This is a genomic window from Aquirufa sp. Wall-65K1 (assembly GCF_054558475.1).
On sequence record NZ_JBPXKD010000002.1, the window covers coordinates 59,394 to 290,079 of the forward strand.

183 protein-coding genes, 2 tRNA genes and 1 riboswitch (2 of these 186 only partly in view) are annotated in these 230,686 nt (G+C 38.4%); of the genes, 94 read left to right on the plus strand and 91 right to left on the minus strand.

Annotated elements, in window-relative coordinates:
- The 3 genes in view from ACST15_RS03595 to ACST15_RS03605 are tightly spaced (at most 40 nt apart) and all read right to left on the minus strand, a layout consistent with a single transcriptional unit that may run on beyond the window.
- Positions 1–261 carry the start of a hypothetical protein gene (locus ACST15_RS03595; RefSeq protein ID WP_459453279.1) on the minus strand. Its footprint begins 753 nt before the window's first position, so the window shows 261 of its 1,014 coding nt (coding positions 1–261); its start codon is at positions 259–261; its stop codon lies off the left edge, out of view.
- A 27-nt stretch (positions 262–288) separates the two neighbouring features.
- Entirely contained in the window at positions 289–1,827 is a 1,539-nt protein-coding gene (locus ACST15_RS03600; protein WP_459453280.1) for a YifB family Mg chelatase-like AAA ATPase, read from the minus strand.
- Between the two features lie 40 nt (positions 1,828–1,867).
- A complete protein-coding gene (locus ACST15_RS03605) occupies positions 1,868–2,764 on the minus strand; it encodes a S66 peptidase family protein (protein ID WP_459453281.1) in 897 nt (298 codons plus the stop codon).
- Between the two features lie 119 nt (positions 2,765–2,883).
- Here ACST15_RS03605 and ACST15_RS03610 point away from each other — a divergent pair, with 119 nt between their 5' ends.
- Genes ACST15_RS03610 through ACST15_RS03620 form a run of 3 tightly spaced genes read left to right on the plus strand, consistent with a single transcriptional unit; the run spans position 2,884 to position 5,544 of the window.
- Positions 2,884–3,594 (plus strand): glycosyltransferase family 2 protein, encoded by a 711-nt coding sequence (locus ACST15_RS03610; protein WP_459453282.1) that lies wholly within the window; start codon positions 2,884–2,886, stop codon positions 3,592–3,594.
- The gene (locus tag ACST15_RS03615; protein WP_459453283.1) at positions 3,591–4,385 is read left to right on the plus strand and encodes a polysaccharide deacetylase family protein; all 795 of its coding nucleotides are present in this window, start codon (positions 3,591–3,593) and stop codon (positions 4,383–4,385) included. Before ACST15_RS03610 ends, ACST15_RS03615 begins: the two co-directional genes overlap by 4 nt.
- Positions 4,375–5,544, plus strand: a complete 1,170-nt coding sequence (locus tag ACST15_RS03620) for a glycosyltransferase family 87 protein (RefSeq protein ID WP_459453284.1) — start codon at positions 4,375–4,377, stop codon at positions 5,542–5,544. The genes ACST15_RS03615 and ACST15_RS03620 overlap by 11 nt, the downstream gene beginning before the upstream one ends.
- On the opposite strand, the gene ACST15_RS03625 is transcribed toward ACST15_RS03620, so the two are convergent.
- Positions 5,522–5,851 carry a DciA family protein gene (locus ACST15_RS03625; RefSeq protein ID WP_459453285.1) on the minus strand — a complete coding sequence of 110 codons (330 nt, stop codon included), beginning with the start codon at positions 5,849–5,851 and terminating at the stop codon, positions 5,522–5,524. The genes ACST15_RS03620 and ACST15_RS03625 overlap by 23 nt on opposite strands.
- Before the next feature lie 354 nt (positions 5,852–6,205).
- Between ACST15_RS03625 and ACST15_RS03630 the strand changes: the two genes are divergently transcribed.
- From ACST15_RS03630 to ACST15_RS03665, 8 genes are all read left to right on the plus strand, one after another.
- A complete protein-coding gene (locus tag ACST15_RS03630; RefSeq protein ID WP_459453286.1) occupies positions 6,206–7,042 on the plus strand; it encodes a MotA/TolQ/ExbB proton channel family protein in 837 nt (278 codons plus the stop codon).
- A 73-nt stretch (positions 7,043–7,115) separates the two neighbouring features.
- Complete coding sequence (locus tag ACST15_RS03635; protein WP_459453287.1) at positions 7,116–7,721, plus strand: ExbD/TolR family protein; 606 nt, start codon at positions 7,116–7,118, stop codon at positions 7,719–7,721.
- A 24-nt stretch (positions 7,722–7,745) separates the two neighbouring features.
- The gene (locus ACST15_RS03640; protein ID WP_109324017.1) at positions 7,746–8,261 is read left to right on the plus strand and encodes an ExbD/TolR family protein; all 516 of its coding nucleotides are present in this window, start codon (positions 7,746–7,748) and stop codon (positions 8,259–8,261) included.
- 200 nt (positions 8,262–8,461) lie between these two features.
- Positions 8,462–9,127, plus strand: a complete 666-nt coding sequence (locus tag ACST15_RS03645) for an energy transducer TonB (RefSeq protein WP_459453288.1) — start codon at positions 8,462–8,464, stop codon at positions 9,125–9,127.
- A gap of 80 nt (positions 9,128–9,207) precedes the next feature.
- Complete coding sequence (locus ACST15_RS03650; RefSeq protein ID WP_459453289.1) at positions 9,208–9,450, plus strand: hypothetical protein; 243 nt, start codon at positions 9,208–9,210, stop codon at positions 9,448–9,450.
- Positions 9,440–10,384 carry a PstS family phosphate ABC transporter substrate-binding protein gene (locus ACST15_RS03655; protein ID WP_459453290.1) on the plus strand — a complete coding sequence of 315 codons (945 nt, stop codon included), beginning with the start codon at positions 9,440–9,442 and terminating at the stop codon, positions 10,382–10,384. Before ACST15_RS03650 ends, ACST15_RS03655 begins: the two co-directional genes overlap by 11 nt.
- A 160-nt stretch (positions 10,385–10,544) precedes the next feature.
- Complete coding sequence (locus ACST15_RS03660) at positions 10,545–12,239, plus strand: tetratricopeptide repeat protein (protein ID WP_459453291.1); 1,695 nt, start codon at positions 10,545–10,547, stop codon at positions 12,237–12,239.
- A gap of 68 nt (positions 12,240–12,307) precedes the next feature.
- Positions 12,308–13,081 carry an SDR family NAD(P)-dependent oxidoreductase gene (locus tag ACST15_RS03665; RefSeq protein ID WP_459453292.1) on the plus strand — a complete coding sequence of 258 codons (774 nt, stop codon included), beginning with the start codon at positions 12,308–12,310 and terminating at the stop codon, positions 13,079–13,081.
- 79 nt (positions 13,082–13,160) lie between these two features.
- Here ACST15_RS03665 and ACST15_RS03670 read toward each other — a convergent pair whose 3' ends face one another.
- The 6 genes from ACST15_RS03670 to ACST15_RS03695 all read right to left on the minus strand — a co-directional run bounded on the left by ACST15_RS03670 (position 13,161) and on the right by ACST15_RS03695 (position 21,716).
- Complete coding sequence (locus ACST15_RS03670; RefSeq protein WP_459453293.1) at positions 13,161–16,400, minus strand: T9SS type A sorting domain-containing protein; 3,240 nt, start codon at positions 16,398–16,400, stop codon at positions 13,161–13,163.
- A gap of 155 nt (positions 16,401–16,555) precedes the next feature.
- A complete protein-coding gene (locus tag ACST15_RS03675; RefSeq protein WP_459453294.1) occupies positions 16,556–17,452 on the minus strand; it encodes a hydroxypyruvate isomerase family protein in 897 nt (298 codons plus the stop codon).
- 27 nt (positions 17,453–17,479) lie between these two features.
- Positions 17,480–17,839, minus strand: a complete 360-nt coding sequence (locus ACST15_RS03680) for an NINE protein (protein ID WP_459453295.1) — start codon at positions 17,837–17,839, stop codon at positions 17,480–17,482.
- Between the two features lie 10 nt (positions 17,840–17,849).
- Positions 17,850–19,508, minus strand: a complete 1,659-nt coding sequence (locus ACST15_RS03685) for a complex I subunit 4 family protein (RefSeq protein ID WP_459453296.1) — start codon at positions 19,506–19,508, stop codon at positions 17,850–17,852.
- 22 nt (positions 19,509–19,530) lie between these two features.
- The gene (locus ACST15_RS03690) at positions 19,531–21,426 is read right to left on the minus strand and encodes an NADH-quinone oxidoreductase subunit 5 family protein (RefSeq protein WP_459453297.1); all 1,896 of its coding nucleotides are present in this window, start codon (positions 21,424–21,426) and stop codon (positions 19,531–19,533) included.
- A 44-nt stretch (positions 21,427–21,470) separates the two neighbouring features.
- Positions 21,471–21,716, minus strand: a complete 246-nt coding sequence (locus ACST15_RS03695) for a MoaD/ThiS family protein (protein WP_459453298.1) — start codon at positions 21,714–21,716, stop codon at positions 21,471–21,473.
- A gap of 80 nt (positions 21,717–21,796) precedes the next feature.
- On the opposite strand from ACST15_RS03695, the gene moaA reads away from it, so the two are divergent.
- Positions 21,797–22,777 (plus strand): GTP 3',8-cyclase MoaA, encoded by a 981-nt coding sequence (moaA, locus tag ACST15_RS03700; protein WP_459453644.1) that lies wholly within the window; start codon positions 21,797–21,799, stop codon positions 22,775–22,777.
- 2 nt (positions 22,778–22,779) lie between these two features.
- Entirely contained in the window at positions 22,780–23,763 is a 984-nt protein-coding gene (locus tag ACST15_RS03705) for a bifunctional heptose 7-phosphate kinase/heptose 1-phosphate adenyltransferase (protein WP_459453299.1), read from the plus strand.
- Positions 23,764–23,854: 91 nt separating this feature from the next.
- Here the strand turns inward: ACST15_RS03705 and ACST15_RS03710 are convergent, their stop codons facing one another.
- From ACST15_RS03710 to ACST15_RS03720, 3 genes are read right to left on the minus strand one after another with little or no spacing between them, the layout of a single operon-like run.
- Positions 23,855–24,244: a RidA family protein gene (locus ACST15_RS03710; RefSeq protein WP_459453300.1), complete on the minus strand. Its 390-nt coding sequence runs from the start codon at positions 24,242–24,244 to the stop codon at positions 23,855–23,857.
- Positions 24,234–25,031 (minus strand): uroporphyrinogen-III C-methyltransferase, encoded by a 798-nt coding sequence (gene cobA / locus ACST15_RS03715; protein WP_459453301.1) that lies wholly within the window; start codon positions 25,029–25,031, stop codon positions 24,234–24,236. Before cobA ends, ACST15_RS03710 begins: the two co-directional genes overlap by 11 nt.
- A 1-nt stretch (position 25,032) precedes the next feature.
- The gene (locus tag ACST15_RS03720; protein WP_459453302.1) at positions 25,033–27,123 is read right to left on the minus strand and encodes a nitrite reductase; all 2,091 of its coding nucleotides are present in this window, start codon (positions 27,121–27,123) and stop codon (positions 25,033–25,035) included.
- A 313-nt stretch (positions 27,124–27,436) separates the two neighbouring features.
- Here ACST15_RS03720 and ACST15_RS03725 point away from each other — a divergent pair.
- The 4 genes from ACST15_RS03725 to ACST15_RS03740 all read left to right on the plus strand — a co-directional run bounded on the left by ACST15_RS03725 (position 27,437) and on the right by ACST15_RS03740 (position 30,476).
- Positions 27,437–27,524, plus strand: a tRNA-Ser gene (locus tag ACST15_RS03725).
- Positions 27,525–27,622: 98 nt separating this feature from the next.
- On the plus strand, positions 27,623–28,246 hold the full coding sequence (locus tag ACST15_RS03730) for an FMN-binding negative transcriptional regulator (protein ID WP_459453303.1): 624 nt from the start codon (positions 27,623–27,625) through the stop codon (positions 28,244–28,246).
- 272 nt (positions 28,247–28,518) lie between these two features.
- Complete coding sequence (locus ACST15_RS03735; RefSeq protein WP_459453304.1) at positions 28,519–29,841, plus strand: Gfo/Idh/MocA family protein; 1,323 nt, start codon at positions 28,519–28,521, stop codon at positions 29,839–29,841.
- An 8-nt stretch (positions 29,842–29,849) separates the two neighbouring features.
- Positions 29,850–30,476, plus strand: a complete 627-nt coding sequence (locus ACST15_RS03740; RefSeq protein ID WP_459453305.1) for a 3-keto-disaccharide hydrolase — start codon at positions 29,850–29,852, stop codon at positions 30,474–30,476.
- On the opposite strand, the gene lpdA is transcribed toward ACST15_RS03740, so the two are convergent.
- Positions 30,471–31,865 carry a dihydrolipoyl dehydrogenase gene (gene lpdA / locus ACST15_RS03745; protein ID WP_459453306.1) on the minus strand — a complete coding sequence of 465 codons (1,395 nt, stop codon included), beginning with the start codon at positions 31,863–31,865 and terminating at the stop codon, positions 30,471–30,473. The genes ACST15_RS03740 and lpdA overlap by 6 nt on opposite strands.
- An 80-nt stretch (positions 31,866–31,945) precedes the next feature.
- Between lpdA and prfB the strand changes: the two genes are divergently transcribed.
- Positions 31,946–33,020, plus strand: a protein-coding gene (gene prfB / locus ACST15_RS03750; RefSeq protein ID WP_459453307.1) for a peptide chain release factor 2 whose coding sequence is annotated in 2 segments (ribosomal slippage) — positions 31,946–31,996 and positions 31,998–33,020 — 1,074 coding nt in all. Because the reading frame shifts where the segments join, the coding sequence is not laid out codon by codon here.
- A 235-nt stretch (positions 33,021–33,255) separates the two neighbouring features.
- Here the strand turns inward: prfB and ACST15_RS03755 are convergent.
- The 7 genes from ACST15_RS03755 to ACST15_RS03785 form a co-directional block, all read right to left on the minus strand.
- On the minus strand, positions 33,256–33,597 hold the full coding sequence (locus tag ACST15_RS03755; protein WP_459453308.1) for a hypothetical protein: 342 nt from the start codon (positions 33,595–33,597) through the stop codon (positions 33,256–33,258).
- Positions 33,594–33,944 carry a phage holin family protein gene (locus ACST15_RS03760; protein WP_459453309.1) on the minus strand — a complete coding sequence of 117 codons (351 nt, stop codon included), beginning with the start codon at positions 33,942–33,944 and terminating at the stop codon, positions 33,594–33,596. Before ACST15_RS03760 ends, ACST15_RS03755 begins: the two co-directional genes overlap by 4 nt.
- Positions 33,945–34,328 (minus strand): TraR/DksA family transcriptional regulator, encoded by a 384-nt coding sequence (locus ACST15_RS03765; protein ID WP_459453310.1) that lies wholly within the window; start codon positions 34,326–34,328, stop codon positions 33,945–33,947.
- Positions 34,329–34,489: 161 nt separating this feature from the next.
- Complete coding sequence (pnuC, locus tag ACST15_RS03770) at positions 34,490–35,056, minus strand: nicotinamide riboside transporter PnuC (protein ID WP_459453311.1); 567 nt, start codon at positions 35,054–35,056, stop codon at positions 34,490–34,492.
- The gene (gene nth, locus ACST15_RS03775; RefSeq protein ID WP_459453312.1) at positions 35,053–35,703 is read right to left on the minus strand and encodes an endonuclease III; all 651 of its coding nucleotides are present in this window, start codon (positions 35,701–35,703) and stop codon (positions 35,053–35,055) included. Before nth ends, pnuC begins: the two co-directional genes overlap by 4 nt.
- 53 nt (positions 35,704–35,756) lie before the next feature.
- Positions 35,757–35,969 carry a hypothetical protein gene (locus tag ACST15_RS03780; RefSeq protein ID WP_459453313.1) on the minus strand — a complete coding sequence of 71 codons (213 nt, stop codon included), beginning with the start codon at positions 35,967–35,969 and terminating at the stop codon, positions 35,757–35,759.
- On the minus strand, positions 35,944–36,543 hold the full coding sequence (locus tag ACST15_RS03785; RefSeq protein ID WP_459453314.1) for an RNA polymerase sigma factor: 600 nt from the start codon (positions 36,541–36,543) through the stop codon (positions 35,944–35,946). The genes ACST15_RS03780 and ACST15_RS03785 overlap by 26 nt, the downstream gene beginning before the upstream one ends.
- Before the next feature lie 227 nt (positions 36,544–36,770).
- Here ACST15_RS03785 and ACST15_RS03790 point away from each other — a divergent pair, with 227 nt between their 5' ends.
- Positions 36,771–37,385, plus strand: a complete 615-nt coding sequence (locus ACST15_RS03790; protein ID WP_459453315.1) for a hypothetical protein — start codon at positions 36,771–36,773, stop codon at positions 37,383–37,385.
- A gap of 364 nt (positions 37,386–37,749) precedes the next feature.
- Here the strand turns inward: ACST15_RS03790 and ACST15_RS03795 are convergent, their stop codons facing one another.
- The 4 genes from ACST15_RS03795 to ACST15_RS03810 are packed head-to-tail and all read right to left on the minus strand — an operon-like array spanning position 37,750 to position 40,661.
- Positions 37,750–38,466 (minus strand): pyridoxine 5'-phosphate synthase, encoded by a 717-nt coding sequence (locus tag ACST15_RS03795; protein WP_459453316.1) that lies wholly within the window; start codon positions 38,464–38,466, stop codon positions 37,750–37,752.
- Between the two features lie 34 nt (positions 38,467–38,500).
- Positions 38,501–39,493 carry an aspartate-semialdehyde dehydrogenase gene (locus ACST15_RS03800; protein WP_459453317.1) on the minus strand — a complete coding sequence of 331 codons (993 nt, stop codon included), beginning with the start codon at positions 39,491–39,493 and terminating at the stop codon, positions 38,501–38,503.
- Positions 39,494–39,503: 10 nt separating this feature from the next.
- Complete coding sequence (locus ACST15_RS03805) at positions 39,504–40,010, minus strand: hypothetical protein (RefSeq protein ID WP_459453318.1); 507 nt, start codon at positions 40,008–40,010, stop codon at positions 39,504–39,506.
- A 33-nt stretch (positions 40,011–40,043) separates the two neighbouring features.
- Positions 40,044–40,661, minus strand: a complete 618-nt coding sequence (locus tag ACST15_RS03810) for a 5-formyltetrahydrofolate cyclo-ligase (protein WP_459453319.1) — start codon at positions 40,659–40,661, stop codon at positions 40,044–40,046.
- Positions 40,662–40,833: 172 nt separating this feature from the next.
- Here ACST15_RS03810 and ileS point away from each other — a divergent pair, with 172 nt between their 5' ends.
- Genes ileS through ACST15_RS03825 form a run of 3 tightly spaced genes read left to right on the plus strand, consistent with a single transcriptional unit; the run spans position 40,834 to position 46,729 of the window.
- Positions 40,834–44,235 (plus strand): isoleucine--tRNA ligase, encoded by a 3,402-nt coding sequence (gene ileS / locus ACST15_RS03815; protein WP_459453320.1) that lies wholly within the window; start codon positions 40,834–40,836, stop codon positions 44,233–44,235.
- 6 nt (positions 44,236–44,241) lie between these two features.
- The gene (locus ACST15_RS03820; protein ID WP_459453321.1) at positions 44,242–45,648 is read left to right on the plus strand and encodes an MBOAT family O-acyltransferase; all 1,407 of its coding nucleotides are present in this window, start codon (positions 44,242–44,244) and stop codon (positions 45,646–45,648) included.
- A 1-nt stretch (position 45,649) separates the two neighbouring features.
- The gene (locus ACST15_RS03825) at positions 45,650–46,729 is read left to right on the plus strand and encodes a hypothetical protein (RefSeq protein WP_459453322.1); all 1,080 of its coding nucleotides are present in this window, start codon (positions 45,650–45,652) and stop codon (positions 46,727–46,729) included.
- Here the strand turns inward: ACST15_RS03825 and ACST15_RS03830 are convergent, their stop codons facing one another.
- The gene (locus tag ACST15_RS03830) at positions 46,730–47,842 is read right to left on the minus strand and encodes an amidohydrolase family protein (RefSeq protein WP_459453323.1); all 1,113 of its coding nucleotides are present in this window, start codon (positions 47,840–47,842) and stop codon (positions 46,730–46,732) included. It lies immediately after the preceding gene.
- A 104-nt stretch (positions 47,843–47,946) separates the two neighbouring features.
- Between ACST15_RS03830 and ACST15_RS03835 the strand changes: the two genes are divergently transcribed.
- The 3 genes from ACST15_RS03835 to ACST15_RS03845 all read left to right on the plus strand — a co-directional run bounded on the left by ACST15_RS03835 (position 47,947) and on the right by ACST15_RS03845 (position 51,972).
- The gene (locus tag ACST15_RS03835) at positions 47,947–49,665 is read left to right on the plus strand and encodes a tetratricopeptide repeat protein (RefSeq protein ID WP_459453324.1); all 1,719 of its coding nucleotides are present in this window, start codon (positions 47,947–47,949) and stop codon (positions 49,663–49,665) included.
- 70 nt (positions 49,666–49,735) lie between these two features.
- Positions 49,736–50,551 (plus strand): DUF4292 domain-containing protein, encoded by an 816-nt coding sequence (locus tag ACST15_RS03840; RefSeq protein ID WP_459453325.1) that lies wholly within the window; start codon positions 49,736–49,738, stop codon positions 50,549–50,551.
- A gap of 11 nt (positions 50,552–50,562) precedes the next feature.
- The gene (locus ACST15_RS03845; protein WP_459453326.1) at positions 50,563–51,972 is read left to right on the plus strand and encodes a murein hydrolase activator EnvC family protein; all 1,410 of its coding nucleotides are present in this window, start codon (positions 50,563–50,565) and stop codon (positions 51,970–51,972) included.
- Here the strand turns inward: ACST15_RS03845 and ACST15_RS03850 are convergent, their stop codons facing one another.
- A complete protein-coding gene (locus ACST15_RS03850; protein ID WP_459453327.1) occupies positions 51,973–54,306 on the minus strand; it encodes a TonB-dependent receptor in 2,334 nt (777 codons plus the stop codon). It abuts the gene before it with no gap.
- A 197-nt stretch (positions 54,307–54,503) separates the two neighbouring features.
- On the opposite strand from ACST15_RS03850, the gene ACST15_RS03855 reads away from it, so the two are divergent.
- The 3 genes from ACST15_RS03855 to ACST15_RS03865 all read left to right on the plus strand — a co-directional run bounded on the left by ACST15_RS03855 (position 54,504) and on the right by ACST15_RS03865 (position 57,452).
- On the plus strand, positions 54,504–55,007 hold the full coding sequence (locus ACST15_RS03855) for an RNA polymerase sigma factor (protein ID WP_459453328.1): 504 nt from the start codon (positions 54,504–54,506) through the stop codon (positions 55,005–55,007).
- Positions 55,008–55,144: 137 nt separating this feature from the next.
- Positions 55,145–56,620 carry a phytoene desaturase family protein gene (locus ACST15_RS03860; protein ID WP_459453329.1) on the plus strand — a complete coding sequence of 492 codons (1,476 nt, stop codon included), beginning with the start codon at positions 55,145–55,147 and terminating at the stop codon, positions 56,618–56,620.
- 1 nt (position 56,621) lies between these two features.
- Positions 56,622–57,452, plus strand: a complete 831-nt coding sequence (locus tag ACST15_RS03865) for a phytoene/squalene synthase family protein (protein ID WP_459453330.1) — start codon at positions 56,622–56,624, stop codon at positions 57,450–57,452.
- Positions 57,453–57,529: 77 nt separating this feature from the next.
- On the opposite strand, the gene ACST15_RS03870 is transcribed toward ACST15_RS03865, so the two are convergent.
- Positions 57,530–59,887 (minus strand): M1 family metallopeptidase, encoded by a 2,358-nt coding sequence (locus ACST15_RS03870; RefSeq protein ID WP_459453331.1) that lies wholly within the window; start codon positions 59,885–59,887, stop codon positions 57,530–57,532.
- Positions 59,888–60,063: 176 nt separating this feature from the next.
- On the opposite strand from ACST15_RS03870, the gene xylA reads away from it, so the two are divergent.
- The 3 genes from xylA to ACST15_RS03885 are packed head-to-tail and all read left to right on the plus strand — an operon-like array spanning position 60,064 to position 64,758.
- Positions 60,064–61,392 carry a xylose isomerase gene (gene xylA / locus ACST15_RS03875; protein WP_459453332.1) on the plus strand — a complete coding sequence of 443 codons (1,329 nt, stop codon included), beginning with the start codon at positions 60,064–60,066 and terminating at the stop codon, positions 61,390–61,392.
- Between the two features lie 4 nt (positions 61,393–61,396).
- Positions 61,397–64,102, plus strand: a complete 2,706-nt coding sequence (locus tag ACST15_RS03880) for a glycosyl hydrolase (protein ID WP_459453333.1) — start codon at positions 61,397–61,399, stop codon at positions 64,100–64,102.
- On the plus strand, positions 64,099–64,758 hold the full coding sequence (locus ACST15_RS03885; RefSeq protein WP_459453334.1) for a DNA alkylation repair protein: 660 nt from the start codon (positions 64,099–64,101) through the stop codon (positions 64,756–64,758). The genes ACST15_RS03880 and ACST15_RS03885 overlap by 4 nt, the downstream gene beginning before the upstream one ends.
- Before the next feature lie 62 nt (positions 64,759–64,820).
- Here the strand turns inward: ACST15_RS03885 and ACST15_RS03890 are convergent, their stop codons facing one another.
- Together ACST15_RS03890 and ACST15_RS03895 are read right to left on the minus strand one after the other, a co-directional pair.
- Positions 64,821–66,653: a glycosyltransferase gene (locus ACST15_RS03890; protein ID WP_459453335.1), complete on the minus strand. Its 1,833-nt coding sequence runs from the start codon at positions 66,651–66,653 to the stop codon at positions 64,821–64,823.
- 11 nt (positions 66,654–66,664) lie between these two features.
- Positions 66,665–67,606, minus strand: a complete 942-nt coding sequence (locus ACST15_RS03895) for a N(4)-(beta-N-acetylglucosaminyl)-L-asparaginase (protein ID WP_459453336.1) — start codon at positions 67,604–67,606, stop codon at positions 66,665–66,667.
- Between the two features lie 132 nt (positions 67,607–67,738).
- On the opposite strand from ACST15_RS03895, the gene ACST15_RS03900 reads away from it, so the two are divergent.
- The 4 genes from ACST15_RS03900 to smpB all read left to right on the plus strand — a co-directional run bounded on the left by ACST15_RS03900 (position 67,739) and on the right by smpB (position 71,726).
- Positions 67,739–70,177, plus strand: a complete 2,439-nt coding sequence (locus ACST15_RS03900) for a penicillin acylase family protein (protein ID WP_459453337.1) — start codon at positions 67,739–67,741, stop codon at positions 70,175–70,177.
- Positions 70,178–70,179: 2 nt separating this feature from the next.
- A complete protein-coding gene (locus tag ACST15_RS03905; protein ID WP_459453338.1) occupies positions 70,180–70,548 on the plus strand; it encodes a hypothetical protein in 369 nt (122 codons plus the stop codon).
- 75 nt (positions 70,549–70,623) lie between these two features.
- Positions 70,624–71,205, plus strand: coding sequence for an OmpH/Skp family outer membrane protein (locus tag ACST15_RS03910; RefSeq protein ID WP_459453339.1), 582 nt, complete (start codon positions 70,624–70,626; stop codon positions 71,203–71,205).
- A 59-nt stretch (positions 71,206–71,264) separates the two neighbouring features.
- On the plus strand, positions 71,265–71,726 hold the full coding sequence (gene smpB / locus ACST15_RS03915; protein WP_269004586.1) for an SsrA-binding protein SmpB: 462 nt from the start codon (positions 71,265–71,267) through the stop codon (positions 71,724–71,726).
- Here the strand turns inward: smpB and ACST15_RS03920 are convergent.
- From ACST15_RS03920 to ACST15_RS03930, 3 genes are read right to left on the minus strand one after another with little or no spacing between them, the layout of a single operon-like run.
- Positions 71,723–72,265: a CopD family protein gene (locus tag ACST15_RS03920; protein ID WP_459453340.1), complete on the minus strand. Its 543-nt coding sequence runs from the start codon at positions 72,263–72,265 to the stop codon at positions 71,723–71,725. The two genes, smpB and ACST15_RS03920, sit on opposite strands and share 4 nt — an antisense overlap.
- Positions 72,262–72,993, minus strand: coding sequence for a polyprenol monophosphomannose synthase (locus ACST15_RS03925; RefSeq protein ID WP_459453341.1), 732 nt, complete (start codon positions 72,991–72,993; stop codon positions 72,262–72,264). Before ACST15_RS03925 ends, ACST15_RS03920 begins: the two co-directional genes overlap by 4 nt.
- A gap of 4 nt (positions 72,994–72,997) precedes the next feature.
- A complete protein-coding gene (locus ACST15_RS03930; protein ID WP_459453342.1) occupies positions 72,998–73,564 on the minus strand; it encodes a DNA-3-methyladenine glycosylase I in 567 nt (188 codons plus the stop codon).
- A 121-nt stretch (positions 73,565–73,685) separates the two neighbouring features.
- Positions 73,686–73,881, plus strand: a riboswitch (cobalamin riboswitch).
- 74 nt (positions 73,882–73,955) lie between these two features.
- Here ACST15_RS03930 and ACST15_RS03935 point away from each other — a divergent pair.
- Positions 73,956–75,914 carry a TonB-dependent receptor plug domain-containing protein gene (locus tag ACST15_RS03935; protein ID WP_459453343.1) on the plus strand — a complete coding sequence of 653 codons (1,959 nt, stop codon included), beginning with the start codon at positions 73,956–73,958 and terminating at the stop codon, positions 75,912–75,914.
- 224 nt (positions 75,915–76,138) lie between these two features.
- Here ACST15_RS03935 and ACST15_RS03940 read toward each other — a convergent pair whose 3' ends face one another.
- Both ACST15_RS03940 and ACST15_RS03945 read right to left on the minus strand, forming a co-directional pair.
- Entirely contained in the window at positions 76,139–76,642 is a 504-nt protein-coding gene (locus ACST15_RS03940) for a DUF4833 domain-containing protein (RefSeq protein WP_459453645.1), read from the minus strand.
- A gap of 71 nt (positions 76,643–76,713) precedes the next feature.
- The gene (locus tag ACST15_RS03945; protein ID WP_129026783.1) at positions 76,714–77,529 is read right to left on the minus strand and encodes an enoyl-ACP reductase FabI; all 816 of its coding nucleotides are present in this window, start codon (positions 77,527–77,529) and stop codon (positions 76,714–76,716) included.
- Positions 77,530–77,736: 207 nt separating this feature from the next.
- Here ACST15_RS03945 and ACST15_RS03950 point away from each other — a divergent pair, with 207 nt between their 5' ends.
- From ACST15_RS03950 to infB, 3 genes are read left to right on the plus strand one after another with little or no spacing between them, the layout of a single operon-like run.
- Entirely contained in the window at positions 77,737–78,213 is a 477-nt protein-coding gene (locus tag ACST15_RS03950; RefSeq protein WP_459453344.1) for a ribosome maturation factor RimP, read from the plus strand.
- 16 nt (positions 78,214–78,229) lie between these two features.
- Positions 78,230–79,477: a transcription termination factor NusA gene (nusA, locus tag ACST15_RS03955; RefSeq protein ID WP_459453345.1), complete on the plus strand. Its 1,248-nt coding sequence runs from the start codon at positions 78,230–78,232 to the stop codon at positions 79,475–79,477.
- A gap of 41 nt (positions 79,478–79,518) precedes the next feature.
- Positions 79,519–82,314 (plus strand): translation initiation factor IF-2, encoded by a 2,796-nt coding sequence (infB, locus tag ACST15_RS03960; protein ID WP_459453346.1) that lies wholly within the window; start codon positions 79,519–79,521, stop codon positions 82,312–82,314.
- 75 nt (positions 82,315–82,389) lie between these two features.
- Here infB and ACST15_RS03965 read toward each other — a convergent pair whose 3' ends face one another.
- From ACST15_RS03965 to ACST15_RS03975, 3 genes are all read right to left on the minus strand, one after another.
- On the minus strand, positions 82,390–83,484 hold the full coding sequence (locus ACST15_RS03965) for a Wzz/FepE/Etk N-terminal domain-containing protein (RefSeq protein ID WP_459453347.1): 1,095 nt from the start codon (positions 83,482–83,484) through the stop codon (positions 82,390–82,392).
- Between the two features lie 7 nt (positions 83,485–83,491).
- Positions 83,492–86,008, minus strand: coding sequence for an SLBB domain-containing protein (locus ACST15_RS03970; RefSeq protein WP_459453348.1), 2,517 nt, complete (start codon positions 86,006–86,008; stop codon positions 83,492–83,494).
- Positions 86,009–86,101: 93 nt separating this feature from the next.
- Positions 86,102–87,181, minus strand: coding sequence for a PorP/SprF family type IX secretion system membrane protein (locus ACST15_RS03975; protein ID WP_459453349.1), 1,080 nt, complete (start codon positions 87,179–87,181; stop codon positions 86,102–86,104).
- 85 nt (positions 87,182–87,266) lie between these two features.
- Here ACST15_RS03975 and ACST15_RS03980 point away from each other — a divergent pair, with 85 nt between their 5' ends.
- On the plus strand, positions 87,267–90,095 hold the full coding sequence (locus tag ACST15_RS03980) for a T9SS type B sorting domain-containing protein (RefSeq protein ID WP_459453350.1): 2,829 nt from the start codon (positions 87,267–87,269) through the stop codon (positions 90,093–90,095).
- Between the two features lie 132 nt (positions 90,096–90,227).
- On the opposite strand, the gene ACST15_RS03985 is transcribed toward ACST15_RS03980, so the two are convergent.
- From ACST15_RS03985 to uvrA, 3 genes are all read right to left on the minus strand, one after another.
- Positions 90,228–92,144, minus strand: coding sequence for an amidophosphoribosyltransferase (locus tag ACST15_RS03985; protein ID WP_459453351.1), 1,917 nt, complete (start codon positions 92,142–92,144; stop codon positions 90,228–90,230).
- A gap of 96 nt (positions 92,145–92,240) precedes the next feature.
- Positions 92,241–93,722, minus strand: coding sequence for an NADH-quinone oxidoreductase subunit N (locus ACST15_RS03990; RefSeq protein ID WP_459453352.1), 1,482 nt, complete (start codon positions 93,720–93,722; stop codon positions 92,241–92,243).
- A gap of 9 nt (positions 93,723–93,731) precedes the next feature.
- Positions 93,732–96,587: an excinuclease ABC subunit UvrA gene (gene uvrA, locus ACST15_RS03995; protein ID WP_459453353.1), complete on the minus strand. Its 2,856-nt coding sequence runs from the start codon at positions 96,585–96,587 to the stop codon at positions 93,732–93,734.
- Between the two features lie 86 nt (positions 96,588–96,673).
- Here uvrA and ACST15_RS04000 point away from each other — a divergent pair, with 86 nt between their 5' ends.
- Both ACST15_RS04000 and ACST15_RS04005 read left to right on the plus strand, forming a co-directional pair.
- Positions 96,674–97,279 carry a hypothetical protein gene (locus tag ACST15_RS04000; protein ID WP_459453354.1) on the plus strand — a complete coding sequence of 202 codons (606 nt, stop codon included), beginning with the start codon at positions 96,674–96,676 and terminating at the stop codon, positions 97,277–97,279.
- A gap of 160 nt (positions 97,280–97,439) precedes the next feature.
- Entirely contained in the window at positions 97,440–98,405 is a 966-nt protein-coding gene (locus tag ACST15_RS04005) for a ribonucleoside-diphosphate reductase small subunit (RefSeq protein ID WP_459453355.1), read from the plus strand.
- Positions 98,406–98,456: 51 nt separating this feature from the next.
- Here the strand turns inward: ACST15_RS04005 and ACST15_RS04010 are convergent, their stop codons facing one another.
- Positions 98,457–99,038 carry a HupE/UreJ family protein gene (locus tag ACST15_RS04010; protein WP_459453356.1) on the minus strand — a complete coding sequence of 194 codons (582 nt, stop codon included), beginning with the start codon at positions 99,036–99,038 and terminating at the stop codon, positions 98,457–98,459.
- A gap of 66 nt (positions 99,039–99,104) precedes the next feature.
- Between ACST15_RS04010 and ACST15_RS04015 the strand changes: the two genes are divergently transcribed.
- A complete protein-coding gene (locus tag ACST15_RS04015; protein WP_459453357.1) occupies positions 99,105–100,715 on the plus strand; it encodes a GMC family oxidoreductase in 1,611 nt (536 codons plus the stop codon).
- 40 nt (positions 100,716–100,755) lie between these two features.
- Positions 100,756–101,190, plus strand: coding sequence for a nuclear transport factor 2 family protein (locus tag ACST15_RS04020; protein WP_459453358.1), 435 nt, complete (start codon positions 100,756–100,758; stop codon positions 101,188–101,190).
- Here the strand turns inward: ACST15_RS04020 and bioA are convergent.
- From bioA to ACST15_RS04035, 3 genes are read right to left on the minus strand one after another with little or no spacing between them, the layout of a single operon-like run.
- A complete protein-coding gene (gene bioA, locus ACST15_RS04025; protein WP_459453359.1) occupies positions 101,180–102,487 on the minus strand; it encodes an adenosylmethionine--8-amino-7-oxononanoate transaminase in 1,308 nt (435 codons plus the stop codon). The genes ACST15_RS04020 and bioA overlap by 11 nt on opposite strands.
- Complete coding sequence (bioD, locus tag ACST15_RS04030; protein ID WP_459453360.1) at positions 102,465–103,076, minus strand: dethiobiotin synthase; 612 nt, start codon at positions 103,074–103,076, stop codon at positions 102,465–102,467. The genes bioA and bioD overlap by 23 nt, the downstream gene beginning before the upstream one ends.
- Positions 103,073–104,215 (minus strand): aminotransferase class I/II-fold pyridoxal phosphate-dependent enzyme, encoded by a 1,143-nt coding sequence (locus ACST15_RS04035; RefSeq protein WP_459453361.1) that lies wholly within the window; start codon positions 104,213–104,215, stop codon positions 103,073–103,075. Before ACST15_RS04035 ends, bioD begins: the two co-directional genes overlap by 4 nt.
- 309 nt (positions 104,216–104,524) lie before the next feature.
- On the opposite strand from ACST15_RS04035, the gene rho reads away from it, so the two are divergent.
- Together rho and ACST15_RS04045 are read left to right on the plus strand one after the other, a co-directional pair.
- On the plus strand, positions 104,525–106,042 hold the full coding sequence (rho, locus tag ACST15_RS04040; protein WP_459453362.1) for a transcription termination factor Rho: 1,518 nt from the start codon (positions 104,525–104,527) through the stop codon (positions 106,040–106,042).
- Positions 106,043–106,870 carry a dioxygenase family protein gene (locus tag ACST15_RS04045; RefSeq protein WP_459453363.1) on the plus strand — a complete coding sequence of 276 codons (828 nt, stop codon included), beginning with the start codon at positions 106,043–106,045 and terminating at the stop codon, positions 106,868–106,870.
- A 5-nt stretch (positions 106,871–106,875) separates the two neighbouring features.
- Here the strand turns inward: ACST15_RS04045 and rocD are convergent, their stop codons facing one another.
- From rocD to gcvP, 4 genes are all read right to left on the minus strand, one after another.
- Positions 106,876–108,096, minus strand: coding sequence for an ornithine--oxo-acid transaminase (rocD, locus tag ACST15_RS04050; RefSeq protein WP_459453364.1), 1,221 nt, complete (start codon positions 108,094–108,096; stop codon positions 106,876–106,878).
- 280 nt (positions 108,097–108,376) lie between these two features.
- A complete protein-coding gene (locus ACST15_RS04055; RefSeq protein ID WP_459453365.1) occupies positions 108,377–109,552 on the minus strand; it encodes an acetyl-CoA C-acyltransferase in 1,176 nt (391 codons plus the stop codon).
- A 21-nt stretch (positions 109,553–109,573) separates the two neighbouring features.
- The gene (locus tag ACST15_RS04060; protein WP_459453366.1) at positions 109,574–111,979 is read right to left on the minus strand and encodes a 3-hydroxyacyl-CoA dehydrogenase/enoyl-CoA hydratase family protein; all 2,406 of its coding nucleotides are present in this window, start codon (positions 111,977–111,979) and stop codon (positions 109,574–109,576) included.
- A 159-nt stretch (positions 111,980–112,138) separates the two neighbouring features.
- A complete protein-coding gene (gene gcvP / locus ACST15_RS04065; RefSeq protein ID WP_459453367.1) occupies positions 112,139–115,021 on the minus strand; it encodes an aminomethyl-transferring glycine dehydrogenase in 2,883 nt (960 codons plus the stop codon).
- Positions 115,022–115,125: 104 nt separating this feature from the next.
- Here gcvP and ACST15_RS04070 point away from each other — a divergent pair, with 104 nt between their 5' ends.
- A complete protein-coding gene (locus tag ACST15_RS04070) occupies positions 115,126–116,727 on the plus strand; it encodes a M28 family peptidase (RefSeq protein ID WP_459453368.1) in 1,602 nt (533 codons plus the stop codon).
- Between the two features lie 81 nt (positions 116,728–116,808).
- Here ACST15_RS04070 and ACST15_RS04075 read toward each other — a convergent pair whose 3' ends face one another.
- The 3 genes from ACST15_RS04075 to ACST15_RS04085 are packed head-to-tail and all read right to left on the minus strand — an operon-like array spanning position 116,809 to position 120,457.
- On the minus strand, positions 116,809–118,965 hold the full coding sequence (locus tag ACST15_RS04075; protein WP_459453369.1) for a DUF4954 family protein: 2,157 nt from the start codon (positions 118,963–118,965) through the stop codon (positions 116,809–116,811).
- Positions 118,962–119,360 carry an SMU1112c/YaeR family gloxylase I-like metalloprotein gene (gene gloA2 / locus ACST15_RS04080; protein WP_459453370.1) on the minus strand — a complete coding sequence of 133 codons (399 nt, stop codon included), beginning with the start codon at positions 119,358–119,360 and terminating at the stop codon, positions 118,962–118,964. Before gloA2 ends, ACST15_RS04075 begins: the two co-directional genes overlap by 4 nt.
- 2 nt (positions 119,361–119,362) lie before the next feature.
- Positions 119,363–120,457 carry a glycoside hydrolase family 130 protein gene (locus tag ACST15_RS04085; protein ID WP_459453371.1) on the minus strand — a complete coding sequence of 365 codons (1,095 nt, stop codon included), beginning with the start codon at positions 120,455–120,457 and terminating at the stop codon, positions 119,363–119,365.
- 193 nt (positions 120,458–120,650) lie between these two features.
- On the opposite strand from ACST15_RS04085, the gene ACST15_RS04090 reads away from it, so the two are divergent.
- A complete protein-coding gene (locus tag ACST15_RS04090; RefSeq protein ID WP_459453373.1) occupies positions 120,651–121,574 on the plus strand; it encodes a sugar phosphate isomerase/epimerase family protein in 924 nt (307 codons plus the stop codon).
- A 104-nt stretch (positions 121,575–121,678) separates the two neighbouring features.
- Here the strand turns inward: ACST15_RS04090 and ACST15_RS04095 are convergent, their stop codons facing one another.
- The 7 genes from ACST15_RS04095 to ACST15_RS04125 are packed head-to-tail and all read right to left on the minus strand — an operon-like array spanning position 121,679 to position 128,591.
- Positions 121,679–122,002, minus strand: coding sequence for an MmcQ/YjbR family DNA-binding protein (locus ACST15_RS04095; RefSeq protein WP_459453374.1), 324 nt, complete (start codon positions 122,000–122,002; stop codon positions 121,679–121,681).
- Entirely contained in the window at positions 121,980–122,624 is a 645-nt protein-coding gene (locus ACST15_RS04100) for a flavin reductase family protein (protein WP_459453376.1), read from the minus strand. The genes ACST15_RS04095 and ACST15_RS04100 overlap by 23 nt, the downstream gene beginning before the upstream one ends.
- A 4-nt stretch (positions 122,625–122,628) precedes the next feature.
- Positions 122,629–123,315: a LolA-like protein gene (locus ACST15_RS04105; RefSeq protein WP_459453377.1), complete on the minus strand. Its 687-nt coding sequence runs from the start codon at positions 123,313–123,315 to the stop codon at positions 122,629–122,631.
- A complete protein-coding gene (locus tag ACST15_RS04110) occupies positions 123,315–124,157 on the minus strand; it encodes an ABC transporter permease (RefSeq protein WP_459453378.1) in 843 nt (280 codons plus the stop codon). Before ACST15_RS04110 ends, ACST15_RS04105 begins: the two co-directional genes overlap by 1 nt.
- The gene (locus ACST15_RS04115) at positions 124,147–125,067 is read right to left on the minus strand and encodes an ABC transporter ATP-binding protein (protein WP_459453379.1); all 921 of its coding nucleotides are present in this window, start codon (positions 125,065–125,067) and stop codon (positions 124,147–124,149) included. The genes ACST15_RS04110 and ACST15_RS04115 overlap by 11 nt, the downstream gene beginning before the upstream one ends.
- A 46-nt stretch (positions 125,068–125,113) precedes the next feature.
- Positions 125,114–126,136: a zinc-binding alcohol dehydrogenase family protein gene (locus ACST15_RS04120; protein WP_459453381.1), complete on the minus strand. Its 1,023-nt coding sequence runs from the start codon at positions 126,134–126,136 to the stop codon at positions 125,114–125,116.
- A gap of 1 nt (position 126,137) precedes the next feature.
- Entirely contained in the window at positions 126,138–128,591 is a 2,454-nt protein-coding gene (locus tag ACST15_RS04125; RefSeq protein ID WP_459453382.1) for a glutaminase family protein, read from the minus strand.
- Between the two features lie 524 nt (positions 128,592–129,115).
- Here ACST15_RS04125 and ACST15_RS04130 point away from each other — a divergent pair.
- From ACST15_RS04130 to ACST15_RS04140, 3 genes are all read left to right on the plus strand, one after another.
- Entirely contained in the window at positions 129,116–130,630 is a 1,515-nt protein-coding gene (locus ACST15_RS04130) for a S10 family peptidase (RefSeq protein WP_459453383.1), read from the plus strand.
- A 150-nt stretch (positions 130,631–130,780) separates the two neighbouring features.
- Positions 130,781–131,416 carry a class I SAM-dependent methyltransferase gene (locus ACST15_RS04135; RefSeq protein WP_459453384.1) on the plus strand — a complete coding sequence of 212 codons (636 nt, stop codon included), beginning with the start codon at positions 130,781–130,783 and terminating at the stop codon, positions 131,414–131,416.
- Positions 131,417–131,834: 418 nt separating this feature from the next.
- Complete coding sequence (locus ACST15_RS04140; RefSeq protein ID WP_459453386.1) at positions 131,835–132,347, plus strand: leucine-rich repeat domain-containing protein; 513 nt, start codon at positions 131,835–131,837, stop codon at positions 132,345–132,347.
- A 276-nt stretch (positions 132,348–132,623) separates the two neighbouring features.
- Here the strand turns inward: ACST15_RS04140 and glmS are convergent, their stop codons facing one another.
- The 6 genes from glmS to ACST15_RS04170 form a co-directional block, all read right to left on the minus strand.
- Positions 132,624–134,459 carry a glutamine--fructose-6-phosphate transaminase (isomerizing) gene (glmS, locus tag ACST15_RS04145; RefSeq protein ID WP_459453387.1) on the minus strand — a complete coding sequence of 612 codons (1,836 nt, stop codon included), beginning with the start codon at positions 134,457–134,459 and terminating at the stop codon, positions 132,624–132,626.
- A 261-nt stretch (positions 134,460–134,720) separates the two neighbouring features.
- Positions 134,721–135,590, minus strand: coding sequence for a 3-keto-disaccharide hydrolase (locus tag ACST15_RS04150; protein ID WP_459453388.1), 870 nt, complete (start codon positions 135,588–135,590; stop codon positions 134,721–134,723).
- On the minus strand, positions 135,580–136,878 hold the full coding sequence (locus ACST15_RS04155) for a vanadium-dependent haloperoxidase (protein WP_459453389.1): 1,299 nt from the start codon (positions 136,876–136,878) through the stop codon (positions 135,580–135,582). The genes ACST15_RS04150 and ACST15_RS04155 overlap by 11 nt, the downstream gene beginning before the upstream one ends.
- On the minus strand, positions 136,875–140,216 hold the full coding sequence (locus ACST15_RS04160) for a VCBS repeat-containing protein (protein WP_459453391.1): 3,342 nt from the start codon (positions 140,214–140,216) through the stop codon (positions 136,875–136,877). Before ACST15_RS04160 ends, ACST15_RS04155 begins: the two co-directional genes overlap by 4 nt.
- Before the next feature lie 78 nt (positions 140,217–140,294).
- Positions 140,295–142,145 (minus strand): RagB/SusD family nutrient uptake outer membrane protein, encoded by a 1,851-nt coding sequence (locus tag ACST15_RS04165; RefSeq protein ID WP_459453392.1) that lies wholly within the window; start codon positions 142,143–142,145, stop codon positions 140,295–140,297.
- Between the two features lie 19 nt (positions 142,146–142,164).
- Entirely contained in the window at positions 142,165–145,299 is a 3,135-nt protein-coding gene (locus ACST15_RS04170; RefSeq protein WP_459453394.1) for a SusC/RagA family TonB-linked outer membrane protein, read from the minus strand.
- 619 nt (positions 145,300–145,918) lie between these two features.
- On the opposite strand from ACST15_RS04170, the gene ACST15_RS04175 reads away from it, so the two are divergent.
- The 5 genes from ACST15_RS04175 to ACST15_RS04195 all read left to right on the plus strand — a co-directional run bounded on the left by ACST15_RS04175 (position 145,919) and on the right by ACST15_RS04195 (position 151,117).
- The gene (locus ACST15_RS04175; RefSeq protein WP_459453395.1) at positions 145,919–146,665 is read left to right on the plus strand and encodes a YHYH protein; all 747 of its coding nucleotides are present in this window, start codon (positions 145,919–145,921) and stop codon (positions 146,663–146,665) included.
- Complete coding sequence (locus ACST15_RS04180; protein WP_459453396.1) at positions 146,622–147,203, plus strand: toxin-antitoxin system YwqK family antitoxin; 582 nt, start codon at positions 146,622–146,624, stop codon at positions 147,201–147,203. Before ACST15_RS04175 ends, ACST15_RS04180 begins: the two co-directional genes overlap by 44 nt.
- Before the next feature lies 1 nt (position 147,204).
- Entirely contained in the window at positions 147,205–147,819 is a 615-nt protein-coding gene (locus ACST15_RS04185) for an SCO family protein (protein WP_459453397.1), read from the plus strand.
- A 78-nt stretch (positions 147,820–147,897) separates the two neighbouring features.
- Positions 147,898–148,731, plus strand: coding sequence for an HpcH/HpaI aldolase family protein (locus ACST15_RS04190; RefSeq protein ID WP_459453398.1), 834 nt, complete (start codon positions 147,898–147,900; stop codon positions 148,729–148,731).
- Between the two features lie 52 nt (positions 148,732–148,783).
- Positions 148,784–151,117: a hypothetical protein gene (locus tag ACST15_RS04195; RefSeq protein ID WP_459453399.1), complete on the plus strand. Its 2,334-nt coding sequence runs from the start codon at positions 148,784–148,786 to the stop codon at positions 151,115–151,117.
- Positions 151,118–151,175: 58 nt separating this feature from the next.
- Here ACST15_RS04195 and ACST15_RS04200 read toward each other — a convergent pair whose 3' ends face one another.
- The 3 genes from ACST15_RS04200 to ACST15_RS04210 all read right to left on the minus strand — a co-directional run bounded on the left by ACST15_RS04200 (position 151,176) and on the right by ACST15_RS04210 (position 153,874).
- Positions 151,176–152,522: a hypothetical protein gene (locus tag ACST15_RS04200; protein ID WP_459453401.1), complete on the minus strand. Its 1,347-nt coding sequence runs from the start codon at positions 152,520–152,522 to the stop codon at positions 151,176–151,178.
- A gap of 76 nt (positions 152,523–152,598) precedes the next feature.
- Positions 152,599–152,931: a hypothetical protein gene (locus tag ACST15_RS04205; protein ID WP_459453402.1), complete on the minus strand. Its 333-nt coding sequence runs from the start codon at positions 152,929–152,931 to the stop codon at positions 152,599–152,601.
- Positions 152,932–153,106: 175 nt separating this feature from the next.
- On the minus strand, positions 153,107–153,874 hold the full coding sequence (locus tag ACST15_RS04210) for a glucose 1-dehydrogenase (protein ID WP_459453404.1): 768 nt from the start codon (positions 153,872–153,874) through the stop codon (positions 153,107–153,109).
- 311 nt (positions 153,875–154,185) lie between these two features.
- Between ACST15_RS04210 and ACST15_RS04215 the strand changes: the two genes are divergently transcribed.
- From ACST15_RS04215 to ACST15_RS04230, 4 genes are all read left to right on the plus strand, one after another.
- Positions 154,186–154,749 (plus strand): hypothetical protein, encoded by a 564-nt coding sequence (locus ACST15_RS04215; protein WP_459453405.1) that lies wholly within the window; start codon positions 154,186–154,188, stop codon positions 154,747–154,749.
- Positions 154,750–154,838: 89 nt separating this feature from the next.
- Entirely contained in the window at positions 154,839–156,395 is a 1,557-nt protein-coding gene (locus ACST15_RS04220; protein WP_459453406.1) for a M20/M25/M40 family metallo-hydrolase, read from the plus strand.
- 22 nt (positions 156,396–156,417) lie between these two features.
- Positions 156,418–156,807, plus strand: a complete 390-nt coding sequence (locus ACST15_RS04225; protein ID WP_459453407.1) for a hypothetical protein — start codon at positions 156,418–156,420, stop codon at positions 156,805–156,807.
- Between the two features lie 26 nt (positions 156,808–156,833).
- Positions 156,834–158,123 (plus strand): acetylxylan esterase, encoded by a 1,290-nt coding sequence (locus ACST15_RS04230; protein WP_459453408.1) that lies wholly within the window; start codon positions 156,834–156,836, stop codon positions 158,121–158,123.
- Positions 158,124–158,126: 3 nt separating this feature from the next.
- Here ACST15_RS04230 and ACST15_RS04235 read toward each other — a convergent pair whose 3' ends face one another.
- Positions 158,127–158,618 (minus strand): PaaI family thioesterase, encoded by a 492-nt coding sequence (locus ACST15_RS04235; RefSeq protein WP_459453409.1) that lies wholly within the window; start codon positions 158,616–158,618, stop codon positions 158,127–158,129.
- Between the two features lie 329 nt (positions 158,619–158,947).
- Between ACST15_RS04235 and ACST15_RS04240 the strand changes: the two genes are divergently transcribed.
- Positions 158,948–159,799 carry a ThuA domain-containing protein gene (locus tag ACST15_RS04240; protein ID WP_459453410.1) on the plus strand — a complete coding sequence of 284 codons (852 nt, stop codon included), beginning with the start codon at positions 158,948–158,950 and terminating at the stop codon, positions 159,797–159,799.
- An 80-nt stretch (positions 159,800–159,879) separates the two neighbouring features.
- Here the strand turns inward: ACST15_RS04240 and ACST15_RS04245 are convergent, their stop codons facing one another.
- Both ACST15_RS04245 and katG read right to left on the minus strand, forming a co-directional pair.
- Positions 159,880–162,498: a TonB-dependent receptor gene (locus ACST15_RS04245; protein WP_459453411.1), complete on the minus strand. Its 2,619-nt coding sequence runs from the start codon at positions 162,496–162,498 to the stop codon at positions 159,880–159,882.
- Positions 162,499–163,351: 853 nt separating this feature from the next.
- Entirely contained in the window at positions 163,352–165,604 is a 2,253-nt protein-coding gene (gene katG, locus ACST15_RS04250) for a catalase/peroxidase HPI (protein WP_459453412.1), read from the minus strand.
- Between the two features lie 115 nt (positions 165,605–165,719).
- On the opposite strand from katG, the gene ACST15_RS04255 reads away from it, so the two are divergent.
- A complete protein-coding gene (locus ACST15_RS04255; RefSeq protein WP_459453413.1) occupies positions 165,720–166,628 on the plus strand; it encodes a LysR family transcriptional regulator in 909 nt (302 codons plus the stop codon).
- Between the two features lie 21 nt (positions 166,629–166,649).
- The gene (locus ACST15_RS04260; protein WP_459453415.1) at positions 166,650–167,336 is read left to right on the plus strand and encodes an alpha/beta family hydrolase; all 687 of its coding nucleotides are present in this window, start codon (positions 166,650–166,652) and stop codon (positions 167,334–167,336) included.
- 118 nt (positions 167,337–167,454) lie between these two features.
- Here the strand turns inward: ACST15_RS04260 and ACST15_RS04265 are convergent, their stop codons facing one another.
- The gene (locus ACST15_RS04265) at positions 167,455–168,663 is read right to left on the minus strand and encodes a helix-turn-helix transcriptional regulator (protein ID WP_459453416.1); all 1,209 of its coding nucleotides are present in this window, start codon (positions 168,661–168,663) and stop codon (positions 167,455–167,457) included.
- Between the two features lie 768 nt (positions 168,664–169,431).
- Between ACST15_RS04265 and ACST15_RS04270 the strand changes: the two genes are divergently transcribed.
- Positions 169,432–170,622 (plus strand): helix-turn-helix domain-containing protein, encoded by a 1,191-nt coding sequence (locus ACST15_RS04270; protein WP_459453417.1) that lies wholly within the window; start codon positions 169,432–169,434, stop codon positions 170,620–170,622.
- A gap of 616 nt (positions 170,623–171,238) precedes the next feature.
- Here ACST15_RS04270 and ACST15_RS04275 read toward each other — a convergent pair.
- The 3 genes from ACST15_RS04275 to ACST15_RS04285 all read right to left on the minus strand — a co-directional run bounded on the left by ACST15_RS04275 (position 171,239) and on the right by ACST15_RS04285 (position 173,244).
- Positions 171,239–171,310 (minus strand) — tRNA-Arg (locus ACST15_RS04275).
- Between the two features lie 12 nt (positions 171,311–171,322).
- Entirely contained in the window at positions 171,323–172,039 is a 717-nt protein-coding gene (locus ACST15_RS04280) for an RluA family pseudouridine synthase (RefSeq protein ID WP_459453418.1), read from the minus strand.
- Positions 172,040–172,047: 8 nt separating this feature from the next.
- A complete protein-coding gene (locus ACST15_RS04285) occupies positions 172,048–173,244 on the minus strand; it encodes an anhydro-N-acetylmuramic acid kinase (RefSeq protein ID WP_459453419.1) in 1,197 nt (398 codons plus the stop codon).
- Positions 173,245–173,501: 257 nt separating this feature from the next.
- On the opposite strand from ACST15_RS04285, the gene lhgO reads away from it, so the two are divergent.
- From lhgO to ACST15_RS04320, 7 genes are all read left to right on the plus strand, one after another.
- Positions 173,502–174,701: an L-2-hydroxyglutarate oxidase gene (lhgO, locus tag ACST15_RS04290; RefSeq protein ID WP_459453420.1), complete on the plus strand. Its 1,200-nt coding sequence runs from the start codon at positions 173,502–173,504 to the stop codon at positions 174,699–174,701.
- Positions 174,702–174,775: 74 nt separating this feature from the next.
- Positions 174,776–176,539: an ABC transporter ATP-binding protein gene (locus ACST15_RS04295; protein ID WP_459453421.1), complete on the plus strand. Its 1,764-nt coding sequence runs from the start codon at positions 174,776–174,778 to the stop codon at positions 176,537–176,539.
- A 119-nt stretch (positions 176,540–176,658) separates the two neighbouring features.
- On the plus strand, positions 176,659–178,335 hold the full coding sequence (ilvD, locus tag ACST15_RS04300; RefSeq protein ID WP_459453422.1) for a dihydroxy-acid dehydratase: 1,677 nt from the start codon (positions 176,659–176,661) through the stop codon (positions 178,333–178,335).
- An 89-nt stretch (positions 178,336–178,424) separates the two neighbouring features.
- A complete protein-coding gene (gene ilvB, locus ACST15_RS04305) occupies positions 178,425–180,167 on the plus strand; it encodes a biosynthetic-type acetolactate synthase large subunit (RefSeq protein ID WP_459453423.1) in 1,743 nt (580 codons plus the stop codon).
- A gap of 10 nt (positions 180,168–180,177) precedes the next feature.
- Positions 180,178–180,708: an acetolactate synthase small subunit gene (ilvN, locus tag ACST15_RS04310; protein WP_459453646.1), complete on the plus strand. Its 531-nt coding sequence runs from the start codon at positions 180,178–180,180 to the stop codon at positions 180,706–180,708.
- A 51-nt stretch (positions 180,709–180,759) separates the two neighbouring features.
- Entirely contained in the window at positions 180,760–181,803 is a 1,044-nt protein-coding gene (ilvC, locus tag ACST15_RS04315) for a ketol-acid reductoisomerase (protein ID WP_459453424.1), read from the plus strand.
- A 467-nt stretch (positions 181,804–182,270) separates the two neighbouring features.
- A complete protein-coding gene (locus ACST15_RS04320) occupies positions 182,271–183,410 on the plus strand; it encodes a 2-isopropylmalate synthase (protein ID WP_459453425.1) in 1,140 nt (379 codons plus the stop codon).
- Here the strand turns inward: ACST15_RS04320 and ACST15_RS04325 are convergent.
- Complete coding sequence (locus ACST15_RS04325; protein WP_459453426.1) at positions 183,407–184,495, minus strand: mechanosensitive ion channel family protein; 1,089 nt, start codon at positions 184,493–184,495, stop codon at positions 183,407–183,409. The two genes, ACST15_RS04320 and ACST15_RS04325, sit on opposite strands and share 4 nt — an antisense overlap.
- A 143-nt stretch (positions 184,496–184,638) precedes the next feature.
- Here ACST15_RS04325 and ACST15_RS04330 point away from each other — a divergent pair, with 143 nt between their 5' ends.
- Together ACST15_RS04330 and lptC are read left to right on the plus strand one after the other, a co-directional pair.
- On the plus strand, positions 184,639–185,922 hold the full coding sequence (locus ACST15_RS04330) for a hypothetical protein (RefSeq protein ID WP_459453427.1): 1,284 nt from the start codon (positions 184,639–184,641) through the stop codon (positions 185,920–185,922).
- 8 nt (positions 185,923–185,930) lie between these two features.
- Positions 185,931–186,476 carry an LPS export ABC transporter periplasmic protein LptC gene (gene lptC / locus ACST15_RS04335; RefSeq protein WP_459453428.1) on the plus strand — a complete coding sequence of 182 codons (546 nt, stop codon included), beginning with the start codon at positions 185,931–185,933 and terminating at the stop codon, positions 186,474–186,476.
- On the opposite strand, the gene ACST15_RS04340 is transcribed toward lptC, so the two are convergent.
- Genes ACST15_RS04340 through recN form a run of 4 tightly spaced genes read right to left on the minus strand, consistent with a single transcriptional unit; the run spans position 186,473 to position 189,588 of the window.
- Positions 186,473–186,904 (minus strand): c-type cytochrome, encoded by a 432-nt coding sequence (locus tag ACST15_RS04340; protein WP_459453429.1) that lies wholly within the window; start codon positions 186,902–186,904, stop codon positions 186,473–186,475. The two genes, lptC and ACST15_RS04340, sit on opposite strands and share 4 nt — an antisense overlap.
- Entirely contained in the window at positions 186,905–187,489 is a 585-nt protein-coding gene (locus ACST15_RS04345; RefSeq protein ID WP_459453430.1) for an SCO family protein, read from the minus strand.
- A 28-nt stretch (positions 187,490–187,517) separates the two neighbouring features.
- On the minus strand, positions 187,518–187,913 hold the full coding sequence (locus ACST15_RS04350; protein WP_459453432.1) for a hypothetical protein: 396 nt from the start codon (positions 187,911–187,913) through the stop codon (positions 187,518–187,520).
- 10 nt (positions 187,914–187,923) lie between these two features.
- A complete protein-coding gene (gene recN, locus ACST15_RS04355; protein WP_459453433.1) occupies positions 187,924–189,588 on the minus strand; it encodes a DNA repair protein RecN in 1,665 nt (554 codons plus the stop codon).
- A 143-nt stretch (positions 189,589–189,731) separates the two neighbouring features.
- Between recN and sucD the strand changes: the two genes are divergently transcribed.
- The 13 genes from sucD (at position 189,732) to priA (ending at position 204,358) form a co-directional block, all read left to right on the plus strand.
- Complete coding sequence (sucD, locus tag ACST15_RS04360) at positions 189,732–190,610, plus strand: succinate--CoA ligase subunit alpha (RefSeq protein ID WP_459453434.1); 879 nt, start codon at positions 189,732–189,734, stop codon at positions 190,608–190,610.
- An 11-nt stretch (positions 190,611–190,621) separates the two neighbouring features.
- Positions 190,622–191,809 (plus strand): hypothetical protein, encoded by a 1,188-nt coding sequence (locus ACST15_RS04365; protein ID WP_459453436.1) that lies wholly within the window; start codon positions 190,622–190,624, stop codon positions 191,807–191,809.
- 91 nt (positions 191,810–191,900) lie between these two features.
- The gene (locus ACST15_RS04370; RefSeq protein ID WP_223143258.1) at positions 191,901–192,689 is read left to right on the plus strand and encodes a uroporphyrinogen-III synthase; all 789 of its coding nucleotides are present in this window, start codon (positions 191,901–191,903) and stop codon (positions 192,687–192,689) included.
- 114 nt (positions 192,690–192,803) lie between these two features.
- A complete protein-coding gene (locus ACST15_RS04375) occupies positions 192,804–193,805 on the plus strand; it encodes a PorP/SprF family type IX secretion system membrane protein (RefSeq protein WP_459453438.1) in 1,002 nt (333 codons plus the stop codon).
- A 160-nt stretch (positions 193,806–193,965) separates the two neighbouring features.
- Positions 193,966–195,078, plus strand: coding sequence for a T9SS ring complex lipoprotein PorK/GldK (porK, locus tag ACST15_RS04380; RefSeq protein ID WP_459453439.1), 1,113 nt, complete (start codon positions 193,966–193,968; stop codon positions 195,076–195,078).
- Between the two features lie 38 nt (positions 195,079–195,116).
- Complete coding sequence (porL, locus tag ACST15_RS04385; RefSeq protein ID WP_459453440.1) at positions 195,117–195,869, plus strand: type IX secretion system motor protein PorL/GldL; 753 nt, start codon at positions 195,117–195,119, stop codon at positions 195,867–195,869.
- Between the two features lie 33 nt (positions 195,870–195,902).
- Entirely contained in the window at positions 195,903–197,498 is a 1,596-nt protein-coding gene (gene porM, locus ACST15_RS04390; RefSeq protein ID WP_459453441.1) for a type IX secretion system motor protein PorM/GldM, read from the plus strand.
- A gap of 13 nt (positions 197,499–197,511) precedes the next feature.
- Complete coding sequence (gene porN, locus ACST15_RS04395) at positions 197,512–198,414, plus strand: type IX secretion system ring subunit PorN/GldN (RefSeq protein WP_459453442.1); 903 nt, start codon at positions 197,512–197,514, stop codon at positions 198,412–198,414.
- 138 nt (positions 198,415–198,552) lie between these two features.
- A complete protein-coding gene (locus tag ACST15_RS04400) occupies positions 198,553–198,813 on the plus strand; it encodes a hypothetical protein (RefSeq protein ID WP_459453443.1) in 261 nt (86 codons plus the stop codon).
- Positions 198,814–198,914: 101 nt separating this feature from the next.
- Entirely contained in the window at positions 198,915–200,387 is a 1,473-nt protein-coding gene (gene pyk, locus ACST15_RS04405) for a pyruvate kinase (protein WP_459453444.1), read from the plus strand.
- A gap of 36 nt (positions 200,388–200,423) precedes the next feature.
- Positions 200,424–201,194, plus strand: a complete 771-nt coding sequence (locus tag ACST15_RS04410; protein WP_459453445.1) for a lysophospholipid acyltransferase family protein — start codon at positions 200,424–200,426, stop codon at positions 201,192–201,194.
- Positions 201,195–201,203: 9 nt separating this feature from the next.
- Complete coding sequence (gldD, locus tag ACST15_RS04415) at positions 201,204–201,797, plus strand: gliding motility lipoprotein GldD (protein WP_459453446.1); 594 nt, start codon at positions 201,204–201,206, stop codon at positions 201,795–201,797.
- Between the two features lie 59 nt (positions 201,798–201,856).
- Positions 201,857–204,358 (plus strand): replication restart helicase PriA, encoded by a 2,502-nt coding sequence (gene priA, locus ACST15_RS04420; RefSeq protein ID WP_459453447.1) that lies wholly within the window; start codon positions 201,857–201,859, stop codon positions 204,356–204,358.
- On the opposite strand, the gene ACST15_RS04425 is transcribed toward priA, so the two are convergent.
- The 4 genes from ACST15_RS04425 to ACST15_RS04440 all read right to left on the minus strand — a co-directional run bounded on the left by ACST15_RS04425 (position 204,359) and on the right by ACST15_RS04440 (position 211,198).
- Positions 204,359–205,090 (minus strand): nitroreductase family protein, encoded by a 732-nt coding sequence (locus ACST15_RS04425; RefSeq protein WP_459453448.1) that lies wholly within the window; start codon positions 205,088–205,090, stop codon positions 204,359–204,361.
- Positions 205,091–205,125: 35 nt separating this feature from the next.
- A complete protein-coding gene (locus tag ACST15_RS04430; RefSeq protein ID WP_459453449.1) occupies positions 205,126–206,052 on the minus strand; it encodes a TolB family protein in 927 nt (308 codons plus the stop codon).
- 82 nt (positions 206,053–206,134) lie between these two features.
- Complete coding sequence (locus ACST15_RS04435) at positions 206,135–207,910, minus strand: RagB/SusD family nutrient uptake outer membrane protein (RefSeq protein ID WP_459453450.1); 1,776 nt, start codon at positions 207,908–207,910, stop codon at positions 206,135–206,137.
- A gap of 33 nt (positions 207,911–207,943) precedes the next feature.
- Positions 207,944–211,198, minus strand: coding sequence for a SusC/RagA family TonB-linked outer membrane protein (locus ACST15_RS04440; RefSeq protein WP_459453451.1), 3,255 nt, complete (start codon positions 211,196–211,198; stop codon positions 207,944–207,946).
- Between the two features lie 264 nt (positions 211,199–211,462).
- On the opposite strand from ACST15_RS04440, the gene ACST15_RS04445 reads away from it, so the two are divergent.
- Positions 211,463–212,032, plus strand: coding sequence for an adenylate kinase (locus tag ACST15_RS04445; protein ID WP_459453452.1), 570 nt, complete (start codon positions 211,463–211,465; stop codon positions 212,030–212,032).
- A gap of 19 nt (positions 212,033–212,051) precedes the next feature.
- Positions 212,052–213,137, plus strand: coding sequence for a GTPase ObgE (gene obgE / locus ACST15_RS04450; protein ID WP_459453453.1), 1,086 nt, complete (start codon positions 212,052–212,054; stop codon positions 213,135–213,137).
- Here obgE and ACST15_RS04455 read toward each other — a convergent pair.
- The 5 genes from ACST15_RS04455 to ACST15_RS04475 all read right to left on the minus strand — a co-directional run bounded on the left by ACST15_RS04455 (position 213,134) and on the right by ACST15_RS04475 (position 217,600).
- Positions 213,134–214,039 (minus strand): SDR family oxidoreductase, encoded by a 906-nt coding sequence (locus ACST15_RS04455; protein WP_459453454.1) that lies wholly within the window; start codon positions 214,037–214,039, stop codon positions 213,134–213,136. The genes obgE and ACST15_RS04455 overlap by 4 nt on opposite strands.
- Before the next feature lie 17 nt (positions 214,040–214,056).
- Positions 214,057–214,983: a hydroxymethylbilane synthase gene (hemC, locus tag ACST15_RS04460; protein WP_459453455.1), complete on the minus strand. Its 927-nt coding sequence runs from the start codon at positions 214,981–214,983 to the stop codon at positions 214,057–214,059.
- Between the two features lie 2 nt (positions 214,984–214,985).
- On the minus strand, positions 214,986–216,119 hold the full coding sequence (locus tag ACST15_RS04465; RefSeq protein WP_459453456.1) for a DNA polymerase III subunit: 1,134 nt from the start codon (positions 216,117–216,119) through the stop codon (positions 214,986–214,988).
- Positions 216,120–216,146: 27 nt separating this feature from the next.
- Positions 216,147–217,283 carry a putative sugar nucleotidyl transferase gene (locus tag ACST15_RS04470; RefSeq protein WP_459453457.1) on the minus strand — a complete coding sequence of 379 codons (1,137 nt, stop codon included), beginning with the start codon at positions 217,281–217,283 and terminating at the stop codon, positions 216,147–216,149.
- Between the two features lie 71 nt (positions 217,284–217,354).
- On the minus strand, positions 217,355–217,600 hold the full coding sequence (locus tag ACST15_RS04475; protein ID WP_109323601.1) for a type B 50S ribosomal protein L31: 246 nt from the start codon (positions 217,598–217,600) through the stop codon (positions 217,355–217,357).
- 517 nt (positions 217,601–218,117) lie between these two features.
- Between ACST15_RS04475 and ACST15_RS04480 the strand changes: the two genes are divergently transcribed.
- The 5 genes from ACST15_RS04480 to ACST15_RS04500 all read left to right on the plus strand — a co-directional run bounded on the left by ACST15_RS04480 (position 218,118) and on the right by ACST15_RS04500 (position 226,818).
- Positions 218,118–220,565 (plus strand): ribonucleoside-diphosphate reductase subunit alpha, encoded by a 2,448-nt coding sequence (locus ACST15_RS04480; RefSeq protein WP_459453458.1) that lies wholly within the window; start codon positions 218,118–218,120, stop codon positions 220,563–220,565.
- Positions 220,566–220,656: 91 nt separating this feature from the next.
- The gene (locus ACST15_RS04485; RefSeq protein WP_459453460.1) at positions 220,657–222,249 is read left to right on the plus strand and encodes a glycosyltransferase family 39 protein; all 1,593 of its coding nucleotides are present in this window, start codon (positions 220,657–220,659) and stop codon (positions 222,247–222,249) included.
- Positions 222,250–222,253: 4 nt separating this feature from the next.
- A complete protein-coding gene (locus tag ACST15_RS04490) occupies positions 222,254–223,207 on the plus strand; it encodes a glycosyltransferase family 2 protein (RefSeq protein WP_459453461.1) in 954 nt (317 codons plus the stop codon).
- Between the two features lie 2 nt (positions 223,208–223,209).
- Positions 223,210–223,878, plus strand: a complete 669-nt coding sequence (locus ACST15_RS04495; RefSeq protein ID WP_459453462.1) for a lysoplasmalogenase — start codon at positions 223,210–223,212, stop codon at positions 223,876–223,878.
- 15 nt (positions 223,879–223,893) lie between these two features.
- Positions 223,894–226,818, plus strand: coding sequence for an FAD-binding and (Fe-S)-binding domain-containing protein (locus ACST15_RS04500; RefSeq protein ID WP_459453463.1), 2,925 nt, complete (start codon positions 223,894–223,896; stop codon positions 226,816–226,818).
- A gap of 9 nt (positions 226,819–226,827) precedes the next feature.
- On the opposite strand, the gene nagB is transcribed toward ACST15_RS04500, so the two are convergent.
- Together nagB and ACST15_RS04510 are read right to left on the minus strand one after the other, a co-directional pair.
- Positions 226,828–228,729: a glucosamine-6-phosphate deaminase gene (gene nagB / locus ACST15_RS04505; RefSeq protein ID WP_459453464.1), complete on the minus strand. Its 1,902-nt coding sequence runs from the start codon at positions 228,727–228,729 to the stop codon at positions 226,828–226,830.
- Between the two features lie 9 nt (positions 228,730–228,738).
- Positions 228,739–228,945, minus strand: coding sequence for a helix-turn-helix transcriptional regulator (locus ACST15_RS04510; RefSeq protein WP_459453465.1), 207 nt, complete (start codon positions 228,943–228,945; stop codon positions 228,739–228,741).
- 198 nt (positions 228,946–229,143) lie between these two features.
- Between ACST15_RS04510 and ACST15_RS04515 the strand changes: the two genes are divergently transcribed.
- Positions 229,144–230,686, plus strand: the 5' portion of a protein-coding gene (locus ACST15_RS04515) for a TonB-dependent receptor (RefSeq protein WP_459453466.1). 833 nt of this gene lie beyond the right edge of the window; the window shows 1,543 of its 2,376 coding nt (coding positions 1–1,543); its start codon is at positions 229,144–229,146; its stop codon lies off the right edge, out of view.

The following is a 230,686-nucleotide window of genomic DNA, read 5'->3' on the forward strand; positions in this document are numbered from 1 at the left end:
ATCCAATTGATAGGCATGAAAATTCAAATCCAAATATGTCTTGATGGCAGGCTGACCTAAGGTTTTATCGTAGGCAATGCAATGCGAGCATGAAGGTAAAAAAGCTTCAAAAAAGATGGGTTTATTTTCCTTTTCTGCCTTTTTGAAAATTTCCTCCATAGGAATAATCGGTCGGAAAGACTTATTCTGATCAATTTTCTGTGCCCAAGTAGGGGCTGAAATGCTCAAACAAGCGAAAAGTATCAAAAAGGACAGGCGCATATTGGAATATTTTTCTTCAAAAATACATTATCCCGCCCAATTTTCTCTATCTAAATTTCGGTAGGTAATTGCCTCGGCGATGTGTTCCGTTTTAATTTGCTCAGACATAGCCAAATCAGCGATTGTTCGAGCTACTTTTCTTATTTTATCAAAGGCCCTAGCTGAAAGTTGTAATTTATCCATTGCTACAGACAGCAATTGCTGCGATGATTCATCCAGTTGGCAATATTCATTGACTTGCGAACTTGTCATCATGGCATTCGAATGTATTTTCGGAAATGGGATAAATCGATTTTGTTGAATTTTTCTAGCTTCTATAACTCTTTTTCGAACATGCTCACTGGGCTCCGCGGCACGTCCTGTACTCATTTCTTCAAATTGCACCGGTACTATTTCAATGTGCATGTCGATCCGATCGAGTAAAGGACCCGAAATTCGATTTAAATAGCGTTGCACTTGACCTGGCCCGCAAACACAATCTTTATTTGGATGATTGTAATAGCCACATGGACAAGGATTCATACTAGCGACCAGCATAAAATTGGCTGGGAATTCCAATGACCATTTGGCTCGAGAGATAAAGACTTTTCGATCTTCTAAGGGCTGGCGCATTACCTCCAAAGCATTTCGATTAAATTCAGGAAGTTCATCCAGAAACAACACGCCATGATGGGCTAATGAAATTTCTCCTGGTTGAGGAAATGAACCCCCACCCACCAAGGCCGCATTGGAAATCGTATGGTGTGGACTTCTGAAAGGTCGATGAGTTAGTAATGAATGCTTTCCCATTAATTTTCCTGCTACTGAATGTATTTTGGTGACTTCTAGGGCCTCAGGTAATGAAAAAGGAGGGAGGATTGTTGGAAGTCTTTTGGCTAACATGGTTTTACCAGCTCCAGGAGGACCAATCATGATGAGGTTATGGCCCCCAGCTGCTGCAATTTCAAAGGCCCTTTTTACCCCCTCTTGACCTTGAACCTGAGAAAAATCAATATCAAATAAATCGGGCGATTGGCTAAATAAAGCTTGCACGTCTACTTGGGTAGGAGCGAGCTTAATTTTATTTCGAAGGAATTGAACTGTTTCCCTCAAGTGGCTTAATCCAAATACTTCAATGCCTTCAACCATAGCGGCTTCAATGGCATTTTCCTCCGGTAAAATAAGTTTAGTGATGCCTCTGCTTTTAGCTTCTAAGGCAATGGGTAGTGCACCTTTGATTGGCCTAATGGTTCCATCTAGTGCTAATTCGCCCATGATGACGTATTCTTCCAATCCTTTTAATTCCACTTGCTCTGATGCCACTAAAATAGAGAGAGCGATAGGCAAATCATAGGCAGAGCCCTCCTTGCGGATATCAGCAGGGGCTAAATTAATGATGACCTTTCTCCTTGGGAAAAAAAATCCTGTGTTTTTCAATGCAGATTCTACCCGCTGAATCGATTCTTTGATGGTTGAATCAGGAAGACCTACCAAATAGCATTTACTTCCTTGTCCTACATGTGTTTCTATGGTAATGAGGTTGGCAGATACCCCAAATACAGCGCACCCATACGTTTTAGCTAACATCGTTTTTTGTTAGGAAAATTAATGGGAAAAGTAATGCAACTTAATCAGTTAGTTGGACTTTGCTTTCATTTACCAAGAGCTTGATTTTTTTGCCAAATACCAAGGGAAAATTTTGGGCTATGTGTCCAGAAGGAAATTCAAATGCAATGGGATATGAAGTCCCAGCGGTATGGTCTAAAATAATTTGATTGAGATTTTTACCTACACTAAGGCCAGCTTCTTTACAATCACTAAATCCTCCTACCAATAAACCAGCTAAATGGTGTAACAATCCAGCTCTTTTTAATTGCAATACCATGCGGTCAATATGGTATAAATTTTCACCGACATCTTCTAGTAATAATATCTTGTTGCTGAATTCGGCTAAGCTGGTGCTACCAATGAGGTGAACGATGAGTGATAAATTCCCACCAATTATGACAGCTTCTGCCTGGCCTATTCTATTATCGGCTTCGGCATCAATCTCGATATGGGTTTTTCCTTCAAAAAGTAAAGTGCGGAGATTTTCCAAAGCCTCATCTCCACCCACTTGGCAGAAATTATGTGGCATGGGTCCATGAATGCTGGCTATTTGTAAATTAGCCACATGATTCAGGATGGCAGTAATGTCTGAAAAGCCAACAATCCATTTTGGATTTTTTACAAATAAATCAAAGTTTAATTGATCTATAATGCGACTAGAACCATATCCTCCCCGTATGGGGAAAATCGCTTTAATGGATGCGTCATCCAAAGCCAATTGAAAATCACTGCGTCTTTCTTCGTCGCTTCCACCAAATCCAAAATAATGAGATAGGGCGTGCGGCGCTAGTCGGACTTTTAAACCCCAAGACTCTAAAACTTCCACTCCTTGCTTCCACTGGTCACTCTTTGGATGAGACGCAGGGGATACCAAAATCACTTCATCGCCAGGATGTAATAGAGGTGGAGTTTTCATAATTATTAGAATGGTAGACAAATATGAATTATTTTTCTTTTCAACCCAAGGTTTAATTTTCGTATTATTGCAAAAAGAATCCTTTTTTGACTACTTTAAACACAAATATAAGCCTAGACATGGTACATCCATGTTACAATCCTCATGCTGGATGGGCAGAGGATTTGATAGGTCATTATGCCCTTTTTATGTCAAAAATTCCTCAAGGGCTAATGGTAGCTGTTTATGTGGTGGATGATGGGAGTAAGCATGGGGTGTATGAGGAAGACATTAAGAAATTACAGGAATCTATCCCTCATTTTACATTTATTAAATTAAGTCAAAATTTAGGAAAGGGTGGAGCCTTAAGGCACGCGATTAAACAATGTCAAGGTGATTTAGTCATTTACACAGATGCAGATTATCCCTACAAAATGGAGAATGCTTGGGAAATGTGTCGAAGATTAGCAGAAGGTAAGGTAGATGTTGTAGTTGGTGTTCGAGATGAGCAATATTACGATCAATTACCCTTTTGGAGAAAAATATTTTCCCTATCCCTAAAATTGATGAACTATTTGTTTTTCCCAGGATTAAAAGTGAAGGACACACAATCAGGGCTAAAAGGATTTAATACCAAGGGTAAAGAATTGTTTTTGAAAACTAAGATTGCCGCATTCCTCTTTGATATGGAATTTTTGGTATTAGTGTCCAAACAAAAAGATATACAAATGGAGTGGATTTATGTCCAGGTGCGAGAAGGAATTCATTTTTCAACCATGAAGCCTAAAACGATACTTACGGAATTAATCAATTTTGCCTCCATTTTAATCCGAGGATTCTTCTCTAAATGAAATCAAGCCCAGCCATACTTTTGACAATTGATGTAGAAGAATGTGATATTCCTCTAGAATATGGCTACGAAATTGGCTTAGAAGAGCAATTGGCTCAATCCAGAAAAGGTTTGGAACAATTCATGCAGGTTATTTCAGATACCCATGTGCCCTGCACCATATTTTGCACGGGAGTTTATGCACAGCATCATCCAGAGTGGATAAAAGATCTTGATGCTTCACATGAATTGGCGTCCCATGGATTTTATCATAGTAAGTTTGACCCAAAAACAGATTTGTTGGCTTCCCGTTTACTTTTGGAAGAATTAAGTGCTAGAAAAGTAATAGGTTTTAGAATGGCCAGAATGCAACATGTGGAGGAGGCAGATATTTTACAAGCGGGCTACCAATATCATTCTTCGTTAAACCCAACTTGGATTCCCGGAAGGTATAATCATTTAAAAGCTTCGAAGCTACCATTTTTTGAAAAGGGACTTTGGAATATACCTGCTTCAGTAAGCCCTAATTTTAGAATACCACTGTTTTGGTTGGCTTTTAAAAACTTCCCATTGTTTGTTTTTAAGCAACTCTGTAAGGATACATTAAAGAAGCATGGTTTTCTCAATTTATATTTTCATCCTTGGGAGTTTGCGGATTTGTCTAAATATCCTTTACCCGCTCATGTGAGTCGAGGTTCTCAAGGGGAATTAGTAGCCAAATTGAAATCGTTGATTTTATATCTCCAAAAGGAAGGATTGGGAGAGTTCATGACGATGCAAAAATTTGTAAAGCAATTGGAAAATGGAAAATAAGCCAGCTTTTTATGCTCGTTACGAGTTTTTATTGGGTCTATGGTTATTGGCAGGTCTTTTTACAGGCATCAAGCAGTATTACCAAGGAGAGCTTCATTCGCATATCAACAATTTTATAATTTTCAAATCGAGCTATGGACACTTTTTGCAAAGAATACCTTTGTACTTGGAATACCCTAAGGAATACTTCGATTTATATCTATATGGCCCCATTTTCGCCATTTTGATGGCACCATTTGCCTTTTTACCTACGGTAGTAAGTGTGAGTGTTTGGAATATGGTCAATGCATTGGTGCTTTTTCTGGCAGTTTGGAATTTGCCCTTGGACGAAAAAAAACGAGTGGCTATTGCTTGGATTATCTTGAATTCCACCATGACGGCACTGCTGAATACGCAATTTCATCCCCTGTGTATAGCCCTGATTCTTTGGAGCTATATCTGCATCAATCGAGGGCAAGATTCTTGGGCTGCCTTGTGGATTGTGTTGGGAATTTGCATCAAGCTGTACGGAATAGTAGGCTTAGCTTTTTTCTTTTTTTCTAAAAATCCGCTTCGTTTGGCAGGATATTTGATTTTTTGGATGTTACTGATTTTGATTATCCCCTTGATTTTGGGAGGTTGGGATTATGGCTTGTCTACTTATTGGGGTTGGAAAGAAGTATTGGCACATAAAAATGACCTAAATGTCGACATCAAGAACTTACGTACAGATGTATGCGTGATGGGAATGATTCGTCGCTGGACGGGAGACGGAAGCCTATCCAATTTATGGTTTTTACTACCCTCTATGCTAGTAAATCTGCTGGTGTTTTTTCAGATAAGCAAATGGAAGGATCTGGCATTTCAGCTGAGGATGGTGGCCTTTGTGAGCATTTATCTTATGTTAGCGAGTACCGGTACAGAATCTCCGACGCTGATTATGGCCTTTCCAGGGGTCGGTATTTGGTTTGTTTTGGGAGAAAAAAGCAAAGCCAGATGGACCTTATTGGTATTTACTTTGTTGATTTCGAGTTTTTCACCAACGGATTTATTTCCTACCTGGTTGAGAAATGAATGGATAAATCCTTTGGGCTTAATGATTTTGCCTTTATTCATGGTTTGGCTCTCAATTGTCTGGGATTTAGTCAGGCAAGAGCCTAAAGAAACACTACATCCTTAATTAAATCAGATTTAGCGTGTTTATTGATGAGGTCAATCATTTTTTCTTTGGCCATCATCAGCTCCTTTTTAAGAGGTGCTGAATTGATTTGAACAAATAATTTTTGTTGGTGAACATAGACTTTTTGGGTACGGGCAGCAATGGGTTTCCCCATGATTTCCTCCCAGTGTGCACTAACGAACGTTTCTTGGTATTTCCCCTGTATTTGATACACCTTGAGCATGGACTCAATTACCTCTTTTAAAGAATGACTAGATTCCTTGCGTGTAGAGGGTTTGAGGCGTTTTGGATAAAAGGGAGAATCCATGTGATAAAAGGTTGTTTTAGTGTTTAAAGTTAGAATTTTTATGGGGGACTTTCATTGAATTTGGGGTTTAAATTAATTTTTTTTCATTTTTTTTTAATTTTTTAATTCTCGAAAAAGTACCTAATAAAGTGACATATTTAGTTTAAAATATCAGGATAGTACAATAGGCACTTGGGTGATATGAAAAAAATGAGAACTTTTTAGATAAACCCGTGTAAAAATTAATTAAGAATTGCATTACTTTTGCCTTTACTGAAAAAAACAGCGGACGCTTAGAAATCTATGAAAACTGCTACGTTGTATTTTCGCGAGTTTTATTTTTAAATAATTCTTTAACCCCAAATTACCAAACTAATGAGTACACAACAACCAAAGCCAGCTGCTAAGCCAGCTGCACCCCAAAAAAAATCTGGCGGAATTCCAGCAGGTTTAATTCTTGTCATCCTATTTGTCATTGCATTATTGATTTTCCAATTCATTATGGGTGATGGCTCTCACTTCGAAGGTGGAACCAATGAAGGACACCCAATTCCAGGCGATTACTTTGGTATCGTGTACAAAGGTGGTGTGATTGTGCCCGTGTTAATGACTTGTTTCTTGACAGCTTTAACATTCTCAATTGAGCGTTTAGTTACAATTGGTAAAGCAAAAGGAACTGGTGATGTTAATGCATTCGTTCGTGGTATCCAAGCATCTTTAGATAAAGATGATGTTGAAGGTGCTTTGAAAGCTTGCGAAAAACAAAAAGGTTCAGTAGGTAACGTAACTCTTTCTGCTGTTAAGAAGTACAAGCAATTGATTTCTGATGGTTCTTTAGATAAAGAGCAAAAATTATCAGCTTTAAGCAAAGAGGTAGAAGAAGCTACTTCATTGGAATTACCAATGTTGGAGAAAAACTTGACTATCATTGCAACTTTAGCGTCTGTATCAACTTTATTGGGTCTATTAGGAACGGTAGTTGGTATGATCAAGGCGTTCTCTGCATTAGGTAACTCAGGAGGATCAACAGATGCATCTGCTTTGGCAAACGGTATCTCTGAGGCTCTTGTAAATACTGCATTGGGTATTGGTACTTCAGCTATCTGTATCATTGCTTACAACGTTTTCACATCTAAAATTGATGAGTTAACTTATAGCATTGATGAGATTGGTTTGAGCGTTAACCAAAACTATGCTACGCATCACAATTAATATTTGAACCAATGCGAAATGAGTTATTCATTTCGATTTATCATTTTTTTCACCGTTCAAAATAAAAATTGTTATGCCAAAAGTTAAAGCCAAACGACATAGTGTTTCACTCGATATGACAGCGATGTGTGACGTGGCTTTTCTTCTGCTTACGTTCTTCATGTTAACCGCGAAGTTCCGTCCAGAAGAGGCAGTTACGATTACACCACCATCATCTATTTCAGAGAAAGCTCTGAATACGAAGGATGGTATGTTAACCATCAGTGTTTCCAATGAGGGAGGGGTTTATTTGGCAACTGATGATCAAATGGCTAGGGAATTTATGTTAGAGCGCATGGCTAATCGCTATGGAGTTGCTTTGACAGGCGAAATGAAGAAGAACTACATGAGTTCTGAAATCGTCGGATACCCTGCTGGTGCGATGCGTCAGGTGTTGAATATGAAACCTTCAGAAGCTAAGGATAAAGGATTTATTAAGGGTATCCCTATTGATTCATCGAATAATGAATTATCCTATTGGGTTGGATACGCGAAATTATCAAATCCAGAGTTGAAGGTTGCTATCAAAGGAGATCAAAATTCTAGCTACAAAGTATTTGCTGATATTATCGGTACATTACAAGCTCAGAACATTAATATCTTCCAGTTGATTACAGCTCCTGAGAATAAACCAAAATAATTTACATTCTAATTCGAAAAAGAAATGGCAGAAATAGATAGCTCCGGTGGGGGTAAGAAAGGCGGGAAGAAGCGAAGTAAAAAAATGTCAACCAAAATTGACATGACACCTATGGTGGACTTAGGCTTCCTTCTTATCACTTTCTTTATGTTGACGACTACGTTGGCAAAGCCCGTTACCATGCAATTAAACATGCCTGATAAAACGGATACAAAGGAAACATCACCTGTAAAATTATCTGAAACACTTACTGTGTGTCCAGATGAGAACAAGGTGTATTACTACCAAGGTATCCCAACTGAAGCAGGCACCAAGTTAGAGGTGACCGATTATTCTGACACGGGAATCCGTAAAGTTATCGCGGATTTGAAGGCTAAAGTTGGTAGCAACTTTACTCTGGTAATTAAGCCAACAAAAAAAGCAAAATACCGTAATATGGTAGATATGTTGGATGAATGTGCAATTACTAATAATAAGCGTTACGCGCTATTGGAAATTGATCCAGATACTGAAGCCTTAATCAAACGTTCAGGTAAGTAATTAGGTCGAAAGCCTTTTAAATTAATTTTTAAATAACATAAACTATGTCACAAGTAATAAGCCAAGATGCTACATTAGATGACATTATCTTTAAAGATAAGAACCGTGAGTATGGTGCTTTTCTTTTAAGGACGACGTATCCTAAGGTCATCAAGCGGTCTGTATTACTAGGCTCAGCACTTTTTGTTGGTGCATTGTTATTGGCAGCATTCTGGAAACAGTTAACTGCCTCTAATACTGAGAAAACAGAGGTGACAGCCGAAGTAATGAAATTGGACACTCCTCCTCCACAAAAGAAGGTAGAGTTGCCACCGCCACCACCGCCGCCACCACCAAAAGAAATTCCAAAGGTGACGACAACTAAATTCTTACCTCCTGAAATCAAGCATGATGAAGAGGTAACTAAGCCGGAGCCACCACCAGAAGAGGTACGTGGTAATACAGCTAACGAAACAGTAAAAGGTGAAACGGAGAATTACGAACCTCCAGTGGATCCAGATGCTAAAGGAAAAGAAGAGCCAGTTGAGCCGCCAAAACCTGCTGAAGATGAAATCTTTACAGCGGTAGAGCAACAAGCAGAATTCCCTGGTGGACCTGCGGCTTTCGGACGTTTCTTGCAGAAAAACTTAAAGTACCCATCTGCTGCTCAGCGTGCTAACGTAGGCGGTAAAGTATATGTTCAATTCGTAGTTAATACGGATGGTTCTATCCAAGATGTTACTGTATTGAAATCTGTAGGATTTGGTTGCGACGAAGAAGCGGTACGTGTAATTAAGTCTGTACCTAAATGGACCCCTGGTAAACAGTCAGGTCGTGCGGTACGTTCACGATTCACTCAACCGATTACATTCGTACTTTCCGAATAATCGAATTTCCATTCATACTTCAGACCTGCTAAATTTCTTATTTGGCAGGTCTGATTGTTTAACCATTATCCGTTTTAATCATGGCACGTCCTGTTGCAGTTTGGATTAACGTCTTTTTTCGTTTTTTTGCCGCAATTGCTTATTTTTTATTAGGCTATTACATTGGATTCTGGTCTGAATTCCATTTAGGTATTTTGATGGATATGCCAACCACATTTTGGTTGGGTATATTGTTCATGCTGTACGGATTATTTCGTATTTGGCGTGCTTTTTTATATGTTAGTGAAACAAAAGATCCAGATTATGGCAATTATGAAGATTAAATCAATTGGGCTTTGCTTGTTACTATTAGCCCCTATTTTTTCTTGTAACAAATCCAAGGAAAATAAATTTTCTGATGGCCCAGCTCAAGGGGAAATCTCAGTAGCTGTTGATGAATCATTTCAACCTTTGTTGTTGGCTGAAAAAACCGCCTTTGAAAATAATTACCACTTTGCTAAAATTAATTTTGATTTCCATGCAGAAAATGAGGCCATCGCCGATTTGCTGAATGAGAAAGTGCGTGCTGTAGTAGTTACCCGTGATTTGACAGAAAAGGAAAAGGAAATATTTACTAGGGAAAAAGTAACTTACCGCAGTTATAATTTTGCGGCTGATGGGCTTGCTTTGTTAGTACATCCTCAAAATGTGGATACCTTAATTGCCTTGCCTGCATTAAAATCATTGTTGACAGGAGAGAATAAAACTTGGGAGTCTTTAGGAGCTAAAGGCATCCGAGGTGAAGTTGCGCTCGTAGTAGATAAAGCTAATTCCAGTAATATTAAATTTTTGGTCGACAAGTTTGGCCTAGATACCAATAAACCACTACCCATATTTGCTGCAGGTTCCAATAAAGCAGTTATTGAATACGTTAAATCTCATAAAAATGCCCTTGGAATCATTGGCTCCAATTGGATTAGCGATGGAGATAATCCAACATCTTTGGGTTTTATTCGTTCTGTCAATGTGATGTCCGTCGGCGAAAAAAATAGTCATAATGCGGGGGATTTTTATCAACCCTTTGGCTATAATTTGGCATTGAAAAAATACCCGTTACGTAGAGATGTGAAAATTATTCTGAAAGAGTCACACATGGGATTGGGTACTGGATTTGTTAATTATGTGTGTGGAGATATGGGCCAGCTGATTGTTTTGAAGGCTGGATTAATCCCTCTGACCCGACCTATCACGATTAGACAGTATCAAATTAGCCAATAGGACATATTTAATTGACATTGTCTAATAAAATATTGAAGAATTATAATTAATTTTGTAGTTCGTAAAAAACTAAACTTTTACGATATTTTATTGAATTATTTCAATTTAAGGCCTGATAATTATTAAGAATCGCAATTAATTTAAATTAACAATGAAGAAAATGAAATCGTGGATACTGGGTTTGGGATTATTAGTATCCAATGTGGCCTTCGGGCAAACAATCCAAGATGGTTTGCATTTTTTAGATCGTCATCAGCCAAGTAGAGCCAAACAGGTATTTGAATCTTTAGTGGCTTCAGCTCCTACTGGTGAGAACTACTATTTCCTAGGCTATTATTACTTGAATCTTCGTGATTGGGATAATGCGAAAGCCGCCTTTGAAAAAGGTAAAGCAGCTGATCCTAAAAACTATTTGAATCAAGTAGGTTTAGCATCTATTTTGGTAGGTCAAAATAATGTGACTGCAGCCAAGGTTGAATTTGATCGTATTATCAAAGAGACCAAAGAAAAAAATCCAGATGTATTGCACCGTATCGCTGAGGCTTACGAGATGTTTTATGTCTTAGGTAAAGAAGATAGCTTCAATGCTAATAACAATGATCCAGCGGAGGCTATTCGTCTGATTGATTTAATTCAAGAGAAAACGAAAAAGGTACCTAGCCCGGCGCAATACATTGTTAAAGGAGATGCTTACTTAATTAAGAATGATGGTGGTAATGCTGTTACCGCTTATGAGCAAGCTTTATTGCAAGATCCTAGAAATGTTAAGGCAAAAGTGAAGATTGGTACTGTGTATTTACGTGGTAAAAACTACAAAGAAACACAAGCTCGTTACAAAGAGGCTATTGATTTAGACTCTAACTTTGCTCCAGCTCACCGTCGTTATGGTGAATATTTAATCGTAGGTAACCAGTACAAAAACGCATCTCGTTATTTCAGAAAGTATTTAGAAAAGGCAGAAGCTACTCCTGAGGTTACCTTAGAAACGGCCAAATTATTATTCCTTTCTAAGGACTATGAAGGAGCTATGAAGTTTACTGATGAGGCTGACAAGAAAGGGGTAAAAGACAATGACATTTACCGTATGCGTGGATATGCTAACGTGGAAATGGGTAATTTCCAACAAGGTATTGAAAACCTTGATGGTATGGTGAAAAAGGGTGTTAAGCCTTATTTTATGGATGATTTGTATTTTGGAAAAGGATATCAAGGTTTAGGTAAAGATTCTATTGCCTTAATTTATCTTGAGAGAGCTGCTCCATTAGATACTAATAACAATGTGTATTCTATCATCCACGATGTTCGTTACAAGCAAAAAAGATATGCAGATGCTGCTAAGGCAGGATTAGGAAGTATCGATTGGAAGAAGAAGAAAAATCAAACTGTAGGTTCTGGTGATTATTTTAAAGTTGCTATGGATCTTTATTTGACTTCTGCTTACATGGATCGTGCAGATACATTAGGTCGTCCGGCTATGGCTATGAGAGCTGATTCAATGTTTGCTAAAGCGATTGAGATTAATGACAAATGGCCCCCATTCTATATTAATCGTGCTCGTGCCAATAACTTCATCGACTACACAGGTACTAAATGGTTAGGTGCTCCTTACTACGAGAAGTTTTTAGCTTCAGTAGAGCAACAAAAAGCTGAAAAAAGTACTCAGTACAAAGAAGATAAAAACCAATTATTTGAGGCACTTAAATTCTTAGGTGGTTATCATTTATCGGTTACCAAAGATGAAGCTAAAGTAAAAGAGTTATTTACAAAAGCTCAGGAGATCAAACCAGATGATCCAGATATTAAAGCCTATTTCAATCCTGCTCCAGCTGCACCAGCTGCCGCACCGAAGAAATAAATGAAATAAAAAGCTGCTTCATGCAGCTTTTTATTTTTAACACGATCAACAATTAATTTAAACACATTATGTCATACGCAATTGTTACCGGCGCTAGCAAGGGAATAGGAAAAGAAATAGCTTTGGAATTAGCTGCCAGAGGATATCATTTATTGTTAATAGCCCGAAATGCCCAAGAGCTACATCAAGTTAGCGATGAAATCAAGTCGAAATTTTCCCTCGATGTTGATTATTTGCCATTGGATTTATCTCAGACTGGTGCTTTGTCTCAGCTCTATGAATGGGTACTAGAAAAACAAGTTGATGTACGGATATTAGTCAATAATGCAGGCTATGGTTTAGTGGGTGCTTTTGAATCTTATTCTTGGGAAGAAAATCAACAAATGATGCAGGTTAATATGAATGCATTGACGGAAGCATGTTATCGATTTTTCCCACTATTACAAGGTAAGGGCCAAGCCTATATATTAAATATTGCAAGCTCCACGGCTTACCAAGCTATTCCTTTGATGAGCTTGTATGCCGCCAGTAAGGTATTTGTGTTAAATTTTTCTCGTGGCTTATACCATGAATGGAAATCTAAAGGAATTCAAGTTACTGTGGTTAGCCCAGGCGCCACTTCTACGAATTTCAATGACCGAGCTAATTTACAGGCTAAGGCTAGAAAGGCAGCAGAAAAGGTTGTCATGACGCCCAAGGATGTAGCTCGTCTGGCTGTGGAAGGCTTATTTGCCCATAAGCCTGAGGTAATTACAGGTTTTATCAATAAACTGGGTGCCACTTTAGCGTGGTTGATGCCTAAATCCTTAAGCGAGAAAGTAGCTAAAGGAATTTATGAATAGGTTCATATTCATCTAGTGAATTAGATTATGCGTGGCCCCTGAGGGGCCACGCATATTTTATGGGCATGTTGGTGGATGATTAAGGACTAATAATGATTAATTTATCTTTACTGAAATTTGGGGCAATGATTCTTAATATATAGGTTCCAGCAGGAATTTTAGGTAGTTGTACCGTAATCGGTTGTGAGCTTGCTGGAAGTTGGTAAGCAATGATTTCATTTCCTAAGAAATCGAAAATATAAGCCGAGGCATCGGAGATATCTTCCAGTAGTTCTAATTGTAATAATCCATTTTTATTAGGATTGGGAAATACCGAAAATCCTTGAAAAAATTCGGGTATGGTCATACTGATTTTTTGAAAGGGAGAATAGCAAATGATGCTTTTTGTCGCTGAAAGGTCAAATTGTTTTAGTGCCCTAACCTCATAAAGCCCCGCTTCTCGTGCTTTTATGATGGAAGCGAAATCGTGTAAAAGTTGTTGATCTTTTTTCCATTCATAGCGGTCTGGCTGATCAATATTGATAGCCTCAAGGAAATAAACCCCGTTCTTTTTAATGGCGGGTATTAATGGGTTTTCTCTTCGGTAAGTTTGAATTTCTTCACTTCTATTTGACCAGCATCCATATTGATTGCGGGTTTTTAGCCAATAACTTCCAGAGTCAGTGATTTTAATTCGATCGCTTGTATCACCATTTTTCCACTTATAGGCATGAGCTGTACTACTTATTAATTCAATGCTTTCCCCAGAACAAAATTGCCTAGAGGGTATCGCCTGTATAATAGGGCTAGGTTCTTCTGGATAAAAATAGGTATGTACAGAATCACTTGGGATGGACCAACACCCAAATTGATTTTGTACTTTCAGCCAATACCATCCAGGTTTACGTACCTCGTTTATTGGCAATGAATTACCTGTATTCCATTGATAGTTAGTGAAATGGGAAGGTACTTGTAGTTGAATGGAATCACCTTGACAAAATCCCAAGGATGGAGATGCTAAAATGCTTGGTGGCTTGGGGTTTTCATGTACCATAATTTGAAAAGGGTCTGACCAATCAGACCAACATTGTTGGTCTTGACTAATTTGAACTTGGAATTCAAATGGGCCAGGTTTTTGGGCTAGAAAACTAATACTTTTATTTCTTTCGCCATTTTTCCATCGGACATGAGGATAATCCTGACTTATGGACAAGAGACTTGTATCTTGAAGGCAAAGCGATATTTTAGTAGCAATAATTTGGGTAGCAGGTGGGGCAATTCGGACGATGAGATCTATTGGCTCACTTCGGTAAAAGCAAGTTCCTTTCTGAATAATTGCCTGGTATTGTCCTTGTTCTAATTCTTGATGTAAAATAAAGGCTTCCGAAAAAAAATGGCCTTCCTTTTCCCAGCCAATGAATTGATTTTTGTACAAATGATCAATTTCAATCTGAGCTATTTGGCCTTGACAAACATAGGCATCAAAATTTTTGATAATCGGAATACTAGGTTTTTTTAAGACGGGGATTCTTACGTTAATGGTATTACTATTGGGGTCAGAGCAGCGGATTTGGACAAAAAGTTCATAACGGGCATCTACAATCCATTCGGCACCCTGTGCACGCATTTGTTCTGGCCCATATTGATTAAAATACATGACATTTCCCGGGCAGCCTTGGACCTGTATTTTGTAAGCATCCTGTTGGCACAATGGCTCCATGGTATAAGAAATCTCATGCCAAACTGGGATTGGAGGCTCCAAATTTTCGTCCATTTTCTCCTCTGAAATAGGATTGCTAGGATCCTTTGGGTCTATATTTTGTTCAGGGAGGACTATCGTTGTACTATCTGAGGGAAGAGTAGGAGTGATGAGGCTATCTTTTGGAAGACTAATGACTTGATTTTCCCATTGAATGTAAACGGAGTCTTTGGCAATACAATTCGATTGATCTTTGATTTGGACGGTAACAAAACCTGAAGAGCGAAATGGGCCAAAGATGGGATTACTTTCAAGTAAGCCACTCGACGGTGTATTATTGCTGGTAGACCAACTAAAAATATAAGGAGGATTGCCTCGAATCGCCGTAGAATATTGTTTAGTATCATATAATTCATCACCTTTTATATGTTTGTTTTCACCTGCATCTGCTACCAGAGCTGGGGCAATATTCACTCGAATTACTGTTTTGGGACTTTCGCATTCATTGATTTTTTGAGAAACCCATCGAGTAATCTCTAGGTTCTCTTGGCCAGTATTTGTTGTTTGAGATACAAGAATAGTGGTAGCTGTGCTTATTGGACTTTTGTCTGAGGAATTGAGGTACCATAAATTATTACTTCCGCCGGAAGCTTTGAAGGTAATCGGAGTGCCACTACATACTTGAGATGGTGTCCCAAGATTTCGCGGAGCCTCAGGAATAGGGAATCCTTGAGCATAGGTACCCGTAGATGCAAGACTCTCACAGCCATTTTTAAAACAAGTAGCTTTAAATAGCTGGGGTGATTTATCCACACTTGGTATGATAATTCGAGCACCTTCTCCTATTTTTTGTCCTTGTTCATTGTACCAAAAGGTACTGTAAGGGGAGCAACCTGTTGAATTAACGGCTACAGGGCTATCGACACAACCTTTATAAAGATTGGAAGCATGCGAGGGAATAGGTGCATTTTTTATTTGTAAGCTTACTTCTGATGAAGTTCTAGGGCAAGTAGGGGTTTGATTTTCATTATTAATGGAGCCGTCATTATCATTATTGGCACTGATCGCAAAATGAATTCGAACTTTAATTTTTTGACTATTCCATGCCATTTGGGCCTTAGAAATCACAAGGTCTTTCGTCTTGGTTCCACTGAAATTAGCGTCATCCACCAGATCTTCAAATGGACCTCCATTAATTGAACGCGTCCATTGGTATTGTTGAACCTGACTTAAAGAGGAGCTAGGGATCTGTGGACTTAAGGTCCCGTTGCCTCTTTCGCAAATACTTGGGTTAAGGATAGATGTTATGCTGTGTAAGCTTATGCTTGCTTCTTGAGAATAAACCTGGCATGATTTCTTGCTTACCTTTACGCGATATAGGGTACCAGAAGGATGAAGAGTACCTCCACTAGGATTGATTTGATAATTGGCACTACTAGCCCCAGAAATTGCGGTGAATTGGCTGTCATTGGGCCTTTTCTTTTCCCATTGAAAGGTATCCCCATCGCTTTTTACGATCATTCGGATACTATTTCCTTCACAATCTGTTTGAGAAGAAGGTTGGGTTTGAATAATAGGACATTGGCCACATGTTTCCCAAACAATGAACCAATATAGGATAAGAATAAAGTACCTTTTCATTTTGAACTCATCATGGTTGAGTTCAAAACAGTTGAATTAATCTGAAGCGATAAAGCCTAGATGGCCTTAGTCCATGGAATTATAAAATCCTTGGCAAAAAAAATACGCAAGCTGTTGTATGTCAGCAGCTTGCGTAAATATCATAAGTTTGGTAATTAAATATCGCAGATTTTAACTGCTTGTTCCAATGAAGCCATTTTATCGGCACGAGCAGGAATGAACTCCTGACCGATAAAGCCTTTATATCCCGTATCATAAATGGCTTTAATGATAGCTGAATAATTTAATTCTTGGCTTTCATCTATTTCATTTCTTCCTGGCACACCACCGGTGTGGTAATGAGAAATATATTGATGATGCTTTTTAATGGTTGCAATTACATCTCCTTCCATGATTTGCATGTGGTAGATGTCGTACAATAATTTAAATTTATCTGACCCTACCATTTCGCAAAGGACAGCTCCCCATTCTGTATGGTCACACTGATAATCTTTGTGATTTACTTTGGAGTTTAATAATTCCATCGAGATAGTCACATCGTGACGCTCTGCGGTTTTCATGATGCGCTGAAGGCCTTTTTTGCAATTCAACAATCCTTGTTCATCACTTATCCCGTCTCTGTTTCCAGAAAAGGTAATTAGGTTTTTAACACCAGCTTTAGCTGCTCGAGGGATTAAATCCTCATAAAAAGCTACTAATTGGTCATGGTTTTTTACCTTATTGAAAAAATTAGGCAATCCCATTCCATCCGGATATTTACCCCAACCAATAGCGGCTGTCATATCGTGTTTTTTCAAAATGTCCCATTCATCTGGGCCAGTAAGTTCGATGGACTGCAAACCGATTTTTTTCGCATTAACCACTAATTCCTCAAAAGGAATGGATTGATAACACCAACGGCATGCCGAGTGATTTACTTTACCTTTTAATTCCGCTCCTACTTGGGTATCAGCTTCTTTAAATCGGTGTTCCATGGAATTACCCAAGAAACCTAGACCTGCCAATCCTGCGGAATTCTTGATGACATCTCTTCTTGTAAATGTAGTTTTCATTGTAATGGTTTTTCTTTTTAAATATGTTTAGCCTCTCCAAGTACCAATTAATAAACCTGTTTCTTCTAAGACTTTTAAATTATAATTCAAGGCAATTTTTTTGTATTTGACTAAATCCACAATGGTTCCAATCAGCAACAAACCTCCCGTAAAAAAATAGAGGAGTCCTAATCCAATTCGATTGGTGACAAATCGTTGAATGCCCGCAAAGCCTACAAAACCCATTAGGGTGCACAAAAGAATCAATAAGGTATCTCTTCTTCTGGCTAAGTAAATACCCAAAAATTGCTCTTGTTGACTATCACTTAAATCTTGCAATTTTTGTTTCACAGCAATCATTTCCTCCAATTCAAATTGAGAAATTAAAGGCAAAAATTTAGGGTTCATAAGCTTGGCTTTAAGGTAGGGTTGTTAAGAAATTGGAAACAAAGTATTTGGACCAATCCAAGATTAATTGTGGAAATATACCGAAAAGGATGCTTAATATACCAAGGCTGAATAAACTAAATATTTCTAAACGAGTTAAATCTGTCAAATTCCAAGAAGAATTAAATAAATGAGTCTTGCCTAAATAGATTTTTTGGAATGTCCAAAGGAAATATCCCGCTCCCAATAAGATACCAAAGGCCCCTAAAATAGCCCAAGCTGGATGTATGTAAGGGCTGGTAAATGCTCCTAGAAGACTGAAAAATTCTCCTATAAATCCGGAGAATCCAGGTAAACCTAAAGAAGCAAAAATGGCTATTCCTGAAATGATGGTGAATTGGGGCATCAAGCTTGCAATTCCCGAGTAATGATCTATTTGACGATCATGAGTTCTTTCATATAAAACCCCAACTACTAGAAACAAAAGAGAAGAAAGGATACCATGAGATATTAATTGGTAAATAGCTCCTTGCCACCCTTCCGCTTGAAAGGAGGCTAATCCCAGCAGGACAAAACCCATGTGAGATACGGATGAGTAGGCGACGAGTTTTTTTAAATCACTCATAGCTAGGGCATTGTATGCCCCATATATGATGGAAATGGCACCTAAGGCAGCCAAGATATTGGCCGATTCCAGCGCTTCTTTAGGGAAGAAGGGGATTGCTGTTCTCAACCAACCATAAGCTCCAATTTTTAAAAGTACCCCGGCTAATATAACGGAAATGGGTGTTGGTGCTTCAACGTGGGCATCTGGAAGCCAGGTATGCAAAGGAACCATGGGTAGTTTGATGGCAAAACCAATGAATAAAAGCCAAAATCCCCAAGTTCTGGCACTAAGCCCATTCAGTAACCAACCTGAATTTGGATGTAAAATGCTACTAGTTTGACAATTATTCACATCACTTAAGGCTTGCATATCAAAACTATGAACCAAATCAAAGGAACTAATTTCTTTATTGGATAGGGCCGATTGTATATTTTTTAATGCTTCCAAATCAAAATTTTGACCTTCTTGAATCAAGTTAAGGTGTCTAGCTGTTTCATACGGATCGATGTAGGCCAAACTGATGCCTAGCATGACGATGAGAATAAAAAGAGAGCCGATTAAGGTATATAGAAAGAACTTAATGGAAGCATAATTTTTACGAGGACCACCCCAAATACCAATGAGAAAATACATGGGTAATAGCATAAACTCAAAAAATACATAAAATAGGAAGAGGTCGCGCGATAAAAAGCAACCCATTAAGGCGGCATTTAACAATAATACTAAAGAAAAATAGGCTCCTTTCTTCTCTTGAATCGTGTGGGAATTGATAATGGCCAAAAACGATATAAAACCAGTTAAGGCAATTAATAAAAAGCTTAATCCATCTAAGCCTAAAGAATATTTGATGACAAATTCACCTAATGATCCTAGTGGCAATTGAATCCATGTAAGCTCCTCTGTCCATTGAAATGAAGTGGCTGATTGGTCAAAATTCGTGCCTGCATACAAAAGGGCAAACAATTGAATGACAGATATGCCGGTGGCCCAATGTTTAATTCCATTTTCCCATTTCAGCAGGGCTGCAACTATGGAGCCAAGTAGGGGTAAAAGAATAATAAATGATAAAAGCGGTAAACCCATTATTTCATTTTAAGAGGACTATCTACAAGCAAACGTAAAGTAAAAATAGACCAAATGTTAAAAATACCAATATCCAATATTGTTGAACTTTTCCTGATTGCCATCTACTTAAAAAATGACCTGAAATTCGACTGATTTTTGTACTAGCTCCAACAAGCAAACCATCAACCAAAGAATGATCTAACCAGGCCACTATATGCCCTGAAACTACCTGCAGTTGGGCTAGCCATATCAAGAAACGATCAAGTAGTACATGATCAAGAATTTGAGTCCAGCGTGCTTTCCATGTGATAAATTGAAAAATAGATGGCCAAAATGAAGGCCAAAAACGGTAATTATTTTGGGGAACCCAATTTCGACTAATCCAAGTTAAACTGATGCCGACTATCCAACTGAAAGCAGTAACCACTAACCAAAAAGTGGGCACTTCCCATTGTTTAATTCGAAACCTATCCAAAAGGATGGAGTCATGGATATGAAAAATTTGAGTGCTTGTCCAGAAAAATAAACTGAAAAAGGCTAGTAAAAGGATGGGGATATTTTGAGATACATCCCAAGAACCTACTTTTTCTAAGGTTAAATTTTGTCTATTTTTCCCCATAAAAATAAGGTAGAATTGTCGACTTATATACCAATTACTCAATAGCATACCTAGCCCCAAACACGCTAATAATGTCCAGTAAATGGGGAAGTAAGGACTATTTTGGGTATTCTCCCAGAGAAGGCCTGCCAGGTTTTCTTTACTGAAAAATCCATTTGTAAACGGTAGACCCATTAAACCTGCGGCAAAAATTCCATAGCTGATGGCGGTCCAGGGTAGAACCTTCCTGAGCCCACCCATTTGATCTAAACTTTGGGCATCGAGGTGTTGACTATCCTGTTGATGGTGAAGGTAGTGAATGACTGAGCCAGCTGAAAGAAATAACCCGGCTTTAAAAATACCGTGTACGACTAAATGCAATAGGGAGGCATCAGATCCCATGCCCATCCACATGAGGCCCAATTGAGATATGGTCGAATAGGCCAAGGCCTTTTTGATATCATTTTGAAATAAGGCAAAAATAGCCCCAGAGACTAAGGATATGGCACCGATTAAAGCCATAAATAAATGTGTGTCTTCACCTGTAATTGGAAAAATTTTAATTCCTAAATAGACTCCAGCTGCCACCATAGTAGCGGCATGGATGAGCGCGGAGGCGGGAGTTGGTCCTTCCATAGCATCGGGAAGCCAAGACATCAGAGGGAATTGAGCAGATTTTCCTATGGCTCCAGCTAATAAAGCGATACCCAGGGCAAGTGGAGCTGGCCCGAATGAACCAATCTGCATCGAAGAAAATTCCATGGTATTAAAATGAACTGATAGTCCAATTAGGCCAATAAGGAGGCCAATATCGCCCAAGCGGTTTAATAAAAATGCTTTTTTGGCGGCTTTAATGGCTATTTCTTTTTGATGCCAAAAGCTTATTAAAAGGTATGAACAGGCACCCACCAATTCCCAAGAAGCATAGAAAATCCAAATTTGATCGGCAAAAAGTAAAGCATACATGGCCGCTGCAAACAGATTTAAATACAAATAGTATGTAGCTAATTTTGGTTCATCATGAAGGTATGAACTGGAGAAAATTTGCACAAAAAATGCAACAATTGCTACCAATAGGCTTATGATTTGTGCGGAAGAGGAAGCTATAAAACTAGCCCTAAATGCAGTTTCTCCTAGCATAAACCATTGTATATGAATGGCTATTTCTTGGGAATTGACTTGATAAATAAAATAAGCCAAGCCCACTAATTGTAGGAATGAAAAAAAGCTAGAAAGTTTACTTAAGATACCTTTGGGAATTCGAAAACAAAGTGCGATGAGCATGGCCGAAATCCAAGGAAATAGGAGAAGGCCAATAAATAAGGGGGTTAAGCCCATCGGGTTACACGAGTTTATTATACAAATATACAGTTCTTTGTTGTTTAACCGCCACTTACCGGTGGAATTAGGGCAATTTCCATGCCTTCTTGTACCATAAAATCATCTTCTGGAAAACGATGTTCTGCCGCAATTCTAAGGGAGGGAAGATTAGATAATGCGGGATATTTAGATTTTACCTCCTGTAAAAGTTGGGCTGCTGTTAAATTTTCCTCCGAACTCAATACAATTTCCCTATTTTGAAGTAAATCTCGGGTTAATCCAAAAAGTAGAATTCGATAGTTTGGCATTCGTTTGAGGGCGATTTTGTACCTTTGTATATAATACAAATATATTGGATATTTCTCAAAGCTTACCAGCCTCTCGCCCTATTCTCTATGATAATCATGGTAGAGAAATGACATATTTGCGTTTGGCAGTTACAGATCGCTGTAACTTAAGGTGTTTTTATTGTATGCCGGCGGAGGGAATTCACTATTTGCCTGAAAAGCAATTGCTAACGTGGGAAGAAATGTTGCGGATTGTGCAGCAATTGTATGCACTCGGTTTAAAAAAAGTTAGAATTACGGGAGGGGAGCCATTGCTTCGTCATGGCATCATGGAATTTCTCCAAGAACTTAGTCGCTTAGATGGTTTAGAGATTTGTTTGACAAGTAATGGCGTTTTATTAGAAAAGCATATCCCACAGCTGATGGAATATGGCGTTAAGTCTGTCAATTTGAGTCTGGATTCATTGGACAAGGAACGCTTTCGCCAAATTACTCGTCGAGATGATTTCGATGTCGTTTATTCAGCCTTATTAGGATTGATTGAGGCAAATTTTCAGGTTAAAATTAATGCGGTGGTGATGGATGGAAAGAATGAGCAAGATATTTTAGCCTTAGCCCAATTAACTGAGCAATATCCTATTTCGGTACGATTTATAGAAGAAATGCCATTTAACGGCTCAGGTAAAGGGCCTGCTATTTTGAAATGGGATTTCATTAAAATAGTTGACCATCTGAAAGATCATTTCGGGAATTTACATCCCATGAATGTAAGTTATGGAGAGACAGCAATGCGATACCAAATCCCAGGATATCTTGGAGATGTAGGGGTGATTGCAGCTTTTAGTCGGACATTTTGTGGAACATGCAATCGAATTCGATTAACCGCTTTGGGGGAGGTAAAAACATGTTTATACGATGATGGGGTTTTTGATTTGAAATCTTTTATTCGGAAGGGCGTAAGCGATGAAGAGATAAAACAGACCTTTATATCCTTATTTGGTAGTAGACCCAAAGACGGTTTTGAAGCAGAAAAAAATAGAAAAGGAATTATTAACGAGTCAATGACGAGTATTGGGGGTTAGTTATGAAAACAGTGAACGAAATATTTAAGGATTTTGATGAATTACAGGTCTTGGTCATTGGTGATTTAATGATTGATGCCTATACTTGGGGAAAGGTGAGTCGGATTTCTCCTGAAGCACCCGTTCCTGTGGTTCAAGTTATCAAAAAAGAAGCTAGGTTGGGAGGTGCAGGTAATGTAGTTATGAATATAGCTAGTTTAGGAGCCAAGCCATGGGTCGTTTCTGTGGTAGGGGATGATGAGGCTGGAACCCAGTTAAAAGGATTGTTGGAGAAAGAGGGGATATCCTTACATGGAATTGTAGAGGAAAAAGGAAGAATTACCTCCATAAAAGAAAGGGTTATTGCGGGTTCTCAGCAATTGCTGCGTGTTGATTCTGAAACGGACAAAACAGTGAATCAGGAAAGTTCTCGTGCCTTATTGGAAAAAGTAAAGGCCTGTATTAAGGAGGTCGATGTTATTATTTTTGAGGATTATGACAAAGGGGTACTAAACGAACCACTGATCCAAGAGGTAATTACTCTAGCTAGAAAGCAAGGGATTCCTACGGTGGTAGACCCTAAAAAGCGAAACTTTTTTAATTATCGCGGAGCTACCTTATTTAAACCTAATTTACATGAACTTAGAGATGGATTAGGTTTATTTCCTGAAGACCTTGAAGGTCAAAAATTATTGGAGACAGTTCATCAATTTAAGGAAAGTCAAGGATTTGATGGAGTATTTGTAACCTTGTCTGAAAAGGGTGTATTGATGGATCTTGGAAATGAACAAGTTCGAATTCCTGCTCATATTAGGCAAATTGCAGATGTTTCAGGAGCAGGAGATACGGTAATATCCATTGCTGCTTGCGCCCTAGCCTTGGGTTTACCTGCCCGACATATTGCTTCCTTAGCCAATTTAGGAGGAGGCTTAGTTTGTGAATCATTAGGTGTAGTACCTATCGACAAAGATTTGTTGAAAAAAGAGGCAGAAAGCCACTTGATGTAAGTAGATTTTTATAACGCTGGCAAGGTTCCAAACCTTGACAGCGTTTGTCTAACGGCTGAATTAAAATTTATTGTATCAAAAAACTGATAACTTATTCTTTGACCCAAGCCGTGAATTCTATCTCCACCTTGTACTGAGGTGCAATCAGCGCTGAAATTTCATAAATACCCGTGGTAGGTTTAATTGCTCCAAAGAAGTGAGCATGCGCCTTAGCAATGTCTAAGTTTTTAGAAATGTCCGTAGTGAATATTCGAGTTCTAACTACGTCATTCAAGGAAGAACCAGCTTCTTCGAGCACCACTGCAATACGCTCAATGATGTTGTACGTTTGGGCGTATAAATCATCTTCTTTTACTTTATCTCCATCTACCAGAGCCACAGTGCCCGATATTTCTAGTAAATTTCCTGTTTTTACTGCTCTGCAGTAACCAAATACATCTTCAAATGGAGAGCCACTTGATATTGAAATTCTATTGCTCATTTTTATTAATTAGGTGAGATACTTTTTCCCAGATATCCTTTTTGGCATGACGAACCACTTCGCCGATGATAATAACTGCGGGATTGCGAAGGTCTTCAATTTTAGCCAAATTTTCAAGTTCTCCGGCGATACCTAATCCTACTTTTTGCTGTGCCATGGTTCCATTTTGAACTATAGCAGCCGAAATATGAGCTTTACCAGCCTCCTGACAAATCTTGGAGATCTCGGCTAAACGATGCATACCCATCAAAATGATGATGGTGGCTGTGGATTGTAAGCCAAGTTGTAAATCATTACTCAAACTACCATCCGATTTTGTCCCAGTCATTACCCAAAAACTTTCATTAACCCCTCGGATAGTTAAAGGGATTTCCGCTGCACCGGCTGCTGCATATGATGAACTTATGCCAGGGATATAGGCGGTCAATAAGCCGAATTGCTTTGCATATTCAATTTCTTCCTGGCCTCTTCCAAAAACAAACGGATCCCCTCCTTTTAATCGAACAACATGACCCAATTCATAGGCTTTTTTTACAATAAGCTCATTGATTGCCTCTTGTGAATGACTTTCTCCTGCTTTTTTTCCAACAAATATTTTTTCACATTGCTCAGAACAATGTTCTAGTAAACTTACATCTACTAAGGCGTCAAATAAAACAGCTTGAGCACTTTGTAAAGCCTTAATGGCCTTTAAAGTGATCAATTCAGGGTCACCAGGTCCAGCACCAACCACACTAAGTTTCGGTTGAGGTTCTAATGATTTAAATCGACTTAATTGTTGGATCATCTTATTTACTAGCAATAGATTGGCGGAATAAACTGGCAGTTTCCAAAAAGCTCAAAGCTTGCTTAGCATAGGCTTTAGCAAATGTCTCACTTGGCTCATGTTGGTTGATTTGAAGTACCATTGCCGAAAAGCTTTCTGCTTCTAAAGCAAAATCTCCAGTCTGCACATACTGTTCGTCGAACTTGGTAATAACGGCATGCTGAGTGGAAACTTGTACACTCTTATCTAATAGTAAAGCCTTGGCGGCCGAAACAAATACACTATAGGCATGGTAAATGGCATCTGCCCAGCGCTTGTCTTCAAGTGCGCTTTTGCACCAATCATATTTTTCTTCTGATTCAAAAAGCAAGGTTGCTACTAAATCTATAATAACACTAGCACATTCACCCACACCAATTTCCGTATGAAATGCCTCTGCTGCCCCCCAGTCAATGAAATCATCGTCTACCAATGATTGTAAATCAGCGATCGGTTTTAAAAGGCTATAAAAATATTTTTCCCCCTGACGGTCGTAATATTGATGAAAATATTCCCCCTCCAAAGCATTTTCTTCATAATTATTTAATACTACACGCAACACCTCTGGACCTCTTTTGGAAGGAACTTTAATGACTTTGTCGGCAATTTTTCCTTCTCCATTTCCTAAGGTGGCTCCTCCTAATAACACTTGTAAGGCAGGAAGTACTCGTTTGTCTGGTGCCTTTAAGGACGAACCATGAAAACCAATACTTGCCATGCTATGTTGCCCACAAGCATTCATACAACCAGAAATTTTAATTTTCATTTGGCTGTCATGTATTAACTCAGGGAAATCTTGAGAAATCACCTCCTCTAATTTGGACGTAATGTTGGTTGAATCTGAAATAGCTAAATTACAAGTATCTGTACCAGGGCAAGCAGTGATATTGGCCACAGAATTAGCTCCTGGTGAAGCTAAATTATGTTCTTTAAGCACTTGGTATACATATGCCAAGTTTTGTTGAGGAACAAATTTAAATAGTAGGCCTTGGTTAATCGTGATACGCACATCATCTCCAATGTATCCTTCCAAGGCTTCCATGAGGCTACGAGAAGTATCACTGGATATATTGCCATTTAATATACGTACATAGACTCCGAAATAACCTTTTTGCTTTTGTTCAAAGGTATTGGAACTTAACCATGTTTGGTATGCTTCTGAACCATCGGATGCTACATCGGCTAATTTAGATGGAATAGAAACCTCCCAAACTCCATCCGCGGGAATTTCAACTACTTGATTTTTTAATGCTTTTGTTTCAGCATTTACTAAATCCATGAAAGCTTCGAATCCAATTTTTTGAATTAAAAACTTCATACGTGCCTTATGACGAGAATTTCTTTCGCCATGACGGTCAAAAACACGTAAAACCGCTTCCATGAATGGAATAATTTTATTCTCAGCTAAAAATTCATAAGCGGTATAAGCCAACATTGGTTGGGCCCCTAAACCTCCGCCTACTACCACCTTAAATCCTTTGATCCCATCCTTCATTTTAGGGATAAAGCCCATGTCGTGTAAATAAGCCAAAGAGGTATCCTCATCGGTGTTGGAGAAAGAAATTTTTACCTTTCTTCCCATTTCTTGACAAATCGGATTTCTCAATAAATAGCGAAATGCAGTATCAGCATGTGCGCTAACATCAAATAACTCCAATGGATCTATTCCTGAAGTAGGAGAGGCGGTAATATTTCTTACCGTATTGCCACAAGCTTCTCTGAGCGTGATATCATCTTGCTCTAATTTTGCCCATAGCTCAGGTGTACGGTCTAAGGAAACAAAGTGAATTTGTATATCTTGACGTGTAGTTAAATGCAAATTTCCCGTAGAATACTCATCAGATATGGCTGCTATTCGTCTCCATTGGTTAAATTTAATTTTACCATAAGGAAGTTTAATACGAACCATTTGAACTCCTTGCTGCCTCTGGCCATATACTCCACGAGCCAAACGAAGGCTTCTGAATTTCTCCTCATGAATCTCACCCGCTCTAAATTGAGCAATTTTCTTGGCAAGATCGATGATGTCTTTTTCTACTATAGGATTTTCTATTTCTGAGCGGAAGCTTTGCATAATGGCATGGTTTTAATCTTATATACTCTATATAATATATAGATTTTAAGCAAAATTACACATTAGACCTTATTCGACAAAGGATTTTTAATTCGAATATCAAAAAAAGCGGGAATTTTGGATGTAAAGCAATAATTATTCCCTGATGAATTCGGTTGGTCATAGTTCCCAATACCAGATTTAAAATGATTTTTAGGAAAAAAATCTACCAAGGTCTGGTCCCATTGGATAAAAGAATTTGGTTTAATGCAGGAAGGATGTAACATGCTGTTTCCATTCTTCAAAAGAATTGATTAGTTTTGCCCTCCCAAACAGAGGGGTGTCCGAGTGGTTGAAGGAGCACGCCTGGAAAGTGTGTATAGGCCTCAAGCTTATCGAGGGTTCGAATCCCTTCCCCTCTGCTCTAAGACAAATCTAATGTAGATTTGTCTTTTTTATTTTAGGATCAAGTCTTCTCCAGCAGATTTGAATACATTTGTTCAAGTAAATCCGCAGAACGATGTATATTCCTTTGGTCAATCAATTGACAGATTTAACCGAAATTATGGACTTTATTCAAAGGTTCAGTTTCGGAACCATTGTTTCCTTCGAGGATGGAAAACCCATAGCCACTCATTTGCCCTTTGTGTCTTTTCAGAGAGAAAATCAAATCATTTTACAAGCGCACTTTGCGAAAGCGAATGAACAATGGAAGTATGTGGAAGAGCAAGATAACTTAATCATTTTCCAAGAGCCACACGCCTATATTTCTCCTAGTCATTATGAGAAAGAACAAAATGTACCTACTTGGAATTATATTTCTGTGCATCTTTATGGTCGTGCAAGAATAGTTGTAAAGCCCGAGGAAACCTTGGAATTCTTGGAATCTAGTATTGAATACTTTGATAGTGCTTATAGAAAACAATGGGATACCTTGTCGGATAGTTATAAATCCAACATGATTCAAGGGGTAGTGGCTTTTGAAATAATTGTTTCCAACATACAAGCGAAGAAAAAGATAAGTCAAAACAGATCAGAAAAAGAACGGGGGCAAATTGCGAAAGCTTTGTCTCAAAGTTCCAATACATCAGAAAAACTCATCGCCGATTACATGACGAAAAATCTGGAAAGGAAATCAAAGTAAACACGGAGCTATTACTTGAATAATTTGAATTTCATACTTGATTTTCCCTGACCTTAGGTTTCCATTTTTTCAAAAATATTTTTGTAGGGAAATTTTATTTTTTCAGTTATCACCAGGTTTTGGGTGAGGATGTGGCCAATTTTATTTGATTGGAATTATTTTTTTAAGAATCATCTAGGTCAAATTCTTAATCAATTTATCGGCAGACAGATAAGGTTTTTTATTTGGTGAAATTCGTTTACATTTATGCCAATTAATTAACCTATTTGCAAATGAAAAATAAGCATAACGATGGCTTAAATCGGAGGGATTTTCTTTCGAAAGCCAGTTTAGCCTTTGGTTCAATCATGATTGTTCCCAGGCATGTGTTAGGAGGGAAGCGTCCGGATGGAAGTTCTTACCTTGCCCCTAGTGATGTACTTAATTTAGGATTTATTGGAACAGGTAAACAAGGCAGAGGATTGTCAGGCTCTTTTTTGTCGACTGGTCAGGTAAGAATCAGTGCTATCAGCGAAGTTTATCAAGCTAAGGCCAATTTATTCTTAGACCGTGTTAAGGAAAACTATACCAAAAATCCTTCTTGGGGAGCCTATTCGCCCATTCCTGTTTTCCAAGATTATCGAGAATTATTGGCTTCTAAAAATGTGGATGCCGTAGTCATTGCTACTCCGGACCATTGGCATGCAGCCATGGCCGTTAGAGCAGCAGAGGCAGGTAAGGATATTTATTGTGAGAAACCATTATCTCTGACTGTTAAAGAAGGTAGAGCTATGGTGAATGCTGCTCGTAAACATAAGCGAGTATTTCAAACAGGAAGTATGCAACGTTCTTGGCCCGAGTTTCGTCAAGCAGTTGAATTAATTCGTAATGGATATATTGGTGAGATTAAGTCCATTAAAGTCAATGTTGGCCCACCGCCTGAAGCTTATCATTTGGCCGCACAGTCTGTACCAGAGGGTTTGGATTTTGAAAAATGGTTAGGACCTAATGAGGTAGTGGCCTTTAATTCGGAATTAGCACCTCCAATTACTCAGGATGTATTTCCTAACTGGAGAAAATACAAGGAGTTCGGTGGAGGCGGTATGACAGATTGGGGTGCTCATATGTTTGATATCGTTCAATGGGCATTGGATATGGATCAATCAGGTCCGGTGAAGGTTAGTGCACCTCAAGGAAAAGATCAGCCTTATTTAACCTATACCTATGCCAATGGTATTACCATGACCCATCAACCATGGGAATGGAATAATGGGATAGAATTTGTGGGTACGGAAGGAACATTGCGTAGCGCTAGAAAAAAACTAGAAACCTCTAAGCCTGAACTGAAAGACCGTATCATTGGTCCAAATGAAAAGCACGTGTATAAGAGTGAAAATCACTATACTGACTTTATTCAGGCCATTAGAAACAGAACTATGCCAATTTGCGATGTGGAAATAGGCCATAGGACAGCTTCGGTTTGTAACATAGGAAATATAGCCTATGCCTTAAACAAATCATTGGAATGGAATCCAAAAACGGAAAAATTCAATGATGCCGAGGCCAATGCATTATTAGGTAGAAAATTGAACAAAACTTGGGGTATAAAAATTTAACTATGAAAATGAAAAAGATTGTATTGACCGTTATGCTAGGCTTATTGGCTAGCTCAGTAGGATTCTCACAAAAAGGGAAATGGGTAGAATTATTTGATGGTAAAACCTTGGATGGTTGGAAAGCCAGCGAAAGACCGGAGTCATTCCGTGTAGAAGATGGAAATTTAGTAGTAGAAGGGCAACGTGCTCACCTATACTATGATGGTCCATTTAATAACCATAATTTCAAAGATTTCGAGGTGCAAGCTCGAATTATGACATTCCCAGGTGCGAACTCTGGATTATATGTGCATACTGATTTTTTACCTAGCGATTGGCCAAAACAAGGCTATGAAATTCAGGTTAACAATTCCCATACCGATTGGAGAAGGTCAGCTAGTTTGTACAATGTGGTAGATTGTGCCGAAGTGTATGTGAAAGATAATGAGTGGTATGATATGGTGGTTACTGTAAAGGGTAACCGTATCGTTACTAAACTCAATGGAATCACCGTGGTGGATTATACGCAACCAGCTAGTCCTTTGAGAAATAAAGGTCAAGAATTAAGACTAATAAAAAATGGGACCATCGCTATACAAGCACATGATCCCAAATCTAAAGTAATGTATAAGTCGATTAAAGTTCGACTTCTATAAATCAACTGCTTCACCATAGGCCGCTTCTGTTGCACCTTTAAATGCTTCAGAAATGGTCGGGTGAGGGTGTACTGACTTCATGATTTCATAAGCAGTACTCTCTAATTTACGTACGACAACTGCTTCAGCAATCATTTCGGTTACGTTATAACCAATCATGTGTGCTCCAAGCAATTCTCCGTATTTAGCATCATAGATTACTTTGACAAAGCCATCGCGAGCACCAGCTGCGGTGGCTTTTCCAGATGCGACAAATGGGAATTTACCCACTTTAATATCGTAGCCAGCTTCTTTAGCTTTTTTCTCCGTCATACCTACAGAGGCAATTTCAGGTGTACAATAAGTACATCCAGGAATGTTGGTATAATCTAAGGCTTCTGTTTTATGTCCAGCTATTTTTTCTACACAAATGATTCCCTCGGCAGATGCTACGTGGGCTAAAGCTGGGCCTGGGGTAACATCACCAATTGCAAAATAGCCTGGCATATTAGTTTCATACCATGCATTCACTGGAATTTTGCCTTTATCTACAATGATACCAACCTCTTCTAAACCGATGTTTTCAAGATTTGAAATAACTCCAGCAGCTGATAAAACGATATCACATTCAATTTCTTGATTGCCTGTTGGAGTTTTGATAGAAACCTTACACCCTTTTCCTTTTGTATCTACTTTTTCAACACTAGAATTGGTTAAAATATCAATACCCATTTTTTTGTATTGTTTAGCCAACTCTTTGGACACATCCTCATCTTCAACGGGTACAATATTTGGAAGGAATTCCACAATGGTCACTTTGGTTCCCATAGCAGCATATACATAAGCAAATTCAACCCCGATGGCACCTGATCCAATGATCACCATTGAATCGGGTTTTTTACTTAAGCTCATTGCCTTACGGTATTCGATTACTTTTTCTCCATCGATAGGAATATTAGGTAATGCCCTTGCGCGCGCACCAGTTGCAATCATCACATTTTTGGCTTCATAGGTAGTTGATTTACCTTCCGCATCCGTTACTTCAACTTTTTTGCCAGGTTTGATTTTACCAAAACCCATGATCACATCGATTTTGTTTTTCTTCATCAAAAATTGAACTCCTTTGCTCATGCTATCAGCTACACCACGGGAGCGTTGAATAACAGCATTAAAGTCTGCTTCTGCTCCTTTTACCGTAATTCCATAATCAGAAGCATGTTTGATGTATTCAAAAACCTGAGCAGATTTTAAAAGTGCTTTGGTAGGAATACAACCCCAATTTAGGCAGATTCCGCCCAGAGATTCTTTTTCCACGACTGCACATTTTAAGCCTAATTGAGAAGCTCGTATCGCGGCTACATACCCTCCCGGGCCTGATCCTACCACGATTAAATCGTATTGTTGCGCCATTGTATTGCTTGAATTAAATGAATTTGTCCGCAATTTAGCACAAAAGCGGGTATATTTGTAGCTTAATTACACATTTAGGTATGACAAAAGACAGGTTCAATGACCTGAAAGCCAGAATAGAGGCTTTAAGGAGGTATCTTTGACTACGATCACAAAAAATATTTGATTTCCGAATTGGAAACGGTGACCATGGATCCCGAGTTTTGGAATAATCCTGACAAAGCGGAAAGCACCATGCGCGAGATGCGTGGCTTGAAATTTTGGACAGAGGGTTTCGATAAACTTAATGCTTCTATGGAAGATTTAGAAACCATTTGGGAATTCTATGAGTCTGGTGATGCTACTGAAGCAGAGGTAGATATCGAGGGAGCTAAATTAGAAGAAAAACTAGAGGCTCTCGAGTTTCGTAAAATGATGTCAGAAGAGGGCGATCAAATGAGCGCTGTTTTAGAAATCAATGCCGGAGCTGGAGGAACAGAATCACAAGATTGGGCAAGTATGCTCCTTCGCATGTATACCATGTGGGCAGATAAAAATGGCTTTAAAGTTCGTTTGGTAGATTCCAATGATGGTGATGTTGCTGGTTTAAAATCAGTGACGATTGAGATAGAAGGCGAATTTGCATATGGAAATTTACGTTCTGAAAATGGAGTTCATCGTTTAGTACGTATTTCGCCATTTGATTCCAATGCTCGTCGACATACCTCTTTCGCATCCGTTTACGTCTATCCCTTAGCGGATGATTCCATTGAGATTGATGTGAATCCAGCAGATATTGACTGGGATACCTTCCGATCAGGAGGAGCAGGTGGGCAAAATGTAAATAAGGTAGAAACAGCAGTGCGCTTAACCCACAGGCCTTCAGGAATCATAATTGCTTGTCAACAGGAAAGATCACAATTGCAAAATAAGGAAGTAGCCTTGCGTTTATTGAAGTCGAAACTATACCAAATTGAAATAGATAAACGAAATGCTGCACGGGCTGAGGTAGAGGCTGGAAAGAAAAAAATTGAGTGGGGTTCCCAGATTCGAAGTTATGTATTGGATGATCGAAGAGTAAAGGATCATCGAACAAATCATCAAACCTCCAATACGGATGCCGTCTTGGATGGTGAAATCAATGAGTTTATCAAAGCTTATTTGATGGGAAATTAATTGATGGCGGTGGGTAGGATTAGCTAGGGAATTTTTTGGGATTTGTCTTAGAGATTTGCATCAGTGGTTTCATTCAGAGATTTGTCTTAGAGATTTGTCTTAGAGATTTGTCTTAGAGATTTGTCAACTTTTCAAAAGTTGACAAATCTAAATGCTACCAAATCCCAATGTTACCAAATCTGAATGCTAACAAATATTAAACTTGACAAATCTAAACCTAAGTGATCACTTCCTCCTACTTTTCAGTTGGAGCTTGTTGATTATTTTCCTCCAATTGGCTAAGAAATTCAACTAACTTATCTTTTGCTAGAGAAAGCGCCAAGGCAATGGCATATGATTTGATGGCTCCTCCGATGAAAGAACCACCTTCTTTATCTTCTACTTTTGATTTTTTTTCTGAACCCGATAAAAGGGAATACAGCAAATAGGAACCAAGTAATACGCCACCAATCAGTAATACTTGGCTTCCCTTTTCTTTAATCTGTTGTTTTATTTCACCCACTTCTTCAGAAAGTTCTTTTTCATAGATCTCCGCTTGGGCAAGCAAAACTTCTTTTTTACTTTTTTCTCGGCTCATGGTTCAATATCGTCTTCAGTTGATGGGCTGTCAATTTCCTCGGCGTCTTCTTTTTTACCTTGTTTTTTAAGGTTACTCACTAAAATTATACTAACTATAGCTGTGAACCCCGCCACAATGAGATAACCTAAATAAGTACTTTTTACATATTCGTTTAAAAAGTTGGCCATACCCATTAAGGCAAAAAACAGGGTAATCAATACCGCAAAAGCCGTTAAGAAAAAGGTGAAAATTCGAGTCAATAGTTCTTCGATTTGCTCTTGGATGTCTAACTTCACCAGTTCGAATTGTGTCTTGAGGTAATTGCTCAAGAGATCGATTAACTTATTGTTATCGAATAGGCCCATTTACTTTTGTTTAAGTTTGGCTTCAATGGAATGCTGCGTATGAGGAACCAAACGTAACCTTTCTTTAGAAATTAATTTACCACTTTCTACACAAACCCCGTAAGTGCCATTTTTAATTCGCATCAAAGCTTTTTCCAAGTTACTAGCAAATTTTTGCTGACGTACTGCCAATTGGTTCATGTTCTCTTTTTCGGCCGTATCTGCGCCATCTTCCATTACTTTGGAATTCCCCGCAGTATCATCTGTTCCAGGATCATTTTTTTTACTTAAGGTTTCTCTTAAATAAGTTAATTCGGCTTTTGTTTCTTCTAGTTTTTTAAGAATGATGTCTTCAAACTCTTTTAATTCTTCGGCTGAATACCTTTGCTTTTCTTCGTTTCCCATGTTCTAAATAATGCTTAATCTGAATGTTGAATAAATATTTTGCTCTTGCAAGTATTTGTTAATCAGTGATTTAGTTTCGTTTCTAATAATGGTAGCACAAATATAAATTTATCTATTCGAAATAGATAATTATTATATAAAATTGAATTTAAATTTTTAACCTAGAGGTTTTTTCTCCACTGGTATAGGCCCTTGATAGCCAGAAAGATAAACAGCACATAAAGTAAACTGGTTCCCCAAAGTCCCTTTTGTATATAGATGATGACATACACTATATCTACAATCATCCATAATATCCAGTTTTCTATTTTTTTATGGATGGCTAACCATGTTCCCCAGATACTTAATCCTGTTAAAGTAGCATCTACATAAGCAAAGGAAACCCAATGGGTAAATCGGGTATGAAGAAATCCTACGAAAATCCCATAAGCCAAGGATAAGACTGCCCCCCATAGGAGGGAGCTCTTGGAGCTTTTCTCTGCCTTCCAAATTTTTTCCTCTTTATTCCATTGATAATATCCATATACAGCCATCGCAATAAAAAAACCTTGCAATTCCATGTCGGAATACAATCCATGTTGATAGAATAAAATTCCAAACAGGAAAGAGCCTAATATATTCCAAATCCAAGACGACAAATGTTGTTGAATAGAAAAATAAACTCCCAAAAGGGAGCAAATGATACCACCAAACTCCCAGAAGTTTTCACGCAGCCATTGGAAGATCATGCTTTGAGCTTATTTTTTTCAAAGAAAGCACAAAAACTACTAATTTGACAGCTTGAGCATTGAGGTTTACGGGCTAAACAAATGTATCGACCATGTAGGATGAGCCAGTGGTGTGCCCTAGCTATCACGTCATTGGGTAAATGTTTGACTAAAATTTGTTCAACTTTTAGAGGTGTATTGGCGGTTTGAGGCACTAAGCCCAATCTTCTGGAAACTCGATATACATGGGTATCCACCGCCATAGCTGGTTGATGGTAAATTACCGAGGCAATGACATTAGCGGTTTTTCTGCCCACTCCTGGAAGTGTTTGTAAATTATCCAAAGATTCAGGTACTTCCCCCTGAAAGTTGTCCATCAGTTTTTGACCTAAGCCTAATAAATGCTTGGCTTTATTATTGGGATAGGAAACAGATCGAATGTAGCTGAATATTTCATCCACATTGGATTCAGCTAAAAATTTAGGACTAGGAAAGCGTTTAAAAAGGGCAGGGGTAACTTGATTGATTCGCTTGTCTGTACATTGTGCCGACAACACTACGGCCACTAATAATTCATATGGATTACGGTAGTGTAACTCGGTTTCGGCCTCTGGAAAAGAGCTGGAAAAATGATCAACAAACGCTTGAAATCGTTCTTTTCTTTGCATGAAAAAGGCTTTCTACAAAGGTAAGAAAAATTTTAAGCTAGGATGCCCATCCATTAGGATTGAATGGGCATCTGATGCTTTGAATAGGCTAAAATAGCCTCAATCGTTCTACTAGGAGGTTCTAGCAGGGCATTGTCTAATGACAATTTGACCTTTTGCAGGGAAGCCAATTCCGATTGGTCTTCCAAGCTTAAAACGGGTGAAAACCCTGGTTTGGGTTCGTAAAGGTTTTTAACTAGGTCATTTGTGGTAAAGCTTTGCGTCATAGGCATTCTCTTGTTTTTCTAGCATTTTTCTTAGGTTGATTAACGCATAACGCATTCTACCTAAGGCCGTATTGATGCTAACTTGAGTCTGTGCCGCTATTTCTTGGAAACTTAATTCTTCGTAATGACGCATGACAAGGACCTCTCGTTGTTCATCAGGCAGTTTTTTAATTAATTCTCTGATATTAACGATTTGATCCTCTTTTAATTGTATCTCCTCTGCAGAATCTTCTGCAAATTCAAAACTGTTGAATACTTTTGAGCCATCTTCCAATACAATGGTTGGATAACGCTTGTCTTTTCTGAAATAATCAATAGCCAAATTGTGAGCAATTCGGACTACCCATGGCAGAAACTTACCCTCCTCATTATAGCGGCCCGACTTCAACACGTCGATGGCTTTAATGTAGGTTTCTTGCATCAGATCTTCTGCTATGTAGCGATCTTTAACAATTAAATAAAGGGTTGTGTAGACTTTTGATTTGCTTCTTTTAACCAACGTTTCAAACGCTTGGTCGTCGCCTTGGATGTACGCTGACACCAACGCTGCATCGTTAACTTGATTTTTGATCATAAAAATTCAAAATTGTTAACGTAGAGTTTTATCTCATGCAGGGTCTCCTATTGTTTGGTTGGCGAATTGATTTCGCTTCAAAAGTAAATAAAACTTTTATAAATCAAAATCCTTAATCAAATTGATATGAAATTTTTTATATTTTTTTTTATCATTTCAAGCTAACAAGTATGATGCAAGCATCATTTTTTTATTAGATTTGCCAAACAAATCAAAATTAACACCCAATGAAAAAATTAAAAAATATTGCCATAGGACTATCATTGGCATTTTTTGCATTTACCGCCAATGCCCAAACCGCCGTGACAGATTATGCTGGTAATTATAAATTACAAGATAATCCATACGTGAAGTCAGTAAAATTGACCACCAAAGAAGGAAAATTGGTCATGTCAGCAGAAGGTTTCCCAGATACTGAATTGGCCGCAGGTAAAAAAGCGGATGAGTTTGTATTAGAAAGTATGGGTGCTACCATCACATTTGAACGTGTGAATGGTCAGGTAAGTGTCATTAAAATTGATGCGCAAGGACAAGTATTAGCAGGTCAAAAAGAAGCGGCAAAATCTGCTTCAGACGAATATGCTGGTTCTTTTAAAATGGCCGAGAATGAGTATGTAAAGAAAATCTTAATTGCAGCTAAAGAAGGTAAACTTTTCTTAAGCTCAGATGCAGGTGGTGGTGAGCCAGCTGAATTAAAACCATCCAAGGATGCTGATGTATATACAGCCACGATTCAAGGATATGATGCCGATATTATTTTTTCAAGAACAGATGGAAAAGTAGCTGCTATCAAATTATCTGTAGCAGGTGGAGCCGTAGTTTTAACGGGTCAAAGAGATTAATAGGCCATTAGAACTTATAAATTAGGGGGTAATCGAAAGGTTACCCCCTTTTTTTTATCAATATTTTGAATCGATCAATCTAAATGCCTTCAACCTAAAATACTGTTTTAGATTCATCTGAAATAGATTTTCACAGTTTAATTGATAGGCCGCAATTTTATTTATTGATTATTCGCAAGTTGAATTATTTTAATTATCCTCACTTTTGTATCACTCAGAACAGGAAATCAGCTGAGGCTGAACAATTAAGGTTTTCTTTGGAATACCTAACCACGGTTAATGTAGAATGATGAATTTTTTAAATTCAATCATTTTTAAAGGATGTTTTTGTTGTTTAAAGGACGCTTTAAATAACAGAAATGTCCTAGATCAACTGACGTTTGTAGAGTTGAATTGTATTCTCCAAACCATAGTATAAAGCATCGCAAATCAAGGCATGCCCTATCGAGACCTCATCTAAAGGTTGAACTTGGGACTTGAAAAAGGCTAAATTTTCTAGGCTTAAGTCATGCCCCGCATTTACGCCCAAGCCTAAAGAATGTGCCCTAAATGCAGCTTTTCTGTAAGCAGCCACCGACTGATCTGGATGATTCGGGAATTCCTCAGCAAAAGGCTCTGTGTATAATTCTATACGGTCTGCGCCAGTGGTTTTAGCCGCTTCAACCATTTCTAGGACTGGGTCAACAAATATGGAAGTTCGAATCCCGGCCGCTTTGAAAGGGGCAATTAATCGAATAAGTAAGTCCTGATGTTTTACCGTATCCCAGCCATGGTTGGACGTAATCTGCCCCAAGGCATCTGGTACCAAGGTTACTTGTTCAGGTTTTACCGCTAAAACCAACTCCACGAATTTCTCTTCCAAAGGGTTTCCCTCAATGTTGAATTCTGTTTGGATGACTTTTTTTAATGCGTAAACATCAGCATATCGAATATGTCTTTCATCTGGCCTAGGATGAACGGTTATTCCCTCTGCTCCAAAACGCTCACAATCTAATGCAACCTGGATTAAATCAGGATTATTCCCACCTCGAGAATTTCTAAGCGTGGCAATTTTATTAATGTTTACACTAAGTCTAGTCATATCATAAAAAAGGCCGGATAAACCGGCCAATTTTTTAAATTAATTGATGCTTGGCCAAATACTCCGCAATTTGAACGGCGTTGGTAGCGGCCCCTTTTCTTAAATTATCTGCTACAATCCACAGATTCAAGGTATTCGCTTGGGTTTCATCGCGACGAATACGTCCTACAAAAACCTCATCCTTTCCATGAGCGGTGATAGGCATTGGGTACAAGAAATTTTTTGGATCATCTTGCACAATAACCCCTTCTTCTTGTTCCAATAGGCGTCTAACTTCATCTAAATCAAAATCATTTTCAAATTCGATATTTACCGATTCTGAGTGACCCCCAATCGTAGGAATACGAACAGTCGTTGCTGTAACCTGTATGGAGTCATCCATCATGATTTTTTTGGTCTCATTGACCATTTTCATCTCTTCTTTGGTATAACCATTATCTAAAAACACATCAATGTGCGGCAATACATTCAAGTCTATTTTATGAGGATAAACCTTATCGTAATCTGTTTTACCAGCACGCTCATTGAAAAGTTGATCTACGGCTGCTTTACCTGTTCCTGTAACCGACTGGTAAGTTGAAACAACCACTCGTTTGATTTTATATTTTTTATGCAATGGATTCATCACAACCACCATTTGAATGGTAGAGCAATTAGGATTTGCAATGATTTTATCTTCAGGTGTCAAAGTGGAGGCATTGATTTCTGGAACAACCAATTTCTTGCTAGGATCCATGCGCCATGCAGAAGAGTTATCCACCACCGTAATTCCCGCTTCGGCAAATTTGGGTGCAATAGCTAGGGATGTGCTTCCTCCCGCTGAAAAAATAGCCACGTTAGGTTTCATGGCAATAGCTGTATCAAATCCGACAACAGCAAATTCCTTACCTTTGAAACTTACCTTTTTACCGATTGAGCGCTCCGATGCAACCGGAATTAATTCGCTAACCGGGAAATTTCTTTCCGCCAAAACTTTCAAGATTTCACCGCCAACTAAGCCTGTGGCGCCCACTACTGCAACTTTCATTGTATAATCGTTAAAATTGATAATTCCATGCTAAACCCATCGAAGCCCCTGAGCTCCCATGAGAATTAATTTGTAAACTGATTTTACTGTCAGTTTGTGCTATTTCATTGTAGCGTTTCAATGCTTTTTTGAAATGCTTGATACTTACCGTACCTAAATACAAATTTAAAACGGCGGCACTTCCTACTACTGTCCAATAAAAGCCATCAGATACCTTTCCTTTACTCAAAAAAGTATAAACCGAAAATCCCGTCGTGAAAGCTGAAATGATTTCTGCACTCTTTTTTTGACGTTTATAGGTCAAAAACTCATAGCTCACTTCTGGATCCTTTGCTTCCAATAATGGAATTTGTAAGGCCAAGGGACTTTCAATAATTTGCCTTTTGTAGGAATACTTTTTATTCCAACCTCCTTCAATCTGTTCAATAGGATATAATTTGCCCTTGACTTCTTCTTGACCTAATAAATTACAAGTCAACAAACAAAAGAAAAGTGCCAATAATAGCCTGATTTTCACAGAAAAATATTTAAAGGAACGCAAAATTAGGTCTTATATCTTGAACAAGAAAGGATTTTTTGGACTAATTCCATGTATGGAATAAAGTCTTTCGGGAGTAACCACAACATCCAATGGGATGTCATGGGCATGTAAATCTTCTATTTGAGCCACAGGTTCTTCTAAACTTAAACCAATTTTTAAACAGGCAGGATCACAAAGTGCTAAAAAGCGGTCGTAAAACCCTTTACCAAATCCTACGCGATGACCTTGCAAATCAAAGCCTATTAGAGGAACTAAAATAGCTTGAAGGGTGCTTGGCTTGATTTTCTTGGAAGTAGTGGGATCGGGTTCTAGAATATTCCAAGAGGACTTATGCCAAATTGTTTTTTCATCCGAGAGGTAGGCAGACATGATTCCATCTCCTTCCACGCGAGGGAAAGCTAGTTGAAATTCAAAAGGAGGAAGAAGCAATTTTTCGTTGATGGTCTTGGTATCCACTTCTCGCTTACTTTCGATGGATTGAAAACTAAGCATTAAGCAGCCCGGTGGGACTTGTTTTAAAAAGTCAAAGAGAATTTCTTTTATTCGTAAATTTTGCAGCAACCATTCCTCCTGAGACCAGGATTTTCTTTGGCTAGCATGCCTATTTCTGATGTCACTCTTTTTCATAATTCAAAGTAGAATCAAATTAGGATATTAATGCTGGAAAATCAAAGTAAATTAAGCCAGATATAAATTCGATTTATTGGCTTAGCTACATGATCTTATTACGAAATCAGCCCAAATTTTACTATTTTTGCCTCAATTTTGCCTAGCATATACTATTAAATCCCCTTTATACGTGAAATTCAAGGAATACAAAAATTTAGATTACGCGCAAGTTGCCGATGAGATTTTAAATTTCTGGAATCAAGAACAGATTTTTGAGAAATCAATTTCCACACGTGCAGGTCACCCAAGCTTTACTTTTTACGAAGGCCCCCCTTCCGCTAATGGTACTCCGGGTATCCACCATGTGATGGCGCGTGCTATCAAAGATATTTTTTGTCGCTATCAAACACTTAAAGGAAAGCAAGTAAAGCGTAAGGGCGGTTGGGATACCCATGGTTTACCAGTGGAGTTGCAAGTAGAGAAAGAATTGGGTATTACCAAAGAAGATATTGGTAAGAAAATAAGCGTAGAAGAGTATAACCAAAAGTGCCGTGAAACTGTCATGAAATTCACGGGACAATGGAATGATTTAACTCAAAAAATGGGCTACTGGGTAGATTTGGAAAACCCTTATGTTACCTATCAAACGCCCTACATAGAAAGTGTTTGGAATTTATTGAAACGGCTTTACGACAAAGGCCTGCTGTATAAAGGTTATACCATTCAGCCTTATTCTCCTGCTGCTGGTACGGGATTATCTTCACATGAATTGAACCAGCCTGGCTGCTATCGAGATGTTAAAGACACTTCTTTAACGGCTCAGTTCAAAGCGATTCAGAATGCGAAATCTCAGTTTTTATTTGAATGGAGTCAAGCTAATCCTGTATATCTTTTGGCATGGACTACAACTCCATGGACCTTGCCATCCAACTCTGCCTTAACCGCAGGGAAAGGGATTACCTATGTGCTGGTAAAGACTTTTAATCCCTATACCTTTCTTCCTGTACACGTAGTACTTGCTAAGGATTTACTTAAAAACTATTTTACCGCTTCGGCTGAAAATGGGGATTTTGATGCCTTTTTAGCTGCAGAGAAAAAACCTCAAGCCATTCCTTATCAGGTAGTAGGGGAATGTAAAGGCTCTGATTTAGAAGGAATTGAATACGAACAATTAATGCCCTATGTGCAACCTGCTACACCGGCATTCCGTGTGATTTTAGGTGATTTCGTGACGACTGAAGATGGAACGGGAATGGTTCATACAGCTCCAACTTTTGGGGCAGATGACTTCCGAGTTGCACAACAAAACGGTATTCCTGCTATCATGGTATTGGATTCCAATGGCAAAGAAGTGCCTTTGGTGAATCGCCAAGGTCAATTTGTTCAAGAAGTAAGTGATTATGCTTTAGAGCCAGTTAAAGAAGCTTACCTTTCGGAAGAAGAAAAAGAGCAGGCCAGAATTAAACAAGGCCGTGATAAGTATTTGTCAGTGGACGAGCGAATAGCCATTCAATTGAAAACGGAAAACAAGGCATTCAACGTACAGAAATTTGATCACCCGTATCCACATTGTTGGAGAACAGATAAACCTGTTTTATACTATCCATTAGATTCTTGGTTTATTAAAACCACAGCAGTAAAAGATAAATTGATTGCTTTGAATCAAACCATCCAGTGGAAACCTGAATCTACTGGTACGGGTCGTTTTGGAAACTGGTTGGAGAATTTAGTGGATTGGAATCTTTCGCGTTCGAGGTATTGGGGAACTCCTTTGCCCATTTGGAGAACGGAAGATGGTGCTGAGGAGATTTGTATTGGGTCCTTGGAGCAGTTGACTTTTGAATTGGAGAAGGCTTTAGCTTCAGGTAAATTAAATGCAGAGCAAGCCCAAGGGAATCAAGATTTTTTAGCCGCCATACAAGCTGGTACGGCTGACCTTCATCGTCCTTTTGTTGATCAGGTTTATTTGATTAGTGCTCAAGGAGCAATATTATCTAGGGAATTAGATCTGATTGACGTTTGGTTTGATTCTGGTGCTATGCCTTTTGCTCAATGGCATTACCCATTTGAAAATCAAGACATATTTAAAGAATCATATCCAGCCGATTTTATTTCAGAAGGTGTGGATCAAACTCGGGGATGGTTCTTTACCTTACATGCGATCTTTAGCATGGTAGAAGATTCTGTTGCATTTAAAAATGTCGTTTCTACTGGCTTAGTATTAGATAAAAATGGCAATAAAATGTCCAAACGTTTGGGTAATGCCATTGACCCTTTTGATACCTTGAAAAAGTATGGGGCTGATCCTACGCGCTGGTATATGATTACCAATGCACAGCCTTGGGATAACTTAAAATTTGATTTAGCGGGTATCACCGAGGTGAGAAATAAGTTTTTTGGCACCTTAACCAATACGTATAATTTCTTTGCTTTATATGCTAATTTAGACGGATTCGACCCGAAGCCCAATCCATTAGTAGAAGCTAATTTAACCGAATTAGATCGTTGGGTTTTATCTAAATTAATGCAATTAATTCAAGAGGTAGATGAGTCTTATGCTACCTATGAGCCAACCAAAGCGGGTCGAGCAATTCAAGATTTTGTATGTGATCATTTATCAAACTGGTATGTACGATTATCTCGAAGAAGATTCTGGAATCCAGAGTCTACGGAAAAAGGAATCAATCCGGATAAACAAGCGGCTTACCAAACTTTATATACTTGTTTGGAGACAGTTGCTCAATTGATGTCGCCCATAGCGCCTTTTTATGGAGATTGGTTATACAAGAATCTAAGCCAAAAGGAATCTGTTCATTTAACGGATTTTGTTCAAGTTAATCCGTCTTGGGTCAATCCAGATTTAGAAGCTTCCATGGACCTAGCCCAACGAATTTGTTCTTTGGTGCATTCTATTCGTAAAGTACATAAATTGAAAGTACGTCAGCCATTGGCACAGGTTTTAGTGCCAGTTTTACAAGAACAAGTTCGGGATCAAATTCGTCGAGTAGAAGATTTGATTAAATCGGAGGTTAATGTAAAGCAAGTCAATTATTTAGACGATGCAGCGGGAGTATTGAGCAAAAAAGTGAAACCTAATTTCAAGGCCCTAGGTCCTAAATTTGGTAAAGATATGAAGGCTGTTGCGGAAGCAATTAGCTCAATGAGTTCAGATGATTTACAATCATTGGAAGCACATGGGACCATTTCAAAGGCTGGTTTTTCTATTGAATTAGCGGATGTGGAGATTTTGACTGAGGATATGCCAGGTTATTTAACGGCCAGTGAATCGGGTTTAACCATTGCGCTAGATAATCAATTGAGCCCATCATTGGTTCGAGAAGGTAGAGCACGTGAATTCGTAAACCGCATACAAAACCTAAGAAAAGATTCGGGATTTGATGTGGTGGATAAGATAAACATCGAGGTGCTCCAGGGTGATGAGGCATGGGAAGAAAGTATCCGTGAATTTGAGTCATATATTTGTCAAGAAGTGCAGGCTTTGCGTATTGATTGGAAGGAGTCGCTAGACCAAGCGTCTGAAATTTCCATCGATGACACCATTTTATCGGTCAAGGTGACGGTTCATAAATAAGAAGCTATGGTATTCAATTCCTTGCAGTTTTTAGTCTTCTTTGGAATTATTACCAGTGCCTATTTTTTATTACATCCCAAATTTCGTTGGCTCTTACTTTTAGTGGCCTCATGCTACTTTTATATGGCTTTTGTGCCCATGTATTTGGGTATTTTAGGCTTCACCATTGTCATCGATTATTTTGCTGGCATTTACCTAGAACGTTTTGAAGGCCTTCAAAAAAAGTTATTTTTATCGGCAAGTTTGTTAGCCAATATTGGTGTTTTGGCCATATTTAAGTACTATCATTTCATTGATCAAAACATCGAATGGTTATCCGAAAGTTTGGGGACACATGTTCAGCTTCCGGTTTTGGAAATGATTTTGCCCATTGGATTGTCCTTCCATACGTTTCAAGCCATGAGTTATACCATAGAAGTATATCGTGGCCATCAAAAAGCTGAGAGGAATTTTGGGATTTATAGTCTTTATGTCATGTTTTACCCTCAGCTGGTAGCAGGCCCCATTGAAAGACCTCAAAATTTGTTGCACCAATTTTACGAAGTGCATGCTTGGGATTGGAATCGAGTCAAATCAGGCCTTTTACAAATGGCGGCCGGTATTTTCAAAAAGGTAGTCATAGCGGATCGATTGGCTTTATTAGTTGATCCAACTTATGAACATATTCAGGATCAATCTAGTGGAGCTTTAGTTTTAGCCGCGTTTTTTTATTCCTTTCAGATTTATTGTGATTTTTCAGGTTATTCGGATGTGGCCATTGGCGCTGCCAGGGTTATGGGTTTTAAATTAATGGATAATTTTAACGCTCCTTATTTTGCTAAATCCTTGCCTGAATTTTGGCGTCGTTGGCATATATCCTTATCTACTTGGTTCAAAGATTACGTTTATTTCTCTTTAGGGGGGAACCGAGTGGCTGTTCCCAAATGGTATTTTAATATCATGGTCGTGTTTATTTTATCGGGAATTTGGCATGGCGCAAGTTGGAATTTTGTGATTTGGGGGGCTTTGCATGGTATTTTTCAGGTGATAGGTTTAAGTATCAACCGAGTGTTCCCTAGTTTGGCTGCGGAGGCACAAAAGCAGATTTGGGTACAATGGCTGTATCGCATCTTGACTTTCACCTTGGTGACATTTGCTTGGGTCTTTTTTAGGTTAAAACACTTTACGGAAGTAAAACAGTTTTTTTCAACTATAGTTAATGGAACAGAAAAAGGCTTGGTTTTGGCCATGAGCCTACAGGAAATCATCTTGTCTTTATGCTTAATAATTTCTTTGTGCTGGTGGGAATACAGACAAAACATATTGCATAAGGCTAACCAAGGCTCATTTGCCTGGCAGTTTAGTTTTTTAGTACTTGCCATTTATTTTTTAGGAGTATTTAGTTTGAAACAATTTATCTACTTCCAATTTTAAGATGCGTCGGATAATAGCCCTTTTTGTATTTCTTCTCTCTTCGGCCATACTGATTATCAGTAGTTCGGAAAAGGGAATGCATTGGATTACCCAAGGGCGATATGCCAGAAACGATGTTTGGGGTGCAGATAAATATCGTTTTGGGGATTTATATGGGATTTCATATTTATCTGATTTTCGGATTGAAAAGGATACGCAATTGTTGCCCTTGCCTGAAAAAATTGATTCAGCCCTAAAGGATTATGACCTAACCATCTTAGGGGATAGTTATTTGTACAGTTCATTTCAAGTTAATCCTGCCTATTTTAATCGGGTCAAATCCCTTCAATTTTATCGCTGGTCAGATACTCAAACACATCTAATTCCTGCTAAAAAGGGAAATAAGCAGGTGTTGTTGATTGAATGCGTTGAAAGAAATATGTGGGATCGAATGAATTTGGCAGACACTAGGTTACGTTTGGACCATCCAATGCCAGAGAAATTAGTCCAAGATCGATCAGTCAAAGAATCCATTTTCTATCAATTAGATCGATTTGATGCAGGGGTTAAAAAAGCCATTTACCACCCTACCTTAGAGTCTAATTTGGATTTTATTTTATTTAACCTTGGGATATTAGGCTGGATAAAAGAGCTAAAAGCGGATTTTACTTGGAGGATTTTAGGACGAACAAATCCTGACGTCAGCGTAGCTCAGGATGGAAAATTTCTATATTTGGAAGAGACAGTCAATCCTGAAAAAAAGACTTCTTCCTTTAGACCCTTGGAGTCAAATCAGGTAGATTTGATGGTAAAAAACCTTCAAGAAATAGAATCTTATTATTTATCAAATGGCTATGATGAGGTTATCTTTTCTTTGATTCCTAATCCCGTGGCTGTATTAGGAACGGAACTGAATGCACCTAATTTGGCATTGGAAAAGATTAAACTACATCCCAAACTCGGCGTCAAATTATTAGACCCTAGTAAAGCTTTGAAGCAAAACGCTCGCATGAATTTTTATCAGTCGGACTCTCATTGGACCCTCAGAGGGGCACAAATATGGCTGAAGGAATTCAATCAAGTGCTCGATAAATTACCCTAATTATTTGGGAAACCAGCTTTTATCTAATTTAGGTAGTAAACTCAGAGCATTCTTATAATAGACCTTTTTCAATACTTCATCTGGTAAACCTAGTCCATAAATTCGCCAAAAAGCGTGTCTTTTTCGGTAATATGGAAAGTATTCATCATCTGTTTCTAACAACCTAAAATACGTGTAATACTCGGATGTAGCCCAAATATCTTTACCGAATAGAACTCTATCTTGGTATTGAATCATGAATTTGCGGGCATTTTTGGGTTGTCTTCCTAGTTCGTGAATTACGGCCCCTATTTCTGTGTACATATTAGGATACGTATCCAATAGACGGCCTAATTCAGCTAAATCATTACCTCTCCAAGCCAAATGTGCGGCTATAAATTTTGTTTTCGGATGCTTGCGAATGATGTCAGTAAGTTCATCCATCACCACCTGCCAGGAAGGATATTTAGAGGCAGGACGGGCTCTACCTGGGAATTGTTTTAATTCCAGCCAGCGCTCATTGGTTTTATCGTGCACATCGAAGAAGGAGATTGGTTCTCCCGTGTGGATTAACACAGGTATATTCAATTCCCCACATTTTGCCCATACTGGATCTAATCTAGGGTCATTGGTACGTAGTCTGTTTCCTTTGGAGTCTTTTACTTCCAAGCCTAGGTCTTTATAAATCTTTAATCCCATAGCCCCAGCTTTTACTTCGGCCTCAAGGGCTGCAACTGTTTTGGCCGTCCAATCGGGACTATCAATATTGGCAAAACTCAAATTGGTAAATACCACCACGCGATTATTGGTTTTTTCACGGCCAGCGCGCGCCGATTGTGTCAAATATTCGGTTCCCGCAGCGATATCGGCTCCTCGTTGTGAGCCCTTTCCACTTAGGTTGACCATGACCTTCATGTTGAGGCTATCCATCTGTTTTAATAGGTAGGCCAAATCTTGATTAGGCATATTAAATTGATGATTATGAATATCAATGAAGGGGTATTTGGCTTGTTTTATTTGATGCTCTGGAACTTTCAAGGTTGAAATTGGATCATATTCCTCGAAACTCATGGTTTTTTCTTGAGCGAAAATAGAGCTACTTATTAGTAATGTGCAGAACAATAGGTATTTCATCTTTTTAATAATTTTAACGAATCTATTCAATTCTGTTCAAATACAGCGCATTTCATAGAGAATTTTGAAAAGGATTCAGGGTATTTCGGTATATTCGAACTTTTATGAAATACCTCAATCTAATACTTTATATTTTGTTGCTTTCCAGTCCACTCTTGGCACAGGATACTGGTAAAAAAGCTAAGAAAGAAAGCACCGCTTTTTCTCCTGCACGAGCAGAGGAATGGATGGCTGAGGGCATGCGTCATTATTTAAAAGAGGATTATGATGAAGCCATTTTAGTTTGGGAGCAGCTATTGCCAGAAATGCCTCAGGAAGCCTCTATTTCTTTTTATTTGGCTAAGTCGTATTTGGCTCAAGGGAAGTCTGTTAATGCCCTTAAATATGCTCAGAAGGCCAATGAACTTTCACCTTATTCTTTAGATTACGGTTTGTTATACGGAGACTTGCTTTTACAGGAGCGCAAGTCGAAGGAGGCCATTGCCTGTTTTTTGAAATTGATTCAATATGATTCCATGCAGCCTGATGTAAATCTTCGATTGGCACAAGCTTATCTTTGGAATAATCAAGGTGACGAGGCTTTGAAAGCATTAAAATCTGCGGAGCCATGGGTTGGTGATTTTCCGGAAATCATTCGGACTAAGCAATACATTTATTTAAAAAATGAACAATGGGAGGAGGCTATTAAAGAAGGAGTAGCTTTTGTCGCCAATAATCCTGAACAGCCTTTGTTTGCTTGGGAACAAATGGAATATTGGTGGCATTTAAGTACTTGGAAAGGAGCAAAATCAGCCTTGGAGCAATTGTCAATAGATTTCCCAAATGATGGTCAGGTTGCCTTATTGAATGCCAATGTTCGCGTTCATGAGAAGAATTTTGCTGGTTCACTCGACTTTTTGGAGCGTTGTTTGGCAGATGCTGATATGCACATCGAGTTATTCAGTCAAGTAACATTACAAACTTTTGAATTGATGTCTGGGAAAACGGATTGGGATAAAGCCTATGCCTTTCTTCAAAAAGCGGTTGCGGCTTTCCCTAAAGAACCTCGTTTTGTGGCGATGCAAGGTGATTTGTGGATGAGTATTTCCAAATTTCAAGAAGGTCAAAAATCCTATTTAAAGGCAGCCAGAAATGGAGGGGGTAAGTTTGAGGTTTGGACTAGAATCATCCAATTAGATTTTGAAATGAATACGCTGGATAGTGTCATTGTGCATGCTCAAGAAGCATTGGAGGCTTATCCGAATCAAGGGTTTTTATGGTTTCAAATGGGTTTTGCTCAATACATGCAAGGAAAAAGTAAAGAGGCATTAGCCTCATTTGAGTCAGCAAATCCTTATGTGCAAGAAAAAGATTCATGGTACGTTCAATTATTTGCCTTGATGGGGGATGCCTATCATGCTGTGGGTAATTACCGTGATTCCGATATGAGTTTTGAAAAGGTATTAGCGAAAAGTCCCGATGAAGAACATGTATTAAATAACTATAGTTACTATTTGTCGCTCCGTAAGGATAAGCTTGACAAAGCCGCCAAAATGGCCAAAATGTTAACGGATAAATTCCCTAAAAATGGTACTTATTTAGATACCTATGCTTGGGTTTTATATCAGCAAAAAGACTACAGCAAAGCTTTACAGTACTTGGAACTCGCATTGAAAGATGAGAAGCAAAACAGTTCAACAGTCTGGGAACATTATGGTGATATCCTTTTTCGATTGGGTAAGACTGATGAGGCCATGAATGCCTGGCAAAAGGCCAAAACCTTGGAAGGTGCCAGTCCTAATTTATTTAAAAAGATAGAGAAGAGGCAAATTATCGAAAATTGAGATAATTTTGTGCTGTAAAAATAATCGCATGCCGAATATAAGCCACAGGAATACTATTTTACTAGTTGTTATGTTTATACTTTTCCAATCCTGTGGAAAAAAGGTAGCTGCCCCTCTGGTAGAAAATGTGGCTGTTTTGGATAGCTTAATTCCTAAAGACACGCTGGTACAGGCAGAAATAAAACCCGTGCCAGTGGAAGTTCAGCCGCCCGTAGAAGAGCCTAAAGAGGACAATAAAGTAGTTTCAGAAGATTTGAATTTCAATTATTTAAAAGCTAAGTCAAAGGTGCTTTGGAAAACAAATTCAAATGCTGATACCTACACGGTAGATATTCGAATGAAAAAGGATAGTTTAATCTGGATGAACATTTCGGTTTCAATGATTACAGGAGCCACTGGTTTATTTTCAAAAGACCGCGTTCAGTTTTTTCATAAGATCAATAATGAATATTTTAATTTGACCTATGATAGTTTAAGTACCAAAATGGGTTTTAAAATTAATTACGAAATACTTCAATCACTCATTGTGGGAAATCAGCCATTCAAAAAGAAGAATTCCAGGGTGATTCGCGAGAATGAAAATTACATTTTGAAGCAAGATGAAGGTCGAATTCAAATTGATAATTATGTGGGCCCCAATCGAAAACTAAAAAAATTATTAGTGAATGATGGACCAACCGAAAATAAATTGACTTTGGATTACGAAGATTTTGCTACGATAAATCAATTTTTATTTCCTTTTTCGAGCCAAATTACCTTAGATGTGAAGGACAAGGACAATAAATTGGTTAAAACACTCATTAGTATAAAATATTCCAAAGTAGAATTATTGGATACCCCTTTAGAATTCCCTTTTAAAGTGCCAGCAAAATACCTCAACAAATAAATCTTGCAACCTTGAAATACATTGTTTTTTTAATCTGTTTTCTATTCGTTTTTTCCCTGGATGCCCAAGTGGATAAAAGAGAGCAATTGGAGCGTCAAAAGAAGGAGAATTTAGCTAAGATTAAAGAATTAAACAGCATCATATCTCGTACTTCCAAAAAGAAAAAAGCCTCATTGGGAAAACTGAATGTGCTAAAAGAGCAGATTGGAGTACAGAAAAAGCAGATTGGTATTTTAAGTGAAAATCAAAAATTATTAGCACAAGAAGCCAATAAATTGCGGCAAGAAAGTGACATATTAGCCGCTAAATTGAAAAAATTAAAGCGTATGTATGCGCAAATGTTATTTGAAGCTCAGAAAACTTCTACCGTATACAATAAGCTCAGTTTCTTACTTCTTTCCTCTAATCTGGGTGAATTTACTCGACGTTTTGATTATTTACGTCAATTTACTAGCAACCGTAAGGCACAAGCCCACAAAATTTTTCAGACTCGTCAAGACTTAATGTCTAAAGAACAGCAGGTTATTTTCAAGAAGACAGAGGAGAAGAAAGTGTTGGTTGAAAAAGAGAAAGAAAAGAAGAACTTGGAAGTGCTTAAAACCAAAGAAGACAAAGTCGTAACGGTACTAACCCAGCAGGAGAAGAAATTACGGATCGAACTAGAACGCAAAAAACTTGCTATTCGAAAATTGGACAATTTAATTGCAGGTATCGTTGCGCGTGAAATTCAGAAAAGTCAGGAAAGAGAGCGCCGTTTGCGTTTAGCCCAGCAAGCTCGAAAATTGGAGGTTAATAAACCCGCTTTACCTACTTTGAAAGGTGATGGCACTTTACCGAAATTGAGTGATAGGTCTACCAAAGATGATGATACTAAATCTGAAACTAGGGTGGAAGCTGCTGAAGATAAAAAAGAGGTAGCCAGAGCAAAAGCAGCAGAAAAGGCTGAGGAAGCCAAAACTGCTCCACTAGAGAAGAATATATATTATATGAATGCGGAAGAAGCTAAATTGGCTAATTCCTTTGGAGCCTTACGTGGGAAAATGCCATTTCCAGTACCTTCCGGTTTTATTTCAGATCACTTTGGGGTACATAAGCATCCCATACTAAAAGGGGTAATGATCAATAACAATGGTATTGATATTCAAACAGCTCCAGGTTCTCCAGTTCATTCTGTATATGAAGGTATAGTACAATCCGTGGTGAATATTCCAGGTATTAACATGGTGGTGGCTATCCAACATGGAGATTATTTTACCGTATATAGTAAATTGGATAATGTGTCTGTTTCCACAGGTCAACGAGTTAGAACAGGTCAGCGCATAGGAAGTGTAGCCTCAGATGATGATGGTACTGCTGAAATAAATTTTCAGGTTTGGAAAAATACCATTCGACAGAATCCTGAACAATGGTTAAGACGCTAATCAGCTAAATTTGTAGGCTACCCTGAACTGGATATTTCTCCCTTGGTCATCCGTGTAATATCTAAATCTATTTAAATAATCTCGATAAGATTCATTCAAGGCATTGGTGACTCTGATTCCCACATCTACACTTTTGAATTGATAGCCCCAATTAACTTGCACCAATTGGTAGCCGGCAGGTGGGTCTGTATAATCTGAGCCGGGTTCCACCCGACTTTGCCGAGAAACCTGGGTAACACCAGCACTGAGGTACTGTTTGTTGCTATTGAATTGATAACGGATTAAATATTCAAAACGGTCAGCTGGAATGTTGACCATATACTCCCTGTTTTTGGTATTGTAAGCCCTGACCAAACTTGTTTTATGTTGGAACGAAATTTTAGGATTAACATGGTAGGTAATTTGACCATCTAATCCATTGAATCTGGCATTGATTTGTTCATAGGTAAATCCAGGAAAAATGCCTCGCAGGGTCACGACATAGAAAGCTTGACCATCGTTTACCATGGGACGTAAATAAATGAAGTCACGAATCTGATTACTATATAAGCCTAATTCAATATCCCACTTATCTAAATTGTATTGAGTATTGAGGCTTAGATTGGTAGCTGTCTCACCTTTTAAGTTTATTTGTCCAATTTCATAGGCAGCAGTACCATGGTGAACGCCATTGGAGAAAAGCTCATTGGCTCCTGGTGCACGGAATGCCCGGGCTAAAATCAAGTGGCTTTCTAGCTGATCTGTCCAGTGGTATTTAATTCCTACGCTACCTGATAGGCCTGTAAATCGCTTTTCATCTCGGTCCACGATGAAAGAATAATTTTTGATAGGACGGTGGGTGATAATTTGCTTTTGGTCTAAGCGAAGGCCTAATTCCAATTCCCATTTTTCTTTAACCATTCTTTCTATGGCAAATAAGCCCAAATTATTTTGTTCATAATTGGGTAAAAGGCTTGTAACGAGCGTAGGTGAGTTAACTCGGTTTCCAGACGTGATATTATCCTGTAAGGAAAAAGTTAGGCCAAATTGGCCTTTCCATAATTGGCTAGCGTTAGACCCATCTAATATTAACTCACCATTCCAGGTACTTAACTGAAAACTTAAGGTATTAATGTTTTTTCCTGCACGGAGCACATCCAATTCCAAGCGTTGATCGGTTTGATGGGCTAAGGTTAAGCGCAAGTTATATTGGCTAGAAACTTGGTAAAAGCTTTTAAACTTTAATAAATCGTGAATGACATCTTGATTTGGGCGGTCAATTTTGCGGATAAAATCCTTTGGAGTGAATTGTGCTAAAGGTCTAGCCAATGCAATAGATCGTTCTAAATCATTGACATTACCAATATGAGAACCCAGAAAGATACCTAATACAGTATGAAAACGACTGTAAAATAAATCCGCCCCGAATTGGCGAGATTTGTAGCCTAACTGGGTAGAAAAATTTTGCTCTTGCACTCCAGTATTCGCTAAATAATAATCAGCCGCCTGAATATTTCCTCCGTTTTTGATGGTTCCTTGAACACGCCAGCCCCAGCCTTTGGCTCCTGTGAAACCACCTTCTAGACTACCTGAACCAACCCATTGTCGACCATTGGTAAAATAGATACTTTGCAATTCACCTTTGATGCCGCTTGTATCTGGAAGGGCATTAGGTTCTAACATCACAATTCCTCCAATGGCGTCCCCGCCATAGCGTAAGCCAGCAGGTCCTTTGATGACTTGGATATTCTTACTCACAAATGGATCTACCTCAGGAGCGTGTTCACTGCCCCAGTTTTGCCCTTCTTGTCTTATACCTTGGTTTAATATGATGACCCTGCTGGAGTGCATGCCATGAATCACGGGCTTAGAAATAGTACTACCTGTTTGTAAGCTTTGTACCCCCGAGATGCCCTTCAACATTTCACCTAAATTGAGACCATCCCTTTCTTTTCTTTCCTCCGCACTTAGCGTACCACGCATTTGCGCACTGGTTTCATTCCTTTTGCCGCTTACAATTACTTCTTGTAGGTGCTCATCATGCACTTGCAAGGCAATATTTTCTTCATGCTCGTTGCTAAGATTAACCTTAATTTCCACCGGGTCATAGCTACTCATTTCACAAACTAAGGTATATGAACCAGGACAGATTTTTTTGAGGGAGAAAAATCCAAGAGAATCGGTTTGGACAGCAATATTTGTCCCCTTTAAATAAACATAGGCCCCTTTGATTTTTTCCTTGTTTTCTTTGGAAGATACATTCCCTTGTAAAGTACAAAAGCAATTTTTCTGCGAATAGCTATCGTGTAATGGAAGTATAAACAAAAAAAATATGACCAGGGATTTTAATTTCATGGGTAGGCCATCTATATAAGATGAGACTTTAAATATACACTCATTTTCGTTTTTAGCCCAATTTTGATAGGATATAACCGATGATCAAGCCATATGGGGCGACCAGTCTTTAAAATAAAACGATAAATTTTTTTTCATAATAATTTGTTTTGTTTAATCTTTTTATAAATTTGTTAAACAAAACAAACACTTCAGATATGACAGCTCTTGAATTTACATACCAGGTTGGAAGCTTTTCTAAGTTTTTGAAACCCTTTGCTTTACGTTTAACAAAAGATATGGATGATGCCAATGACTTGGTTCAAGATACTTTGGTCAAGGCATATTCCAACAGAGACAAGTATGCAGAAGGGACCAATTTAAAAGCTTGGTTGTTTACCATCATGAAAAACACGTTCATCACGCAATACCAGCGGATGGTTCGTAGAAATACTTTTATAGATACTACAGAAAATTTACATTTCATCAACTCACAAGAATCTTTACAGTATAATGGGGCATTAAGCGATTTTGTTCGCGAAGATTTAGAAAAAGCCTTGCAACAAACAGACGAGATGTACCGATTGCCTTTTTTGATGTATTTCCGAGGATTTAAATACCACGAGATTTCAGAAGAATTGGATTTACCTATCGGTACAGTTAAGAATCGTATCCACATTGCTCGTAAAGAATTAAAGAAAAAATTGTACATGTACGCATAGATTTTTCACAATTGATTAGTTTTTTGGTTAACAGAAGAAACAAGCAAAAAGTCAGATTTTATCTGACTTTTTCTTTTAGTCTGTTTAGCTCTTTCAAAAGATGGTTATATTTGTTTAGGTTCGACTAAATGGAAAGAATGAAAAAGAAAAAGGTAATTGTCATTGGTGCAGGTTTTTCAGGAATTTCGGCAGCTACGGCTTTGGCTGACAAGGGATATGAGGTTCAGGTTTTAGAAAAAAATGCTGAGCCAGGGGGTAGAGCTCGCGTTTTTCGAGAGCAAGGATTTGTATTTGATATGGGGCCAAGCTGGTATTGGATGCCGGATATATTTGAGACTTATTTTGGGAAATTTGGTAAAAAGCCTTCGGATTATTACCATTTAAAACGATTGGATCCTTCTTATTCCGTAATATTATCTGACTCAGAAGTTATTGATATACCTGCGGATTTAGCAGGCATTAAGTCCATGTTTGAATCCTATGAAGAGGGGGCTTCGGCTCAATTGGATAAATTTTTGCATCAAGCAGCGTATAAATACCGCGTAGGTATTCAAGATTTCGTGTGGCGTCCTTCCCTAAAGATTTCCGAATTTTTGAGCATCAAAATACTTATTGATGCCATTCGAATGGATGTGTTTTCTTCTTTTTACAAGCATATTCGTAAATTTTTTAAGTCGAGTACCCTCTTAAAATTGATGGAATTCCCCATTTTATTTTTAGGAGCAATTTCACAAAATACCCCTGCTATGTATAGTTTGATGAATTATGCAGAAATAACCATGGGAACCTGGTACCCCATGGGTGGTATGCATCAAATTGTCAAAGGAATGGTAGCTTTAGCTGAGGAAAAGCAGGTAAAATTCACCTATAATGCTGAAGTGACAGGTTTTGAAATTGTCAATAATCATGTTCGAGGTGTAAAGACAGCCAATGGCTTAATGGAGGCAGACATGGTGGTAGCAAGTGCTGATTACCATTGGGTGGAACAGTTATTAGGTGATGATTTTAGGAATTATAACGAAGAGTATTGGGATAAACGCGTAATGGCTCCTTCGTCTTTGTTGTTTTATTTAGGTATTTCTAAACGTTTACCGAAGTTGAAACATCATAACTTATTTTTTGACCGTGATTTTTCAGTGCATTCCCACGAGATTTATACTGAACCTTCTTGGCCTTCGGATCCATTATTTTATGCCAGTGCTCCTTCGGTAACTGACCCAAGTGTAGCCCCTGAGGGATGCGAGAATCTGTTTTTGTTGATTCCTGTAGCTCCTAATTTAGAAGATACAGAGGCGCATCGTGAAAAATATTTTCACCAGTTAATGGATCGTTTAGAAGCATATTGTGGAGAAAATATTCGGGATTTTATAGTCTACAAGCGTTCCTATGCGCATCAGGATTTTATGTCGGACTACCATGCATTCAAGGGCAATGCTTATGGTTTAGCGAATACTTTATTACAAACAGCTATTCTAAAACCTAGTCTGAAAAATAAAAAACTGGACAATTTATATTACACTGGTCAGCTCACAGTGCCTGGCCCTGGCGTTCCTCCTTCATTGATTTCAGGTTTGGTGGTAGCTAATGAGGTAGATAAATCCCTAAAAAAATAGCATGACCCAGATAGATTTATATCAACGTGTTTCTTTGGCATGTTCTAAATTATTGACGAATGCCTATTCAACTTCTTTTTCATCCGGCATTAAGACTCTGTCTAGTCGATTTCACGATCCCGTATATGCGATTTATGGATTCGTACGCTTGGCGGATGAAATTGTAGATACCTTTCATGAGCACGATAAAAAAGTGCTTTTTGAACGTTTTAAGAAGGATACCTATTGGGCACTTGAGGAAAAAATCAGTTTGAATCCGATTCTAGAATCTTTTCAAAGTGTGTATCATGAGTTTGGCATGGAGCAAGAATTAGTGGATGCTTTTTTATATTCCATGGAGTTGGATTTATTTGAGACTAACTACGATGAAGCTGGGTATAAAAGATATATTTATGGCTCAGCAGAGGTAGTTGGCTTGATGTGTTTACATGTTTTTTGTCAAGGGGATAAAGTACAATATCACTCATTAAGGGACGATGCTTGTGCCTTGGGTTCAGCATTTCAAAAAATCAATTTTTTACGTGATATCAAATCAGATTTTGATGAACGAGGTCGGGTTTATTTCCCAGGAGTCGATTATTTGACCATGACGGAGAACGATAAAAAAGCCATTGAGGCTGATATTCAACTGGACTTTGTCGCTGGATTGCGTGGTATCAATCGACTTCCTCAAGAGGCCAAAAATGGAGTTTTGTTGGCCTATTTATACTACACCCGTTTATTTGAGCATATAAAACAGGCACCACTTCAATTAATCAAAGAAGAACGTGTTCGAGTTCCAGACCTAGAGAAGTTATGGATTTTTGTTAAACTAAAATGTGGTTTAGCCTAATTCCATTTTGTAAGATTAGCATAAAAAAAATGTCAACCACTAGGGTTGACATTTTTCATTTTAACCAAATCAGTCAATTAATTTTTTGAACCTGTCACTGCTCCTGCCGCTTTTTTAGCATTTTGAGCTTCTTGCATAGGGTTAGCCTGACCTGCTCCGTAGCTTCTTGGTTGAGCCTTAAACAATTGAACTCGAGTAGGTTGTACAGGCTCCCTTGGGAATGCGTTATCATCCGTATCGATATCCGCAATTTCATAGTAAGGGTCTAAAGTCCACTTAGCTACTTTCTTGCTAGTTGGAATGATTTTCTTCGCTTGAACATCATTTAATCTCCAAATTTCTGCAGGAAAACGAAGTACTTCTTCTGTTCCATCCTCAAAAGTCAATTTAACAATGACCGGCATAGGTAAACCTCCCTTATTTTTAAAATTGACTACATAGAAGTTTTTACCCTCTGCTACTAATTTTCTTTCATCATCTGATAAGGAAGCCAGGTAATCTTGGTATTTCTTTTTTTCCGCATCTGAAGTTGCAAAGCGGTCATAGCTATTGTAAAAGTCCTTCATATCAGGTTCTTTTTCCACCACCGTTTCTTTGATATCTGTTTTGTTTCGGATATTAGAAATGGTCTCTCTTTTAGCTGTAAAATCAGCTTTATCCTTGGCCTTTTTGGCAATAGGATCTTGGTTGTCAATTCCATACCATTCTACGGTTTCAATCGATTGGTTAACAGGCTCTGTTCCATAGAACCAACCTCTCCAGAACCAATCTAAATCAACTCCAGAGGCATCTTCCAAAGTACGGAAAAAATCAGCTGGATAGGGTTGTTTGAATGCCCATCTACGAGCGTATTCTTTGAAGGCATAATCAAATAATTCTCGACCCATAACTGTCTCACGCAAAATGTTCAAAGCCGCGGCAGGTTTGGCATAGGCATTGTTTCCAAAATCCATGATGTTTTCTGAGTTCGCCATGATCGGAACTTGATTTTTAGAATCTAAACGCATGTAAGGAACAATGCTTTGAGCTTCTCCTCTTCTAGCTGGGAAATTTCTATCCCACTCTTGCTCTGCTAAATATTGGCAGAAAGTATTTAATCCTTCATCCATCCAAGACCATTGTCTTTCATCTGAATTGATGATCATTGGGAAGAAATTATGGCCAACTTCGTGGATAATAACCCCAATCATACCATTCTTCACATTTTCTGAATAGGTACCATCTGCTTCAGGACGACCGCCATTAAATGAAATCATAGGGTATTCCATTCCGCCTCCCAAGGTAGCATGACAAGAAATGGCTACAGGATAAGGATAGGCTACGGTTCTTTTGGAATAAGAACGCAGGGTGTGGGCTACGACCATGGTGGAGTATTTCCCCCAAAGTGGATTTCCTTCTTTGGAATAGTAGGACATGGCCCAAACTTTTTTACCTTCTACATCCACTTGCATGGCATCCCAAATGAATTTACGGGAAGCTGTAAAGGCAAAATCACGCACATTGTCTGCCTTATAAATCCAAGTTTTTTTACCTGTCGGTTTACCTTTTTCCGCTAACTCTGCTTCTTCCTGATTCACGATTTCTACTGGACGAGTAGCTGTTTTGGCCTTTTCCCAACGTTTTAATTGGGTAGCGCTCATCACTTGATTTGGATTCAATAATTCTCCTCCAGCACCTACTACCATGTCATTAGGCGCAGTGATGGCTACTTTATAGTTTCCGAAGTTCAGGGTGAATTCTCCCTGACCTAAAAACTGTTTGTGTTGCCATCCGTAGACATCATTGTAAACGGCCATTCTTGGGAACCAGTGAGCAATGAAATAATTGGCGTTACCATCTTTGGCAAAAAATTCATAGCCAGAACGGCCATAATATTCAGTGATTAAATAATTCCAATCAATTGCAAAACTCACGCTAGCCCCAGATTTAACCGGTGTAGGTAAGTCGATCCGCATCATTGTCTGATTGATGGTATAGCGCAAAGCATTTCCTTTGATGTCTTTTACAGCAGTGATTTTATAGCCGTAACTTTTAGGATCTGTTAATTCTTTAAACGCCGCTGCTGAAATACCATTTTTAATGTCGCCAGTTTTAGTGGTATTACCTGCTGCCCCTTTTTCAAATAAGTTTTGGTCTAATTGTAACCACAAATAGGGCAATTCATCTGGTGAATTATTGAAATAGGTGATTGTTTCAGAACCGGTGATTTTTCTATTGATATCATCTAGTTCAACTTTAATATCATAATCTGCACGCTGCTGCCAATAATCTTTACCGGGTGAGCCACTGGCTGTACGGTAGGAATTGGGTGTGGGCAAAATTGATTCTAATTGTTCGAATCGACCGTTTGCATTATAAGTACCTGTGGAAGATTGACCCAAAACAGAATGGGAAAAAAGTCCTAAAAGGAGGAAGAAAAATAGTTTTTTTGTCATTGATGAGCTCTTTTTTTTCAAAAATAGAAAAAAGATTTTACTCTTTGTTCATCTATTTTTAAGCCTTCGTTGATTATCAGGCAGGACAGACTAAAAAAAAAGGATAGATTGCTATTTTAGTCTTAGGTAGATTTTGTAGTTTTGAAGCTTATAGATATAATTTAAACTGTTGAACCATGAGTGTGATTATAGGCCAAAAAGAATATTTCAAAGGCATCGAAAAAATTAAATTTGAAGGAGTTGATTCTGATAATCCTTTAGCATTTCGTTACTATGATGAAAATAGAATAGTAGCGGGTAAAACCATGAAGGAGCACCTTCGTTTTGCTATTGCGTATTGGCACTCTTTTTGTGGAGATGGTTCAGACCCATTTGGACCAGGCACGCATCACTATCCATGGGATGTAGCATCTGATCCTCGTCAGCGCGCGGCAGATAAAGCTGATGCAGCATTTGAATTTATTACCAAAATAGGTGCACCATTTTATTGTTTCCACGACGTGGATGCTATCGACCAGTCGAATGATCCGAAAGAATTCAGCAGTCGCGTGCAATACATATCCGATATTTTTGCCAAGAAACAAGCGGAAAGTGGCGTTCAATTACTTTGGGGAACGGCCAATTTGTTCTCAAATGAGCGGTATATGAACGGTGCAGCGACCAATCCAAATTTTGAAGTAGTGGCCCATGCGGGTGCTCAGTTAAAATCAGCGATTGATGCAACGATAAAATTAGGAGGTCGTGGTTATGTTTTCTGGGGAGGTAGAGAAGGTTACATGTCATTATTAAACACAGACATGAAACGCGAGCGTGAGCACTTTGCTCGAATGTTGCATACTTGTGTGGAATATGCTCGTAGAAATGGATTTAAGGGTAAATTCTTTATTGAACCAAAACCTTGTGAGCCAACTAAGCATCAATATGATTATGATTCAGCTACGGTGATTGGTTTCTTGAGAGAGTTTGATTTGCTTTCTGAATTTGGATTGAATTTAGAGGTTAACCATGCTACTTTAGCTGGACATACTTTTGCACATGAGTGCCAAGTAGCCTCTGATAATGGAATGCTAGCTTCGATGGATGCTAACCGCGGAGATTATCAAAATGGTTGGGATACTGACCAATTCCCAACGGATATTTATGAATGGGCTGAAGCTATGGCCATCGTATTACGTCAAGGTGGTTTAGCTGGAGGAGGAATTAACTTTGATGCGAAGCGTCGTAGAAATTCAACGGATGCGGCTGATTTATTCTATGCTCACGTAGGTGGAATGGATACCATTGCTCGTGCTTTATTGATCGCTGATAAGATTTTAACTCACGGAGAAATGGATCGTTTGAAAGCTGCTCGTTATGCCAGCTTTGATTCAGGTAAAGGTGCGGAATTTGAGCAAGGAAAATTGAAATTGGAAGACTTATATCAAATTGCCACTGAAATTGGTGAGCCAGCCTTGATATCAGGAAAGCAAGAATATTTAGAAAATTTATTGGGCAGATTTGTCTAAGAAAATGAAGAAAATTCTCTTTTTATTGCTGTTAATTGGCAGCAATGTTAAAGCAGCAGGGCCGAAAGACCCTGCTCTTTTTTCAAGTGCCAAACCCTGGGCATATTGGTGGTGGCCTGGAAATGCTGTTTCTGAAAAAGGAATTACGCATAACTTGGAGGCTTTTTCTAAAGCAGGTTTTGGGGGTTTACATATCATTCCCATTTACGGAGCTAAAGGTTATGAGAAGCAATTTTTGAATTACCTAAGTCCTGAGTGGAATAGCAAATTGGCATTTGTCTTGAAGGAGGCCAAAAGGTTACACTTGGGAATTGATTTAACCTTAGGAACAGGCTGGCCGTATGGAGGACCCCAAATTGGAGCAGCCGAAGCGGCTAAATCTTATAAAATTCAACAAATAACTTTATCTGAAGGAGAAAAATTAGCCCCAATTTCCCCCGCGCTTGATAAATTTCCGAATGCTAAATTGGTATCCATCACCGCTTATCAAGCTAAGAATTTTCAAGAAGATTTATGGCCATTATATCAACAGGGCCAACTAGCCAACTGGAAAGCCAAAGTCTCTAATACCGTTGTTTATTTGTTTTACCAGACATTAACCCAACAAAAGGTGAAACGCGCCGCTCCGGGTGGAGAAGGTTTGGTCATGGATCATTTTTCTCAAGAAGCTTGGGATGTTTATAAACAACCATTCGCGGCTGTCTTAAAAAAGTCGCATGCCCCCTTAAGAGCCATTTATACCGATTCTTATGAAGTTTATGGAGCAAACTTTAGTCCTCGTTTATTTGATGAATTTAAGCGCATAAACGGCTACGATTTACGCCATTATTTACCCGTTTTGGCAGAAGCAAAAGCAGAAGGCGAATTCCAAAACCAAGTTTGGGCGGATTATCACCGTACCTTAGCTCATTTATTGTTAAATCAGTTTACCAAACCTTGGGCACAATGGATTAAAAGTCAAGGATTTATAAGTCGGGATCAAGCACATGGATCCCCTGGAAATTTAATTGATTTATATGCCTCAGTGGACATTCCTGAAACCGAGTTTTTTGGAAGTAAGCCCTATACCATTCCAGGTTATCGCATTGATCCTGATTATGATAGCGTTCGATTTGGAATACCTGACCTAAGAAATATCAAATTGGCTTCTTCGGCAGCTGATATCATGGGTAAAAAACTAGTTTCTTGTGAAACAGCTACTTGGTTAGGAAACCATTTTAAAGTTTCATTGGCTCAAGTAAAACCCATCATTGATGAAGTTTTTATTGGTGGAGTCAACCATGTTTTCTACCATGGTGCTACCTATTCACCACCCGAAGTAGCCTGGCCAGGTTGGTTATTTTATGCTAGTACCAATTTTAACCCACAAAGTCATTTTTGGGGTGCATTGCCCGAATTGAACAAGTATATTGAAACATGTCAAAGCATGTTACAGAAGTATCCGACCGACGCTGACTTGCTCTTGTATTTTCCCATGGAAGATATTTGGCATCAAAGAAATTCATCCGGTAAAACCCATGCGCTGGATTTGCATGCCAATAGTCGTGATTGGATGATTCAAACCCCATTTGGTAAATGGTCCAATGCCTTACAAAACCGTGGTTTTCAGGTCGATTATGTATCTGATCATTTACTTAGCACTTTACAGGTAGTAGCTCCAAAGAGATGGAAGGCCCCTTCGGGTAATACCTATAAGATGTTATTAATTCCTCCTAGTACCCATTTGTCTTTGGAAACTATGGAATTATTAGCCGGATGGGTTAAGCAGGGTATGCCCGTTTATTTTTTAGAACATATTCCCTCAGTGCCTAGTACTTGGAATTATTCAGATGAACAAAAGGAGCGCTGGAATAAGGCCCGAGAAAGTTTTCTATTAAAGGTATTATCTGATCCTGCTGATGCCTTAACTCGTCACGCTGTCAGTAAGGAAACGATGGCCGAGCAAGGGCTTTCTTTTATCCGTAAAAGGACGGAAAACGGTTTTGCTTATTTTGTTAGCAATTTATCCCATCAGTTTTCAGAGGGAAATATTTCCCTAGCAAAATCTGGTTCGAGCCTTGAACTTTTGAATCCATTAACACAGGAGTTGAAGAAAATTAAATTACCGAAATCCAAAGTTTTAAACTTAGTCTTGGCGCCAGGTGAAAGCCGGATTATCAAGGTGTCAAATACCTTCAAAGGAGGGGAAATACAAGCTTTGTTAGAAAAACAAGAAGTCTTCATCCAGCCTAAGGGTAACATACAAGTGGATTTTTTACATGGTTCGCCCTTTTTACCTTCTTCCCTTAAAATGAAGGAATTAAGCTATTGGACGAAGGACTCATCTACGCATCAATTTAGTGGCTCTGCGAAATACTCCTTTGATTTTTCTTTAACTGCGGAAGAACTAAAATCAGCTAAAATCCTTCATTTTGATCAGGTTAGAGATTGGGTAAAAGTCCGATTAAATGGAAAAGATGTAGGAATAGTTTGGTCAATTCCATTTCAATTAAAGCTTCCTGCAGGAATATTGAAAGAAGAAAACCACATCGAATTGGAAGTAACCAATGTATCAGCTAATCGAATCCGCCAGTTGGATAAAGAGGGAGGGAAATGGAAAAATTTCTATGAGATTAATTTTGTGGACATTCGCTATAATCCTTTTGATGCTTCTAATTGGCCCATAACGGACAGTGGCCTGCAAGGTAACATCTATTTTAGTAATCGATGAATGCTCCATTAGCCCACTTATCTGAGCAAATGCATGCCCATGCCCAGGAAGAAAATTCGTTCTGGATGAGGAAATACATGCGGGATCAATTCCCATTTTTAGGGATTAAGAAACCGCTGAGGCATCAAATTCTCCAGGCATGGTACAAGCAGGAAGGTAAAGGTTTAGATTGGTTTGTGGTAGCCAATGAATTATTTCAAATGAGGGAACGAGAATTTCAATACCTCGCATTGGATTACCTCTTATTGGAGAAAAAACAATGGGATGATCGAATTCCCGAATTAGTGGAAAATTGGATTGGAAATCAATCCTGGTGGGATGTTGTAGATGTTTTGGGACCACATGTTATGGGGCATTATTTATTGAAAAATCCTGCTCAACGAGATTTTTGGATTAGTCGTTGGATGTCATCAGGTAATTTTTGGCTTCAACGGGTTTGTGTTTTGTTTCAGCTGACGTATAAGCAAAAGACCGATATTGCCTTATTATCCAGCATCATTTTGGAACTTTCTCGGGAGAAAGAATTTTTCATCCAAAAAGCTATCGGTTGGTCATTAAGACAATATGCTCGAGTGGATGGTATTTGGGTGAAAGATTTTGTTAAATCCCATGAATTGGCCGCCTTGAGCAGGAGGGAAGCTTTAAAGCATTTATAGAAAAAGCCTTGTCGGAATGATTCTATTCTGACAAGGCTTTTAAAATGAAATGGCATCAGTGATTATGCCTTATTCCTTTTTTTCATTAGGGCCAATTCGTGGGCTGTATCATAATAGCTACGTAAATTGGACCAATCAAAGGTATCCGCAATACTCTCTACGCGGTTTCTTTGCGTAATTCTTTCCCTTTGAGATTGTTGGGTAAATTTGAATAAATTGTTGGCCAATTGTTCCACCGACTCTTGGTAAGTTTGGCTTTTACGATTCACTACGCTTACGCCCCATTGCTCATAATCTCGCATGATTTGCATGATATAATCCCCAAAGCCAGATAAGTCGGAAGTAACAGTAGGCACTCCTCTAGCCATACATTCTAATGGAGTATAACCCCATGGTTCATAATAACTTGGGAATACACCTAAATGACAGCCTCGTACAAACTGACTGTAATCTAAACCAAATAATGGATTCGTAGAAACAATAAAATCAGGGTGATAAACAATCTTGACTTTATCATCTGGGTTATTCAATAAATTGGTGCGATGCAGATTGCGGATGATGTCATCTTCTTGTTTCAATAAGTGAGTAACCACTTTAGGACGAGAACCAGATTTCCAAGTTTGAACTGTTCTTCTAAGACGAAGTCGCCAATATTCATCAACAAAATTGTTTAAATCAGGTAATTGTAGGTTGTTGGAAGAAGCAGCTGCTAAAAATAGTTTTTCCCCTACTTCTTTTTCAATGGCTGAGCAGTTCTCTCGAATTTCATTTAATACGGCACGTGAATGCAATACTTCTGGATCAATGGAATGGTATGGCTGCTTGGTGACAAAAAACATTACCACCGTTTTCTTGGAGCCAATGTCCTTCATTTTTTGATTTAACAAGGCGAGTGCATCAAGCGTTAAATCGTATCCTTTATTGCTATATTCGAATCGACCAGAGGTAAATAAGTAGAGGGTTTGATCCAGGTCAAATGCTTGACTTTGGAAAAAATGCCCCATGACAAATTCAGATAAATTCTGCTTGTATTTGGAATGCAAATTTTGATGCTCATGCAAGGCTGCGAAGCGTTGGATATTCAATCCATTTGGCAAGATCAATTCAGGTATTCGACCCAAAAAATATTGACATTCTTTGGCCGTGATATCACTGACGGTAGTCAAAACGTCTGCTTTTTGAGCGGCATGTCTTTCAAAGCTAGCTTGAGCTTCAATGCCATAATTAACGGCTTCTTTATACCAGTCAAATGTATCTATGACATCATAAAAATTGGGAACATTGCCGGCGAGGTAACGCCCTAACATGGTAGCATGTGTCGTGAATACCGTTGAAATTTTTACTTTATCTTTCTTTAAATCAGGTAAACAAGTGGAAGCCATCCATTCATGAAAATGAACGATTAGGTCTTTTTTATTCTGATTTTCTTGTGCCCATTTCGTGATGAATAGTCGGATTAATTCCCCCAAAGCAATGGTTTGGTTTACTAATTCTTCTACTCCTAAGGTGGAGATTTTATGGTTTTCCCAAATTCTACCTTTGATGGCATTTATTTGTTCATAAATGGAAGCTATGTCAAAGAGAATGATTTTTGGTTTACCGGTTATTAACCAATTACCATAATGCACTTGATATCCTTGCTCCCTCATCCACAAAATAGCCCTTTCCATTGGGGTGTCTTCCCCCACTGGTAGAGCCTCAAATTCAGCTGCAGCCGTTTGAGGAAAATAGGGGCCTAACAAGGCATAGTCATCTCCCCATTTTTCCACCATAGAAGGAACTTTGGTACGAATAACCGTATATATTCCACCTACTTGATTACATGTTTCCCAAGCTACTTCGACTAAGAATTTCTTTTTAACTACGGGCTTTCTTGTTTTAATTTCGTTCGTCATAGTGAAATGATTTAAGACATGTAAGAGGCACTTTCAATGACTTCCGTTTTTCCATTTTTGGTAATGGTGAAATTAAAGCCTTTTTGAATAGCATAAGCACCATATTCTCCTTTTTTATTCATGGCTAAATAGCCAACTTGAAATTCTTGGTATTTATATCGTTTAACTATCCGCATAATGGCTTCTTCACAAGCCTGCTGTGGACTTTTACCTTGTCTCATAAACTCGACAATCAGGAAGGAGCCCAATGTTTTCATCACAAATTCTCCGAGGCCGGTAGCACAGGCTCCACCCACTTCATCATCACAAAATACAGCTCCACCAATGATAGGAGAATCCCCCACGCGACCATGCATTTTAAAGGCCATGCCACTTGTGGAGCATGCCCCCGCTATTTCACCGGCTTTTCCTAAGGCTAACAAGCCGATGGTATCATGTCGTTCGATGTTGACTTTTGGCTCATATTTAGCTTGTTTCTTCCACTCAAGCCAAGCTTTTTTAGATTTTTCTGTCAATAAATTCTGCTTTTTGAAACCTTGCGACAGGGCGAATTCCAGAGCTCCAGCACCAGAAAGCATGACATGGGGTGTTTTTTCCATTACAGCCCTAGCTACCGAAATAGGATGCATGATGTGTTCAAGAAAGGTAACAGATCCGGCATTGCCCAGGTGATCCATGATACAAGCATCCAAGGTCACATGTCCATCTCGGTCTGGATATCCTCCATACCCCACCGTCGTTTCATTGGGGTCTGCCTCCGGTACCCAAGCACCCGCTTCTACACCATCCAAGGCTTTTCCTGTTTCCATGATTTTTTGATACCCCGCCTGGGTACCTTTTTCATTTTTCCAAGTAGCTATGATAATGGGTTCTGGGATGCTTTGCTGTTCTAATAAAGCAGGACTAGCAAGTCCTAAAATTCCTGTAGTTTTTAAAAATGATCTTCTTTTCATTCAATATTTATGGCCTCGCCCACTTAAGAATTAATTTTGTTTGTTGATTGAATAACAAATGTGTAAAATTGTCTTTCTAAATTAAAATAAAATCTTTGAATTTTCATCTTCAAATGAGTGCCCAACGCATCAATGAGACAATTTAAATCCTTTTTCCCTTTAATCGTAACCTTAATTTGGACTTATGCCTTGCATACCAATTGGGGCACCTTACCTCCGATGGGTAAATTACTAAGTCCTTTCCACGGATTCTGGGTCAATGCTGAGAAAGCAGATGCCTCGGAGCAAACGGAGGAGACCCTACAAATTCCTGGTTTAATTGAGCCTGTTCAAGTCTTGTACGATGAAATGGCTATTCCCCATGTTTTTGCTAAAAATGACCACGATTTATACTTGGCTCAGGGTTATTTAACAGCCAAAGATCGTTTGTGGCAAATGGAATTTCAAACCCATTTTGCTGGTGGAAGAATTTCGGAAATCGTCGGATCTAAAGGAATGGCCTCGGATCAATTTCAACGAAGAATGGGGGCTGTGTATGGTGCGGAGCAATCCTTAAAAGGTATGGTGGAAGATCCAGTGGCTAAAGCCTCGCTAGAAGCTTATACAGATGGAGTTAATGCTTACATAGAAAGCTTAAATGACCGAACATTACCCTTAGAATATAAATTATTGAATTATCGTCCTGAAAAATGGGCACCTATTAAAAGTGCCTTATTTTTAAAAAATATGTCATTTGTTTTGGCTTCAGGTACGGATGATTTAAAGATGACTAATATTTTGAGAAAGTATGGTCGTGAAGTAGCCGAGCATTTATTCCCAAATTATCCCTTCGAAGAAAGTCCGATTATCCCCGAAGGGACTCCCATAGATTTCAAGCCTTTGCCTATTCCGGCAGCTCCTGCAGATTTTATAGGTTTAGGAAGTACCATGAAAACTCCAGAAAAAGATCCGAATACGGGATCGAACAACTGGGCAGTAGCGGGGAATAAAACGATATCGGGAATGCCAATTTTAGCCAATGATCCCCATTTGACGCTTTCATTGCCTTCCATTTGGTATCAAATGCAATTGGTAGCACCAGGTATCAATGTTTATGGATCTACCATGCCAGGTTCACCCAATGTGATTGCCGGATTTAATAAGAACATCGCTTGGGGAGTTACCAATGTGGGTTCGGATGTGTTGGATTGGTACCAAATTAAATTCAAAGATGCTTCTAAGCGAGAGTATTGGCATGATGGGAAATGGAAAAAAACGACCATGCGCATAGAGAGGTTTAAAGTAAGAGGGGAGGATGATTTTGTTGATACCGTGTTTTTCACGCACCATGGTCCGGTGGTTTATTTGAGTCACGAAAAACCATTCCGTTCGAATATACCGGTTGGACATGCTTTAAAGTGGATTGCCTTGGAAAAATCGAGCGAAGTTTCTGCTTTTTATCAGTTAAATCGTGCTGCCAATTATGAGGAATATAAAGCGGCAATTACCCATTTTTCTGCACCAGCGCAAAACTTTGTTTTTGCTAGTAATCAAGGAGATATTGCTCTTTGGGTCAATGGAAAATTCCCTTTAAAATCTCCTTTACAAGGTAAATATCTATTGGATGGAACGGATCCAGCAGCTGATTGGAAGGGCTATATTCCTCATGATCATGATCCGCATGTTAAAAACCCGCCTAGAGGATTTGTGAGCTCAGCAAACCAATTTTCGGTGGATAAAAGTTATCCATATTATTTGGGCTGGCAGTTTGCTCCCTCTGAGCGTGGAAGAAGAATTAATGAGCGCTTAACAGCCATGAATAAAGCCACAGTTGATTCATTGAGGGGGCTGCAAAATGATAATTTTAATATCAGGGCCCGTAGATTATTGCCATTATTATTGCCTCATATTACCAATCCTAGTCCAGCCATGGCATCAGCCATCGATGTATTGAAGAAATGGGACTTGCAGAATTCGAAGGAATCCATTGGTGCTACTATTTTTGAAAATTGGGTGATTTTATTGCAGTCTTTCCTTTGGGATGATGAATTCAATAGTGATGAAAAGGCGCCTATGAATATTCCAACGGTGGATAGAACATTGAAATTGATCATCGAAGAACCGACAGCAATTTGGTGGGACAATGTGAAAACCAAGAATAAGAAGGAAAGTATGGATGATATCATTCGAACTTCTTTCCAAGCCAACGTAGATAGTTTAACTAAGCTACATGGACCATTAGGTGCTGATTGGGTTTGGTACAAACATAAGCAGACGGGTGTTCGTCATTTAATTCCAGGCATGGATGCCTTGAGCCGACTCAATATTCCCATTGGCGGAGGTGGTACCATAGTGAATGCTTCAACTACCAAAACAGGACCTTCTTGGAGATTGGTGGTTGAATTGTCTAAATCAGGAAATCCGAATGCCTATGGCGTTTATCCAGGCGGACAGTCAGGAAATCCGGGTAGTTCACATTATGATGATTTAATTGATACCTGGGCCAAAGGAGAGTTAAGACCCTTATTATTTTTGAATCAACCTGATCAAAAAACCAATCGAATTCGTAAAAAAATGATTTTAACTAAGTAATTATGGCACAGCGTAACGTGAGTACATCTTTTGCCCTTACTACAATTCTCATTTTGGTAATATTGGGCGCAATTGTTCAAATATATTTGCCTTGGTATGCCATGGGAATTGTGTTTGGAATAATTTCCTTCTTTTTGGCTTTACCGAGTAGATCGGCATTTTTAATTGGATTAGGGGCTGGATTTATCCTTTGGAGCGTTTCTGCGATTTGGATGGATAGCCAATTCCCAAGTACTTTGCCTTCACGCATGGCACAAATTTTACCTCTAGGTGGAAGTGTGCTGGCTTTATACTTGCTTACAGGTGTTTTTGGAGGTTTAACTGGGGCATTATGGTCCTGGGCAGGCTCAAAATTGAGAGGAAATCATTGAAAATTGTAATTTTTTAGGACAACTGAATAAGACCTTGTATCTTTGCGTCCTAGTCATTTTTAAACATTATACCCCGTGAAAAATCTTCATTATGCTTGGTTAGTAGTTTTAACTTTTGCAATTGCTTATTTGTATTTTAAACCATCAGGGTCTTCAGCAGGAATTGGAGCCACTACTTCTGACGGAAAGAGAATTGTATTCGTTAATTCAGATTCACTTTTGAATAATTATCAATTCTACAAAGACGCTCAAAAAGAGTTTGAAAATAAAGGATACCGTTTACAGGTTGATTTAGGTCAAAAAGAAAGAGCACTTCAAGGGGAATTGCAAGCTATCCAACAACGTGCTTCTGCTATGACTCAAGCAGAATTGCAAGCCGCTGACATGACTTTAAAAAAGAAGGGTGCAGAATTGCAACAATATAGCCAGCAAAAGCAAGCTGAGTTAGGTCAAGAACAAGCTAAGAAAAACGAAGAGTTATATAATAACATTCGTGAGTATATCACCAAGGTGAACAAAGAGAACAAGTATGAATTCGTTTTGGGTTATTCTAAACTAGGAGGCGGTATTTTATTTGCTGATGCTTCTGTGGATGTAACTCAAAAAATGATTGAAGGTTTGAACAAAGAATACGCTGCAAAAAAAGCGGGTAAGTAATCTTTTAAACGCTAAAAAGCCACGCAGTGCATCTGTGTGGCTTTTTTATTTGTACCAACATGGCAAGAGAAAAAATTCAAAAGAAAGTTGAAATACAGAATAGAAGAGCTTCTTTTGAATATGCATTTTTGGAAACCTGGACCGCAGGATTGGTATTGACAGGCACGGAGATTAAATCCATCCGTCAAGGAAAAGCCAACCTCACAGACGCCTATTGTTTGTTCATGCAGGACGAATTATATGTGAGAAATATGCATATTTCCACCTATGAAGAGGGTACTCATTTCAACCATACGCCACTTCGAGATCGAAAGTTGTTATTGTCTAAAAGGGAGCTGAAAAAACTTCAAAAAGAGTTAAAAAATGTAGGCTTAACCATCATTCCTACTCGATTATTTATTTCAGATAAAGGCTATGCCAAACTGAATATTGCCTTGGCAAAGGGTAAAAAAAGTTTTGATAAGCGAGAGGATATTAAGGAAAAAGATGTCAAGCGAGAAATGGCTAGGCAATTATCCTAAGCTTTATTTCTAAAGCGCTTAGCAAGCTTTACTGCTGCCATGATCAGTATTCCAAACAAGGTAAATCCAAGTAAGCCATAAAGCCAATCCAGGCTATTTTTTCCTACCACTAGAAACACCACTGACACCAATAAAATGGTGGCAATCTCATTGAACAGTCGAAGCTGGGGACCAGAGAAAATAAATTTTTGTTGTCGGAATTTTAAAATTATGTGGCGACAATAGAAGTGGTAAATGGTAATACCAACCACAAAGGCCAATTTTAGGTGCAACCATGTATGTTGCCCAAAACCATCCCACCACTGAAGATAAATAAGACTCAGCCCTGTCAACCAAGTTAAAAACATGGCTGGCATCATGATGGCATTGAATAATAACTTTTGCATTTTTTCGAATTGCGAGGAAAGAATGCTGCGCTCAGGTTCTGCTTTATCTTGAGATTCTGCCTGATAGACCAATAAACGAGGTAAATAGAATAATCCAGCAAACCAACTTACCACAAAAATGATGTGCAGTGATTTTAATATTGGATAGATCATGATCTTTGGTACCGTTTGAAAAAACTATTTACTTTTAGTTGAATTACCCCGAAGATAGCTTCTTTGAAAATATTGGCAGACATTTTACTTTCTCCTTTCGTACGGTCGGTAAAGATAATAGGCACTTCAACAATCTTAAATCCGTATTTCCAGGTAGTAAATTTCATTTCTACTTGGAAAGCGTATCCAATAAATTTGATTTCGTGAAGAGGTATTGTTTCTAGCACTTTTCTGCGGTAACATACAAAGCCGGCGGTAGCATCTTGGATCGGCATCCCTGTGATAAAGCGTACGTAAAAGCCAGCAAAATAGGACATTAAAACGCGTCCTATGGGCCAGTTTACTACATTGACGCCATTGATATACCTAGAACCAATAGCCATATCAGCATCTTGTTCACAGGTCTGGTATAAGCGTACTAAATCGTCAGGATTGTGAGAAAAGTCCGCATCCATTTCAAAAATAAAATCGTATTGCTTTTCGATACAATAGTTAAAACCAGCAATATAGGCAGTTCCTAATCCCAGTTTTCCTTGGCGTTCGATCAGATGAATTCTTTTTGGGAAATCGACTTGTAATTGTTTTACGGCTTGGGCCGTACCGTCTGGAGAACCATCATCTACAATTAACACATCAAATAAAGGATCTAGGCTCATTACCTTTTCGATAATGGCTTGGATATTTTCAATTTCATTGTAGGTCGGGATGATGACAATCCTCGAATTCATAAATTTATATTTTTTGATAGCAAAAACATTCGGTAATATGGTCATTAACCAGGCCCGCAGCTTGCATAAATGAATAGCAAATAGTTGGACCGACGAATTTAAAACCGTGTTTCTTCAGGGATTTGCTCATGGCTAATGAGATTTCCGTACTGCTAGGTAATTCTTGATGACTGAAGAAGTGGCTTTTTATGGGCGTAAACCCTACAAATTCCCAAATGTAGCGGTCAAAGCTACCAAATTTTTCCTGAATTTTGATAAATGCTTGAGCATTCATTTTTAGGGCATTGATTTTTAATCGATTTCGGATAATTTTTGGGTTTGAAAGGCATTCTTCAAACTTATGGTCCTCCCATTGAGCAATTTTTTGATAATTAAATTGATCAAAGGCCTCTCTGAAGTCTTCACGTTTTCTAAGAATGGTAATCCAGCTCAATCCTGATTGAAATCCTTCTAAGATTAAAAGTTCAAACAGTTTTTGTTCATCATGTTGAGGTATTCCCCATTCCTGATCATGGTAGTCTATGTAGAGAGGGTCGGAAGAAACCCAGGCACATCGAGTTTGATTCGTCATATCATTCAATTAGCCTGCAATCAAGTGAATTTATGGGGAATAGCCTTGTTAAAAACTGATAAATTCATAAATGAAGTTTTCCTCTTGCCATTAGAACTGAATTCTTTCAAAAAAATTTCTACCTTTGACCTTAGATGAAGGTGTGTAAATCTTTCCTAAAGATTGTCACTTAATAGGGAATTTGGTCAAAGCCAAAACTGTCCCCGCAACTGTAAGTTTTTGTAAAGCATTTATCAAATCAAAGCCACTGGATTTTCTGGGAAGGTAGATAGATGATGAAAACGAGTCAGGAGACCTGCCTTTTTCGATTCTTGATGTCGCATTACGGAGGATGAGACGAGATCGAGCGTTCGAGTATTTTTTCAATTTTATAGCCGAGAGGCTACACATCATGTTTCATTTAAAATCGCAATGCTTAGCATTGGGGGCGATTTTGTTCCCTAGCGCTTTGGCTTTTGCTCAGCAATCAGCTGAATCTCAATTATTGTCCGAAGTACAAGTTTCTGCCCCAAAGTATCCCCAAAAATTAAGCCAAACGGGGAAGGTGGTAAGTTTGATCAGTCGAACTCAATTAGATCAAATGGCAGGTAAAAGTTTGGCCGAAGTACTACAAAGTCAGGTCGGAATTTCCATCAATGGAGCAAGAAGTGCACCCGGGTCAAATCAAGAAATTTACGTCCGTGGGGCTAACACGGGACATGTATTATTATTGATAGATGGATTTCCTGTAAATGACCCCTCGCATATTTCTCAAGTAATGGATTGGAATTTATTGGATATCAGTTCATTGGAGAGAATTGAAATATTAAAAGGAGGTCAATCTACCCTGTATGGTTCAGATGCCATGGCAGGGGTAATTAATTTGGTGACGCAAAAACCTAGTTCCAAGCAAATACAAGGGAAAGTTCAAGTACAAGGTGGAAGTATCGGTGAATTAAACACAAGTGCTCAAGTTCGCGGATCCTTAGCCAGAAATTTGTGGAATATTCAAGTTCGAGATTTTATAAGTCAAGGATATTCAGCTGCAAAGGATACATTGGGGAATTTTGAAAAGGACGGATTTCGTCAACAGCAGGTACATTTGGCTTGGTCTAGACCCATTGGGGAAAAGTCTTGGTTGGATGTTTATTACCAATGGAATGCCAACAAGAGTCATTTAGATGCAGGTCCGTATGTCGATGAAAAAGATTATACAGCTAAAGCGAATTCTAGCTCTATACGTTTGCAATATCAATATAAGGGAAAGGTTACAACCTGGTATTTTCGGGCTTTTCATGAATTTATTCACCGTAAATTTACCAACGACTCCAGTTTTATTGCTGCGAATGCTTGGACCAATTTTTCTCAATCCAATTATGAAGGTAAAAGTCAAGGATTGGAATGGTATGGTAAATGGGTTTTAGGTAAAGAATTGATACTATTAGCCGGTACTGAATATCGTTTTCAAAATACCTTACAAACAGATTACTCGATTAGTAATTTTGGAAGATATGACTCGCCTGCTTTAGCACCTGAAAAAGCCAATCAATCCATTTGGGCAAGTTATGTTACGGTGCAGAAGCATGGGGAAAGGGGAGGAATTGAGTTAGGCACTCGATGGAATAAGTCTTCCAATTTTGGTGATTTCACGACCTTTACCATTAATCCCTATTTATTTTTAACGAAGGATTGGAAGTTGTTTTCTAATGTTTATTCCGGATTCAAGGTTCCTTCCTTGTATCAATTATATTCTCCTTATGGAAATAGTGCATTGAAGCCAGAATTAGGATCAACTTTAGAACTTGGATTGTCAGTCGCACAGGCAGCTTGGTCGGCTAGGATAGTCGGTTTTCAAAACACAGTAAAAGATGGGATTGTTTTTCAATCGAAAAGCGTAGATCCTTATGGAGAATATGTCAATGTTTCCAAACAAAATACTCGAGGGCTTGAATTGGAGGGTAACTATAAAACAGGGCGATTTAATTCGTCCCTGAACTACACTTTTCTTGATGGAAATCTGACAAATAAAATCGCAGGGAAGGATAGTACTTATTCTTCCTTAATAAGGCGGCCTGCGCATTCTGTGGTATTAAATTTGAGTTACCAAATTAATGCGAAATGGCAAGTGTCATGGATGCATCATTGGCAAGCTAAAAGAACTGATTTTGTTTATGATGAGGCATCATTCAGCGTGGTTTCTAAGCAATTGAAACCCTACGTCTGGTCGGAGTTACAAAGTAGTTATCAGATAAGTAAGCAGTTGCAATTCAATCTTTTGATTAAAAATTTGTACAATCAAACATTTGTTGAATCATATGGATATTCAACTCAGCCATGGAATCTATTGCTTGCCTTGAAGTATCAGTGGTAAGTTTTGGGATTTTTTTTCAACGCTGTCAAGGTTTTAAACCTTGACAGCGTTAGGCAAAGCTATTCTTTCTTTGCTTACATCTGTTTTTAAAAATTGATATTTTTCTCATAAAATCAACAGATTGATTTTAATTTAATTTATCAAAAAACTGGAGGGTTTTTAAAAATAAAAATGCCAATTTTACCAACGCTGTCAAGGTTTTAAACCTTGACAGCGTTAAGAAATCATGGTTTAAAGCGCTCGTAGACTTCTTTGCCTGATATGGGGTCTTTACCAAATAATTCAATGTAATTGACCGAAGGCATAAATTTACTTTCGTCTACGCTCACAAAGACTCTTTTTAGGACTTGAAGCTTTCCGTTGATTGGGAATAAGGCAATGGGTAGACCTTTGGGGTCTAGTTTGACAACAAATTTCCTTTTCCTGTATGCCAAAAAATAGGCTTCATAAGCAGGTTCAATTTCACTTGGAATTTTGTTGGTATATAAGCCGTATGCTAAGGTTTTCTGAATGGAAGACAATTCTTCTTGTTGGCCTTTTTCTGCATACCTAATCCAATAAGTATGTACCGGATTTTTGGAATTTAAGGCTTTAGAACTTGTTAAATTAGCGTCATAGACCACCACATTCGAATTAGAACTACGTTGAATGTAGAATAACCTAATAGCACTTTCTGGGGGATTAGGAAAAACTTCGTAAGTGGCCAATGCCGGGAAAGTACCTACCATTAGCCACAAAAAAATCCGAATAAAAGTTGAAAGTAATCTCAAGGTAAAGCTTAGCTGAAATACGAAAATGATTATTGTTTTTCCATCTTTTCAACAATTTCCTCTGAAATACCTACACAAGAGAAACCTCCATCATGGAATAAGTTTTGCATAGTTACTTTACGAGTTAAATCAGAAAATAAGGTAATAACATAATCTGCACAATCATCAGCAGTAGCATTGCCTAATGGAGACATTTGGTTGGCATATTCATAGAATGCATTGAAACCACTTATCCCTGTTCCAGCTGTTGTTTTGGTTGGAGATTGAGAAACTGTATTAATACGTACTCCTTTAGCTTTACCATAGTGATAACCATAGGATCTCGCGATGGATTCCAACATGGCTTTCGCTTGAGCCATGTCCGTATAATCAGGGAAAGAACGTTGAGCAGCGATGTATGATAAAGCTACAACAGACCCTCCTTGAGCGATAGCATCTTTTTTCTGAGCTACCTGAAGCATTTTGTGGAAGGAAAGAGCAGATACATCCAATGATTTTAAAAACCATTCATAATTTAAATCTCCATATTCACGTCCTTTGCGGATGTTCGTGCTCATTCCAATGGAATGCAATACAAAGTCGATTGGCCCGCCTAAAAATTCGATGGACTCATCGTAAAGTTTTTCTAAATCTTCAATCGAAGTGGCATCAGCACCGATAACTTTGGCTCCGCATTTTTCAGCTAGGTGATTGATTTCTCCCATGCGCATAGCGAGTGGAGCATTGGTCAAGGTGAAAGTTGCTCCTTCCTCGTGAGCTCTTTCTGCAATTTTCCAGGCGATGGAATCTTCGTTTAATGCGCCAGAAATAATACCTCTTTTTCCTTTAAGTAATTGATATGCCATATGAAGCGATCTAGATCGATTGAATTTTTGTGATTTTGCCTCCAAAGTAACGAATTTTTTCTCAGAATAGAATGGATTTATCTATCTCAAATACCATTCTATTTGCTGAATAGGTTGTTATTTAGAAAAATATGCGTAAATTGCGAAGGAAATTTAAGAAATGAAGAGGGGTTTTTAATCCCTCTTTTTGTTTTCAATTGGAAAAGCATGGGTGATTTATCAGAAAAAATTAGGGAGTGGTTGTTGGCTTATGTGGGAGATGGTCCTATTTTTTTAGTGGATTTGCAGGTTTCACAAGGAGCTAAACGCAGTCTCGTAACGATTTTAGTCGATACATTAGAAGGGATTTCCATTGATGAATGTGCTTTGTTGAGCCGTAAGTTGGCACATCATATTGAAGAAAATTTGTGGATTGAGGAGGCTTACAATTTAGAAGTTTCTTCTCCTGGTTTGGATTTTCCATTAACGCAAGGATGGCAGTTTCAAAAAAATATAGGTCGAAAGGTTAAAGTTTGGATGAAGAAAGAGGGGCAATTTGAAGGAGTTTTACTCGCTTACAATGAGGATTCGATCGAGGTTTTAACTGAAAAAACGCTGAAACATCGAGTAATAGTGGCTAAGGAGTCTACTTGGATTTCCTTAGCAGAAATAGATAAAATTAAAGTACAAGTGTCATTTCAATAAAAAAAGAGAGATAGCAATGAACAGTGTTGAATTAATTTCGTCATTTGCAGAGTTTGCTCGGGAAAAGAACATTGATAAGCCGTCGATGATATCGGTTTTAGAAGATGTATTTCGTACCATGATTCGTAAGAAATTTGGTTCCGATGAAAACTTCAATGTGATTATCAATCCCGAGAGTGGCGATTTAGAGATGTGGCGTACACGTGAAATCGTGGACGATAATTCGGAAGATATTTGGGATTTTGATAAAATTCCTTTGTCAGAGGCGAAATTAATCGAGCCCGATTTTGAAATTGGTGAAGAGGTAGCTGAATTGATCAAGTTAGAGGATTTCGGTCGTCGCGTAGTTCAAACAGCTCGTCAAACCTTGATTCAAAAAATAAAGGACATTGAAAAAGAAAGTCTTTATGATAAGTATAAAGATTTAGTGGGTGAATTAGTTAGTTCCGAAGTATACCAAATTTTGGGTAGAGAGTTGATCTTGCTAGACAGTGAAGACAATGAATTGATTCTACCTAAAACTGAAATGATTCCAAAGGATCGTTTTAAAAAGGGAGAGACAATTAAAGCAATCATTCACAAGGTTGAGATGGCTAATGGTACGCCACGTATCATTTTATCACGTATTTCACCTGTATTTTTGGAGCGCTTATTTGAACAAGAGATTCCAGAAATTTATGACGGCACTATTACTATCCGTAAGATTGTTCGTGAACCAGGTGAGCGCGCTAAGGTAGCTGTAGAATCATATGATGATCGTATTGATCCAGTAGGGGCTTGCGTAGGTATGAAAGGATCCCGTATTCATGGTATTGTTCGTGAATTACAGAATGAAAATATTGACGTGATTAACTTCACAGATAATTTAGAGTTATTAGTTGCTAGAACCTTGAGTCCTGCGAAGTTAAACTCGATGACGATTGATAAAGAGCGTAAACGTATTTCGGTATTTTTAAACTCAGATCAAGTATCTATGGCCATTGGTCGTGGAGGTCAAAACATTAAATTAGCTGGTAAGTTAGTCGGATATGAAATTGATGTCTTCCGTGATGTGCCTAAAGATGAATTGGACGAGGAAGATGTAGAATTGAATGAATTCTCTGACGACATTGACGCTTGGATTTTGGATGAGCTACACAAGATTGGTTTGGATACAGCCAAGCAGGTTTTAGCTTTATCTAAAGAAGAATTAGAGCGTAGAACGGAGTTGGAAGAGGAGACGATCGAAGATATCTTATCGATTCTTCGTGCTGAATTTGAGTAAGTTGTAACACATTGAATGATTTATAGTATTTTGTAATTTTTATGGCAGAAGAAAAGACAATGCGATTGAGCCTTGTAGCAAAACAAATAAACGTGGGGACGTCTACGATCCTTCAGTTTCTTTCTGCTAAGGGTCACAAAATTGATAATAACCCAAATGCCAAATTAAATTTTGAGCAGCTTAGCTTATTGGCTAGAGAATATGATGCGAATCATATTTTGGAAGCATCAGAAGCTCCCAAAAAAGCTGTTGAAGAAGTAGTTGTGCCAGAACCTGTGGTTGTCGAGGTGAAAAAACCTGAGCCAGCCCCTGTTGAAGAGGTTGTTGCCCCAGCTCCTGAACCAGAAAAAGTTGTTGAAGTTCCTGTGGTAGAGGTTGCCAAACCTGAACCTGTGAAAGAGGAGGAACCAAGACCTATGGGTTTAAAAGTGGTGGGTAGAATCGATTTAGACAAAAAAGGTCATCCTGTTGCGCCAAAACCCGTTGAGAAACCAGTGGAGGCCCCAAAAGTAGAGGAAAAAGTGGTGGAACCAGTGGCACCATTGGTGCCTGAAGCAAAGGTAGAGCCAGTACAAGAAGTGGTTGAACCCCTAAAGGAGGAACCTAAAACTGCTGTACCAGAAGTACCCGTTGTTACTCCAGTTGTGGAGTCAACTATTCCTGATATTGAGTTAATTGAAGCAAAGGGTGAAACTTTAAAAGGATTAACTGTTTTAGGTAAAATTGAATTACCTACTCCTAGTGATCGCTCGGGTGACAAAAAGCACAAGAGAAAGCGTATCATTAAAGAAGAAAAACGGCCTGTTTCTAACGAAACAGCCAATCGTCCGGCACCAGCAGGAGGAGGCGATTTCAAGAAAAAGGATTTTGGAAAGAAACCAGCTGCTCCGGGTGCAAAGCCAGGAGGGCCTAAAGAAGAGCTTTCCGATAAAGATATTCAAGAACAGATTAAGGCAACCATGGCTCGTTTGCAAGGTGCAACGAACAAGCAGAGCTTTGGTGCTGATAAGCGCCGTGTTAAACGTAGAGAGCGGGCAGAAGCGGATGAAGCACGTCAATTAGCTGAAGATGAAGAATCAAAAATCTTAAAAGTAACAGAATTTATTTCAGCTAGTGATTTAGCCTCTTTGATGGATGTTTCCGTCAATGAAGTAATTTCTACTTGTATGAGTTTGGGTATGTTCGTTTCGATCAATCAACGATTGGACGCCGAAGCAATTACCATTATAGCAGATGAGTTTGGGTTTGAAGTGAGTTTTATTTCAGCGGAAGAAGAAATTGATGCTGTTGAGGTAGAAATTGAAGATGATCCAGCTGATTTAGTTCCAAGAGCTCCCATCGTAACCATCATGGGTCACGTTGACCACGGTAAAACATCCTTATTGGATTATATTCGTCGGGCCAAAGTAGCTGCTGGTGAAGCAGGTGGTATTACACAACATATTGGTGCTTATTCGGTACAAACTGAATCAGGAAAAAAAGTTACTTTCTTAGATACTCCCGGTCACGAAGCCTTTACTGCGATGCGTGCTAGGGGTGCTAAAATCACCGACGTGGTTATTATTGTGATTGCGGCAGATGATTCTGTCATGCCACAAACAAAAGAAGCAATTAACCATGCAATGGTAGCGGGAGTACCCATCGTATTTGCTTTCTCAAAAGTGGATAAGGATGGAGCAAATCCAGATAAAGTTCGTGAGGAGCTAGCTGCCATGAATATGTTAGTGGAAGATTGGGGTGGTAAATACCAATGTCAAGAAATTTCTTCCAAATCAGGATTAGGTATCGATGATTTATTGGAGAAAGTGTTGTTAGAGGCTGAATTATTAGATCTAAAAGCAAATCCTAATAAGAAAGCTGTAGGTTCTGTTATTGAAGCAGAATTGGATAAAGGACGTGGTTACGTAACGACCCTATTAATCCAAGCAGGAACTTTGAATATCGGTGACATGATGTTGGCTGGAGATAATTATGGTCGTGTAAAGGCCATGTTTGATCACCACGGAAATAAAATTAAAAAAGCGGGGCCATCTACACCTGTTCAGGTTTTAGGATTAAATGGAGCTCCACAAGCAGGTGATAAATTGCTCTGCTTAGAGAATGAGCGTGAAGCTCGTGAAATTGCGAACAAGCGTGAGCAAATTTTACGTGAGCAGTCTTTACGTACTAGGAAACACATTACATTGGAAGAAATTGGTCGTCGTAAGGCTATTGGTACTTTCCGTGAATTGAATGTAATTGTAAAAGGTGACGTGGATGGTTCAGTAGAAGCTCTTTCAGATTCCTTGTTGAAGCTTTCAACTGAAGAAGTTCAAGTAAGAATTATTCACAAAGGTGTAGGTCAAGTGTCTGAATCAGATGTGGCTTTAGCATCTACATCCGATGCGGTAATTATTGCATTCCAAGTTCGACCATCTGTGAATGCCCGTAAATTGGCTGAAGCTGAGCAAATAGAAATTAGAAACTACTCCATTATCTACCAAGCAATTGATGAAATCAAAGCTGCTATGGAAGGTATGTTGGCACCAACTTTTGAAGAAGTTATTACTTCAAATATCGAAGTGCGCGATGTATTCAAAATTTCAAAAATTGGTACCGTAGCTGGATGCTATGTATTAGATGGAACGGTGAAGCGTGCCAATAAAATCCGCGTGATTCGCGACTTTGTGGTTGTTCATGAAGGAGAAATATCAGCTTTGAAGCGTTTCAAAGATGATGTAGCTGAAGTCAAGTTTGGCTATGAGTGTGGATTGTCAGTAAAGAACTTCAATGACCTAGAAGTAGGAGACACGATTGAATGTTACGAAATGAAAGAAGTAAAACGTACCTTGAAATAATAACTCAAGTATGCTTATATCAAAAAGGCCAGTTCGAGAGAACTGGCCTTTTATTTTGAATTAAAAACACCTTTTTTAAGAAAATATCTGTTTAAGATTTGCAGTTTTGAAAAATACAATGACCAATGAAATAAATAATCCGAAGAATAAGAATCCAATGGTTATTATACTTCTCTTTGGTTCTGATTTTTGTAAAGCAATTTGTGCGGGTTCTAATACTTTAAATACTGGAGTTTCCCGTTGAATTTTTACAGCTGCATCAGCCATTTGAGTACTAATGCTGGAATAAATATTGAAAGCTAAATCAACCTCATATTGAAGTTTCTTTTCTTGATCTTTAGCTACCTGTAAGAATGTATTGCGATGCTGGTCTTTATAGGTGGATAATCTACTTAAGGCATTATCATATGTTTTTCGCGATTCAGCATGTCGTTCTTGTAGGAATTTTAGTTCTTTTCTCGCCTTTTCAGTTCGATAATTTGAAACATATTTAGTTAGATAATCCTGTGTAAATTCAATTAGCATGGCAGCTGCTACGGGGTCTGTTAATTTAACAGAAATGGTCACCATCCCATTTTTTTTATCTGTTTCTGCGGATATTCTACTTTTCAAATTGGTAATTCCTATTAATTCTGATCGGGTTAAATTTATTAGTTCAGAAGATAAACCCTCTTTAGGGATTGTGATATTTGATTCCTCTACATCCATGGTAGATTTATCATTAGGAAAAATTTGTAGTGGAGCTTGTTCAGGCGAGGTTATGATATAATCATAAACAGTAAGCCATTTTTTTCTTTTTTGAACAAAAACTTTACTTTTCAAGGCTTCCTGGAGAAACGGTGTACTTTGTAACACACTTGGGTAAATTTCAGGTCTTATAACATCCACTCCAGCTCCTCCACCAATGTCTACCCCTGCCAAACCTGCTAATGATTTAAGGCCACCTAAATTATTCCCCCCTGATTTGGAATCTATTTCGGGTAATAATTTAACGGTTGAAACATATTCATTGGCTTGACTTAACGAGTATAAAACTCCAACAATGGTGAATAAAGTTGTGGTAATTCCAATTAATAGAATGTTTGCTTTAATTGCCTTTAAAATTTCTCCAAGATTTATGGAGATTTCATCTTCATTATCAAATGAATTTTTGATATTCTCGTTTTCCATTAGATAATTATTTTGATAATTGATTGACCAATGTGATAATCGTAAAGGTAAAAGAAGCTAAACTTGATGTTAAACCAATTACCTCAGCGGTTGTCAAACCTTTTTTGCTACCTGGAGGAATACTATTTACTATGATTTCAGACCCAGGGAGAACTTTAGGGTAAACCTTGAAAAATAAGAACCTTTTTGTTCTACTAGATACGCCGTTTGGATTTTTAACGTAGACCAGCTTTTTTATCGCATCTGAAGCAAATCCACCTGCCTCTGAAATATAATCATCTAGGCTATAACCATTCTTGTAAGTCACTGAGATAGGATTTTGTACTGCACCTGATAGTTTTACTGTTTGATTAATTCTAGGTATAACCAAAGAATCCATGGCCATTAAATACAGGTTATTTTTGGAGTTCGGATTATCAATAACCTCTTTTAAATCTATTCCAATAATTTCTGAATTTCTATAGAACTCAGCCCCTTCTAAAAAAGCTCCATCCTTTAATCCTCCTGCTAATTCGATGAAATCGGATAATCTTTTACTATTATTTTTAAGTGCATAAACCCCTGGATAATTAACCATCCCTTGGATATTGATGTAGCGCTGATCTTCGTAATCAGGAGCTCGACGAATGGATAATATGTCGAATGGTGTCAATGTAAATTGACTTCCTTCATTTGAAATCTGAAGATTTCCATCAATATTAAAGGTTTTAATTTCGATTTTATCCTCTGAGATTGAACCTGCGCCATGGGTGACAACTCTTCTGGCTAATTCTAATTTTGAAAAACTTGCTCCGTCTTTAAATCCTTTGGCAAGTAATATTAAATCACCAACTTTCATTCCTTCTTTATATTCAAAGGTGCCTTCTTGGTTGACTTCACCAAAAACACTTACAGTTCGTTTTTCTTTTAATCCAGAAACCGTAAATACTTTAACGATATCTTCCCTTTGTAATGGGAAATCCGCAATTTCTCCCCTTAAAATTTTTCCTAAATCAATCGAAATAATGGAAGGTTCGAAATTTTCTAATTTTCTTGTAATGGTGGCTCTGCTTAAAAAGGCATCTTCTCGGGTACCTTCAGCTCTTTTTACTAATTCTTTTACGGTGCTTAGTCCGTTTTCTAAAGCATACATGCCAGGCCTAAACACAGCCCCTTCAATTTCTACCCGATTTTCAAATCGTTCAATAATAGCTCCAATGACAAATTTATCGCCATTTTGAGGAATAAATGAATTCACCTCATCTTGAGTGATATTCATTAATTTTAATTCCCTGGAGGTATTTCTAGTTACAGGAATAGAATAAGTATATGCTTTGTTGGTAAATCCACCGGCAAATTTTAAAACATCTTTTAGGGTTTCTCCCTTGATAGTTTCAAAAATCATGGCTCTTTTTACTTCTCCAATAAGTTCTACCCGTGTTTCATAATCTGAAATTCGAATAACATCTTGATCTTGCAGGTGTATATTATCTTTCTGATCAGCTCTTAATAAAAAATCATAGAGATCTAAAGTTCTAATGACCTTATTAGCTCTTATTACTTTGATATTTCTAAATGATCCATTGGAACTAGGTCCACCAGCTAAATACAAAGCGTTAAATACCGTGGCTAGGGAAGAAACGGTATATGTTCCAGGGAATTTAACCTCACCCGTTAAGGTTACTTTAATGCTTTTAACATTACCTAGGGTTACTTGGGCTGAAGACCCGCTTCCAGGTTTATTTAAACCTTGGTATAATTGGCGAAGTCTACCGATAATTCTATTTGCTGCGGCATCTACACTTAAACCATTGACATAAATCGGACTTAGGTTCAGTATTTTGACAGTTCCTTCTGGACTAACCTTAACTCGGAAATTATCCAAGACATCCCCAAAAATATCGATGTTTAATTCGTCCTCAGGCCCAAGGGTATAATTCAGAGGAGTAGCTATCTTTAAATCAGGTTCAAAATTTAGTTTTTCGATATCAAACAAACTAGATCCAAAAATTTCTTTTTCAAGTGCCAAAGATCTTCTCAATTGAAGTGCTTTATAAACTTTTACTAAACTATCACTATAAACATTTAGCGGTTGAGAAAGAAAAATACGTTCTTCCAATGTGAAAATTTGTTCTTCAATACTCTTTTTTTGATTTGGGTTAGCTTGGGCTCCTGTTGGATTTATTTCTGTCTTTTTTTGATTGCTAAGTGTCCCATTAGTAACCCGGTTATTCCCTTCTGTTTCTGATTTGGTTGTGGTTTTGGTGTTTACACTGGCCGGAAGATTACTAATCTTCTCCCTCATTTTAGCAATATCAGAGGCATTGTAACCCTGTGCTTTGGCCGCTTTTTCTATTTGAGCCTCGCTCATGCCACTAGCTTGAGCTTTTTGATAAAATTGGGTAATTTGATCTTCCGTTAATTCATCTACATTTTTTTTCCCTTGTTGAGCAGTTTGGGCAACTGATAAAAAACTTAAAAAGAATACGAATGCAAATGTTGTCAGTATGGGGAAAACCTGGATTTTCTGGAAAAATCTCATCATAAATCGGGAAGAATAATTAACAATCTACAAATTTAAACCTTTTTTACTTGTCATTTGGATATTCTAATCAGAATTTACCCAATGGGCAAATCTTTAAAATTTGGGACAAGCCAAGGTCCTTTTTAACTTCAGGTAAGGTTTTTTTAATGAAATATCCCAATCAAATAAATAGGCTACCGAAATTTCATGGGCGCCTCCAGAGGGTAGACCAAGCTTTGAAATGGTTAAATCATAGGAATATCCTACCGAGAAATTGTCTTGACGATATCCTACTAATGCCACAATGGATTCTCGGCTATTCATAATGCCATTATTATCTTTCTTAATAGGAACTCCTCGATACCAAGCTCCTAAAACAATTGGAGAAAGGGTTAGGTAGGCCCCTAAATCTAATTGATCAAATGTACCTTGGTGTTTGTAATTTAAAACAGGACTTATACTTTTTTCGGTGTTTCGTGCTCGATACGAGTTTTGTTCAAAATAACTATCTTCCAGCATGATTTTAGTACCTAATTGTATGCTGAATTTCATTGCTACAGGAGAATTAATGGTTGATGTTCTGCTAGACAATGACTGATTTGGGGTATTTAAATGGTGTACCGATAGGCCGACCCATGAATTTCTAAGATTGAGCATAGCCCCAGTAGAAAAGTCCATGTAATTTGTAGAGGCACCATTTTTTTCCCAATTTTTCAAAATGGGGTCATCACTTTTCTGACTAATACTACCGTTGACAAATTGATCTCCGAAAATCAGATTAGAAAAGTCTAATCCCCGATTTACATAAGAACTTTGTATTCCTAAAGAAATCGAGCTTTCCTCAGCTAAATTGATGTGATAAGCATACTGTAATCCAAATGATGTCGTTTGTAAATTTGAAAATTGTTTATCCGTGGTCATCACTATTCCCACACCGCTATTTATGTGGGAGAAATTAATATCAGCCGTTAATGAAGAAAATTGATAACTAGAACTAAGATTTGGCCATTGATTTCTATGGTTGAAATTGACCTTGGATGTATTATTTATACCTGCAAATGCAGGAGATATCAAAAGTGGTGCCGAATAGAACTGAGAAAGCTGCGGATCTTGTGCCAATGTTTTCCCAGTGCACATAAAGAATGCGCCTAAAAATATAAAAACAATACGGTATGATCCGAGTTTACGTCGCATAGCCCAGCAATTTAGTACTTAGCTTTTCAAAAACCAATATTTTGCCTTATTTTGTGTTCAAATCATGTACTTGCCTAACTTTTAAATGATTAAAAAGTTTCTATTTCTTTTTCTGGTTTGGCTTGTTTCTTTCCGTGCTTTTTCGGATCCCAAAATCGTTTTTCGTAATAATTGCCTAACCCAGTGCGCAAGTTGTGAAAAGGGAGTTGACCCTAATTTAGCTACCGTTTTTGAGTTGACTGAAAGTTTTCCCACCGGTACAACTTTTTCGTGGGATTTTGGTGAGCCAGCTGCTCCCAATGATAAAAAAAATTCGGCTACTGGCGTACACCAGTATTGTAGTCCAGGTACTTATAATGTTAAAGTTACCATTCAAAGACCCTTGGCCGGCACTCCTCCAATCGTTTTAACAGAACGAGTTATCATAGGGAAATTGCCAGAAATCTATTTGGGGAAAGACACGTCTGAAGTTAAAAAAACAATTTGCTTAGGTCAGGAATTGGTATTAAATGCCTTTCAAAAAGTAGGTCGACCATCCTATCCTATTGAAGTCTTATGGTATCCCAAGGGCCAAACGACGGATACGATCAAGGTTCGGGAATCGGGTTGTTATTCTGTAAAGATCACAGAACCTCTTTCTGGATGTTCGGCAGAAGCTAAAATGCAAATTGAAATTTGTGGAGAAACTGATCCTAATCAAGTGCTATTAAAAGCGCCTCCTGCATGGTATTTTGGAAGTAGTGCTGGTGTGAAATTTGAAAACCCAGATAACCCAACTCCAACCACAGGTCGTTTAAATGTACCCAATGGGGTAGCTGTAATGGCGGATCCAACCAATAGTATTATTTATTATACGGATGGCCAAAAAGTATTTGATCGTGACAATAACCCTATCACTTTTAGCAAAAATCCTAGTGCTCTGATAAATGGGGATATTACTAATTCGCAAGGGGTAACCACCATGCCTAAAACATCATGTAAGGGTTGTCAATCGGAATATTATATCTTCACCTTGAAGAAAAATGCTGCAAATGAGAATCAGATTTATTACAGCATCGTGGATATGAAGCTGAATAAAGGGAAAGGAGGCCTGTCTGTAATAAATCAATTATTAAGTCCTGTTCCTAGTACTGAACGATTAGTAGCATCTCAAGGAGGTTCTGGATTTTATTGGTTAATTTCTCAAGATGCCAATAGTAATACGATTAGGACCTTTAAAGTTTCTGATGCAGGTATTTCAGCTCCAATTATTACAAGTCCTTCTGGTTCTACCAGCTTAACCAGTTCTGCGGGTTATACCAAAATTTCAACGGATTGGAGTAAAATGGCGGTCGTGGTACCAGGGCCTCCAACCAATAAATTGGATTTATTCGATTATGATGCAACGGGTGAAGGGAAACCAACTTACTTAACCACATTGGATTTAGGCGCTTCTCCACCTACCATATATGGTGTGGAATACTCTCAAGATAAAAAAGTATTGTATGTTTCTATGCAAGGTGATGGGAAGACCATTCGGTCTCAAATCTTACAGTTCAATATAGCCAAGAATAATGCAGATACGATTTTGGCTTCAAAGCGGGTTTTATTAGATACTTTAGCTAAAATTGGAGCTTTACAAATAGATCCTGTTTATAATACCATCATCTTTGTGGCCATTGAAGGGAGCTCAACTTTAGGGAAAATTACGCAAACCAATGATTTGTTAAGTAATGCAGACTCGCTCAAACGCGCTAAATATGAACCTAATGCTGTTACTTTTCCTTCTAATGTGACCAGTCAATTAGGACTTCCACCATCTATACCCTCTCCACCAAACCCAAGTAGCCCACCAAGTATTAAGCAAACTTGCGAGGGAACTACCTTTAGCTATAAGGTCGATAAGAAATTATGTGACCCTATGAACAATGACAAAATTGTGTGGAAGATCTATAAAACAAGTTTAAATCCTTTTCCAACCAGTACCGGTTTAACGGTACCACTGGACCCTGCTGGAACCCTGTATTATTCTTATGAAGGTGATGTTATGAAGCATAAGTTTAAACAGGCGGGCAAATATGTCATTACCGCCGCAATTTCTAACGTATGTGTTAAAGACTACCTTTTGGATGCCCAAGAATTTGATATTCAAATCATGGAACCTTTAAGTTTAAAGGAAGAGTATAATAGTATTTGTAAGGATAATGCCAAAGTTCAGTTAGACAAATTACCTCCACAAAAAACATTGACTTTTGAATGGAGCTCACAAGATAAAACACCTGCAATTGTAGTACCAAAGCCTGGAGGATCCTATGAAGTAATTGTAACTGACACCGCTACTGGTTGTTCAATTACCAAGAAAACTCAAGTGAACTTTTTGACAAATGAGTATTTCTTCCCTAAAAAGGACTATTTTATTTGTATGGATGAGGTAAATCCTCAAACTATCCTACAAATAGCAGGAAATAGTCGGGACTTTACCTTTTCTTGGACTCCCAATTCAGCCATAACTTCTGCCTTGAATTTGAATTATGCCAAGATTAACCGTAATGGATCCTATCAAGTAGAAATAAAAGATGCAGATGGTTGTGTGACGTCAAGTAATTATACCGTACCGGATAAATGTGAACCCTTAATTTTTGCTCCATCTATTTTTACTCCCAATGGGGATGGCAAAAATGACACATTTAATCCAATTCCAAAGAATCCAGCCAGAACTCAGATTGTGAATGTCCAAATATTTAATCGTTGGGGTGAAATGCTATTTTCTAAGCAAGGTTCCAATTCCGCCGAATTATCCTGGGATGGTAAATTCAATGGACACCTAGTCCCTCCTGATACCTATGCTTGGGTTATTCAATATCAATCAACTCCTGAAAATTTCCCTGAAAAAGGAATTATGACATTGCGGGGGGCTGTCGTAGTGGCTTATTAAATCAATAAATTGATAAAGATTGTAGCTAAGCAATAAGAGAAGAATCTCATTCGTTTCTTTTGAAAAATGCTCAAAAAAAACAACGCTGTCAAGGTTTTAAACCTTGACAGCGTTAAGGATTTTTTTAAAAAATTAATAAGCCCGAACTTCAATTCCTTTCATGAAATTCACAAACGCTTTATTAACTACTTGATTTCCTCCTGGAGTAGGGAAGTTGCCCGTAAAATACCAATCTCCTAAATGATTTGGACAAGCCACGTTTAGATTTTCAACTGTCTGATAAATGACAGACACCTCTGCTTTTATATGTTTTGGACGGACAATTTCAGCTACCTTGTTAGAGATTTCTTGGTCTGTAAATGGGGCATAAATAGCCTTAACAAAATTTTCTGTATGTGCTGTCCCATTTTCTAAGGCCACTAAACATTTTAGGTTTACTTCGTCTAAAACACCTTCTAATCCTCTTTCTTTTAAGAGTGCTAAAGCGGCTCTAAAGGCAACGAACTCCTTCATTTTTGACATGTCAATACCATAGCAATCAGGATATCGAATCTGAGGAGCTGAGGAAACAATGACAATTTTTTTAGGGGCTAATTTATCTAATAAACTCAGAATACTCTTTTCTAAGGTTGTTCCACGTACAATGGAATCATCAATTAGTACCACGGAATCAACGCCTTTGTTAATTACTTCGTAAGTTGTGTCATACACATGAGAAACCATGTCATCTCTTTGCTCATCGCTAGTGATGAAGGTGCGGACTTTCACATCTTTCGAAATCAATTTTTCTACTCTTGGGCGGAATGTTAACATTTCTTCCAATTCTTTTTCAAAAAGAATACCGCCCATAATAGCCTGCTTTCTCTCTTTAGCTAAATGGTCTTCTAAGCCATCAATCATCCCTAAAAAGGCCGTTTCGGCAGTATTTGGGATATAAGAGAATACCGTATTTTTTAGGTCATTATTTACTTCTTCCAAAATTTGAGGAATTAATAACCTACCTAATTTTTTACGTTCAGAATAAATATCTGGATCAGAACCTCTGGAGAAATAAATACGCTCAAAGGAACAAGATTTTTGTTCTAGGCGATCAATGAAAGGAGCTTCTTTGACTGAGCCATCCATATCAATTACTAAAGCAGAACCAGGAGTAATCTCCTGAATTTGGTCATAGGCACAATTAAAACTAGTTTTAATAGCCTGCTTTTCAGATGCCACCACCACTACTTCATCATCCATATAATAATAAGCCGGACGAATACCAGCAGGGTCTCTAGCCACAAAGGAAGCACCATATCCTGTTAGGCCCACCATGGCATAACCACCATCAAAGTCCTTACAAGAACGCTCCAATACGCGAACTAAATCAATCTGTTCTGCCAAAATATCGGAAAGCTCTGGATTCTCATATTTGTCACGGTATTTCAAAAATTGTCTTTGGTTTTCTTCATCTAAAAAGTGACCAATTTTCTCCATCACGGTAACGGTATCTACTTTCTCCTTCGGATGCTGTCCCAAGGATACTAATTTGTCAAACAAATCATCCACATTGGTCATGTTGAAATTTCCTGCCATCACCAAATTCCGACTTCTCCAATTGCTCTGCCGTAACATGGGATGACAATTTTCAATTTCATTTTGGCCATGGGTACCATAACGCAAGTGACCTAATAATACCTCACCAGTAAAAGCTACATTTTCTTGCCACCAAGTGGCATCATGACTCGGATCAATGCCCGTTTCACGCTTGACATCTTTGGCTAATTTTTGTGCTTTCCTGAATTTCTTATTGATTTTTCCGAAGATATCGGCTACTGCTTGAGGCTCTACTGAGCGGTACCGACTGATATATCGGTTACCTGGATTAACGTTGATTTTGATATTGGCGACTCCGGCACCATCTTGACCTCGATTGACTTGTTTTTCCATCATCAAGTACAATTTACTGAGGCCATAAGTAGGCGTCTTGTACTTATCCAGATAATACTGAAAAGGCTTGCGCAATCGAATAAGGGCAATTCCACATTCGTGCTTTATTGAATCAGACATTTGGTATGCGTTTCAGAAGAGGTTTTTACTCAAAATCGAATACAAAACTAAGTAATAAAAATGATGGCTCAACGGAAATGTCCATTAATTATTTCCTTATTTTAAGAATTCCCAAAGCATCGATGGAGCTAAGAAACTTCCTAAAATTAATCCCACCAATACCGCATAAACCCACATATTGCCATTTTCATTCCAAACGCTAAGACCAAGCTCCTGCGTTTTTTTCTTGAAATATAAGTGGTATGGAATCTTCAAATAATAGAAAATTCCAAGGGCTGTGGTTAAAATTGCTGTCAGCAGCAATATTAAGGTCAAAATTTGGGAATTATTTTGATATTTTTCCCATAAAAATGAAAAATAAGTAACCTTGGCAATAAAGCTTCCAGCAGGAGGTAAACCAGCTAAAGCCACCATTCCCACCAACAAAAATAAGGAGGCTAATGGGCGTGTTTTAGCCAAACCACTCCATTTTTCTAAATCATTTGATTTATATGAACTTACAGGCGCTTCATCAATCAAGTAAAAGACCAAAAGGGTGCTTAGACCATAGATTAAAGCATAAAATAATAATGCCTCCGTGGCTTGTTGACTAGGAAATAACCAAGCCATGGCCATGAATCCACCATGGGCAATTCCTGAATAGGCAAGCAGTCTTTTGCTATTTTGTTGTCCCAATGCACCTAAATTCCCAACTAATAAGGTTAAGATGGCTAAAAATGCAATAGGCACCTCCAGCGACAAAGGAATAAAATGGAGTAATCGTATGCCTAAAAATGTAATAGCTATTTTAGGTGCGGTTGAAATCCATGTCATCCAAGAGGCAGGTAAGCTTTCTATTACATCTGGACTCCAAGGATGAAAGGGTGCCCAGGCTAATTTAAATAACAATGAACTTGAAACTAAGGTAAGTGCAAGTCCAACCAAATAGGGATCTGCATTGGACAGTCCGCGACTAAATTCAGGACTGGTAATATGCATGCTCCCCGTAATACCGTATACGAAGGAGATTCCATACAATAATAGCGCTGTACTAGCCAAGCCAAATAAAACATAGGGCAAAATAGCCCTTGCTCCCTCAGTATCCTTACGAATGCCCACTAATAAATAAGTACCCAATGACATCCATTCGATACTTAAAAATATACTTAGCCAATGGCTACTGATAGAAACCAACATGGCTCCACCTAGTACGGATAAAAAGCCCATTTTTTCTTCAAATTGAAAACTTTTTTGTTGGGCTTGATTGACTAAAATTAGAATAATCGCTAAGAAAAGAAGCAATGCATTGATCGAATTGCTTCCCGCATTAATCCAAAAAATCGAAAAAGATGCGAAGCCTGTCATTCCTGTAGTCATTCGCTGAATGGCTAACACAAATGCGAGTAATAAACCTATTTGAGTGATGAAATATCGCCATGAGCTAGAGAATTTACTAGACCTACCATGTAAAAATAATTCGGCAAATATTCCCACCAAAATCCAAATGCACAAGAGTATTTCAGGTATCATCAAGGAAAGTCCTTGACTAATTCCATGGAGCTTCTGTGGTATGGATTGCAGTATTTCAGGAGAAAACATAGTGTAAACTTACAGTTTTTTGCCAAGTATTTTTTGACTTAAATAATAGGCAGTGGGATTATTCTCCAGTTGGACCATTTCTTCAGGACTACCTTCAAAACAGATTTGTCCTCCTGCTTCTCCTCCATCTGGTCCTAAATCTATGATATGATCAGCACATTTTATAACCTCCATGTTGTGCTCAATGATGATGACACTGTCACCCTGTTCCACTAAATCATTTAATGCTTTCAATAATTTTTTGATATCATGAAAGTGAAGGCCAGTGGTGGGTTCATCAAATATAAACAAGGTTTTTCCTTTATTCGGATTCCCTTTACCCAAAAAGCTCGCTAGTTTCACACGTTGGGCTTCACCTCCTGATAGTGAATTAGAAGATTGTCCCAATTTGATATATCCTAAGCCTACTTGAAACAATGGATCTATTTTTTCAGCAATTTTCGGAGTTTTACTCTTGAAAAATTCCACACCTTCTTCTACGGTCATGTCAAGAATTTCCGCGATATTTTTGTCCTGAAATTTGACATCCAAAATCTCTTGCTTGAATCGGCTACCTTGACAAGATTCACATACCAATTTAATATCTGCCATGAATTGCATTTCAATGGTAATCTCACCCTCTCCTTGACAGGTTTCACATCGGCCGCCTTCGACATTAAAAGAGAAATGGGAAGGTTTATACCCCCTGGTTTTTGCTAAAGGTAATTCTGAATATAAAGCACGTATGGCATCATAGGCTTTGATATAAGTTACAGGATTAGACCTAGAAGATTTACCAATGGGCTGCTGATCAACCATTTCTACACCAGCAATTTGGGAAATACTGCCCTTCAACTCTTTAAATTTACCTGTTTCTTCCGTGCCTAATTGCAATTGCCGAAGCAATGCAGGATATAAAATTTTCCGTATTAAAGTTGATTTACCAGAACCACTAACACCCGTTACCACAGTCAATATACCCAGTGGGATTTTCACGGAGACATTGCGTAAATTGTTTTCACTGGCTCCAATGATTTCAATGTGGGCCAAACTCTTTCTTCGAAAGCTTGGAATCTCGATACGGTCCTTTCCTTGCAAAAATTGCATGGTGTGACTACTTAAATCATGTCTTGTCAGCGCTTCCTCCAAGTTTCCTTGAAACATGAGCTCACCTCCATGCCTACCAGCCTCTGGGCCAATATCTATGATTTGATCAGCTGCTCGCATGATATCTTCTTCATGTTCCACCACGATGACGGTATTGCCCATTTGTTTGAGCATCAATAGGACTGAAATTAGTCTTTCCGTATCCCTAGGGTGTAAGCCAATACTGGGTTCATCTAAAATGTACATAGATCCCACCAATGCACTTCCTAATGAAGTAGCTAGTTTTATGCGTTGGAATTCTCCTCCTGATAAGGTAGAACTAAGTCGGTTTAAGGTCAAATAGCCCAAACCTACTCGATTCATATAATCCAATCTATTTTTGATTTCTATTAAAATACGACGGGCAACTTGTTGGTCTGCATCCTCCAATTCCAATTCATCAAAAAAGTTTTTGACTTTGGAAATAGGCCAAAGTACCATATCAATGATGGAATACCCTTGAATTTTGACATAAGCGGCATCCTTTCGTAGTCTGGAACCAAGGCATTCAGGGCAATTCGTTTTACCACGGTAGCGAGAAAGTAAAACCCGGTATTGAATTTTATAGGTTTCTTTTTCTAAATGGTCAAAGAATTGGGTTAATCCTGCAAAGTATTTATTGCCCGTCCAAAGTAATTGTTTTTCCTTATCTGTCAGATCTTTATAAGGTCGATGAATCGGGAAATCAAAACTCACGCCATTTCGAATGAGTGGATATAGCCATTCGCTCATTCGTTCACTTCTCCAAGGTGCAATGGCCCCTTCATAGATGGATAATTCAGTATCAGGAAATACCAAATCAGGGTCTAAGCCCAATACTTTACCATAGCCTTCACAATTTTTACATGCACCGTAAGGATTATTGAAGGAAAAAAGATTGAGGCTAGGTTCTTCAAATGAGATACCATCTAACTCAAATTTATCAGAGAATATTTTTCTTGGATGACCCTCTAATTCAACCCAGCAAATCCCTTCTCCTTCAAAATAGGCTGTTTGGACAGAATCACCCAATCGAAACTGCGTTTCTTCATCATCTGCTTTACTGATGAGTCGATCTATCAATATGGCCAAGTCGGCCGAATTTTTATCTATTTTTTTTAGTTGGTCATCGTCTTCAACCAATTCCTCCAAATTTAGAATTTCATCCCCAAGTTTTAAACGAGTGTAACCTTTTTGGATTAAAAGTTGGCATTCATTTTTAAGACCTCGTCCTTCATGGCGAAGTAGAGGTGCCAGGATAATGACTTTCTTTTGAGGAAATTGCATAATCCAGTCTACGATGACTGAAACAGAATCTTTTTTTACTTCCAGTCCAGAAACAGGAGAATATGTTTTTCCAATTCGGGCAAACAGCAATTTGAGGTAATCGTATATTTCGGTAGTTGTCCCTACTGTAGATCTTGGGTTTTTGGTATTGACTTTTTGTTCAATGGCAATGGCAGGAGATACACCTCGAATATAATCCACCGCGGGTTTTTCCATACGGCCCAAAAATTGCCTAGCATAACTGTTTAAGCTTTCAACATACATGCGTTGGCCTTCAGCAAAAAGGGTATCGAATGCAAGGGAAGATTTTCCGGAGCCAGACAATCCTGTAATGACGACAAGTTGGTTACGAGGAATCGCGACATCCAAATTTTTTAAATTGTGTACACGAGCACCTTTAATGATGATGTGTGTTCTAGGGTCTAAATTTTCAATACCCTCGGTGTTTACCAAACTCGAATTCGGATGATTCATATAACAAAATTATCCTTTAATTTTGTTAATCGTATTTTCAAAATCATAATCCAGCATTTTTTTCGTTTTTACTCAAAAAAATATTTATGAAACACCTATTCTTACTTTGTTTTTTATTCAGTTGCGGTGTGGTTTTTGATTCCAAAGCGCAAGAACCCGTAGTTATCAAAGAAGATGGAGCCAAAGGGGATTTGGATGTAGAGCCAGATGTTAGTGAATTAAGCTTTCGTCAAAGACTACATTTTGGTGGTGGATTGTCCGGATTGAGCTTTGGAAATCCAACGAGTATTGGTGTTTCACCCATGCTGGGCTATCAATTAGCTAATAATACGATTGTTGGAGTGGGATTGACTTACCAATATTATTCGGTTAATTATGGTGGAAATATTGGAAAGCTGACGAGTAATTTATTAGGAGAGCGACTGTTCATTCGTCAATATATTCCAACCCTGACCGCCTTATTAGGACAAAGTTATTTAGTGGGTCAAGTGGAAAATTATTCTAATTTGTCTGACAACAATGTGAGTAATTATTTTGGTTATTCAAATCCCGTATTAGTGGGAATAGGAATCGGTTCAAAGCTTGGGATTAACTTGTCTGTCATGTATGACCTAAATTATGGTTCTTCTTCAGGTAAGGTTTCTCCTTATGGCTCAGCTTTGGTTGTACAAGTGGGAGGATTTTTCTTTTAATTTTCAAAACATTTTATTGATTTTAGGGTATACATGCTAGAAAGAGGCATTGCTTTTAGATTCTAAGATTTTTCATTTTTTTAATGATCAATCTCAGTTTTTTTCTCGCATAAATGCTTAATTTCGAATTAATGTTTTACCCTAATTATCTAACCTAACAATGACTGAACCTCTTTTGGTGGAAGACCCCAACCGATTCGTACTTTTCCCTATTAAACACAACGATATTTGGAAGTTTTATAAACAAGCGGAAGCTTCTTTTTGGACTGCAGAGGAAATTGACTTACAACAAGATTTAGCTGATTGGAAGAAAATGAATGACGGAGAACGTCATTTTATTTCTCATGTTTTGGCATTTTTTGCCGCTTCAGATGGGATTGTCAATGAAAATCTAGCCAATAACTTTTTGAAAGAGGTTCAATATGCGGAGGCTAAATGTTTCTATGGTTTTCAAATCATGATGGAAAATATTCACTCTGAAACATATTCCTTGTTGATTGATACTTACATTCAAGATCCAAAAGAAAAAGATCGTTTGTTGAGAGCCATTGAGACCATCGATTGTGTTAAGAAAAAAGCAGATTGGGCATTGAGATGGATTGAGAGCGACAGCTTTGTGGAGCGATTGATTTCATTTGCAGCAGTAGAAGGTATCTTTTTCTCCGGGTCATTCTGTTCTATTTTCTGGTTAAAGAAACGTGGCTTAATGCCAGGTTTATCTTTCTCCAATGAGTTGATATCTCGCGATGAAGGATTACACTGTGATTTTGCATGTTTACTTTACATGGATCACATTAAAGGTAAAGTATCTCAAGAGCGTGTTTATGAGATTATCACCAATGCCGTTGAGATTGAAAAGGAATTCGTAACAGTAGCTCTACCGGTTTCTTTGATTGGTATGAATGCTGATTTGATGTGTCAATATATTGAATTTGTAGCTGACCGTTTATTGGTTTCTCTAGGTTGCAAAAAGTATTACAACGCAACAAATCCTTTCGACTTCATGGAAATGATTTCTTTACAGGGAAAAACCAATTTCTTTGAAAAGCGGGTGGCTGAGTATCAAAAATCGGGTGTTATGTCCGATAAAGACACCATGTCCTTTAGCTTAGACGAAGATTTTTAGTAGATAAAAAATATTCATTCAAATGCCTCTCAGAAATGAGGGGCATTTTTTTTACCATCTTTCCAAAATCATGGGGATGACCAAGCCAATCACGATACCTGAAATCACAAGAACCCAAGATGTCATTTTGATTTTGGTTAATCGCATTAAAAGGCTGGAAATGATTAAAATGCTGATGACCACGACGATTTGACCTAATTCCAAACCTATGTTAAAGGCAAACAAGGGACCGATGATGGAACTTTCTTTACCTAAGAGACTTTGAAGGTAATTGGAAAAACCCAGGCCATGAATCAACCCAAATACCCCTACTAATGCATATTTGATGGTCGAGTTTTCTTGTTTTTTTGTGCCTGCTTCCATAAAGGTGAAATTACCGATTGCGGAAAGTAGGATGGTGCAAGGAATTAAAAATTCGATCCAATGCATGGATACTTGAATCCATCCAAGTGTGGCTAAAGCTAAAGTCATGGAATGCCCCAAGGTAAAGGCTGTAATTAAGAAGAAGAGGTTCTTACTATCAGAAAATCGGTAAATGCAGGTCAGAGATAAAATAAATAGTAAATGATCTAAGGCCTGAATATTTAAAATATGTTGTAATCCTAGCGTTAAATAGGTATTAAAATAGGTCATTATTAGGTGGTTTTTGTGTAAAATTATTGAAATTCAGGAAAATAATGCAAATCGACCTTTTTAATTATGTCTAGTTTTGACTACATCATTGTGGGTGCGGGTACGGCTGGCTGTGTTTTAGCTAACCGATTATCGGCTAACCCTCAAAATTCTGTTTTGTTGGTGGAGGCGGGAATCCATAATCAAGACCCTCGAGTGGAAATGCCCTCTGCTTATTCTTTATTGCAAAAGAGCCATTTGGACTGGAACTTTTATACGGAGCCTCAGCCAAAGCTGAATGGCCGTAAAATTTACCAGCCTAGAGGTAAAACCATAGGAGGTAGCAGTGCAATCAATTGCATGGCATATATTCGAGGAAATTCCGCTGATTTCGATGAATGGGAAGCAAAGGGGTGTAAGGGTTGGGGATATCAAGACTTGTTGCCCTTTTTTAAAAAATCGGAGAGAAATACCTATTTCTCAGATGCTTACCATGGACAAGATGGTCCTATTACAGTCAGTAATGCGGTACATATTAGTCCGTTTGGAAAGGCTTTTGTGGCAGCATGTCAAGAGATTGGCATACCTACGAACGAAGATTTTAACGGAGAAAATCAGGTGGGGTCAGGCTATTTTCAATTTACTATACAAGATGGCGTTCGCTGTTCTGCTGCCAAAGGATTTATTGAGCCTGCATGGAAGCGGAGTAATTTGAAAATAATCAGTCAATTTCATGTAGCTTCTTTGATCATGCAGGGAGAGAAGGTATTGGGAATAAATGGGTACTACCGAGGATCAAAAAAATTAACGGAATATCGAGCACAGAAAGATGTTATTTTGTCGGCAGGCTCTTTTCAAAGTCCTCAAATTATGCTTTTATCCGGGATTGGAGATGCTTCGTATTTGAAAAATTTTGGGATAGCCTCTCGGCATGATTTACCTATGGTGGGTCAAAATCTATCCGACCATGTATTTATTAATATGAATACTAGAGCCAATACAGATGGAGAATCCTATAATATGGCCTTGAATTTGAAGAATTTTGGAACCTACCTTTTGAGTCATCAAGGACCATTGTCATCGAGTCCACTAGAAGCATGTGCATTTTTTGATTCCTTGCAACAATCAGATCGCCCCGACTTACAATTTCATTTTTCTTCGGCTTGGGCATATGATTTATATGATAAGCATCACTTGCCCTTATCAGATGGTTTTACGGTATTACCCACCTTATTAAAACCTAAAAGTAGAGGATATGTGGGCTTACATTCTTCAAATCCTTGGGATGCGCCTTTGATTGATCCACAATTTTTAACGGATGAAGGTGGAGAAGATTTGGCTACATTGGTTCGAGGAGTAAAGTTGGCCAAAGAAATCATGTTATCCTCAGCTTTTGAACCTTTACGTCTCCAAGATGAGGTAAATTATCCACCTGGTAAGGATTGGTCGGATGAATTTATTTTACAGCATATTCAAGAGGCTTTGGAATGTGTTTATCATCCTGTGGGGACTTGTAAGATGGGAGTAGATCAAGAGGCAGTGGTGGATCCTAGCACGATGAAAGTCCGTGGTTTAGAGGGTTTGCGAGTTGCAGATGCATCTGTTATGCCTGATTTAGTGGCAGGAAATACCAATGCGGCCGTGATGGCAATCGCAGAAAAAGCCGCAGATTTAATTTTGGATTTCGATTTTGAGTAAGAATTTGATGTATATTGTTTTTATGTTTAAAAAACGAATTATGAAAAACCTATTATTAACCATTGCGTGCATGTGCACAACATTTTACCTTATGGCACAGAAAGCTGATGTGAACACGCTTAGAGAGGCGGAATTAAATCGATTTAAAATCATGGTTGCTCAAGACGGAGCAGGATTGGACAAAGTTTTGCACAAAGATTTGGTCTACATTCACTCATCGGGTACCCAAGATACCAAGGCTTCCTACATTGAATCTATCGTTTCGCAGAAGACCATTTATGCCATCATTGAGCCTGAAGAATTCAGTCAGCGCGTATATGGTAATATTGGAATCAATACCGGTATTGTCAATGTCACCAACAAAAAGGATGGAGCTTTGATGCCTGTTAATCGCTTAAAGTTTACGGACATTTATATCTTCGAAAATGGTCGTTGGCAAATGCTTTCTTGGCAGTCTTTAAAGATTAATAAGTAAGCCGTAACTCTTCTGCAAATGCTTCTAGAGCCTCATAAATGAGTTTTAGTTCCTCATTTTTGATGCAATAGGGAGCTAAAATGTACAAGGTATTTCCAAGGGGTCTTAACAAGATCCCTTTTTTTATGAAATATTGATAGGCGATATCTCGTAAGGGATGCATGTAGCCCGTTGCTTCACCTACTTGTAAATCCAAAGCTAAAATGGTCCCTTGTTGACGGATATTCTGTAAAATAGGATGATTTTGTTGTGATGCAGCCCATTCTTGATGAGCTTGTTTAATTCGTTCAATGTTGCTCCAAGTTTCCTCTTTTTCCATTAAATCCATACTGGCATTGGCGGCTGCACAGGCTAGGGGGTTGGCTGTAAAAGAATGGGAATGGAATAAGGTTTTTTTACGGTCATTGGATAAAAAATGCTCAAACATTTCATTGGAACAGCAGGTTACTCCCATAGCCATCATACCTCCTGTAAGTCCTTTAGATAAACAAACGATATCCGGCTTTTCCTGTAGATAATCCATGGCAAACCATTTTCCGGTTCTACCAAATCCAGTCATGATTTCATCTGCAATACATAACAAACCATGTTCATGTGCGAGTTGAATTAAAGCATCCAAAGTGCTAGCTTCATACATAAGCATTCCACCTGCACCTTGAACTAGGGGTTCAAAAATAAAGGCAGCATACTCTTCGGGAGCAGTTGCTAATTTGGTTTTCATATCATTCAAACAGGCCTCTGAATTAGTAGGCTGTGCAATAAATTCCACCTCAAAAAGCATATCTTGAAATGGTGCATTGAATGAACTAGGTGCCCCCAAGCTCATGGTACCAAAGGTGTCTCCATGATAAGCACCTTGCAAGGCCAGGATTTTTCTCTTTTTCGTATTTCCTTGATTATGGAAAAATTGGAGAGCCATTTTTATGCCGACCTCCACCGCGGTGCTACCGTTGTCAGAGAAAAATACTTTCTGAAAGTGTGTAGGTAAATGACTTAATAGTCTTTCTGATAATGTGATGGCAGGTTCATGGGTAAAGCCAGCAAAAATCACTTGCTCAATTTTAAGCGCTTGTTCGTAAATTTTTTGTGCCAAATAGGGGTGGCCATGACCATGAATATTGACCCACCAAGAACTGATGGCATCCAAGTATTTCTCATCATTTTCACCATAAAGCCAGCAACCTTCCCCCCTTATGATTGGGATAGAGAAAGGTTCAATTTGGTGCTGAGTGAAAGGATGCCATATAACGTCAGCATCCCTTTGAACGTAAGAATTATAATTGGACTTGTTCGGCATAATGATTTATCACATTTTCATCTATTTTTTGCTCTTCATGCACCCGTAAAAGTAGGGGCAATTGAGTATAATTCAGAATGAATTTTTCTCCTGATGGATTTTCAGGCCCATTAAAAATGATACCCAAAACAGGGATTCCTCTTTTTTGAAGTATTTCAAAGCTCAATAAGGTATGGTTGATACTTCCCAAGTAGTTTTTACTGACAAGAATGACTGGAGCATCAAGCTGTTTTATTAGATCTAAATTTGTTTCATGATCATTGATAGGAACCATCAAACCACCAGCTAATTCAATCACCAAGTTTTTAGAGCTTGCTGGTTTTTGAAATTGATGTAAGCTTATGCTAACCCCATCTATTTCAGCTGCAGTATGTGGCGACAAGGGTTGAGTAAGTCGAAAGGTAGAAGGCCAAATAGTCAGCTCGAGGTGCTTGACCCATTGCTGAATCCAATAGGCATCTCCTTGGTCTAAATCACCCGATTGAATGGGTTTCCAATAATCGGCCTTTAAGGCTTTTGTAAGAATAGCGGAAATAACGGTTTTCCCAATTTCAGTTCCGATTCCTGCTACTATGTAAGTCTGACTCATATGTTTGATTCTAATAATTGAATTAAATCAAGGATATCTTGCTGTTTGGTTAAGGCATTTAAGGTGATTCGAATACGTTCTTCGCCTTTAGGAACTGTTGGATAAACAATTGGTTTTAGTCCAAAACCTTTTTCTTGTGCTATCTGAGCGATTCGTCTGACTTCTTGATTTCCTGGTACCAGTAAGGTCTGTATGGCACTTTGGCTTTTTCCCCAATGGGCATGTTGCGAATGTTCTTGAAAGAAGGAGATGTTTTCTTTTAATTTTTCTCGGAGCTTATCGCAACCTTTTATGAAATGAAGGGTAGTCAATAATGCTGATACGTGGGCAGGGGAGGGGGCGGTTGAATAAATAAAGGATCGCGCGAAATTAATTAAGTATTGTCTCAATGTTTGTGATCCTAATACGACGGCTCCTGCATTTCCCCAAGCTTTTCCAAAGGTGATCACACGAGCAAATACATGATCTATCAAGTCCAACTCAGCTACTAAACCAGCCCCGTGAGGTCCATAGACACCACCAGCATGAGCCTCATCTACAATTAATTCAAAATCGTGGATCTGCTTAAGTTCAACTATTTTTTGAAGAGGAGCTAGGTCCCCATCCATGGAATAGACTGATTCTACCACGACCCATTTTATTTGATTAGGGTATTTGGCCAGCTCCATGTCCAAGTTTTGCCAGTCGTTGTGCTTGAAAATCACCTTTTTACCTTTATTCAAGCGTAGGCCATCAATGATGCTAGCATGGAGGAGTTGATCACAAAAAATAACGTGATCTTCCTGACAAAGGGAAGAAAGCAAGCCAAGATTCGCTTCAAATCCTGATCCAAAAAGTAAGGCAGATTCTGCTTGGTGCATGAGGGCACAAGCCATTTCAAAATTTTCCGTCAAGGAATTATTTCCTGAAATTAATCGAGAACCTGTGGCTCCATTGATTGGAATTAGCCCCTTGTTCTCAGCTAACCAACGTTCAAAATCTTGGCGAATCAATGCATTTAATTCTTGATTTCTGGCTAGGCCCAAGTAATCGTTGGAGCAAAAATCTACAAATTGATCTACAAATTGAAGGCTTCTTAATAAGCCATTTTTTTGACGGATTTCTAATTGATCGACTAAAAACGGTAGGTTCTTGCTCATGATATTCAGGCAATAAAAGTACAAAAATAATGAGCCGTAGCGGGTAAATAATATGCTTATCCCCCAATTTTATCCAAAATATTGATTAAACGTGTAAAAAACTTAGAAAAGGCTTGACAAATTCAGTGTTGTGACGTAGTATTGCACTGCGCTTCAATATCGTAAGCGCTCTATTCAATATTCCAGATTCCATTCCATCTATTGTTTGTTTCAAAATTTTGTAGATAATCTGCTTTTTTGCATATCACAAAATCCTTTTGAAAAGGAATCGGGACTGTTATTCATTTAAGATTCATCATTTCCCATTTTATGGAAGAGAAACCGATCAGGAGAGTAAAAAAAGTACAAGAAGATTTACCTGCTACTGAGCGCCCCAAAAGGCAAAGAATTAAAAAAACTGGCGAAGATCAAGATGCTTCAACACCTAGTTTTCAACTAGATGATGCGGCACCTGTTGTGAATACTCAGCCTAATCAATCTTCAGCGGAGACTGTCGCCACTACGGAAGAGCCAATTGAATATGATGCCATCATCCCTGCCGATGATTTTATGGTTGATACTTCTTTTGTTACTGGTGAAGAGAATGGTGCGGAAGCTCGTTCCACACAAGGAAGTCCGGAAGATTTGAAGAAATTACCCAAAGAGGAAGCAACTGTTACCCCTCAACCGCATTTCAAACGTTCAAATTACAATCAAGTAATTAAGGAATTGGATGGCCTGATTGAAAATGAAGGTGTATTGGAAATCATGCAAGAGGGAGGATATGGATTCATGCGTTCTTCGGATTACAATTATTTAGCATCACCTGATGATATTTATGTTTCCCCATCACAAATCAAAATGTTTGGTTTGAAAACGGGGGATACAATCAAGGGTACGATTCGTCCTCCGAAAGAAGGCGAAAAGTATTTTGCCCTGTTGAAGATTGAGACGGTAAATGGTAAAACTACCGACGAGATTCGTGACCGAATCAACTTTGAATATTTAACTCCTTTATTTCCAGAGGAAAAGTTGAATCTATCTACATCGGCAGATAATTATTCTACGCGTATTTTGGATCTTTTTGCCCCTATAGGTAAAGGCCAGCGTGGAATGATTGTGGCACAACCTAAAACTGGTAAGACGGTTTTATTAAAGGATATTGCCAATGCCATTTCGCGTAATCACCCAGAGGTATATTTGATTATCTTGTTGATTGATGAGCGTCCGGAAGAAGTAACTGATATGCAACGTTCTGTACGTGCAGAGGTGATATCTTCGACCTTTGATGAACAAGCGGAGCGTCATGTAAAAGTGGCAAGTATTGTCTTGGAAAAGGCAAAACGTATGGTTGAATGTGGTCATGACGTCGTTATTTTATTGGATTCCATCACACGTCTAGCCCGTGCATATAATACGGTAGTTCCTTCATCTGGTAAAATTTTATCTGGTGGTGTGGATGCGAATGCATTGCATAAACCTAAGCGTTTCTTTGGAGCAGCTCGTAATGTGGAGAATGGAGGTTCTTTGACCATTATCGCCACAGCCTTAATCGAGACAGGTTCTAAGATGGATGAGGTTATTTTTGAAGAGTTCAAAGGAACGGGTAATATGGAATTGCAGTTAGATCGTAAATTGTCTAACCGTCGTATTTATCCTTCTATTGACGTAACGGCATCGGGTACTCGTCGCGAGGATTTATTAATGGATCCGGCTGTATTACAGCGAGTTTGGATATTACGTAAACACATGTCCGACATGAACTCTGTAGAGGCCATGGAGTTTTTACAACAGCAAATGAAAGGTACAAGGACGAATGAAGAGTTCTTGGTATCTATGAATCGATAGATGACTATTCTTCCTAAGGAGCTATTTTCATTGGAAAAAACAGCGAACCTACAACCGGTTTGGTTTGTGGGCCATGGGAGTCCCATGAATGCCTTAGCCGATAATCCATTTACGCAGCATTTACAAGTATTAGGACAGACCGCTTTGGAGCAAAACACGCCCAAAGCGGTCTTAATTATATCTGCACATTGGCTAACTAGAGGAACATTTGTGCAGGCAAGTGAGCAACCTAAAATTATTTATGATTTTGGAGGATTTCCGCCAGCATTACATCAATATCAATACCCAGTAAAGGGAGATGCTGCAGAGGCTAATTTTTTAGCCAGTCATAGTGCCAAGATACATTCCACCACTGAGTGGGGCTTAGATCATGGGGCATGGACAGTCTTATGCCATTTATTTCCTAAGGCTAATATTCCTTGTTTTGAGGTATCTATTGATTATGGACAAGCTTTGGAATACCATGTAAGCTTAGCTCAAGAATTACAATTTTTACGTGAAAGAGGGGTATTGATTTTAGGAAGTGGAAATATTGTTCATAATCTGCGTGCCAGTGTAGCTAATTTAGGAAATGGACGAGAGGCATTTGCTTATGATTGGGCTCAAGAATTTGATGCTTGGTCAAGTCAAAAAATACAAGACAAAGATTTAAGCGCTTTGATTCATTACGACGGAGCACCAGGCGGGATGGAATCAGTTCCTACTCCCGATCACTACATTCCTATGTTGTATTCGTTAGCTTTGGCTAGAAAAGGAGAAGAAGTTCATTTTACTTATGATGAATTAGTGTATGGTGGTATTTCTATGCGTTGTTTTGAAATAAAATAATCAATTTATTGATGGGATAATATGGTCTGCTCAATGATTTGGCAGGCTTTTTTTATGTCATTTTCTGAAATACATAAAGGAGGTGCTAATCGTATTTTATTGCCATGCGTAGGTTTGGCTAATAAACCTGATTTCATCATGGAAAGACAAATGTCCCAGGCAATAGGGCTATCTTCGTCAGTATTTATTTCAATGGCACAGAGGAGGCCTTTGCCCCTAACTTCTCTAATAAGTGGGCTTTTTTGGCTTAAGGATTGTAAGAAATTCATTAACTGATTCCCCCTGATTTGGGCGTTTTCTATCAAATTTTCATCCTCTAAAATATCAATGGCTTCTGAAGCAATAGCACAGGCGAGTGGATTTCCGCCAAAGGTTGAACCATGTTCACCCGGTCTCAGAGTTAGCATGATTTCGTTGGAAGATAGCACAGCGGATACAGGCATGAATCCGCCGGAAAGAGCTTTGCCTAGTAATAATAAATCAGGTTTTACACCTTCGTGATCACATGCTAACCAAGCACCTGTTCTGCCTAAACCGGTTTGAATTTCATCAGCAATGAATAGTACTTGAGCTGCTTGACACAATTCTTTGGCCTTTTTTAAGTAGCCAGTTTCCGGTAAAATTACTCCTGCCTCACCTTGGATAGGTTCAATCATAAACCCTGCAACATTCGGATTTATTAGGGCTTTTTCTAATGCATTAATATCATTGTAGGGGATTTTAATGAATCCAGGTAAAAATGGGCCAAAGTTGGTATAGCTTTGAGGGTCATTGGAGGAAGAGATGGCAGCTATTGTTCTACCCCAAAAATTTCCTTCTGCTACTATTATTTGAGCTTGATTTATGGGAATACCTTTTATTTCATAACCCCATTTTCTAGTCAATTTAAGAGCAGATTCTCCGGCCTCTACGCCCGTATTCATGAATAAAACCTTGTCGTAACCAAATTTTTCAGCAAGTTTTTTTTCGGCCAAACCTAATTGATTATTGTGGAAAGCTCTTGAACTCAAGGTTAATTTTTCTGCTTGTTTCATCATGGCGCTGATTAATCTTGGATGGCAGTGGCCTTGATTAACCGCACTATAAGCAGATAAAAAATCCAGGTATTCATTTCCTTCCACATCCCAAACGATAGAACCTTTGCCTTTTTCTAAAACTACGGGCAAGGGATGATAATTATGTGCCCCGTGTGTTGATTCTAAGTCGATGTATTCTTGGGATGTCATAATGTACAATGGTATTGGACGATGGTGTTTGTATTTGGACTTTTTTTGTTTTTGGGCTTTAGGCTTTGGGTTTTAAGCTTTTGACTTTGGGCTTTGGTCTTAAGGCTTTGGGCCTTGGACTTTTAGATTTGACAACTTTTCAAAAGTTGTCAAATCTATTTCAAAAGTTGTCAAATCTCTTTCAAACCTCCTACTAATCTCTTCCCTTCAAAAACAAAGGTTCCATTTTATCTGCTAAAATGGAACCTAATACTTGATAATCTTAATCAATTCCTTGATATTATAGCAGCTCGTAGATTCCAGCTACGCCTTGACCACCGCCCACACAGGCAGTTACCATTCCGTATTTTTGATTTCTACGACGCATTTCATTGAATAATTGAATGGATAATTTAGCGCCCGAACAACCTAGCGGATGTCCTAATGCTATGGCTCCACCATTGACATTTACCCCACTAGGGTCGATTCCTAAGGTTTTAATGACAGCTAGTGATTGAGCAGCAAAAGCCTCATTTAGCTCTATTTGGTCAATATTGTTTAATACTAAACCAGCTTTTTTCAAAGCGATTGGAATAGCTTCCACTGGCCCAATTCCCATTAGGCTTGGCTCTACTCCAGCGGTGGCATAACTGACCATTCGAGCAATTGGCTGAACATTCAATTCTTTTAAAAATTTCTCTGATACCACCATGACAAAAGCTGCCCCATCCGATGTTTGAGAAGCATTACCTGCTGTTACAGTACCGCCCATTGCAAATACAGGCTTTAATTTGGCTAAAGCCTCAAGTGTAGTATCTGCACGTGGTCCTTCATCTTGACTGACGATTGAAGTGCGAGTTTTTTTCTTACCTTCTTTGGCATCAAAATAATTTTCTGTCACCGATATAGGTACAATTTCAGAAGCAAATTTTCCTTCCTTAATGGCACTTAGAGCCTTTAAATGTGATTGATAAGCGAAGTTGTCTTGTTCCTCACGAGTAACTTCATACTTTTTACTCACTGCCTCCGCTGTTAATCCCATACCAATATAATAGTCTGGATGTTCGGATGCTAGGTCATAATTCAAGACCGTCTTGTGTCCTAACATCGGTAACATGGTCATGGATTCGGTTCCTCCTGCTATGACACAATCTGCCATTCCCGAACTCACCTTAGCGGATGCTAGTGCAATCGCTTCTAAACCCGATCCACAATAGCGGTTAATAATAAAACCTGGGACGTTTTTAGGCAAGGAAAGTAGTGAAATATATCTCGCCATTTGCATGCCTTGCTCTGCTTCAGGAATAGCATTTCCCACGATTAAATCGTCTACTCGACTTGGATCTAAGTTAGGAACTTGAGCGACCAAATGTTTAATAACTTCGGCAGCTAAGGTATCAGGGCGAACCGTACGAAAACCTCCTCTATTGGCCTTGGCTACAGCAGTTCTGTAGCCAGCAATGATATATGCGTTCATAATCAATTGATTTTGAATGGATTAATTTCTTGGTGGTTTGCCACCATTTAATAGACTACTGATACGTTCCAATGTTTTTTTCTCTCCAGAAAGAGATAAAAATGCTTCTCTTTCTAGGTCCAATAGGTATTGCTCGGTTACCATTTGAGGACTGTCTAAATCTCCTCCGCAAATAGCATAAGCCAGTTTGTTTGCAATCAAAGAATCGTGTTCTGAGATATAATTACCCATTTTCATACTGAAAATTCCGGCTTTAAACAGTGCTAATCCTTGTTTTCCTTCTACCCAAACATCAGAACGCTGCTGTTTCTGAACATATCCTGCATCCGCCAAAGCTAAAGCTTCTCTTTTTGCCTCAGCAATAAGTTGGCTACGGTTCAAAACGATTCGGTCAAATGAACGAATGTAATTCATTTCTTTGGCCTCATATGCTGAAGTACTCACCTTGGCTGTAGCAATATTCATGAATGCTTGTTGAAGTCGATTTAACTCCACATCGCCCGATTGGCGAGCATCTCCCATGCGCATAGCCATTTCCTTCGTTCCTCCTCCAGCTGGAATTAATCCAACACCAACTTCTACTAGGCCCATATACGTTTCTGCATGTGCCACTAACTTGTCTGCATGTAAGCTGATTTCACAGCCTCCACCTAAAGCAAGTGTATGAGGGGCTACAACCACCGGTATAGATGAATAACGAACGCGCATCATGGTATTTTGGAATACCGCAATCATATTATTGACTTCATCAAACTCTTGATTGGCCGCAAACATGAAAAGCATTCCCAAGTTGGCACCTGCTGAGAAAGCTTCTACTCCCTCATTCCCAATCACTAGTCCACGGTAATTCTTTTCGGCTAAATCGATGGCCTTTTGAATTCCTTCTAGAACGCCTTGGCCCATGGTATTCATTTTCGAATGAAATTCCAAGCAAATGATATCATCCCCTAAATCGACAATGCTAGCATCATCGTTTTGGTATACTATTTTATCTGGTTTCAAACTGGAAAGGAAAATTTGATTTTCAATTCCTTCGATGGCCCGATAATTTTTAGAAGTTAAATCATAATAAAGTCGTTTCCCGCCTTCATTTTTATAAAAACTGGTGAAACCGTTTTGAAGCATTTCTAATACCCAACTTGCTGCCTCCATGCCATTTTCATGCATTAAATCTAGCCCTTTCTGAACACCTAATGCATCCCAGGTTTCAAATATTCCCATTTCCCAGCCAAATCCAGCACAAATAGCTTGATCTATTTTTACCAAATCATCGGCAATTTCAGGAATACGGTGAGAAGCATAACGGAATCCATCCAAAATGGTTCTGCGATAAAATTCTCCTGCTAAATCTTTACCAGCCAATAATACTTCAAACCGTTTCGGTAAAGCATCAATTGCTTTAGAACGGTCTAAGGTTTCGAAGGAAACTTTTTGAGCCGCTCTATATTCAAAGGTTTGTAAATCAAGACTTAGAATTTCGGTTTTACCTTGTGCATTTTTTGTCTTTTTGTAAAAACCTTGTCCCGTTTTATCTCCTAACCACTTATTTTCCATAAGTTTTTGGAGCATCTTAGGTAAGATGAAAATGTCCTTACTTTCATCGTTCGATACCGCTTTATATAAGTTGTTGGCTACATGAACAGTAGTATCCAATCCAACTACATCAGACAAACGGAAGGTTCCGGACTTGGGTCTTCCAACTACTTTAGAAGTTAGTTTATCTACTTGCTCCACGGTTAAACCTAATTCTTCCACAACCTTCATGGTTTGCATCATGGAATAAACCCCGATACGATTGGCGATGAAGGCAGGTGTATCTTTACAAAGAACAGTGGTTTTTCCTAAGTTAGTTTGACCAAATCCTAAAAGGAATTGAATGACATCTGCTGAAGTTTGCGGTGTAGGAATGATTTCCAACAAGCGTAAATACCGCGGCGGGTTAAAAAAGTGTGTTCCGCAGAAATGTTTTTGAAAATCTTCACTTCTTCCTTCAGCCATTAAATGAATTGGAATACCTGAGGTATTAGAGCTGATCAAAGTACCCTTAGTTCGAATAGCATCTACTTTTTCAAATAAGGATTTTTTAATGTCCAGATTCTCCACAATAACCTCCATGATCCAATCTGCCGAAGCGATATCCTGTAAGTTATCATCAAAGTTTCCTAGCTTAATACGTTTGGCAAAATCACTAACATATAAAGAAGCTGGCTTTGACTTAAGCGTTTGTTGAAATGCTAGATTGACAATCCTATTTTTTACCAATGGATGTGTCAAGCTCAGTCCTTTGGCTGTTTCTTCAGCCGTTAGTTCCTTAGGGGCAATGTCCAAAAGCAATACATCCACTCCGATATTGGCAAAGTGACATGCAATTCTTGAACCCATGATGCCAGAACCTAGAATGGCAACTTTTTTGATCGAACGATTCATTTGAATTATGTTTTTAATTAAAAAACGTAAGCGCGTAAAGTTAATTAAATTTTGAAATGTTATGCAAGCATACTAATTTTTTTTGATAAAATATTCCACTTCTCCGCTAAACCTTGACAGCGTTTAAAACGCTGTCAAGGTTAACGAAAAAAATAAGAATTATTGCTCCATATAACTGCTAATTGGCTCGCAAGCACAGACTAGGTTGCGATCACCATAGGCCGAATCAATGCGTGACACGCTAGGCCAAAATTTATTTGCTTTAACGTAAGCTAATGGGAAAACAGCCTTTTCTCTACTGTAAGGACGATTCCACTCGCCAATCAAAACCACATGTTGGGTATGTGGTGCATTTTTCAAAACATTATTGCTCTTATCGGCTAAACCATCTTCAATTTCTTGGATTTCAGCACGAATACTTAACAAAGCATCACAGAAACGGTCTAACTCTTCCTTATTTTCAGATTCGGTTGGTTCAATCATCAATGTTCCAGCAACCGGGAAAGATAGGGTAGGAGCGTGAAAACCGTAATCCATTAATCTTTTAGCAATATCTTCAGCTTCTATTCCTACGCTTGCTTTGAAAGGTCGGCAATCCACAATCATTTCGTGTGCACAACGGCCATGTGAACCCGTATAAAGAATAGGGAATTTGGTCTCTAAACGAGCTTTGATGTAATTGGCGTTTAAAATGGCTGTTTCCGTTGCCCTAGTTAATCCTTCTCCACCCATCATAGCAATGTAGGCATAGGAAATAGCCAAGATACTAGCCGATCCAACCGGAGCTGCAGAAACAGCACCATGGCTGTTTGCCTCTACAGAATCTGTCATCACGTGACCAGGTAAAAATGGCACTAATTGCTTAGCAACACCAATAGGTCCCATGCCTGGGCCACCACCTCCGTGAGGGATACAGAAGGTTTTATGTAAATTCAAGTGACAAACATCTGCACCAATGGTAGCAGGAGAAGTTAGACCCACTTGAGCGTTCATATTGGCACCATCCATGTAGACTTGTCCTCCATTTTCATGAATAATGCTACAAATTTCCTTGATCGACTCTTCGAAAACTCCGTGGGTACTTGGGTAAGTGACCATTAAGCAAGCTAAATTATCTTTATGCTCAATGGCTTTAGCACGTAATTCTTCCACATCAATATTTCCATTGGCATCACAACCCGTCACAATCACTTTCATACCTGCCATGACTGCTGAGGCAGGATTCGTACCATGTGCTGAGGAAGGAATTAAGGCCACATTACGATGGGAATCTCCACGAGAAGCGTGGTAAGCACGAATCACCATTAAACCTGCATATTCGCCTTGCGCTCCAGAATTGGGTTGCATGGACATAGCTGCAAATCCCGTGATTTCACATAACCAATCATTTAATTCCATGATTAATCGCTGGTAACCACGTGTTTGACTAGCTGGTGCAAATGGATGCATTTTTCCAAGCTCCGGCCAAGTTACAGGGATCATTTCAGTCGTGGCATTTAATTTCATGGTACAAGAGCCCAAAGAAATCATGGAATGCACCATGGATAAATCTTTGGATTCCAATGATTTTAAATAACGCAACATACCATGTTCGGAATGATAGCGATTAAAAACATCATGACTTAAAAAAGTAGATTGACGTGTTAATTTGGCAGGTATTCTCCACGTAATACTCATCTCTTCTCCTCCAATTCCTTCCATTTTAACTCGTTGGAAGAAACCTAGTATTTCAATAACATCTTCCTCTTGCGTTGTTTCATCCAAGGCAATGCTTAGTTTGCTAGTATCATTTCTGAAATAGCGGAAATTACGCTCAGAAGCTTCTGCCAATTCCCTAATTTCTTCGGTATACTCACCCGTAATAACCGTTAGGGTATCAAAGTGGTGTGTATTTTCTAAGCTGAATCCTAATTTTTGAAGTCCCGCAGCCAACAGCTCCGTTAAACCATAAATCTTGGTTGCTTTATTTTTTAGCTCTTCTGGTCCGTGATAAATGGCATACGCTGCTGCCATGATAGACAAAAGAACTTGAGCGGTACAAATATTGGAAGTTGCCTTTTCTCTACGAATGTGTTGTTCGCGGGTTTGAAGCGCCATGCGCAAGGCTCTATTTCCTTCTGCATCGATGGAAACACCAATGATACGTCCAGGGATATTTCTTTTGTATTTTTCTTTCGTAGCAAAAAAGGCAGCATGTGGTCCACCAAATCCCATCGGTACACCAAATCGTTGTGAACATCCCACAACTACATCTGCACCCATTTCACCCGGAGGGGTTAAGATGGTAAGTGCCAATAAATCAGCAGCTACCACAACTTGAAGTCCGTTTTCTTTGGCTGATTCAATCAGTGCTGAATAATCAAAAACCTCACCATTGCTAGCTGGATATTGTAAAACAATCGCATAATATTGATCATCAGTAACATCAAAATTTTGATGATTACCTACTACCACTTCAATGCCTAAAGGTTCTGCTCTAGTTTTGAGTACATCAATGGTTTGAGGTAAACAAAGTTCGGATACAAAGATGGCCTCTGCTTGATTTCTTTCTGCAGGTCTTTGTCCATGCAACATAGTCATGGCCTCTGCTGCTGCCGTTCCTTCATCTAGAAGGGAGGCGTTGGCTAATTCCATTCCTGTCAAATCAATGATCATAGTTTGGTAATTCAATAACATTTCCAAACGACCTTGAGCAATTTCTGCTTGATAGGGAGTGTAAGCGGTATACCAAGATGGGTTTTCTAGAATATTTCTTAAGATAACCGAAGGCACAATTGTATCGTAATATCCTAAACCTATATGGCTTTTAAATATTTTATTTTGCCCCATTATTTGTTTGAAATCACGTAAGAATTCAAACTCTGTTTTGGGATTTGGCAGTCGTAAACCTTGTGCTAATCGTATAGGTTGAGGAACAGTTTGTTGAATTAAAGTAGACAGACTATCCACGCCAATGGATTTTAACATGGCCGCGATATCAGTTGGATTAGAATTGTTGTGACGCAATGAAAAATCTTCCCTGTATTTGAAATTGGGGATCATAGGATGAAGGCGAAATTAGTGTGAAAAAACGTTGTAAAATTAATCTTTTTATGGGATTTATTTTTCAATTCTTATCTTGCGAACTCAATTTTTTCCTCAACAAAATGAAAAAGACTTACTATTCGGTTTTAGCACTTTTTTTAGTCGCAAAACTTCTTCCCTTGAGCCTTTTAGCTCAATCAAATCCGGTCCCTTATGCCTATACGATTAAGGCCGAAGATTTGAAAAAACATTTGACTTTTATTGCATCTGATAGTTTGAAAGGTAGAAACACGGGTTCGCCAGAACAAAAAGTGGCTGCCAACTACATAGCTAACCATTTTAAGGCCGTTGGCTTAGCTCCTGTTCAAGGAAGTTACTTTCAAAAAGTAGATCTGGTTAATCGGGCTTGGACCAATGTAGCTGTTCAAATCAAAGGTAAATCCTATGGGTATTTAACCGATTTTATGGCTTATGCATTAGCTCCGGTAGCTGCTGGAACAAAAGCTTCCACCGTTTTTGCTGGATATGGTGTACAACAAGGAGCCTTTACGGATTTCGATAAATTGAAAGCCAAAGGATCCATGGTGGTGGTTATTGATGGAGAGGCCAAAGATGCCTCAGGAAATTATGTGCTTTCTGGCTCGAAAGATCCTTCCGCATTTGGTAAAGCTACTGGCTGGAGAGAAAAAATGAAATTAGCCAAGGCCGCTGGTGCGACTGGTTTGATCGTAATTACCGACAAAGATGAGAAAACGTTTAGTTCTCAATTAAACCAACGTCAAGTAATGATGAAGCGTTTCGGAAATGAGCGTATGGTTTTCAAGGAGGATACTCAAAACAAAGAAGCTGAATTTCCTGTCTTATTGATCTCGTCAGCTATGGCCGCTCAATTACTTGGAACGGATCTTGCTGCTTTGGAAGCCTTTAAAGCCAAAGTTTCATCAGATAAAAAATCTGTCTCAAGTAAATTTAAAGCAGGTACCATTGAACTGAAAATAGAAAATACAGAATCCCCAGTTGATACCTATAATGTAGTAGGATATTTGGAAGGTACAGACAAGAAATCTGAAGTTGTAGTTATCACCGCCCACTACGATCACATCGGAGTATCTGCTGATGGTCGCATCAATAATGGAGCTAATGATGATGGTTCAGGAACAGTAACTGTGATGGAATTAGCAGAGGCTTTTGGTAAAGCGGCAGCCGCAGGAAATCGTCCGCGTAGAAGTATTTTATTTATGACGGTGACCGGCGAGGAAAAGGGATTATTGGGTTCTGAGTATTATTCGAATCACCCCTTATTTCCATTGGAAAATACGGTATGTGATTTGAATATTGATATGGTGGGTCGCTATGACGATGATCACATTGGTAAGCCAGATTATATCTATGAAATTGGATCGGATAAATTGTCGTCTCAATTACGCGCTGTGTTGGAAGAGCAAAATAAGAAGCATATTGGTTTAGAATTGGATTATAAATACAATGATCCTAATGATCCTAATCGTTTCTATTATCGTTCAGATCACTACAACTTTGCTAAGCATAAAATCCCAGTAGCATTTTTCTTCAATGGCGTTCATGAAGATTATCACCAACCTGGCGATGATGTAGAAAAAATTGAGTTTGACCAAATCCAAAAAGTAGGTCGTTTGGTATTCTACATGGCATGGGAAATCTCCAATAGAGAGCAACGATTACTGGTTGATTCCAACAAGCCTTAATTGCTTTTATTTCAGTACCTACAAAAAGAGCCTCGAAATTTCGAGGCTCTTTTTGTTTGTTGTATGAAAAAATACCAAGATCTAAATTTTCAAATTTTCAATTCTTTGGACAAACACTTCATGGTTTTTTTGTGCTTGAAGAATGAAATCATTTTCTTTCCAATCACCAATTACCGTTTCCATTTCCTTTTGATTGTGGTACATGGCTTGTCGGAATGGATCTTGGAAATCTTTAGCCCTAGAACGTTCTATTCCTTTGGCGATAAATTCCGATACATAGATGGCTTTATTTTTCCAAAGACGGATGAATGTTTCATCTTGTAAATCCACTTGTTGAATATTTTGCAAAGCGGCCAAAGCATGTTGAAATTTAAGTTCTGGGTATACATCTGCTTGGTCCTGATAAAACTGATGTACTTGATGCCAAGAGGTAATCTTACCACTTCTAATATTCTTTTTTAGCCCTTCCACTGCTTCAGTAGGAACTAATTGTCCACCCAAATTTTCCCAAGACGCAATTCCATGGTTAGAACTGTTTTTTAATAAATCTATGGCTAAAATTTTTTGGTTTCTTTCATAGGCTAAAACCCATTCTTGGAAAGCATGGTAATAAATTAAATCTTTAAATATGTGGTATGCTTTATAACTCTTAGCGATTTTACTTTTGCGTTTAGAATTCTCTATTCCACTGGCCCAAACATCCAAAGTGCTATGCTCATTGTCTGCATTTTCAAGCCATTTTTTACCTGCTTCTTGCGTCTTTTCTGGAAGCGAATCCCCAACCCAAGTTTCTAATAAGCTTAAGGCTTTTAATATTTCATCTATGGTGTCTGGCGCTAAAAAATCGTATTCCAAGAGCATGTTTTTATTTATTCTCTGGTCGCGATTGGCAAATTTCCAGGCATTTCTTGCTAAAGCATACAGATTGTATTGAAACCAATAGGCAGCAATGATTAATAATCCACCTGAAGCATCATCGTTCCCAATCAATGAAAAAGGTAGGGGATTGTGAATTTCTGCTGGATAATTTCCCTTTGAAATCAGGTTGAAACTGGCAAATTTAGAATTATGCTTTAAGCTAATGGAAAGTCCAGGCCAAAATCCTCTACCCGCTTGTAATTCTCCATCGGCACCTCTACTATTATGATTGGAACCTAAAGTTGCACCAGCTGCCATGTTACTTTGGCCTTTAATGATCGCGGCACATAGGAAAGAATTATTGTGGTGCTGTTCATGCGCAGGAAATATAAGGGCATTCAATACCTCACAGCAAGAAATGGTTGAATTACTTCCAAGAAAGGAGTTGATTAATCGAGCACCGTATTTCAATTGAGAATGGGAGGCCAATATAAAACGTACAGCTTTAACACCATAAAATATACGACAGCCTTCGTGGATAATTCCATTGACGAGTTCACAACCTTCGCCAATTTGGGTGTTGGCTTCTGGGAAAGAGATTATAGTTAAGTTTTTTAATTTATTGGCGCCTTTGATATAGGTATCTGAACCCATATTGACATCTTTAATGATCCCTGTGTTTTTAATCACCGTTCGGTCCCCAATTTGACCGTAATAACCTCTTTTAGTGGAAAATTCTGCTTGAGTCAGCGCTTTATATTGGGCTTGAAGTACTTCATCGTCTCGATCTTGAGTCCATAAATAGGCATCTGCTGGACGCATGCCAACAAAAGGAATGACTTTTCTGCCCCCATTTTCATTTCCTAGTTCTAGCCAGATTCGAATTCGTTCCTCTTCACCTTCCTTCACCATACCATTTCCAAATTTGGCGGTAGGTGTAGTGGCTAATTCATTTACCTGCAATATCATGACCTCATTTCCAATTTGATAATTGGATAATAGATTTACCCGGTCAATACTGACATTGTCACCAATATCACTACTGATGATGGTACTATTGTATATTCCAACGGGCATTCGTAAGTTCTTAAATTCTAGGTAGACATGCTCTAGAATTCCGATTCGAATGATGCCAAAAAATCGGCAATTTTTAATGAGATAAGGGTTAAAGCCTGGCTTTACCTGAATGTCTTTCCAGTTTTCAGCTTCATTGAAATTGGCTTCTAAAATTTCAATTTCCCTTGTAGCCAAAGGCCTATAATCCGACAGTCGGATATTTTTGTTACGTAAGTCGAATTCACTTTCACCCTCTTTTAAATAGGTTTTATGGACAAATTCGAAGCCTAACTGCGCAATGGGTTTCTTTTCTATTCGATTCATCTCTCGTAAAATTCAATGGGTAAATAATCAGGGTCGCTCGTGAAAGTAAATCGCTTATCCGTAAATTCATCGATACGGATAGCTTCACAAGTAAGTCCTTTTTGCTGTAAAATTTGAACTGTTTCATCTAAATTAGATACTTCAAATGCTATATGCCTCAGTCCGCATGCTTCCGGTCTTGATACTCGAGCTGGGGTTTCAGGGAAAGAAAACAACTCAATAAAATATATTCCTTGAAAGCTTAAATCTAATTTATAGGAATCTCGTTCTTGACGATATACTTCTCTGATAATTTCAAATCCGAGAATTTCGGTATAAAATTGTTTGGACTTAGCATAGTCCGAACAGATGATGGCCACATGGTGAATGCCTATGAGTGGAATTTTGTTCAGCATTTTTATTGGGGGCTTGTTGCTACAGCAATTTTGGAATCAGCGGTACCGTAATACAAATACCATCGAGATTTAAAAGGTACTAATCCTTCTACAAAGCAAACTTCATTCACCTCCCCAATTTTTTCATATTCTTTATTGGGCCAAATGAATGGTTGCTTGGAACGCTGTAAAACTTGAAATGGCTTATCGATGTTAAATAAAGCCTGCGCTGCGCTGTAGGTGAATTTGGGATAATTTGTATCATTGAAATTGGCGGCATTACTACTGTTGTATAGTAGTAAAATTCCAGATTTACGAATCAAAGCAAATGGACCAGGTTCTACCAACCTACTATCAAAATAGCCTTTTCTAGGCTGTAAAACAGAAATCTTTTGTTTATTTTCAGCATCTTCCAATACAGTCCAATGAATCAGATCTTGGGATTGAGCCATAAATAAATCAGTATCCCCAAAATACATCCAGTAATATCCTTTTATTTTTTTGGCAATCATTTGGGTGCCAACTTGTTGAACAACCAAAGCGCCGGATTTTGACCAAAGATTGATGTATTTAGGATCTTTCAACATAGGTCCCATTTTATTCCAATGTATTAAATCGGTGGAGGTAGCAGAGCATAATCTGGCTGTTTTTCCATTATAGGAGGTATAAGTAATGAAATAGCTACCATCTTCAGTTTGAACAATGCGCGGATCTTCTATTCCCCCAGGCCATTCGTATTTTTTATATTCATCTTGATCTGGAAAAAGAATGGGCTGCGGCATTTTTTTGAAATGAATTCCATCCTCGCTGATTGCCAAGCCGATGCGAGAAGTGCCTAATGAATCTTGGGCACGATAAAGTAAATGGACTTTACCATTTTTTATTAAAGCAGTAGGATTGAGCACATTTTTATTTTCCCAACCAATATTTTTCCCTTGAATGGGGCATAAAAACTTCTGGCTTAGATCTGGAATTAAGATAGGATTATGGGCATCTAGCTTTCTGAAATTTTTTATTTGCCAGGTCTCAACATTTTTGTTTTGCCCCAATGAAATGAGTGAGCAAAGAAGAAATGAGCTTGCAAAAAGGAAAGCAGGGATTTTATGGAGTAGATTCATGTAGACTTGTGAGAATTTAAATTTACTAAAATGCCAGTTGAAACGTATATTAAAAGGTAATTTTCGGCAAATTATTACCGAATGGTCGTGTCTAAGCAGACCTATCAAATAACCATTGTTATAAATTTCCTACAAAATCAATCATTTGATCAAAGGAAAATTTTAAATTGGGGAAACATACCTTAAAAGATAAATGGAAAGAAGAGACTTTTTACAATCCTCCTTAATGACGGGCTTAGTAGGGGGAATTCCCCAAATTCAAGAGACAATAGCTGCGCCTAAATTACAGCCGAAAATTAAATTAAGTGTTTCCAGTTATTCTTATTGGCACTTTAAGGGCGATAAATTTCCTATAGAAAAGGTAATAGATGATGCTGCAGCATTAGGATTAGAAGGGATTGATGTATTGCATCGACAAATGGAAAGTGAGGATAATGCTTATTTACAAAAAATCAAGAAACATGCCTTTTTGAATGGCATTGCCTTGACTTGCTTATCCATTCATCAGGGTTTTGTTACTCCAGACAAAGAAGAGTTGAAAAAGCATGTGGATCATACCTTACATTGTATTGAATTGGCCTATAAAATGGGAATTCCATGTTTGCGTTTAAACACAGGAAGATGGAACACCATTAAATCATTTGATGATTTGATGAAAAATAGGGGTATAGAGCCCATCCTTCCAGGTTATACCGAAGATGATGGATATAAATGGTGCGTTGAGGGTATACAAAGGTGCTTGGCTAAGGCAGAGGAATGTGGCGTTTTATTGGCCCTTGAAAATCACTGGGGACTGGGTTCAACCCCGGAGGGAATGCTGCGTATTCATGATACGGTGAACTCACCTTGGTTGGGATTACTAATGGATACAGGAAATTTCTTAGAAGATCCTTATGATAAATTAGAGAAGATAGCCCCCAAAGCTAGTTTTGTTCAAGCGAAAACCTATTACGGTGGAGGAGAATGGTATTCTTTGGATTTAGATTATAAGCGGATTATCAATATCTTGAAAAAGGTCAATTACCAAGGCTATATTTCCATTGAATTTGAAGGGAAGGAAAATGCGTATTCAGGAGTTAGAAAAAGTGTTGAATTGATTAGAAAAGCACTGGGATAATTACCAGATTGTTGGACAACAAATTAATTTTTAAATCGTTCGCTCTGTGACGCGCAACGCTGTCAAGGTTCCAAACCTTGCCAGCGTTAGGCCGGAGCGAATGATTATTTTTTAGCCACTAAGGCATAAGAATCCTCAATCATCTGCTTGATTGTCAGAAAAGGTAGCTGCCCATTGACCACAATGGTGTTCCAATGTTTCTTATTCATGTGGTATCCAGGTAATACACTATCGGGAAATTCTTCTCTTAATTCGATGGCCCTATTGGGTTCACATTTGACATTGAATCGAATGGGTATTTCGTCTAGTGATAGTAACAAAAATATCTTTTGGTGTACTTTGAAAACTAAATTGTCTGGACCAAAAGGAAGACTTTCTTCCGTCTCTGGGAGACTTAAAGCAAAATCACGAATTTCTTCTAGGTTCATGGGATGGGTCTGCCGAAACCTTGGCATAAGGGAATTGGGCTACTTTCTTTAATTGGTAATAGCTGTCCAATCCTCCTGCACTTAAACTCTGAGCTAAGTCCAAATCTATATTCCCATTTGGCAGAAGTATGGAATCTTCGACGGAAATATATTGGATTTTGCCGACTAATAAAATGGTTTGGTTTGATTTAATCAGATGTTCCTCTTCCCATATCAAACCTATTTTAACTAAACTTTGCTTGACAAAAGGTGCGTCAAACTCAGGAATACGCTCTTCTTCGATTCCACAGGCTTCAAATTCAGAGGTACTCAAAGGGTATCGAGCGGAGGTCTGGTGGGCCTGCTGGGCCAAGGAAAAAGGAATATGATTTAGGGTAAATCTTTTATTTGCTTGAATGTTTTTGTAGGTATGACTATCAGCTCCCACCGGCCTAAACAAAATACCCATCATCGCGGGATTAGCTCCCACATGGATGACATTGCTAAAAATGGCCAAATTAGATTGACCTTGTTCATTGAAAGTTCCAATTAAATGTACCGCCTTTCCTCCAGATAAATGATTGATTAAATTCGTACGAAACGATTTCTCCATCGATTCAATGTCGAATGTCTGAGCTATCATGCAGTTAGTTTTTGAAAATGGAGGAGGCTATTCCTTGATTGATTTTATAATTGGAAAATTTAACAGTGATATCTCCTGTTTTGGCTACTTGTTTTTGGCTATCTACCGTTTGGGTTTTATTGATGTCTACAACTACCCCTTTGGGCACTTTGAATTTTTTAACATCCACCGTGAAAATTAATTGCTCTGGCAAACCCCATTTGGAATCTTGGCCATAACTGTATTCGGTACTTACGGTGCCATTGCTTCTCGATGTAATCTGCGATTTCAAAACTAAATTATTGGTTTTATCTACCCATAATTTGGCTAAAATAACATCTCCATTATCTCCATTGGGCAATAAGGTGACAATTTCGGTTTCCTTGTTTTTTATCGTCTCCTTTCCTGTACTAATAGCGTTAAATTGATCTTGATGGGCCAATAATTGTGCCAAATCACCAAAGCCCTTTTTAGGTAAAATGGCAATTCCCTTAGATTTTAAATGAAATTGATCTTTTTGCTTGAAAAACAAAGTAGCATTTACCGGAAGGATTTTAATTAATGGGATATTTGACTTTATATTTAAATCTACCGAATAATCCTTGACCAAGCTCCATTTTTGTTGAAGTGCCTGAATGGTTTTTTGTGCATCTTGACCCAATATTTGAGCTAATGAGCAGAATAAAAGACCGAGTGTTAAATTGATTCTCATTAAGCGCTGATGTCTTTTTTGTTGAATGTATAAATGGAAATTCCCAAGAATATCAAGATGTGGGCAATTAAAATAATAACTGATTTTACTATTTCAGTTTGTAGTAAAGGTACTTCAAAAAAGTTTCTCCAAGAGGCCATGTGTGTGGTGAACAAATAAGGACGAATGGAGTCAAATACCGAAACTTCTAATGTGCCTATGATGGTAAATAGGATAATGATGGACATGGTAGCCACTATGGGACCAATGGAGTTTTCCGAGAAGCAGGATAAACAAATGGACAAGGATGCGACCGTCAAAAGGGCTAAAAAAGCCACAGCAAAACCACTGAGGTAGCGCCACAATACATCTTGTTCTTGTAAAATAACGAGTCCGTCCGTGTTTAAAACGATCAAATCCCCTGTTCCAAAAAATAATTGTCCAAATACCAAAGCCATTATTCCCAACCATAATATAATGCAAGCGGTATAGACAGCTCCGGCAATAAATTTGGATAATAAAAGTGTTGTCCTAGATATAGGCTTCGTCATGACCATTCGAATGGTGCCCATGGCAAATTCTCCTGAAATTAAATCCCCTGTGACCAGGGCAACCAATAATGGAATTTGAACCAAAAGCATTTGTAAAATGATGAAGGCTATCAGATTTCCATTTAAAAGGTTTCCTTCAAAACTTAAAGTTTGCTCAAAAGAAGAGGTTACAAATGATAAAATGGATAAACCATCTGATTTTAAGGCAAATAAAATGACACCCACCAATAGCGTGATGGCTCCAATACCCAAATAACTTCTGGGTTTAGCTGCAATCTTAATGAACTCATTATATACGCTTTTAAATAGCATCTTGTTGAACAATTTTAATGAAGTAATCTTCCAAACTACGTTTAGACTCTAAGGAATAAATGGCAACTTCATGAGAAATTAATAGTTGACTTATACTTGGAACCAAGTTTCTACTCAAATGGAATTCCAGCAAATTTTCAGCATTCAGTTGAATATTAATATCTGGAAAAGCATTTTTAAGAATTTCTACGGCTTTTTCCACTGGTTCTGCTTCTAAGCGAATAAAGAGGTTTTCTGACGACATTAAATCCTTCACAGAACCCTCTACAATGGATTTTCCTTGGTTGATAATTACCATGCGGTTGGCAATCATTTCGATTTCACTTAAATCATGAGAGGAAAGAATGATGGTTTTTTGATGTTCTTCTTTTAGTCTCAAAATCAAGTTTCTAATATCAATGATACCTTGAGGGTCTAATCCCGTGGTAGGTTCATCCAAAACAATCAAATCAGGATTATGTAAAAGCGTTTGAGCTATACCTAAACGCTGTTTCATTCCATGAGAAAAACTCCCTACTTTATCGTGCTCCCGGCCATTTAATCCTACAAAATCCAACATGGCATAAATTTCTTTTTTGCTGGAATAGGTTCCCGAAATTCGAGCAAAAATATCTAGATTTCGATAGGCAGATAGGTATTTATAAAAATCAGGTTTTTCAATGATGCTACCAGTTCTTCTCAAAATGTCTTCACGATGTTTTTGAATTGGTAAATCAAATAATCGGATTTCCCCCGCATCTGCTTTGATTAATGAAAGCATACAACGCATGCTGGTACTTTTTCCTGCACCATTGGGGCCTAAAAACCCAAATACATCTCCCTGAAAAACCTGAAAACTCACATCTTTGACTGCTTGAAAGGAGCCAAAGCTTTTGGATAGGTGTTGTATGGATATGATGGACTTAGGCATGAATGTTGGTATATGCCTTTCTAACCAGCATTCCCTTTATATTGTTTTAAGAATCAAATTCAACAACCGCCTTGATGACCGCTTGAGTTGGATCAAGGAAAGATTCAAAGCGAGCAGCGACATCCTTAAAATGGGTTCGGTGGGTAATAAAGGCTTGGGTATGAATAAGGCCCTTTTTCATGCAATCAATCACCCATTCAAAATCACCTCGTGTTGCATTTCTACTACTCATCAAAGTCCCTTCTCGCTTATGGAATTCTGGATGAGAGAACTGAACATGGTCTAATTGTAATCCAACTAAAACGTATTTGCCGCCATGTGCCATGTATTGAAAACTTTGATCAATCGCTTTTTTACTACCGGTGGCATCAATGACAACGTGAGGCATGTCACCTTGAGTAATTTCTTTCAATCGTTCTAAAACATCTTCTTGACCAACTTGTATAACATGCTGTATACCAAGTATTTGTTGACTAAATGCCAAACGCCCCGCATTCATATCCAATGCTATGACTTGTCCACCCGCTATCCTAGCCATTTCCATGACTCCCAAACCAATAGGGCCAGCCCCTACAACCAAGACCCAATCATGCTGTTTTATTTCAGCCCTTCTAACACCATGCGCCCCGATCGACAAAGGTTCCAATAAGGTATATTCGTCTATGCTGAGATCTTTATCGTAAATGAGGGAATCAATGGGAACTTGTAAATAATCACGCATGGCACCATCCTCATGAACGCCTAAGACACTTAATTGCTGACAACAATTGGTCTTACCTTGTCGGCAAGCCACACATTTTCCACAGGAAAAATAGGGAATCACACTAACTAAGGCACCTAAAGGATAGCTTGAACCAGCGCTTATTTCTACAATTTCTCCTACAAATTCATGCCCCAAGATTCGTGGATAGGAGAAAAATGGCTGTGTTCCTTCAAATGCATGTAAATCGGTACCGCATATTCCTACTTGCTTTATTTTAAGAATGGCCATGCCCTCCTGTAAAATAGGCTTTGGGGATTCTTGGTATTTCCATTCAAAAGGGGTTACGCAGACAAGCTCTTGCATCATTTTATTTCATTTTGGATTTAGCCCAACGTTTTTCTAGCATTTTGATAAAATACCCTCCCACCACACTTCTTGCTTGAAACCCTACTTGCTTTCCGTTAGTTGTTTCATGCCAGTCGCTTAAAGGGACACGAGAAGGACTTTCCTGCATAAATTGGTAAACAGGATGTACCAAAGCTTTGAAATCTGAGGCTTTATCCGACAGGGTAGCAGTCCAAATTATCCAATCGCTCTTGGTATAAGTTTTTCGACTATCTAAAGGTAATCCATAGGTGTTTTGTTTACCTAAATAATAGGCCATTTCCTTTTCGTATACATACCTTGGGAATAAATTTAATCCAAGTAATTTGTCCCAAACCAAGTTATATTTTTGACTCCAGGTATTATTTTTGTTGAAAGTCAAGGCATAATGATCGCCTTCATCAGCCATTTCCATCCATTTTAAAGCATATTTTTTGGCAATGCTTTGCATGGAATCAGCCGTACTTTTTAAACCCATTTGGCGGGCCATTTGGGCATAAGCTCCAATTCCTGCAATAGCTTTGATAGAAAGGTTCGCGTTACGGTCTAAATGTCCAGCAAAATCATCTGTGCACAATTGATTGGCAGGATCTAGTCCATCTTTGACCAGAAAATCCACCCATCGGGTGAGCGTAGGCCAATGTGCTTTGGCAATTTGATTGCTATTTTCTTCTTTGCAAATGGCGGCAGTTAACAGAATCATATTACCAGCTTCTTCTACCGGCATGTCCTCTGGGTAAGTTTGGCCATTGGCCAAGGGATAGGTGCCTATATCATGGGCTGGGAAAGGTTTTTTCCATTGGCCACTCTCACTATAATACATCAACGGCTCGACCATTCCTCTTAGTAATTTGGTATTATACATGAGGCTTAATGGAGCGGAGGGATAGGTCACATCTACCGTCCAAATAGAACCATTGCTAAAGTTTTCTTTTTGCGGGAATAATACTTCATTTTTTTCTCCCCTCACTAATTTATGTGCCGCCAGCGACTGTCGGTAGGCTACCACACAGAGTTCAGCATATTCTTTACCACCGGCTTGAAGTGCTTCTTGATATAATTGCTTGTCAAAGTTTTTACATTGACTGAAAATACTCGGATACTCTTGAGCTGAACGAACTAATAAATCATCCATGCTGGCAAAGTTCTTTTTCCACCAAGCTTGTAAATTTTTCTGGAAATATTGGATGGAGTACAAATCATCGTAAGCCAACATAAGCGTGGAACTTTGATTCGTTTTCGTCGCATTCATTTCCCACGATGCACTCATAAAATCCGGATTTCCAGATTCATTGGAAGGCTTTTTGCCTTCGGTCAAACTCATCAATTGGGATTGAGAAATCGTTTTTAATTGATGTTTGGCCTGATTCGTAGCCAAATAGGCATACCCCCAATCGATTCTTACATCATCACCCACTTTATTCAACACCTTTTGTTGGCTTAGCCCAGTTTTCAAATAGCGCATGTTCCCTTTTTTTCCTGCACTTACGGTCACTATTTGTTGTTTTTCATTTTTGGCCAAATCAGTAGATACACCAAAGGTAATTTTTGTCTTATGTGCTTTATTATCAAGTGATTGTATGTCAAAATTTATATAGGAAACAGGTCTTGAAAGTAAGTCTAAATTGGAAGCTAAAAGGGGAGAAAGGAAATTCAACTGCAGTTTGATGGGTCCACAAGTAAATTGATAAGTCGTTTGCGTGGCCGTAATTTGAACGGAGTTTTGAATGGCTAAATTAGATTGTGAGGCGCGGGTTTGTTTGGCAAAGCCGGCATCTACCCAAGAATTCCCTGCGGGATTCATGCAATGTATGGCCAAGATATTTTTCCCTTTTTTGAGTTTACTTTTTATCAAATCATGGAGTGGATATTCTTTTAATTGCTTCACGTGGCAATTTTCACAGGAATAGATGGGATAACCATTTAAATAGACTTCCACGTCATCATCGTGGCGTAACTGAAGCACTAATTGGTCAATATCTAAATCTTGTAGATCAAAGGCCCTACGAACCCAAATATGTTTGCTATTCCAGGCCGTATTCCATTTATTTCCCCAACCTTTTCCAAAGGGTAATTTACCTTTATTCCAATAAACGTCATTAAAATGAGGTACCATCCAATCTTCCGCCGGTTTAGTCTCAATGTATTGCACCTCAATGGCATCATTGTTTTCAGCATGAGCCACGATATTGGTAGAGGGGTATTGCAAGGCACCTAAAAATTGGTAGGTTTTACCATCCACTTCCACTAAACCTACTAATGATTGTTCTGAACCTGTCCAATGCCGAGTCACCGATTGATTCAATTGATCGGAAAACGACCATACACTGAAATATGGGTCATGTGTAATGAGCGGATAGGCAGGAGCTTTACTTACTTGAGCCTGAGCAAAAAAGCCAATCATCGCCAAGAAAGCGAATGGAAAAAATGATTTCATAGTCATGGTTTAAGGAATTAAAGATAGGAATAATCCATCCATCTACAAAGGAGCTTCCATATATCAAACTACTGATTATCTGCAGAAATCAAGCCTTTTTTTGCTTGAAAAATGTTAGGTTTGCACCTAACGCTGGCAAGGTTTTAAACCTTGACAGCGTTGGCGGAGGGGGGAGTCATTTTCCAAAAGAAAATGGTTCAATTTTTGTTCTTATATTTTGATAAGATCATCGGATTTGTTGTAGGCTTCCAAAAAGCAATTAAAGCATCCTTTATAGAAGTTAAGCGCTTGTTTTTGGGGGTTTGTGTGTCAATTTCCTATCAATTCTCTTTAAATAGGGTACTTTATGTCTTATTAGGGTGGGTATTCATATAATCGTTACGTATTTATTAGAATACCTTTAACAAAAAGAGTATCAGCTTTAATTGAAAAGAGTTTGTCATCACAAAAAATTCAATTAGAAGTAGTAAATACCTTGTATATTTAAAGGGGAAAAATTCCTATAATTCAACCAATAGTTTTTTATGCAAAAGCAATTTTTTATTTATTTTTTGCTGATGTGTTCTTGGAGTACCTTGGCACAAAAAGTAGCAGAAGAGGGTTTAGCTAAGCCAAATGCATCGAATAGAGCATTGAGCTTAGAGCAGAAAGTCGAAAAAATAGATGAGGTGATCATCAAAGGGCAGAAGGTGCCTTATAAAGTTACTGCTAGCACCCAACCTGTCTGGGATGAGGATGGAAAGGTTATAGCAGGATTATTCTACGTTTATTATGAAAGAATCAATGTCGCCAATAAAGAAACCAGACCTTTAGTCATTTCATTTAATGGGGGACCTGGTACTGCTAGTGTTTGGATGCATTTAGGTTATACAGGGCCCAAAAAATTAAAAATAGATGACGAAGGATATCCCATTCAACCTTATGGTTTTGAGGATAACCCGCAGTCTTTATTAGATGTTGCGGACATTGTTTATGTAGATCCTGTGAATACGGGATTTTCAAGAATTCTAGATAAAGCAACCCCCAAGACCAATTTTTTTGGGGTGACAGCAGATATTAAATACTTAGCTGATTGGATTAATACATTTGTAGGAAGGCAAAAAAGATGGGCATCACCCAAATTTTTAATTGGTGAAAGTTATGGCACCAACCGAGTTTCAGGTTTGTCATTAGAATTACAAAATAAACATTGGATGTTTTTGAACGGAGTGATTTTAGTTTCACCTACTGACCTTGGGTTAAAACGTGATGTAGTATCAAGCACTGCATTGCGCATTCCATACATGGCAGCTACGGCGTGGCACCATAAAAAATTGGCCCCAGTATATCAGTCCAAAGAACTAGAGAAATTTCTCCCTGAAGTTGAAACTTTTGCGATAAATGAATTAATGCCTGCATTGGCGCAAGGCGGTGCATTATCAGCAGATAAGCGCAAAGCCATGGTGAAAAAAATTGCCAATTATATCGGTTTAAATGAAACCGTGGTAGCTGAGCAAAATATGGAAATACCCTTTGATTATTTCTGGAAGGAATTGCTTCGAAGCGAGGGTAAAACTGTGGGAAGATTGGATTCAAGGTATATTGGAATGGATAAAAAAGATGCAGGTCAAAGACCAGATTATAATGCGGAACTTTTATCCTGGGAACATTCCTTTACCCCGGCAATTAACATGTATCTCCGAGATGAGTTGGGATATAAAACCGATTTGAATTATTATATTTTTGGACTAGTGCAACCTTGGGATAATAGCAATAATAATACAGGAGAGGATTTACGTATGGCTATGATGGAGAATCCCTACCTGAATATTCTAGTCCAATCCGGATATTATGATGGAGCATGTGATTATTTTAATGCAAAGTACAATATGTGGCAAATGGATCCAGCAGGTAAAATTCAAGATAGAATGTTTTGGGAAGGTTACCGCAGCGGCCATATGATGTACCTGCGTAAAGAAGATTTAGCTACAAGTAACGACCACCTGAGAGCGTTTATCAAGCATAGTATTCCCAAACAAGGGGTTCCAGCCAAGTTTTGATAAAGTTTGAAGGGATTCAATTTGAAGCAAAAATTTGTTGTTCTAAACGCCCCTTCGGTTTTCGCAGAACCATAGGCGAGTTGAATATTATATGTCGAATTGTAGGTCAAATAATCACCACGTCATAGGCCCCTTGTCGTCCTTTAAGTCATGAATAATCCCAAAGAAATTGTACGGCAAGGTTATGATAAACTTTCTGTTCATTATCGAGAACACTTTACTAAATCTCATAATGAACTTTATAAAAAATGGACGCAGACCCTTTTAGGTTTGTTGCCAAACACCCCGAGTATCTTAGAATTAGGTTGTGGAGATGGTATACCCCTTGCTCAAATTTTAAGCCCTACCTGTAAATATTGGGGAATTGACATTTCTACGGTTCAAATTGAAAATGCAAAAAAGAATGTTCCTAATACAGCATTTATGGCTAAAGACATGACAGCCATCAGTTACCCCTCAAATTCTTTTAATGGCATTATTGCCTTATACTCGATCATTCATATCCCGTCGAGCGAACAATATGAACTTTTGAAAAATATTTATCAGTGGCTTACTCCCAATGGTATTTTTTTATGTATTGTTGGGGCAAGTCATTGGACGGGTGTAGAAAAGGATTGGATTATGAAAGATGTTGCCATGTATTGGAGTCATGTTGATTCAAAGACCTATGCTGAATGGTTTGAGAAAATCGGGTTTATTCAACTTGAAATGGAGTTTATTCCTGAAAATGATATTGGGCACACCTTATTCTTACTTAAGAAAAACGATAATCCACAGTTGGCCTAACTCTATTTTAGCCTCATTCTCTTTGTTAAATTCATTGGCATATTATATTAACAAATAATCCTAATCTCTTCTTTGTTCATATCACAAGGGTTCGGTAAAATTAGAGGTGCATGTTGATATGCAAGATTTGTATGAAACACGTATTGTAAGTTTTTATTTTTAACTTGTGCTTACAAAAACCCAATTGAATTTCGTTTGACGCGACCTTTCAGTTTATACCGAAGTCTAGGAACCTAAACAGGTTAAATAGCAAGTTTTTAATCCATCTAAAAACAAAATAATAAAAAAATATTTCGGTGTAATTTTATTACTATTGATTATTTCAATACAAAGTGTAAAGTCGTAAATATCAACAGATTCAACAGTAATCAACAAAGAATTCCGAAGTTTAGATGAAGCCCTAAAAAATCCTCAAAATGTGTTTAGACTGAACCTAAGTAACCAAAACTTACATTTAAATAGTTCGATTTGGGCAAAATTCACCAATCTTAGGTACCTGAGTTTAAAAAATGATCATTTAAAAAATATACCTGAAGGAATAAGTGAACTTAAGAATCTTAGGGTCCTTGATTTAAGTGGTAATGATTTTAAAGTACTACCAAAATCATTTAACAAATTATCTAATCTACAAGAGCTATATCTAAATGATGATAAATATTTTCAATTTGAAAAGAATATCACTGTTTTAAGCAAATTACCGAATCTGAAATCGCTACATATAGAAAATGACGGTTTAGAAAAATTGCCTAAAAATATTTTCAGGCTTAATAAATTGGAGTCCCTGTACCTCAATAATAACCAATTTAAAAATGTCCCATTAGAAATAAAGGGATTGAAGAATTTGAAATATTTGGACCTACATGATAATAAGTTCAAAATCCCGAATATGATTAATGAACTACAAGGTATTGGAATTAAAATTAGATTTTAATTTAAAATAGTTTTTCCATCCTTTTTGAGGTTTTCTCAAATCCCTTTTATTGTTGTTTAATCTACGCATTCGGAAAGCACTATTGATCTGTACAAGACCAATTTAATGACTTATCGTGCTACTCAAATAATCAAGTTATTAATAATCTGCTGGGAGAAGACCGTGTTTTTGGTTGAAAAATGTTAGGTTTGCACCTAACGCTGGCAAGGTTTTAAACCTTGACAGCGTTGGAGGAAAAAAGAAAATCTCCATTAGAAAACCTCTAAATCAAACAATTCATTCCACGGTCACACTCTTCGCCAAATTCCTTGGTTTATCTACATCCAAACCGCGGAAAACGCCAATGTAATAGGACATTAATTGGGTAGGTATCACCGTTAATAAGGGTGCCAACAATTCATCCGTTTCGGGCACTTCCAACACATGGTCAGATACTCCTCGTATGGCCGTATCATCTGGGTTGATTATGGCTATTACTTTACCCTTTCTGGCTTTAATTTCCTGAATATTGCTCACAATCTTATCGTAATATTTGTCTTTGGTCGCAATGAATAAAGTCGGTAAGGTCTCATCCACCAAGGCTATTGGACCATGTTTAACCTCACCCGACGGATATCCAGAGCATGGAATATAACTCACCTCTTTCAATTTTAAGGCGGCCTCTAATGCCACAGGGAAGTTATATCCTCTTCCTAAAAACAAAAAGTTATTGGCCTCCGCATATACCTTAGCCACTTCTTTGATGGATTCATGGCCGGATAAAATCACCTGCACCTTTTCTGGGATTTGAGATAACTCGACCAAATAATGCTTGTATTCAGCATCCGTGATAGTTTGTTTTGCTTTTCCAATTTTCAAAGCCATCATGGCCAACACGGTTAATTGAGCTGTGAAGGCTTTAGTACTAGCCACCCCAATCTCAGGACCTGCATGGGTATAGGCACCTGCATGTGATAACCTAGCAATGGACGATCCAACCGCATTAACCACCCCAAAAATAAAGGCACCTTGTTCCTTGGCTCTTTCTATGGCAACTAAAGTATCAGCTGTTTCTCCACTTTGAGATATAGCAATAATGACATCTCCCGTATGTATAATTGGATTGCGATATCGAAATTCAGAGGCATATTCTACCTCAACTGGAATCCGACAAATCGTTTCAATCATGTATTCTGCAATAAGACCTGCATGCCAACTCGTTCCGCAAGCGATAATGATGATGCGTTTGGCTTGGGTGAAAACCGATAAATGTTGATCAACTCCTGCTAATGTCAAACTCAAACTAGAAATGTCTAATCGACCGCGTAAACAATCCGTTAAACTGGCTGGTTGATCAAAAATTTCTTTCAACATGAAATGATCGAAACCACCTTTTTCAATTTGTGCCAATTCCATATCCAATTGCTGGATATAAGGCGTTACAGGCTCATTTCCTAAATTTTTTAAGATGATATCATCTTTGGAAATAATGGCCAGTTCATAATCATTGACGTAGATAACTCGCTTGGTATACTCTATAATAGGGGAGGCATCTGAAGCTAAAAAATGTTCTCCTTCACCCACACCTATGACCAAAGGACTTCCTTTTCGAGCCGCAATTAATCGGTCAGGGAAACCTTCTTCCAAAACGATGATCACATAGGCCCCCACGACCCTTTTAAGGGCAATGCGCATGGCTTCTTCCAAGGTAGATTGATTATTGATCTGAATATCCTCGATGAAATTAACCAATACCTCAGTATCGGTCTCACTTTTAAAGGTGTAACCCTTTTGGATTAATTCAGCTTTTAGGGAGGCATAATTTTCAATAATGCCATTATGCACTAAAGTGATTTTTCCGCTGTTGGATTGATGCGGGTGCGCATTGGCATCGGTAGGCTCTCCATGGGTAGCCCAACGTGTATGACCAATTCCCGCATGGGCTTCCTGTAAAATTGGGGCATCCCATGTCTCTAACTCACTTACCCGGCCCTTCTTTTTATAGGATTCTATTTGCTTGCCATACAAGGCAATTCCCGAACTGTCGTAGCCTCTGTATTCTAATCTTTTTAAACCTTTTAAAATGATTGGATAGGCTTCTTGATGACCTATGTAAGCTACGATTCCACACATGCGATATAAAATTTAAAATTGAATTATTCTAATTAGGCTAAATGAAGGAAATTTTTCAAACAGCCAAATTACCCAAATTTCATTTATTTTACCAAGTTTACAGGTATTAAATTACCGTTTGGGTCTTCCAATAATAGTACTTTTTTTATATTATCGCTAAATGGTTTAGAGCAAATTTAATGGAAGTTCAATATCTTCATTTTTCCTTAAAATGATAGCATCAAACAAGCTTTTTCTTATTTTATGGTCAAATCAAGGCGGTTATTTTTTCTTTTTCTTCTTAAAAAGACAATCTTCTGGTTTCGATTTAACAAAATAGGTCTTATAATTCAATGCCTCAGGATTCATACAGCCTTCTAAATTTAGGATTTCAATGTCCTTGAATTCGACAGGATGGCTTTCACTTTGTAAGGAAATGCTACCTTCTTTGATTAATTCCCCGGGTTTCCCGAAAATCACATCTTGCCCACTGACACTACCGCCACCTACTTGTGGTTTTTGATAAGCTAAAACTTCTTTTCCGTTAGAATAATGACGAATCAATGAATCACCTAAAACTAATACTTCCGCTTGTACCCATTGGTCGCCATGAAAGGTCTCTGATTGAGAATTAATGCAATGCGGGGTAAATAATTTTCCATTCATTTCGACATGGGTTCCCGGTGTACATAAGTTACAGGTGGTTCTTTTATCTTTTCCATTGCCTCCCAATAATTGAACTTCAATCGACACAGGAAAATCTTGTTTCAAACCCATGCTCTCAGCAGTTTGTCCGTGTACCATGATACCACTATTTCGCGTAGCCCATCCAGGTCCATTGATGGCTTGTTTTCCCACAAAGCGGTAATTCAAACGAATGCGGTAATAGCCAAACTTCTTTTTGTAAAATAAATGTCCAAATCTTTCGTCAAAACTTGGATAAGCGGCTGAATCATAGCGTACTACTAATTTACCATCCTCTACCCGAAAGGTATTTCCATAATTCACTCCAGCTGGTGAATGTCTGATTTTAGGTGTCCAATTGGTCAAATCTTTACCATTAAACATGGATTCCCATGCTTCTTTGTTTGGATTTTGAGCCTTTACCTGAAATGCTAGGAGGCTAATGATGAGCCATAACTTAATTTTCATGTTGCAATAAGTTTATAAAATGTTTGCCTAATATTCGGCCTTGGGTTTGTCCAGCCTTAATGCCGTCCATATAATGTATTCCTCCATAAAAACGGGAAATACTTGCTTCTTCTGCTGCTGCTTCAAAGGATTTAAAAGAACGGTCATCTATTCCGTATCGTTTTTCTACCGTATCAGTATAGGCAAAATTAGGTCCATAATAATGGGTTAAGATAATAGCTGCCGTGGTCGATACCGTAGAATGGCCACTCGGATATTCAGGAAATGGCGGTGTTTGTAAAAAGGGTTTCCAACTAGGATCAATCAATTTTCGGATGGCTGTTTCTGGGCGAATGCGGTGACTATGGTATTTCTCTCTCCAGCATAACCAAAATCCATCCATTAAACCGGTAGCTAATGCCGTTCTGATTTCTAAACTTTTACCAAAATTCTCCTTCTTTTGGGCACTGGCTATTCCTGCTATACCCATCCAATGAGCACCAGGTGATATTTTTTTCATGCCAATCAATAAATGCCCTTGGTCATTTAATGCGAATGGGTTACAATCCCAAAAGGCTGCAATCTTGAGGTTTTCTTCCGATTTATCGGCTTGGTAAACGGCCTTACTTAATTGATAAAAAGTCGAGGAATTAGATTCTGAATAAGGCGCCGGGGCAGGAATTTCTTCAATTTTATTGGTATCCAAACTGAAACTTCTAATGCGATAGAAATAGGGTTCCACAGCGGGAAAATAGCCTGGAGGGGTACTGTACCAAGATCCAGGTGTTTTCTTGGGGGTGTACCTTGGAAAATTACTTAACTTATTGTACCCATCTGCTTTGGCATAGGCTAACATACGCTTGGCAATAGCTTGAGCTTTCTGTGTGGACGCTTCAATGATTTGGTCGGACAACCCTACTCGCCTACATGAGTCGATATACCTTTTCTCAAATTCTTTCATCCGAGCTCCTGATGGCTGCATTTTTTGAGATACTTCCATCATGGCTAGGATAGCCGTAAATTCAGGAGCTTCCAATGGCTTATCTATGGTAAAGGCAGGATAGGCATTGAATTGATGTTGGAATGCATTCAAACTGGTATCAGATTCGGTCATAACCTGATATCCTGCCAAGCAGGCATAGGAAAAAAACCGCATGGCCAAGGGAGGATTACTGACATCATGTATCATCATTTCCGTCATTTCTTGGATAACTTTATCTATTTCCGTTCCAGAAAATGAGATTTTTTTGGACTCGGATTGACAAGCCCATATGGTCAAGAATGATAGAAATAGGATGATTTTTTTCATCTTTTTATCACTTTAAATGGAAATAGGCCTTGCTGATTGATTCCAATGAAAAGTTGGTTTCCAATGACTTGCATTGAACGCACATCGCCTTGTAACCAAAGTCCCGTTTTTTGTGCAGAAACAGCCTCATATGTTAAGTTTCCTCTTGATTTGAGTAGTAAACCAGAATTCCCATCCATTTTACCAATGCGTAATTTGGCATGATTCATATTCCCAGCTAGTACCAAATCCAGGTCATGTTTCCCATCAATATCAAGTATAGCAATGGCTGAAATAGGGGAGGCCTGAACTTCCCAAGGTAAGGCAACAGATTCAAATTTACCTTTGGAATTCATTTGATATAAGGATGTTTTTAATTCGTTTGATTTCAAAATTTGCTCCCCTTTTTGCTCTTCTTCTGTTATGATATCCGATAATTTTGCTTCTGCAAAACTTTGGTAATCGGTGAACCGAGTACGCATGATGCTCATTTGATCCAGTAATTCATCTCGCGTCATAAAGGGTACGGATTCACCCTTGACATAGGTAAATAAAATAGGGTCTATGGAGCCATTCTGGTCATAGTCTTTAAAATGAAGTTCCATGGCTTGTTGGCTTGATGCCTTCCATTGACTATTTAAGCCTAAATTGCCAACCAATAATTCTTTTTTACCATCTCGATTCAGGTCTTCCACGCGAAGTGTATTCCATAAACCATGCGGTGATTCTTCAAAGAATTGGTTGGTACTTTCTTCAAAAGTCTTTTTATTCCAAGTGAAAATCTTAATCGGCATGAATTCCCCTATCAAAATTAATTCCTTTTTTCCATCTTGATTCAAATCATCCCATGAAGCGTCTGTTACCATGCCCGCTTGTTGAATACTTGGAAACTGAGCACTGATATCCTTAAATTTACCCGCACCTTGATTCATCAAAATAAAGGATTTAGGACAAACAGGATAGTTTCCAGGAATAACGCGACCACCTACAAATACATCGGGTAGTCGATCTTGGTTGATGTCAATGATTTGAATGCAGGATTTACTTATGCCCTGACTAGGCAGAGGAACCAGGGATTTTTTGAAATTCCCTTGACCATCATTTAGGTACAAGCGATCCGTTAGGTGAGGGTCATTCGCTTCCATCAATCCATAACCACCACTGACCACCCATAAGTCTAGGTCGCCATCGGCATCGGCATCCAGAAACTGGGCATCACTATCCTCAAAACCCTGGTCTTGACTCATGGCTGAAGGCATACGTGTAAAATCACCCGAGCTCTTTTGAATATATAGGTTAGCTCCTTTACCGCCTTGATTGCCAACAAATAAATCTTCTAATTGGTCTCCATTCACATCTCCCTTTGCTTGGCATGGACCTACAAAGGACAAAGGCAAGGTGATTTGGGTTTGACGTTTAAAATCATTGAAATCCACTTTGGAATCCTCAAAAGATTGAAGTGTTTTTGTTTGAACAAAAAACGTATTCTCTTGAATTTGGGCTTTTTTAGCAATTAGTTTAGCCTCTGATTCTTTTAAAATAATGAGGGTCTTTTGTGGTTTTTTTATGGTTTGTGATTTGCCTGAATTCCAAGTGATGACAATAGAGTCCACCATGCTCTTATTTCCTAAACCTACGTGTAAGAGAGGAGATACGCTGGATTGATAACCACGATATAAGTTTTGTTCTACATATTGGTTTTTACCAGCCTGGTATACCCAAATTTTAGCACCTAATCCCAAGGTATTTAAACCTTCACCTTGTAATTCAATTTGAAGATTTTTGTTTTCTTTTTTTACCTCATTGCTTTTATTTTCAAAAATAAAGGCCGGTTTATTAATGTTATTTACTATTAATTCCAAATCCCCATCTCCGTCTAAATCAGCGTAAGCAGCACCATTACTATTGGATGTAGTTTCCATTCCCCAAGCTTGGGTTACCGCTTTAAAGGTGCCATTTTGATGATTTTTAAACATGTAATTGCTAATGTTGGAAGCAGGCATTTTTTGAACGAGTTCCAACACATTTTGCCTTTGAATAGCAGCTTGATTGTTCTGAACATAATCACCCATGTATTTCAGAAAATCCAGGTTAGTATAATCCCTCAAATAACCATTGGTGATATAAAGGTCTTTCCAACCATCATTATCGTAATCAGCGAAGAGTGCACTCCAACTCCAATCCGTATTGGAAATTCCGGCTAATTGCCCTAATTCATGAAATTTAGGTTCTTGTGTGTTGGGGTCAATTCCTTGATTGACTTGCAACATATTTCTCATGTATTGATGCCCAAAACCAATAGCCACATTGAAATTGAATTTCTCGTAGTTGTCTGGAGCCATCAAATTCTTTTGCCTCAAATTGTCTTCCGGCAACATATCCAAGGTGAAAATATCTGACCAGCCATCGTTGTTAATGTCGGCAATGTCATTACCCATGGAAAAGTGGGAGGTATGCCCCATGCTTTTTTGAATGACGTTTTTGAATTTTTTACCTTGTTGGTTGATGTATAAATAATCAGGAACGGTATAATCATTGGATACATAAAAGTCTAACCAGCCGTCGGCATTGATATCAGAAATTCCTACGGCTAAACCATAGGATAGGGTGGAACTAGTAATACCTAAGGAGCTTGTTTTATCTTCAAAATGTCCTTTTTGTTTTTGAATGAAGAAGCGTAAGCCGCTGTTGGGATCTTCTTTTTGAAGTAAATCAGCGGTACTAGATTCATCTAATATGGGTAGTGATTTAGGGTTATGATTCACCAAAATCATATCTAGATCTTGGTCTTTGTCATAATCAAAGAAAACGGCATGAGTACTATTGGTAGGGCTATCCAAGCCATAGGCTGCGGCCTCATCCTTAAAAATCGGTATACCCGCCGTATCGTTTCCTTGATTGATAAATAATTGATTTCTTTTTTTATCAGGAGGCAAATTTCCTGAGTAGCATAGGTAAATATCTAGTTTTTTGTCGCCATTGATGTCAACCAAAGAAACCCCAGTTTTCCAGGGTCCAGGTCTGCCACTTACTCCGGCTTTTTCCGCGACTTCTTGAAATTCCATTTTACCTTGATTGAGGTATAAATGGTTGTTTTCCATATTACTGGAAAAATAAATGTCTTGTTTTCCATCTCCATTTAAATCACCTGTGGCAACACCCCCACCATTGTAGAAATATTCATACATCAGGACATTGGTATTGAGGCCCTCTTCAATTTTGTTTTCAAAATTGACATGGCTTTTTTCCGGACTTAGTAATTGGAAAAGTTGAGGTTCAGGATTGCTCTCTTCATTTGTTTCTGCCTTTTGGCATGAAAAACTGAGGATTAGTAGTAAGAGAGCAAAATATTTCTTCACGATACAATATAGATAATTAATGAAAAAAGGAAATGGTAAAGCATTTCTACTTTACCATTTCCTTACAAATATACTAGATTAATATCCAGGATTCTGAACCAAATTCTTGTTACGGTTCATTTCATCGCGATGAATAGGTAAGAAATACATCTTATCTAACCAAGCACGGTTTTCTTTACCTGGGTCCATTTCAACTACCTTATATTGATAATCGTAGCTAGTAGGGTCATTTCTGTATAGAGTAACAGTTTTACCTGGTTTCAATGTTCCTATCACGTTAATGATTTGAACCTTTCTTCCTAGGGTAGAACTAGCAATCATCCAACGGCGTGCATCATGGTATCTTTGCTCTTCAAAGGCCATTTCAATACGACGTTCATTGCGATAACGCTCACGAAGAGCATTGCCACTTTCGGTGATAGCTGGCATACCTGAACGGAAACGAACTTTGTTCAACCAAGCACGAGCTTCAGCATCTTGTCCTAATTCGATACAAGCCTCAACGTAGTTCAATACAGCTTCGGTGTAGCGGAAGAATGGCCAAGGAATTTGTTGCCATGTGTTTTGGTCAACAATCGCTGGGTTAGGATCAGTAAATTTACGGAAATAATAACCCGTGTAACTTCCGTTCCAATCTTCAATTGAACTTTTACGCGTATCTAATCCAAAGTATGCAACTTTACCAGAACCTGAACTAACTTCATATTGTCCAGTTTGAATTTGATTGAATGGATCTTTGGCTGCAGCACTTGGTGAGCGAGGCTTCCAAGAAGAACCGTCATACATCAAGGTTGCATAGAAGCGAGGATCTCTATTTTGGTATGGTGCAGAAGCATGTTCTGGGTTAGACCAAGAGAATTTAGAACCGTCCATCATTTCATAGTCATCCACAAAATTTTGAATCGGCGCATTTCCAGCCCAGTTATTGTATCCATTAGGACCATTGAACAAGCCCACACGTCCTCCATTTTCAGCTTTAGCATTGATGAAATAGCGCGCAAAAATTAATTCTTTCTCTCCACCATTTCTTGATAGTGAATTGTTCAAATAATTTGTGGTTGCATCATCCTTCGAAGCAGGCTCAGTAAGGTTTAATTTGTTACCTAAACCTGGCAAATCTAATACTGCTTTTGCTGCATCTTTAGCTCTTGTCCAACGTTCTGTACGTGAACCATCAACATAAGCTAAATATTCTGGATTTGTGTACGCTGCCATAGCCGATGACTTAGCCTTAGCTGTAGCCGCATCGTACAAATCACTTGCTGCATATAATAAAATACGCGATTTTAAAGCCAAGGCTGATGCTCTTGAAGCACGACCTGCTGCCAGGGATAAACCATTTAAATGGCCTGCTGCCTCATCGCAATCCTTCACAATAAATTCGATACACTCCTTCATCGTATTTCTTTTCGATAAGAATTCGGTATCAGCTAAAGAGAAAGATTTGTCTATGATAGGAACTCCACCATAATAGCGAACTAATTGGTGATAGAAATAGGCACGCATGAATTTAGCCTCACCATTTAACCGGTTCACGGTAGCTGCTGGGAAGGTAGTTGCCTTTTTCAAATTCTCTAATGCTAGATTACATGCACGAATACGTGAGTACATGTTTTGCCAGCTTATCGTACCGTTAATCCAACCTGGATCTGCAGGGTTTGAACGTGCTTCGGTGATGGTAGTAATACCACGTCCCGGGTGAGTAAATGATGCCTCGTCCGTTAGAGAAGCTAACATTTGCTCGTCAAATCCCCCGTTACCTAATCCTCCATAAAGTTCAGTAACGAATGCATCTGCTAAGCTTGGATCTGTCCATACGACAGATTCAGAAAGTTGATCTAAAGGTTTGGTGTTGACAAAATCGTCATTACAGCTCGTAAAGACAGTGCCCAAAACCGATAGCGCAATGATTAAATTTCTTTTTTTCATTGTTTTGTCTAGTTAATTGTTAAAACGTGGCTGTTAATCCAAAGTTGATAATCTTAGATTGCGGATAATACTGACCTGTAGAGCTTACTGTTTCTGGGTCGAAGATTTTTAACTTATCCCACGTTAACATGTTTAAGCCGTTGGTGTACAATCTGCAGTTTTTTAAACCGATTTTGGTCAAAATTGTTTCTGGTAAATTATATCCAATTTCAAAGTTTTTCAAACGAATATAATCTGAGCTACGTAACCAATAGGTGTTGTTGGCAGAATAATATTGATCGTTACGGTTTGCAATTCTAGGGTGCACGCTGCTTGGGTTTTCAACCGTCCATCTATTTTCATAGATATCAGATATATAGTTACCAATGTTACCCATTTCACCTGCACTGATGTATTGCTTCGCTCCAGCAGCTCCTTGGAATAAGATGGTTAAATCAAAATTCTTGTAAGTAGCGCCGATATTGATACCGCCTTGGAACATTGGTAATTGAGTGAAGTCATTACGTACCATATCATCTGGGGTAATTTTACCATCTCCATTCCAGTCTTTGTATTTCATATCACCTGGACGTAATGTATTAACTATAGCCTTATAGTTAATCGTATTTGCATCTATTTCAGCTTGGTCTTTAAATACTCCGTCGTACTGATATGCTACAAAAGTGTTCATTGGTCTGCCAGTAGAACGCTGCCATTCTGGTGCACCCGGTGCCTCATCCCAGAATAAAATTTTGTTCTTAGCATAACCTCCATTCACTCCAACATTGTATTTTAACTCACCAATTTGGCTACGGTAACCTAAGGTAAAATCAAAACCAGAGTTCTCTACTTCACCAATATTCTGAGCAGGTAGAGTTAAACCAGTTGACTGTGGAACTGAGGCATTTTTTACCCAAAGAATATCTGTTCTTTTATTGTAGAAATAATCTAATTCAAATGTCAATTTATCATTGAATAAGGATCCTTCTAAACCGATATCCGAGTTAGTAGCCACCTCCCATTTGATGTTATTATTAGGGATTTTAGTTTCAAATAAGGTTTTAGTCTCTACGTTTCCAATGATGTAAGATCTAAATCCGTACGTAGATAAATACTGGTAAGTCGCGATTTGGTCATTACCCATTTGACCCCAAGAACCTCTCAATTTTAAGAAGTTAATGGCTGGTAATTGATCCTTAATGAAACTTTCCTCAGACATCACCCATCCTAACATACCACCTGGGAAAAATCCGTAACGGGTTGCTTCAGGGAAAATATCTGAACCATCATAACGCCATAAGAATTCCGCTAAATATTTCTCTTTGTAGTTATAAGCCACACGACCGAAATAGTTCAAACGAGCTCTTTCAAATGCACCACCACCGTTATTTTTCTCTAAGTCACCACCGGCAAAAATTTGATCTAATGCTGGTGAAATGAAGAAACGACGGTATGCATTGAAGTTATCTCCGTCAATGGTTTCTCTGTTGGTTCCTGCTAAAACAGTAATTCCATGTGCATTAAATTTACGCTCATACGTAGCAATAGCTCCCAATAGGATATTCAATTGGTTTTCATCACCTAACGTTAAACGAGGCTCAGCTGGACCACGCTTGTTAGCCACCAATATTGGAGTCTTTCCATCTGCTTCGAATCCAGATCCTCTTTGGTATAATGTCCAAGGTGTCTCCCAACGTTTAGTAGCACGGAAACGCTTATCAATGGCAGCAGTACCCGTTAATTTTAAACCTTGAATCCATGGAATTTTAACATCCAATTGTCCGTTGGTTTGAAAATAACTTTGTTTATCACGGTCATAACCTGTTTGGTTTGTGGTAATAACCACTGGATTTTGTCCGTTCTCGATATCTGGACCAGGTAATCCGTTTGGCCAAAATGCCTGCTCTTGAGGCTTTCCTCTCATTTGCATACGGAAAATGGCTCCTGCAGATTGGGTTGGGAATCTACGGAATTCTTCACGACCTAAAACGCCAATGGATAAATTTACGTTTTCATTGATCTTAGCATCTAGATTTAAACGTAAATCATATTGCTCAAAACCTGTTGCTGAATTTTTGTAAAACGCATCTTGGTTTTGATAGCCTAAAGAGGCTAAGTACTTAATATTTTCGCTACCCCCGCTCATTTGAACGTTGTGACGCGACTGAGGTGACCATGATTTTAAAGTAGCTTTATACCAATCTGTATTTGGGTATAACCATGGATCAGATCCATCCGCATATTTTTGGATGTCTGTTGGGCTATATGGTGCTTTTCTACCATTAAAAACGCCTGTAGATTTGTATGCTGCAGTAGCATCTTTCCACTGGTTGGTTGGTAATTGATAAATATCCAAGTCATTCAACATACTCACATATTGAGCGGCATTGGTTAAGCGAGGAACAACTGTAGGATCAGCAAAACCTTGGTTAAATGAGTAAGATAATTCTGGCTTACCTGATTTTCCTTTTTTGGTAGTGATCAAGATAACCCCATTCGCAGCACGCGCTCCATAAATAGCAGCTGATGCGTCTTTCAAAACGGAGATGGTCTCAATGTCAGCCGGGTTTATACGATCTAAACCACCCGCTCTGTTTGGAATACCATCAATTACGATTAAGGCATCATTGTTATTTAATGTATTGGCTCCACGGATACGAATAGAAGATCCATCATATCCTGGCTCACCACTACGGTTTACAGCAACCACACCAGCCATTCTACCAGCTAAGGAGTTACTTAAGTTAACACTAGGTGATTTTTGTAGTTCATTTCCTTTCACAGAAACTACAGAACCCGATACAGTTGCTTTCTTCTGAACACCGTAACCTACTACCACAATTTCGGATAGACTTTTGGCGTCTGGGGATAAGCTTACATTGATTACGCTCTGATTTCCGACAGTTACTTCTTTGGATTCGTAACTAACGAAAGAAAAGATTAATTTACTTTGAGCATTGGTAACGTTAATGGAATACTTACCATCAACATTGGTCGTAGTTCCTTTACTTGTTTCTTTTAAGATGATGTTGACACCGATTAGCGGCTCACCTTTTTCATCAGTAACCTTACCAGTTACTGTGGACACTTTTGCTTGACCCATGGAAATCCATGACATCGACAGCAAAAATGCCAAAAGCAAAACCGCATTGCTGCTAATAAATTTTGTTTTCATACAAACGATGGTTAAATGGTTAATCGACACATTGTGTTATTTGGTCGACGAAATAAGTTTGAAATATAAGTCAACTTTTTGAATTTTTTACTGCCAAAGGTGGGCTTGAAAAAGCATATTTATTAAACGGATTGGTTGATTTGGCGGTAATTTATAAGAATAGTGCAATAAATAATAGCATTTGTGATGTGTTTGCCACTTTGAAATATAATCCTAACTGCCCTTTTTTCAGCTACTTAAGACGATTTTGAACGTAGGTATATATATGCCATGTTTTTGACTTGGCTTTGAATTTTTCAAAAATCAATTCAAGTGAAATTTTTAGTACAAAATTTAGAATTTGTTGTAAAGTTTTTTACCCTCGGTTACGAAAAGTTTAAATTTTTTAACGCTGGCAAGGTTCCAAACCTTGACAGCGTTGGAAAAACGTTTTTTATTTTAAGTTTATTATACACCTCTTTGCCTTTATCAAGTCCCTGATAAATGGAATGGTATAATTGGGTTTTTAATTGGAAATGAATCTCTTCGTGGATTAAATCGACCATCCTGTTATATGGGGAGATAAGCGCTAAGTTTAATTCAATTTTAACTTGATACTTTTACATAAAAATAATCTACTATGAAACTTATTCTCATTAGTTTGACTGCTTTAAGTATATGTTTAGCTTGTAAAAATACCAGTGAAAACATAACTCCAACTTCGAGTGCGGCTGTGCCTGAGGTTTATGCCAAAATTTATGGGGCTACCTCTATAAGTAACGATGGAACCTATATTACCATTAAAACAACCGGCGTTCCTGATCACAAAAGTGCTTATTTTGCCAGCACTAATGCTCTGTATGAGGCTTTTTCGGGGAAAACATTCGGGGGAAATAATTTTGCGAAAAACCCTAATGCTATTTCCGCCCAATCATTTACTTTTAAAATACCTGTGAACCCAAAAGTAGATGCCGCCCACAAAGCTACTCCGCTTGGTCCCATTGGTGTAGCTCTTAATGGCGTTCCTCTGTTTAATCAATACGCAGGACCAAGTCAACCTTTAACAAATGAAGTGAATGGTTTCGATCAGTATTGGGGGCACCCTCAGCAAACGGGTTCTTATCATTACCATGTTGAGCCTTTGTATTTGACCCAAGTAAAAGCATCTAAATCCTCTTTAATAGGTTTTTTATTGGATGGATTTCCGGTTTATGGTCCCGAAGAAGGAGGTCAAGTGGTTCAAAATTCTTCCCTTGATGCTTATCATGGACATGCTCATAGTACGGTTGATTACCCCAATGGTATTTATCATTATCATATTACCAATACAGATCCTTATATAAATGGCAGTGGATTTTACGGAAGTGCGGGTACTGTTTCTCAGTAGCATCTTAGCTGGGGGCATTATTGGCTGTCAGTCTGATGAAGAAATCATGGTCAATGCCACCCAAGCTAAAACAGCATGGGTATCAGGGAGAATGAACGTAAATCAACAGGTTTATACAGGGGCTATTTTTCAAATTTTCCCCAATACACGAGATACGGCCAGCATAGAACACTATGTTAATGGTTTAGAAGATGGAATTTGGAGAAAGTATTACCCTTCAGGCCAACTATTTGAAATCAGGACCTATGATCATGGCAAGAAAACAGGAACCTATGAGGCTTGGTGGGAAAATGGAAAGCGGATGCGGGTATTTGAATTTGAAAATGACGAATACCAAGGGCTTTGCAGGGAGTGGAATTCAGAAGGTCAATTAATTAGAGAAATGCATTATGACAAAGGGCATGAGCAAGGTGCTCAAAAAATGTTTTATGATAATGGAAAAATTAGGTCAAATTACTTGGTATTGGAAGGCAGACGTTATGGCTTATTGGGTACCAAAAACTGTCGCAATATTTCTGAGAAAGTCTTTCGTAATTAGTTTGTTTGGAATTTTAATAGCCTGCCAAAATGAGGAACAGGTTTCTTCCATTCCCTATTACAATAGTCCGGATTTTAGTCCACATTTTTTAAATAAAATAGAGGCCCAAGGGCGAATCAAGCACCACATAGGTCATTTTTATTTGAAAGATCAACATGGTAAAACCTTTTCTCACGACAATGTGCAAGGTAAAATCCATTTAGCTCAATTTATTTTTACTCGCTGTGGAAATATTTGTCCGGAAATGATTTCTCAAATGAAAATTGTTACCAAAAAATTCAAGGCAAATCCCCAAGTGGAATTGTTATCTTATTCGGTTACTCCTTGGATAGATGATGTGGCTACTTTAAAGAAATTTGCTGTTGATAAGAAAATCGATGCCCCTAATTGGCATTTATTAACAGGGTCGAAATCCCTAATTTATAACCTGGCAAGGAAGTCCTATTTTGCTGAGGAAGAATTAGGATATACTAAGGATAGTACCGAATTTTTACATACCGAACACATGATATTAGTGGATCGAAATGGAAGAATAAGAGGTGTTTATAATGGTACATTGCCATTAGAAGCCGAGCAATGCGTGAAAGATATGGAAAAGTTGCTTTCTGAAAATTAAAATTCTCTTGATTTAATGGGGGAAAGCGACCATATATTTGGCAAATTTTATTTCCTTTGGGTCAACAAACCTATTTAAATGATTGGCCAAGATTTTCGGAATGCCTTGCATCAAGGGAATCCACTTTACGGAACCCTATTGACTTCTACTTCGCCCAAAAGCTTTGATGTTGTACTTAGTTTACACCTAGACTTTGTTTTTTTATGTACTGAACACGTAGCATATAATCCAGAGACATTAAGTTGGATGTGTCGTGCCTTCAAGGCCGCTGGCATTAATCCCGTTGTTCGTATATTGGAACCTAGCCCCTATTTAGCGACTCAGGCATTGGATGCAGGTGCCGGTGCTATTTTGGTGCCTTACGTTGAAGAGGTAGAAGAGGTTTTATCCTTAATAGGGGCCGTTAAATATCGACCTCTCAAGGGAAAAAAGCTTGCTAGGATTTTACATGGGGAAGAAAAGCCATCTGATGAACTAGCCCAATACCTCACGCATCATAATCGAAATAATACCTTATTGCTGAATATCGAAAGTGAGGCAGCAGTCAAAAATTTGGAACATTTTGCCCAAATTCCCACCTTAGATGGTCTAGGAGTTGATGGTTTTGTGATTGGGCCACATGATTTATCGACCTCCTATAATATGCCTGAAAAATACGATTCTGAGGCATTTCTAAGCCTATCCACATCCATCATCAAAAAAGCCAAATCCTTGGGAATTTCGGTAGGTGGTCATACGGGTTATCGAGGAAGTTTAGAATTACAAAAACGATGGGTTCAAGCTGGAGCTAATATAATTTTACATTGTTCGGATATGCTATTATTTGCAGATAAGCTCCAAGCTGATTTGAACGAACTACGATTGATTCAAGGTGCTGTTCCTTTTCAAACTACCCATGCTGAAAGTATTTAATTAGCTAATTACCCTTTGCTTTATCTTACTAAACCTTTTACCAATAAATAACATGAAGATTTTTCATTTTCGAAGTATTTTTATTGCCCTATTTTTATTCCTAGAGCAGGGTTTGTACGCCCAAATTATTGATTTTTCTAAAGCCAGTATTGTCACTTCTGTCTCTCTTCAGCCAACATTTAAGGAAAAAATGATCAGTGTTTTACAAGAGGAATTGGCCATGAAAACGGGCTTGAAATTGGGGACTAATCCCTTAGAAAAATTCCCTTTGTTTTTGTTAGCCACCCAAGATAGCCGGGAAGTCCATGGCTATTCCTTGCCTGAATTTACATCAGATGATCATGTTTCTACTAAAAAAGAGGGATTTCGATTGCTTCACCAGCACATCGCAGGTAGGGATTTGCTGTGGTTTATTGGTGCAGATCAAAGAGGACTTTTATTTGCCATAGGGGAGTTTTTGCGTTCAGCTGATTTGAGCAAACAGAAAATTTTATTTGATAAGAAATATGAAAAATGTAGTTCACCCATGTATGCCATTCGAGGTCATCAAATTGGATATCGGAATACGGCTAATTCATGGGATGCCTGGGATGTAAAACAGTTTGAACGGTATTTCAGGGAATTAGCATTTTTTGGGACAAATGCCATTGAAAATATTCCTTTTCAAGATGGAGCAACAAGTCCGCACATGAAAATAAATCGGGAAGAAATGCATATTCATATGAGTCGCTTGTGCCAAGCCTATGATTTAGATTATTGGGTTTGGACGCCAGCGGATGTTGATTTGGCTGATCCCAAGAAATTTCAAGAAGAATTAAAATCGCATGTCGAATTTTACAAAAATTGTCCAAGACTTGATGGTGTATTTTTCCCTGGTGGAGACCCTGGGGAGAACCACCCAAAGTACGTATTGCCATTTTTAAAGGCTGTGGCCCTAGAATTAAAAAAATATCATCCTAAGGCTGGCGTTTGGTTATCACTTCAAGGATTTAGTGACGAAGAGGTTAATTATTTTTATGACTATTTAGAGCAAAATAAACCAGATTGGTTTATCGGAATTGTCACTGGTCCCAGCAGCCCTGATTTGGCCTCTACACGTTTTAGGTTGGATAAAAAATACCAACATCGTCATTATCCAGATATAACCCATACGGTTCGTTGTCAATATCCCACAGAAAACTGGGATCAAGCCTTTGCCTTGACAGAAGGAAGGGAAGTAACTAATCCGCAACCCGCTTATTATGCCAAAATCCATAATCGATTTGCTCCGTTTACGGATGGTTTTATATCCTATTCAGATGGGGTTCACGATGATGTAAATAAAGTAGTTTGGAGTCAAATGGCATGGAATCCGGAAAAAGAAGTTCGTCAAGTCATGGTGGAATATGCTCGGTATTTTTTTGGAAATTCGGTAGCTGAAGCAGCTGCAGATGGTATTTTGGCTTTAGAACGAAACTGGGTAGGTCCAGTTGAAGAAAATGGGGGCATTGAAACCACCTTTGCTTTTTGGCAAAATTTAGAAAAATCTCATCCAGAATTAAAGGGAAATTGGAGATGGCAGCAATTAGTCATGCGTGCTTATTATGATACCTTCATTAAAAGAAGGAAAATGTATGAGCAAGGATTGGAGAAAGATGCCAACCTGATTCTAAGTCAAGCTTCTATTTTAGGTACTGAAAAAGCGATGGCATTGGCCTTGGAAAAGGTAAACCAGGCTGATTTGAAGCCTAATTCTCCAGAATTGCGACAAAAAGTGGTGGATTATTGTGAAGCATTATTTCAATCGATTGGATTACAAACCAGTGTGCCTAAATATAAGGCAAGTGGCGCTGAAAGGGGGGCAATTTTAGATTTCATTGACTATCCATTGAATAATCGCTGGTGGTTACACGACGAGTTTGAGAAAATCAGAAAAATGCCCCAAGAATCTGCCAAATTAGAGCGATTACAGATTTTGGCAAGCTGGGAAAATCCAGGACCAGGGAGTTATTATGATAATATTTCAGATCAGCTTAAAGGTCCTCGTGTGAAGACTAAAACCGAAGATGCCACCGATGTGGCGTGGTGGGACAATGGTTTAAGTAGGCGCCGATTATCCACGCAACTATTTCAAAATTTTCCCCAATTGGAGTACACGGATTTGGACCCTAAAGGCTCATATACCATTCGGATTTCTGGCCAAGGAGAAGCATTGCTGAGGGTAGATGGTGAGCGTGTTCGGCCCGTTCTATATAATAAAGGGGTAGAGGAGTTTAAGGAGTTTCCATTGAACCCAAAATTCGTCAGTGATGGGAAAATTGCCATATCTTTTGATGAGCCAGAAGAGTCTCATTTAAATTGGCGATTGCATTCTAAAGTATTTGATATTTGGTTATTGAAAAAATAGCTGCATAAAAAGACCCTCCAAAAGAGGGTCTTTTTCTTGTAATAAAGAGTACACAATTTTAAATAAAAACTTGAAATTGTAGGGTTAGGCTGTTTAAACGACTGCCTGTACTAACTTCACCTTGATTGACTTGATAGGAAGGTCTACTTTGGAAATCTAAACTGAGTTTGGATTTATGACCTTGTATGAAATAGTTTAAGCCCAGGTTGAAAGTTTGAGTTGCATGATTCCCTAAACGGTCAAATTGAGCGAATGTAGCTGCCACATAAGGCATCCATCTATTTCCTAAATCAGCGCGATGTGAGGGTAATAGGTAGCCAAATTGTGTGTAAATCGAAGACCCTGTACCAAACATCGGATAACTGTTACCATAAACTGGGCCTTGTCCTGTGATCGAATTTGATGCAGTTAAAGTTGTCCCTGTGGCAGGATTCATTAAGCCATTATAGCGTAAATAATTAGGACCATATTGAGTGTTGAAGTAGCCGAGGTATGCTGACAGGGCAGCATGGTTTTTTAAGGGGATATCCACAAAACTTTCTACCGCAAAGTGTTTCATATCATGGTATAACGTATCACCTTGTGCCGATTTTTGCCACATGGCTTTAGGTTGGTAGGCTCCCCCAATGGCTATATTAACAATCTTTTTGCTGCCTAAGTAAGTACCTGTCATGTAGGGTGTTGTATGATTTTCTTGGTCAAAGAATTGATAAATCAAATAGCCCTGTTGCTGTAATGAATGACCCTTTTGAGAAAAATTGGCAAAACTAGAACTTATTGGCGGAGGAGTCTGCCCATTGGAAGTGATAGGAAATGGATCGCTTAAAATAAACCGATAATCCCAATGACCGATTTGTCCTCGGGCATAAATACTTAATTTTCTTGAGAACTGATCGATTTGGTCCACCGTCGTCTGCGCAAAAACAGGTACATCCATGGTCATAATTGTACCTATACTAGGCTGCGAAAATCGTGATATACCTGAGATGATACTTAAACCACCTCCAATTTTTAATTGATTTTTGGAAGAAACTCGATATTCCCCTAATGCATCATGAAAAAATGGGGCTATTTTCCGATTACCTGTGACATTGTATTGAGCATTGAAGTTATTCTGTCCAAATTGAAAATACATGAAGGTTCGGTCAGTAATTTGTCCGAACATCTGCATCCTAGTTCTTCGTAAGCCAATGTCAAAGGATTGTTGTTGAAGATTTCCATTGACGGTGGTTCCTGGATTATTATCATTGAATCTAAACCAAGCCTGATTCAAAAATGTTGCTTGAAAATATCGAGAGCCTGATTCGTTTAAATTCAGCTTAAGGGCTTCATTATCAGGTGTTTTTTGTGCTAAACTTGAGAAGCAGGTAAGCATAGTTACCCACAAAATGAACTTGTTTTTCATGGCGGAATCTTTTTTAGAACGGTTTTAGCGTTCAGAATGAAATAGAAAAATGGTAATGGAGAGAAAACGCCGAGGTCTATATTCGGAAGTTGGCATGCTGCTTAAATAAAGCAAGAAAGTTAGACTTAATAATCTCAAATTTATCTGCCAAAGAAATTTGAACAGGTCTTTCTGATGAGAAGGGAGTAGGAGAAATGATTCGAATTAAATATTTACCAGTATTCTGGTCTTGCTCATCTTGCAAGTCTTCTGAAATATCCTCTTCTTCTACGGCATTTAAAAATTGAATCTTGCCATCAACAGTAGGCGTAAATTTGGCCTTTAGGGAGCTGGTAAAGGTATGTGCCAAAACACTTTTACCCACGAAAGTTAAAACTAACGTAGAGAAAATAATCAGGAAAATTTTCATTTTCTTGTTTGACATCATGCAAATTTGCACGTAGAATCTGAATAAATCAACTCCAATTGAAAGTTCCTAAGAAATTGTCTTTCAGGGTGTTCATTTCAAAGTTCAGAATCGGAGAATATGAATTAATAAAGAGGATTTTGGCATAGGACCCTTTTATGTTGTATTTGATTAAGAATCAATAAGCACTCCAGCCTCCATCTACTGTTAGGATGTGTGCATTCACAAAACTTGAATCATCACTGGCTAAAAATAAAGCCGCCTGGGCAATTTCGGATGATTCTCCAGTTCTCGGATTTAATGCAATTCCTGTCATAATTCGGTCTTGTACCAATGGGGTAATTTTTGTCATATCAATGGTCTCGCTGATACTGGTATTCACTGCGCCAGGGGCGATTCCATTGCATCGAATGCCCGATTTGCTGTATAGGTAGCCAGTACTTTTGGTGAGTCCGATCAGGGCATGTTTGCTGGAAGTGTAAACTGCACCTGCCACGCCTGCTTTCAATCCACCAATGGAACAAACATTGATAATATTTCCCTTGCCCTTGGCTAAAAAAATCTTTACCGCACTTCTCATGGCTTTGAATGGGCCTTCGAAGTTAATTTTCATCACTTTTTCTAACATGCTATTTTCTACGTCACCTACTGGTTGAAAATGGTCCATTATTCCAGCATTATTTACCAAAATGTCTAATGTTCCATAGGTACTTACAGCCGCATTAATGAGCTGATCAATATCTGATTCTATGCTCATATTGGCTACAACGGTGGTGATTTCGCCTCCCAGAGATTTCACTTCTTTTGATAATTCATCCAATCGGCTGGGATTGATATCTCCCGCAATAACGTTGGCTCCATGTTGAGCAAAAAGAATAGCTATAGCTTTTCCCATTCCTGCGCCAGCTCCTGTGATGATGGCAACTTTATTTTCTAACTTTTTCATATAATTCCGTTTTTAAAAACTACCCAATATATTACGAAATATAGGCCATTTTAAACTTTATCAGGCTTGGAAAAGGATGATTTTGATTAGGTTTTCCCTTAAAAAATATCGAATGATACTGGGAAATTTTGACTAATTCTTCTCCTTGGTGAAATTTAGAACACGGAGTAAGAATAAAGACAATCTTATTTGAAGTAAATATGATTCGAATCTAAATAAAAAATGGTGATTTTCCCAACGCTGGCAAGGTTTGAAACCTTGACAGCGTTACAACGAACAGCCATTTAACTTTGTTGTCCAAATAGTTGATAATGAAAATTTTGATACATTCGGTCTTGAATACCAGTAAAAATTCAAAAATGGATAATAAAAAAATATTGTTTTCAGAAACTCAAAAGTTTAACCAATGGTGGATTTGGGTGTTTCTGTTTTGCTTTTTTGCCTATTTTATTTGGGGTGCATATCAACAAATTTTTCTAGGAATTCCTTTTGGAGATAATCCTATGAGCAATTTGGGCTTAGGATTGACTACCCTTCTTTTTGCCTCCATCGTCATATTGTTCTTGATTTTGAAATTAGAAACACATATCACCACGGAGGGTATTTATGTGCGATTTTTCCCCTTCCATCTAAAATTCAATTATTATTCTTTTGACCAAATAGATAAATCGTATGTTCGTAGTTATTCCCCTTTATGGGAATATGGAGGTTGGGGTCTTCGATATGGCCTTTTCGGAAAAGGAAAAGCTTACAATGTTTCAGGAAATAAAGGATTACAACTTGAGTGTAAAGACGGCGCTAAATTGTTAATTGGCACTCAGCAACCCATAGAAATAGCTCAGGTATTGTCCTCTTTGGGTAAAAATGGTGCTTAGGCAATTTGATTGGTCCAAGTTTTTATTTTTGATAACTATGCCTCATTGTAAATTTTGGCAGGGCAGATATTCTTTTGTATTATTAACTTATGAAAACTTCTATCAATAACTTAAAATCTCGTTTGAGCCTACTACTACTTGGCTTAAACCTTTTGGCCACACCCGTATTGGCCCAACAAAATCCTTCCTCAACCGTCAATGCAATTGTAAAAGAGGCTACGGAAAATTCTCAACTCAAGCGCATGGCTCATGAATTAATTGATGGTATAGGGCCTCGTTTAGTTGGTTCTACCAAAATGCTTCAAGCGAGCGATTGGGCCATTGATCAGTATAAACAGTGGGGTATAGATGCTCGTAGAGAGAATTATGGTACTTGGCGTGGATGGGACCGGGGAATTTCTTCCATTGATATGGTTTCTCCATGGATAAAATCATTGGAGGGCACTCAACTCGCTTTTAGTCCTGCTACTAAAAAACCCAAAACTGGGGAGACTATCATTTTAGCTGACCTATCTGATTCCATAGCTTTCAAGGCCTGGTTACCTCAAGTGAAAGGGAAATTTGTCTTAATTTCTATGCCTCAAATGACGGGTAGGCCAGATTATAATTGGCAAGAGTTTGCTCAAAAAGAGTCTTTTGAAGCCATGAAAAAAGAACGCGAAATCCAAACAGAAGCTTGGAGAAAACGAATCTCAAAAACAGGTTTGACTAATGCCAAGTTAGCATTAGCCTTGGAGGAGGCTGGAGCATTAGGAATAGTTTCTAGTCTTTGGTCCAATGGCTTTGGGGTAAATAAAATATTTGCAGCTTTCACAAAAAAGATTCCTACGGTCAGTGTTGCCTTGGAAGATTATGGTCTTTTATACCGTTTAACCGAGTCAGGTAGACAACCTAAAATAACAGTGAATACCCAATCAAAGGAGCTAGGAAATGTACCTACCTTCAATACCCATGCTGAAATCAAGGGAGTTGAAAAACCGAATGAATATGTGATGTTATCTGCTCATTTAGATTCCTGGGATGGCGCTACAGGGGCCACCGATAATGGAACTGGGACCTTGGTGATGCTGGAGGCTATGCGTATCTTAAAAAAGGTATATCCAAATCCTAAACGAACAATTTTAGTGGGGCATTGGGGAAGTGAGGAGCAAGGATTGAATGGATCAAGGGCCTTTGTAGAAGATCACCCTGAAATAGTGGCAAATTTACAAGCATTATTTAACCAAGATAACGGTACAGGTCGTGTGGTTAACTTAGGAGGTTCTGGTTTTGCTAAAGCGAAAGACTATTTAAGTAAATGGTTAGCGGCAGCTCCCGACACGATTAAAAATAGAATAAAGACCAATTTTCCTGGTACACCAGGTGGAGGAGGTTCTGACTTTGCTTCTTTTGTAGCCGCGGGTGCCCCTGGCTTCAATTTAAGTTCTTTAAGTTGGTCATATGGAACCTATACTTGGCATACCAACCGAGATACCTATGATAAAATTGTATTCGATGATGTACAAAGCAATGCTATTTTAACGGCGATTATGGTCTATATGGCCTGTGAGGAACCTGAGAAAATTTCTACCGAAAAAGCCGTATTACCTGCTGGTCAAAAGTGGCCAAGTCAAGTTAAATCTAAACGAAGCGGAGGAAATAATTAAATCATTAACCTAAAATTTACCGATGAAATATTTGAAATTATTGATTTTGAGTAGTCTATTATTTCTTGTAAATACCTTTGCCGATGCTCAAACTAAAACGGATTGGAAAGAAAAAGACCAATTTCATACGGTGATGAGTCAAACTTTTCATCCAGCCGAAGAGGGAAATTTTAAACCCATTCGTGCAAGAATTGATGAGATGCTTGCCAAGGCCCAGGCTTGGCAGAAATCTTCCATTCCTTCTGCTTTTAAAAATCAAAAGGACATAAAATGGCAGTTAGATAATTTAGTAAAGGGAACTCAAGCCTTACAAATTAAGATGCGCCAAGGACTAAAAGATGAGGTATTGAAATCCGAACTAACAGCCTTGCATGATGTTTTTCATGCAATTGTTGGGCTTTGCAAAGAATAATGATTGATAAAATAAAACCTATTTACATGAAAAAAATACCGTTTCTTCTATGTTTGCTTTTTTCCGTCCACCTGGCATTTGCCCAACCCACGGAAAAACAAATCAAAGTTCAAGTATCAGCTGACCACCCAGATTGGCTCTATAAACCAGGAGAAAAAGTAAATTTTTCTGTGGTGGTTTCAAAAAATGGAAGTCCCATTCCTCAAGTCAAAATTCGATATGAAATTGGTCCTGAGAAACAAGAACCTTGGAAGAAGGATTCTCAAATTTTGGCTAATGGTTCTATGGTATTGGATGGAGGAACCTTGACTTCTGCAGGATTTCTTCGTTGTGTGGTTATTGCCGAGTTGGAAGGAAAGGAGTATAGAAATTTAGCTACAGTCGGTTTTTCTCCCAATTTGCTACAAGCAACAGTGACTAATCCAAGCGATTTTGATGCCTTTTGGGATAAGGCCAAACAAGATTTAGCCAAAATTCCTTTGGATGCTAAAATGACCTTAATGCCCGAGAGATGTACGGAGAAAACCAATGTGTATCATGTCAATATTCAGAATTACCGTATAGGTGCTCGATTATATGGTATCCTTTGTGTTCCTAAAAAACCAGGCAAATACCCTGCTTTATTGCATGTTCCGGGTGCCGGAGTGAGACCCTATGCGGGGGATATCACCAACGCAGAGAAGGGAATCATTACGCTTCAGATTGGTATTCATGGTATACCTGTTAACCTGGATCCATCCGTGTATACTGATTTAGGAGCAGGTATTTTGAGCGGATATCCTACCTATAATATGGACGACAAAGATCGTTTCTTTTACAAGCGTGTTTATGTAGGTTGCGTACGTGCCAATGACTTTTTAACCTCCTTACCTCAATATGACGGTCAAAATTTAGCTGTAACTGGAGGTAGTCAGGGTGGAGCTCTTTCCATTGTAACGGCTTCCTTGGACAATCGTGTGAAATTTTTAGGGGCCTATTATCCGGCCTTGTCAGACGTGACAGGTTACTTGTTTAATCGTGCTGGTGGTTGGCCACATTATTTTGATAAAAACAACCGAGGCTATAATGAAACTAAAGCAAAGCTAGAAACCATAGCCTATTATGATGTGGTCAATTTTGCCCGTAGACTGAAAGTACCTGGCTTTTATTCTTGGGGTTTTAATGATGAAACTTGTCCTCCAACTTCCATGTATGCGGCTTATAATGTGATTACCGCTCCTAAAGAGTTGTATTTGGCCTTGGATACAGGCCATTGGAACTACCCCGAGCAGGTAGAAAAAATGACGAATTGGTTAACTAGTAATTTAATAAAGTAAATCTCAGGATTTACTCTTCACCTTAAATGACCAAGTCAATAAAAATTCTGCGACAATGATCCCATCTTCGTTGGTCGCAGTGGACTTGCAGACCATTTTAGTGCCTTCGCCCGTTTGGATGGCTTCTTGGATGGTACTCAGAATGGCATCGCCATCATTGCATGTAAACAAAATAGTACCAGAGGCTTTCTTTAAAAAGGAAGCCTCTATTTTTTCAACCAACATGCTGACGGCGGGCTTTCTTTCATAGATCTGCGAAAAAGCTAACATACCACAACTCATTTCTGCAGCCATTGCTTCCACGGCAAAATACATGGAATTAAAAGGGTTTTGGTTAAACCATGATTTTTTTACGCGCACCACACAAATTTGTGCATCAAAATAGTGGATGCATAAGCCTGCCCAAAATGCGGCTGACAACTTTTGAAGGATAAAAAATTTAAATAAAAACGGGTTTCTAATAATTCGTTGAAACTTATCAAAAGATGGATTCATGAAATGATATTCTTATTTAGCTCTAAGTACATTATTTTTTTTCAAAGGTATTTCATTTTCTGTACAAATATCTGTCTGGACACTGATTGCTCTAGGTTGCCGCATAGAGTGGATGGTTTTTGATTTTCCAAGAGGATTCTATTTAAGCCCTTCCCATGTTGCTTGGTCTCACCCCAGTTCAGATATTCGTATAAGACTTTATAAAGATCGATTACTTGAATTGAAAGTTTACCGGATTCTGACAATTATCATTAAATTAGTTTTCCCTCTATGCTCAAATTGCTTAGAGGCCATTTTGGAGGATATTACTTGTTATAACAAAAAATCAAATGAAACGAATTTTAAAAATCTTTGCTTGGACTGTAGTTGGTTTAGTCATAAGTCTATTTGCTCTCGGAGCTTTGTTTATGTACAAAGTTCAACATGGTTTCCCTGTATTTTATGAAACAGAAATGCCCAAACTGGCATTGGTTGAAAATCGGCCAGCTATTCTTTTATTTTCAAAAACTACGGGTTTCCGACATGGCGAATCCATCGATGCATCCAAGCCCATCGTTCAAGAAATGGCCAAGAAAAATAATTGGACTGTATTTGAAACCGAGGAGGGAGGGGTTTTCAATGAAGCACAATTAGCTAAATTCGATCTAGTCCTATTCAATAATTCTACGGGTCGAGTATTGAATGATGAACAGCAATTGGCTTTAGAAAAATATGTAGAAAATGGTGGGTCCTTGATGGGAATTCATGGGGCTGGGGATAATTCACACCACTGGGATTGGTATGTAGCCAATTTATTAGGCACAACCTTTTCTCATCATCCGCTAAATCCACAATTTCAAAAGGCGCAAGTTCAATTAGAAACAAGTGCCGATTCTAGTTTCAAATCCAAGCTTCCTGCTTCTTGGGAAGGGAATGATGAATGGTATGTCTTTTTTGATCAACCTAAAGATGCCCAAGTGGTTTATTACATCGATGGGGAAAAGATTTTACCAAGCGGAAATATGCTTTGGATGAAGGATAAGAATTTTGGTATGGGTAAGTACCATCCGGTAGCTTGGCATAAAAGGGCTGGAAAGGGTAAAACATTTTATACCTCTATGGGACACTCCAAAGATGTTTGGGGAAATTCCGCCTATAAGCAATTGATTGAGCAAGCCATTATTTGGTGCATTTCGAAGTAATAAACTGAGTCGAGGCAAATCAAAACGGGTCAATCAAAGATTGACCCGTTTATGTATAATATCACTAACCTACAAAAATCTTATTGACCCATTTGCATACCATCTTGGTTCTGGTTGTTATTTCTCTTCATGTTGTTCATGTTAAATTGTCCAAAACGAATTGACAAAGTAAGACGAATCATTTGAGGGTTTGACAATCGATAGTATTTCTGCGAAAATCCTTCGCCGTATGAGAATCTAGTATTTCCTCTTGTTCTGAATAAGTCATTAGCCGCTAAGGTCAAGGAAGCTAAATCGTTTTTCAAGAATGTTTTCTTGATGGCCATATCAAAACCGTAGAATGGTTCGATGTATCCCTGAGATGAGCTTTGTGCTTGCATCATTGGGCCACCACCGCCACCACCTTGTCCTTGGTTCTGACTAATAGGCATGTTGGTTTTTCCTTGATAATCCATTGATAATTGGATAGACCATTTTTTGGGAAGTAAGAAGGTATTGTTGATTTTACCAAATACCGTCCAAATTCCATCCGTAATCTGAGCTTTTTCAATGTTTGAAGTATTGATTTTAGAATTATACATGTTCAAATTGGCCGTTAAATCCCACCAGTTTTGAAGTTTGTTAGTATAGGTTCCTTCAATCCCGTAATTGATACTCGAGTTTGCGTTAACAAAAGTGTTAATCAAATCTAATCTACCACTGATCGGGTTAATCTCCTGACTTAAAAAGCGAGTAATCAAGTTGTCCGTATACTTATAATATCCTGATAATAAGAAAGTAGCCGACCCTTTAGTTTTGCTGTATGAAAGCTCTCCTGAAGTGGTAAATTCTGGCACTAAATCAGCATTTCCTCTGGAGATATTTAAGCTGTCACTATAATCAACAAATGGAATAATTTGGAAGAAATTCGGGCGACTTACACGACGGGTGATGCTTAATTGCAATTGGTCGGTAGCAGTCAGATCTTTCTTTAAAAAGATGGATGGAAACAAGCTTAATGGGAAACTATTGCTGAAGCTTTGGTTGGTATTCAATAATTTTCCATCATAACTTGAGCTCTCAGCACGTAAGCCTATTTTGTAAGAAATTTTGTTGACCGATTTACCAGAAACCGAAACATAGGCCGCATATACATTATTCTTGTTCTCATAATTAGTAGAGGCCGATGGAATAACTTTGTACACATCAGAGCCTACCGCTTTCAAGGTGTTGTAGTTTTCATTCACCAATTCAAAAAGCTGTGCTCTAACACCCATTTCAATATTTCCATCATTTTTTAGTGGCTTCACGTAATCTGTTTGAAAAGTCATGAAGCTATTACTTCCTGATCCAATATTTTTCTGAATTTGAGTGCCTGTGATGTTAGCGTTGTTTAAATAGTTGGTAGTAAACGTGGCATCATTTTTATTGGTACCTCCAAAATAGTTGAAGTCCATCGTTAACTCCTCGCCCGCTTTAGGGTAAGTATGTTTGAATCCTAATTGTAAACCACTAGGGTTAAACTCACGAGAAGAATTGGATAAACGATTGCTTAAAGAAGTAAAATTATTGACCACACTGGTGATCTTAATATCTTCCGTAGGAGAGAACTTACCCCCTCCACCAAAGAATCCAGCTAAGGTTAAGGTAGTTCTATTGGTAGCAGCATAGTCAACACTGAATCGTGGGAAAAACATAGATCCCTTGGTTTTACTATTGATGTCTTGGTAAACGCTTGATTCTACACCACCTATGGTACTATTTCTTAAGCTATTTCCTTCTGTGTTGTTTCTCATGTTCATTTTCATGCCCATCACAGTCAAGCTCCACTTATTTTGTTGATAACTGAAGTTACCCATGATGCTAGAACCACCAAAACGGTCAGCACTTAAATTCAACATACCATTGTATCCATTTTTTTTGTTTTTCTTCAAAATGATATTGATGATACCAGCCATGCTACCTGAAGCATCATATTTGGCTGAAGGGTTGGTGATTACTTCTACCTTTTCAATGATATCGGCTGGGATTTGGTCCATACTTAAACTCGTAGGTCTTCCATCAATGAATAAGGTGGGATTGGCATTTCTTACTTTTACATTGCCATCAATATCCACTTGAACTGATGGTATATTTCTCATCACATCTACCGCTGTACCGCCTGAAGTCACCAAGTTTTGGCTCACATTAAATGATTTTTTATCAATGTCCATTTCCAATAAAGCCTTCGTAGCGGTTACTGTCACCGTTTCTAATTCTTTGGTGTCCGATAATAATTTGATGTTTCCTAAGTCTTTTTCAAAAGCTGCCATCATTTTAGCTAAAAAAGCTGGATCTGGCGCTTGTCCAGGTTTTGGAGCCGAACTAGGGTCCATTTTTGGCATGGCGAATTGAATAGGAGCTTCGTAATTTTTGTAGCCAACAAAGCTGATTTTAATTTTTAAGCGAACGTTGACTGGAATCTCTTTAAAATTGAAATCACCATTAAGCTCAGCCTGCTGGGCTTTGACTAAAATATCTTTGTTTTGTTTGGTAGCTGGGTCAAGCACGGTTTTTAATAATACCACTGAGGCAAATTCTACGGGTTTTCCCTGCTCATCGATAACCTTTCCAAATATGTGTCCACGATTTAAGTTGGGAGCTCCAGCTCCTGCAGGTCCTTGGGCCATACTAATGAAAGTAAGTAAGGCAAAAAAGGAGGAGATAATGTACTTTTTCATAAGATGTTTATTTAATGTTTTTGTCTACTTAGAAGGAAGGCTTTGTATCAAAATTTGAGTAGAACAGATTTTATTTTTTGAGAGAGAATGGAACAATAAATTATGATAGGGTTTAATTAGGTGTTTATCTTTTAATTAAATGTATCGCAAAGGTACAATGGACTTTCTTCTTTGAATTTTTATTCTTCGCAGCTGGGAAATGTATCGATGAAAGATGAAATTGTTGAGAAAAGAAAATAACATTAGAGAACGAAAAATTGGATTTGTACTAATTTGATGAAAATTTATTCTGGCAATAGAGCTAATGTTTTTTAATTTTTTACTTTATATGCTATGATCAAAGGCTTTAAATTATTTGCTGATGTCTGACCTTTTGGATAGCAAAGGTAGGGATGAATAATTGAACAATTTGCCTAAATCTCAAAATTGTGTCCAATGGTTTATTTCCATGCTAGGGAATTGGATTTCTAGTATGAAATTTTCAAAAAGCCTTAAATTGGGCGTAAAGGTGTATTTTTCTTACCCCATACCTGCTTGAGAGCTAAGCGTTTATTAAAAGGGAATGAGGCTTAATTGAGTTTGTTTTGAAATGAAAATAGGATATTATCGAGAGTGTATCTTTTGTATCCTGGTAGATTAAAAGCTTGATTTGGTCGCAATATTTTATGGTATTAACAAGTCTTAACTCTTTTTATTGGGAATTTTGAAAAATGTGTGGGCTTTGAAAAATTATAAAATTGAATGTAGGTTTACTTCGCTGAATAAATAATATTCTCCCTGGTATTGGAATATTTAAAACATAAAAACCGACCCCAAGGGGGTCGGCTTTTCCTGTTAACCATTTCAAAAATAATTATTTTTTATAGACTAAATCAAAGCGATCTAAATTCATCACTTTCGTCCAAGCCTTAACAAAATCGTTTACAAATTTGCCTTGCGCATCTTTTGTGGCGTATACTTCAGCTAAAGCTCTTAATTCAGAGTTAGAACCAAAGATCAAGTCAGCCCGAGTAGCCGTTGCTTTGACTGCTCCGCTTTGACTATCTGTTCCAACAAATTCTTCCTTCGTATCTGAGCTAGGTTTCCAAGTGATTCCCATCTCCAATAGATTAACAAAGAAGTCATTGCTTAGGGCATCTTTTTTGGTCGTAAATATTCCGTGTTTCGAACCATTATAATTAGTGTTTAAAGCTCGCATTCCACCCACCAAAACCGTCATCTCTGGGGCTGTTAAAGTCAATAATTGAGCTTTGTCAATTAATAATTCTTCCGTTGAAAGCGTATATCTAGTTTTCAAATAATTACGGAAACCATCGGCCATTGGCTCTAAGACAGCAAAGGAGTTAATATCGGTTTGTTCCTGGCTAGCATCCATTCTTCCTGGAGTAAATGGAACTTGCACGGTTTGACCTGCATTTTTTGCAGCTTTTTCAATGGCTGCATTGCCACCTAATACGATCAAGTCAGCTAAGGATACCTTCTTTTTGCCAGACTTAGCATTAAACTCTTGTTGGATTTTCTCTAAAACCGCCAACACTTTTTCTAATTGTTTAGGATTATTTACCTCCCAATTTCTTTGAGGTAATAAACGAATTCGTGCTCCATTGGCACCTCCGCGACGGTCAGATCCACGGAAAGTGGAGGCTGAAGCCCAGGCTGTACTTACTAATTCGCTGATGCTTAAACCCGAATTCAATAATTTAACCTTTAATGCAGCTATATCTTGCGCATTGATCAATGGATGATTCACTGCAGGGATAGGATCTTGCCAAATCAACGCCTCTTTAGGGGCTTCGGGACCTAAATAGGTAGAGCTTGGTCCCATATCACGGTGTGTTAATTTAAACCAGGCTTTCGCAAAGGCCTTGGCAAATTCCTCTGGATTTTCTAAATAACGTTTAGAAATTTTTTCATAGGCAGGATCCATGCGTAAGGAAAGATCCGTAGTAAGCATGGTAGGTAAATGTTTTTTATTGGGATCAAAGGCATCTGGAATGATGGCTTTCCCGTTTTTAGCTACCCATTGGTTAGCGCCAGCTGGACTTTTGGTTAATTCCCATTCGTTATTAAATAAGATTTTCAAGAAACCAATACCCCATTTGATCGGAGTGGAAGTCCAGGTTACTTCTAAACCTGAAGTAATGGCATCTTTTCCTTTTCCAGATTGATAGGTGCTTTTCCAACCCATTCCTTGTTCCTCGATACCCGCTGCTTCTGGATCTGGTCCAACGTGAGTTGCGGGACCCTTACCATGGGTTTTTCCAAAGGTGTGACCACCTGCAATTAATGCCACCGTTTCTTCATCATTCATTCCCATTCGGCCAAATGTCTCCCGAATATCTTTAGCTGCTGCTACCGGATCTGGTACTCCCTTAGGTCCTTCTGGATTGACATAAATTAAGCCCATTTGAACTGCTGCCAAAGGATTTTCTAATTTTCTGTCGCCCGAGTAGCGATTCTTATCATCTAGCCATTTTTTCTCTGATCCCCAGTAAACATTACTTTCTGGTTCCCAAACGTCTGTTCTACCTCCCGCAAATCCAAATGTTTTAAAGCCCATTTGCTCTAAGGATACGTTTCCAGTTAAAACCATTAAGTCTGCCCAGGAAATTTTATCTCCATATTTTTGTTTGATTGGCCACAAAAGGCGTCTTGCTTTATCTAAGTTGGCATTATCAGGCCAGCTATTTAATGGTGCAAATCTTTGTTGACCTGCTCGAGAACCTCCACGGCCATCTCCTGTACGGTAAGTACCCGCGCTGTGCCAGGCCATTCGAATGAATAGTGGGCCATAATTGCCGAAATCAGCTGGCCACCAATCCTGGGATTTGGTAAGTACCTCTCCAATATCTTTTTTCAGAGCAAAGTAATCTAAGCTATTGAAGGCCTTGATATAACTAAAGTTTGGCCCCATCGGGTTAGACTTTTCGGAATTTTGACGAAGCATACCTACATTCAAAAGGCTTGGCCACCAATCTTTGTTGGTAGTCCCTGATGCAGTGGGCCCTGTTGGATGTGCTCCTGCACCGGCATGGTGCGGATTATAATCTTGTGCCTGCATGACTGTGGAAAGTAACAATCCACTCAATAAGAACAGTTTTTTCATGATAAATGGAATTTTGTGATTTTATTTTAAAGCGCTAATGATGTGAAGTTAGACTATGTTTTTTGATAGATAAAACTGAATTTTTCTATATTTGTCATAGACAAAATCTATAATCATGAATATTCATCAATTGGAGTATATTTTAGCTGTAGACCAGTTTAAAAGTTTTAGTAAAGCAGCTGATTATTGTCACGTGACCCAAGCCACTTTGAGTGCTATGGTGAAAAAGTTGGAAGAGCAATTGGACATCGTCATATTTGACCGAAAAGCTAATCCCATCGTTGTTACGGAAAATGGAAGAGAGATTTTATTGCAAGCCCAACAGGTGGTAGCCCATGCTCATGCACTGCTAGCTTCATCTAAATCCATACATAATAAGGTAGAAGGTCGGGTGAAAATGGGAATTATTCCCACCATTGCTAATTCCTTGATGCCCATTATTCTCAAGCCTTTGCTTGAAAAGTATCCTCAATTAGTCTTAGAAATTTATGAGGTTACCACGAATCAACTCATGAAAAACCTCCGAGAGGGAAAACTGGATATGGGAATTTTAAGTACGCCCATTGCTTCCAATGATTTGGAGACCATGCTCATGTACCATGAACCTTTACATGTATACGGACATTGGAAACCTGGTAAAAAGAGCATTACCAAAGAAGAGTTATCCAGACAAAAGATATTCCTGTTGCAAGAAGGTCATTGTCTCAGGGATCAAATTATTCAATGGTGCGACTTGAAAAAGAATAAACATTTGCCCTCCAACCTATTTTTTGAGTCCAATACGTTTGATACCCTACTTAATTTGGTGGATGAATTTCAAGGGATGACCTTACTTCCTGAATTATATTTACGAAATTTGAGTGCTCCACGTCAATTGCAGGTACTAGACATTGAAGATGGGAATATTTCTCGTGAGGTAAGTTTATGTTTTTACCGACCATACGCCAAATGGAACATCGTCAAGCAATTTTCTGTGGACATTTCCCAATTAGTCAATCAACATATAAACCAGGATCCTGTTTGATATCAGAGGATTCCTTTTTGAATGATTTCAACAAGTAAAAAGAAGTACCTATTAGTTTTAGGAAGGGAGGCATTGGATCGAGATAGTTTTTTGTATCAACAACTATTGAACGATTTACAATTACATGGATTCGAAGTCAAATTTGATCCGATGGACCGCATTCGCTTTGCCTTTATGAGGAGATTGGGAACTAAGAATCTGTTGGTAAATCATTTCCTTCTTCCTTTTTTTCGCGCATTATACGTGGTGATAATACAGAGGCAGCTAATTGATTTCCTTAGGTTTGCTCTTGGTCGTATTTCAAGTCTTGAATTTAGGACCAGGGTGGTGGCTCGTTACATTGAAGCAAACCAAGCAAATACATCTCATTTAGTTGTTTTAGCCAGGTCAGCCGGCTCACTCGTGATTAGTCGATTAGCCAATCAACTAGCAGTAGATGATATTATTTGTTTGGGATACCCATTTAAGCACCCGGATGAGATTGACGAGTCATTTAGAGTAACCCATTTAGCTGAATTAGAGAAGCCAATGCTGATTTTTCAGGGACTAAGGGATCCTTACGGTGGGAGGGAAGTAGTAGAAAATTATGCTCTTTCACCACAAATTAAGGTAGCTTTTGTAGATGTGGATCACGATTTCAACTTGAACCAAGCTGATTTAAAGCGGGTAAAGTCAGAGATAGAAAAGGTATTATTAAAAAGTTCTTGAACTTCAATTTCTATGAAAAATATTGAGATCGTGTAGGGATTTATGGAAGGAACCCGAAATGATTTTTTGCGATAAGTTTGGGTCAAGAGAAGCAAAGCATTTGCTCAATAAGGGTATCCTACAAGCTAGCCAAATACTCCTTAGGCAATAAACCTGTTCTGTTTTTCACATTCGTGATGAATGAAGTCCTAGATCCAAATCCAATGGCCTGACCAATATGTTCAATCGTGTAATTGTCAAATTGGGGGTCATTTTCCTTTAAATAAGTTAAATGGTTTATTCTAGCATCATTGATATATTCACTAAAATTCTTTCCAAATTCCTGATTAATCACCGGTGAAATTAAGTAGGAAGGGATATTGATTTCTTTAGATAAATCAGTGATGGTATAGCCAATTTTAGTGAAAGGATGCTTTTTATTAAAATGCTGGTTGATGGAATCTAAGATTCGTTTACCTCGATACACACTAATGAATTGATCATTTTCCAATTCCTCTAATTCGGTATGTTCTTTTAAGAAACGAACGGGTTTGTCTACTTGAATCCAACCAATCATTCCGTAGAGAATTTTTGGTTGGGTGAGAAGGTAAAAACAGATTAATAGGATTTCAATCAATATGACAATAATGGTTAGTTCTCCAGCTAAAATACTGGATTGGCCTTCAGAAATCCCTGCTTTTACTTGTGTAATAGTATAAGCATACACGATGCATGAGCCAACAAAAAGGAATAAAACGAGCGCCCAAAGGAATCTATAAATGTGGATATTTCTTTTAATGATATCTTTTCCGTGTAAGATTTTTTTTCTCCATTGTAACAGAATAAGTAAAGACCAAGTTAAAAAAAACAATAAGATAGATACTCGAAAAATGGCAATCCAACCCGTAGGGAGCCATCCATCTGGTTCCAAAATATAGGCATGGTTATATTTCAATGTCTTTAATACAAAATCTGATTTTTCTTGATGCGACAAGAAATAAAATGGAAGTCTATTTAGAAGGTATAATACCATAGGTAAAAATACCCACAGGTCTTTTTTAAGAAATCTGAAGTGCTGTCGTAATACGTATTTGATGTATAAATAGGTAAAAGGGCCTATGCATAATGGAGCAAAGGCATGTATACGATATAATTCAGGGAATTCTACATAGATGGAGGTTAAGGGAAGTAAATTTCCTAGGGCTGTTATTACTAAACTTAACATTAAACCCGATAAGATTTTAGAGCTAATGGAAGGAATAGTTTGCCCCCAAAAAAGTAAATAACTCACAACCAAGCCTATGGTTGAAATGATTAAGTTGGCTGTAATAAAAGTTAATTGGTTCAAAGCTATAAATATTACAAATCAATATTGGCTTAACTTCTCGGTGTCAAAGTTTTGCGACTTTCAATTGATACATTTATAGAACCTAAATAGATTTAAAAAAATCTAGTATACTTGGTTGATTTTCATTCAATTAGAATACATTTTGAATGAAAATTTATATGATTATATGCTACAAAAATAATAATAAATTTAGAATTTAAAAGGCATTCAAGCGGTCTGTATACTTGTCTGCTGCTTAATCAATAGTTATTTTGGTTTTTGAAATATGATATTTTAAGGTCTAGAACGTGTAAGAGGGCTGCGGAGAATGCAATTTAAAATTGGATTTACTCTGTCAATTTTATCCCTGATTTGATTCTCAAAAAAAGTCCTTCAGCCATAAAACTAAAGGACTTTAAGTAATACTGTGTTCTATTCTTTTCCTTTAATTACTTTTTCAAGTATTAAAGGATCGTAAAGCTAGCTATCAAACAACAAATCAAAAAAGACTTGCCGTTCATTTTCTTTGATTGTGAACATGTTACATTTTGATTAAAAATTAATCGATAACTTGTTGACCATTAGATAATTGATTCATTTTTTAATTTGAAGTTTCAAGATATAAATTGAAATTTACTGAAATCTAAATTTAGATTTTTCAATTTACATTTTAAGATTGTTTCTTTAGGTATGTTAATCTTTGGAAAGATTCTGAGTTCTATAATTTTAAATTTTATATCAACGTTTAGTGGGGCGACCTATTTGAATTAATTTAAAATAATATAGATTTTGAGTGATTTTGTGTTTTTTTCCATAACCTTGGGTATCTCCGTACTTGGTTTTACAGTTTGTTTCATTCTGTTTTTTGGGCAATCGGTACCTTCTTTGAGTTCTAAACTTTTAGCTGGATTAATATTATCCCTTGTTTTAACTTCCTTAGGAAATGTTATCCCATATACTAAGTTAAATTTAGAATATCCAAATACATTTAAAATTTATTCATGGGCTCCTTTTTGTATCGGACCATTTGCATATTTATATGTAAAATCTGTGCTTCATCAATATATTAGGTTACCCCGTAAGGTCTTATTGTTGTTTATTCCTGCGGTACTATATGTTTTGAATAGAATTCCATTTTATCTACTCACTTTTGAAGAAAAGAAGCAGTTTGTTTTAAGTACATTGTTAGATGAATCTCTATATATTTTAGAGCCTGAAGGCTTATTGCCAATAAAATGGGCTCCAGTAATCCGATTTTTCTTTCTCATAATTTTTTCGATCATGACCTTGATTGAATTAATAAACTCGAGAGATAAAATTTTTAATCCTAGTATTCTTGACGAGAGGAATAAGAAAATCTATAATTTTCATTGGGTAATTATTACGATATTGTTTTTTGGTGTAATAGCAGCTATTTGGGGAGGTTTGATTCAATTGAAACATGACAACCACGCAAGTAGAGTGACACTAATATGTATTTGGGTTGAAATTTTAGTAATTAGTATTTACTTATTTATTCAACCTAAAATTCTTTATGGATTGGCTGGTTGGGTACAAATTAAAAATCCAATAAGAAGCATACAAGATTTGGGTGAAATCGAAGAAGAGGATGAGGAAATACCGCATGTTAGTATTCACAAAGGAAGAGATATTTGGTTAACAATATCCAAGCACTTCCAAAATAATCATCCATATACAAAGAAAGGATATACGATAAATGAACTTTCTGAAGAAATAAATATTCCCATGTATTTAATTTCAGCTGTAATCAATCAGGAATCGGGTAAGAATTTCAGTGAATTCATTAATGATGCAAGAATTAATTATTTAAAAATCCTAAAGGAAAATAATCCAAATTTCAGTAATTATTCGATTGAATATATTGGTAATTCCATTGGATTTGCTTCTAGGACATCCTTTGTAGCGGCGGTTAAAAAAAGGACTGGAATGGTTCCAAAAGATTATTTGGCTCAATTGTAAGTTATTGACTTGTTGCTTATTTTCGATTCTAGACCACCTTTCATAAATTTTATTTGACCATGGGTGGTTTTGTAGCCCCGGCAGGAATCGAGTCGGACGCGACCCCGGCCTCATCTTAGGTAGCGGAAACCTACAAAATTACAAAATGGGTGTTCTGCTACACAAATCTGCTACATAAGTTCCCATTTCACTCCAAATAAATAAGGACATCTCTTTGTGAAATGTCCTTTTTTTTTGACCATGGGTCGTTTTGTAGCCCCGGCAGGAATCGAGTCGAACGCGACCCCGGCCTCATCTTAGGTACCGGAAACCTACGCGATTACAAAATGGGTGTTCTGCTACACAAATCTGCTACACAAGTTCCCATTTCACTCCAAATAAATAAGGACATCTCTTTGTGAAATGTCCTTTTTTATTTGACCACGGGTCGTTTTGTAGCCCCGGCAGGAATCGAGTCGAACGCGACCCCGGCCTCATCTTAGGTACCGGAAACCTACGCGACTACAAAATGGGTGTTCTGCTACACAAATCTGCTACACAAGTTCCCATTTCACTTCAAATAAAAAAGGACATCTCTTTCTGAAATGTCCTTTTTTGTTGACCATGGGTCATTTTGTGACTCCGGAAGGAATCGAACCTTCATATTAGGTACCGGAAACCTACATTCTATCCATTGAACTACGGAGCCAAGGGGTCAAAATTACGAAAACTTCTCCAACTGTTTGACAAGCACTCCGAAATCTTTTGGATAGGGAGCTTCAACGGTAATCGGACTTCCATCCAACAAATTGAAACTTAAACTATGTGCATGCAATGCCACTCGACGAATCAAGGGAAGTTCCTCTGTGTCTTGTTTGAGATGAAATTTCTTTTTTAATTCCGATAAATAAATATCCTTCCCACCATACATGGTATCTGCCACTATCGGGGCTTTCAAGCAGGCTAGGTGAATGCGAATTTGGTGCATACGACCGGTGATCGGCATACATTCCACCAAAGTATAATTCTTGTAAACGCGTAAGGTTTGAAACCAAGTTTCCGCATGTTTACCTTTCGCTCGGTCAATGACCACGATACCATCCTTTAAAGGAAGTATGGGTAAATTGACTAACATGCCATCCCAATCGTGCATGCCTTCCACTACGGCATGGTAGCGTTTGGCTGTTTCACGATGTTCAAATTGCATCGAAATATGTCGATACGCTTCTGGGTTTTTGGCAATGACCAAGGCTCCTGAAGTTTCTTTATCTAAGCGATGTCCAACTTGTGCATCGTCCGAATAAGCCTTAGCTAGTCGTAAGATGTTGGGAGCATAAACATCTTTTCGTTCATCTAAAGTAGAGATGCCAGAAGGTTTATTGATGACAAAAAAATCGCTGTTTTCGAAAAGGATAGCGTCCTCTATTTTCCATTTCATAGACAAATTTAGTTTGGCAGGCTAATTTTTCCTAAACTTAGCCAAGGGGAATCCCCTAATCTTCTATGACTAGCAACTTGATCATCCATGAAAGTCTCATTGGCTAGTAAGGCAAAAAGGACAGCTTCTTTGGCTTCTGAAGCTATGCCTAAGTGATCACTTTCTGTAACCTTCATTTGGGGGTTGATTTTAGCCAATCTTTCCATCAATAATGGATTTTTACTTCCTCCGCCACTCACAATTAATTGGCATGATTTATCCTCAATACCTGGAATATAAGATTGCATGGCATTGGAAATACTTTGGGCGGTAAATTCAGTTAAAGTTCTTAAGGTATCCACGGGAGTCAAGGAATATCCGTTTTCTTGGATGACTTGATTCAAAAGATCTATATTAAAATATTCTGGACCTGTACTTTTTGGGAAAGATTCTTGGAAAAAAGCGAGGTTTAATAAAGAATCCAATAAAGGAATATGTAATATGCCTTGGCGGGCTAACCTAGCATCTTTGTCATAATGAAAACCTGGAAAATGTTGCCTAACATAGGCATCCAATAAAGTATTTCCTGGCCCAGTATCCGTAACTAAGATGTCTTTAGGGTCTTGGCTGGCCGACAAATAAGTGAAATTTCCAATTCCTCCAATATTCAGCAGTATTCGATGTTCTCCCTTTTTTGAAAATAAAAAATAGTCTCCATACACTGCCAAGGGGGCACCTTCGCCACCTCCCGCCACATGTTTTTGTCGGAAATCGGATAAGGTTATAATACCAGTTAAATGGGCAATGTGGTCACCATCACCTATTTGTAAGGTGGAGTCAGGTAATTGACCCGTGCGCATGGGACGATGCATGACCGTTTGTCCATGCGAGGCGATGGCATCCACATCTTGGGGATTAATTCCCCAGGTACTTAGACTTTGTAAAATATATTGAGCGTGCAATCGGCCAATTTGTGCATGCAAAGTAGATAAACTAGGAAAATGGATTTGATCTTTGGCAAATACCTCCCGAATGGAATTTTTAATCTCCTCTGAATAGGCTAAAGTCTGATGATGCACCACTTCCACCTGGGTATGTAAGCCAAATCCACTAAACCGACAAAGTGCTAAATCTAAACCATCTAGGGAAGTTCCAGACATTAAACCTAAAATCATCCGACTAGGTTTTTGGGAAATCTGATACAGCTGTGCGATTTGTGGATTCAATTTGATGCTTGCTTTTTGTTGGTTATAAGTTGCTGGTTGTTGATTGTTGGTTGTTGATTATTGGTTGTTAGTGACTCTTAGATTTGACAACTTTTCAAAAGTTGTCAAATCTCAAATCTCAAATCTCAAATCTGAAACGAAGGTACAAAAAAAGCGACTTTCTGGATGATATTAATTATCTATCAATCGATAATTTATTGATAATTCCACCTCCTGATTTTGTATATTTGTATCATTTTTTAAACAATTTGACATTCATGGCTTTAGATGTAATTATTGTTGGTGGAGGAATCGTTGGTTTAGCTACAGCGCAGCGTTTATTGGAAGCAAAACCTGAACTAAAAATCGCCCTTTTTGAAAAGGAAAATATGGTATCTCTGCACCAGACAGGGAATAATTCAGGGGTAATTCACTCCGGATTGTACTATAAACCCGGTTCATTAAAAGCCAAAAATTGCATTGAAGGTTATCATCAGTTAATTGAATTTTGTGAACAAAATTCGATACCATTCGAATTAACGGGAAAGATTGTTGTGGCAAGTACCCATGAACAAAGAAGTCAATTAGAGAATTTATATCAAAGAGGTCAGCAAAATGGATTGGAAGGTTTAAAAAAGCTTTCCTTGGCCGAAATGCAAGAACACGAACCTTATGTAACGGGTGTAGAGGGGATGTGGGTTCCTCAAACAGGTATTGTCGATTACCGCGTTGTTGCCGCCAAATTAGCCGAAAAAATCCAACAAGCAGGTTGTGAAATTCATTTGAGTGAACGGGTTATCGGTATCACCAAAGGTATTAGTTACTCGATTGTCGAAACAGTAAAAGGTGTTTATGAAGCTAAATTGATTATCAATTGTGCTGGATTGTACTCAGACGAAGTGGCCCAATTATCGCAAAGAGAACCTTTAGATGTGCGTATTGTTCCCTTCCGAGGCGAATATTTTAAGCTAAGAAAAGATAAAGAATATTTAGTAAAAAATCTGATTTACCCGGTTCCTGATCCTAATTTCCCCTTTTTGGGCGTGCACTTTACGCGCATGATGCGGGGTGGCGTGGAGGCCGGTCCGAATGCCGTTTTGGCCTTTAAAAAGGAAGGTTACAAGAAATTGGGAGTGGATTTCAAAGAGCTTTGGAATACCCTTACTTGGCCAGGTTTTCAAAAAGTGGCTACTAAATACTGGGAGACGGGTTTAGGAGAAATGTATCGAAGCTTTTCTAAAGAAGCATTTACCAAGGCTTTGCAAGTATTAATTCCTGAAATTCAAGAGCAAGACTTAGTAGAAGGTGGAGCGGGTGTTCGGGCTCAAGCTTGTGATCGTAATGGAGGTCTGTTAGATGATTTTTCCATTATTGAAGATGCCAAAATCATCAATATTTTAAATGCACCAAGTCCTGCCGCGACCTCTTCCTTATCCATTGGCAAAACAGTTGCGGGTATGGCATTGACCAGATTTTAAATTTAAATGGGCGTAAGGAACCCAATTCGCTTGAAATTGTTCAAGTATTTTACCTTCACCATTAGACGTAATCCATGAAATTATTATTTACTTATTTAAGTCATTACCGCTGGCGTGTGGTGGGAGCCTTGGCCCTCGCTGCAACTAACCAGATTTTCTCCTTGATGGATCCCTATATTTTTAGGAAAATCATCGATGATGTAGCCGCGGTATATCGTTCGAATACCCATACGATGGATCAATTCATACAGGCTATTTGGCCTTTGGCATTGGCTTCCGTAGGTGTGGCATTTGTTTCTCGCGTGGCCAAAAATTTCCAGGATTATGTCATCAATACAGTAACTCAAAAAGTAGGAGCAAATCTATACTCCGATGGTATTCGTCACTCATTGGAGTTACCTTATGAAACATTCGAAGATCAGCGCTCAGGTGAAACCCTAGGTAAGCTTCAAAAGGTGCGGATAGATGTGGAGAAATTAATTACGGTAGGAATTAATATCCTTTTTCAATCAGTCATTGCCCTCATTTTTATTTCTGTCTATGCCTTTTCGGTTCATTGGATGATATTGCCCTTATTTTTGGTGACGGGTCCCTTGATCGCTTTTGTTTCTTCAGTCTTGAGTAGAAAAATTAAGACCATTCAGATTCAAATTGTCAAGGAATCAACGGCATTGGCGGGTTCTACCACTGAGTCCTTACGTAATATTGAATTGGTTAAATCCCTAGGATTGGCAGATCAGGAAATTCGACATTTAAATGCAACTACAGAAAAAATACTGTTGTTGGAGCTTAAGAAAGTACGTTATGTGCGTTCCATGGCTTTTGTTCAAGGTACTTGTGTGAATTTATTGCGTATGTTGATGGTAGTGGTTTTGATTTATTTGATATATCAAGGTCAAATTACCATAGGTCAATTCTACTCCTTAAATATTTATTCTTTCTTCTTGTTCAATCCATTGCAAGAGATTGGAAATGTAGTTAATACCTACCGGGAGGCAGAGGTTTCCTTGCAGAATTTTGAGCAAATCTTGAATATACCCGTGGAGAAAAAACCGGATAATCCTAAAGCAATCTCCTCCATTCAAACGTTACAATTTGACCAGGTAAGCTTCCAGCATCAATCAGCCAATTCGGAGGCCTTGAACAATATCAGTTTTGATGTCAAAGGTGGTGAAACCATCGCCTTTGTGGGACCATCTGGAGCAGGTAAATCAACTTTAGTTAAATTATTGGTAGGTTTATATCGTCCAAAGAAAGGCAAAGTCTTTTATAATGGAGAAGAGGGCGAACAAATTGATTTTGATCAACTAAGAAAGAAAATTGGATTTGTGACTCAGGATACTCAATTATTCTCAGGTTCCATTCGTGAAAATTTATTGTTTGTAAATCCGAATGCTTCCGATGCCCAATGTTTAGAGGTATTGGAAAAAGCGGCCTGTCAAACCCTGTTGGCCCGTGCAGATAAAGGTTTAGATACCTTAATAGGTGAGGGTGGAGTTAAGGTTTCGGGAGGGGAAAAACAACGATTAAGTATAGCTAGGGCCTTATTGCGTGATCCTAATTTATTGGTTTTTGACGAGGCAACCTCGGCTTTAGATTCTTTGACGGAAGAGGAAATTTCAGAGACCATACGAGCTATATCTCAGGAGGCTGAGCACTTAACAATTTTGATTGCACACCGTTTATCGACCATTATGCATGCTACCCGAATTTACGTTTTGGAAAAGGGGCGTATTGTAGAGCAAGGTTCGCATGAACAGTTAATTGAAAGTAAAGGTTTGTACTATGCGATGTGGCGTCAGCAAGTTGGAGAAAATAAATCTGACCAAAGCTTGTAAGAAACCTTTAAAAAATTTTGCAATTCCTTGATTACCCATACATTATTTGGGAAACTTTTGTTTCGAACAAATAGGATTGCGTATATTTGTTGTTTGAAAAAATTTCATACCAAAAGACTATGTCATTAAATAAGTTTTCCAAAACTCTTACTCAAGAGATTACAAATCCTGCAGCTAAGGCGATGTTATATGGAATCGGATTAAGTTCTGAGGACATGCAAAAAGCACAAATTGGAATTGCTAGTACAGGTTACGAAGGTAACCCTTGCAATATGCATTTAAATGGATTGTCGGTTCATGTGAAAAAGGGAATTCAAGAGAACGGCATGGTGGGTTTGATTTTTCATACTATCGGTGTATCAGATGGAATGACTAATGGAAATGATGGTATGAGTTATTCTTTGCCATCTCGTGACATCATAGCCGATTCCATTGAGAATGTGGTAGGTGCGCAATGGTATGATGGCGTGATAGCTGTGGTTGGTTGTGATAAGAATATGCCGGGAGCCATGATGGCCTTGGCACGTTTAAACCGCCCAGGCATGTTGGTTTATGGTGGAACCATTAAATCGGGTTTATACAAAGGTGAGAAATTAGATATAGTATCGGCATTTGAAGCTTTGGGTAAGAAATTTGCTGGAAGTATTTCAGATGAAGATTATGAAGGAGTGATTCGTAATTCCATCCCTGGACCAGGGGCTTGTGGTGGAATGTATACTGCCAATACTATGGCCTCATCCATGGAAGCCATGGGTTTGGTACTGCCTAATTCATCTACTTACCCGGCCACTCATGAAGGTAAAAAGGAAGAATGCTTAGCAATAGGTGCCGCGATGAAAGTATTATTGGAGAAAAATATTTGTCCAAGAGATATCATGACTCGCCATGCCTTTGAGAATGCGATGACAGTAGTTATGGCATTAGGAGGGTCAACCAATGCCGTATTACATTATTTAGCGATAGCTCATTCTGCGGGTATTCAATTTACCTTGAAAGATATTCAAGATATTTCTGACCGCACTCCATTATTGGCTGATTTAAAGCCTTCTGGAAAGTATTACATGGAAGATGTCTTGGCAATCGGAGGAATGCCAGCTATTTTGAAGTACTTGTGGAAAGAAGGGTATATTCATGGGGAGTGTTTGACTGTAACCGGAAAAACCATGGCTGAGAATTTAGCCGAAGCTCCAGATTTGAATTTTGAAACTCAAAAAATTATATATCCAGTAGCTACCCCAATAAAAGCAACCGGTCACTTACAAATATTATATGGTAATTTAGCTACTGAAGGGGCTGTAGCTAAAATTACAGGAAAAGAAGGCGAGCGATTCGAAGGAACAGCTAAAGTATGTGAGTCCGAGGAAGAAGTGATAGAATTTATCTCCAAAGGAGAAATTAAACCAGGTCATGTGGTAGTTATCAGAAATGAAGGGCCAAAAGGTGGACCAGGTATGCCTGAAATGTTAAAACCAACTTCCGCATTGATGGGAGCTGGTTTAGGAAATAGTGTGGCGATGATTACCGATGGACGATTCTCAGGAGGAACACACGGTTTTGTCGTAGGTCACGTAACACCAGAAGCGCAAGAAGGAGGTAATATTGGTTTGGTGAAGGATGGGGATAAAATCACCATCGATGCCGTGGATAATCGCATTATCTTACATGTATCTGATGAAGAATTGGCAGAGCGTCGGAAGTTATGGAAACCTATGGTTTCAAAGCATACTTCTGGTGTTTTAAGAAAATACATCAAAAATGTATCTTCCGCCAGCTTGGGTTGTGTCACTGATTTGTAAAAAATGACCAATTCAATTTTTTTCTAGATGTGTATGACTTAAATTAGTCGGACCGTTTAAATGAAACAAAATAAAGATCTGTTAATATCATGGGAAAAACCCAATTAGAAACTACTCAACCTACATCAACTCAATCCTCAAATATTAAAACTGGGGCTCAAGCGGTTATGCAATCGTTGGTTGAGCAGGGGGTGAGTACCATTTTCGGATATCCAGGTGGTGCAATTATGCCTACCTATGATGCCTTATTTGATTATCGAGATCAATTAAAGCATATTTTAGTTCGCCATGAACAAGGCGCTGGACATGCAGCTCAGGGTTATGCCCGTATGCTGAATAAAGCAGGTGTTTGCCTAGTTACTTCAGGTCCGGGAGCTACCAACTTAATTACGCCTATTGCTGATGCCATGTTGGATTCTACACCTATGGTTTGCATTGTAGGACAAGTGAGAGCCAATTTATTGGGGACAGATGCTTTTCAGGAATGTGATGTCATTGGAATGTCCATGCCAATAACTAAATGGAACTACCAGATTGTAGATCCAAACGAGATACCAGAAATTATTGCGAAAGCATTTTACATTGCGGAGAGCGGAAGACCTGGACCCGTTTTAATTGAAATAACTCGTTCTGCGCAAGCAGAAAAGATGACAATTCCTTTTCAATACAAGAAATGTGAATCGATTATATCTTACAAGCCTAGGTTAGAGCCCAAAGTAGAGCATGTGGAGGCCGCAGCCAAATTGATTAATGGAGCTAAGCGCCCTTACATTTTGGCAGGTCATGGGGTTTTAATTGCGCAGGCAGAAAATGAATTAAAGGAATTTGTGGAAAAAACAGGTATTCCTGTAGCAACAACCTTATTGGGTATGTCAGCCATGGATGCTGACCATCCGCTTTTTGTAGGTTGGCCAGGCATGCATGGAAATTATGGAGCCAATGTTTTAACCAATTCTTGCGATGTGTTGATTGCCATTGGTATGCGTTTTGACGACCGTATTACTGGTGATTTGAGTACCTATGCCAAACAGGCTAAGGTAGTGCACATTGAGGTTGACCCAAGTGAAATTGATAAGAATGTGAAGGCAGATGCACCTGTAGTAGGTGATGCCAAAGCCGCTTTAAAAGCCTTATTACCTTTAGTTAAAAAGGCTGAACATACCGAGTGGAGAGCTGAGTTCCAGAAGTATGATGATGAGGAATATGAAAAGATTACCAAGAAAGATCTTTATCATGAAGGTAATCAAATCAAAATGGGTGAAGCGGTAGCTTTATTGTCAGATAAGACCAAAGGGGAGGCTGTTGTGGTAACAGATGTGGGACAGCACCAGATGATTACCAATCGTTATTACCGTTTCAAAAAACATAACTCTATCGTAACGAGTGGTGGTGCGGGAACCATGGGCTTTGCTCTTCCTGCCGCTTTTGGAGCTAAAGTGGCGGTACCAGATCGTGAGGTTGTTGCCGTGATTGGCGACGGTGGTTTTCAAATGACTTTACAGGAGTTAGGAACCATTACTCAAAGTGGTTTACCGGTAAAGATTATTATTTTGAATAATAACTTTTTAGGTATGGTTCGTCAATGGCAATCCATGTTCTTTGATAATCGTTATTCATTTGTTGAATTACAAAACCCCGACTTCATTACCATTGCCAAGGGTTTTGGAATAGATGGACATACCGTGAGTGATCGAAATAATTTAGGGGAGTCAATAGACACATTATTGAATTCTAAAAAGCCTTATTTATTAGAAATTATTTGTGAAAAAGAAGAGAATGTGTTCCCTATGGTACCTGCAGGTGCATGTGTAACCAAAGTAATGCTTGAGTAGAAATTATATGTTGACAACTTACACTATATCGGTATTTACCACCAACACGATTGGACTTTTGAATCGTATCACCATCATATTTACCCGCAGAAGGTTAAATATTGAATGTTTGACGGTTTCAGAGACTGAACGTAAAGGGGTATCTCGTTTTACCATTGTGATTCGCAATGAGAACCGGGAGATCGTAGAGAAATTGGTACGTCAAATTCGTAAGATTACGGATGTATTGGCGGTTTTTGGCTATTTGGATGATGAAATTGTATTCAATGAAATTGCATTATTTAAGATAGCTACACCTTTAGGTTCCCCCGCTTTGGACGTTAAAACCATTAATTTGGATTGGAATGCCAAAGTGGTGCATTGGGGTTTAGAATATGTGGTGGTGGAAAAAAACGGTTCAGAGGAAGAAATCAATGAATTCTATGCCTATTTAAAGCAATGGGAAATATTGGAATACATTAAATCTGGACGAGTGGCAGTAGGCAAGACCGAAAAAGGCCTGGTGGAATATTTGCCAGAAGGAGATTGGGAAATTGTATAAAATTGAAAGTATAATAGATTAGAAAAGAATATAAATTAAACAAAAACGAAAATGGCAAAGATTAATTTCGGTGGGGTTGTTGAAGATGTAGTAACAAGAGAAGAGTTTCCATTAGAGAAAGCTAGACAAGTATTGGCTGATCAAACAATCGCAGTAATTGGTTATGGAGTACAAGGTCCAGGTCAAGCATTGAACATGAAAGACAATGGTTTGAATGTGATTGTGGGTCAACGTAAAGGAAAGACTTATGACAAAGCTGTTGCTGACGGCTGGGTTCCAGGTGTTAACTTATTTGAAATTGAGGAAGCACTTCAAAAAGGAACGATTATCTGTTATTTACTTTCAGATGCGGCTCAAATTGAAATGTGGCCTACAGTGAAGAAATATTTGACTGCAGGTAAGTCATTGTACTTCTCTCACGGATTCGGTATTACCTACAAGGAGAAAACAGGGATTATTCCTCCAGCAGACGTAGACGTATTCTTAGCTGCTCCAAAAGGTTCAGGTACATCTTTACGTCGTTTATTCGTAGAAGGTAAAGGTTTGAATTCATCTTTTGCTGTTTATCAGGATGCTTCTGGAAAAGCTCGCGAGAAATGTATCGCTATGGCTATTGGGGTAGGTTCTGGTTATTTATTTGAAACAGATTTCTACAAAGAAGTAACTTCTGACTTAACAGGTGAGCGTGGTACTTTGATGGGAGCCATCCAAGGTATTTTTGCTGCTCAATATGAAGTATTACGTGAGAATGGTCACTCACCTTCAGAGGCTTTCAATGAAACAGTTGAAGAATTAACTCAATCATTGATGCCATTAGTGGCTGAGAATGGAATGGATTGGATGTATGCCAACTGTTCTACTACTGCACAACGCGGAGCTTTAGATTGGTGGAGACCTTTCAAGGATGCTACTAAACCAGTATTCGAAAAATTATATAATTCAGTAAAGACTCAAGCGGAGGCTACTCGTTCAATTGATTTGAACTCTCAGCCAGACTACCGTGTGAAATTAGAAGCTGAATTAACAGAGTTACGTGAATCAGAAATGTGGAGAGCAGGTGCTGCTGTACGTAGCCTTCGTCCTGAGCGTAGCTAGTTTATCGCTTATTTGAAAAAAAGGGGCAATTTATTGCCCCTTTTTTTATGGGTAAAAAATAAAATAACGCTCATTTTTTTTAACGCTGTCAAGGTTTCAAACCTTGACAGCGTTGAGCGTTTAACGATTTTCAAAACTTTTTTATTGTCTAATTTCAATCAAGTTATTGATATTATCTCCCTTAAAATTAAGTCTAATTGTTCCTCCAATAGGTTGGAGTTGAGCCTGCCGGCATTTTATTACATAAAAATTGATTTTATTTAATAAAATTTTATTCTAGACTTACGTGTGTAAAAGGATTTTTCGTCTAATAATTTCATATAAAAAAGTTTATTATACTTTATAATTCTATTTATTCTGGTTTTTGTGGATTTTTAATCTAAAATCCGAAAGTTTGAGGACTATTCTTTTTTGGTAAATAATGTAATTAAAGCTAGTTTTGCCAACTAATTAACAGAAACAAATCTATGAATAATCGTATACAGATTTTTGATACAACTTTACGCGATGGAGAACAAGTACCCGGTTGTCAGTTAAACCGTGAGGAAAAAATTGAAGTTGCGAAAGAACTCGAAAAATTAGGTGTCGATATCATCGAGGCTGGTTTCCCTATTTCTTCTCCTGGTGATTTTGCATCTGTTAAAGCTATTGCTGAGGTAATTACGGAAGCTACGGTTTGTGGTTTGACTCGAGCAAAAAAAGAAGATATAGATGCTGCTGCAGAAGCTTTGAAGCCGGCACGTAAACCTCGTATTCATACGGGAATTGGCGCCTCTGATGTTCACATCAAGCATAAATTCAATTCAACTCGTGAAAAAATTATTGAGCAAGCTATTTGGGCGGTACAATATGCCAAATCCTATGTAGAGGACGTCGAGTTTTTCGCAGAAGACGCTGGCCGGGCTGATTTACCTTTTTTAGCTCAACTTACACAAGCAGTCATAAAAGCGGGTGCTACGGTAGTAAATTTGCCAGATACTACAGGTTATTTATTGCCACATCAAATGCACCACCGAATTTCTTACCTTTTTGAGCATGTAGATAACATTCACCAAGCAACCATTTCCATGCACAATCACAATGATTTAGGTTTGGCAACAGCGAATACCATTGCAGGAATTCAGGCAGGTGCTCGTCAAGTGGAGGTAACCATTAACGGAATTGGTGAGAGAGCAGGAAATACCTCATTGGAAGAGGTGGCTATGATTTTAAATGTACACAAGGACCTAGGATTTACGACAGGTATTAATCCTAAGTATTTATATCCCATTAGTAATTTAGTTTCCAATTTAATGGGCATGCCGGTTCAAGCGAATAAAGCGGTAGTTGGTGCCAATGCCTTTGCCCATTCCTCTGGAATTCACCAAGATGGTTTCTTGAAACATGCACAGAATTACGAGATTATGAATCCTGAAGATGTAGGCGTGCCATCTTCTGCCATCTTATTGACTTCACGTTCTGGCCGTGCTGCCTTACGTCACCGATTACAATTACTAGGTTTTGAATTAGAAAAATCAGAGTTAGATAAATTATACACACGTTTCCTATTGATGGCCGACGAGCGTAAAATGATTCATGATGAAGATTTGAAAGAACTAGTTGGTTAATGCATGTTGGGTGCGGTAGCACTGCTCACCAAGTTGATGCCCGCCTCATGTAAACAATGTAAAATATTTAAATTGATCTCTTGTTTCACGTTTTGGAATTTCCCAAAATCACTTGTTTGAACAAAATAAGTCACAGAGATATCTAAAGAATAGGTACCAAAGCCCTCAAATATTATTTTGGGGGCTTTTTTCTTGCATAGAGGTTCTGATATTATTATTTGCTCTATTTGCGGAAGCACAGTTTGTATCTGCTCAGGCTTGCTCTGAAGCGAGCATGATAAAGTATATTTTGCCCTTCTGAATTGCCGCTCACTCATATTTTCCAATGACTGCGAAGTTAACAAGCGGTTAGGGATCATGATTAGATTACCATCCAAGGCCCTCAATCGCGTACTTCTAAATCCGATTTTTTCAACATCCCCTGAGATGCTTCCTACTTGGATGCTATCACCTACCACAAAAGGCAAATCCAAGAAAATGGTGAAGGATGCGAATAGATTTTCTAAGGTTTCTCTGGCAGCTAAGGCTAAGGCTAATCCCCCTAATCCTAATCCTGTTATGAGTGCCATCACATCTACTTGGAATACCCTTCCCAACAAGACAAATCCAGATCCTGCAATAATAAACACCATGCCTAGGTCGTTCAGGAAGGGAATGAATTGTTGTTTCGACTTCTGCTCAACACCCTGCCACTTTTGTTGTGCAATCAAAATGATGACTTTCAACATCCGAACTATTAACCAAGTAAAAGTGATAATGACCGCCGTTTCAAATGCTTTTTGTAATAAAAAAAGCAAGCCAAATTTCTCTACAGAATTAAAATGCCAGCTACTCGGCACATGTAAATATTGAATGCTGAAATAGAGAAAAATCCAGAATAATAAAAGCTCAACGGGCTTTCTCAATAATTGGATACAATCTTGAACTTGAATAAACTGATTTGGTAAAAATCGAAAGATGATTTTTGAAAAGGAATTAGAGAAGAACCTTCTCAGTACCAAGCCAATAATCAATATCCCAACAAAAAATAATATATCCTCCGCCGAATTTTCCAATAAATACCAATTAGCCAATGCTTCTCTCATCTGAATTATCAATTTTGCCCCCAAATATAGAGAATAACTTAGTCGAATGTGAAAAAAAAGTACGACCTTTGCAGACTTACAGGCTAAGCTGTATGGTAAATTATTTTATGATTCTTCGTCCTTTGTTTATCCAAATTTCTACATTGAAAACAAGTTACGGCTTGTTTTTAGCACTTAGCTTATTAATTAGTGCCTTTGGTAGCTTTCAGTCTTCAGCTCAAACTATCTTGAATTCACCATTATCCTACATAGGAATGGGGGAGCTGGATGAGGGTGGAAGTCCAACCAATGCCATGATGGGAGGCCTAGGTGTTTCCAATTCCAATGGTATCTATACCAACATGCTTAACCCTGCACTTTTAGCAAGAAACCGATATACGGTATTTGAGGTGGGCGCAAGATTAGAACTTAAAGAATTACAGGATACTCGTCAACGCCAACAAATTTTTGGAGGTAATTATCATTCCCTAAATTTAACCTTACCTATTACAAGTCGTTGGACAGCTTCCATCGGTTTTCGTCCACATTCTTCCGTAGAATATGCTACCCGATCTTTCCGTCGTTTGAATTTATTGGGTGTAGATAGTTTAATTTATAGCTATGACGGAAAAGGTGGAGTGACCAAGTTGACAATAAACAATGGCGTGAGGATTGGTAAAGAATTCTACCTAGGTTTAGGAATTGATTATTTATTTGGAACCGTAAATCGGAATGTTTCTACCCAGAATTTATCTGATGGACAATATTATAAGATACAATTAGAAAATCGTATTGATTATTCAGATTTCCTTTTTAGAGGTGGTTTGGCCTATAGGAAACAATTAAAAAATGATCTATACCTTAATCTTGGTACTTCTTTTGATATTAGCACTACCTTAAGTTCCAAACAATTGAAGCGCTTTGCCATTATGGATCTTTCAGGAATTACGACCATCAATGCCGATACCTTGAACAAATCCACACCATTTTCGCAAAATTTACCAGTGTCTCAGCACTTTGGAATTAGTCTTGAAAAGTTGGCAAAATGGATGATCGGAATTGATTATTCAAGAACAGATTGGACTAAAGTAGATAATAACTTAGGCCGTTCATCTAAACTACCGGTGAGTACTCGTTGGTCAATCGGTGGAGAATATACTCCCGATTTTGAAGCTATCTCTAATTATTTCAAAAGAACAACTTATCGGGCTGGATTCAGTTATGCCACTACTCCCTATGATTATCTAGGAAATGGTAAATATGCCGTTGATAAATATGTTAGCCTTGGAATATCTTTACCACTGAGAAATTTATCCTATTTGAATATCGCTTATCAAATTGGTAAACGTGGTGTACTTGCTGAGAATGGTTTAGAAGAGCAATACCAAAAAGTTACCATTGGCTTAACACTCAGTGACCTTTGGTTCCAAAAGGTGAAACTCAACTAATTTCCCTCATGCGCGATTTGAGAAATCTCTTTTTGCTGCTTGTTTTGTCGATTGTTTCTCTGGCTTGTCGGGAAGAGAAAACGGCCAAAAATCTCATTTATGTAGGTCCTAAATCTGAATTGTCCGACATCGATATGGTCTATTCAGATTCGGCTAGGACCGTAGTCCGAATGGTCACACCCTCTCAAATCACCTTATATTCGGAAGACCGAGTTTATCCTAAAGAAGTAAAGCTTTGGTTTTATGATAAAATGGGAAATGTTACCTCTCAAATCCGAGGGGATTCAGCCCATTTTTTTAAACAGAAAAATTCCTATAAACTTATGGGGAATGTTCAGATTTTTAATGTGCAACAAAATGAAACATTAAAGACGGAAGAATTTATCTGGTTGCCAGAAGAAAAGCGAGTATTTACCGAAAAGCCTGTTCAAATACGGACCAAGAAAGAGATTATTTATGGTGTAGGGATGGATGCCGCACAGGATTTCACCCATTATTCCTTACGTCATGTAACGAATTCGGTGCTGACGGTGGAAAGTCTGCCAACCGACTAAGGACAATTTTTTAGGGCCAAACGAGCACTATCCAAAGGAAATATTCGAGGATCATTCCCCCACTTATCCCGCAGGTAAGTGATAATCTCAGCCACATCCAATGCTTCCAATTTAGCATTTCCTGGCATGTAATTTTGATAAGGTTTTTGGTTTACTAAAATGGCCTCTTTTTGTCCATTCTTTATGATACAGGCAATTTGATTTGCATTTAATCTTTTCCAAAGATCTGTTTTAGCAAGAGGAGGATATAAATCTTTTAATCCCGATCCATCCTTCTGATGGCAATTTTCACAATGTTTCTCATACTGCATCATGCCTTCCACCACGTATTGTTGCCTAAAAATTTCCTCCTTACTTTGGCAGGAAGTTTGAGCAATACATACAGCTAAAATGGCCATCAAGCCTAAAAAAGAAGGTATTTGTTTCATTTATTTTTCTTTCAGTAATAATTCGATGTCCTCAATTAAATGGTTGACCTCCTGTTCCTTCGTTCCATCATAAATTCCGCGAACATGCTTTTGCTTATCTACTAAAATGAATGCACCACTATGAACAAATCCTCCCGCTTCATTTTTGTCCTCCTGTGCAGTCACCATAAAGCTTTTTTGTCCCAATTCATAAATCTTAGCCTTTGCCCCTGTGACCAAATTCCATTTCGGCGACTTGATATGTAATCTATCAGCATATGCTTTTAAGACATGGGGCTGATCAAAGTCTGGGTCAATACTAAACGATAATAAAGCTAATTGGTTTTCATTGGCGTATCGTTCATACAAACGCAGCATTTGCGTTTTCATTTTTGGGCAAATAGTTGGGCATGATGTGAAGAAAAAATCTGCCACATAAATTTTTCCCGCATAATCTCGATCACTGACCCAAGAAGAATCCTGATTTAAAAATTGAAAGGCGGGAATTTGCTGATAAAGGGTATCTACTTTTCCCTGTTTGATGATGGTCTCCTTATTTCCCAAAATGGGTAATGTTTTCTTTTCCTGGCAAGCGGCAAGTAGCACCCAGGAGAAGATTAATAGGTACCAAAATCTATTTTTTATATTGATTGGCGGCATTTAATGTGGAGTCGGTTAATGTTTCTACGCTCTTAAGTTTAGTAAATTGGTCATGGAGATAAATCATTTTTGCTTTGAAATCCATATTAGACAAAGAATCAATGGAATATTGATGCATCCAGTTCATCATTTCATTGTCAGCTTTATCCAAGGACTGAATAAGTTTTTTCACATGAACAGAATCTGGGCCTTTACTCATGCTGTCCAAACTAGTTTTTAATTGAATAATTTGCTCAGTTTTGGGCATAAGTTCATCATGCAATGTCATCACTGAATCATTTAATTCCTTGACTGCGGTTTCTTCCGATTGACTACAAGAAACAAGTAATCCTACTAGTAAAATTAGGCTAAATAATGGGATCGATTTCATATTGGCTTATCTAAATGGTATTGGTTTTCATTAATTTTCGAACATTTTCTTTTAAATCTTTGTAGCCGGATTGCCCGCCGATCATTTTAGCGATTTCATCAATTCTTTCTTCTCCAACTAAGGTTTTTATGCTGGAAACCGTTTTCTCCCCTTCATGATTTTTGTAAACAAACCAATGCGTTTGACCTGTTACAGCGATTTGAGGTAAATGGGTGATGGCAATCAACTGGTGCTTTTGACTCATTTGAGTGAGCATTTGGCCCATTTTAATGGCAATTTCTCCCGAAACCCCTGTGTCAATCTCATCAAGAATAAGCGTAGGTAATGCTCTTTTTTGTGCTAATAAATGCTTAATAGATAACATTAATCGACTTAATTCACCACCAGAAGCAATTTGTTTAAATGGCTTGGGAGCTAGCCCTTTATTAGCAGAAAAGAGTAATTGGATTTTATCTTGTCCTGTTTTAGATAATTTACCCGTTTGAATATCCCAGCCTAAACTTGCATTGGGCATGCCCAATTGTTGTAGGGAATTTAGTAATGTTTGTTCGATCGAATCCAAGCATTCTACTCTACTTTCATGTAGTTCAATGGCTTTTTCTAAAGCTAGATTTTCTGCCAATTGAAGCGCCTGGTTTGCATCGGCTAAGGCTTGATCAAGGTTTTCGTGCTGGGATAATTCCTCTTCCACTTCTTCCCGAAGAGCCATGAGCCTTTCCACATCTTTTGCCTGATATTTGACTAAAAGCCGATTTAATAAATCCAGTCTTTTTTGACACTTTTCCAATGCCACTGGATCTGATTGAAACGATTCAGCCTCAGCCTCTACTTCGGCAGATAGATCTTTTAATTCAATCCATAAGGATTGAATTCGTTGATTCCACTGATCAAATGACTGAGCCCACTTAGATAAACTTTGACTCAACTGGCGAGCTTGGCCAATTTGCTCCATGGCTGCTGTTTCCGATAAGCTCAGGTAATTTGCTAATTGAGCTAGCTTTTCTAAGATTTGTTCTGAATTTTGTAGTTTTTGTAATTGCTCGCTGAGTTGTTCATATTCCCCAGGTATCAGTTGGGCCTTATCTAATTCCTCCCATTGAAATTGAAGAAAATCAATCGCTTGATTGCCTTGTCGAGCCTTTTGAGCCAATTGCTCTTGATGATTTTGAGCTGCAAGAAAAGCCTTATAAGCTTTTTCGTAAGATGCTTTCAAAGGCTGATTTTGGGCAAAATCATCCACTAGTTCCAAGGCAAAATCTGGGTGCCCCATCCAACCATTATCTTGTTGAGAATGTATATCAACCAGCTCTTGCCCTATCCGTTTCATGCTTTCCAGTGTAACTGGGCTGTCATTGATAAAACTTCTAGACTTTCCTTGAGGATTTATTTCACGTCGAATGATGCAAGGATCTTCAAAATCAATATCCTCTTGTTGAAAAATTTCCTTTAAATGTGGGTAAGCAGCAACCGAGAATGTACCCTCAATGACACATTTTTTTTGATCATCATACAAACTTTTGCTGTCGACTCTTTGCCCCAAAAGCAGTGAAATAGCTCCTAATAGGATGGATTTACCTGCTCCTGTTTCGCCAGTTATCACAGTGAGACCCTCCGCCAGATGTAAATCAAGCTGGTCAATCAATGCATAATTTTGAACCTCTAAGTGCCTAAGCATGAATTTGAAATGGATTCTTAAATTTACATAAAATTATTTGTTGAAATATTTATTTACTTGCTCTTAAACCTTTTTAAATTAATTTATCAATAATTTGTACCTTTGGAAAAATTTTTCGCCTTAGAATAATTAAACCAGACAAAATGAGTGTTTTAGTAAATAAAAATTCCAAAATTATAGTTCAGGGTTTTACAGGTACGGAAGGTAGTTTTCATGCCGAGCAAATGATCGCTTATGGAACCAACGTTGTAGGTGGTGTTACTCCAGGAAAAGGAGGAGGAACGCATTTAGATCGTCCTATTTTCAATACTGTTGCTGAAGCAGTTGCCAAAGCTGGTGCTGATACATCCATTATCTTCGTTCCACCGGCATTTGCCGCAGATGCCATCATGGAAGCTGCTGACGCTGGCATTAAAGTGATTATCTGTATCACGGAAGGTATTCCCACCAAAGACATGATTGTTGCCAAGGAATATATTTCTACTAAGGAATGTCGATTAATTGGACCTAACTGTCCAGGTGTCATGACTGCCGAGGAATGTAAGGTGGGTATTATGCCAGGCTTTATTTTCAAAAAAGGCAAAGTGGGTATTGTGTCTAAATCAGGTACATTAACCTATGAGGCAGTAGATCAATTAACTAAAGCTGGTTTAGGACAGACTACCGCTATTGGAATTGGAGGAGATCCCATCATTGGAACTACTACCAAAGAGGCGGTTGAACTATTAATGAATGATCCAGAAACAGAAGGTATCGTGATGATTGGAGAGATTGGTGGTGGAATGGAAGCAGAAGCAGCACGTTGGATCAAAGCTGATGGAAATAGAAAACCTGTCGTAGGTTTTATTGCTGGTCAAACAGCACCTAAGGGTCGTCGTATGGGTCATGCTGGTGCCATCATTGGTGGTGCTGATGATACTGCTGAAGCAAAAATGAAAATCATGCAAGAATGTGGAATTCACGTGGTATACTCTCCAGCTGACATTGGCGAAACTATGTTAAAAGCATTATCTGCTAAGTAAAATACTAAAGGATGATTCCTTTTATTGAAAAATCTGCTTCATTCCACGCATTCATGCTACGATGGAGCAGATTTTTTTTGTGGGCTATCTTAATCACCACCAGTGCAAAGGCGGCTGTTTGGAAACCCATGCATTCCGTTGAAAAGGAATGGTTGGTTTATCAATCCGGATGGAATAGTTTCTTGCCTTATATTCCTAGCCAACATTATTCCTATCATTCTAAATCCATTCAACTCTCAAATCGGGATTATTATAAAGCTTATTTGACTATTAAGCCCAAAGAAACCTATCACTTATTCATTGATGGGGCATTTCAAAGGAAATTAGCCAAAGGAGAATTAATCAGAATGTCTTTAGATAGCTTGTTGAAAGTTCATCATAAGGATCAAGTCATCGCTACATTTTATAGTAGTAGCTTGGAAGGCTTACCCGGAGATTTAAGTATTGAGAAAAAATTTGATCAAGTAATTGCACAAAACAGGGAGGTACAATTGTTTCTGAATCGTGCACCTGCCGTTTATACCCATTTTTTCACCTTGGGCTTTTTGTCGCTTCTAGCTTTGATGGGCTTATTGTTTGCTATTTTTCCAAGGTATTTTATCGTCTATTTCCGTTTTACGGATTGGATTAACTGGGAAACAAAAGAGAATGCCATGGTGAAAAGCCCCTTCTCATTGGCCAATTTATATATACTATTTATTCTAAGCCTCTTAATTTCTTTGATGGCATTCTACAATGGAATTACCTATCGTTCTGGCGATGCATTTTTTGTGAATGAAGAAAATTACAATACCCTGATACCCTCTTTGTGGTTTGTTTTTTCTCGGACTTTATTGGCTTACTTCATTTTTATTATACAGTATTTCATTTTCCAACTTTTTGCCAATTTATTCAAACTAAAATCGGTTGCCAATTTACATTTCTTTAAATCCATACAAGCTAATATTCAATTCTTTATCATCGTATTTGTAGGAATTGGATTATACGCTATTTACCAAGGACCGGCTTATTCCATTGACATGGAAATTGTTTCCTATTTATTGAATATTTATTTACTCATTCGTTTTATATATTTTACCCAAGTGTTTAATAAGGTCTTATCAGTCAATCGATTATCTCTATATGCGTATTTGATTATTACCGAGGCCATCGTCATTTTGTTTGGCATACGTGAATTGATATTTCCACAATACAGCTAGACCTAAGAGAGTGATAATCAAGATTTTTTTTTGTATATTTGCAACATAAAGTTGACTATTCTAGATTGTCGAGTTAATACAAATTTGATTTATGAGTGAAATAGCTAACGTTGCTACGCCGGATATCAAGCGGTTGAAAAAAGTAAAAAGTATATTAGTTACTCAAGCAGCGCCTACGGATGCCAAATCTCCTTATTTTGAGATTGAAAAAAAGTATGGTGTAAAAGTGGATTTTCGTCCATTCATTGAGGTGCGAGGAATAGCCTTCAAAGATTTCCGAAAGCAGAAGATTAATATTTTAGAGCATACGGCCATCATTTTTACGAGCCGTAATGCCATTGACCATTTTTTCCGTATTTGTAAGGAAGCTAAAATTGAGGTTCCTTCTGATATGAAGTACTTTTGTATCACGGAGCAAACTGCCAATTACCTGCAGAAATACATCGTTATCCGTAAACGTAAGGTTTTTACAGGAACGAAGACGGCTTTAGATTTATTGGAAATCATTAAAAAACATAAATCAGAGAAATTTTTATTCCCTTGCTCGAACAAGCGTCAGAAAGATTTGCCTGACTACATGGGAACCAATGATTTTCAATTAACAGAGGCTGTTATGTATGAAACAGTTTCAGCTGATTTATCCGATTTAGAAGAAGTTTTTTATGATGTTTTGGCCTTTTTTAGCCCATCAGGAATTACTTCTCTTTTTGAGAATTTCCCTGATTTTAAGCAAAATAACACCCGGATTGCAGCCTTTGGATCTACCACGGCTCAAGCAGTTACTGATGCGGGACTACTTTTAGATATTCAGGCTCCAATGCCTAATGCTCCATCCATGACGGGTGCACTCGAGCATTATATAAAGCAAGCAAACGCTTAAATAAAAAAGCCCCAAATCGGGGCTTTTTTATTAATATATTTCCAGGAATATTTCTCGTTTGAAAATAATGCTTATTTTTAGCCATCAAAACGCCTAACAAGCTATTCACTTAACATGCGCTTCAACAAGCAATTGCTCTTATTGCCTTCTTGGTTTTATGTATGCTTGGGCATCTTACTTCTATTTTGTGGGCCGAGTTTGCTGGCACAACAAGACCCAGGTTTGAGCATGTTTCAAATGAATGCCGTTTATCAAAACCCTGCCAATTCAGGATTGAGAGGTGCCTCTTTTGCTCAATTACATTACCGAAATCAATGGACGCAGTATGAAGCTACTGTGGAAGGTCCGGGTAACCTAGGTACTCAAATCTTAAGTGCTTCTCTGCCCATAAGTAAATTGAACTTAGGTGTGGGACTTTTGGTGATGTCTGACAAAACTCCTTCTGGGGTGGGTCAGCAATCCATGAAAATTCAATTAGCTTATCATTACGCAATAGGAGAGGCTATGTTATCCGCTGGCCTACGAGGTGGATTGCAGGGGAAATCTTTTGATGGACGTGTTTATCGGATTCGTGATGAAAATGACCCCATTGCTAGTCAATTATCAGGTAAGGTGATTAGCCAAAATCAGTTTGATCTTGGTTTTGGTTTGCTTTATTCCAAAGATAATTGGCAAATCGGTTTGTCTGCTGACCATCTGACTTCGCCTAAATTTACCATGGATACTCCGCAGGGAAATATGCCTATGAATATGGTGGCCGCAATTCATGGTTCGGCAGAATTGATTTTATCTGAAAGTTTGGCAGCCATGCCATTTGCTCAAGTTCGTTATTATTCAGGTAAGATTTTGCCCGAATTAGGAACAAGATTTGGCTATAAGGATTTATTCTGGTTGGGAGGTTCGTTTCGTTTAAATGATGCTGCGATTGGTATGGCTGGAGTTTCTTTATTGCAGCAAAAATTAGATATTGGTTATTCGATCGATGTATCCTTGGTACAAGCAGCGGTTAAAGCTCCTTTGACGCATGAGATATTTGTTCGGTTTCAATTACCTTCATTTCAATCCAGTGGAATTAAGGGACTTCCTGTAAGAACTCCCAGGTTTAAGATTTTATAGGAATTCATGTTAAGGCATAAAATTTTGTACTTTTGCTGAAATATTCTTAGAAAATGCTTTAAATTTGAGGAATTTGAATGAGTGTGAGTTGGGTAAAAGTAGATAAAAACAATATTTTAAACCCTGTTACGTTAACAAACAGTAATTTTAATTTGCTTCTATGAATTTTCAATTTGTTGAAAAGAGATTAATACTAGGACTTTCGATTTTGGCTATGGCTGTCGTTTTAAACAGTTGTGGTTCCAAAAACTCAGGTGGTTCCAAGACACTGAGTAGTAAAAAAGGCTCTTCGGGCAAAGGAATCTTAGGAATTGGAAAATCCAGTAAAGAGGTTCCAGGTGTGCAGAATGGAGAAATTGTAGCCACTACTCGTAAAGGATGGTCACAACCAACTCCCTACGGAATGGTCTTAGTACCCTCAGGTAGTTACATGATGGGTCAAGCGGATGAGGAAGTTTCTCGTGCAGGTGTTAACTTCAATAAGCGAGTAACCGTAGCAGCCTTTTACATGGATGATACCGAAATTACCAATCATGAGTATCGTCAATTCACGTATGCCTTATTGAAAGATTCGGTTTCTGTTCTAGGAGAAGATAAAATCATGTCTGAGTATTATCCAGACACTACCGTTTGGAAGCGTGATTTTACGTATCACAATGGTGATCCAATGACAGAATATTATTTTTCTAGTCCTGCCTTTGATCAATACCCTGTAGTAGGTGTTAGCTGGGTAGCTTCTAAATATTTCTGTTTGTGGAGAAGTAAGTTGATGAACGACTATCGTAGAAAGCAAGGTCAATTTATTTTGCCGCGTTTTGAGCTTCCATCTGAATCTGAGTGGGAATGGGCAGCACGTGGTGGAAGGGCTTCAGCCAAATACCCTTGGGGTAATCCTTATATTTCTAATGCTAAAGGATGTTTATTAGCTAATTTTAAACCTCACAGAGGTAATTATGATGCTGATGGTTATTCTTATACAGCCCCTGCCAATGCCTACGATCCTAATGATTTTGGATTATATAATATGGCTGGTAACGTGGCAGAATGGTGTGAAGATGCCTATGCAGATAATGCGGTAGCTGTAACTTGGGATTTGAACACCGTCAACAAAGATGCAGATGAACCCAGAAAAGTAACTCGTGGTGGGTCTTGGAAAGATATAGCTTATTACCTAGAAACAGGAACTAGGGCTTACGAATTAGAACAAAACAAACGGTCATATATTGGGTTTAGATGTATGATGCGCTATTTGGGTCGTCCTAAACAAAACTAAATTATACCTTTTAAAATCTATATTACATTCTTTTTAACATGGAAAAATCAATCAATGTCATCGCTAGTTTTGGTGCGGCAGTCGTAATTGTAGGAGCCTTATTTAAAATTGTTCACTGGGACGGTGCCAACGAAATGTTAATGGTTGGTATGTTTACCGAAGCGGCCATTTTTATTTTATTTGGTGTATTGTACTTACAAGCAAAACCTGAAAAAACGTATGATTGGGAAAAGGTTTATCCAGAGTTAATGGGCGGAGCTCCAGTAGCTAGACCTAGTTCGACTGGCGGTGTAGATGCTTTATCAAGCTTGAAAGGTTTAGGACCAGAGGTGGTAGAAGGGTTGACCAAAAGTTTAAAAGGATTAACAGAAACAGCGAATAGTTTACAAGATATTTCTAAAGCTACCGTAGCTACACAAGATTTTGTGAAGTCTTTGTCTTCTTCTTCAGAATCATTAGGAACCTTGAATAAATCTGTTTCTGAAGCAGCTAATTCTTTAGGTGCAATATCTGTTTCTTCTGCAGAAGCAGCTAAATATGCACAACAATATGCCAAAGCAGGTGACCAGTTGTCTACGCTGAATACGATTTATGAAACGGAGATTCAAGAAGCCACTAAACACTTGAAAGCTATCAATAGTTACTATGGTAATGTTAATTTAACGGTTGAACAAATGGCTGCTACTCAAAAAGATGCAGAATTGTTCAAGACGGAATTAGCTAAATTGAATGCTAATATTCAGTCATTGAACCAAGTATATGGTAGTATGTTAACGGCTATGAAAGGCTAATTTTATCCACTTTAGCTTTGATCTCATAAGTATATGGCAAGTTTAAAAGAGACCCCCCGGCAGAAAATGATCGGGATGATGTATTTGGTACTCACGGCCCTGTTAGCCTTACAGGTCAGTGATGCCCTTTTACAGAAGTTTACCTTGTTAAATAATAGTTTGGAAATTGCGAATCAGTCTGCAAGTTCAAAGAATAAAAGTATGGTAACCGGCATTGAAGAGCGAATCAAAGATCTTCCTAATCCGGCTGCATATGCAGATATCCTTAGAAAAGCGAATGAGGTTCGTAAACTAGCGGATGAATTAGTCAATCACATTGATGGATTAAAAGCAAAGGTAATTGAAACAGGAGGAGGCATTGATCCAGAAACGGGTACTATCAAAAATCCAAAGGAAGAAGAAAAGGTATTTGAATTAATGGTTGGGGCCAATTCCAAAGGAGAGGCTTACCAATTAGTTCCTATGTTTGATCAGTATGTAACGAAATTACAAACGATTGCAGATCCAGGGACCAAATTCCCATCCTTAGCCTTAGCTGCCAAGGACGATCCTGTGGCTAGTCGTGATGCTGCACAATCCAACAAAGATTTTGCAGAATTGAATTTTGAACATACTCCAGTTCCAGCTGCTTTAGCTACATTAAGTCAGAAGCAGGCTGAGATTAGAAGATATGAGACGGAAGTACTTAGTCAGTTAGCTTCTAAAGTAGGGGCCAAAGAAATTAAGTTTGATAAGGTTTTTGCCCAAGTTTCTGCCAATGCCAACACGGTTGTTGCAGGTATGGAATATCAAGCTGAAGTTTTTATAGCTGCTACCTCTTCAGGTTTTACCCCTCGTATGAGTTTCAATGGGGCATCTATTCCAGTAGTGGATGGACGTGGCCAGATTAAATTCAAAACATCAGGTGGAGGGTATGATGCCAATGGATTATCCAAAAAGACATACACGGCTACAGTGGCTTACATGAGTCCTGCTGGTCCTAAAACTGAATCCATTCAAAAAGAATATTTTGTTTTGAAACCAACCTACAACATTGAAACAGCAACACTACCAGCGCTTTATTTGGGATGTGCTAATCGTTTAAGTGTTGTTAGTCCAGGTTTAGGTGCATTGTGGAATCCACAATTCTCTGCCGAAGGTGGAGAGGTAATTCCTGGTCAAAACAGAGGTAAAGTAACCATTGTTCCTTCTTCAGCTACAATTACCTTAAATGTGAATAATGGAGGTACCTTACTAGGAAAAGAGACTTTTAAAGTGCGTCGTGTTCCTAGACCAGAAGTACGAATCTTTGGAAATGGTGGTGAATTAAATGAGAAGAGAGGTACAAGTGCATCTGGTTTAAGAACCTTAGATGCCCGCGCCATTGCTGATGAATCATTTAAAAATACGAATCCAGATGATGCGAATTACCGTGTCGCTTCAGTTTATGTTGCTTTAGTGCGTGGTCAAAGAAAAATTGACGAGATAGCTAATTTACCTGGTTCTGGGTCAATAGCTAAGTTAGCCTCTCAGGCACAGCCAGGGGATCGCTATTATATTGAAGTGAAAGAAGTTCAAAGAAAGAATTTCAAAGGAGCTATTGAGACCATACCTATTTCCATGGTTAAAAATATACCTTTGAGTGATTAGGAAAACCCTGTATATGAAATCATTTAATCAGTTTTTGTTGTTAATTTCTCTGATCTGTGGATTTAGTGCCCTAGCTCAGGAGAAACCTTTAGATGAATCAAAGTTGAATTCAGTGCGTCCCATTGATCCAGCTAATATTCATTATAAGGCTCGCCTATGGCGTCGCATGGATTTGAATGAAAAAATCAACCAACCATTTTTCTCAGTGAATAATGAGATTTCTAAATTCTTAGTTGAATGGGTTGAAGCAGGTATTTTGATTCCTTATGTGAATGATTCCTTAGTGACTAAACTTACAGCCGCTCAGTTTAAAGAAAAACTTCGTATGGATGATTCCATAGGTGAAGGTAGTCTTTCAGAAGCTGAAAAAGCTGCCGGCTTTGGAGCTGAAGGTGGAGAGAAGAAAACAGCAGTAGATGATGGCTGGGGTACCACGACCAAACCAGGTGATGCAGCTAAAAAAACAGATGATTTTGATACTAAACCTGTGGCAAATTTAGATTCGTATTTCTTTCCAAAGGAATTGTCCATCATCGAGATTAAGGAAGATGCCATTATTGACCGTCAGCGCTCTAGGTTATATTTTGATATCCAAGCATTAACCTTGATTATTCCGGCTTCTAAAACCAAGGCAGGCTTTGATAAACCTGTAGCTTCCTTCCGTTATAAAGATGTTTATAAATTGTTTAGAAGTAACCCAAATTGTATTTGGTATAATTCTGAAAATGAAACTCAACATAAAAATATGGCGGATGCCTTTGATTTAAGGATGTTTCAAGCAAGAATTATTAAGAAAGGTAACCCAGAAAATAAGTTCTTGACTGATATCTATAGTTCAGATCGTGAGGGCCTTTTGATGTCTCAACAATTAGAGTATAAATTGTTGGAATTGGAGCACGACATGTGGGAGAATTAATTAATAGAACATATCTAAATGGAAGGAGGCTAAGGCCTCCTTTTTTTGTTCAAGAAGTTGATATTTCTATTTTTTTACCAATTTTTTTATATCCAAATCAACTTTTAAAACCGAAATTGTGGCATTAAATACCTAACCATGCAATGCCTTAAACAATTAGAAAGACTTCATCGAATTCATCGATTAATTCAACATGAATCTACAGGTTCCGCTGCCTCTTTAGCAGAGCATTTACAGATGTCACCCCGTCAGTTAAACTCTTATCTTGAAGTTTTGAAAGATATGGGTGCCCCCATTACCTTTTGTGCATTTAGTAAAAGCTATAAATATAGTTCACCTGTCAAGTTTGATTTTGAATTAAGGCTTTTTGTCTCGGAAAAATTGGTTTATTCTTTATAAAAGGGAGTTTACCGTGTTTTTTGGGTATGATTTAATACAATTATTCAATTTTTTGATGACTAAACTGTAACTTGCAGGGTAAATTGAATAATTAAGTATATATGTCGTATCAACGCAAGACAAAAATAGTAGCCACTGTAGGTCCAGTATCTGAATCAAGAGAATCCTTAATTCAATTAGCCAAAGCTGGAGTAAATGTATTCCGTCTTAATTTCTCTCACGGAACTCATGAAGATCATTTAGAGCGCTTAAAAACCATTCGTTCCATTAGCGAAGAATTGGGAATGAATTTATGTATTCTTCAAGATTTGCAAGGTCCTAAAATTAGGACGCAAATGGTGGAAAATAATGGTGTGGTTTTAGAAGCAGGTAAACAACTCATCTTTGCGATGGACGAAAACCTGCTAGGAACATCCGAGAAAGTAGGAACGACCTATACTTCTATGTATTTAGATGTCAATGTAGGTGAGCGCATTTTGATGGATGATGGAAATTTAGAGGTGAAAGTGCTTGCTATCGATAAAGAAAAGAAAGAAGTACTTACTGAAGTGGTTTATGGAGGTATTTTGAAATCTAAGAAGGGTATCAACTTACCTGGTACGAAGGTTTCTTTGCCTTGTTTAACTCCTAAGGATGAAGCAGATTTATATTTTGGTTTAGACCATGGTGTTGATTGGGTTGCTTTATCTTTTGTTCGTAAGGCCTCAGACATTTGGGATATTAAAGAAAAAATTAAAGCCTACGGTAAAAATACACGGGTTATTGCTAAGATTGAAAAGCCGGAGGCTATTGATCATTTAGATGAAATTATTGAAGCTACGGATGGTATCATGGTAGCTCGTGGTGATTTGGGTGTGGAGATGGATGGAGCCGTAGTTCCATACTTACAAAAAGTAATGGTTGAGAAATGTACAGCAGCTGGTAAGCCGGTTATTGTGGCCACTCAAATGTTGGAATCCATGATTCAAAACCCGGTTCCTACTCGTGCAGAGACTTCTGACGTAGCCAATGCCGTACTTCAGGGAGCATCAGCCACCATGTTAAGTGGAGAATCAGCTTCTGGTTCATATCCGATTAAAGCGGTGGAAACCATGGCTCATATTCACGAAATAGTGGAGCAACAGCAAAATGCAATTTCTGTAGTTAAAGGAGATGAGGTAGCCATTTATTTTAAAAACCATGCCTTGGCTCAAGGTTCAAAAGAGGTTGCATTAACCGATCGTTTGATTGCCGGTGCATGTCGTTTAGCTCGTGACTCCAAAGCCAAAGCGATTCTTTGTATTACTAATTCTGGTCATACGGCTTTCCGTTTATCAGCTCACCGCCCCAAAGCGGATTTATACGTCTTTACTTCCGATAAGCAATTAATGTCTACCATGGGCTTACTTTGGGGAGTGAAAGTTTTCTTTTATGATCCATCGGCTGATAGTGCTGAAAAGACGGTAGCTGCCATGGTGGATAAATTAAAGCAAGATCAATTATTATCTGCCGGGGATGTTTTTGTGACAACCTTGTCAATTCCTGCCCATTCGGGTAAGAAGACCAATACAGTGCAATTAGGGGTGGTTGAATAATCAACCCCTAATTGTTTATATTTTGGTTCATTAAGCATGAAAAAAAAGAATGCATTTCTTGCTAGTCCATTCATAGGGCTTTTTACCTTATGGTCCATGTTTTGGTTCATAGCCATTTTCTTGCTTTTTTATCCATTCATATTCATTTTACTTCAGAAAATCAGTTACCGTAAATACGCTGCCAAATTGGTGCGTGTATGGTCCAAGTGTTTTTTCTTTTTCAGCTTTATCCGTTTTGAGGTAAAACATCATTTTGTTCCCGATAAGAAGCAGAATTATGTTTTTTGTGCCAATCATTTTTCATTTTTGGATATTCCTGTCATCGTTTATTTGTTGCAACATTATACCGCTTTTGTCGGGAAAAGTTCATTGGGGAAACTACCTCTTTTTGGTTACATGTACGCTCGATTGAATATATTAGTCAATCGTTCTGACAATGCCAGTCGAGCGGGTTCTTTATCCAAAGCCCTTCGAGCCTTGCAAACCGGGAGAAGTATTGCCATCTTTCCTGAAGGCGGCATTGTCTCCAAAAAATATCCATACATGGCTAAACCATTGAAAGATGGGGCTTTAATTATGGCTATTCAGCAACAAGTTCCCTTAGTCCCTATTAGTTTATTTAATAATTATCAAATATTTTCAGATAAGCCTTTGATGATTCGTCCCGGTGTTATTCGGGCAGAAATACATCCTCCCATCATCACCAAGGGGCTAAGTATGGAAGATGTTCCCATGTTACGGGAGAAATTATACCATATTATTCAAGATCCCATTTTGAAATACTATCAATTAGACGAACCTCAATAATCGGGTCTTATGCGCCACTGGATTTATATGTTTGTTGTTATGGGTTTTTGCTTTTCTTGCTCTCAACAGAATAAAGAGGATAAAGCAGATTTACCACGTCCAAAAGGCTACAACCGAATCATCTTACCCAAGGCTAAGTATCAAGATCTAGAAAAAGGTCATCCATTTAGTTTTCAAGTTTCCCAATATGCCCGAGTGATGCCTGATACGGTTTCTTGGGCGGAGCCTCATTGGTTATATATTTATTATCCTCAATGGCATGCTTTTATTCAGCTTACTTATAAACCTTTGAATAAGGATCAAAAGAAATTGGCTAATCTCATCAATGATGCCTATACTTTGGCCTCTAAACACCAAGGTAAGGCAAGAGGAATTCAAGAGTATGTTATGACTACTCGTTCTGGAAGAAAAGCTGGAATCATTGAATTGGATGGGGAAGTGGCTACCTCCTTTCAATTTTTTACTACCGATAGTATACATCATTATTTACGTGGAGCTGTTTATGTAAAAACCGCAACGCAAAATGACTCTTTAGCTCCAGTCATTCAGTTTTTGAAAAAAGATGCCATGCATTTAATTCAAACCCTGCAATGGAAACCTTAGACTTGGCTAAATAGCCAAGCTTGCCAGTACCCGAATCTTTCCTTTTCTTTGTAGTCAACATGATCGAGTCAACAGCATTGTCGTCTTCAGAGGAATTAACGGTATTTGTGGATGCACTGCTTCCCTTACCTATTCCACGGTATTTCACCTACCGTGTTCCTAGGCAATGGGCTGATTTGGTGCAAGAAGGAATTCGAATTGTAGTTCCTTTTGGTTCCTCTAAAGTGCTAACTGCCGTGATTGTTCAGGTGCATCATCAACCTCCCAAGCAATATCAGGCTAAGTATATTTTAGAAATTTTAGATGATAGTCCATTGGTGACTACTTCTCAAATCAAGCTATTTCATTGGGTTGCAGATTATTATATGTGTTATCCAGGAGAGGTTTTTCAAATAGCTTTACCTGCAGGATTGAAGATTTCTAGTCAATCGAAAGTTCAAATTAATCCGGCCTATTCAGAAGAAACCCAATTAAATGAAAAAGAACAGATTGTTTTTAAGGCGATTCAAGAAAAAGGTTCTTTATCCTACGATGAGGTAGCTCAAATTGCCGAATTAAAAAGTCCGTATCATCTAATAAAATCCTTAGTAGCCAAACAAGCTGTTTTGATATTTGATGAATTGAAAGATCGGTACACACCAAAAGTGTTGCGGAAAATTCGCTTGGCAGAACCTTTTGAAAATAAGGAGAAGTTGGTGGAGCTTATTCAGCAATTGGAATCTAAGCCAAAGCAATTGGGTATTCTCTTGCATTATCTTCAATTTATTCCAGTTTTACGGAATCCAGAAATCAATCAAAAAGGACTGGAAAAATCGAGTTTTACGCAAGCTGAATTATCGGAGAGTTCACTACAAACCCTGCTAAAAAATCAGATTTTTGAGAGTTTTGAGGTAGTAGTTTCTCGCTTTGGACAAGACTCGGAGGATTTCATCCCTGCGGCTTTTGATTTAAATCATGCACAAAATTTGGCTTACCATTCCATTTTAAATCAATTTCAAGAAAAGGACGTGGTATTGTTGCATGGAATTACCGGAAGTGGTAAAACAGAGATATATATTAAATTAATTCAAGAAGCGCTAGCTAATGGCAATCAAGTACTTTATTTATTGCCAGAAATTGCCCTTACTACCCAAATTGTATTACGACTTAAACGAATTTTTGGTGAGCAAGTTGGAATTTATCATTCCAAGTTTTCTGATAATGAACGTGTGGAAGTTTGGAAGTCCATTGTTGAGGGAAAATATCCATTTGTCGTGGGTGTTCGGTCTTCGGTCTTTTTACCTTTCTCCAATTTAGGTTTAGTGATCGTGGATGAAGAACATGAGTCCTCCTTTAAGCAGGTTGATCCAGCCCCTCGTTACCATGCCCGTGATGTGGCGGTTGTATTAGCTAAGCAACAAGGGGCTAAAGTACTTTTAGGTTCTGCAACACCTTCCATAGAATCCTATTACCAGGCAAAGGAAGGCAAATATGGATTAGTTGCCTTGAAGGAGCGTTTTGGTAAAGCTCAGTTACCCCAAATCACCTTATTAGATACTAAGTATGCTCAAAAAATGAAGCAAATGAAAGGTGGCTTTTCGGTGGATTTGATTGCTGCTTTAGAGGATAATTTTAACCGGGGAAAGCAAAGTTTATTGTTTCAAAATAGGCGAGGATATTCCCCATATATTCAATGCCAAGATTGTGATTGGATAGCTAGTTGCAATCAATGTGATGTGAGCTTAACCTTTCACGCACGAGATCAAGAGCTTCGTTGTCATTATTGTGGTTATCGGGAAGGTTTATTACGTCGTTGTGCCGCTTGTGGTAGTACACAATTGAAAACCATGGGCTATGGAACGGAGAAGTTGGAAGAAGAATTGCAACTTCATATGCCGGATGCTAGAATTGGGCGAATGGATTTAGATACCACTCGCTCTAAAACGGCTTTTAGTTCACTTTTAGCAGAAATTACGTCTGGAAATATAGATGTGTTGGTGGGAACTCAAATGGTTGCCAAGGGTTTGGATTTTGAAGGTTTATCCATGGTGGCAATTTTCGATGCAGATAAGGCCATCAACTTCCCTGACTTTAGGGCACATGAACGGGCCTTTCAGTTGATTTGTCAAGTGGCAGGAAGGGCAGGTAGGAGAGAAGAACAAGGGCAAGTCTATATTCAAACTAATCAATCTACTCATCCCTTATTTGATCATATTTTGCAGAATAATTTTGAGGCCATGTATGCTGAGGAAATCATAGAAAGAGAAGGTTATCATTATCCTCCTTTTAGTCGCTTGATTAAATTGACTCTTCGAAATATGGAAGCAGGCCGTGTCGAAACGGCGGCTAGGCATTTGGGGATGGCTTTAAAAGAAAAGTTTGGTCATGGTCGTGTATTGGGGCCAGAAAAACCCTTGATTGAACGCATTAGGAACCAATATGCCATGGAGATTTTAATAAAAATTGAGAAAGGTTTAGCCTTAGCCAAGTTTAAAGAAGCCTTAAGGGAAGAATTAGATATACAATCATCTAACCCAGCCTGTAAAGGAGTTCAGCTTATTCTTGATGTGGATTGTTTATAATCAACGCTTGAAGACAACTTCATCAAGCGGTAAACGATGCCTAAGTCCATAAATTCCTTCTTCTGTTCCTTTACCTACTGCCACAATCATATTGATTTCGGCTTCATTTGGGAGATTTAAGGCTCTTTTAACCAGCTTAGCGTCAAATCCCTCCATCGGGCAAGTATCATAACCCTCAGCAGCAATAGAAAGCATAAAAGTTTGGGCAGCCAGCGCACAGGACTTGTGCACCATGACCCGCTGATCTGCTAGTCCAGCAAATCGCATGAAGGGGTTATTGAAACCTTTAACAAAGGTGATGGCACGTCTAACAAGGGTACTTAGACCTAAGATATCTGTTCGATACAAAATAGGCATTAGTATGCCATAATAATCCAATGCTCTTTTTTCTGATTTAGAGGGCTCACCTTGTATCGATGCTTTTATCTTGTCGATGTTCCATTGAGCATGTTTTTTCCAATGGTCTTGCCTAGTAACAAATACCATTAGATGGGAAGCCGTTCTTGCGGCTGACTGACCTAAACAAAGTTGCTCATATTTTGCTTTTTCTTCAGGACTGTTGATCCAGTAAAATTCCCAAAGTTGCATATTGCTACTGTTGGGTGCAAGTATGGCACGTTCAAGACTTTTTTGAATGACCTCATTTGGGACTTGAATATCCGTATCAAACCTCCTGTTTGATCTTCTTCTTTGTACTATTTCATCAAAAGCTTGTGCTAGATTCATCGACATATATTTAGTCGTAAATATACGGAATTAGCTGATGATTAAGGTTTTTTGTCTTCGAGTTCGTAACGAACATAAGCAAATTTAGAACCATCAGGAGACCAAGATGGAACATTGATACTACCTTGACCTCCATAAAATTCCTCGGTTAAATCTTGGATTTTTTTAGATTTCAAATGTAGCAATCGGAGTTTGACTTGATGGCCAAATGGATGGCTTTGTTTCTGATCCTCTATGTAGCTTATCACGACAGCCTCTTTTCCATTAGGCCTGATGTGTGCGAACCAGGTAGAATAATCATCAAATGTCATTTGCTCGGCTTGGCTGCCATCTGGACGCATTCGCCAGATTTGCATTTTACCCGTACGAAAAGAATTAAAGTAGATGTATTTTCCATCCGGACTATACTCCGGCCCATCGTCTAAACCCTCTTCGGTAGTTAGTCTAATTTCTGGTCCTCCTTGTGTATCCATGGCATATACATCATAGTTTTTATTTCTCTCGGCACAATAGACCATGGTCTTTCCATCTGGTGAGATGCCGTGCCAATAGGAGGGAGCTTGATTCGTTAATCGGATGGGTTGACCTCCTTGACTTCCTACTTTAAATATAAGGGAACCACTTATGCCTGAGCTCGGGTCTGAACTGGAAATGTAAAGTGTTTTCCCATCAAAACTATAACCATGATCATTATTGCACTTTTGGATGCTTCCCGTAGGCAAAATCCCAAGTTTATCACCTGATGGACTAATTTTTTCAATTAAACCGGCACTATTGATAAGTAAATGAGAACCATCTACGGACCAATTGGGCGCTTCAAAGTGACGATGTTCTTTCAGAATCTCTTGGCTTTTTTTTGTTTTAATATCAAAAATATGCAAAGAACTGATGACACTTTTACCAGCTGGGATTTGGGAATAGGCAGTAAGATTACATACCATAATTGCGAAAATGGGTAAATATTTCATAGTCTAAATTTTGATGTGTAAAATGTACAAAAAAAAGTCAGGACGGCTGTCCTGACTTTTTTAATTAACATGAAATAAACGACTAGTAGTTATTTTGTTTCAATGTTGGCTTTCCGTCTTTCTGTGAGTTTAAGATCTCATCATTTGGAAGAGGGAAATATTCGTTTTTACCAGTAGTAAATGATTTACCAGCTAAGTAACCTCTCTTGTTGTAGGTTCTTCCTGACATATCAGTACCGTTTTTAGCTTCTTCAGCCATGTACTTGTTCAAGTAAGGACCTGCAATTCCCCAACGAACTAAGTCGAAGAAACGGTGACCTTCCATGGCAAATTCTAAACGGCTTTCCATACGTACTGCGTTCAATGCATAATCTTTTCCTTTAGCAACGAATGTACCTGTTGGATAAGGATTAACAACATAATTCACAGTTGGATCTTGTACAGAACCATTTTTAGCACGGTTACGGATGATGTTAACGTAAGTTTCAGCACCACTTAAGTTACCTAATTCAGCCTCACACTCAGCTAACCAAAGGATAACAGACGACATCTTCAACAAACGGTAGTTGTTATTAACTGCACGCTTAGAAGTAGAGTGAGTTGAACTACCTTCGTCAGCTAAATAGTACATCCATTTTTTACCTGTATATGGACCAGAGTAGTTTTGGTCACGAATCCAAGGGAAACCTGGCATTACACCCCAATCTAAGAATTGAACACCACGACGACCCACTGTCCAGTCTAAACGAGGGTCAACAGGAATAGATTTATTCAAGTTGAATTCAATGGTAGATGAACGAATACCTTGATCGTTAGGAAGGTCAACCATGTTGTAAGTATCTGCTGTACCATCCGCTTTATCTCCAATTAATGGTAAACCATCAGAAGAAGTTTTGAATGCATTTACCAAGTTTTGAGATGGTAAATAGAATCCGCAACATCCACGACCTGGAGCATTAGCTGAATATGGCCAGTTTAGGTTATCACCTACATTACCGTTGTTACCAGTAGAACCGTCGTTTACAGAGAATTGAACTTCAAAGATTGACTCAATGTTGTTGTTCGTTGTATTTCTGTAGTTATCATGGTAGTTAGTAACTAACTTCTTGCCTGAGTTTTTGTAAACATCTTCTAACAATGTTTTAGCAGCAGCCCATTTCTTTTGGAAAATATATGCTTTAGCTAAATATGTCATGGCAGCCCATTTTGTAGCACGACCTTTTTGAGCTTGAACAGCTGGAAGGTTTTCCATAGCAAATTTGAAATCCGCCTCAATGTTTGGCCAAATGTCTTTATCATTTGGAATTTTAGTTGAGTTAGGATCATCACGCTTGTAGATAGTCTCGTCGATGTAAGGAACCATGTTCCACATCTTTTTACCTTCAAAGTGATAGTGACCACGTAAGAAACGAGCTTCCGCAACTACTTGAGTTCTTTCAGCATCAGTCATGTCTTTTACGTCAGTACTTTTTGCTAAAAGGATAGCCTCGTTTGCACGAGCAACACCATCGTATGTATGTTGCCATTTACCTAGGAAATAGGTATTATCTGACAACCAGTTAAATTGCTCAATGAAACTTTGTTCTGGCTGGTCACCAGCATCTGTTCCTTTAACGGCATCACCAGAAGTGATTCCACCAAATACGTAATTGGAGATAGTTGATTGACGACCTGTATTACCGGCACCAACTCCGTCTAATAATGAGTACGCTCCAATCAATAATGCATTCACTCCATTCTTGTTGCTCAAGGAGGTTAATGAAGCCGCTCCTTGTGGCTGAATGTCGAAGAAACTATCTGAGCAAGAAGTGCTCAGTCCGACGGTCGCTACTAATGCGAATATGATTAACTTTTTCATTTTTTTATGATTTATTTTCAAATAATATCTAGATTAAAATCCTACTCTTAAACCAACATTGTATGATTTAGCCACAGGGAATGCACCTTCATCAATACCCATGTGGATATCTTGGTTGTCATTACCTGAAGTTCTCAAGTTGATATCTGGATCTAGGCCTTTGTACTTACTAAATGTGAACAAGTTTTGACCTTGAACATACACTTGTAAAGAGCTTAACTTTAACTTCTTAGTAACACTAGAAGGTACAGTGTAAGTCAATTGGATGTTCTTGATACGAGTATAAGATCCATCTTCAACGAAGTAAGTAGAAATCTGCTGACTGAAAGTGTCATTTGAGTTTAAACGTGGCAATTGAGCTACGTCACCTTGCTTCTTCCAAGAGTTGTATAACATATCCTTAGAACGGTTTCCTTGGAATGTGTTGAAATCTGTCCAGTATTTCAAGTAGTTGAAAATTTCATTTCCTTGAACACCTTGAGCAAATACAGTCAAGTCAAAGTTTTTGTAACCTACGTTTAAGTTCAAACCATAAGTGAAGTCTGGGTGAGGGTTACCTATGATTGTTCTGTCATCAGCATTAATTTTACCGTCTCCATTTACATCTCTGAATTTGAATACACCCGCACGAGTATAACCAGGAATTTGAACAGCAGAAGCAGCTTCAGCATCATCCTTGATAACACCATCTACTACATATCCGAAGAAAGAAGCAATTGGCAAACCAGCTCTTGTTACTGAGATGGCAGGAAGACGTGTTGAGAATCCAAAGATAGAAGCTTTAGGATCATCGTTCAATTTCACTACGTTGTTTTTGTATTGGCTATATTGACCGGAGATCGAATATCTTACATCACCAATTTGGTTACGGTAAGTTACGTTGATATCAATACCTGTGTTGTTTACTTCACCAATGTTAACATAAGGAATAGAAGCAGTACCAGCAGTTCTTGGAATTGGCACTTGAGTTAACATATCTGAAGTAGTACGTGAGTACCAGTCAAAAGCAATATCCAATTTGTTGTTGAACAAACTACCATCAAAACCAATGTTAGTGGATGTATTTGTTTCCCAACGACCAAATGAGTTACCAAATTGAGCGATGTCGAAACCTGACGAGATTGAATTACTAGAACCTGAGATATCGTATGCGTTATTGTTAGGATCTGGAGTAAACAAAGTATATGCGTTGAATACGTTTGGAATTAACTGGTTACCAGTTTTACCCCAACCCGCACGTACTTTCAAGTCGTTGATGAAAGTTAAATCTTTCATGAAAGCCAATTCTGTCAAACGAGCACCCACTGAGAATGCAGGGAAAGTACCATATCGGTATGCCGAAGAGAAACGAGATGAACCGTCACGACGTAAAGTAAAGTCTGCCAATAAGAAGTCCTTATATGAGTAGTTTACCTTTCCGAATTGAGAGAACAATGCCGTTTGAGTTGCACCCGCTCCAGCATTCGATAAACCTGCTGCAGAACCATTATTCAAATAACGGTATGACAAATCATCAAAAGCAAAGTTTGAACGAGCGGCACTAAAACCAAATGCATAAGTTGATACAGCTTCAGTTCCTACCAATACGTTGAAGGTATGATCTCCAATCGTTTTGTTGTAGTTCAAGGTATTATACCAAGTAATGGCACGATCATAAGAATTAGAAACAGTTAAACTGTTAGCATTTCTAGCTTCAGCAGCTTCAATATCACGGTTAAAATATGCCGATTGGTTGAAGTTATTGTATTCAAAACCTAAACTTGTACGAGCTTTCAAATCTTTGATGATTTCATATTCTAAGAATACGTTACCAAAAATGTGGCTACCTTTTACTGGGTTGTCTTTTTCTCTCCACTGACGAGCAAATGGGTTAGGAGCATTACCTAAGTTAGAACCACGAGAACCTGCAAATCCATTCAAGTTAGATGAGTTCGTGCCTCCTAAGGCAACTGGTCCACCTGTGATATCGTAAACCGGAATGATTGGTTGGATACGAATAGCAAACATGATTGGGTTTGATTCGTTGTTGTTTCCTGAAGGAACACCTACTCTTTCATCATAAGAAACAGTAAAGTTCTCACCGAAAGTCAAGTTACCTTTTTTGAACTCAGTGTTTGCACGAACAGAGTAACGTTGGTAGCTAGTATATTTCATGATACCATCTTGGCTAAAATATGAACCAGAGATAGCATATTTACCATTTTTAGATCCGCCTGTAGCACCAATTTGATAATTAGAGATTTTAGCAGGTCCAAAAATAACTTTTTGCCAATCAGTACCTTCTTTATTTGCCTTGGTAATGTTCCAAGCTGTTTTACCTAAGTTTGGATCAGTAATATCGTTGGTGTAAGTATAGTTAGCTGGTAAAGCTCCATACACGTTTGGATAAATATAATCGGCAATTGTTTGTGTACCATCAGCACCAAAACGGTATTGAACAGATGGAGAAGTTCCAGCTGGCTTACCTGCACCGATTTCAGACTCATAGTAGTACTGACCTAATTCTTTCGTGTTCAATAAGTCCAATGTTTTACCAACATCTTGTGTACCAGTGTACATGTCAAAGTTGATTTTTGGCTCACCTTCACCACCACGTTTAGTTGTGATAATCACAACACCGTTTGCAGCACGAGCACCATAGATAGAAGCCGCAGAGGCATCTTTCAATACTTGCATGGACTCAATATCATTTGGGTTGATTTGGTTCAAAGTACCTTGCGTTGGAACGCCGTCAATAACATACAGTGGACTGTTATTATTGATGGATCCAAAACCACGTACACGCACCATCGTACCACCACCTGGAGAGTTATCATTACCTACAGTTACACCAGCCGCACGGCCTTGTAACATTTGGGTAACTGAAGCAGAAGGAACAGCCGTTAATTCTTTCGAACCAACTACTGCTACCGCACCAGTGATGTCTTTTTTACGTTGCGAGGCATAACCTGTCACAACGATTTCGCTTAATTGGCTAACATCTTCATCCAAAGAAACGCTGATGCTTGATCTGTTACCTACTGCAACAGTCTTTGCCACATAACCAACTGAACTAAATGTTAATTCAGCATTGGCTGTTTTTACATTAATGGAGAATGCTCCATTACCATCGGTTGTAGTTCCGGTGGTTGTACCTTTAACTAAGACGGATACTCCTGGAATACCGTCGCCTTTAGCGTCCTGTACAGTACCAGATACTTTTCGGTCCTGACCCCAAGCTACCCAAGAAAGGGATAGCATTAAAGCCATTAAGAAGACCACTCTGCTTACGTAGAAATTTGTTTTCATTTAGTATAAGATTTGAGTGAAAATTTGATTTTGTCGATAAAAAATGTTCTTTTATCTACTCAATCGCCTGCAAGTTAGCCTTTTCAGCCTAAAGTATTGCACATAAGCGTAAAAAAATTACACTTATTTAATATACCTTTCTTACTATCAGCAACTTAGGCTAACAAGGTATATTTTAGATAAAGGTGGTTTTATCCTTTGGCATTGATTACCTTTGTTCTTCTATTTTTAATCTTGTTTAACAGTCAACCATTTTCATACTTTATGTTAAATCTTGTACTATTTGGGCCTCCAGGGGCTGGAAAAGGAACGCAATCAGCTAAATTGATTGATAAATATGGTTTAATCCATTTATCTACAGGAGATTTGTTGCGTGCCGAAATTACGGCAGGGACCACCTTAGGTCTAGAAGCTAAGAAATTAATGGATCAAGGTATTCTTGTTCCTGATTCAGTAGTTATTGGGATGATTGAGAATAAATTGAATGAAAATAAAGGTGCTTCTGGATTTATTTTTGATGGTTTTCCTAGAACTGTAGCCCAAGCTGAGGCATTGGATACGCTATTAGCGGGTCATCAGCTTTCCATTAAACACATGATTTCCTTGGAAGTAAATCAGGAGGAGTTAACCCAGCGTTTATTAGAACGCGGCAAAACTTCAGGAAGACCTGACGATCAAAACGAAGACTTAATTCGTAAGCGAGTACAAGAATATGGAGAAAAGACAGCTCCAGTAGCAGGATACTATGCCTCCCAAGGAAAATTCCAAGGAATCAATGGTATCGGCGAAATTGAAGAAATATTTGGACAAATTGTCCGCATCATTGAAGGTTAATAGCCTGGTATAATACCTTATGACATCCAATTTTATAGATTACGTCAAGATAAATGTCCGCTCTGGTAGAGGAGGGTTCGGATCTTCCCATTTCCGCCGTGAAAAACACGTGCCTAAAGGTGGACCCGATGGTGGTGATGGCGGTCGAGGAGGACATATCTATTTGGTTGGGAATTCTCAACTCTGGACTTTACTTCATTTAAAATACCAAAAACACATCATTGCCGATAATGGTAAAGGTGGCGAAGGAGGTAGAAGATCAGGTGCTGAAGGTGAAGATATTTATATCGAAGTTCCTTTGGGAACCATCGTCAAAGATGCAGAAAGCAATGAGTTTTTAGCGGAGGTTACCGAAGAAGGTCAAAAGATATTATTGCTCCCAGGTGGAAGAGGGGGTATGGGGAATACCCACTTTAAATCTTCCACCAATCAATCTCCTCGACATGCTCAACCGGGTGAAGAAGGGCAAGATCGATGGGTTATCATGGAGTTAAAAGTATTAGCTGATGTAGGCTTAGTAGGTTTCCCAAATGCAGGGAAATCCACACTGCTTTCCGTGCTTTCTGCTGCCAAGCCTGAAATTGCTGATTATCCTTTCACCACCTTGGTACCTCATTTAGGTGTGGTGGCCTATCGTGATTATAAATCTTTTGTAGTAGCAGATATTCCAGGAATTATTGAAGGGGCTTCCGAAGGAAAAGGTTTAGGTCTTCGCTTTTTACGTCACATTGAACGGAACTCCATTCTTTGTTTTTTGATTCCGTCGGATGCCAAAGATTGGGGAAAAGAATACGAAATTCTTTTAGGAGAACTAGAGAAATTTAATCCTGAATTATTACAGAAACAACGTGTATTAGTGGTTTCTAAAATGGATATTTCTATTCCAGAAATGCAAGAAGAAATTCGAGCTAGCCTTCCATCAGATTTACCGGTAGTGTTCATCTCTTCTATTACTCAAGAAGGTATACAAGAATTAAAAGATGTACTTTGGAAAACCTTACAAGAAGAAAATGCCAAATTTCAAGCAGATACCTTATTAGCTAAATCTTCCGAGGAAGAAGCCACTACTTATACAGATGAAGAAGTTTCATCTTCTGAGGACTAAGTACGTATTTGTTCTGCTACCAAAGCAATTCCCTCATCGAAACTCCTAGGCTGATACCCTAGGATTTTTTTTGCCTTTTCTAAAATAAAACCGGTTCGCGGTGGTCGCTTGGCAGCTTGTTGGAAAGTAGAGGAATCAGCCTTTTTGATTAATTCCAATGGCAATGAAAAGAAATTGGCCGTTTTGATGGCCATTTCATAAGGTGTTAAAAAATCTGAACCCGAAATATTGAAAATTCCTTCTGCTTCTTTTTGTGCAATCAACCAGCAGCCAATGGCCAAATCCTCGGCTAGGGTAGGTGTACGGAATTGATCGGTTACGACTTGAATGGTTTTACCTTCCTCCAAAGATTTTTTTACCCATAAAATAATATTCGTGCGGCTCATATCTTGAACAATGCCAAATACAAGCACAGTTCTGGCGATGGCCCAACGAATTGAAGAAGATTGAAGTAATTTTTCTGCAGCTAATTTACTCTCTCCATAAATGGAAATAGGATTTGGTTGAGCCTCCTCATCATAGGGGCCATTTGCTCCATCAAAAATGAAATCCGTGGATAAATGACACATAAAAGTGCCCTGCGCCTCACAAGCTTGTATTAAATACCTAACGGCAGTCACATTCAGTAATTCGCAACCAGCAGGGTCAACTTCACAAGTATCCACATTGGTCATGGCTGCTGTATGAATCAATACATCTGGTCGATAGGTCTGAAAAACATCCATTACTTCGCTTTCTTGCGTGATATCCAAGGATACGTAAGTATACCCTGTAGTAGACGCAAGTCGATTTGGTCCCTTGGCAGTTGCTATTAAGTCAACATCCGACTGCTTGATGAGCAATTGGACTAACTTTTGACCTAATAAGCCATTGGAACCAGTAATTAATATTCTTTTTTTCATGCGAAATTTCAACAAGATTATGGATTTAACTCCGCCCTAATAGCTTGAAGGATTTTTCTAGCACCCGAATTTACCAAATCTCCTGCTAATTGTTCACCTAAAATTTGAGGATTCGTTCCAATTTGGGTGAATTCCAACTTTTCTTGTCCATTTAAACTTAATACACCAGCCGTCAAGGCTATCTTCTCTCCTGTGGCGATGGCATGTCCATATACAGGAACGCTACATCCTCCTTCAAGTTGATACAATAAACTTCGCTCTGCCAATAAACAGGTCTCAGTGGTAGTATGGTTACAAGCCAACCTAATTTGTTCTTTTAGGCTAGGATCCAAATGGATAGAACATTGAATCGCCACAGAACCTTGGCCAACCGCTGGAACAAATTGGCCAATGGATAAATGCTCCGTGATGTATGCACCCATATCCATGCGATGAACCCCAGCATAGGCCAGTAACATGGCATCACAAGTTCCTTGCTTTAGTTTTTCAAGGCGCGTTTGAAGGTTACCGCGCATTTCTACCAATTCATGTTGAGGGTAAAAATGTTGTAAAAAGGCCCTTCTCCTAGTAGAGGAGGTTCCTATACGTAATTTTTTGGGGCTTTGTAATTGCAGGCTCGGGTCTAAACTAAGTACCACATCGTGAGCGGCCTCCCTTTCCGTAAATGCGATTAATTCTAAATCTTCGGGTAAATGGGAAGGTAAATCTTTGGCGGAATGTTGAGCGATATCAATTTCGCCCTCACGCAGCATGGTTTCCAATTCTTCCGTGAAAACACCTTTGGAGCCTATTTTGGAAAGGGATCGGTCCAGCACTTGATCTCCTATCGTACTTATTGCCCTGAGTTCATAGCTAAAGCCTACTTTTTCCAACAGATGACCAATGTGATTCGCTTGCCAAATCGCTAATGCTGATTTTCTAGTTCCTATTCTTATATGTTGCATGACTAGGCGTTTTTGGGTGCATGATATATGCGGACAAATTGTAAGGATAAATCCAAATGAACCATTTTTGCTCTGGCGTTCCTTTCCAAATGGTAATGTACATCAGAGACCTTGTTGGACATCTTTTCTATTTTCTCTTGGCTTAAGGTTTTCGAAAAATTATCAATGAATTTTTTTTCTTTTTCCAATGATTTAATCAGTTCTGGAGTTCCAGAAATTTGATATAAACACTGCCTTAAAATATGCAAGCCATATTCCAAAAGGCCTTTTTGCTCTTCTTTAGCAAAACCATCAAACTGATCTGCCAGAATAACCAACTTACTTAAATTTTTTGAATAGATGGCTCTCATCCATTCCGCAAACCAGGTGGATGTACTTAAATTTTCTGTTTTGGATTTTTCCAGAGCCCAAGAAATATTTCCTTCAGAGCTTTGGGCTAATTGCAGGGCATTTTCAGGGTCAATGGCAGATTGTTCAACTAAAAAATCGGCCAAAGCTTGCTCCTCCACCATGGGGATTTTAATACGTTGCGTTCTAGAAAGTATGGTGGCCAATAGTTTCTGAGGCTCTGAACATACTAATAGGAATAAGGTGGTAGAAGGTGGTTCCTCTAAGGTTTTTAATAAGGCATTGCCCGATGAAGCATTTAAAGATTCAGGGTTCCATAAAATCACCACCTTGAAAGGAGCTTCAAAAGGCTTGAGACTTATTTTAGGGATTAATTTACGCGTTTCCTCCACAGGGAAATTTCCTTGTTTATTTCCCTCAACTCCTAAAAATCCCAACCATTCCGGTAATGTACGATAGCAGGATTCTGCAATGAAATTTCTCCATTCAGGTAAAAATAAGTCTGATTCAGGCTCTTTAAATTTTTTAGTTACTATGGTAGGGAAAAGAAAAACCAAGTCGGGGTGAACGGCTCTTTTCATTTTTTGGCAACTTGCACAAACGCCACAGGCATCATCTCCTTGTTTGTTGGTGCAGAATAAATACGTGGTAAATGCCAGGGCCATGGCTAATTGTGGGCCACCATAGGGGCCGTGAAACAATTGAGCATGGGCAATGTGCTGATTTCGCACGGCTGAACTCAAAGTTTTTTTGATTTCAGATAAGCCTGGAATATCCTTAAAAAGCATGCCTTTGGAAATGAGTAAACGAAAAGTCTAAGTTCGGAAAGAAGCCTCCTCTTTCCAAATTTCTTCCATCACCGCGGCGAGATTTTCCGGAATGGCTTGATGTTTTAAATGCATCCATTGTTGAGCCACTTCCCTGGCCTTTTCCATTTTATAGGTATGAATATTGGGGTATTCTCCCCAAGTAAAGGATGGGATGAATTTTGGTAAAAAGCTTTGGCTACTGATGTTACAATGGCAACCAATCATGCTACCTGTATTGAACTTACTATGGATTCCTGTTGTGACAAAATCGCCCATGATGAGGCCTAGGGCCGACAATCCTGTATTTCTGTATGATGATGTTGGGTAATCAAATATTGAAACAGGTTTTAAATCATTTTTTATATTGGAATTACTGGTGAGAGCTCCCAGGTTGCTGTGGGATCCAATCACAGAACTTCCTATATATCCTTCATGGGCTTTGTTACTATAAGGAAAGAAAATGGTGTGGTTGATTTCTCCTCCTACTTTGCAACCAGGGCCAATGGTGGTATTTGGTCTAATTTTGGCTCCTAGGTTACTAGTTGCCCCTTTTAAAATGGCTGCAGGTCCTTGAATGATCGTCCCCATTTGTAGATTAACCTCTTCGCCGATATAAATAGGCCCCGAGCTGGCATCCATCATGCATCCCTTAAGTTGGGCGCTGGCATGAATGAAACAATTCTCAGGGGATAGAATGATATTACCTAAAGATTGGTATTTTTCAATATCAAAAGGCGCAGGTTCTATTTCTTGGACAAGGCTCAGCTGTTGATGCACCAATAAATCCTCTGGATGCTGGATCCAACGCGCTTTCCCAGAATATTCGATGGATTTGCGGGAGGATGAGGGGGCAAAATCCTTATTGGCGCTAGAACTAGTATAGGCTAAAACCTGTTGACCTTGAACCAGCTGGACATTATCGGGTAATTGCGAAATAGCTTCAGCTATTTGATCATCAGGCAGTAGTGAACCGAGAATGGTCACATGGGTGGCTGATGTAGATGATAGCTGATTAAATTTGCCCCATTTATCTTGTATGGCGCTTGTTCCTAGCCATAATTGATGGAGGGGGCGGTAATAACTTAATGGCCGCATGGATTGCACCAAGAGAGGGTCATTAAAGAAGTTGATGTTTTCCAACATGCGACAAAAATACAATAAAAAAGCCTCCAAGAAACAAGTTCGAGGAGGCCAAGGTAATGATTTTGTTTGGATTAGTTTTTCTGAGCGTAACGCTTGTTGAATTTATCCACACGACCTGTAGTATCCAATAACACGTTTTTACCTGTGTAAAAAGGGTGTGATTGAGATGAAACCTCAATTTTAAATACAGGATAAGTAGCTCCTTCGAATTCTGTTGTTTCAGTTGTATTAACGCAAGAACGAGTCAAAAACTTGTAATCTGCTGATAAATCGTGAAATACAACTTCTTTGTATTCTGGATGAATGTCTTTTTTCATGTTGGGTAGTATAATGACGATTCCCTGCCGTCTCGTTATTTTGTAAATGGATCTGTGGGATGTAGTTCCATCAATTTGGGATGCAAAATTACAGATTTAATAAGTAAATCCAAAAAAATGCGTAACAATTTTTTAGGTGTTTTGCCAATATTTTGAGGCTTAAAAAAATCTTAAAAAATATTTTCTGGTACTTTTCAAAGACGCAAATGTCGTAACGAATTGACATTAGGTTAATTGAATGTTGCATTTCAAATAAGCCTATTTTTTTATTTTTTTTTGATGAAAAAATAGTTTGCAAGCGGGGTTCTTTTTTTCTAATTTTACGTAGTGCCCAACCCCCCAAGGAGTATGCAATCCTTGGATGAAGTTAAAGCTTACAAACAAAACCGCCAACCGTTTTTCAAGTCATAAAAACTTGAATATTTTAGATGAGAAATTTTCTAGAGCGGGAATCTTTTGTGCTTTAAAAGGGTTGTAAGCTGAATTATTGAGACGCTAATTTTCTAATATATAAAGTATGTACGTAATTAAAAGAGACGGTCGACGCGAATCTGTCAAGTTCGATAAAATCACAGCAAGAATTGAGAAGCTTTGCTACAGCTTGGATCCATTTTTTGTTCAACCCCTAGAGGTTGCTAGAAAAGTGATTACAGGGCTTTACGACGGTGTTAAGACCACCGAGTTGGATAATCTAGCGGCTGAGACAGCGGCTTCATTAACCACCAAGCACCCAGACTATGCTGTGCTGGCAGCCCGCATCGCGATCTCTAACTTACACAAGAACACATTGAAGTCGTTTTCGGCTACGATGAAACGCTTGTATACGTATGTTGATCCTAAAACTGGTCAAAATGCAGCCCTTCTTTCTAAGGAAATCTATGATATCATTAAGAAGAATGCCGTCGAGCTAGATGAAGCTATCATCTATGACCGTGATTTTGGTTATGATTATTTTGGATTCAAAACATTAGAGAAATCCTATCTTTTAAAATTAGAGGGACAAATCGCTGAACGTCCTCAACACATGTTGATGCGTGTGGCGGTAGGTATTCATGGAGCAGATATCGCTGCAGCTATTGATACCTATAATTTATTATCGGAGCGTTGGTTCACACATGCCACACCAACCCTATTCAATGCAGGTACTCCTAAGCCTCAGATGTCATCTTGCTTCTTATTGACTATGCAAGATGATTCCATCGAAGGTATTTATGATACATTGAAACAAACGGCTAAGATATCTCAATCTGCCGGTGGTATTGGTTTGAGCATTCACAATATTCGTGCTACGGGTTCCTACATCAAAGGTACCAACGGTACTTCCAATGGTATCATCCCGATGTTGCGTGTATTCAACGATACCGCACGTTATGTAGATCAAGGAGGAGGAAAACGTAAAGGTTCATTTGCTGTGTACTTAGAGCCATGGCATGCTGATGTATTTGATTTCTTAGAATTAAAGAAAAATCACGGTAAAGAGGAGATGCGTGCTAGGGATTTATTCTATGCACTATGGATTCCAGATTTATTCATGAAGCGTGTGGAAGAAAATGCCGAATGGTCATTGTTCTGCCCTCATGAGTGTCCAGGTCTTTCAGATGCTTACGGTGAGGAGTTCGAGGCATTGTATGAAAAATATGAATTAGCAGGCAAAGCCCGTCAAGTGGTAAAAGCACAAGAATTGTGGTTTAAAGTATTAGAATCACAAACAGAGACTGGTACACCTTATATGTTGTACAAAGACCATGCCAACAAAAAATCGAACCAAAAGAATTTAGGTACCATTAAGTCGTCCAACTTATGTACTGAAATCATGGAGTATACTTCCAAAGACGAAGTAGCTGTATGTAACTTGGCTTCATTGGCATTGCCTAAGTACGTGCGCATGAACGAGCAAGGTATCTTGGCATTTGATCACGACAAATTATACGAAGTAACCAAAGCGGCTACCCGTAATTTGAATAAGATTATTGATGTTAACTATTATCCAGTTCCAGAAGCAAGAAATTCTAACTTGCGCCATCGTCCAATAGGATTAGGAGTACAAGGATTGGCTGACGTTTTCATCATGTTGCGTATGCCATTTGAGTCAGAAGCAGCGAAGCAATTAAATAAAGATATTTTTGAGACCATTTACTACGCATCCATGGAAGCATCTATGGAACTAGCGAAAGTAGAAGGACCATATTCTACTTGGGAAGGTTCACCTATTTCGAAAGGTATTTTCCAATTCGATATGTGGGGTGTAACTCCAGAATCAGGTCGTTGGGACTGGGAAACACTTCGTCGTCTAGTTGTAGAAAACGGAGTACGTAATTCCTTGTTAGTGGCTCCAATGCCAACGGCATCTACTAGCCAGATCTTAGGTAATAATGAGTGTTTTGAACCATATACTTCCAATATTTACGCACGTCGTGTGTTGTCAGGTGAGTTTGCGGTTGTTAACAAGCACTTATTAAAGGATTTAATCAAATTAGGATTGTGGAATGAGAGCATGAAGAACAAGCTAATCTCAGCGAATGGCTCCGTTCAAAATATCCCAGAAATTCCTCAAGACCTGAAAGATCTTTATAAAACGGTTTGGGAGATTAAGCAAAAAACCATTTTAGAAATGGCTGCAGATCGTGGAGCTTATATCTGTCAATCACAAAGTTTGAACATCCACATCCAAGATGTCAACTTTGGTAAATTAACATCCATGCACTTCCACGCTTGGAAGCTAGGTTTGAAAACGGGTATGTATTACTTGCGTACCAAAGCCGCTGCAGATGCCATTAAATTTACCATTGAAAAACAAGCAGAGGTGGCTATTGAACAGACGAATAACGTGCATGAATCTGAAATGCAATATGCCAGACAGCAAGCCGCATCCGCTGCTTCATTCACTGAGGCAGAGTCGCAAAACAGAGCCGATATGACATGTTCTTTAGATAATCCTGAAGCTTGTGAGGCCTGTGGTTCTTAATCAAAAGCTGTTATTCAGTTTCAAAATGTGTTTAAAAATCACTTGATGGCAACATCAAGTGATTTTTATGTTTTCTAGCTAAGTGAGTTGAATGAAAAATAAAGGTCTGTTTGTGTTGAGTTTTTTTGCTCTCATGCTCCTTGCATTGGGACTAAGAACTTACCATATTGGCCACTTTGGTTTATTTGGTGATGAAAAACAAAGTCTGCTGCTAGCCGTAGGGAATACCAATTTTGGTGGCATGACAGATCAGCTTGCCCCTCCAAATACATTTACTCCGGAAGATTTTTGGAAGTCCAGAGGAATCAAGGCCTGGTTAGATGCAGATGCCCGAGGGGATGTCAGCGGCAATAGCCTAGTGCATGATATGATGTTAAAGCTTTTTGCCTTTTTATTTGGCAAAGAGGATGGCGTATTGCGAGCCGTGTCGGTCTTTTTTAACATTTTAACTCTTTGGCTCCTTTTTTATTGGGCTAGAAAAATTCGTCCTCAATCTCAAATCTTCCCCATCATCATTTTGGCCCTTGCGGTCATTGAGCCATTTTTTGTCATTTATAGCCAGCAAGCTAGAAATTATACCACCAGTATCTTCTTTACTACCGCTTCCAATTTTTATTTCTGGTCAGCTATGCAAGCTGAAAATCAGCATAAAAATTCCAACAGGAACTGGATGATGTGGATGATAAGTAGTGTGGCTGCTTTATTTAGTACCTATTTAACGGCCTTGGTGTTTATTGGACAATTAATCTTTTCATTGCAACAAAGAAATACTTGGAAGTTTTGGCAAAAGCACATCCTTTGGGGCATAGTGGTCTTGATACCTTTCGGATTATGGATGCTAATAGGTCCTGGACAATATTTTTTGGCCTATCAAGCAGATGCTGCTCGACAATACAGAGAATTCTTAGCACAAAGCGGCCCGATTGTCGGATGGATAGAACCAGCTAATGCCATCAATTTATTTAAAAAATCGGTTTCGATTTTATCTGATCAGTTTTTATGGACGAATGATTTATACGTTCGTCACGGATTCAAAATAGGAGCTATCTGTTTGCTATTATTTGGCGCAGGTGTCATCTCATGGTTGAAAAGTTTAAGTAAAGAGGCTAGATCCTTTTATATTTTTGGAATCATACAGACTGTATTTCCCATCATTGTCTTGATTCTTTCAGCTATCAATGCAGGAACTACTACAGGGTTCTTCCTTCGATACGCCAGCTTTGGTTTACCTTTCGGGATCTTTATTTCTGTTGGTTTGGCGGAATATGCCTTTCAGCAAACCATTTGGATTAAAATCGTGACGAGCATCTTTTTATTCATTCAGGTAAATTACTTAGTTCAAATATTTTTACCGCTCTATTCCGATAAAGCTCAAAAATACACCTTTGCACATGACCGAAGATCAAATCCTTACCCTGAAATAGCTCAAAAAATCAAGGAACAATATCAGCTTGGTGATACGGTGATTTATCCTTCTAAAATGAATAATTTTTTGAATTCAGCCCACCTTCAAGTTCGTAGTGCTGATGTAAGTGATGCCCAACTAACCAATGTGTACTTTGAGCCTAGTGATTTATACGTTCAGAAAATAGATACCTTAATTCAAGATTCCGTTCTTTTAAAGAAAAAAAATGGCAGAAGATTGCTTATTTTTGATTTCAAAAAAGGGAAATATAGATATTAGACGCATGACAAATGGAATTCCCCAGGTTTCCTTCGTGATTCCAGTTTATAACGAAGAAAGTAATTTACCTACCCTTGTGGAGCGGTTGACGAAGATAATGGATCAATCTAACATAAGTTTAGAAGCTGTATTGATTGATGATGGAAGTCGAGATAATTCTCGAGCCATGTTAAAACAATTAGCTTTAGCTGATCCTCGTTTCCATGTAGTTTTGCTTTCTCGTAATCATGGTCACCAATTAGCACTTACCGCAGGTTTATCTGTAGCTCGTGGTTCGGAAGGTGTTTTCGTATTGGATGGTGATTTACAAGATCCACCGGAATTATTGGAAGAATTTTATACCAAACATTTAGAGGGCTATGAAGTGGTTTATGCCGTTCGTGAAAAGAGAAAAGAGCCTTGGTACAAACGCATGGCTTATTTTATCTTTTATCGAATATTAAAGAAAATTGCTAATGTGGACATTCCGCTTGATAGTGGAGATTTCTCATTTATAGGAAGAAAGGTCGTAGATATTTTAAACCAAATGCCCGAGGAGAGTCGGTTTATTCGTGGAATGAGAACCTGGATTGGGTTTAAACAAGTGGGCATCTCTTACAATCGACAAGAGCGCGCTTTTGGGGATTCCAAATATACCTTCTCTAAATTAGTCCAATTGGCCTTGAACGGGATTTTTAATTTTAGTGAATTTCCTATCAAATTTGTATCCTCAGCGGGTTTTATGGCCATAGCTTCATCTTTGATTTATTTCTTTTATGTAGTGATCAAGAAGTTATTTATTGGTCAAGTAATTGAAGGATTTACTTCATTATTGTTCGTTATCATCCTATTTGGGGGAATTCAGTTATTGGCCATAGGGATTTTGGGGGAATACATTCTTCGTATATTTTTTCAATCGAAAAATCGTCCCAATTTTATCATTGACCAAGAAATTTGTGAAGGTAAATTTTTGAAATAAGCATGATGAAAGGGCCCAGGTTGTTCTTATTATTATATGGAATTGCCGCCTTCTTGGATGTCATAGTTCCTATGCTCATTCCTTCATTTTCTGATATCAGGTACCTTGCCAAACCTGCCCTCATGCTATTATTGATGGCCTTTGTCTTTTTTTCTAAGGATGTAGAACGCAAGCCCACCTTACTAGCAGCTTTATTTTTTGCTTGGTTAGGCGATGTTTTTTTGATGATTCCCGGAAGTAACCCGATTTTCTTTCAATTAGGCTTGGGTAGTTTCTTGGTCATGCAGTGGATTTACATTGACATGTTTCGAAAACAAATTAATAAGGTCTTAAGTCCTGTCAATGGAATGACGGTGATACTCAGTATATATGTTCTGGGTTTATTAAGCCTTCTTTTGCCCAATATGAACTTGGCATTGGCTATTCCTGTTGTTATCTATGCCATTAGTTTAGGAACCATGCTATGGTTCGCATCTCAAAGGAAGTCGAGCGTATCCCTTTGGAACTATCAAACCATATTTTTAGGAGCTATTCTTTTCGTTCTTTCTGATAGTTTATTGGCAATAAATAAGTTTTATCATTCATTTCCGGGTAATTCTTTTTGGGTGATGTCGACTTATATCTTAGCTCAATTGTTACTCACGCAAGGTTTGGTTAAATTGCGTTCCTAATTAGATTTTGATTTCATGCTTTCTACTGTTGAAACAACACCCATCTTAGCTGAATTAGCTGAGAAAATTCAAGGATCATTATTTACCGATACGGTGATGCGTACTTTGTATGCAACGGATGCATCGGCCTATCGTGAAATGCCTTTGGGAGTTGCCATTCCAGAAACGCCTAAGGATTTAGAAACCATCATTCGTTTTGCGGACCAGCATGCCTTACCATTAATACCAAGAACGGCGGGGACATCACTAGCTGGACAAGTGGTAGGTAAGGCTTTGATTGTGGATGTTTCCAAGTTTTTTAATCGAATATTGGAAGTCAATGAACAGGAATCTTATGTTTGGGTAGAGCCAGGTGTAGTTCGGGATGTGTTGAATGTAGAATTGAAAAAGCATGGCTTGTTTTTTGGACCGGAGACTTCCACGGCCAATCGAGCTATGATAGGAGGCATGGTAGGAAATAACTCCTGCGGTTCAAATTCGGTGGTTTATGGTTCTACCCGTGATCATGTTTTGGAGGTTGAAGGATATTTGTCAGACGGAACCCTCGTTAATTTCAGTGCTGAAAATCCTTTTGAGACCTTGAAAGGCTTGAAAGAAGGAACACGTTTACATCATATCTATTCCCAAACCTTAGCGGCATTATCAGATCCTAAAATACAGCAGGAAATTCAAGATGAATTTCCTAAACCAAGTATTCACCGTAGAAATACGGGTTATGCGGTCGATATGTTATTGAATTCGGAAGCATTTGATTCCCAGAAAGCGCCTTTTAATTTTTGTGCCTTGCTTGCTGGTTCAGAGGGGACACTTTGCTTTGCGACCAAAATTAAATTGCATGTTGATAAACTGCCTCCTAAGCATTTGGGCTTGGTTTGTGCTCATTTTAATACCATAGACGAAGCATTACGTGCTAATTTAATTGCGCTAAAATTTAATCCTTCCGCCTCCGAGCTGATGGATCATTATATTTTGGAATGTACCAAAGCCAATCCCGAACAAAGGCAAAATCGTTTTTTTGTGGAAGGGGATCCTGGGGCTATTTTAGTGGTAGAGCTACGTTCGGATGACCCGAATGAATTGGCTACTCAAGCTAAAGAAGTGGAAAAAGCGATGCTGGCTGAGAATTTAGGCTATCATTTTCCATTCATCACAGGGGATCAGGTGAAAAATGTTTGGAATTTGCGAAAAGCTGGTTTGGGTTTACTATCAAATTTACCCGGAGATGAAAAGGCTGTGGCAGTCATTGAAGATACGGCAGTGGATGTCAATGATTTACCTGCATTTATTGCTGAGTTTAATGAAATTCTTTCGGCCAATAACCTTTATTGCGTGCATTATGCTCACGCTGGCTCGGGTGAATTGCACTTAAGGCCAATCATTAATTTAAAGACAAAAGAGGGACATCAGATGTTCCGACATATTGCAGAAGAAATTGCTAGATTAGTAAAAAAATACAAAGGTTCATTGTCTGGTGAACATGGAGATGGCCGCTTGAGGGGAGAGTTTATTCCTTGGATGGTAGGGGAGTCCAATTACCAATTGATGCGCAGTTTGAAATCTTGGTGGGATCCTAAAGGGATTTTTAATCCCAATAAGATTGTGGATACGCCTCCCATGGATAGTTTTTTACGCTATGATGCTGGGCAAATTACTCCTGAATTTAAAACTGCGTTTCGTTATCAAGATCAGGATGTTTTGCAGCATGCTGAGCAATGCAATGGCTCTGGGGATTGTCGAAAAACACCTGTTTCTGGTGGAACTATGTGTCCATCATTTATGGCAACTCGAAATGAGAAAGAAACAACCAGGGCAAGAGCCAATATACTTCGTGAGTTTTTGACTCGCTCTACTCAAGAGAATCGATTTGCTCATGAGGAGATCAAAGAGGTGATGGATTTATGCCTAGCTTGTAAAGGCTGTAAGTCAGAATGTCCGTCCAATGTGGATGTAGCCAAATTGAAAATGGAGTTTTTATATCAATACCAAAAAGAAAAAGGTTTACCTCTTCGCAGTTGGTTGGTTGGTCATTTCTCGAGTATCTCTACTATAGCCTCAAAAATTCCTTTTGCCTATAACTTGGTGATGGGTACCCCATTTTTACGTCGAATGGCTAATCAACTCGTGGGCTTCCATCCGAATCGAACTATGCCATTATTGGCGAACCAGACATTGAGAGCTTGGTTGAAAAATAGGAAAAGTATCACTTCCTCAAAAGCAGTATTTCTGTTTGTGGATGAATTCACCAATTTCAATGATGCTGAAGTAGGCAGAAAGGCGGTACTTTTATTAGAAGCCTTGGGATATGAGGTTCGTACCTTAGCGCATCCTATTTCTGGACGGTCATTTTTGTCCAAAGGAATGTTGGATGAAGCTAAAGAATTAGCACAAAAAAACGTAGAATTATGGAGTGATTTGGTGAGCCAAGACGTACCATTGGTGGGTATTGAGCCTTCAGCTTTATTGACTTTTAGAGATGAATATCCTGATTTAGTGTCAGATGCTTGGGTAGATCGTGCAAAATCATTAGCCAAAAATACCTTATTGTTGGAGGAATTTATCGCGAGAGAATTAGATGCTAAGCGAATATCTCCGAATCAATTTACACAGGAAAAACGTTTGATTAAATTACACGGGCACTGTCAGCAGAAATCCATCAGCTCTTTAGTCCCAGCTAAGAAAGCATTGTCACTACCTATAAACTATGAAGTTCAATTAATTCCATCCGGCTGCTGTGGTATGGCTGGATCTTTTGGATATGAAAAAGAACATTATGATTTGTCGATGCAAATAGGAGAGTTAGTCCTATTCCCGACTGTTCGGGCACAGGGCCCCGAGGTGATGATTGCCGCTTCTGGAACGAGTTGTCGGCACCAGATTCACGACGGTACACAACGCGAAGCGAAGCATACCGCCGAAATCTTGTTTGATGCGTTGGTTTAGAGGTTTATTTTAAAATCTCCAGCGAACGAAGGCTTCCATGGCTTCGTATTCGGCTAGGCCTAGTTTATTGTAAATGCTGGCTGTTCCACGGTTACGTTCTTCAGCTCTTTGCCAAAATTCACGTGAGTCGTCTCCTTGAAATACCACCCCATCTTTTTGTGATTGGTGTTTGAAGATACCCATGCGTTTTTGAAATACCTGGTCTGGCGACATCGGTACTGCCATTTCAATCTGGTCAATATCCCACTCCGCCCAAGCACCTTTATATAACCATACCCAGCAATTTTTCATGTATTCACGATGCTTTAATCGCTGAACAGCTTCCAAAATGGCATCCAAACACACTTTATGTGTTCCATGTGGATCGGCTAAATCTCCTGCTGCATAAATTTGATGAGGTTGAATTTCTTCAATCAAATTCATGATAATTTGAATATCTGCTTCTCCAATAGGGTTTTTACGTACTGTCCCTGTTTCATAAAAAGGCATTTCGAGAAAATGGGTATTTTCTTTTTTAATACCTACGAATCGGCAAGTGTTTTTAGCTTCCCCTTTACGAATTAAACCTTTGATTTCGCGAACGGATGGGATATCAATTTCAGAATCCCGTTTACTTTTCAAAAACTTAACGGCTTCTTTATAAATTTTATTTGCCTTCGGGGTTGAGCTTTCGAATTTTTCATTGAAATCAACAACAAATTCAGCAAAACGAAGTGCTTCATCGTCTGCTACAGCTATATTTCCTGTGGTTTGATAAGCCACATGCACATCATGTCCTTGGTCATGCAAACGCTGGAAGGTACCTCCCATGGAAATAATGTCATCATCAGGGTGTGGACTAAAAATAATGACCTTCTTTTTGGCAGGAAATGCTCTTTCCGGACGGTGCGTATCGTCGGCATTGGGTTTTCCTCCTGGCCAACCCGTTATGGTATGTTGTAAGTAATTGAATACCTCGATATTGATGTCATAGGCTTGACCATAGAGAGACAAAAGCTCAGAAAGTCCATGTTCATTATAATCCTTACTAGTTAGTTTTAATACAGGTTTATCTAGTTGTAGGGCTAAATGAGTAACGGCTTTTTTGATCATTTTTCGATCCCAATTTACCGAATCTACAACCCAGGGCGTTTTAATGCGAGTTAAAGCCGCGGCGGCTGTTTCATCTAAAATGAAGGTCGCATTATTATGCTGTTGCAAATAAGAGGCCGGTATATCGGAAGTAACAGGACCCTCTACGGCACGAGCAACACTTTCTGCCTTATGTTCACCCCAGGCTAATAAAATCACACGCTTGGCATGCATGATTTTATCTATACCCATGGTAATGGCTTTTTTATGCACTTTCTCTAAGCCTCCAAAATCAATAGCAGCATCAATTTTAGTGCTTATGTCTAAAGTCATTAAACGCGTTTTGGAATTGATTAAAGAACCAGGTTCATTAAAACCAATGTGCCCATTTCGACCGATTCCCAATAATTGAAAATCTAAACCACCTAGTTTTTCAATTTTATCATCATAATCCCTACAAAATTCAGGTATTTTTTCAATGGATAAAGTGCCATCTGGGATGTTGATATTATTTAATGGGATGTCGACATGATCAAACAATTGTTCTCTCATAAATCGAACATAACTTTGAATGGCATCTGGCTGCATTGGATAATATTCATCCAAGTTAAAGCTAATGACATTTTTAAAGCTTAATCCTTCCTCCTTGTGCATTCGGATTAATTCCTGATACACTTTTTTGGGTGAAGAACCAGTAGCTAATCCTAAGACGGCTGGTTTCTTTTCTTTTGCTCTCTCACGAATCAAAGCCGCAATTTCTTGGGCAACGGCTTTAGAAGCCTTTTCTGAATCGGAATAAATGCGGGTGGGTACCCTCTCAAAACTAATGGCCTGTTCCATGGTAAAAATTTAAGGTTTAGAGGCTATGACAATTAAATCTAGTCCCAGTATATCAAATAATCTAAGAATGGTTTTAATGGCGGGATTTCCTTTTCCTAATTCAATGGAATGAATGGTTTTGATGGCAACACCACTTTTTTCACTCAATTCATCTTGATTAAGTCGAAGTGCACTTCTTTTTTCTCGGATGATTTCCCCAAAAATTTTCAAGTCCATCTCTTTTTCTCTCGATTGTGCTGTAAATGTACTACATAATTTTAAAATAAAAACAAATCGGTAATATGTTACTGATTTGTTTTTAAAATATTCGAACTGATAATTTATTTAGATTATCAGTTTTTGAAACTTTATTATGGTTTTGTGGGTTTATCTTTGCATCAACTGTCGTATTCAAGTGTTCAATAATCTAATTCAATGAAATTTAGACATCTATTAATTACCATATTTAGTCTGTTTTGCAGTACTATTTATGCCCAAAAAGCTACTTTAAGCGGATATATCAAAGATAGTTCAAACGGTGAAGGACTAATTGGAGCCAATGTTTACGTGAAGGAACTTAAAGTAGGAAATCAAAGTAATACCTATGGTTTTTACAGTTTAACGCTAGCTCCAGGAGAGTATACATTGGTTTTTTCTTACACTGGCTACGAAAGGGTGGAGAAAAAAATTCTTTTCTCTAATCAAAACCAGCAGTTTTCCATTGAATTAAAACCAGCCGATAGTGAATTAGCGGAAGTTCGGGTTTCGGCCAAAGCGGTAGACGAAAACGTGAAGAGTATAGAAATGTCTGTCAACAAAATTGATATAAAGACCATTAAAAGAATTCCTGCCTTATTGGGTGAAGTGGATTTAGTTAGAGCCATTCAATTATTACCGGGTGTTAGTACGGTAGGAGAAGGGGCTTCAGGTTTTAATGTTCGAGGGGGTGGGGTTGATCAAAATTTGGTTTTAATGGACGATGCACCTGTTTACAATTCATCGCACCTTTTTGGATTCTTTTCTGTCTTTAATCCTGACGCTGTCAAGGATGTCAAATTATTCAAAGGTGGTATACCTGCACAATATGGGGGGCGCGTTTCTTCCATTTTGGACGTCAAAATGAAAGAAGGTAATACCAAGAAATTAGAAGTGAATGGTGGTATAGGGGTTATTTTTTCCAGACTTTCCATAGAAGCTCCACTAATTAAGGATAAAGCTTCCTTTATTGTAGCTGCGCGCAGGTCATACATAGATATTTTGGCTAAGCCATTCCTTACCGGTAATAATGCCGATGCTCAATTTAATTTTTATGATTTAACAGCCAAGGTTAATTATAACATCAACTCAAAAAATACCGTCTTTTTATCGGGTTATTTCGGAAGGGATGTTTTCGGAACAGGCTTCGGATTTAATTGGGGGAATGGGACATTGTCTGCCAGATGGAATCACGTTTTTTCTAATAAGCTTTTTTTAAATGCGACCAGCTTCTACAGTAATTATGATTATTTATTAGATTCAGACTTAAAGAATAAGCGTCCCAATGATTCCTTTCGTTGGACTTCCAATATTGTTAATCTAAGTTTTAAACCGGATTTTACTTATTATATCTCTCCAGATAATACACTTACTTTTGGTGGTCAAATTCTTTCTTATGAATTTAAGCCTGGGCAGGCGGTAGCATCCTCCATTGGAGAGAAAAGGGAATTTGGGCAAGCTAATAAAAGGGGATTAGAAACATCTTTTTATGTAGGAAATGAATTGAAGTTTTCTCCTAAATTTTCTGCTCAATATGGTTTAAGGTATTCACATTATGATTATCAAAGTTTAGATGGTGAATATTATAATCGTATAGCTGTTCCCATGTCTGCCCAAAATCCTTCAGGATATGTTTTGCAGATCAATAAAGTAAATCCGGAACAGGTGATTGCCTCTTATGGTAATTTTGAACCCCGAATGGCCTTGAATTGGACATTGAATG

Excerpts from the sequence above, each read along its gene's own strand:
- ACST15_RS04100 (WP_459453376.1), bottom strand. The coding sequence starts at position 122,624 with ATGATAGCTCAGACATTCGACATTGAATCGATGGAGAAATCGTTTCGT.
- ACST15_RS03655 (WP_459453290.1), top strand. The coding sequence starts at position 9,440 with ATGAAGATTAAATCAATTGGGCTTTGCTTGTTACTATTAGCCCCTATT.
- ACST15_RS03850 (WP_459453327.1), bottom strand. The coding sequence starts at position 54,306 with ATGAAATTAAAATCCCTGGTCATATTTTTTTTGTTTATACTTCCATTA.
- ACST15_RS04435 (WP_459453450.1), bottom strand. The coding sequence starts at position 207,910 with ATGAAAAAGTTAATCATATTCGCATTAGTAGCGACCGTCGGACTGAGC.
- ACST15_RS04440 (WP_459453451.1), bottom strand. The coding sequence starts at position 211,198 with ATGAAAACAAATTTCTACGTAAGCAGAGTGGTCTTCTTAATGGCTTTA.
- ACST15_RS04230 (WP_459453408.1), top strand. The coding sequence starts at position 156,834 with ATGAAAAAAATACCGTTTCTTCTATGTTTGCTTTTTTCCGTCCACCTG.
- ACST15_RS04150 (WP_459453388.1), bottom strand. The coding sequence starts at position 135,590 with ATGAAAATTAAGTTATGGCTCATCATTAGCCTCCTAGCATTTCAGGTA.
- ACST15_RS04325 (WP_459453426.1), bottom strand. The coding sequence starts at position 184,495 with ATGAGAGAAGCATTGGCTAATTGGTATTTATTGGAAAATTCGGCGGAG.
- ACST15_RS04180 (WP_459453396.1), top strand. The coding sequence starts at position 146,622 with ATGGCAGTGGATTTTACGGAAGTGCGGGTACTGTTTCTCAGTAGCATC.
- ACST15_RS04110 (WP_459453378.1), bottom strand. The coding sequence starts at position 124,157 with ATGCTATTTAAAAGCGTATATAATGAGTTCATTAAGATTGCAGCTAAA.
- ACST15_RS03765 (WP_459453310.1), bottom strand. The coding sequence starts at position 34,328 with ATGGGAAACGAAGAAAAGCAAAGGTATTCAGCCGAAGAATTAAAAGAG.
- ACST15_RS03755 (WP_459453308.1), bottom strand. The coding sequence starts at position 33,597 with ATGAGCCGAGAAAAAAGTAAAAAAGAAGTTTTGCTTGCCCAAGCGGAG.
- ACST15_RS03860 (WP_459453329.1), top strand. The coding sequence starts at position 55,145 with ATGAAAAAGAAAAAGGTAATTGTCATTGGTGCAGGTTTTTCAGGAATT.
- ilvB (WP_459453423.1), top strand. The coding sequence starts at position 178,425 with ATGGGAAAAACCCAATTAGAAACTACTCAACCTACATCAACTCAATCC.
- ACST15_RS03865 (WP_459453330.1), top strand. The coding sequence starts at position 56,622 with ATGACCCAGATAGATTTATATCAACGTGTTTCTTTGGCATGTTCTAAA.
- priA (WP_459453447.1), top strand. The coding sequence starts at position 201,857 with ATGATCGAGTCAACAGCATTGTCGTCTTCAGAGGAATTAACGGTATTT.
- ACST15_RS04445 (WP_459453452.1), top strand. The coding sequence starts at position 211,463 with ATGTTAAATCTTGTACTATTTGGGCCTCCAGGGGCTGGAAAAGGAACG.
- ACST15_RS04055 (WP_459453365.1), bottom strand. The coding sequence starts at position 109,552 with ATGAACGCATATATCATTGCTGGCTACAGAACTGCTGTAGCCAAGGCC.
- ACST15_RS04475 (WP_109323601.1), bottom strand. The coding sequence starts at position 217,600 with ATGAAAAAAGACATTCATCCAGAATACAAAGAAGTTGTATTTCACGAT.
- ACST15_RS03635 (WP_459453287.1), top strand. The coding sequence starts at position 7,116 with ATGCCAAAAGTTAAAGCCAAACGACATAGTGTTTCACTCGATATGACA.
- ACST15_RS03730 (WP_459453303.1), top strand. The coding sequence starts at position 27,623 with ATGTATATTCCTTTGGTCAATCAATTGACAGATTTAACCGAAATTATG.
- ACST15_RS04320 (WP_459453425.1), top strand. The coding sequence starts at position 182,271 with ATGAATAATCGTATACAGATTTTTGATACAACTTTACGCGATGGAGAA.
- cobA (WP_459453301.1), bottom strand. The coding sequence starts at position 25,031 with ATGATCCAACAATTAAGTCGATTTAAATCATTAGAACCTCAACCGAAA.
- ACST15_RS03890 (WP_459453335.1), bottom strand. The coding sequence starts at position 66,653 with ATGACGAACGAAATTAAAACAAGAAAGCCCGTAGTTAAAAAGAAATTC.
- porN (WP_459453442.1), top strand. The coding sequence starts at position 197,512 with ATGAAATCATTTAATCAGTTTTTGTTGTTAATTTCTCTGATCTGTGGA.
- ACST15_RS04510 (WP_459453465.1), bottom strand. The coding sequence starts at position 228,945 with ATGGACTTGAAAATTTTTGGGGAAATCATCCGAGAAAAAAGAAGTGCA.
- ACST15_RS04340 (WP_459453429.1), bottom strand. The coding sequence starts at position 186,904 with ATGAAACAAATACCTTCTTTTTTAGGCTTGATGGCCATTTTAGCTGTA.
- ACST15_RS04190 (WP_459453398.1), top strand. The coding sequence starts at position 147,898 with ATGATTGGCCAAGATTTTCGGAATGCCTTGCATCAAGGGAATCCACTT.
- ACST15_RS03780 (WP_459453313.1), bottom strand. The coding sequence starts at position 35,969 with ATGACGCAAAGCTTTACCACAAATGACCTAGTTAAAAACCTTTACGAA.
- ACST15_RS04090 (WP_459453373.1), top strand. The coding sequence starts at position 120,651 with ATGGAAAGAAGAGACTTTTTACAATCCTCCTTAATGACGGGCTTAGTA.
- ACST15_RS04495 (WP_459453462.1), top strand. The coding sequence starts at position 223,210 with ATGATGAAAGGGCCCAGGTTGTTCTTATTATTATATGGAATTGCCGCC.
- ACST15_RS04465 (WP_459453456.1), bottom strand. The coding sequence starts at position 216,119 with ATGCTTTTTAAGGATATTCCAGGCTTATCTGAAATCAAAAAAACTTTG.
- ACST15_RS04165 (WP_459453392.1), bottom strand. The coding sequence starts at position 142,145 with ATGAAAAAAAGAAATTTAATCATTGCGCTATCGGTTTTGGGCACTGTC.
- ACST15_RS04200 (WP_459453401.1), bottom strand. The coding sequence starts at position 152,522 with ATGAAAAACAAGTTCATTTTGTGGGTAACTATGCTTACCTGCTTCTCA.
- bioD (WP_459453360.1), bottom strand. The coding sequence starts at position 103,076 with ATGAGTCAGACTTACATAGTAGCAGGAATCGGAACTGAAATTGGGAAA.
- gldD (WP_459453446.1), top strand. The coding sequence starts at position 201,204 with ATGCGCCACTGGATTTATATGTTTGTTGTTATGGGTTTTTGCTTTTCT.
- ACST15_RS04075 (WP_459453369.1), bottom strand. The coding sequence starts at position 118,965 with ATGAATCGAATAGAAAAGAAACCCATTGCGCAGTTAGGCTTCGAATTT.
- ACST15_RS03980 (WP_459453350.1), top strand. The coding sequence starts at position 87,267 with ATGATTAAAAAGTTTCTATTTCTTTTTCTGGTTTGGCTTGTTTCTTTC.
- ACST15_RS03920 (WP_459453340.1), bottom strand. The coding sequence starts at position 72,265 with ATGATCTATCCAATATTAAAATCACTGCACATCATTTTTGTGGTAAGT.
- ACST15_RS04060 (WP_459453366.1), bottom strand. The coding sequence starts at position 111,979 with ATGAATCGTTCGATCAAAAAAGTTGCCATTCTAGGTTCTGGCATCATG.
- ACST15_RS03835 (WP_459453324.1), top strand. The coding sequence starts at position 47,947 with ATGAAATACCTCAATCTAATACTTTATATTTTGTTGCTTTCCAGTCCA.
- ACST15_RS04430 (WP_459453449.1), bottom strand. The coding sequence starts at position 206,052 with ATGAAATATTTACCCATTTTCGCAATTATGGTATGTAATCTTACTGCC.
- porM (WP_459453441.1), top strand. The coding sequence starts at position 195,903 with ATGGCAAGTTTAAAAGAGACCCCCCGGCAGAAAATGATCGGGATGATG.
- ACST15_RS04070 (WP_459453368.1), top strand. The coding sequence starts at position 115,126 with ATGAAAAAGACTTACTATTCGGTTTTAGCACTTTTTTTAGTCGCAAAA.
- ACST15_RS04020 (WP_459453358.1), top strand. The coding sequence starts at position 100,756 with ATGAAAAACCTATTATTAACCATTGCGTGCATGTGCACAACATTTTAC.
- ACST15_RS04035 (WP_459453361.1), bottom strand. The coding sequence starts at position 104,215 with ATGAGCAAGAACCTACCGTTTTTAGTCGATCAATTAGAAATCCGTCAA.
- hemC (WP_459453455.1), bottom strand. The coding sequence starts at position 214,983 with ATGCAACATATAAGAATAGGAACTAGAAAATCAGCATTAGCGATTTGG.
- ACST15_RS04295 (WP_459453421.1), top strand. The coding sequence starts at position 174,776 with ATGAAATTATTATTTACTTATTTAAGTCATTACCGCTGGCGTGTGGTG.
- ACST15_RS03795 (WP_459453316.1), bottom strand. The coding sequence starts at position 38,466 with ATGACTAGACTTAGTGTAAACATTAATAAAATTGCCACGCTTAGAAAT.
- ACST15_RS04105 (WP_459453377.1), bottom strand. The coding sequence starts at position 123,315 with ATGAGAATCAATTTAACACTCGGTCTTTTATTCTGCTCATTAGCTCAA.
- ACST15_RS03705 (WP_459453299.1), top strand. The coding sequence starts at position 22,780 with ATGAAAACAGTGAACGAAATATTTAAGGATTTTGATGAATTACAGGTC.
- ACST15_RS03760 (WP_459453309.1), bottom strand. The coding sequence starts at position 33,944 with ATGGGCCTATTCGATAACAATAAGTTAATCGATCTCTTGAGCAATTAC.
- pnuC (WP_459453311.1), bottom strand. The coding sequence starts at position 35,056 with ATGATCTTCCAATGGCTGCGTGAAAACTTCTGGGAGTTTGGTGGTATC.
- lptC (WP_459453428.1), top strand. The coding sequence starts at position 185,931 with ATGCGCGATTTGAGAAATCTCTTTTTGCTGCTTGTTTTGTCGATTGTT.
- ACST15_RS04000 (WP_459453354.1), top strand. The coding sequence starts at position 96,674 with ATGAAACACCTATTCTTACTTTGTTTTTTATTCAGTTGCGGTGTGGTT.
- ACST15_RS04260 (WP_459453415.1), top strand. The coding sequence starts at position 166,650 with ATGATTTCAACAAGTAAAAAGAAGTACCTATTAGTTTTAGGAAGGGAG.
- ACST15_RS04375 (WP_459453438.1), top strand. The coding sequence starts at position 192,804 with ATGCGCTTCAACAAGCAATTGCTCTTATTGCCTTCTTGGTTTTATGTA.
- ACST15_RS03670 (WP_459453293.1), bottom strand. The coding sequence starts at position 16,400 with ATGAAAAGGTACTTTATTCTTATCCTATATTGGTTCATTGTTTGGGAA.
- ilvD (WP_459453422.1), top strand. The coding sequence starts at position 176,659 with ATGTCATTAAATAAGTTTTCCAAAACTCTTACTCAAGAGATTACAAAT.
- xylA (WP_459453332.1), top strand. The coding sequence starts at position 60,064 with ATGAGTGTGATTATAGGCCAAAAAGAATATTTCAAAGGCATCGAAAAA.
- ACST15_RS03785 (WP_459453314.1), bottom strand. The coding sequence starts at position 36,543 with ATGATCAAAAATCAAGTTAACGATGCAGCGTTGGTGTCAGCGTACATC.
- ACST15_RS04480 (WP_459453458.1), top strand. The coding sequence starts at position 218,118 with ATGTACGTAATTAAAAGAGACGGTCGACGCGAATCTGTCAAGTTCGAT.
- ACST15_RS04225 (WP_459453407.1), top strand. The coding sequence starts at position 156,418 with ATGAAATATTTGAAATTATTGATTTTGAGTAGTCTATTATTTCTTGTA.
- ACST15_RS04130 (WP_459453383.1), top strand. The coding sequence starts at position 129,116 with ATGCAAAAGCAATTTTTTATTTATTTTTTGCTGATGTGTTCTTGGAGT.
- infB (WP_459453346.1), top strand. The coding sequence starts at position 79,519 with ATGGCAGAAGAAAAGACAATGCGATTGAGCCTTGTAGCAAAACAAATA.
- ACST15_RS03985 (WP_459453351.1), bottom strand. The coding sequence starts at position 92,144 with ATGTCTGATTCAATAAAGCACGAATGTGGAATTGCCCTTATTCGATTG.
- ACST15_RS03600 (WP_459453280.1), bottom strand. The coding sequence starts at position 1,827 with ATGTTAGCTAAAACGTATGGGTGCGCTGTATTTGGGGTATCTGCCAAC.
- ACST15_RS04005 (WP_459453355.1), top strand. The coding sequence starts at position 97,440 with ATGACTGAACCTCTTTTGGTGGAAGACCCCAACCGATTCGTACTTTTC.
- ACST15_RS03925 (WP_459453341.1), bottom strand. The coding sequence starts at position 72,993 with ATGAATTCGAGGATTGTCATCATCCCGACCTACAATGAAATTGAAAAT.
- ACST15_RS04235 (WP_459453409.1), bottom strand. The coding sequence starts at position 158,618 with ATGAATCCATCTTTTGATAAGTTTCAACGAATTATTAGAAACCCGTTT.
- ACST15_RS04370 (WP_223143258.1), top strand. The coding sequence starts at position 191,901 with ATGAGTGAAATAGCTAACGTTGCTACGCCGGATATCAAGCGGTTGAAA.
- ACST15_RS03695 (WP_459453298.1), bottom strand. The coding sequence starts at position 21,716 with ATGCCAAACTATCGAATTCTACTTTTTGGATTAACCCGAGATTTACTT.
- ACST15_RS04425 (WP_459453448.1), bottom strand. The coding sequence starts at position 205,090 with ATGTCGATGAATCTAGCACAAGCTTTTGATGAAATAGTACAAAGAAGA.
- pyk (WP_459453444.1), top strand. The coding sequence starts at position 198,915 with ATGTCGTATCAACGCAAGACAAAAATAGTAGCCACTGTAGGTCCAGTA.
- ACST15_RS03930 (WP_459453342.1), bottom strand. The coding sequence starts at position 73,564 with ATGACGAATCAAACTCGATGTGCCTGGGTTTCTTCCGACCCTCTCTAC.
- ACST15_RS04045 (WP_459453363.1), top strand. The coding sequence starts at position 106,043 with ATGACTATTCTTCCTAAGGAGCTATTTTCATTGGAAAAAACAGCGAAC.
- glmS (WP_459453387.1), bottom strand. The coding sequence starts at position 134,459 with ATGTGTGGAATCGTAGCTTACATAGGTCATCAAGAAGCCTATCCAATC.
- ACST15_RS03610 (WP_459453282.1), top strand. The coding sequence starts at position 2,884 with ATGGTACATCCATGTTACAATCCTCATGCTGGATGGGCAGAGGATTTG.
- rho (WP_459453362.1), top strand. The coding sequence starts at position 104,525 with ATGGAAGAGAAACCGATCAGGAGAGTAAAAAAAGTACAAGAAGATTTA.
- ACST15_RS03650 (WP_459453289.1), top strand. The coding sequence starts at position 9,208 with ATGGCACGTCCTGTTGCAGTTTGGATTAACGTCTTTTTTCGTTTTTTT.
- bioA (WP_459453359.1), bottom strand. The coding sequence starts at position 102,487 with ATGCCGAACAAGTCCAATTATAATTCTTACGTTCAAAGGGATGCTGAC.
- ACST15_RS03735 (WP_459453304.1), top strand. The coding sequence starts at position 28,519 with ATGAAAAATAAGCATAACGATGGCTTAAATCGGAGGGATTTTCTTTCG.
- nth (WP_459453312.1), bottom strand. The coding sequence starts at position 35,703 with ATGCAAAGAAAAGAACGATTTCAAGCGTTTGTTGATCATTTTTCCAGC.
- ACST15_RS04350 (WP_459453432.1), bottom strand. The coding sequence starts at position 187,913 with ATGAAATCGATCCCATTATTTAGCCTAATTTTACTAGTAGGATTACTT.
- ACST15_RS03830 (WP_459453323.1), bottom strand. The coding sequence starts at position 47,842 with ATGAAATACCTATTGTTCTGCACATTACTAATAAGTAGCTCTATTTTC.
- ACST15_RS03975 (WP_459453349.1), bottom strand. The coding sequence starts at position 87,181 with ATGCGACGTAAACTCGGATCATACCGTATTGTTTTTATATTTTTAGGC.
- ACST15_RS04280 (WP_459453418.1), bottom strand. The coding sequence starts at position 172,039 with ATGAAATGGAAAATAGAGGACGCTATCCTTTTCGAAAACAGCGATTTT.
- lhgO (WP_459453420.1), top strand. The coding sequence starts at position 173,502 with ATGGCTTTAGATGTAATTATTGTTGGTGGAGGAATCGTTGGTTTAGCT.
- ACST15_RS04010 (WP_459453356.1), bottom strand. The coding sequence starts at position 99,038 with ATGACCTATTTTAATACCTATTTAACGCTAGGATTACAACATATTTTA.
- ACST15_RS03885 (WP_459453334.1), top strand. The coding sequence starts at position 64,099 with ATGAATGCTCCATTAGCCCACTTATCTGAGCAAATGCATGCCCATGCC.
- ACST15_RS04490 (WP_459453461.1), top strand. The coding sequence starts at position 222,254 with ATGACAAATGGAATTCCCCAGGTTTCCTTCGTGATTCCAGTTTATAAC.
- porL (WP_459453440.1), top strand. The coding sequence starts at position 195,117 with ATGGAAAAATCAATCAATGTCATCGCTAGTTTTGGTGCGGCAGTCGTA.
- ACST15_RS03790 (WP_459453315.1), top strand. The coding sequence starts at position 36,771 with ATGAAAAAATTAAAAAATATTGCCATAGGACTATCATTGGCATTTTTT.
- ACST15_RS04220 (WP_459453406.1), top strand. The coding sequence starts at position 154,839 with ATGAAAACTTCTATCAATAACTTAAAATCTCGTTTGAGCCTACTACTA.
- ACST15_RS03680 (WP_459453295.1), bottom strand. The coding sequence starts at position 17,839 with ATGAACCCTAAATTTTTGCCTTTAATTTCTCAATTTGAATTGGAGGAA.
- uvrA (WP_459453353.1), bottom strand. The coding sequence starts at position 96,587 with ATGAATCATCCGAATTCGAGTTTGGTAAACACCGAGGGTATTGAAAAT.
- ACST15_RS04015 (WP_459453357.1), top strand. The coding sequence starts at position 99,105 with ATGTCTAGTTTTGACTACATCATTGTGGGTGCGGGTACGGCTGGCTGT.
- ACST15_RS03880 (WP_459453333.1), top strand. The coding sequence starts at position 61,397 with ATGAAGAAAATTCTCTTTTTATTGCTGTTAATTGGCAGCAATGTTAAA.
- ACST15_RS04455 (WP_459453454.1), bottom strand. The coding sequence starts at position 214,039 with ATGAAAAAAAGAATATTAATTACTGGTTCCAATGGCTTATTAGGTCAA.
- ACST15_RS03740 (WP_459453305.1), top strand. The coding sequence starts at position 29,850 with ATGAAAAAGATTGTATTGACCGTTATGCTAGGCTTATTGGCTAGCTCA.
- ACST15_RS03675 (WP_459453294.1), bottom strand. The coding sequence starts at position 17,452 with ATGAAAACTACATTTACAAGAAGAGATGTCATCAAGAATTCCGCAGGA.
- ACST15_RS04470 (WP_459453457.1), bottom strand. The coding sequence starts at position 217,283 with ATGTTGGAAAACATCAACTTCTTTAATGACCCTCTCTTGGTGCAATCC.
- ACST15_RS03940 (WP_459453645.1), bottom strand. The coding sequence starts at position 76,642 with ATGGTAGGTACTTTCCCGGCATTGGCCACTTACGAAGTTTTTCCTAAT.
- ACST15_RS04095 (WP_459453374.1), bottom strand. The coding sequence starts at position 122,002 with ATGAACCTAGAAGAAATTCGTGATTTTGCTTTAAGTCTCCCAGAGACG.
- ACST15_RS03685 (WP_459453296.1), bottom strand. The coding sequence starts at position 19,508 with ATGGGTTTACCGCTTTTATCATTTATTATTCTTTTACCCCTACTTGGC.
- lpdA (WP_459453306.1), bottom strand. The coding sequence starts at position 31,865 with ATGGCGCAACAATACGATTTAATCGTGGTAGGATCAGGCCCGGGAGGG.
- ACST15_RS03900 (WP_459453337.1), top strand. The coding sequence starts at position 67,739 with ATGAGACAATTTAAATCCTTTTTCCCTTTAATCGTAACCTTAATTTGG.
- nagB (WP_459453464.1), bottom strand. The coding sequence starts at position 228,729 with ATGGAACAGGCCATTAGTTTTGAGAGGGTACCCACCCGCATTTATTCC.
- ACST15_RS03965 (WP_459453347.1), bottom strand. The coding sequence starts at position 83,484 with ATGGAAAACGAGAATATCAAAAATTCATTTGATAATGAAGATGAAATC.
- ACST15_RS04245 (WP_459453411.1), bottom strand. The coding sequence starts at position 162,498 with ATGAAAAAGTACATTATCTCCTCCTTTTTTGCCTTACTTACTTTCATT.
- recN (WP_459453433.1), bottom strand. The coding sequence starts at position 189,588 with ATGCTTAGGCACTTAGAGGTTCAAAATTATGCATTGATTGACCAGCTT.
- ACST15_RS04365 (WP_459453436.1), top strand. The coding sequence starts at position 190,622 with ATGATTCCTTTTATTGAAAAATCTGCTTCATTCCACGCATTCATGCTA.
- ACST15_RS04155 (WP_459453389.1), bottom strand. The coding sequence starts at position 136,878 with ATGAAAAAAATCATCCTATTTCTATCATTCTTGACCATATGGGCTTGT.
- ACST15_RS03665 (WP_459453292.1), top strand. The coding sequence starts at position 12,308 with ATGTCATACGCAATTGTTACCGGCGCTAGCAAGGGAATAGGAAAAGAA.
- ACST15_RS04410 (WP_459453445.1), top strand. The coding sequence starts at position 200,424 with ATGAAAAAAAAGAATGCATTTCTTGCTAGTCCATTCATAGGGCTTTTT.
- ACST15_RS03970 (WP_459453348.1), bottom strand. The coding sequence starts at position 86,008 with ATGATGAGATTTTTCCAGAAAATCCAGGTTTTCCCCATACTGACAACA.
- ACST15_RS03630 (WP_459453286.1), top strand. The coding sequence starts at position 6,206 with ATGAGTACACAACAACCAAAGCCAGCTGCTAAGCCAGCTGCACCCCAA.
- ACST15_RS03840 (WP_459453325.1), top strand. The coding sequence starts at position 49,736 with ATGTTTATACTTTTCCAATCCTGTGGAAAAAAGGTAGCTGCCCCTCTG.
- ACST15_RS03895 (WP_459453336.1), bottom strand. The coding sequence starts at position 67,606 with ATGAAAAGAAGATCATTTTTAAAAACTACAGGAATTTTAGGACTTGCT.
- ACST15_RS03800 (WP_459453317.1), bottom strand. The coding sequence starts at position 39,493 with ATGAAAGTTGCAGTAGTGGGCGCCACAGGCTTAGTTGGCGGTGAAATC.
- ACST15_RS04240 (WP_459453410.1), top strand. The coding sequence starts at position 158,948 with ATGAAACGAATTTTAAAAATCTTTGCTTGGACTGTAGTTGGTTTAGTC.
- ilvC (WP_459453424.1), top strand. The coding sequence starts at position 180,760 with ATGGCAAAGATTAATTTCGGTGGGGTTGTTGAAGATGTAGTAACAAGA.
- ACST15_RS04500 (WP_459453463.1), top strand. The coding sequence starts at position 223,894 with ATGCTTTCTACTGTTGAAACAACACCCATCTTAGCTGAATTAGCTGAG.
- ACST15_RS03990 (WP_459453352.1), bottom strand. The coding sequence starts at position 93,722 with ATGTTTTCTCCTGAAATACTGCAATCCATACCACAGAAGCTCCATGGA.
- ACST15_RS04400 (WP_459453443.1), top strand. The coding sequence starts at position 198,553 with ATGCAATGCCTTAAACAATTAGAAAGACTTCATCGAATTCATCGATTA.
- ACST15_RS04135 (WP_459453384.1), top strand. The coding sequence starts at position 130,781 with ATGAATAATCCCAAAGAAATTGTACGGCAAGGTTATGATAAACTTTCT.
- porK (WP_459453439.1), top strand. The coding sequence starts at position 193,966 with ATGAATTTTCAATTTGTTGAAAAGAGATTAATACTAGGACTTTCGATT.
- ACST15_RS03710 (WP_459453300.1), bottom strand. The coding sequence starts at position 24,244 with ATGAGCAATAGAATTTCAATATCAAGTGGCTCTCCATTTGAAGATGTA.
- ACST15_RS04255 (WP_459453413.1), top strand. The coding sequence starts at position 165,720 with ATGAATATTCATCAATTGGAGTATATTTTAGCTGTAGACCAGTTTAAA.
- ACST15_RS03945 (WP_129026783.1), bottom strand. The coding sequence starts at position 77,529 with ATGGCATATCAATTACTTAAAGGAAAAAGAGGTATTATTTCTGGCGCA.
- ACST15_RS04125 (WP_459453382.1), bottom strand. The coding sequence starts at position 128,591 with ATGAAATCATTTTTTCCATTCGCTTTCTTGGCGATGATTGGCTTTTTT.
- ACST15_RS04485 (WP_459453460.1), top strand. The coding sequence starts at position 220,657 with ATGAAAAATAAAGGTCTGTTTGTGTTGAGTTTTTTTGCTCTCATGCTC.
- ACST15_RS03720 (WP_459453302.1), bottom strand. The coding sequence starts at position 27,123 with ATGCAAAGCTTCCGCTCAGAAATAGAAAATCCTATAGTAGAAAAAGAC.
- ACST15_RS04195 (WP_459453399.1), top strand. The coding sequence starts at position 148,784 with ATGAAGATTTTTCATTTTCGAAGTATTTTTATTGCCCTATTTTTATTC.
- katG (WP_459453412.1), bottom strand. The coding sequence starts at position 165,604 with ATGAAAAAACTGTTCTTATTGAGTGGATTGTTACTTTCCACAGTCATG.
- ACST15_RS03825 (WP_459453322.1), top strand. The coding sequence starts at position 45,650 with ATGCGTCGGATAATAGCCCTTTTTGTATTTCTTCTCTCTTCGGCCATA.
- obgE (WP_459453453.1), top strand. The coding sequence starts at position 212,052 with ATGACATCCAATTTTATAGATTACGTCAAGATAAATGTCCGCTCTGGT.
- rocD (WP_459453364.1), bottom strand. The coding sequence starts at position 108,096 with ATGACATCCCAAGAATACATCGACTTAGAATCAACACACGGGGCACAT.
- nusA (WP_459453345.1), top strand. The coding sequence starts at position 78,230 with ATGAACAGTGTTGAATTAATTTCGTCATTTGCAGAGTTTGCTCGGGAA.
- ACST15_RS03855 (WP_459453328.1), top strand. The coding sequence starts at position 54,504 with ATGACAGCTCTTGAATTTACATACCAGGTTGGAAGCTTTTCTAAGTTT.
- ACST15_RS03810 (WP_459453319.1), bottom strand. The coding sequence starts at position 40,661 with ATGAAAAAGAGTGACATCAGAAATAGGCATGCTAGCCAAAGAAAATCC.
- ACST15_RS04170 (WP_459453394.1), bottom strand. The coding sequence starts at position 145,299 with ATGAAAACAAAATTTATTAGCAGCAATGCGGTTTTGCTTTTGGCATTT.
- ACST15_RS03640 (WP_109324017.1), top strand. The coding sequence starts at position 7,746 with ATGGCAGAAATAGATAGCTCCGGTGGGGGTAAGAAAGGCGGGAAGAAG.
- ACST15_RS04085 (WP_459453371.1), bottom strand. The coding sequence starts at position 120,457 with ATGAATCTACTCCATAAAATCCCTGCTTTCCTTTTTGCAAGCTCATTT.
- ACST15_RS03905 (WP_459453338.1), top strand. The coding sequence starts at position 70,180 with ATGGCACAGCGTAACGTGAGTACATCTTTTGCCCTTACTACAATTCTC.
- ACST15_RS03820 (WP_459453321.1), top strand. The coding sequence starts at position 44,242 with ATGGTATTCAATTCCTTGCAGTTTTTAGTCTTCTTTGGAATTATTACC.
- smpB (WP_269004586.1), top strand. The coding sequence starts at position 71,265 with ATGGCAAGAGAAAAAATTCAAAAGAAAGTTGAAATACAGAATAGAAGA.
- ACST15_RS03690 (WP_459453297.1), bottom strand. The coding sequence starts at position 21,426 with ATGGGCTTAACCCCCTTATTTATTGGCCTTCTCCTATTTCCTTGGATT.
- ACST15_RS03605 (WP_459453281.1), bottom strand. The coding sequence starts at position 2,764 with ATGAAAACTCCACCTCTATTACATCCTGGCGATGAAGTGATTTTGGTA.
- ACST15_RS03935 (WP_459453343.1), top strand. The coding sequence starts at position 73,956 with ATGTTTCATTTAAAATCGCAATGCTTAGCATTGGGGGCGATTTTGTTC.
- ACST15_RS04175 (WP_459453395.1), top strand. The coding sequence starts at position 145,919 with ATGAAACTTATTCTCATTAGTTTGACTGCTTTAAGTATATGTTTAGCT.
- ACST15_RS04115 (WP_459453379.1), bottom strand. The coding sequence starts at position 125,067 with ATGCCTAAGTCCATCATATCCATACAACACCTATCCAAAAGCTTTGGC.
- ACST15_RS03620 (WP_459453284.1), top strand. The coding sequence starts at position 4,375 with ATGGAAAATAAGCCAGCTTTTTATGCTCGTTACGAGTTTTTATTGGGT.
- ACST15_RS03660 (WP_459453291.1), top strand. The coding sequence starts at position 10,545 with ATGAAATCGTGGATACTGGGTTTGGGATTATTAGTATCCAATGTGGCC.
- ACST15_RS04215 (WP_459453405.1), top strand. The coding sequence starts at position 154,186 with ATGAAAATTTTGATACATTCGGTCTTGAATACCAGTAAAAATTCAAAA.
- ACST15_RS04210 (WP_459453404.1), bottom strand. The coding sequence starts at position 153,874 with ATGAAAAAGTTAGAAAATAAAGTTGCCATCATCACAGGAGCTGGCGCA.
- sucD (WP_459453434.1), top strand. The coding sequence starts at position 189,732 with ATGAGTGTTTTAGTAAATAAAAATTCCAAAATTATAGTTCAGGGTTTT.
- ACST15_RS03625 (WP_459453285.1), bottom strand. The coding sequence starts at position 5,851 with ATGGATTCTCCCTTTTATCCAAAACGCCTCAAACCCTCTACACGCAAG.
- ACST15_RS04120 (WP_459453381.1), bottom strand. The coding sequence starts at position 126,136 with ATGATGCAAGAGCTTGTCTGCGTAACCCCTTTTGAATGGAAATACCAA.
- ACST15_RS04205 (WP_459453402.1), bottom strand. The coding sequence starts at position 152,931 with ATGAAAATTTTCCTGATTATTTTCTCTACGTTAGTTTTAACTTTCGTG.
- ACST15_RS03950 (WP_459453344.1), top strand. The coding sequence starts at position 77,737 with ATGGGTGATTTATCAGAAAAAATTAGGGAGTGGTTGTTGGCTTATGTG.
- gcvP (WP_459453367.1), bottom strand. The coding sequence starts at position 115,021 with ATGATCCCCAATTTCAAATACAGGGAAGATTTTTCATTGCGTCACAAC.
- ACST15_RS03870 (WP_459453331.1), bottom strand. The coding sequence starts at position 59,887 with ATGACAAAAAAACTATTTTTCTTCCTCCTTTTAGGACTTTTTTCCCAT.
- ACST15_RS03615 (WP_459453283.1), top strand. The coding sequence starts at position 3,591 with ATGAAATCAAGCCCAGCCATACTTTTGACAATTGATGTAGAAGAATGT.
- gloA2 (WP_459453370.1), bottom strand. The coding sequence starts at position 119,360 with ATGCTGAACAAAATTCCACTCATAGGCATTCACCATGTGGCCATCATC.